The organism is Indioceanicola profundi, from assembly GCF_003568845.1.
GTDB lineage: Bacteria > Pseudomonadota > Alphaproteobacteria > Azospirillales > Azospirillaceae > Indioceanicola > Indioceanicola profundi.
Genome location: NZ_CP030126.1, coordinates 586210 through 814113, shown reverse-complemented (window position 1 = coordinate 814113; position 227904 = coordinate 586210). Strand labels below are relative to the sequence as shown.

The window sequence follows — 227904 nt, the reverse complement described above, 5'->3', positions numbered from 1 at the left end:
GACGCGGACGCACTGCACCGTGACACCGCCCTGCCGGGTATATTTGACGGCATTGGAGATCAGGTTGCGCAGCACCAGCTCCAGCAACAATCGGTCGCTCCGCACCACCGCCCCCGTCGGCGGCACTCGGAGCCAGAGCCGCGCCGCGCCGGCCGGCCCGGTGAACTCCGCGCCCAGCCGTTGCAGCAGCTCGTCCAGGGCGAAGGTCTCCAGCTTCGGCTCGACGATTCCGGCCTCCAACCGCGCCATCTCCAGCAGGCCGTTCAGCATGCCGCGCAGCCCCTCCAGGGAGAGGGAGACCATCTCCACCAGCCCGCGCGCCTCCGCATCCCGCACACGGCTTTCCAGCAGCCCCATATAGAGGCCGGCCGCCATGACGGGCTGGCGCAGATCGTGGCTGGCCGCCGCCAGGAAACGGGATTTGGCCTGGTTCGCCTCCTCGGCCGCGGCACGTGCCCGCTCGGCCTCGTCGCGCGCGGCCCGCAAGACCGCCTCGACCTCCTTCAGCTCTGTGATGTCGGAGCAGGCGCCGCACCATTCCCGTTCCTCGGCCCCGGCGACGGGAACAGGCTTGGCCATCACCTGGAACCAGCGCCAAGCCCCGTCGGCGCGCCGCATCCGGAACTCGGCCTCGTACCAGTCCGACGTCGGCGCACTGTCCCAGATACGCCGCACCCGGTCGCGGTCGTCGGGATGCAGGACGGACAGCCAGCCCAGCCCCCGCATGCTCTCCGCCGGCAGCCCGGTGAACTCCGCCCACCGGTGATTGACCCAGGTGCAGCCGCCAGCCTCCAGCGCCGTCCAGACCAGTTGGGGCATGGTTTCGGCCAGGGTGCGGAACCGCGCCTCGCTCTCGCGCAGGGCGGCTTCCGCCTGCCGGCGCTCGGTGACGTCCAGAACGAACTCGACCACCTCGTCGCCCACCCTGCGGGCGGCGAACAGCCCCCACCAGCGGGAACCATCCTTGCGGTAGTACTGCTTCTCATAGGGCGTGGTCTCGCCCAGGCTGGTCACCTCCTCGACCGCCTTGAGCGAGGCCGGATGGAACTCCAGCGGCGTCAGCTCCTGCCACGTCTTGCCCAGCGCCTCTTCCCGGCTGAATCCGGTCATTTCCAGAAAGGCGTCGTTCGTGTCGGTGAGCCCGAACCGCTTGCCCCAGAACATGACGCCCACCGTCCTGATCTGGAAGGTGCTGCGGAGGCGCTCCTCGCTGTGGCGAAGGGCCTGCTCCGCCTTGCGCCGGGCGCTCAGATCGGCCGTGACCGCCAGCAGCCGCTCCCCGTTTCCCAGGGAGGCCAGACTGCTGTTCGCCCATACTACCGTCCCGTCCGGACGCATATAGCGCTTGTCCAGCGAAATGGACTTTCCGGAGCGGAGGACCCAGTCTGCCGCGGAAAGGCTGGCCTCGACCTCCTCGGGATGGGTCACGTCGGCAATGGTGAGATTGAGAATCTCCTCCCGCGGCCGCCCCAGTATCCGGCAGATTTCATCATTCACTTTGAGGAAGCGGCCGTCCGGGGCGATCTCCGACAGGCCGACCGCAGCGCGGGCAAAGATGGTGGCAAGGCTGGCCTCGCTCTCCCGCAGCGCCTCCTCCGCGCGGCGGCGGGCGGTCACGTTGCTGGCCGCGCCGAACCATTCCGTGACCTCTCCGTCCGGTCCCAGGATCGGCACCGCGCGCGTGAGGGACCAGCCCGTTCTGCCGTCAAGGCGGATGATCCGGTGCTCCAGCTGGACGCTGCCCCTGGTCTGGATGGCGTCCCGGATCACGCCCCGGCAGAGTGCCCGGTCGTCCGGATGGACGTACCACTCCATCCAGTTGCGCACCGGTGTTTCCGTGTCGGGCACGACGCCGCCGCCGCGGAGCTGGCGCAACTCGGACCAGTCCGGGCTCATGCGGAACAGGGCTTCGGAACTGGCCTCTGCCAAGGCCTGGAACCGCTCCTCGCTCTCCTGCCGGGCAACCACCTCCATGGTGGTCTCCGTGACGACGACCAGCACGCCGCCGACTTCGTTGGGCGCATCGGCATCGTTGATCGGACCGAAGCTGTAGGTCCAGTACACATCCTCCCGTCGGCCATGGCGGACGATGGGGACCAGATGGTTTCGATGCCAGGTCGGCTCGCCGCCGGACATGACCTGTTCAATTTGCGGTCCGATGATCGTCCAGATTTCGGTGAACGCCTCGCGTCCAGGCGTGCCCAGGATGGAGGGGTGCTTCTCCGGACCGAGGGAGGCGCTGTAAGCGTCGTTGTAGAGGCAGAGATGCTCCGGCCCCCAGAAGATGAACATCGGGTGCCGCGTGCTCAGCATGATCCCAACCGCCGTCCGCAGACTCTGCGGCCAGTCCGAAACGGGCCCGGCGGAGGTGCGGGACCAGTCATAGGACCTGATCCGCGCGCCCATGGCGCCGCCGCCACGCGGCCAGGTCGTCGTCCGGCCACCGCCGTCAGCAGCCATGTTCACGCTTCCGGGCGGTAGGGCCAGCAGATTGCCGGGCAGTGGATGGAGCAGCCGTACAGAGGCCGGGAGGGGAAGCTGCGCATGCTGCGGCTGGACATGAAATTACCGCGTCGGGAACAGGGGCAATGTCTTTGTACGACAACCATTCACACAAATGCATGTTTCAGAGGTGGCAGTCCGCCGCTGCCCCTATCCCTCTGCGCATCCTTCCATCGCATCAGGCATTGCAACGGTCAGGGTGCGGCATAGATGCAGGCGCCGCTGGCTTTCGCAAATCGCTCTAACTCCTGCGCGGCAGGTCTGACGCGAAAGAGATTTCCAGCCGTAAGGCGGGCTGATATGAGGCGCGGCTGTGTTGCTATGCTGGATGGGGCCGCGGATCGGCGGCCTGTCCTAGCGGGGGAATCCCCCCGGCTTTCGGGAGTGAGAAGATGTCGAGCCTTCACAAACGGGCAATGGATGCAGTCCTGCAGGCCGCCGACATGGACGTGCTGGGCACGCTGGAGGAGCGCGGGATCAAGGAGCGTCACTCCGAGGAGGCGGACGAAGCGGCGCTGGACGTCGCGACGCTGCATGCCTACCGGGTGTTCATGCGCATCTGCGAGGCCCAGGGCGTGGAGGCCGACGCCTTCCTGTTCGCCGAGCTGGCGCAGGAACTGGCCGAGGAGGTCGCACAGGAAGGCGACATGCTGGACGAGTAGGACCGCAGCGGGCCAGGGCGGCGATCAGGGGAGCTCCGGCTCCTCCTCCGCTCCCGCCCCTGACGCCGCCTGCGGGGCGGAAGCGAAGGGGCTGCGGCCGTTCAGGAACTGGCGGCCATCCCACGGGCTCAGCATCAGCCGGAAATTCCCGCCCTGGCACTCCACCCAGTCGGCCAGGACCGTGGCTGCCTCGCGGTCGAGCGCTGTTTCGGTGGACAGGGCGAGCGTGTCCAGATCCGGATGGCGGCGGCGCATCTCGTTGACCAGCCGCACCATCCTGCCGACCGCCCGGGCCAGCTCTTCGGGCAGCGATGTCACGTCGGGATAGGGGATCATTGGGATCGGCGCGCTCCTGGGATTACCACAGTATGCTCCCCTCGGGCCGGCCTGGAAAGCCCGGCCTTTGCCCAGACCCCATCCAAATTCACTGGACCGAAAGGGTTGGTGGCGTATATCCCAGGGGACGTACCCTTTACAGTGGAGCGACTGCGCCATGTCCCAGGCCCTCGGCACCGTCGCCCGGCTCGCCCGCGAGGTCGAGGCGGGGCTGCCCCTTGGTCCGGGGTTGGTCACCGTGTTGGATACAGGCGAGGTGGAGGTCCGGCGTGAGCCGGTGGCCTCCCGCCATCATTTCTTCCTGGACGGGCTGCTGTTCCGTGTCTCCCTGACCCCGCAGGAAGGGCCGTCCACCCTGTTCCAGATCTGGGCAGAGGTGGGCTATCTGCCCTACAGCATCGAATCACCGGAAAAGCGGCAGAAGCTGATGACCATCCTGCGCGCCACCATGTGGCTGAAGTTTGCGCGGTTCGTGGTGGATGACGCGCAGAAGATCATGGTGCTGGGCCAGCGGCAGGTGCCCGGCCCCCTCACCCTGAACGATGTGATGTACGAGACCGTACAGTTCGTGCAGGAGGTCCGTCCCTATCTGCGTGTCTTCGGCCGCTATCTCTGACAGGCCTCAGTGCCCGGCCTGACCGCCGGGCAGAATGAAGATCTGGCCGGGATAGATCAGGTCCGGGTCCCGGATCTGGCCCTGGTTGGCCTCGAAGATCATGGTGTACTGCGGCCCGCCGCCAAAGCTACGGCGCGCGATGGTCCAGAGATTATTGCCGGGCAGGACGACCACAGCCCGGCCGCCGAGAGCGGTCTCTCCGATCTCCCGCCGGTCGAATGCCACCTCCGCCCTGCCGGATACCTTGCCGTCGGGGCCGAGCTGGTCGATGCGCAGGCTGCGCTGTCCCGCCTGGACCGGTTGATCCGGCGTCAGTTCCCACCGGCCCTGATCGTCGGCCGTGGCACGGCCGACCAGCGTATTGTCCAGGTAGACCATCACCTCTCTGCCGGCCGCGGCGCGCCCGCCGACGCTGACCCGGCCGTCACGGTCGTAGTTGATCGCGTCCACCGCCACGACCCCGCCGGGTGACGGCGTGCTCCCGGCCGTACCGTCGGTGGGCGGGGCCTGCAGCACCCTCGGCGCCCCCTCCTCCGGGGTCAGAACCGCCAAAGCTCCGCCAGTCTGCTCCTGCCGACGGCCGGCAATGTCCCGCTTCGGCTCCGGCACGACCAGCACGACGCTGTCCGCGCCGGCCACCTGCGTTCCATCCGGATTGCGCGCCTCCACCCGCAGCTCACGCGCACCGGACGGCAGCGCTTCCTGGGGCAGCAGGACCCATTCGCCACGGGAATCGGCGGTTACCGTGCCGACCACCCGCTCTCCATCGTGGATGGTCACCTCCGCCCCCGGCGCGGCACGCCCGGCCAGCACGGCGGTGCCATCCGCCTCGATGCGGACGACGTCAAAGCTCGGGGCGGGCGTTACGGGCTCCGGCTCAGGTTCCGGCACGGCCTGCGGCTGAACGGGCGTTGCCTCGCGCGTCACCGGCACCGGCGCCGGTTGGCCGGTCCCGTCGCCCGTGGCGAAGGTGCCGGCGCGCCAGGCGACGATCCCGATCAGCAGCAGCAGGACGGCCACCATGCCGCCCAGTATCGACCGGTTCATATCGTCCCCACCCTGCAAGGCCGCACTGCACACAAACCCAACCTACGCCAACCCATAGCCCCTGTCGCCCCCTCGAGATGGAGGCACTCCAAGCGCCTAAACGAAGGTCACGAAAGCCCAGACGGAGAGGGCTACCCCGCCTGCGACCATGAGCGCCAGCAGTGATGAGGCGATCCGCGGCGGCCTAGCATCCGCGGGCAGTTCCATCCTCCCGGTCAGCATGGGGCGGATCAGGTTTGCGCGCTTCAGCCCCCAATAGCCCAGCACCGCGACCACATGCAGGCCCGCCAGCGCCAGAAGCAGGTTGAAGTTGGTCTCGTGCAGCCATTCCAGCGTATCGGTCGTGTCGGACGACACGGCGCCGCTCAACGGCGCCTCGATCAGGAAGATGTCTCCTCCGGACAGGAACAGGCCGGTTCCGACCTGGAGTGCGAGCAGCAGCAGGATCAGCGCCACGGCATAGCCCCCAGCCGGATTGTGCCCGGCTTCGGGTGCCAGGGGGCCGGGCAGGACAAGCCCCCGCAGATGGGACAGCGCCGCGCCCGGCCCCTTGAGGAAATGCCGGAACCGGGCCGTCTCGCTGCCCAGCAGGCCCCAGATCAGTCGGAACGCCACCAGCCCCAGCACGCCGTAACCGAACAGCAGGTGCGTCTCCCAGTCGTCATTCTCCGCCGTCCACCAGGAACCGGCGAGACACAGGACGAGCGCCCAGTGGAAGATACGGGTGGGCGCGTCCCAGACCGTGACGGTCCGGGACGCGGGCGCGGTAGTGGATGCGGCTTGCGGCGACCGCATCGGATCAGTCCGCCTTGTAATCCTGGTGGCAGCTCTTGCAGGTCGCGCCCACGGCGCCGAGCTGCTTGCCGGTGGCTCCGCTGTCGCTGCTCTGCACGGCGGCCAGCAGGGCCGGCGTGGCGGCCTTCATTTTCTCGATGTTGGCGTTGAACTTCTCCGTCTCGGTCCAGATGGCCGGCTTGGCCTCGCTGTCGCCGACGCCGACGGCCGTTCCCTCCGGCCACCATTCCTGCATCTGCCCGCCGACATCCACCAGCACCTGTGCGGCCTTCGACGCAGCCGCCTGGTCGGCCTCGCCCTTCACGTAGCCGGAGAGGACCTTCATGGCGCCGCCGAGCTGTTTCATGTTCTCCTGACGCTGATTCACCAGCTGCTCCGGCGACTGGGCCAGGGCGGGACCGGCGGCAAGGCCGAGCAGAGTGACGGCCGTCACGGCCATGAGGTGATTTCCGATCCTGCGACGCAACATCTAGCCGATCCCTTTTCCAGTGGATGCAAACCCGTCCGCCGACTCTCCGCGCCATCCCCTGCCCGCTTGTCTGCCGGACGGGGATGGTGTAACCGCGGAGTTCCTGCCGCGGACCGTGGTTCCAACATGGCCCCACCGGTGCTGCGGCGCAAGATCGGGACCGGTTCCACCGGCGATAGCAAGGAAGCGTCATGTCGCAAATCCGTTCCGTCTGCGTGTATTGCGGCTCCTCCGGCAATGTGGCGGACACGTACAAGCAAGCGGCACATGAGCTTGGGACCCAGATTGGCCAGGCTGGGCTGCGACTGGTTTATGGCGGCGGCCGGGTCGGGCTGATGGGCATCACGGCGGATGCGACGCTCGCAGCCGGCGGCGAGGTCGTGGGCATCATCCCCGAACACATCCAGGCGCTGGAGGTCGATCACACCGGTCTGACCGAGTTGCATGTCGTGGACAGCATGCACATCCGCAAAGCCATGATGGTGGAGCGGTCGGACGCCTTCGTCATCCTGCCGGGCGGCATCGGCACGCTGGACGAGGCATTCGAGATCATCACCTGGCGGCAGCTGCAACTGCACGACAAGCCCATCATCATCGCCAATGTGGACGGGTTCTGGCAGCCGCTGATCGACCTGCTGAACCATATGCAGGCGACGGGCTTCATGCGCAAGCCGAACATCCCCGGCGCCGAGCGTGCCCTCTACACCATCGTGGACAGGGTGGAGGACATCCTGCCCGCCATCATGCGCCAGCCCGACCCCAGCGTCGGGGACAATATCCGCCGGCTGTGAACGCATACCGGACGGACGGGCACCGCTTGCGGAGCCGTGGCCGTTCCGGGTTATAGTCACCGCCGATTTCCAGCCTGACGGCCCGCCTTTGCCTCCGGACACCGGTGTCAGCGCGGCGGCCGAACCACCGGGAGAGCAACCTATGCCCAAGATCAAGGTCGTAAATCCGATCGTCGAGATGGATGGCGACGAGATGACCCGCGTGATCTGGCAGTTCATCAAGGACCGCCTGATCCTTCCCTACCTGGATGTGGACCTGAAGTACTACGATCTGGGCGTTGAGAACCGCGACAAGACCGACGACCAGGTCACTGTGGAGGCCGCGGAGGCCACGAAGCAGTACGGCGTCGCCGTGAAGTGCGCCACCATCACCCCCGACGAGGCGCGGGTGGAGGAGTTCGGCCTGAAGCAGATGTGGCGGTCGCCGAACGGCACGATCCGCAACATCCTGGGCGGCACCGTCTTCCGTGAGCCCATCATCTGCAAGAACGTGCCGCGTCTGGTTCCGAACTGGACGGCGCCGATCGTGATCGGCCGCCATGCCTTCGGCGACCAGTACAAGGCCACCGATTTCATCATCCCGTCCGCCGGCCGCCTGTCCATCACCTTCACCAGCAAGGACGGCACCAGCAACATCCGGCACACCGTCTTCGACTTCGACGGGCCGGGCATCGCGATGGGCATGTACAATGTGGACGAATCGATCCGCGGCTTCGCCCGGGCCTGCATGAATTATGGCCTGCAGCGCGGCTATCCGGTCTATCTGTCCACCAAGAACACGATCCTGAAGGCCTATGACGGCCGCTTCAAGGACCTGTTCCAGGAAGTGTTCGACGCCGAGTTCAAGGACCAGTTCGAGGCGAAGGGCATCACCTACGAGCACCGCCTGATCGACGACATGGTCGCCTCCGCCCTGAAGTGGAACGGCAACTTCGTCTGGGCGGCGAAGAACTATGACGGCGACGTGCAGTCGGATCTGGTTGCCCAGGGCTTCGGCAGCCTGGGTCTGATGACCTCCGTGCTGATGACCCCCGACGGCAAGACGGTGGAGGCGGAAGCCGCCCACGGCACCGTGACCCGCCACTTCCGGGAGCACCAGAAGGGCCGGCCGACCAGCACCAACCCGATCGCCAGCATCTTCGCCTGGACCCGGGGCCTGGAATATCGCGGCAAGTTCGACCAGACGCCGGAAGTCATCCTGTTCGCCAAGACGCTGGAGCGGGTCTGCGTGGAGACGGTGGAAGCCGGCTTCATGACCAAGGATCTGGCCCTGCTGATCGGGCCGGAGCAGCCCTGGCTGACCACCCAGGACTTCCTGGCCAAGATCGACGAGAATCTGAAGAAGGAGATGGGGCTCTAAGCCCCACTCCCCCTTCCGACCGGTCGGGAACGGGCGGCGCCGCAGAGGGTGCCGCCCGTTTTCTTTCCAGGGGTTCAGCCCGTCCCCGGTTCGGACGTGCGGTCGGTATCCTCCGCCCGCTTGCGCAGCTCATCGGCGGTCAGGCCGGCCGGGGTGGCGCCCTGCAGGGTGCCGTCGCCGGGCGTGTGATCCATGTCCGTGCGCTGGGCGCCCGCACCCGGCTTGTCGCCCTGACCCGTGTGTTTCTCCGCGGGGCGCTCCTCGGGACGGGACTTCTGGTCGTTCGGCATGATCTCTCCCTCCGGGCATCCGATTCGGTTTGCGTCGGTCTACAGGGATCAACGGCGGAGGCTACGGATCATTCCGGGCCGCCAGCGGGGCAACCTCCTTGGCCCGCCCCTGTTGGCAGCGCACATCCACCGGAACAGGAGAGTCCAGATGACACGCACCGGCCACCAGCCCCATTCCGAGGGCATCGGCGACGGCAAGGATGTGCCGAAGGACGGCCTGCACAAGGCGCCCGACGGCGGCTTCGCCGGCCTGTCCAGCACGCCCGAGGAACATGCCCGCCGCGCCCGCGAAGGCGGGGAAGTCGGCCGCCGCCACTCCGGCGATGCCGACCAGGCCCAGTCGGAGGCGGAGCCGCGCTATTCCCGTCCCGCCCAGGATGGAGGCGAGAGCAAGGACACCGGCATCCGCAAGGGCTGACCGATCGGCTCAGGTGGGGCGCGTCATGCGGTAGGCCATTTCCAGGCCGCAGCGCCCCACCGCCTCCACCGCGTTTGCGGCAGCGCCGTGAAAGCTGGAGAACAGGCCCACCACGGTTCCCACCGCCGTGCCGCTTCCCACGCCCAGCCGATCCAGCGTGGCGCAGACCCAGTCGAAATGTCTGGCCTCGTCATCCGCATGCCGGCTGAGAAGGGCCGCGACCTCCGGCGGCTGGTTCATGCCGGCCTCGCGGGCATATTTGTCCCTGGCCTGCTGCTCATTCGCCCGGAAGGCCAGCAGCACCGCCCGCTCGTCCCCCAGCGCGCCCGCGGCCTGAACGGCCACCTTGAACATTCCGGTGGGGATGTGCGGCAGCCGTAGCGCCAGGCTGCCACGGCCATGGATCATGGCGGTGAGGTCGCGCACATGCCGCTCATGGTCGGCCAGGAAGTCCTGCATGGGCGCGCGGTGCTCCGGCGACCGCAACAACGTGATCGCCAGATGGTAGGAGGCCAGCGCGTCGCATTCCAGTTGCAGCAGGTCGTTCAGCCGGGCCAGAACGGCCGCATCCCCATTCATGCCTGTGCCTCCTTGATTCCAGAGCGTCTGCAAAGGAACAGGGCAGCGGCGGGAACGCTCCCGGATCAGGTCGGCAATGAACAGCAAAAACCCCGGCACCTGGAATGCCGGGGTTCTGCCGAACAGTAGGAAGCTCAGGCGACGCTGACCTTCCGCTCCTCATCCCGCCGCTTGGCGGGCTGGTAGGCGAGCGCCGCATGCTCTGCGCAGTAAGGCAGGCCGGCATGGGCCTGCTTGCCGCAGAAATGGAAATCCGGGCTCTTCGGATCGCCGACCGGCCACTTGCACATGCGCTCGGTCAGCGAAAGGATCGTCGCGCCCTTGGTTTCTTTCTTCTTGATCGGCGACGGCCGGCCAGAGAGGCCGAGCCGGTGGGCCTTGCCGATTACCGCGTTGCGGGTGATGTCGCCAAGGAGATCGGCGATTTCACTGGCGCTCATCCCCTGTCCCCAGAGTTCGCGCAGCTTTGCCACCCGCTCGTCCGTCCAGCTCATTCAAGCCCCCTTCAAGCTCCCTGGTTCCCGTGACAACCCCACGGGTGCGGGCCGCCTTTCCAGCGTTTCCGCACCTTTGGGGGATCGGCAACCATGTAAACAAGCGACCACAGCAAATGTGACAACATCTTGTGGCGCTATGACACGCACGATACCAAACCTGCGAGGGGATGGGTAGAGGGACCGTTTCTGAATCTTACGATTTCGGCGAATCGGTCCCTCGGAACCAGTCCGACAGCGGGTTTACTGGCCCTGCGCCAGCGAGAAGCCCGGCGCACCGTCATAGGTGTAGAGGCTCGCGGTCTGGACGACATCGAACCCGCCCTCGCCCAGCCGGCCCAGCAGCTCGGCGATGCGGCCCGGCTGCACGGGGGCATCCTTCCCCTCGCCCATGACGCGCAGGCGCCAGTGGTCGGTGCAGAAGGTCTCGCCCACGCCCTCCGGCCACACCTTCTGACCGCGGTTGGAGATCATCGCCAGCTTCAGCCCGTCGCCCACCAGCGGCTGGACCTTGGCGGCCAGCTCGTCGCCATTGCCGCCGCGATGGTCCAGGAACACGTCCACGCCCACCAGACGCTTGTCGGCCGGGACGACCTCCTTCAGCGCGAAGCCGGTCAGGGTCGCCTTCACATCCACCGGATAGCTGGCCGGGGTCAGGGTGGTCGGACGCTCGCCCAGCCGGTCGATCAGGTTGGCGGCGAAATCGCGGGTGCCGACTCGGGCCTTGGAGACGCCACGCTTGAAGATGTCGACGGTGTGGATGCCGTCCTCGATCATCTTCAGCCAGGCATTATGGATCTTCTCCGCCGCCTCGGCCTGCCCGATATGGACCAGCATCATGACGCTGGCCAGGATCAGGCCGGACGGGTTGGCGATGCCCTTGCCAGCGATGGTGGGGGCGGAGCCGTGGATCGCCTCGAACATGGCGCACTGGTCGCCGATGTTGGAGGAGCCGGCAAGCCCGACCGAACCGGTGATCTGGGCGGCGATGTCGGAGATGATGTCGCCATACAGGTTCAGCGTGACGATGACGTCGAAATGCTCCGGCGTGTCGGCAAGACGGGCCGCGCCGATGTCGATGATCATCGTCTCGGCTTCGATCTCCGGATACTCGGCCGCGATCTCATCGAAGACGCGATGGAACAGGCCATCGCTGATCTTCATGATGTTGTCCTTCACGAACGCCGTGACCTTGCGCCGGTGGTTGGCGCGGGCGTACTCGAAGGCATAGCGGATGATCTTTTCCGAGCCGGGGCGGGAGATCAGCTTCACCGCCTGGGTGACGCCCTGGGTCTGCCGGTACTCGATGCCGGCATACAGGTCCTCCTCGTTCTCGCGCACGATCACCACGTCCATCTGCGGGTGCTTCGTGTTCACGAACGGGTGGTAGCTGACGCAGGGGCGGATATTGGCGAACAGGCCCAGCGCGCCGCGGATCGTCACGTTCAGGGACTTGTAGCCGCCACCCTGCGGGGTGGTGATCGGGGCTTTCAGGAATACCTTGGTGCGGCGCAGGCTTTCCCAGGCGGACGGCTCCATGCCGTTCATGATGCCGCGCTTGTAGACGCTCTCGCCGATCTGGATTTCCTCGAAGGCGAGGTTCGCGCCGCTGGCCTGGAGGATTTCCAGGGTCGCATCCATGATCTCGGGACCGATGCCGTCGCCACGGGCGATCGTCACCGGAATCGCTTCGGTGCTCATAATTCGGGTCCTTTCTGCCACTCCCCATTCAGCGGGGTTTATCGGGCGGGCGGCAGACTAGTCCCTAAGCCCAATTCTTTCAATCGCATGCGGGGCATGGGATGGCCGCCTGCCATGCGCCGCTGTGCGTCGAATTCAGTCGTCGCGCTGAATGACGGACGCACGTCGCCCTTCGATGATGGATCGCACCATGGCCCGGATGTCCGCAAACAGCTCCTCCGGTAGGACGCCGTAGGTCCAGACCCCGGGCCGTTCATGGGAGACGGGGCGCAGGTCGACGCCGGGCCAGATGAACTGGTTGAACTCGTCCAGGATCACCCAGGATGCATCCGCATCCAGACCGAGGTGCCGCTTGACCTTGACCGGCAATGGAATGCCGCGCCCTGAATCAGACTCCCGATGCGTTATTGGCGCCACCCGAACCAGATAGCGCCCGTCGGCAAGACGCCGCCGCGCGACCACGATCACGCAAGGGCGGTCTTTTGCGCCTTGCTCGCGACCGCTACGGGCTTCGTGCGACCACAGGAACGCATAGCGCACCACCAAGCCTGGGAAAGGCGCTTGCGGCAGCGGCACGGCCGGTCAGTCCGGGATATCATTGATGGAGTAGCGGTGCTCCGGCGGGATTTCCGCCGTCAGCATCTCGTCCAGCTCGTCGTCGGACATCTCTTCCAGCCGGAGAATCCGCCGATCCAACTCCTGAAGGCGCGCATACTCCTCCGCCGACAGGATCACGACCGATGGCTTGCCATATTGCGTGACGATGACGGGCTCACGTTGGGCCTGCTCGCGATAGGCGCCGAAATTCTTGGCGACATCCGCAGCACTGGCATTGGGCATGGCATCCTCCGTAACACCACGCATATGATACGGAACAGCGGGTTTCCCTACAATCCCGCTAATGATTCAACTCCCGCATTCCCGCATCCAGCCCCTGCAGGGTCAGCGGGTACATGCGGTCTTCCATGATCTGGCGGATCATGCCGATGGAGTGGGTGAAGTCCCAGTAGCGTTCCTGGGTGGGATTCAGCCAGATGGCGCGGCGGTACTGGGCCAGCAGGCGCTGCATCCAGACCTGCCCGGCTTCCGGGTTCAGATGCTCCACGCTGCCGCCGGGCTGCACGATCTCATAGGGGCTCATGCTGGCGTCGCCGACGAAGACCAGCTTGTAGTCGGGGCCGTAGGTGTGGATTACATCCCAGGTGCTGATCCGCTCCGCATTGCGGCGGGCATTGTCCTTCCACACGCTCTCATAGACGCAGTTGTGGAAGTAGAAATATTCCAGGTGCTTGAACTCGCCGCGGGCGGCGCTGAACAGCTCCTCGCAGACCTGGATATGGTCGTCCATGCTGCCGCCCACGTCCAGGAACAGCAGCACCTTCACCGCATTGTGCCGCTCCGGCACCATCTTCAGGTCCAGATATCCGGCATTGGCGGCGGTGGAGCGGATCGTGTCCGGCAGGTCCAGCACATCCGCCGCCCCTGTCCGGGCGAACTTGCGGAGCCGGCGGAGCGCCACCTTGATGTTGCGGGTGCCGAGTTCGACCGAATCGTCGAGGTTCCGGAACTCCCGCTTGTCCCAGACCTTCACGGCGCGACGATGCCGGCTCTCATGCTGGCCGATGCGGACGCCCTCGGGATTGTAGCCATAGGCCCCGAACGGGCTGGTGCCCGCGGTGCCGATCCATTTGCTGCCGCCCTGGTGCCGCCCCTGCTGCTCCTTCAGCCGCTGGGCCAGCGTCTCCATCAGCTTGTCCCAGCCGCCCAGCGCCTGGATCTGCGCCTTCTCCTCCTCGGTCAGGTACTTCTCCGCCAGCTTGCGCAGCCATTCCTCCGGCAGCTCGCGTGCAAGGTCCTCCCCTGTGGCCGCCTCCCCTTCCAGCCCCTTGAAGACATGGCCGAACACCTGGTCGAATCGGTCCAGGTTGCGCTCGTCCTTCACCAGGATGGCGCGGGAGAGGTAATAGAAATCCTCCACGCTGAAGCCGGCGATGTTGGCCTGCATGGCTTCCATCAGCGCCAGATACTCCTTGAGCGAGACCGGCACCTGCGCCTTGCGCAGCTCGTAGAAGAAGCTGATGAACATCGTGCGTCCCGTTCCGCGAAGAGGTCCGGGAGCTTAACAGAGGAAGTCGCCCCCGTTGAAGGGCGGGCCGCCTACTCGGCCGCGCCCAGCACGATCCCCGGCTCCTGCGCGCCCGGCATGGCGCCGCGCCGGTGGTACCACACGGCCACGGCCCCTTCCCGCCCGCGCAGGGTCATCGGGTCCGCCCGCTCGAAATCCGCCAGCACCTGCCCGTCCAGGGTGATCTTCGCCGCCTCCACCAGATCGTGGGAGATGACGAGATGCGCCTCCAACTGGCGGGTCAGGCTCATCAGGCGGCTGGCGACATTGACCGTGTCGCCCACCACCGTGAACTCCACCCGTCGGTCTCCGCCGATATCGCCCACCGTCACCGGCCCGTAATGCACCCCGATGCCCAGATCCACGGCAGGCAGCCCCTGCGCCGCGCGTTCCCGGTTCCACTCATCCACGCTGTCCAGCATGTCGCGGGCGCAGGACAAGGCCGCGGCGGCGTCGCCGGGCGTCGCGGAGAGCAGGCCGAAGGTGGCCATGACGCAGTCGCCGATATATTTGTCCACCGTTCCCTGGTTTTCGAACACCGCCGTTTCCATGCGCTGACGGAACTCGCTCAGCAGTTCGATCACCTCTTGCGGCCGCGCATTCTCGCAGAGCGCCGTGAAGCCCACGATGTCGGCGAACAGGATGGCGACCGGCCGCTGGGTCGGCTGGGCCAGCGGGCTGTCCTTGGAGGCGAGACGATCCACCACGTCGGGGGAGAAATAGCGGGCCAGGTTCGCCCGCTCCCGCTCGGTCGCGATCTGCCGGACGACCAACCGGCGCGACCGCCCCACCGCCGCCGCCAGGGTCAGCGACACCAGGATCATGAACAGGACCTGGCTGATCCAGCCGGTCAGATCGACATAATGCGGGTCCAGCGTGACGCTCAGGAACATCTCCAGACTGGGATTGTCGAGCAGGACCTTGTTGCCGACGGCAAAGCTGTCCGGCTGTGCCAGCGCCTTCAGCACCACGGCCGACCAGCAGATGGCGGCCGACACCCCGCTCCACACCACCACGCTGGGCGTCTGGGTGATGGCCGCGCCGGCGATGAAGATGAAGAAGAAGGCGAACCAGACGGTGCGCACATTCATCGCCAGCGGCACCGCATCCCCGCCGATCATCCAGGGCGTGGAGAACGCGTAGGCGACCAGCGCATGGTCCAGCAACACGAACAGGTACAGATGCCAGGTGCGGTAGAAGGGCATGCGGCTGACGCCCCACATGGCAAGACCGGACAAGGCCAGCAGTGCTGCGACCAGATAGCCTTCAAGGTTCTCATGGTTGACGTCGATGACCAGGACCCAGCCCAGGATCACGCCAAGGGTGATCAGCCGGGCGAAGGTCGCCATCCGGATACCGTCGCGCTGCTCGCGCAGGAAGGCCTGTTCCAGGCGCGCATCCTGCCGACCCGCCAGCGTTGGCGCCATGACCTCCCCCCATCTTTCCGATCCGGATTCCTATCACATCACCTCACCTGGAAAGTGGGCGAATGTTGGGCCGGAAATTGCGGGGTAGGGCTTTTCTATGCGCAGCGCGCTCAGGCCTCAAGCCAATGGACGCTGAAAAGCCTGTCCTCGTCGGTCCAGACCCGAGCTGGCGTGAATCCGGCGCGGACGGCCAGGGCCTGGAACTCCGGCAGGTCGTACTTGTACGAGTTCTCGGTGTGGATGGTCTCTCCCGCCGTGAAGGCGAAGCGGCGGCCGGCCACCATGGCGATCTGATCGCGCGCCGATTCCAGATGCATTTCAATCCGCCCCTTCTCCGCGTTGTAGAACGCCCTGTGCCGGAAGGCGGAGAGGTCGAACGTACCCTCCAGCTCACGGTTGATCCGGGCCAGAAGGTTCAGGTTGAACGCCGCCGTTACTCCGGCCGCGTCATTATAGGCGGCGTGGAGGATGTCGGGGTCCTTCTTCAGGTCCACCCCCACGAGCATCCCGCCAGGAACATCGTCGTCGGCCAGCCAAGTCCGCCAGCGCGCCAGGAACGCCTCCGCCTCCCCCGGCGTCAGATTTCCGATGGTAGAGCCGGGGAAGAATGCGACGCGCCGCCGCGGCAGCCCGCTGGAGGGCGGGGGCACCGCCACCTCCCCCATATAATCGGCGCAGAGCGCCAGAACCTCCAGGCCGGGATGGTCCTCGGCCAGCCGCTCACAGGCTTCGCGGAGATGGTCGCGGCTGATGTCGATCCCGACATAGCCGGCCGGCGCGGTCAGCCGGTCCAGCAGCAGCCGCACCTTCACTGACGACCCGCTTCCGAGCTCGACGAGCTGCACCCCGGCGCCGAACATGTCAGCCATTTCGGGTCCGTAACGATCAAGGATGCCGATTTCGGTGCGTGTCGGATAGTACTCTGGCAGTTCGGTGATCCGGTCGAACAGGCGCGACCCTTCGGCGTCATAGAAGAACTTGGCCGGCACCGCCCTGGGCCGGCGGGACAGTCCCGCCAGCACGGCATCGCGGAAGTTCTCCACCTCCGGCGCGAGGTCCATGAAGGCGGACCGGGCGGCCGGCGGGCGGGTAGCTGCGGACATGCGGTAAGGCTCCCTATTCCAGGTCGCGGGCCAGTCGCAGGCCGCTGAACTGCCAGCGCGCCGCTGGCGGGAAGAAGTTCCGATAGGTTGGGCGGACATGCCCTTCGGGCGTGGCGCAGGACCCGCCGCGCAGCACCATCTGCCCGCTCATGAACTTGCCATTATATTCCCCCACCGCCCCTTCGGCCGGGCGGAAGCCGGGATAGGCCAGATAAGCGGAGCCGGTCCATTCCCAGACCTCCCCCCACCAGGAGGGACCGGTGAGCGGCTGGGGGTGGAAACGCCATGCATCGGCAAAGCCGCCGGTGGGCTTGCGTCCGCCGACCGTCATTTCCCACTCCGCTTCAGTGGGAAGGCGGGCGCCCGTCCATTGCGCGGAGGCCCAGCGGGCGAAGGCGTCCGCCTCGTACAGGCTCACATGGGCCACCGGTTCGGCCTGGTTCACCGGCCGCTCCCCCGCCAGGGTGAACTGAACCCAGCCGCCATCCTCATCCCGCCGCCAATAGGCCGGCGCCTCCCAGCCTTCCGCCCGAACCGCGGCCCAGCCGTCCGACAGCCACAGGGATGGATCGCGGTAACCGCCGTCGGCCATGAAGGCCAGCCACTCGCCGCAGGTCACCGGCCGGTCGGCGATGGCGAAGGGCTCCAGCCAGACCTTGTGCCGCGGGCCCTCATTGTCGAAGGCGAATCCCTTTCCGTCCCAGCCGATCTCCGCCAGCCCGCCGGGATGCTCCGCCCAGCCCAGCGGCGGCGCCGGCGACGGCTCCTGCTCCGGCCGTTCCCGGTAGGCCGGCATAAGGCTGTTGCCGGACAGAAGGTGCTTCAGGTCGGTCAGGATCAGTTCCTGATGCTGCTGCTCATGGTTCAGGCCGAGTTCGATCAGGGCCTGCGCTTCGGCGGACGGGTCCTGCGCCAGGAAATCCATGAGCCGCCGGTCCACCAGGGAACGCCACTCCAGCACCTCCGCCACTGGCGGGCGGGTCAGCAGACCGCGTCGAGGGCGTGGATGGCGGGGACCCGCAGCCTCGTAATAGGAATTGAACAGATATCCCCACTCCGGCCGGAGCGGCGGCTGCCCCGCCTGGGGGCCGAGCACGAAGGTCTCGAAGAACCATGTCGTATGGGCCAGATGCCATTTCACCGGGCTGGCATCCGGCATGGACTGGACCACCATGTCCTCCGGTGACAGACCTTCGGCCAGGGCCAGGCTGCGGGCCCGCACCTGCGCAAGGCGCTCGGCCAAGGCAGGAGGGTTGGCGGCTGGATACAGGCTGTCCGGCATGAAGCCTCCGGTCTTAGGGCAAGGGCGCACATGAACATAAACGTTCCGCAGCGCCGGGCGACCTTCCCGGCCCTCATTTCCCAGGAACATGGTGGTTAGCCCCTATCGTGAAGGGCGTCGGTATTTCGAGGGAGCGGCACCGCACGCAAACGGGCGGCAATGCATTTTCAGCAGAGCTTGCGGCTTGTGATAAGCGTCTGTGCGGGCTATATGTCTGTTACGAATGACAGACGAACAAATCCGCGTCTCTTTCCAAGACGCTGCCGCGACGCCCGGAGGCCGGGCCAGCGCGGATCGAGATCGCGACGAGGCCGCCCAGGGGGCCACCGTCGTTCCCCTTCACAGATACACCGACTTCGGAATGCGTTGGCCAGTGCCGACGCGCGGCGAAGTGCTTGTCGTGCCGTTGGGCGGTCTGGGCCGCATCGGCATGAACTGGACCTTGTACGGGCACGATGGCGCCTGGCTGCTGGTGGATGCCGGCATGTCCTTCCCCGAGGAGGAGATGGAGGGCGTGGACGCCATCGTTCCCGACCCGGCCTTCCTGGCGCCCATCGCCGACAAGCTTCTGGGCCTTGTGGTCACCCACGCGCACGAAGATCATATCGGCGCGATCGACCGCCTGTGGCCCTATGCCATCAACTGCCCGATCTGGGCGACCCCCTTCGCCTGCCGCGCCCTTGAGCGGCGGCTGGAGGAAGCCAGCACGCTGGACGAGGTGGAGCTGAACAGCTACCCGGTCGGCGGCAGCTTCGAGATCGGGCCGTTCAAGATCCGCTCCGTGCGGATGACGCACTCGGTGCCGGAACCCGTGGCCCTCGCCATCGGGACCGAGGCCGGTACGGTGCTGCACACCGGCGACTGGAAGTTCGACCCGGCCCCCATGGTCGGGGAGCCGACGGATTTCGACGCTCTGCGGGAGATCGGCGACGCCGGCGTCCTGGCGATGGTGTGTGACAGCACCAACGCGCACAAAGATCTGGAGATCACCTCCGAAGCGATGGTGCGGGAGGCGTTCATGCGCCTCTTCGCCAGCCGCAAGGGTCAGGTCGCGATCTGCTGCTTCTCCACCAACGTGGCCCGCATGGCGTCGGCCGCGGTGGCGGCGACGGCATCCGGCCGCCACGTCGCGATCACCGGCCGCTCCATGCGTAATTCGCAGGAGAATGCGCGCGGTCTGGGTCTGCTGGACGATGTTCCGGAGTTCCTGGCCGAGCCGTCCCACCTCCGCGGTCTGGACCGGGCGCAGACGGCCCTGGTCTGCACCGGCGGCCAGGGTGAGGAGAATGCCGCCCTTGCCAAGCTGGCACGCGGTGACCGCCGCCTTCCCAGCTTCGGGCGGGGCGACACGGTGGTTCTCTCCACCCGCGTCATCCCCGGCAACGAGGAGGCGGTGGAGAAGGTCTGCTCCGCACTCCGCGCCCGCGGGGTGGAGGTGCTGATGGGCGCCGACACCATTGACGGCTTCCCGCTCCACGTCTCCGGCCATCCAGGGGCGAACGAGCTGCGGGAGCTGTACAGCCTGGTTCGTCCCCGCTTCGCCATGCCGGTCCACGGCACGGAAATGCATCTGACGGCCCATGCCCGTCTGGCCCGCGGGGCCGGGGTGGAGGCCGCCATCGTCTCGGAAGAGGCGGAGGTGATCCGGCTTGCACAGGGTGGTGCGCGCGTGCTGGGCCGTGTGGATGCCCCGAAGCTGCATCTCTCGAACGACGAGAACGGCAACCGGGTGCCCTACCGGGCCAAGACGGCGACGGCCTGAGCGCCGTCGCCTCCTTCCCCTACCCCAGTGATCTACCGGGAGCGCGCGAGCCAGATCGTGTGGCCGCCGCAATCCGGGTCCTCGACGACATGCTCCGCCACGCTGAACCCGTGCTCCGCGAGGAGCCGGCGATATTCCTCCGGATCAAGGCTGGCGTGGTACAAGGGCTCGCCCCGGTAGGTTCCGATAGCCTCCCCGTGGGACGGGCCGCTGGTGAACATCAGTACGGTCGAGGGCTGCGCATGTCGGCGGAAGATGTCGAACATCCTCCGCTGATCTTCGTGGCGGAGATGGAAGAAGCTGTCCCAGGCCAGGATGCCGTCGAAGCTCCGTCCCAGTGACAGGCTCCGCATGTCGCCGACGATCCATTCCTGATCGGAAAACCGGCTCTTGCACAGGTCGATCAGGCTTGGCGCGGCATCCACGCCCGTCACCCGGAAGCCTTGTCCGATGATATAGCGGGCCATGGGCTCGGCCGAACCGCAGCCAAGATCGAGAATGCTCCCGCCCGGCGGCAGACCGGACAGGAACCGGTCCAGCCAGTCCTTTTCGAACAGGCTTCGGCCCCGGTCTGAATCCCATTCACGGGCATGCCGCTGGTAAAGATCGGTGATCTGAGCTGAGGGGTCGTCCATGCGGCGATGATCGCCCGCGACCGGCATTGTGGCAAGTCTGCCCGACTATCTTGTCCCGGATCAGGCCCGGTCGGGCCGCTTATCCTCAAGAAGAACGCTTCCCTGCCGGCTGATCTTGCCTTTCAGCTTTTCCGCCAGCATGGCCAGCATCCAGGGGAGCCGGACCTCCACAGCGACCTGCTCCTCCATCACGTCGATGCGGCCAGAAACGCTCTGGGCCATTGCGGTGATACGGAAGGTCAGCGTGTCGCCGACCCACTGTTCATCCTCGACCGTTGCGATGCCGGAGAGTTGGGAGCGGATCTGCCCCGCCGCCCCTTCCAGCCGACGCCGAGCTTCCGCCCGGCCCAACTGGTGCGGGATGGTGACGGTTACCGGCCTGCCTACGGCCATGCCCCTGCTCCCTTCCCCGAAAGCGATTTCCTGGCGGATGTCAGACGACGCCAAGCAGCGACAGGATGACGACCACCACCACGACCACGCCGATGATGTAGAAGATGCTACGCCCCATGTTGATTGACTCCCTTTTGTTATCCCGGTCCAGTCGGCGCCGATCGCCCAGGGTGCGGGTGTTAGAAGAACCGGAAATCCGCTCGCCGGGTTCCATCCGCTCATGTCGGCCGCTGCTCTTCACCTGTGATCAATGGCGGCACGAACATGCCGGAAACAAAAAGGGCGGAAGCGGCCCGCCGCCGCTCCCGCCCCTGGTTCCGAGCTTCCGCCTGTCGGGTCAGCGTGCCGCGCCCTTTCGCGGGTCCCAAGCGCCCGGCGTGACCATCAGCGGCTCCTTGAAGCTACCGGCGACCGCCTGCCAGTCCACATATTTGAAGTTGGTGGCCGAGGGCTCTCCGGACATGTCGTTCAGGTCGTCATTATAGCCGTCCTGAACCACCAGCAGCCCGTTCGGGAAGCCCGGCAGCCCGAAGCTCACCACCTCGGCCCCGTCACACTCCTGCACGCCGTCCACGCCGTCGGCAGCGACGATGCGGAAGGAGCCGAGATAGCGGTTCTCCCCGCCCCGCTCGAACACGGCGAAGGTATCGTCCAGCCCGGACGGATCGGGCGCCTTCTCGTCCCCATGGGCATCGCCCTGGCTGGAGGCGAGCAGATAGCCGCTTCCGTCCGGCCCGTAATAGAGCGTGAGCCCCTCCACATCCCGCACCACCCGGCTTTCCTCCACGTTGAAGGAGCTCTTGGCCGAGCCGCGGGTCTCATAGAACGGCTTGTCGTCCGCCTTGCCGGTTGTCAGGTCGATGCGCCAGAGGCCGACATCCTCCTGCCCGGCGAACAGCATGCCGCGCTCCTGGTCCACCGCCAGCCCCTCGAACTGGGCCGCCCAGTCCAGGGCGGGATCGGTTTCGCTTTCGATGGTCAGGTCCTGGCCGCGGTGACTGTAGGGGAAGTCCCAGTGGCGCAGCCGTTCATGGCCGACCGTTCCGTCGGCATTGACCACCAGCCGGTGTTCCACCAGCCGCGCTTCGTTGCGCTGGGCCACAATGGCGCGGTGCCCGTCCGGCCCCTTCCAAGTGGTCAGGCCATAAGCGCTGTGCTGGTCCGTTGCGGGATTCGGCACCTCTCCCGACCCGTCCGCGGCGCGCCGGGTGGGGAACACCTGCGGCTGCTCCGGATCGGTGACGTCGGTGAGCGGAACACCCTGCGCCGCCGGATCGATCCGCCAGACCATGATGCGGTCGCGGCCGCGGTCACTGGCCACCGCCACATCCATGGCGCCGCCGCCCGGCAGCGCCAGCCCATAGGCCACGTCCACATTGTTGTAGCGTCCGGCCAGCCCATCCGCCCCGGCAGGCGCCGGATCGATCCGTTGCACCAGCCGGCCCTGAAGGTCGTAGACCCGCAGGCCGGCATCCTTCACGGCCGTGATGACCAGGCTTTTCGCCGGATCGGTCGGATGCAGCCAGACGGCGGGATCGTCCGCATCGCCATCCTCCGCCGTGTCCGGCATGCCGGGCCCGGTCTCCAGCGCCGGCCGCACGGTGGCGACCTCCGCCGGCGGTGCGGCACAGGCGGTCCCGCCCAGCAACAGAAGTGCGAGTGCGGCGGCGGCGGATAGGGTCTGGCGGGTCATCGGTACTTTCCTATGCTCGAACATCAGAATGCGGCGCGCAGGGTCACCTGGAAAAGGATGCCGGAGCGTTCGCTTTCCAGCTCCGATTCGTCCACCTCGCCGGCGGCGCGGGCGGCCAGGATTTCATCCACCGAATCGCCGTCATAGAAGCGGAAATCCTCCTCCTTCTTGCGATCCAGCAGGTTGCTGGCGGTGAAGCGCAGCACGTAGCGGTCGGCGAAGCGCTTCTCCACGAAGGCCTCCAGATCCTGGCCGTAGCGCAGCTCGACAGTCTCGTCCAGCGAGGACTCGGTCGCGTCGCTGCGGCCGGACAGGGAGGCGCCGAAGCTCGCATCCCAGCTCGGGATGGTCTGGATGAAGCCGACATTGTAGACGTGTGCCGGCTGATTGTTGAACCGCCGGTCCTCCCCGGTGAAGGGGTCGGTGATGGAGCTATCCAGCCAGGTGTAGTTGGCGAACAGACCGGTATCCGGCAGGCCGGCGAAGTCCAGCGGCAGGGACAGATCGAACTCCACGCCCCAGGTCTCGCCGTCGCCGATATTGGCGGCCTCGTAAACGCTGCCGCCAGCCTCCGTATCCTCGCCCGTATTCACCAGCTCGATCACGTCGGTGACGTCGCGGTAGAACAGGTTGACGCCGAAGATGCCGCGCCGGCCGATCTGGTGCTCATAGCCCACATCCACGCCCCAGGCGGTCTCGTTCTTCAGGCGTGGATTGCCGATCAGCTCATCCTCGTCGGCCGGCTCCTCCTCCTGGCGGTACGGGGCCAGCAGGTCGTAGTCGGGCCGCCGCACGGTGCGCGCAACGGAAAGCAGGAACCGGTCCTCCTCCGTCGGGCTATAGCGGAGGTGGGCGGAGGGGTTGAAGTTCTTCACGTCGTAGGAGCCGCTGTCGCCCTCGCTCTCCACGTCGCGACTGGTGATCTCATACCGCGCGCCGGCATCAAGGAGGAGCTGGTCCGTCAGATCGATGGAGAAGCGGGCATAGGGATCGACGCGGGTTTCCTCGATGGTGAAGATGGCGCCGGGCGGGGTCTCCTCCTCCTCCTCGCCATCCTCGATTTCGAAGGTGCGCAGGGCGCTGTCCCGCTGCTTGTAGAGCAGGTCCATGCCGACCTTGGTGCTGATGCGGCCGGCGCCGAAGCGGTAGCTCAGCGTGCCGGTGAATTCGTCATCGTCGATGTTCAGCGTTTCGCGCTCGACAAGCTCCGCTTCCGGCACCGTGTCGCCCTCGTCCGCCTCGGCGTCGGTGTCCTCGCGGTAGCCGGACCAGCCGGCGATCAGGGCAATCTCGCCGCCGGCCAGCGGGAACTCCGTCTCCGCACCCAGCGCGTAGGTCCGCTGGCCGATCCGCTCGCGCTGGACCTCCACCTCGTCCAGCTCCAGCTCGTCCGGGCTCGGCCCCTCATAGACCAGGGAGGTCTCGTCCTCGTCTCGGTCGGTGTCCACGATCAGGCCCGACAGACGCAATGACCCTGCGCCCAGCGCCGTCACCAGCTCGCCATTGGCAGAGATGTCGACGCCGTCGCGTGTATCCTCCTGCAGTTCGCGCCCGGTGAACTCCTCGAACTCGCCGCCGAAGAAGTCCGTCACCTTTTCCTTCGGGTTCCGCCGGCCCTGGTAATTCAGCGCCACCCAGTAGGAGGTGTCGTCACGGTCCAGCGTGTCGGCATAGGCGATTGCGCCGGAAGGGCGCACCTTGCCGTCCTCGTTGATCAGCCCGCCGACCTTGGCGAAGCCGCCCTCGAACCGGGCGCTGTCCTTGGTGATGATGTTCAGCGTGCCGGCCACGCCTTCGCTGGGCTGATCGGCGCGCGGGGCGCGGACGATCTCTACCCGCTCAACCAGCTCGGCCGGGATACGGTCCACGAAGAAGCTGCGGTCCGCCTCCCCGCCCGGCGCGCGTCGCCCGTTGATCAGCACCTGGGTATAGCCCGGCGGCAAGCCGCGCATCTGGGCCGCATCATATTCCAGCACATCGGAAGCGAAGGTGACGCCCGGCACCCGCTTCAGCATCTCGCCCACAGACACCGGCTCGAACCGCTGGAAATACTCCAGGTCGTAGGACAGCACCGGATTGGGGTCCGGCGCCCGGTTGCGGAACATGATGGTGCCGTTGACGATGATCTCCTCGATCTCCTGCCGCTCGGCCACGGCAACGACGTCCTGGGCCGGCTGGGCCAGCGCGGTGGTGCCGAGGAAAAGAGGAAGCAGCGCGGCAGCCAGCCGCGGACAGTGCCTGGGCGTCATGATCGGTCCTGTGATGGCGGTCCGCGCCCGGAACCGGGGCGGAGCGGAGGGCGTGCAGGGCACCGGCGGGCGTTGCGCGCTTTTCCGCGCCCCCGATGCATACGGTCGTCTGCTTAAGGCCCTCGCATGACAGGCGTGTGAAGCGATGAATGAGTTTTCGTTACGGCCGGAACTCCGGCCACGGACATGAAAAAGGCCGCCGGACAACCCGGCGGCCTTTTCCGACCGATGCTGGAAGCCGGCTTATTCGGCGCCGCGCCGCATCACCACATTGCCCGCCTGCACGCCTTCATCCAGGCCGGCGGACCGCACGCCGGTTGTGTCCACCCCGACATGCATCATCCGCTTCAGCCACGGGGACAGGGCAAGCACGATGACGCCCGCCACGCAGGCCGGCCAGAACAGGTTCCAGAACAGGTCCGTGAAGCCGTAGGCGGCGTCGAACCCCGTCACCTCCTCCGGCGCGGAGAACCATTTCGCCGTCTGTCCCGCCAGCCATGCGCCGCCGGCGGTGGACAGGAACCAGATCCCCATCATCACGCCGGTGGTGCCGGGCATGGATAGCCGCGTGATCATGGACAGGCCAATGGGCGAAAGGCACAGCTCGCCGATCGCCTGCACCCAGTAGAACAGCACCAGCCACCAGAGGCTCATCAGCATGCCGTTCTCCGGGTCCTGCATGGCGATGACCAGCAGTCCGAAGGCGGCGCCGTTGAAGAGAAGCCCCAGCGCGAACTTCACCGGCAGGGACAGGTCCTTGCCGCGGACGGCCAGGAACGTCCAGATACCTGCCATCAGCGGGGCCATGAGCACGATGAACATGGGGTTCAGCGCCTCGAACTGGCTGGCCGCCCAACCCTGACGGTCCACGAAATGGTCCGCCAGCAGCTTCAGCGAACCCGGCGACTGGTCGAACAGCATCCAGAAGAAGATTGCGAACAGCGTAAGGACCAGGGCCACGATCATGCGGTCGCGTGCCACCGGCGTCGCCTTGGTGAACATCATCACCAGGACCCAACCGATCATCACGAAAGCCGAAACGGCAAGCAGGTAGCCGACAATGTCGGCCCGCTGCATCAGCCCCCAGGAGGCCGCCACGGCGACCGGAATCGCTGCCCACATCCAGGCCGGCACCCGCGGCTTCTCAGCCAGGGCGGCGCCCGTTCCCATCGACACCAGCTCATCCGGCGGCAGCATCGGGCGCGAACGCTGGAACACGAACAGCCCCAGCCCCATGCCGATTGCGGCCGCGCCGAAGCCGTAGCTCCAGCCATAAGTCTCACCCAGCCAGCCGCAGATCAGCGTGGCGGCGAATGCGCCCAGGTTGATGGAGAAGTAGAACAGGGAGAAGCCGGCATCCCGGCGCTGGTCGTCCGGCGCATAGAGCTTCCCGACCATCGAGGAGATATTGGGCTTCATGAAGCCGTTGCCCACCGACAGCAGGGCGAGGGCAAAGAACATCACGCCCACGGCGACGGGGTCTTCGCCCCCGCCGCCTTCATAAGCCATGGCGACATGGCCCAGCAGCATCAGCGTGGCCCCGATCATCACCGCCCGCTGGTAGCCCAGCAGCCGGTCGGCGATCAGACCGCCGAACAGCGGCAGCAGATAGACCAGAGCCAGATAGGCCGACATCGTGTCGTAGGCGCGGTCGCGCGGGAAAGCAAAGTGGGAGACGAGATACAGGATCAGCAGCGTGCGCATGCCGTAGAAGCTGAAACGCTCCCACATCTCGGTGAAGAACAGGGGCATCAGCGCGCGTGGATGCCCGAAGAACCCGCGGTCCGGGTCTGAGGAGAAGACTGCCATCGGTCCCTGCACTGGATTCGGTAAAGCCGCGCCTATAGCACGCCGCCCCCCGCCTTTGTAAGGGAACCTTGTCACCAGCTTGTAACGAGGGACGGCGCGCCGTCCCCGGATCAGCCCAGCTCCGCCCGCACTTCGCCCGCAGCCGGCATGGAGGTGCTGGTGCCGATCCGGGTAACGGAAATGGAGGCTGCGACGCCGGCATAGCGCATGGCGTCGGCGATCCCTTCCCCCGCGGACAGGCGCGCGCAGAGCGCGCCGACGAAGCAGTCGCCCGCGCCGGTCGTATCCACCGCCTTGACCTTGCGGCCGGGCACCAGCACCTCGCCGGCCTCTGTGATTGCCACGGCCCCGCGACCTCCCAGCGTGGCGATCACCGTCTGACCCTGGCGGCGGATCAGATGGCGGGCGACATTCCCCACCTCCGCGACCGGCGCGTCGGCGGAAACGTCCACACCGGCGAAATGCCCCAGCTCCGTCTCGTTCACCACCAGGATGTCGGTATCGAGCCAGAGGGCGTCAGGCGCGTCGTCCAGCGCCGGCGCCGCGTTCAGCACCGTGACGGCCCCGGCCTTGCGGGCGCGGGCGAAGACGGCGGCGATAGTGGTGCGCGGCACTTCGAACTGGCTTACCACCACGTCGCCGGGGGCGAACTCGACGCCGGCCGCATCCTCCGGGCACACCTCCCGGTTAGCAGCCGGGATCACGACGATGCAGTTCTCCGCCTTGGAATCCACGAAGATGATTGCATTGCCGGTGGGCTGCGTGGCCGTGCGCACGATGCCGGACGCATCGATCCCACGTTCCTTGAAGAAGGCCAGCACCTGATCGCCAAAGGCGTCCTGCCCCACCCGCCCGACGAAGGCCGTCTCGACATTCTGGAGCGCGCAGGCCACCGCCTGATTCAAGCCCTTGCCGCCCGGCATGAACGCGACCGTGTCGCCGTTCACCGTCTCGCCCGGCCGGGGCGCGCGCTGCATGGTGGAGAGGATGTCGATATTGATGGAGCCGACGATGACGACCTTGGGCATGGCCTTCCCTTTATCCTGTCGGCATCCTCATTAGCCCAACCGGCCGGAACTGGGAAGATGGCCGGTCAGTTCCGGCAGGCCGGCTGTTCCGCCAACCAGGCCGTCGCGGTGGCAACCGGCTCCTCTCCCTCCGTCCCCACGGTCACGTCCGGATTGATGGCCGTCCGGTAGATGCGCCCGGTCCGGTCGCGGTTCCACCCCATGGTCACGGCCAGGGCGGCGCCATCCTCCAGCGGGAAGACATTGTTGACGGAGACGTAATTGGCCGTGGGCTGTCCGAATGTCCGGACATTGGAGCGGCCGGCCAGCGCGATGACGATGCCTTCACCCGAACTGGCCGTGCCGCCGTCCATCAGCACGGCCACCGGCGCCTCCGGATTGCGCAGGGCCGCGGGACCGGATGGCGCTCGCGGCGCCCAGCCGCCCGCCTGCACCGCAACGCCGTCCCTGTAGAATACGTCGTAGACCTGATCGCCCGCGATGTCGAACGACAGGACCTTCGACCCGCCGAGCAGCGGGCCGATACCGTCCAGCATCGGCCAGATATTGCCGCCGCCATTGCCCCGAACGTCAACGATCCAGCCGCAGGCCCCTGCGGCGTCGAACTCGCCGATGAAGGCCCGAAGCCGCTCCGCATAGGGCAGCCCCTGCTCCCTGCTGCCGTTGAACCGGGTGACCGCGACGTGGCCGAAGCGCCCATCGATCAGCCGCCCCTGCGGTTCGGGCAGCGGCTTCCGCGGCGCGTCCGCGCCCGGTTCGGGTGAGCGGGGCGGCGGCGGGGCATAGAGCTGGCTGTGCTTCTCCCCCAGCCGCTCCAGAACCGCACGGATCGCCTTGTGTGTATCGGCGGGCGTCGCGGCTCCGTCCGCCTCCCGCATCGCCAGCGCCCTGAGTTCCACCCAGTCCGCCGAACCGCGGTTCACGTGGTTCCGCTCCAGCACTTTCAGCGCATCGGACAGATAGCCGGCCGCCACCCGGCTGACAGGCCCCGGTCCCTCAACCGCGCCGGCCGGCGCGAAGAGGAAATATGCAACGGCGACCGGGATGGGGAGCAGGGCGGCAGCGGCGATCCAGGCGCGCATACGGAACCTCGTGGCAGGACATTGCGCATGCCGTGCCACAGCTACATTGCCGACGTGTGTCAGACCAGATCGGTTTCGCCTCAGCGATGTCCCCAGGGCGCGGGCGGCGGCGGAACCGGTCTCGTCAGGTCGAACTCCACCTGGAACAGCCGGCCTGGCCGCGACAGCTCATAGGTGAAGCTCTTCCCCGGTTCCACCTCCATCGCCCAGACATTGGTCAGCGATACATTGAGGCCCTCGCGGCCGAACATCTCCTTGGAGAAGTCGTCCACCGAGAAATCCTGGCGGTTCGCCGTCCCTTCGGCGGCCGTGTCGCCGCCATACTGGGTGACCTTGTCCTCGCTTCCGTCCTCGTGCCGGTGGTCGTGCTTCAGGCGAAGGCCGTCCTCCGTGCGGGTCAGCACCCAGGTGCGCGACCGGTCCTCACCCACATGGAAGGGAATCCTGATCTGGTCCGGGCCGCACTCCCGCACATGCATGACCAGCGTCTTGCCCTCGAACGGGTCGTTGGCGCTGGCAGGCTGGTTCGCGGCGATCCGCCCCTCATAGGCCTGCCCGCACAGGGGCCGTAGCGCATCCAGGAAATCGTCCGCCGGCGCGGCCTGCGCCGCGGCGGCAATCAACGCCAATGATGCGGCAAGAGGCAGTCGCATGGAAACGCCGCAACGGCGGTCTGGTCGGCCCATTCCTCAGCCCGCCTTCTTCTCGGCCAGTTCATCCAGCAAGGCCTTGCGGGACAGCTTGCCGACCATGGTCTTGGGCAGTTCGTCGCGGAACTCGAACTGCTTCGGCATCTCGATGGGGCTGAGCTTGTCCTTGAGGAAGCCCTTCAACTCCTCCGGCGTCGGCGCGTATCCGTCGCGCAGTTTGACGTAAGCCTTCACCGTCTGTCCGCGATAGGGGTCCGGCACGCCCAGCACGATGCACTCCGCCACGCCCGGATGCTGATACAGCGCCTCCTCCACATTGCGCGGATAGACGTTGTAACCGCCGGCCAGGATCATGTCCTTGATCCGGTCCACGATGAAGGTGAAACCGTCCTCGTCCATGAAGCCGACATCGCCGGTGTGCAGCCGGCCATCAAGCAGCGTGTCCGCCGTTTCCTGCGGACGCTTCCAGTATCCTTTCATGACCTGCGGCCCGCGGATGCAGATCTCGCCGCGTTCGCCCTGGGGCACCGGCTTGGTCCGGTCCTCCAGGCTCATGATCTCGATCATGGTGCCGGGCACAGGAAGGCCGATGGAACCCGGCTTGCTGGTGCCGTGCACCGGGTTGACCGTGGCGACGGGGGAGCTTTCGGACAGGCCGTAACCCTCCACCAGCTTGCAGCCGGTGACCTTCTCGAACTGGGCCTTCACCTCCACCGGCAACGGCGCCCCGCCGGAGATGCAGAACTTGATGGAGGAGAGATCGTACTTCTCCCGCTCCTTGTGATTGTTGATGGCGGTGTAGATGGTGGGGACCGCCGGGAACAGGCTGGGCTTCTTCTTGTGGATGGTCTGCATGACCTGATCCAGCTCGAAGCGCGGCAGCAGCACGATCTCCGCCCCCTTCAGCAGGGGCCAGTTCATCACCGATGTCATCGCGAAGACATGGAACAGGGGCAGCACGCCCAGCATGCGCTCCTTGCCCTCCTCCGCATCCGGGAACCACAGGGCCGCCTGCATGGTGTTGGCGTACAGATTCCCGTGGGTCAGCATGGCGCCCTTCGGGACGCCGGTGGTGCCGCCGGTATACTGCAGAACCGCCACATCCTCGACCGGATCAACCGTCACGGATGCCGGGCGGCCGTCATTGGCGATGATCTGCTTGAACGGCTTCACATGGGCGGAGACCACGCTCGTATCCGCCAGTTCCTTCCGCTTCACCAGCGGGAACAGAAAGTTCTTCGGAAAGGGCAGTATGCCGGCCATGGGGCAGGCGATGATGGTGCGCAACCGCGTGCGCCCGATCATCTTCGCCAGCTTGTCGAAGGTGACCTTCAGGTCCAGCGTGACCATCATCTCGGTCTCGCTGTCCTCGATCATCTGCTCGATCTCCCGCTCTGCATAAAGCGGGTTGAAGTTCACGACGGTGCCGCCGGCCTTCAGGATGCCGTAGAAGAACAGTACCGCATAAGGCGTGTTCGGCAGGAACAACCCGACCCTGTCGCCCTTCCGGACGCCCATGTCCTGCAGGCCCTTGGCAATCCGGTCCACCAGCCCGCCGACCTCGGCATAGCTGTACTTCTTGTCGAGGAAATCGATGCAGGGCCGGGTCGCGAACTTCGCTACGGCGCCGTCGAACATGTCGACCATGGAACGTTGCGGAATCGGCACGTCCCAGGTCACGCCGGGGGGATAGCTCCTCTCCCAAGGATGCGTCACCGAGCGTGCCATGTCCGGACGAGCAGCCGTGTCGGCCATTCCCCCCTCCCCACCTGTTTTCGTGTTTGGGGTACGGTCCACACGGCCGACCCGTCATCCGATCTATATCGGCGACCACGCCAATATTCTCAAGAGTTTCGTAGCCTTGGCGGAAGACTTCGCAAGCACCGGTCCACCTGGGCGGGCAACATCCTGCTGGTCAGAGCTTCAAGATTGTGCAATTCTTTCTTCCCGACTCGGGGGCAGGTCGTCGGACATGTCTGACGCCTGGAGTCAGTGGGCACCCGGCCATGGGGATCGATCACGGGGGAAATGCCGTGTCGCGGGATGATTTCTCTTACGCGCCCAGCATGGGCGACACGCTGCCCGGCCTGGCCCGGGTAAAATGGTTCAACGCCGTCAAGGGATTCGGGTTCGTATCGCCGGACGATGGCGGTCAGGACGCCTTCCTGCATGCCAGCGTTTTAAGCCGGGCCGGAGTGGCCGAGGTGCCGGAGGGGGCGGAGATGATCTGCGTGATCGGTCCCGGCCCCAAGGGTCCGCAGGTGCTCCGCATCCTGGAGGTGAAGGGCGGCGTGTCCGCCCCGACCGGACGACATGAACGCCCCGCCTTCGAGATGCCCGGCGGCCCGGAGACGGAGCTGGTGGGCACCGTCAAATGGTTCAAGACCGACAAGGGCTTCGGCTTCGTCCTCGCCGACGATGGGGAGAAGGACGTGTTCGTCCACATGAACACGCTCCGCCGCTGCGGTCTGGGCCCGCTGGAAAGCGACCAGCGCGTGCTCATGAAGGTCGTCGCCAGCGCCAAGGGCCGCGAGGCCACATGGGTGGAGCTGGCGTAGAGCGGAACTCCGTGTCGAGAGTTCCGCCCCGAGATCACGACCCTTCCGGCGCCGGCCTTGCCGGCGGCTCGCCATCGCCCATGGCCAGATGCTTGCCCCGCATCTCATCCGCCACCGTACCCTCCCAGAGCTTCACGCCGGAGGCGTAGGCCGCCCGCCCGATCATGTGGGAGCCGATCGGTGCGGTGATGAAAAGGAAGGCGATGGCGGCCAGGCAGCGCGCCACGATGCTGACCTCCGCGAAGTAGAGCGCGACGCCCAGCAGGATCATGCCCGACCCCAACGTGCCGGCCTTGGAGCTGGCATGCATCCGGATCAGCACGTCCTGCATGCGCACGATCCCCAATGCAGCGACGAAGCAGAAGAATGCCCCGGCCAGCAGCAGCACGCCGGCGATGATCTGCACGATATCAGTCAGCATCATGATCGGGCCCCCGGTCCAAGCCGCGCTGCTCCACGAAGCGGGCATAGGCCACCGTGCCGAAGAAGGCGACGAGCGCCAGCGCGATGGCCGCGTCCACATAGACCGGCTGGCGGTCATAGACGGCGTAAAGTGAGATGAAGGCCACGGCCAGCAGGCCGAACAGGTCCACGGCCACGATACGGTCGGGCAGCGTCGGCCCGCGCAGCAGGCGGATCACCGCCAGCACGAAGGAGACCAGCATCACCACCATGGCGATGTGGACCGACCAGTAGAGGAACGGGATCATCTCGGTCATCGCAGCCACTCCAGGATCCGGCGCTCCATCGTCTCCTTGGTCTCCCGCTTCACCGCCTCGGGGTCCTCGGCGAAGTTGGCATGGATGTAGAGGACGGAACGGTCGGGGGACACGTCCAGGGACAGCGTGCCCGGCGTCAGCGTGATGCAGCAGGCCAGCAGCGTGATCTCCACGTCCGTCTTGGCGTCCAGCGGCATGGCGACCACGGCCGGCCGGTTCCCCATGTTGGGCGACAGCACCGAGGTCGCCACCTTGACGGAAGACACCCACAGCTCCTTCAGGAACCAGAAGAAGAAGCCAACGCCACCCCACAACCTCTTGAAATAGGGATCATCCGGCCAGACCGGCTTGGCCAGCCACAGGACCAGATGCCCCAGTACGAACCCGACCACCAGCCCGGTCAGGCTGAAATCGCCATTTACCGCCATCCATGAGAAGGCCAGCAACAGGTTCAGCGCGAACAGTTTCATGGCCGTGCTCCCAGGACCGCTTCGATATAGGGCGCGGGGTTCAACAGCTCCGCCGACGCGGCCTGGGCGATCGCCATGACGGGCTGGGCGTTCAGGCCGATGATGACGGTGATGGCTGAAAGCACCACCAGCGGCGCCACCATGGCCGCCCGCTTTAGCCCGCCGATGGCGGCAGTGCCGGGGATGTCGCCTTGCGGATTGGGCTTCAGCACCATCTCCGCCCAGATGCGCCCGACCAGCCACATGGTCAGCAGCCCGACGATCAGGGAGATGGCGGCGATCCAGTAGGCCTCCGCCTGCAGGCTCGCCTGCAGCAGCACCAGCTTGGACCAGAAGCCCGACAGGGGCGGGAACCCGGCGAGCGAGGCCAGCGGCACAAACATCACCACCGCCAGCAGCGGAGCCGCCTTGAACAGGCCGCCCATGCTCTTGAGTTCGGTGCTGCCCGTCAGCTTCCGGGCGAGGCCGGCGCCAAGGAACAGGTTCGTCTTCACCACGATGTCATGCACTAGGTAGAAGATCGCCCCCATGATCGCCAGCGGCGTGTAGAGCGCGATGCCCATGACCATGTAGCCGATATGCGCCACCACCTGCCATGAGAAGGCACGGCGCAGGTCGGTCACGGCCAGTGACCCGATGACGCCCGACACCATGGTCAGGCCGGCGATCCACAGCATCAGCCCGTGGGTGAAGCCGACATCGTGCACGAAGATCAGGGTGAAGGTGCGCAGCAGGGCGTAGACGCCGACCTTGGTCAGCAGCCCGGCGAAGATCGCCTGCACTGCCACGGCCGGCGTGTGATAGCTGGCCGGGAGCCAGAAGAAGAGCGGGAACACCGCCGCCTTCATGCCGAAGGCGATGATGAACAGGACCGCCACTGTGGTCACCGTGGCCGGCGCATCCACCTCCCGCAGCCGCACCGCCATGTCGGCCATGTTGAGGGTGCCGACCATGCCGTAGAGCAGCGCCACCGCGAGCAGGAAGGCGGCCGTGGCGATCAGGTTCAGGCCGACATACTTCACCGCGCCGTCGATCTGCTCCTTCGTGCCGCCGAGGCTGAGCAGGACGAAGGAGCTGATCAGCATCGCCTCGAACCAGACATACATGTTGAACAGGTCGCCGGTGATGAAGGAGCCGCAGACGCCGATCATCAGCGCATGGAATACCGGATGGAATCCGCCCCGCTCCCGCACCGGGTCGATGTCGCCCAGCGAATAGACGGCGACGGCCAGCGCCATCACGGCGGCGATCAACACCATCACCGCCGCCAGATGGTCCGCCACCAGCGTGATGCCGAAGGGCGCCGGCCAGTTGGACATCTGGACGACCTGGATGCCCTGCGAGGTCACGGCGGAAAGCAGGAAGCTGGCCGCCAGCACCAGGGCCACGGCCCCGGTCAGGGAGATGACGCGCTGCAGCCGGACATGGCTCCACGCCAGGGCGCAGAGGGCGGCGGTGCTGAGCGGGATCAGGATCGGGGAGGCAATCAGCCAGTTCATGGGGTGGCCCTCTCGGCCGGAGCGCCGGCGACGGTTTCGCCGCCCTCCTCCGGCTCGGCCACGCGCATCCGGTCGCTGTCCAGCGTGCCAAGCTCCTGATAGGCGCGGTAGACCAGCACCAGCGCGAAGGCCAGCAGGCCGAAGCCGATGACGATGGCCGTCAGGATCAGCGCCTGCGGCAGCGGATTCGAATAGGGCACCGCCAGCACCTTGTCATGGGCCGCGATCAGCGGCGGCTCTCCCAGGGAAAGCCCGCCCAGCAGGAAGATCGCCAGATTGACGGCGTTTGAAATCAGGATCACGCCGAACACCATGCGGAGCACGTTCGGGGACATGAGCATGTAGACGCTGCCGGCGACCAGCACGCCGACGGTAATCGCCAAGATGGTTTCCATCCGCTCAGTCCTCTTCCATCAGGGCCAGCACCATGGCGATCAGCCCCCCCACTACGACCAGATAGACGCCGATATCGAACAGCACCGGCGTGCCGAGGGCGAAGCCGTTCGGGAACTCGACCCAGCGGCCGGTCATGAACGGGTCCGGCCCGCCTTCCCCGAACAGCGCGAACAGGCCGGAGATGATGGCAGCGACCAGCCCGCATGCCAGGATGGTCCGCGGGTCCGCCGGAAGCAGCCGCCGCACGGCGTCCGCCCCGAACGCCGCCCCGTGCAGGGCGAAGGCGGTGGCGGCGATCAGGCCGCCGATGAAGCCGCCGCCCGGCTCGTTGTGGCCGCGCCACAGGATGAAGATGGAAAAGAGCAGCATCAGCACGGTGATGAGCCGCGTGCCCGTCTGCAGGATGAGAGAGTGCATCAGTCGGCTCCCCCTTGGACCTTTCTGGACAGCCGGGCTTTCAGCAGGGCGAAGACGCCAAGGCCGGCGACGGCCACGACGGTGATCTCACCCAGCGTATCGAACCCGCGGAAATCCACCAGGATGACATTGACCACGTTGCGGCCGTGGGCATCCACATAGCTCCGCGCGGCGAAGAATTCGGACAGGTCCAGCGGCTGCTCGATGGCCGAGACGGCCAGCAGGATCGAAGTGACGATGGCGCCCAGAGCTATGGAGACAGCGCCGTTGCGCAGCCGTACCCAGTTGGACAGCTGCTCGCGTTTCTTGAAAGGCGGCAGACGCGCCAGGACCAGCACGATGATGATGACGGTCAGCGTCTCGACCATGAGCTGGGTGATGCCGACATCGGGCGCGCCATAGACCAGGAACAGCAGGGCGATGGCGAGACCGACAACCGACAGGGCGGTGATCGCCTGCAGCCGGGAGGTGGCCGCGACGGCCCCGATCGTCCCGATCACCATCAACGCGGCCAGGAACCAGCCCAGATAGCTGGCTTCGATGCTCCCGATCCCGATCGGAAGCCCACCCTTCAGCAGGATGGTCCCGCCCAGCAGCACGGTGATGCTGAGGAAGGTCAGGAACATGTAGGTGCGCAGATACCCCGGCTGCATGCGCCGGGTGACGACGGTGAACACGGCGTCCAGGCCGGCCAGGATATGATCCCAGGCGGCGTCCACATTGATGCGGCTGACCCGCGCCAGCCCGTCCAGGGCGGACTTGACCCGTCCCAATGCCAGGAACAGCACCACGCCGAGGGCGACAGTGATGACCGACAGGCCCAGCGCCGGGGTGATGCCGTGCCAGAGATGCAGGTCTAGCACCGTATCGATGCCGGTCACCGCCGTGGTCACCGCGCCCAGCAGATTGGCACCCGGAATGCCGCTGAACAGGCCGAACAGCAGGCCCAGCCCGGCCAGGGCCGCCGGCCCCAGCAGCAGCGCGATTCCGCTCTCATGCGCATGGTCGGCCGCCGGGCTGGGCCGTCCCATGAAGGGCTTCCAGAACACCAGCCCCGCCGCCCCCAGCATGGTGGCATTGGCCAGGATCATCGAGATGGTGACGATGATGCCGAAGGACCCCGCCTCCAGCATGCCCTCATACATCACCTCCTTGCCGATGAACCCGAAGAAGGGCGGCAGGCCGGCCATGGACAGGGATGCCAGGGCGATGATCACGCCGGTGACCTTCATCTTGCCCCAGAGGCCCGACAGCTCCCGCACGTCGCGCGTGCCGCTGCCGTGATCGACGGAACCGGCGGCCATGAAGAGCGCGCCCTTGTAGAGGGCATGGGCCAGCAGGAAGACGCCGAAGGCCTGGAACGCATAGGGCGTGCCCAGCCCCACGAGCATGACCAGCGTTCCCAGCGCGAACAGGGTCGTGTAGGCCAGGATCTTCTTCATATCGACGGAGCGCAGGGCCATGTACCCGCCCCACAGCGCCGTCACCGTCCCGAATCCCACCAGCGTGTAGAACCAGACGTCGGTGCCGCCCATGGTCGGGTTCAGCCGCGCCACCAGATAAACGCCGGCCTTCACCATGGTGGCGGAGTGCAGATAGGCGCTGACCGGCGTCGGCGCGTCCATGGCGTTGGGAAGCCAGAAGTGGAACGGCACCTGTGCCGACTTGGTGAATGCTCCCAGCAGCAGCAAAGCCAGGATCGGCAGGTACAGCGCGTGCTGCCGCAGATCGACCCCCGACGCCTCGATCTCGGTCAGGCGGAAGCTGCCCGCCGTCTGCCCCAGCAGCACCAGGCCGCCCAGCAACGCCAGACCGCCCGAGGCGGTGACCAGCAGTGCCTGCACCGCGGAACGGCGGGAGGACGGGTCCTCATGGTTGAAGCTGATCAGCATGAAGCTGGTGATGGAGGTCAGCTCCCAGAAGACGAACAGGCTGACCACATCGTCCGCCAGCACCAGCCCCAGCATCGAGGCCATGAAGGCGATGATGAAGAGATAGAATCGGCCCTGATGCACATGCCCGTGCAGGTAACCGCCGGCATAGATGACGATGAACGTGCCGATCCCTGTGATCAGCAGCGCGAACATCAGCGCCAGCCCGTCCAACCGGAAGGCCAGCTCGACCCCCAGCGACGGTATCCAGGGAATCACCTGGATCACCGCCTGCTCCCCATGGCCGGAGCCGATAGCCCCCACCTCGGGCAGCTGCATGGCGAACCACGCGGTCACGGCCGCCGGCACAAGCGCCAGCACCCAGTGCGACTGGTGCGGCAGGAACCGGTGCACCGTGGGCGCCACGGCGGCCAGCAGGAAGATCGCCAGCACGGCGGTCAGCATCCGCTTGCTCTCCCTCGTTCAACATGCCCAGCACCGCCCGCCCGGGCCCCGGCGGCAGGCCGGAGCGGTCGGTAGCGGGTAAGGACCTTCAGGACTCGGCCCCGGCAACTGGAAAACCTCGGAAACGCGCCGCAGGCACGCTCCCGAAGCGAAAGGATGCGGAATCGTCGGTCGGATACCCTGCCGCCAATCCCGCGTGATATTTCGCGTATATGGGACACAGGCCCGAACCTGCAACCCAAATCGAGCATCCACTCTGCCGACTAAAGCCCTAGTCCAGATAGGGTTTTCATCTGCAAAGGATTCGTCCGGCAAGGGGCGGGCACTGTGCGCCGCCACAGGATTGCCATATGGCGGCACAGCGGATTGCGGATTGTCCATCAGGTCCGAATCGGAAACTCAGACCGGAATGCCCAGGCCCGTCCGAAGTCCGGGAAGAGCCTGGATCGCCAGATACAGGCCGTAGAGGGACAGGAACAAGGCCCCGTGCCAGCGGGCGACCCTGCCCGACACGGCTACGAACAGCACCAGAAGCAGTGCGCTGCCCAGCAGCACCCAGATATCGAACAGGATGATCTCGTCCGGCACCCGTAGCGGCAGGATCAGCGCCGTGATGCCCAGGATGGCCAGGACGTTGTAGATGTTGGACCCGACGACATTGCCGAAGGCCACGTCCTCCTGCCGGCGGAGCGCTGCCGTTACCGTCGTCGCCAGCTCCGGCAGGGAGGTGCCGACCGCAACCAGGGTTAGCCCGATCACCGCGTCCGATACGCCCAGCGCGAGGGCCAGCACGATGGCCCCGTTCACCAGAAGGTCCGCCCCGTAGACCACGGCCGCCAGCCCGCCGACGGTAAGCAGGATTCCGATCCAGAGGGATGTCGGGGCCGGCGCATGGGCATCGATCTTGTGGTCCGCCTCCTCCGCCCTGTCGTCGCCGGATTCGCGTTCCGTGAAGTAGGTCCATATGATGTAGGCGATCAGCGCCGCCACGAAGATTCCGCCGACGAGCTGGCCCAGGTGCCCGAACATGACCACGCCCACGGCGGCCAGGGAGACGGCGATCAGCATGCCGCCGTCTCGCTGGAACGATTTCCGCTCCACCGGCACCGGCAGAAGCAACGCCGCCACGCCCAGGATCAGCAGGATATTCGCGATGTTCGACCCGACCACGTTGCCGACCGCGATGCCCGGCGATCCGGCCAGTGCTGCCTGGATGCTGGTCACCAGTTCGGGCGCGGAGGTACCGAAGCCCACCAGCGTCAGGCCGATCATCAGCGTGGACACGCCCATCCTCTTGGCCACCGCCACTGACCCGCGGACAAGGAACTCTCCGCCGGCCAGGAGGAGGACGAGGCCGATCGCGATTTCAAGATAGGGCATGAGCAGGCCGTGACGCTTTGGAAGGGAACGAAGGCGGGCATGCCGGCCGGCAGCCGGGCACGGGATTGCCCTGGTTCAGGCGCGATCCACAACCAGCAACCCATGAACGCGCTCAAGGTTGCCGGACCGGTCGATGAGGGGGCGAGATTGCGCCGTCCGTAGCAGGTCCCGGACGCGCAGGTCGGTCACGCACCGCACCGCCGGCACACATGAAGGACCATGAGCCCCGCCCATAAACAGCAGCATCTACTCTCATCGATTGGTGTAGTCTGTTTGGATGGGACAGACCTTCGACCTGACCGGCATCGCCCTTGTCACCACCGTGGCCCTGGTCTGCGGGCTGGTGCTTTCACGCCTGCGCCAACCGGCTATCGTCGGCTATATCGTCGCCGGCGTTGTACTTGGGCCGACGGGATTCGGGCTGGTATCCGATGCCGGCCCGGTCCACACCCTGGCGGAGCTGGGCGTACTGATGCTGCTGTTCCTGGTGGGGATGGAGCTGTCGGTGCGGGCGTTCCGCGCGGTCTACCGGGTCGCGCTGCTGACGGTGCTGCTTCAGGTCACCCTGTCGCTGGCCGTGACGCTTCCGGCCGGCGAACTGCTGGGCTGGCCGGTGGAGCGGTCGATCCTGTTCGGGTTCCTGATCGCGCTGTCCGGAACCGCGGTCGCCATCAAGATGCTGGACGACATCGGGGAGTTGCGCACCGATACCGGACGGGTCACGGTGGGCGTGCTGATCGCCCAGGACCTTGCCTTCGTGCCGTTGCTGCTGCTGGCGAACGCCATGGGGCCGTCCGGCGGCGGACTCGACGCCTTCATCCTGTTGAAGCTGCTGGCCGCGGTGGCTGTTCTGGCGGGGCTGGTCTGGTTCCTGTCGGGGCGGGAGCGGGTGCGCGTTCCCCACGGAGAATGGTTCCGCCGCAATCTGGACGTGGTGCCGCTGGCGGCGCTGGCCTTCTGCTTCAGCCTTGCCAGCGCCACCGGCCTGATCGGGCTGTCCACCGCCTTCGGCGCCTTCATCGCCGGCTTCATCCTGGGCAACAGCAACGGCCGCGCCATCGCCATCCGCGCCACCCAGCCGATCCAGGCTGTGCTTGTGGTGGTGTTCTTCCTCTCCATCGGGCTGCTGATCGATCTCGGCTACATCTGGGCCAATCTGGGGGAGGTGCTGTTGTTCCTGCTGGTCGTGACGCTGATCAAGACCGCCATCAACATCGGGACCCTGCATCTGCTGGGAGAGCCGTGGGAGCGGGCATTTCCCGCCGGCGTCATCATGGGCAGCCTGGGGGAGTTCAGTTTCGTGCTGGGTGCCGTCGGCCTGTCCCGCGGCATCGTCGATCCAGACGGTTACCAGCTCGCCGTGACGGTGATCGCGCTGTCCTGGCTCGTCAGCCCGCTCTGGCTGGTCACCGCACGACGCTTCCACGACGTGGCCGCCAGCGGGATCGTCACCCTTCGCGCTGCCCTGGCCGAGGTCTATAGCGGGGAAATCGCGGCAGCCACCCGGCTGGGCCGCGCCCTGCTCCACGCCCTTCAGGCGCTGCGCACCCGGTTCCGGCGACGCGGAACCCGGAACCTGCCTGCACTGCCCGCACCACTCCGCGCCGGCCCTGCCGCGGCCCCCGTCACACCGTCCCGGCCCATTCCGCCACATTCCGGATCATCGCCGGACCATGGTCGGGATGGTCCGCATGCTGCGCCAGCTCCGAAAGCCGAAGAATTCCAGTAAGCAGCGCGATCCGTCGTCGGTCGAGCCTGCGCCCGGTCAGCGCCTCATATCCTGTCACGATCCGTTCCGTGAGGTCAGGGGAGATGAAGCTCGAATAGATGAATTCCTGATGCAGCGCGCCGAACCCGGAATCGGCCAAATCATAGACGCCGTTCAGCTTCTGGCCGTCATGGTCGAAGGCCATGTTCCAGCCATGCCCATCGAAGAATCCGTAAACCATGCCGTAGGGATCGGGCGGCAGCTCACGCCACTCTGCGACGGCACGGCCGGCAACGGCGCGAAGCCCGGCGGGCAGAGCCGGCAACGCCTTCTCTACAATCACATCCGGCGGCAGCCAAGCCTCCACGGAACCCGCGCCAGCCCGACGCATGATCTCCGGATCGAGTCCGTGCAGCTCGGCGTAGAAGCGCGCCAGACGTTCAGCCAGATCCCGTCGGGCCTGTTCCGTCAGCCGGTCGTACTGCTCGGTCAGCAGATGCCCGCCCCGGATCTTTTCATGGCGGGAGAACAGCGGCGGTCCGGAATGCAAGGTCAGATCCGGAACGGGCATGGAGACCGCTGGACGGACCACCGCCAGCAGCGATGCCTCCCGCATCAGCGCCCGTTCCGCCGCCTCATGGTGCGGAAACTTGAATATCAGCCGGTCATCTACATCCACCGCAGTGGAATGCCAGCCCACGCCAAGGCAGGTGAAGGTCGCGCCCGCCAGTTCCGGGAAGACGCGCAGAATCGCCTCCCGGAGCCCAGCGATTGCCGGCCCGGAGGTCACGTCCTGCCCGGGCCGCCCGCCTCTGTCGCCGGCATATTCGCTGCCGGGGCGGGCTGCTCCGTCGGGGCCGCCGCGGGAGGCGCGGCCGGTTCCGGCGGAAGGGCAGATGCGGGTGCTGCGGCAGCGGCCGGCGGACGGGGCTTGTTGGCCGGTTTCGGTGCGGTCGGCAGGTCCACGATGGTGACCTCGGCGGGCTCGGTCCGGGCGAAGCTGGTGGCGTCAACCACATCCTGCACCGTGGCGCCCGGCCAGGCGAAGCGCCCCTCCCCTGCCGCACGGACCAGATAGGCCAGCGAGAACTCAGTCGCCTGCTCGCGCTCCAGCGCCGCCACAAAGGCCTCCGGCCGGAACTCGGCATAGGTGGCGGTGGTCAGATCGCCCAGCCAGGACAGCCCGCCGGGCTGCGCCGGGCCGGCCAGCCGCACCTCCTCGATCGCCATTCCGGCCGGCAGCGGGTCAGCCACCAGAACCGGCCCGTCCAGCAGGGTCAGCGCTTTGCCCTTCAGCACCACGACCAGCAGGTCGCCCGGCTTCACCGCCGCAAGATCGACCTGCTGACCGCGGGTATTGAACAGGGTGCGGCTCAACTCGAACCCTTCCGCTACAGCCGGCGGCGGGGCCAGCGGCGTCGACAACGCGGTCAGAGAAACGGTGAGCGTCCGGTCGGCGGCATTCATCACCGGCGGCAGCGGTTCGCCGGGCGCGAAGGATAGTACCGTCAGCCCTTCGCGCTGCTCCGCCTTTCCATCGACCGACAGGCTGTATGCCCCACCCCGGCCGGCAAGCTGCGCACCCGCAGCGACCAGCCAGGCACGTTCCTGCAGGCTGGTACGGGCCGGCGGCTTCAGCATGCCGGCAAGCTGGCTTGCCTGCGCACCCAGCCGGTCCGGATCGGCCCCGCTGGCAGCAATCAGCGACAGGGCGGCGGCGCGGTCACGCAGCTCCGTCCCATAATCGCCGGCGCGTCCCCCCTCCTGCCGTTCCGCCGTGATCTGCCCAATCACCGTCCGCGCCCGGTCGGTATCGCCCAGCACCGCGAAGGCCGCCGCCACCTGCGCCTGGGCCAGCCGGTTCGGCAGCTTGGCGAAGTAGGTGTCGAAGAAATAGTTCACGGGAGCGGCATCGATGGCCTTTGCCCGCGCCGCCGTATAGAGCGCATAGGCCCGCGCCGGCAGCTCCGCCTGATGCACCCAGCTATTGCCGATGGTCCGCACCAGCCAGTCCAGCCCGCGGCGGTAACCAGCGTCGGGCACCCGGTATCCGGCTTCCCGCGCACGGGTCAGCACATCCAGGGCGAAGGGGGTCAGCCACGGATCGGTCGGCCCGTCCACCGACCAGGGCGCGAAACCGCCGTCGGCCCGCTGGCGCGCGGCCAGACGGTCCACCAGATCCTGCGCCTGTGCGCGGAACGCCCTCTCCTCCATGCCGGTCAGCGTCCGGACGAGGTTCGGCGCCTCCACCAGGGGCAGCAGTCGGCTCGCAAGCTGCTCCGTAGATGCCGCCACGGGTTTGTCGCCGGTCAGAATCTGGGCCGGCAGATCAAGATCCGACCAGAGGCCGGCCACCAGCACGCGCCGGCCATCGGCCGCCGGGGCGGGCTCGAACGCAGCACCCGGCGCCAGAACCGCGACCTGACGGCTGGCCTCGAGCGCGAAGGACGGTCGGGCGGATAATTCGATCTCGCGGACGGAGCGATAGCCTTCAGGCCCCTCCACCGTGATGCGCAACCGGCCCATTCCGTCCCCGGTGGCGGTCAAGCTGCGCATGGCCTCCACCCGGCGGCCACGGGGAATGGAGCGGAACTCCACCTTCGGCTCGCCCTCTAGGGCGAATGGTCCCTCCACTTCCAGCAGCATGCTGTAAGCACCGCGCGGCCCTGCCGAATTCTCCAGCGCCAAGGCGATCTGCGCCACGTCGCCGACGGCAATCATCTCCGGAAGCTCGGCCGTAAGCTGCACATCCTCTCGCACGTTCAGGGCGCCGGCGGCATCGCCCACCCGGTCGGCGGTCCAGGCCACCACCTCCAGCCCCAGCCGCGCCTCCGCGGCGGGCAGCGGCAGAGTCACCTCTGCCCTGCCATCCGGGCCAGCGGTCAGGACCTGCGACTGGATCGAGGCCGTCGGCGGTTCCTCCGTGCGGGAGGCCGGCCGGTCAAGCCCCGCCGCCGGTCCTGGCGCGGGTCGAGACGCCGCCTCCTGCACCGGCAGCGGGCCGTAGACGTCGCGCAGCTCCACCGACAGGTCGCGCTTTCCATGGAACCAGGCTGCCGGGTCGGAGCGGTGGCGGCGGCCTTCGGCGGCGAGCAGCCGCTCATCCACCGCCCGCACCACCAGATGCGCCGTCTCGCCTTCCGCCAGCCCGGCAATGGTGACGGGGATCGTCACCGGCTCGCCGGGGCGCGCCGTCTCCGGCGGCTGAAGCTGCACGTCCAGCCGGCGCGGCGCGGTGTCCAGCCCGATCCAGCCGATGCCGATGGCCCGCCGCGGGGCGGCGCGGCGCTGCGGATCGGCCGGCGCATAGGCGGTCGCCAGCACATAGGCGCCGGACGTCAGGTCCGCGGCCACGGGCACATCCAGGAACGCGCCCTCCGGCCCCACCTCCTGGGTCGTCGTATGGCGCACGGCGCGGTCAGCCACGGTCACCAGCACCGTGGCTTGATAGGGCGGGCGGACGAACACCCGGGCAGTGCCGCCGGGCTGATGGATGCTGTCCATCACGGCGACCTCCACCGCGTCCGGGGTCTCGCCGAACTTGGCGCTGACCCACCAGCCTGCGGAGAAGCGGACGGAACTGGCAATGCCCGTGGCCGGATCGAACACTTCCAGCCGGTACCGCCCGGCCTTCACCTGTTCCTCGATCAGGGCGGGCTCATCCGCGGCGGCATCGATACTGCCGCCGGTCAGGCGTCGATCGCGCACATTGGCGCGGTAATCCCAGCGCCCGTCCGCCTCGAACCAGTCGTATTCGTATTCTTCCTCGAACAGCTCCCAGGACAGGTCCGGACGCTCCATCCGCCGCCCGTCCGGGGCCACGGCGACCACGTCGAAGCCGACGGTGGCGCCCTCCGGCACCGCATCCCCGGCGAAGTTCGGCTTGATCCCCAGGGCAAAGGCCTGATGATCCACGGGCAGCACCAGCTCCCGCTGCACTGCACGCCCGCCGATATCGTGCAGCGTGGCGGTGATCACCGCTTCCAGCGGCTGGCTGGTCCGTGGAAGGTCGCCCAGTTCCACCGGCACGCGCGCCGTGCCGTCCGCGGTAGTGGTGAAGCCCGGCAGCGGCCGCTCCTCCCCCTTGAACGGCTCCTGCACCAGCCCGAAGCGGTAGCCTTCCAGCCCCGGCCAGGGATTCTCGGCCTCACGCAGTCGCAGCCGCATCTCCCCTGGCAGTCGGGATGCAGCTGCCCCGTGCAGATAGCGCCCGTCCACCCGCACCACAGCCTTGCCGTCGGCGGCGATGCGCGGGCGGTCGGCGGTGAGCGACAGGGTCAGGCGCGCCGGGGCCACCTCTCCCACCGTGATCTCCGTCCGGCCGATCACCGGACCACCGGCCTCCGCCCTGGCGGTCAGCAGCCATTTCCCCTCGGGCGCCGTCTCCGGCAGCGTGAAAGCCCCGGCGAATCCGCCAAGCCCCTGGTCATTCAGCTTGGTGGAGAACAGCTCCAGCCCATCCGGCCGCTGCAGCCGTACGAACAGCTCACGCCCCGGCGCTGCCACGGCGTTGGCGTCCCGCAGCAGCCCCACGACATGGATCGTGTCGCCCGGCCGGTAGGCCGCGCGCTCGGTGGACAGGAAGACGTCCAGCGCGCCGGGCAGCGTCCGCCCGCCACCGCTCCGCTGTGCCAGCTCCACCGCCGGCGCCCCGAAATCCAGCAGGGAGAAGTCCCCCTGAGGGGCGGCGGCGAACAGCGCCTGCGGCGCCTTCGGCCCCGTCGTCGCCATCCCGTCCGTGCTGAACCGGGCCAGCCCGTCCGGCCCGGTCACCGCCCGGCCCAGTTCCGCATTGTCCCGCGACACAAGCCGCAGCTCCACGCCCGGCAAGGGCTGGGCATTCTCCAGGCTGCGGGCGAAGACGAACAGGCCGTTGGCGGCGCGGAAGCTGGTCAGGCCGACGTCGGAGACGACGAACCATTGCGTCGCCCGCTGGTCCCAGGCCACCTGGGGCAGCGCCGCATCCTCCGCCACCGCGATATAGACGCCGGGCTGGAGGGAGCCGAGAACCGCATCGATGGGGAAGGGCGTTACCTGGGTGCGGTTCTTTTCCCCGCCCGTGGCGATCTCCCCCTTCCAGACGACTTCGCCCTTCTCCTCGAGCATGATGCCGACGTCGAAGTCGGTCAGTGTCTGGTTGATACGGCCGTAATAGATCTGCTCGACCAACTGGCGGTCGGCGATGCGGATCACTTGAAGCCGGGCACGGTCGATATTGACGCTGCGCAGCGGCAGCCCCTCCCCGCCGATGCGGGGCAGAATGTAGCCCTGGCCGCGGAAGGACAGCGCCGGGCGGCGGTCGGGCACGGCCAGCTCACGGGTGACCGGCTCGCCCAACGTCTCCTCGCCCACCACGCTAGGAAGGCCGGCGGCCAGGGTCACTGTGTAGCGCTGCCCATGAGCCAGCCCTTCCAGGCAGAGGTCCCGGTCGCGGACGGTCACGCTGAACTCCGCCGCCGGTTCCACCGTAAGGAACCGCTTCAGGTCCGGCTGACGCTTGCCGGGTCGGGGCAGCGGGCGGTTGAAGGTGAAGCAGGCCTGCGGCTTCTCCCGCTCCGCCGAGATGTCCACCTTGGCCAGCCCGAACGGCTGCGGCAGCGCCGACTCCGGCAGGGCGTCCACAGGCGATGCGCCCGGCGGCGGGACGGCCGCCGCGGGCGGCGTCGGATTTCCTCCAGACCCCTGATCCGGCGGCGGGGAACCCTGGGCAAGTCCCTGCCCTGGCAGGGCGAGGCTCAACGTGGCGAACAGGACGGCAGCAGAAATGCGCGGCATCAGGAGCGGGCTCAAAGGGAACCGGATGGTGGGGGAACGCGTCATGCAAGTGTCCGGACCATCGCGCAAGCGACAGTTCACGGCATTCAATTGGCAATGCGAATGTGGCACCGGTACGGCTGCGGTGAGGAACGGTGTTTCGAAGCTCCGCGCATCCTACACCAAGCCCGTTCGCACAACGAGGGCCGCTTGACCGGCCTGCCCAAACTCCGCCACGAGTTCCGGGCATCAAAGGTTCCATGAATCGAATGCCCCAGACCCCGCCCGCCCTTCTGCGCAATCCGGCACGCCCCCGCCCAGCAGGTCTGGCCGGGCTGGCGCCTTGGGCGGCCGCGATCACCTTTTCCCTGGCCGCCCTGCTCGCCCCCGCCCTGTGGAACGGCTGGGCCTTGGTGTTCTTCGACACCGGCGGCTATGTGCGCCGGGTGCTGGAAATGGGGCTGGAGCCGGGCCGGTCCCTCTTCTACGGCCTGTTCCTCTGGGCCGCCTCGCTCGGCTGGTGGAGCTTCTGGGGGCCGGTGCTGGCGCAGGCCGCGCTGACGCTCTGGTGCATCCGGCTGATGCTGCGCACCCACGACCTGCCCTCCGGCCCCGCCGCCACGGCCGGCGTGACCGTCGCCCTCGCCCTCCTGACCAGCCTTCCCTGGTTCGCCGCCCAGCTCATGCCGGACGTGCTGGTGCCGCTGCTGGTCCTGGCCCTCTGGCTTCTGGGCTTCCGGTGGGAGCGACTGACGGGGGCCGAGCGCGCCGGCCTGATCCTGCTTTCCCTGCTGGCGCTGCTGTCGCACATGTCCAGCATGGCGCTTGGCATCGGGCTGGTGCTGGTGACCGCAGCCGCCTGGGCGCTGGCCCGCTGGCGCGGCTGGCGGCTCCACATCCGTATCCTTCCCCCGGCCGCCGTGGTGGCCGGCAGCCTGATCCTGATGCCCCTGCTGCATCTGGCCCTGGTGGGTCAGGCGGTCTACACGCCGGGCGGGCCGGTCTTCGTCTTCGGCCGGCTGGTGCAGGACGGCATCGCCCAGCGCTGGCTGGACGCCAACTGCCCCCGCCCGGACGTGCAGCTCTGCCAGTACCGCGACCGCATGCCCGCCACCGCCAACGACTTCATCTGGCATGAGGACAGCCCGTTCCGCCAGATCGGCTGGTGGGGCGGGGCGGATCGGGAGCTGTCGCTGATCGTCCGGGAAAGCATCCGGAGCTATCCCGGAGACTTCCTCCTCACCGGCCTCGCCTCCACGGCGGAGCAGATCGGCAAGGTGGCGACCGGCGACGGGCTGGACGAATGGCAGGAGGTGACCCGCTGGGTCTTCCGCGACCTCCTTCCCGTTTCCGGCTTCGAGGATGCCCGCCAACAGCGGGAGGAGATCACCCAAGGCCTGTTCGACGCCTGGAGCACCCTCCACATCCCCGTCGCCTACCTCTCCCTTCTGGGACTCGCTGTCATAGCCGCCTGGGCCTTCCGATGCGGTCGCCACGACCTCGCCGCCCTGGGCCTGTTCCTGCTGCTGGCCCTTCTCGGTAACGCCTTCATCAGCGGCGCATTGAGCAACCCCCACGACCGCTACCAGAGCCGCCTCGCCTGGATCGCCACGCTGGCGGTAGGCATGGCGCCGATGGCCCGATTCCGTAGGTCGGATCAAGCATAGCGCCGATCCGACACGGTCTTACCACTCCTTCCGAAAGGTCCGATCCCATCGACGGCTGGCTTCCAACCGTAGGTCAGTCACGCGCAGCGTGGCCGACACAACCAGCCGCCCCCTCATCCCCCGAAGTACGCCCCCAACCGCTCCAGCCCCGCATCCAGCACCTCGTCCCGCTTGCAGACGCAGAAGCGCACCAGATGGCGCGGCGCATCCGTCTCATAGAAGGCGCTGACGGGAATGGTCGTGACCCCGGCCTCGACCGTCAGGCGCTTGGCGAAGGCCTGGTCGTCCTCGCCATCGCGCAGATGCGCCCCGATGTCGGCGATCAGGAAATAGGTGCCCTCCGCCGGCAGCACGGTCAGGCCCGCCGCCCGCAACCCCGCCGACAGCCGGTCGCGCTTGGCCTGCATCGATCCGGCCAGCCCGGTGAAATACGCATCCTCCTTGCCCAGGCCCAGCGCCACGGCGGATTGCAGGTTCGGCGGGGTGGTGAAGGTCAGGAACTGGTGGGCCTTGGCCACCGGCTGCATCAGACCGGGCGCGCCCGTGACATAGCCCACCTTCCACCCGGTCAGGGAGAAGGTCTTGCCCGCCGACCCGATGCGCAGGCATCGCTCCCGCATCCCCGGCAGCGTTATCAGCGGCACATGCCGCCGGCCGTCGAAGACCAGATGCTCATAGACCTCGTCGCAGACCACATAGGCGTCGTGCTTCACGACCACCTCCGCCAGCACGCGCAGCTCCGCCTCCGTCCACACCTTGGCGGCGGGGTTCAGCGGGTTGTTCAGCACCACCAGCTTGGTCTTCGGCCCGAACGCCGCCTCCAGGCTCTCCCGCGTGAAGCTCCAGCCCTTGGCCGGGTCCAGCGCCACGAAGCGCGGCACCGCCCCGGCGCAACGGATGATGGGGACGTAGCTGTCGTAGAGCGGCTGGAACAGAACCGCCTCGTCCCCCGGCTCCAGCAGGCCGAACAGGCAGGCGGCCAGCGCCTCGGTAGCGCCGGAGGTCACCATCACCTCCCGCGCCCAGTCCACATCCAGCCCGTAGAAGCGCTTGGCATGGGCGGCCACGGCCTGCCGCAGGGCCGGCAGCCCCATCATGGACGGGTACTGGTTCCAGCCCTCCGCCAGATAGCGCTGCGCCTCCGCCACCACATCGGCCGGTCCGCTGTCGTCGGGAAAGCCCTGGCCCAGATTGACGGCCCGGTGCTCCTCCGCCAGCCGGGACATCACCTCGAAGATGGTAGTGCCGTAGGAGGAGAGGATGGAATTGCCCGTCTTCATGACCGTTCGCCCCTGCTGCGTGGGGCAGCATCATAGCCGCAGGCGGCCTGCGGGGAAGCCCCGGCGTGCTACCCGGCTCGACGCTTCAGCCGCCTGCGGGTCCGCCAAGCCTCGAACCGGCCGACGATGGGGGATAGGCGCGCCGGGGCCTTCCGCTTCCAGCGGATCAGCGTCTTCCTGGCATCCGGCGAATTCCGCAGCAGAAGCAGCGCGCCGGCGAAGGCGATGGGCAGACCGAACGGCCCCGGCAGCGGCATTGCAAGCACGCCGGCCACGATGATCGTCCAGCCCATGGCGACCAGAGCCATCCGCCGGAGGCGCGGCAGGCCTGAAACGGGTGCCGGATCGCGGGAGCGCATGGAAACCTGCCTTCCTGCGCGCCCGCCCGGGCGCGGCGATAAGCCCTGACGTGGGGCGTGGCCTGCCGGCACCCCGGCACAGCCATCCGCAACATCCCGCGCCCTGCGCTGTCACGCGCAGTACCGCAGGTCACGTTGTCAGGCCATTCTACCGCCGATCCGTGGCGTCCGCGTGACGGCGGGGGTCAGAGACTGGCGCTGCGCCGGCTGGACAGCTTGTTGAACAGCCACAGCACCACCACCGCGCCCAGCGTGGCCACGATCAGGCTCCAGATATTGAACCCGGTCACGCCGGCCCCGCCCAGGATGCGGACCAGGAAGCCGCCGACGAACGCGCCGACAATGCCCAGCACCAAGTTCATGACCAGCCCGGCCCCGGCCCCGTGCATGATCTTGTGCGCCAGCCAGCCGGCGATCAGACCAAGGATGATCCAGGCGATGATGCCCATGGCACGTCTCCCTCTGTGGATTGGGTTTGCAGAAGGAACAGGCCGGGGACGGGTTTCGATCCATTTGAATCGAGCAGCGGTTACCTCGGAGCCGCACCTCCCCACCCATCATCCCCACCCGTCATCCCGGCGAAAGCCAGGACCCAGGAGTCCCGAGGGCGGTGCTGGTGGCTCTGGGTCCCGGCTTTCGCCGGGATGACGGAGAAGAGATCGGTGGGGCGCCGCAAAACAGAACAGGCGGGGCCGTTTCCAGCCCCGCCCGCTCCCCTCACACAGTGGCGAGGCCCCTTACTCCGCCGCCTGGGCCTGGGCCGTGCCAGCCGGGCGGGTCCAGCGCAGGATCGGCTTGCGGGCCGCGGCCGTCTCGTCCAGACGCCGGCGCGGCGTCAGGCGCGGGGCGGCCTGGAAGTAGGCGGCGTCGCCCGCCTTCGCCCGCTCCGCCAGATGGCGCAACGTGGCGATGAACTGGTCCAGCGTCGCCTTGCTTTCCGTCTCCGTCGGCTCCACCAGCAGCGCGCCGTGGACGACCAGCGGGAAGTACATGGTCATCGGGTGGAAGCCCTCGTCGATCATCGCCTTGGCGAAGTCGAGCGGGGTGACCCCGGAGCCCTTCAGGAAGCGGTCGTCGAACAGGGCCTCATGCATGCAGGGCCCGTCGAAGCTGACCGACATCGTGTCCTTCAGGCTTTCCTTGATGTAGTTGGCGTTCAGCACCGCGTCCGACGCCACCTGCCGCAGCCCGTCCGCCCCATGGCTCATGATGTAGGCCAGGGCGCGCACGAACATGCCCATCTGGCCGTGGAAACCCTTCATCCGGCCGAACGGTTGGGTATCGGTCCCGGCCGCATGCTCCACCAGATCGAAGCCGTCCTTGCCATGCACCACGAAGGGCATCGGCGCGAAGGGGGCCAGCGCATCCGACAGCACCACCGGGCCGGAGCCCGGACCGCCGCCGCCATGGGGCGTGGAGAAGGTCTTGTGCAGGTTGATGTGCATGGCGTCGACGCCGAGGTCCGCCGGGCGCACCCGGCCGACGATGGCGTTGTAGTTGGCGCCGTCGCAGTAGAAATAGCCGCCGGCCGCATGCACGGCATCGGCGATCTCCTTCACCTGCGGTTCGAACAGGCCGCAGGTGTTGGGGTTGGTCAACATGATGCAGGCGACGTCCGGCCCCAGCTTGGCCTTCACCGCCTCAACGCTGACGCGCCCATTCTCCTCCGCCGGGATGGAATCCACGGTGAAGCCGCAGAAGGCCGCCGTGGCGGGGTTGGTGCCGTGCGCCGATTCCGGCACCAGCACGCGGGTCCGGTGCCCCTCGCCGCGTGCATGCAGCGCCGCCCGGATGGCCATTAGCCCGCACAGCTCGCCATGGGCGCCCGCCGCCGGGCTCATCGCCACCGCCGGCATGCCGGTCAGGGTCTTCAGCCAGTGGGCAAGCTGGTCGATCAGCTCCAAGGCACCCTGCACGGTGGAGACGGGCTGGAGCGGATGCACGTCGCTGAAGCCCGGCAGCCGCGCCATCTTCTCGTTCAGGCGCGGGTTGTGCTTCATCGTACAGGAGCCCAGCGGGTACATCGTGCTGTCGATGCCGAAGTTCTTCTGCGACAGGCGCGTGAAGTGGCGCACCACCTCCGGCTCTGACAAATGCGGCAGGCCGATGCCCTTGCGCGCCTTTACCTTGCCCAGCCTCAGGCTGCCGGTGGCCGGCTCCGGCAGGTCCACGCCGGAAACGCCGTGGTTGTCCAGCTCGAAGATCAGCGCTTCCTCGAGCTGGAGCGCCTTGTTGCCGGTGAAGGTCTTCACGTCCTCCAGCACGGCGACGTCATGGGGCTTCGTATCGCGGCCCTGACTGTTCATGCCCATCACAGCACCTCCTCGAGGGCGCGGACCAGCTCGTCCATGTCGCCCACGGTGTTGGTCTCCGTCGCCGCGACCAGCAGCAGGTTCTCCACCCCGGCCACATCCGGGTAGAAGCGGGACACCGGCACGCCGGCCAGCACGCCCTTGGCCGCCAGCGCCTCGACGATCCCGGCCGCCGGCTTCGGCAGCTTCACGGTGAACTCGTTGAAGAAGCCCTCGTTCAGGACCTCGACGCCCGCCACCCCGGCCAGCTTCTCCGCCAGCACCACCGCGTTCGCATGATTGATGCGGGCCAGCTTGGTGTAGCCCGCCTCGCCCAGCAGCGACATGTGGATGGTGAAGGCCAGCGCGCAGAGGCCGGAATTGGTGCAGATGTTGGAGGTGGCCTTCTCGCGGCGGATATGCTGCTCGCGGGTGGACAGCGTCAGCACGAAGCCGCGCTTGCCGTCCGCATCCACCGTCTGGCCGCAGAGGCGGCCCGGCATCTGGCGAACGAACTTCTCCCGCGTGGCGAACAGCCCGACATAGGGGCCGCCGAAATTCAGCGCGTTGCCGATGCTCTGCCCCTCGGCCACGACGATGTCGGCGCCCATCTCGCCCGGCGGGGTCAGCAGGCCCAGCGACACGATCTCCGTCACCGCCACGATGACCAGCGCGCCCTTGGCATGGGCGGCCTCGCACAGGCTGGTGAAGTCACGCACATGGCCGAACAGGCTCGGCGTCTGCACCACGACGCAGGCGGTCCTGTCGTCGATCCGGCCGGCCAGATCCTCCAGATCCATGGGATCGGGCTCCGCCGCCACGATCTCCATCCCCATCACGCCGCAGGTCGTTTCGGTGACGGAACGGTAATGCGGGTGCAGGCCGCCGGACAGAATGGCCTTGTTCCGCTTGGTGATGCGGTTGGCCATCAGCACGGCCTCGGCCGTGGCGGTGGCCCCGTCATACATGGAGGCGTTGGCCACCTCCATGCCGGTGACCAGGGCAACCTGGGTCTGGAACTCGAACAGATATTGCAGCGTGCCCTGCGCCACTTCGGGCTGGTAGGGCGTGTAGCTGGTCAGGAACTCGCCGCGCAGCAGAAGCTGGTCCACGCTGGCCGGCACATGGTGCTTGTAGGCGCCGGCGCCGATGAAGAAGGGCACGGAGCCGGCGGTGACGTTCTTCGCCGCCAGCCGCGACAGATGGCGCTCCACCTCCAGCTCGCCCTGGTGCATGGGCAGGCCAGCGATGGGGGCCTTCAGCCGGGCGGATTCCGGCACGTCGCGGAACAGCGCATCCACGTCCGGAACGCCGATCCTGGCGAGCATCTCCCGCCGGTCGGCCTCGGTCAGGGGCAGGTAACGCATCAGAGACCCTCGATATAGGACTTGTAGGCCGCCTCATCCATCAGCGCGTCGAGCTGGGACGGGTTGGACAGGGTCATCTTGAAGAACCAGCCATCGGTCTCCGGCGCCGTGTTGACCAGCGACGGGTCGTCGGCCAGGGCCTGGTTGCCCTCGACCACGGTGCCGTCCACCGGGGCATAGACCTCGGAGGCCGCCTTCACGGACTCGACCACCGCCGCGTCCTTGCCCTGGCTCAACCGCTTGCCGGCTTCCGGCACCTCGACGAACACCACGTCGCCGAGCTGGCTCTGGGCGTATTCCGTGATGCCGACGGTCGCGGTGTCACCCTCGACCTTGATCCACTCATGGTCCTTGCTGAACTTGATCATGATGCCTGTCCCCTGACGTGATGCTGCTGACGTGCCGGCCGGGGCCGGCGGTATTCTGTTCGGTGCGCGATGCCCTCGCCCCTCGACAAGCTCGGGGTGAGGGCAACCTCCCAAGATCAGGCCACCCCGCCGCCAAGCGGGATGGAGATGCCGTTACCGGTTCCACCTCGCTGGCAATCGGAATGGGGTGCTGCCGGTATGGCTCCCCACCTCGCCCTGAGCCTGTCGAAGGGCCTCTCGGTGCCAAGGCGGAACCACCCCGTCGCGCACCAGCCCCTACCCCCTGAAATACCGGTGCGGCGCGAAGGGAAGCGCGGCCACCTTGGCCGGCATCGCCTTGCCGCGGACGATGAGCTGGACCGGCGTGCCCGCCTTGGCATGCGCCGCCGCCACATAGCCTATGGCCACCGGGCCGTTCACCGTGGGGCCGAAGCCGCCGCTGGTGATTTCCCCGATCACGCGCCCGTCCATGTCCTGGATCTCCGTGTGCTCGCGCGCAGGCGCCCTGCCCTCCGGCTGGATGCCGACCCGCTTGCGCGTGGCCCCCTCGGCCAGTTGCGCCTGCACCGTCGCCGCCCCCGGGAACCCGCCCTCGGCCCGGCGGCGCTTGGAGATGGTCCACATCAGCGCCGCCTCGACCGGGGTGGTGGTCTCGTCGATATCGTGCCCGTAGAGGCAGAGCCCTGCCTCCAGCCGCAGCGAGTCGCGGGCGCCGAGGCCGATCGCCTCCACCTCCTCCTCGCTCAGCAGCAGCCGGGCCAGCGCCTCGGCATGCTTCGGGGCCACCGAAATCTCATAGCCGTCCTCGCCGGTATAGCCGGACCGGGACAGGCGCACCGGGATGCCGCCGATGTCGGTTTCGATTATGGACATGAAGGGCATGGAGGCCGCCTCTTCCACGAAGCGCGCCATCACCTCGGCCGCGGCCGGCCCCTGGAGCGCCAGCAGACCGGCATCGTCGCCCAGATACTCGATCTCGACGCCGGTCAGGTGCTTGCGCATATGCGCCAGGTCGGCATGCTTGCAGGCGGCGTTGATCACCACGAACAGCTCGGTGTCGCTGACCCGCGTCACCATCAGGTCGTCCAGGATGCCGCCCTGCCCGTTGGTGAACATGGTGTAGCGGATGCGGCCCGGTTCCAGCGCCTGCAGGTCGCCCGGCACCAGCGTTTCCAGCGCCTTGGCCGGATTCTCGCCGGTGATGCGCACCTGCCCCATGTGGGACACGTCGAACAGCCCCGCCTTGTCCCGCGTGTGCAGATGCTCCTTCAGCACCCCCAGCGGATACTGCACCGGCATGTCATAGCCGGCGAAGGGCACCATCTTGGCGCCCAGTTCCACATGCAGCGCATGCAGCGGGGTCTTGAGAGTGGTCTCGGGCGAATCGGTCAAAGCAGGCTCCACCGGACAGAGTCCTCCGTGCCGGGACTATTCCCGGATCGGCGCGCCCCCCTCTGTCCTGACCCCTGAGAGATTCGTGGGTTTCGCCGCGCTGTCCACGGCTGTCCCACTTACTCCGTCGGTGGGCGTGGGCTCCGGGCCTGTGGCCCTGCGGTGCCCCGCCTGCTTTCCAGATATGCTTCCCCCTTGCGGTCCTTCTGCCTGAGAGTTTCCGGGGGCGGTTGCTCCTTCGGCGCCGCCCTACCCCGAGAGGCAGGCCGGTCTCTCCCGCGAGGGGTCGTCAGCATGTGCCCTAAACTAACGCCCCGCCGCAGGGAGTCAATCGCCGCAACGCAGCAGACGTATGGAAGTCACGCGGGTGCACGAAACGGGATTTCCATATTCATCCAATCCGTCACCCACGCGGAAGCCGGGGCCCGGGAGTCCCGAGGACGGTGCCCATGGCTCTGGGTCCCGGCTTCCGCCGGGATGACGGTGGTGAAATTGGCTGGCTCCGTGCCATTGAGCCGTCTGCCCGCCGGGGAGAGAGGGATCGGCGCTTTCGCGAAGAACGCCGCCCCCCGATATTCCCCTTTACCGTCGCGCCTCGTTGGACCGCCGGTTCATCTCCACCTGATCCTGGGAGAGCTGGAAGCCCACCAGCACCTCGTACCACCGGGCATCCACCGTCACGGGGGCCGGAATGAACTGGACCAGACTTTCCTGCACCGAGCCCTTGCCGCCGTTCAGCGGAATGGTGGTGGCAAAAACCTGCTTGGCCAGCACGTTGCGCTCCGGGTCGGTAACGGCCACGAAGTACTCCACCGGCACGCTGGTAACGCTGCTGCCCTCATCCGCGGTGGCCTGGATGGTAAGCACGGCGGTGACGTTCACGCCGCTGTCCTCATACTGGCACATGGCCGGCAGGCTGCTCATCAGCGCCGTGGCGCCATCCGTCCGCAAGGTGCCGGCATCGCGCACGATGCCCACATTCGGGCAGCCGGGGCGGAAATTGCCCGACTCGGCGCACCCCGCCAGCGCCAGCAGCGCAAGCACCGGGAGGGCAGCCATGCCCATCCGGCGGGCGGCTTTCCTGGCCGGCGTTCCTATATTATGGTCGGTGCGGGTGGTCATCGAACGGGTGCCCGTATCCAAGGAGTCCAAAGGAATTGCGCGGGGGCGACCCCGCGGCCCGGAAGGCACCGCGACAATAGTGAAGCGGACTGACCGGCACAAGCCCGCGCCACCCACCATCGGAATAGCCCGATCCATCTGACTTTTCCCGGTTGAAAGAGAGTTCCCGCTGACCATGTCCGGACCTGCGAAGCCCTCCCTCCACGTCCTGCTCGCCGCCCCGCGCGGCTTCTGCGCCGGCGTGGACCGCGCCATCCAGATCGTGGAGGTGGCGCTGGAGAAGTACGGCGCCCCCGTCTATGTCCGGCATGAGATCGTGCACAATAAATTCGTGGTGCAGAGCCTTGAGGCCAAGGGCGCCATCTTCGTGAAGGAGCTGGACCAGGTTCCCGACGACCGCCCGGTGGTCTTCTCCGCCCATGGCGTGCCGAAGGCGGTTCCGGCGGAGGCGCAGCGCCGCAACATGATCTATGTGGACGCCACTTGCCCTCTGGTCAGCAAAGTGCATCGGGAGGCGGAGCGGCACCACAAGGACGGCCAGCACATCCTCCTGATCGGCCATGCCGGCCATCCCGAGGTGATCGGCACCATGGGCCAGCTTCCCCCCGGCACCGTGACCCTGGTGGAAACGGTGGAGGATGTGGCGACGCTGGAAGTGCCCGCCACCGAAAACCTCGCCTTCGTGACCCAGACCACCCTGTCGGTGGACGACACTGCCGGCATCGTGGACGCCTTGCGCGAGCGCTTCCCCGCCATCAGCGGCCCGAAGCGGGAGGATATCTGCTACGCCACCACCAACCGGCAAGCCGCGGTGAAGGTGATCGCCCAGCGTGCCGACGCCGTGCTGGTGCTGGGCGCGCCCAACAGCTCCAACTCCATGCGGCTGGTGGAGGTGGCGAAGGTCCAGGGCTGCCCCCGCTCCGTCCTGGTGCAGCGCGCCGCCAACATCGATTGGGCGGAGCTGGAGGGCGTTGCCACCCTCGGCATCACCGCCGGCGCCTCCGCTCCCGAGGTGCTGGTGGATGAGGTCCTGGCGGAGTTGCGGCAGCGTTACGAGGTGACGGTGGAGGAAGTCGTCACCGCCGTGGAAGACGTTACTTTCAAGCTCCCCCGCATCCTGGCGGCAGAGTAGGCCCCTGTCTCCGCAAGGCCGGTCGTGCATGGCCGAGGCGTTCGACGCCAGCACCAGCGAACCTGCCTTGATCAAGGCGGCGCGCTCGCTTCCTGCCGCAACCGTATAGTCCTCGGCTGAGAGACGCACGATGAATGGGTTCATCGGGTTGAAGCGCAATGCTTCCCAGAAATACGCGTCGAACGTGGCATTGTCGCCGGACTTCGCCGCATCGAGCGCACCTGCGAGAGCCTGCGGCCGGTTGAGCAACTGATCGATGGCCTGGACGATGGCGGCCGAGGTGGTCTCCACCCCGCCAACCAGAAGTCCCATCGTGTTGCTCATGATCCGCTCGAAGTCGAACCCGATGCTGGCCGGCGTGACCAGACGCAGCATGCGCGCGACCACATCATCCTGCTTGGGATCGGCCTGGACCTGCCGGGCACGGTCGGGGAGGAAGCCGGTGAGCCAAGTCCTCATCTCCTTGCCGGCTTCCAGATTACGCGCGTGAACCGTGGGATCATTTGTCAGATTGTGGAACATGTCGTACTGCGTGGCGCGCGACCACGCCATCATCGTGGCGTCGTCCGGGCCCGGGAAGCCGAAATACGCGCCCGTGAGCCGTACCGGGACAAGCCGGGTCACCTGCGATACGACCTCCAGCCTGCCATCGTCGGACATGCCGCCCGCAATGGCGGACCGGGCCAGATCGGCCACGGTTTTCCGGACGCCAGACATGTCCGCCTGCTGGATCAATGCGCGCATGATCCCCTTATCGCGCTGATTGTAGACCGTCCCGTCCCGGGCTAGCATGAATGGGCCGACGGCGGGGTCCATCTTCGGCTGGTACGGACGGACCGTGAAGACGAGGTTCCGGGAGAGCACCTCCTCGACGTCATGGAACCTGGTGATCAGGACGACTCCGCCCGGCGCCTGCAGAATCGGGCGCTTCTCCCGGAGTTCGGCCGTGACGCCCAGCAGGTCCTGTCCCAAGGCGCCGAACAGGATCTTGGTCTTGTCCGCGTCCGGGGTTGCATCATAGGTGTCCAGGAATCCCATCTGACTTCCTCTGAAATGTAAGACGCCGCCGCCCTGGCATTGCGCATATGCCCATGCTATCGTATTAGTCATTATGGGCAAGCGGAATTGCTCGTTAACGTCGCATTAACACCGGTGGGCGGTGTCGAGGAGGCATCATGAGTGGGTCGGACCGGCCGACATTGCGTATGCGTATCGCGGGCCTGGGCGGCATGCTGCTGGCAGGGTCCATTCTCGCGGGATGTTCCTTCTTCCCGCCCGACCTGCCGGAGCAGAATCCCACGTCGAAGACCGTCTGGCTGGACCAGAACTGGAGCGACGATGCGCGCTTCTGGTTCCACCACGCGTCGCAGGGCACCTCGACCATGCCCGTGCCCTACGCTTGGTTCATCGCGCTGGAGCAGCCCGGCATCCGCCTGTTCGGCGAACCGAAGATGCTGGCGGACCCGGCCTACATGGCCCGTTTCGGCTTCATCTCCAGTCCGCGCACGGCGCCGCAGGGCGGCACCTCCGGAGCTGCGGGCTACGGCTATGGAAGCAACGCGGGCGCTTTCAACGTCGCCTACGATCCCAAATCGTTCCCGGGCAATCCGGACGGCCTCCCCGTCGGCTTCGCGCGGACGCCGGGCTATCTGGACCCGACGACCGGGAACAAGGTCCCGGACCAGATCGGCCTCACCTGCGCCGCGTGCCACACCGGCCAGATGAACTATCGCGGCACGAACATCCGGATCGACGGGGCGCCCGCCACCACCGACCTCGGCAAGTTCCGCACCTCCCTCGGCCTGGCGCTCGCCTATACGGTCTATGTTCCGGGGCGTTTCGACCGCTTCGCCGACCGGGTGCTGGGACCGAACCATAGCGATGCGGAACGTGACCAGCTCAAGAAGACCCTCAAGGCCTTCCTGAAGGCCGGCGAGGCGACGCTCCAGCAGATGGCCGACGGAATGAAGGGCAGCGTCGAAGAGGGCTTCATGCGCCTCGATGCCCTGAACCGCATCGGCACCCAGGTCTTCTTCACGGATCTGGTCGGAGCCAAGGAAGCGGGCTTCGACCCCTCCGCGAACATCGCCCCCAACAATGCCCCGGTCAACTACCCGGCGACCTGGAGCACCTCCTGGTTCGACTGGGTCCAGTACGATGCCTCGATCCGGCAGCCCATGGTGCGCAACGCCGGTGAGGCGATGGGCGTGTCCGCCAAGGTCAACCTGACCGATCCGAGCCGGCCGCTGTACGCCTCCTCGATCCCGATCAAGGAGCTGTTCCAGATGGAAGAGCTGCTTGCCGGCCCAGATCCGCAGCATGGAACCAAGGGATTCAAGGGTCTGGCCTCCCCCGCCTGGCCGGAGGACATCCTCGGCCCCATCGACCGGACGAAGGCGGAACGCGGCCGCGAACTTTATACGCAGCACTGCGCCACCTGCCACCGCCCGGCTGTGAACGACCCGTCGGGCCGGTTCTGGGACGCTGCCTACTGGACCACGCCGAACGCGGAGGGAGAGCGCTACTACAAGGTGCCGGTCATCCCGCTCAGCACGGTCGGCACCGATCCCGCCCAGGCGGAGGTGCTGGCGACCCGGATGGTGAAGGTGCCGGCCTATCTCGGCGTTCCCGAGCCGGAACCGGTGAACGGCACCTACTGCGAAGGCAAGGCCGGCACGACGGCAACGGAAGCCCCGTTCGGCTGGGCGCTCGCGGTGGTCACCGGCAAGGTGATCGAGCGGTGGTACGACGAGAACGGCGTTCCGGCCGAGGAGCGGGCGCATATGGACGGCTATCGCCGGAACTGCATCCAGGCTCCCGCCGGTTACAAGGCCCGGCCGCTGGACGGGGTCTGGGCCACCGCCCCGTTCCTGCACAATGGCTCCGTTCCGTCGCTGCACGACCTGCTGCTGCCGGCGGCGGAGCGGCCGAAGTCCTTCTGCCTCGGCAGCCTGGAGTTCGATCCCACGAAGGTCGGCTATGACACGAGCTGCAAGACCGGCACCAACAAGATCGACACGTCGGTGAAGGGCAACCTCAACATCGGCCACTCCTTCCAGGACGGGCCGCGCGGCGCCGGCGTGATCGGCCCGGCTTTCAGCGAAGCCGACCGTAACGCCCTGGTCGAGTATCTGAAGACGCTCTGATCCCGCAGGTCTCCTGACCTCCGGCATTCCGGCGCGGGCATTGGCCGCCGTGGCTCATCCACCCGGCCCGCCCGCGCCATCTTTTTCCGCAGCACTGTCCCGTAGGTCGGATCAAGCGCAGCGCCGATCCGACGCGGTATCGAAGAACTCTCGCAGCACGCCGGCTCGCCCCCCCTGACCGGTTCTGCCCCCCTACTCCGCCTGCTTCAGCGCCACATCCACCATGATCTCGCCGGACAGCCGTTCCAGCGCCTGGCGCAGCCGGTCTGTGCCCAGCCCCTCGGGCATCTCCAGCTCGGCGCGGGCCTTGAACAGCTTCTCCCCCGACCAGGGGCTGTTGCTCAGCTCCGTCTCGATCTCCTGGATGTTAACCCCGTGCTCGGCCAGCACCGCGGTGACCTCGCGGATGATGCCGGGGCGGTCCTGGCCGATGATGTCCAGCACCATCAGCGGGCCGGACGGCGCCTCCTGCGCGGCCGGGGCCGGGACCACCATCACGGTCAGCCCCTTCTCCCCGCTGCCGCGGAGCCGGTCCTTCAGCAGCCCCAGCCGCTCCTCCGGTATGTCCACCAGGATGGAGCCGACGAACATGCCGCCCAGCCGCGACAAATGGCTTTCCAGCCAGTTTCCGCCGCAGCCATGCACGGCATCGGCGACGGTCTGCACCAAGCCCGGCCGGTCGCTGCCATAGGCGGTCAGGATCACGGTGGTCATCTGTTTCCTCCCGGTTGATCTTGTTGTCGGGCACCATCCTGAACGCCCACGGCATGAACGTCCAGAACAGGGCGGCGGCATCCCGCCGGCAACATTGTTGCATTGCAAAGAAGTGCCTTGAACGAAACGACCCGAACTGGTGCATTCCGGCCATCGCCGGGCTGTCCGGCGGGACAGGCAACAGGGGTCCTGCTCCGTGTATGACTATGTGAAGAAGATCCTTTCCGCCCGGGTCTACGATGTCGCCATCGAAAGCCCGCTGGACCACATGCCGCGCCTGTCGAAGCGCATCGGCAACGACGTCCATCTGAAGCGGGAGGATCTGCAGCCGGTCTTTTCCTTCAAGCTGCGCGGCGCCTACAACAAGATGGCCCAGCTTACCCGGGCGGAGCTGGAGCGCGGCGTGATCTGCGCCTCCGCCGGCAACCATGCCCAGGGTGTCGCCCTCTCGGCCAACCGCATGGGTGTCAGGGCCCTGATCGTCATGCCGGTGACCACCCCCGCCATCAAGGTGCAGGCGGTGGAGCGGCTGGGCGGGCATGTGGTGCTGCATGGCGATGCGTTCGACGAGGCCGCGTCCCACGCGCGCAAGCTGGAGGCGGAACAGGGCCTGACCTTCATCCACCCCTATGACGATCCCGACGTGATCGCCGGCCAGGGCACGGTGGGGATGGAGATCCTGCGCCAGCACGCCGACCCGATCGAGGCCATCTTCGTGCCCATCGGCGGCGGCGGGCTGGCGGCCGGCGTCGCGGCCTACGTCAAGTTCCTCCGCCCCGAGACCAAGGTGATCGGGGTGGAGCCGGACGACGCCGCCAGCATGAAGGCCGCCATCGCGGCCGGCGACCGGGTGCTGCTGGACCAGGTCGGCCTCTTCGCCGACGGCGTCGCCGTGCGGCAGGCGGGGGCGGAGACCTTCCGGCTCTGCCGCGAGCTGCTGGACGAGGTGATCACCGTCGATGCCGACAGCATCTGTGCGGCGGTGAAGGACATCTTCGACAATACCCGCGCCGTTTCCGAACCCTCCGGCGCGCTCAGCCTTGCCGGGCTGAAGGCCTATGCGGAGCGGGAGGGCTTGCAGGGCAAGTCGCTGGTCGCCATCAACAGCGGCGCCAACCTGAACTTCGACCGTCTGCGCCATATCGCCGAACGGGCGGACATCGGCGAGCACCGGGAGGCGCTTCTGGCCGTCACCATCCCGGAGCAGCCCGGCAGCTACCGCCGCTTCATCCAGCTCCTCGGCAAGCGCTCCATCACGGAGTTCAACTATCGCTACGCCGACGAACGCGACGCCCACATCTTCGTCGGCGTCCAGCTCTCCCGCGGGGAGAAGGAGAAGGGGGAGATCGTGGCCATGCTGCGCGGCCACGGCTTCACCGTGCTGGACATGACCGACAACGAGATGGCGAAGCTGCATGTCCGCTACATGGTGGGCGGCCGTGTTCCCGGCCTGCGGGACGAGCTGGTCTACCGGTTCGAGTTCCCGGAGCGGCCGGGCGCGCTGATGCGGTTCCTGGACGGGCTGGACCCGGCCTGGAACATCTCCCTCTTCCACTACCGCAACCACGGGGCCGACAATGGCCGCGTGCTGGCCGGCATCCAGGTGCCGGAGGGGGAGCGGGCACTGTTCCGCCGCAAGCTGGCGGAACTCGGCTATCCCCACTGGGAGGAAACCAGCAACCCCGCCTACCGCAGCTTCCTGGACGGGAACAGCGGCAGTGCCGGGCGCAGCGAGAAGGTGGCCTGAAGGACAGGCGGGCGCCGGCATTCCGGCGCCCGCCTTTGCTGCTAGAAGAAGAGGATAGCACCCAGAGCGATGGCATCGGAATCGATCTCGTTTCCGTTCTGGGCTTCCGATGTGGTGTTGATGTACTCGCCGATCAGCGTGACCCAGTCGGTCAGCGCGTACTGGACCTGCCCGACCCAGGACTTGTTGACGTCCAGCAGGGTGGGATTGACCTCGCCCGGCGCCAGATCCAGCCGGCTCTCGCCATAGCTGGCCGCCAGCGTGAGCTTGGGCATCACCTCGAACGAGCCCTGGACATAGAAGCCGTCGCTGTCGCGCTCGTTCCCGGCCGCATCGGTGGCCAGGATGAACAGCCCGGTCGTGCCCAGCCCCTCGCCGGTGTAGTAGTAGCCCACGAACCCGGCCGGCCCGAAGGTCAGCTTCGCCCCCACATCGTAGCCGGTGCCGCGGTACCCGCCCACCGTGCCCACCGGATCGTGGTCCTGGGTGATCATGCTGGCCCACAGCTTGCCGCCCAGACCCTGCACGAAGCCGGCGGACCCGAGATCGTAGGTCAGCTCGGCCTGGAAGCCGGGCTCGTCATTGACCTCGTTGGCGCCGGCCGTGACCAGCGGCTGGAACACGCCCACCGCCGCCTGGAAGCCGGCGAAGCTGGGGGTGGTGTAGGTGATCTGCGGCTGGAAGTCGGTGTAGACGTAGCCCAGCCCGATGCGGCCCAGGCTGGTGTTGCTGGGCGCGGCGTTGCCGCCGGCCGTGCCGACGCTGAGCAGGGTGATGTCGTTCAGGATGGCTTCGGAGCCGAACAGGCCGATGTCGCGGCCGATCTTCAGCTCGCCCAGCTCGGGCCGTGCGATAGTGAGGTAGGTCTGGCGGAAGTCGATGCCGGAGGTGGCCAGGGCCGCGGGCACGCCGGGCGAGTTGGCGCCATTGTCCCAGCTCACGCTGTTGATGCCGGGATAGATACCGAAATGCGCCCCCACCTCCCAGCCGTCCTGGACGGTGGTGATGTCGAACTTCAGGAAGCCCGGCAGCAGGCCGTTGCGGATCGAGGTGCTGTCGCCGGCCCCGGCCAGGCCGCCCACGACCGCGCCGGGATTGTCGTCGCCCCATTCATGCACATAGTAGCCGTTGATGGAGCCGGAGAGCTTGACCTCGACCTCGCCGACCCGGAAGCCCACCCCGCTTTCGGTGCGCTGGATCATGGTGCTGGGGTCGATGGCCTGGGCCGGGCTGACGGTGGGCTGGCTCTGCACGCCCTGGGCCGTCGCCTTCTCCTCCGCCCGCTTGCGGTCCAGCAGGACGTTGTACTCGCCCTGGCTCAGAATGCCCTTCTCCCGCAACTGGCGCAGAAGATCGTCCGTCACATCCGCCCGCGCAGGACCCGCAAAACTCAGCGCAAGCGTTCCAGCCAGCCCGACGCCTGCCGCCAATAATCTCTTTCCAGACATGCACTTCCTCCCCGAACGCGCCCCGCGTCAAAGTTCCCGTGAGGCGCAGGCTTCCCTGACCGCGCCGAGCGGCGCGGTTTGCAGGAGTTCTTGAGCCGTCCGGCCGCGCTCCTGCTGGCAGTCACCCTAGCGACGACTTCGCGGGCGGGAAATTACACTTTGGTCTTCAAATAAAGCTGCCCGACCGCTTCCAGCGACAACCGGAGAGTATCTTGATGCCACCTTGGGAGAAGGCGGCTCAGCAATCCGGGCCGGAGCCGGGCTGCAGGGGCAGCGGGCAGGCGGGAACCAGCTCCAGCCCGGCATCCCGCCAGTCATCCGTGCCGCCCGGATACCAGTACAGCTTGGTGTAGCCCCACTCTGCGGCGCGCTTCACGGCGTTCCAGCTCATCCAGCAATCGGCGATGCAGTAGAAGACCAGCGCCCGGTTCCGGTCGCCGCCGGTCAGCCGCTCTAGATGCCTGCGGAAATAGGCTTCCGTCTCCGCCGCCAGCTCGCCATAGCCCACATTGGGCAGCCATGTGCTGCCGGGCAGGTGCATGCGGGTTTCCGGTACCAGCCAGACCGGCGCCGGTTCCCGCGCGATCTCCGCCGCCATGACATCCACCAGCACCGCCCCGCCGGGCCCGGCCAACAGCGCCTGGAGCTGGGCGGTGTCGATGCGGGTACCGCCCGGAACGCTGTCGGGCGTCGGCGCCCGGTACATCTCCGTCCGGTAGCCGGCGGGCGTCGGCGGTCCGTCGGTCCGCGCCATACCCGCAAGGCCGAAGAGCATTGCGCCGGCAAGCACGAGCATGCCGGCGATCGGGCGGCGGGACGGGGACGGAGCTGACATGAGCGGCATCAGACCATCGCCCTTTGCGGACCGGAATTGGCCGTTCGTCTAATACCCCGCCCCAAGCCCTTGCCCTAGCATGCTGGCCTTGTCCATGATGATCGGAACCCCCGCGCCGAACCGCGCGCCACGACAAGGGGGACCAGGGATGGACACACCAGGGAGTGAGATGTTGAAGGCCCCCAGCCTGACCCGCCGCCAATGCCTGACCGGCATGCTGGCCGGCACCGCCGGCTTGGCGCTGATGGGCGCGGCCTCGCCCCTGCGCGCCGCGGGCGCCGCCACCGTGCGCGTGGGCGTCCTGCCCTTCGGCACCGTCAACTGGGAACTGGCCGCCATGGCCGGGGGCGGCTTTGCCCGTGGGGCCGGCATCGACCTCCAGATCATGGAGGTGGCAAGCCCGACCGCCGGGCAGATCGCCTTGCAGTCCAACGCCGTGGACGTGATCGCCAGCGACTGGATCTGGGTGGCCCGCCAGCGGTCGTCCGGCCAGGACCTCAGCTTCGTGCCCTATTCCTCCGCCGTCGGCTCCATCGTGGTGCCGAAGGGATCGGCCGTGCAGGGCATCGCCGATCTGGCCGGCAAGCGCATCGGCATCGCCGGCGGGCCGCTGGACAAGGGCTGGCTTCTGCTGCGCGCCCAGGCCGGCCGGGCGCACGGGCTGGACCTGATGACCGCCGCGGAACCCGTCTTCGGCGCGCCGCCGCTGCTGAGCCAGCAGTTGGAGGCCGGGCGGCTGGATGCCGTGCTCACCTACTGGCACTACGCCGCCCGCCTCGCGGCCAAGGGCCATCGGGAACTGATCGGCGTGGCGGAGCTTGCCGGGAAGCTGGGGCTCGAGGCGGATGTGCCGATGCTGGGTTATGTGTTCCGCACCGCGTGGGCCAAGGAGAACCCGGCCGCCATCGAAGGCTTCATCCAGGCCTCCCGCGATGCCAAGGCACTGCTGCGCGACAAGGATGAGGCCTGGGGGGAGATCGAGCCGCTGATGAAGGCCGACGACCAGGCCACCTTCGAAGCGCTGCGCGCCGGCTTCCGCGCCGGCATACCCGAGCGCTGGACGGAGCGGGAGCGGAAGGAGGCCGAAAAGCTGTTCGCCATCCTGGCGGAGCTGGGCGGCCGGGATTTGGTGGGAAGCGCCACATCCGTGCCGGAGGGCACCTTCTGGCCGGTGGACTGGGACAACCGGGCATGAGGCGCGGCCCATGACGGACGCCAACGCCAACCGCCGCCGCGTGCGCACGGCCCTGTCCATCGCCGCGATCGTCGCGGTATGGGCGCTGGCCGCCGCCATCGCCCAGTCCCCCACCCTGCCCGGCCCGGCAGCGGTGCTGGCCGTGGTGGTGCGGGAGGCGGAGTCGGGAGCCCTGTTGCACCATCTGGGCATCACGCTGTGGCGCGTCGCGGCGGCCTTCGTGCTGGCCTTCTTCATCGGGGCGGCGGCCGGGCTGCTGATGGGCCGGTCCCGCTTCGCGGACGAGGTGCTGGGGCCGTGGCTGACCCTGGCGCTGAACATCCCCGCCCTGGTGGTGATCGTACTGGCCTATGTCTGGCTGGGGCTGACGGAGGCCGCGGCCATCACCGCAGTGGCCATCAACAAGATCCCCAACGTCGTCGTGGTCGTGCGCGAGGGCGCCAAGGCCATGGACGAGAAGCTGATCGAGATGGGGCGCAGCTACCGCCTGTCCCGGCTGGACATGCTGCGCCATGTGCTGCTGCCGCAGCTCCAGCCCTATCTGCTGGCCGCCAGCCGGTCGGGCCTGGCGCTGATCTGGAAGATCGTGCTGGTGGTGGAGCTGCTGGGCCGCAGCAACGGGGTGGGATTCCAGATCCACCTCGCCTTCCAGCTTTTCGATGTGGCCCTTTTGCTGGCCTATGCCTTGTCCTTCGTCGTGGTCGCCCAGGCGATCGAGCTTTTCCTGTTGAGCCCATTGGACCGTCATGTCGCACGCTGGCGCACCACCGCTGCTGAGGCTTGAGGTCGCCCGCAAGACCTTCCCCGCGCCCGATGGCAAGGGCCGGACAGAGGTTGTGCGCGGCCTGTCGCTGGAGGTGCGCCCGCGGGAGATGGTGGCCCTGGTCGGTCCCAGCGGCTGCGGTAAGACCACGACCATGAACATCATCGCCGGGCTGGACCCCCATTTCGAGGGCAGCCGGACCCTGACCTGCCCCGATGGCGGCGTTCCGGTGCTGGGCAGCATGTTCCAGGAGCCGCGGCTGCTGCCCTGGCGCACCGTGAAGCAGAATATCGAGCTGGTGCTGGAGAAGCCGCGCCGCGGCACCGGCATCGCCGAGCGCTGGCTGGAGCATATGGGCATCGCGGAGGCGGCGGACCGCTTTCCCGGCCAGATTTCGCTGGGCATGCAGCGCCGCGCCGCCATGGCCCGCGCCTTCGCCGTGGAGCCGGCCCTGCTGCTGCTGGACGAGCCGTTCGTCAGCCTGGACGAGCCCACGGCCCGCCGCCTGCGCCGCCTGCTGGTGACCACGCTGGCGGATCGCGGCTGCGCCGCCCTGCTGGTCACGCACAATCTGCGCGAAGCCATCGAGCTGGCCGACCGTATCCTGCTGCTCTCCCCCGGCCCGACCCGGGTGATGGAGGAGATCACGGTGCCCGGCCGGCGGGAGAGCCGCACCGAACAGGATGTGGAAGCCTTCCGCCGCACCCTGATCGAGCGGCCGGAGCCGGTGTTCCGGCTGATCGCCTGAGTGCTTGTTAGCTTAAGCCTTACCCTTCGCCCGCCCCGGCCTTGCGCGGCATCAGCCCGCGTGCCGGGTTGTAGGCCCAGAAGGACAGGCCCAGGAACACGGCCATGGACAGCAGCACCCAGCCGAGCGACTCCCACGCCACCTGACCATATAGCGCGAAGCGGATCACCTCCACCGCATGGGTGAAGGGGTTCACCGAGCAGATCTGCCAGAGCAGCTCCGACGATTCCCGCATCCGCCACAGCGGGTAGAGCGCGCTGGACAGGAAGAAGGTCGGGAAGATGACGAAGTTCATCACCCCGGCGAAATTCTCCAACTGCTTGATGGTGGAGGAGAACAGCATGCCGATGCTCCCCAGCATCAGCCCGGTGACGACCAGCGCCGGCAGTACGGTCAGATAGCCGATGGGCGGGACCACGATATCGAACAGCGCCGCGATCAGCAGGAACGCGTAGACCTGCAGGATCGACACCGCCGTACCCGCCAGAAGCTTGGATGCCAGCAGGAACTCCCGCCGGAGCGGACTCACCAGCAGCAGCCGCATGCTGCCCATCTCCCGGTCATAGACCATGGAGAGGCTGCTCTGCATCCCGTTGAAGAGCTGCACCATCCCGACCAAGCCGGGCAGTATGTACGTCTCGTAGGTGATGTAGGTCTCATAAGGCGGCTGCACCGCGATGCCGAGCGCCGCCCTGAACCCGGCGGCGAAGACCAGCAGCCAGACCAGCGGGCGGACCAGGGCGGCCACGAACCGCTCCCGCTGGTGCACGAAGCGCAGCACCTCCCGCACCAGCACGGCCTGCAGGGCGCGGAGGTAGGAGATCATGCTCATGCCGCACTCCGCCCGATCAGGGTGTGGAAGGCCTGGTTCAGCGATCCGGCCTCGGTCCGCGCATTGACCTCCGCGACCGGGCCGGTGGTCAGTATCTGGCCCTGGTGCAGCACCACGACCTGATCGTCCGGCCCAACCTCGTCGATCAGGTGGGTGGCCCAGAGAACGGCGACGCCATCGTCGCGGCAGATGGCATGCACATGATCCACCAGCGCCCGGCGCGACGGCACGTCCAGCCCCACCGTGGGCTCATCCAGGATCAGCAGGCGGGGATGATGCAGCAGCGCGCGGGCCAACTCCACCCGACGGCGGTGGCCGCCATTCAGGGCGCGCACCCGGTCGTTGGCGCGCCCGTCCAGCTCGAACTGGATCAGGAGCTGACGGATGCGGGCCTTCGCCTCCCCCCTGGGCAGGCCACGGAGGCCGGCGGCATAGGTCAGGTTCTGGGTGACGGAGAGGTCCAGGTCCAATGTGGGCTGCTGGAACACCACGCCCATGGCGCCCAGCGCCTTCAGCGGCTCCTTCGCCAGCGAATGGCCGCAGACCAGCACCTCTCCCGACCCGGCATCGAACAGCCGGGTGATGACCGAAAGCATGGTCGACTTGCCGGCGCCGTTGACGCCCAGCAACGCCGTGAACTGGCCGGGCTGCACACTGAAGTTCACATCGCGCAGGGCGAAGCCCCTGCCGCCCGGGCCGCCCTTGTGTCCGAAGCCGACATTGCGGAGTTCAAGCGCTGGAACCGTCATTCACGCACCACCACGCCCCAGGGATAACGCCCCACCGGGATGGACTTTAAAACCTTCAGCGCCTGGACATCCACCACGGAAACGTCGTTGCTGACGCCGTTGGTGGTCAGCAGGCGGGTTCCATCCTTCGTCATGTCCATGTGCCAGACCCGGCGGCCCACCAGAAGATAATCCTTCACCTCGTATGTGGAGGTGTCCACCGCCGCCACATGGTTCGCCGGGCCCAACGCCACGAAGGCGGTCTTGCCGTCCGGCGTCAGCTTCATGCCCACGGGCTGGATCTGGTCGGGTCGGACGCCGCGGATTTTGAACTCGATGGTGTGCTTGGGCTGGCGGGTGGCGACGTCGATGACATGGACAGTGCCGCCGATCTCAGAACTCACCCACAGCTCCTTGCCGTCATCGGTGAACTCCGCATGGCGCGGGCGTGCGCCGACCAGGGTGTTGTCCACCAGCGCCTTGGTCCGGGTATCGATCCAATGGACCATATTCGTGGTCTCGGAGGTATTGACGGCCCAACGCCCGTCCGGGCTGACGGCCATGCCTTCCGGTTCCACCCCGACATCCACCTGATAGCTGACCGTGCGGCTTTCCACATCCACCACGGTGACGACGTTGTCATCCTCGTTGGAGATGAACAGGGTCTTGCCGTCGGGGGCCAGGGCGAACTGTTCCGGATCGTCCCCGCTCGGTAGATTGTGCAGGATCTTCCCGCTCTCCAGGTCCAGCACCTGGACCGTATCGTCGTCGCTGGCGCAGATGAACAGGTGCTTGCCGTCCTTGGACAGGGTGATGCCCCGCGGCCGCATGCCGACTTCGATCGTGTCCACCACCTCCATCGTCGACAGGTCGATGACGCTCAGCGTGTTGTCCCGCTCATTCGACACATAGGCGAAGGGCGTGGCCGCAGCCGGCGCGGCGAACCCGGCAAGCAGGGCAAGGCAGAGGATGGCGGGCGCGCGCATCTGGCGTCTCCGGGCAGGTGGGACGGCGAACCGGCAGGCTAAGGTCGGCCCAGTTGCAGGGCCATTGGACTAAGGAAGTATCCGCAGCCGGTTTCCAAGCGGTTCCGCAGGTTTGGCGCGGGGTGAACCGGTGGGCCGCCAAACCATTGAGACCAAAGTGCAATAAATCGCTCCCGCCGCCTCGGCTAGCATGCGCCGGCTTGTGACAGGCCCTGGAGGGGTGCGCCTGTACCCCTCCAGGGCCCACGATCTGGACAATGATCATCCAAGGGATTGGCCCATGCGAACCCGGACCCGACTGACCCTTCTCCTCGCTGGCGCGATGACCGCCGGCAGCCTGGCCCTGGGCGGGACCGCCTTCGCCCATGGCGATGTCACCCCGCAGGCGGTGGACACCACCGGCCTGCCGGACCTGGGGGAGGAGTGGGTGGAGGCCAACCCGTTCCGCGGCAATGCGCGGGCGATCGAGATCGGTGCATCCGCCTACAACCAGAACTGCGCGCGCTGTCACGGGCTGGGCGCCATTTCCGGCGGCATCGCCCCCGACCTGCGCTATCTGGAGCCGGGCGACAGCGGCGACGAATGGTATGTGGAGCGGGTGAAGAACGGCGCCGTCCGCGACGGCAAGGTCTATATGCCGAAGTTCGGCGACACGCTGGGGCAGGAGGCGCTCTGGGCCATCCGCGCCTGGCTGGAGACGGTTCCCGCCGATTGAGGAGCAGGCCCATGCACCGCCGCGCCCTGTTGAAAGGCCTGCTGGCCGGCGCCGCCGCGATCGCCATGGCGCGTCCGGGCAGCGGCGGCGCCGTTTCCCTGGACACGGTGGTGAAGCGGGGGCGGATGACCATCGCGGTCTACCGCGACTTCGCCCCCTGGTCCTGGCGCAAGGACGGCGTCCTCACCGGCATCGACGTCGATCTGGGCCGCGCCATCGGCGAGGGGCTGGGCGTCGCGGTCGACTTCATGGAACTGACAGCGGACGAGAATGTAGAGGACGACCTCCGCAACGCGGTCTGGAAGGGCTCCGTCGTCGGCCAGCCGCCGGCCGACCTGATGATGCATGTCCCTTTCGACCCCGCCTTCTCCCAGCGCATCACCGAAGCCGTGATCTTCGGCCCCTACCATCGGGAGCGGTTCGTCATGGCCTGCGATCCGGAGCAGGCCGACTGCGCCGGCGGGATCGGCGGGCTGGAGGGCAACTCCATCGGGGTGGAGATCGACAGTGTCCCCGACTTCTACCTGAGCGGCAGCTTCAACGGCCGGTTCCGGAGCAAGCTGGTGCACTTCAAGACGCCGGACCTCGCCGTGGCGGCCATGCGGAACGGCGAACTTCCCGCCGTCATGGCGTCCCTGGCGCAGATCGAGCACGGGCTGGGCGAGGCCAGGTCCAGATACGAGGTCGGGACCATGCCCTTGCCCGGCCTGTTCCGCCCCACCTGGGAGGTCGGGATGGCGGTCAAGGAGGATGGCCGCGACCTCGCCTACAAGGTGGCGGACATCGTGGCGGAGCTGGACCGGAATGGAAAGCTGGCCGCGATCTTCGCGGCCCACGGCATCACCTACAGCTCCACGGTGCCGGCATGACCAGGGCGGGGCGCAACCGGACCATGCTTGCGGCCACGCTGCTGCTGGCCGGTGCGCTCCGCGCCGTGCCGGCACAGTCGGCCGACCCGCTGAACTCCCCGATGTGGGAGTATCTGCGGGGGATCTACCTGCCGGGCGAGGTGGTCTTCGACGAGCGGGTGAAGGTCTCGGCCCCCGGCGCGGCGGAGGATGTCTTCAACGTCCCCGTCATGGTGGATGCCAGCGGGCTGGAGGGGGTGGAGGAGATCGTCGCCATCGCCGACCTGAATCCCATCCCCCACATCCTGACCTACCGGCCGGAAAAGGCCGCCCCCATCATCGGCTTCCGCTTCAAGGTGCAGCAGGCCACGCCCGTCCGGGCCGCCGTTCGCACCGCCGACGGCGTCTGGCATGTGGGCAGCGCCCATGTGAATGCGTCCGGCGGCGGCTGCACCGCCCCTGCCCTGGCCCATGCCGACACGGGCTGGCAGCGCCATCTGGGGGAGATGCACGGCCGTGCCTGGAGCGATGGGGAGCAGGTCCGCCTGCGGGTGCGGGTGCGCCATCCCATGGATACCGGGCTGGCGGAGGGCATCCCCGAATTCTTCATCGACCGCATGAGGGTGACCGGCGCCGATGGGCAGGTCATCGGCACGATCCAGCCCTTCGAGCCGGTGAGCGAGAACCCGCTGATCACGCTGGTGGCCGACGCCGATGCGGCCGGCAGCGCCCTGCGCGTCTCCGGCCGGGACAACAACGGCAACGAGTTCGACGGCACGATCCCCGTGTCGGAGGCGATGCGGTGATCCGCCGGCCGCACCATACGCCCCCGCCCTTCGCGGCCGTGGCTGCCGCTGCCGCGGTGCTGCTGGTCGCATTCCTGCACGCCAGCGCCGCCCTTGCCCAGGGCCTGTCCTATCAGCTCACCCCCCGGCAGGTCGCGCCGGACACCTGGGTGGTCGAGGGCAAGGCGGAGCATTTCACCAGGGCCAATGGCGGCTTCATCCTGAACCCGGCCTTCATCGTCACGGATGAGGGTGTCGTGCTGTTCCAGACCGGCCCGTCCCGCCGATTCGGGGAGGATCTGCGCAAGGCGATTGCAACGGTCACCGACCGGCCCGTGGTGCGGGTCTATGTGCAGAACCTGCACCCCGACTATTTCCTGGGCAACCAGGCCTTCAAGGATGCTCCCATCGCCGCCCTGCCCGGCACCATCGACGGCATCAAGGCGGAAGGTCAGGCTGTACTCGGCAACATGTACACCATGCTGGGCGACTGGATGCGCGGCACGGAGATGCTGGTTCCGACGGAGGCGGTGGAGCCTGGAGCCGTGGAGATCGGCGGCCACCGGCTGCGCCTGATCCAGCTCTCCGGCCACACCGATGCCGATCTGGCCGTGTTCGACGAGACCACCGGCGTGCTGTTCGCCGGCGGGCTGGTCTTCAGCGACCGCGCCCCGACCACGCCCCATGCGGAGATCGGGCCTTGGCTGGCGGCGCTGGACGAGCTGGAGACGCTGCCCGTCAAGGTGCTGGTGCCGAACCATGGAGCCGTGCGCGCCGACAAGGCCGCCATCGCCCAGACCTGCGACTACCTGATCTGGCTGCGCACCACCCTGGCGGATGCGGCGGAGCGCGGGCTGGACATGCCGGAGGTCATGGCCACCCCGATCCCGGAGCGGTTCCGCGGCATGGGCGTGGTGGAGGAGGAGTTCGTCCGGTCCGTGGCGCATCTGTATCCGGAGATGGAGCTGGCCGCGCTGCCGCCGCTTCGGTGACAGGGGCTGAAATGTCCGACCGGCGATTTGTACTAAGGTCCAATTGTTCCCTACCGCACCCGCCGTAGACTACCCAGCACCGGTCAATCCAATCCTGACCTTGCCAAGTAAAACTCCGGCCCGCTGCTTGATGCGCTGCATCACCACGTCTGGACACCGGCATCATCGCTGACGCGCGATAAAGAAGGGGAGAGATAACGCTATGAAGCGCTTTCTGTTGACGACGTGCGCATTGTTGTGTCTTGCGGCCTCGCCGGTGCTGGCGGCCGGGCCGACCAACGACGATCTGGTCAAGGATGCGCAGACCACGGGCGATGTGCTGACCTACGGCATGGGCTACGAGGGGCAGCGATACAGCCCTTTGAAGGCCCTGACCCCGCAGAACGTGTCCAAGCTGGTGCCGGTCTGGTCCTTCAGCTTCGGCGGGGAGAAGCAGCGCGGCCAGGAAAGCCAGCCGATCATCCATGACGGCACCATCTACGTCACCGGCAGCTACAGCCGCGTCTGGGCCGTGGATGCCCGCACCGGCGAGGAGAAGTGGGAGTACAACGCCCGCCTGCCCGACGGCATCATGCCCTGCTGCGACGTGATCAACCGCGGCGTCGCCATCCTGGGCGACACCGTCTATTTCGGCACGCTGGACGCCAAGCTGGTCGCCCTGAACAAGGACACCGGCAAGGTGAAGTGGTCCAAGAAGCTGGAGAACTACGAGGAAGGCTACAGCTACACCGCCGCGCCGATGATCGTGAACGGCAAGATCATCACCGGCACCTCCGGCGGTGAGTTCGGCGTCGTCGGCAAGGTCGAGGCGCGCGACGCCGAGACGGGTGAGCTGATCTGGTCCCGGCCGGTGATCGAGGGGCACATGGGCACCCTCAACGGCAAAGAGAACGGGATGACCGGCAAGCTCAACGCCACCTGGGAAGGCGATGCGTGGAAGACCGGCGGCGGTGCGACCTGGCTGGGCGGCACCTACGATCCCGAGACCAACCTGATCTACATGGGCACCGGCAACCCGTCCCCGTGGAACAGCCATCTCCGCCCGGGCGACAACCTCTACACCTCCTCCACCCTCGCCATCGATCCGGACACCGGCGTCATCAAGTGGCACTTCCAGAGCACCCCGCATGACGGCTGGGACTATGACGGCGTCAACGAGTTCATCCCGTTCGACCTGAAGAAGGACGGCAAGACCATCAAGGCCGGCGCCAAGGCCGACCGCAACGGCTTCTTCTTCGTGCTGAACCGCGAGAACGGCCAGTTCATCAGCGCCACCCCCTTCGTCTCCAAGGTCACCTGGGCCAAGGGCTATGACGAGAAGGGCCGGCCGATCTATGTGGACGAGAACCGGCCCGGCAACCCGATGGCAGCCGAAAAGGGCAGCTCCGTCTTCGCGGCCCCCGGCTTCCTGGGCGGCAAGAACTGGAACCCGATGGCCTACAGCAAGGACACCGGCCTGTTCTACGTTCCCTCGAACGAGTGGGGCATGGACATCTGGAACGAGCCGATCACCTACAAGAAGGGTGCGGCCTATCTGGGCGCCGGCTTCACCATCAAGCCGCTGTACGAGGACCATATCGGCGTCCTGCGCGCCATCGACCCGGCCACCGGCAAGATCGCCTGGGAGTACAAGAACAAGGCCCCGCTGTGGGGCGGCGTCCTGACCACGGCGGGCAACCTGGTCTTCACCGGCACGCCGGAGGGCTATCTGAAGGCGTTCGACGCCAAGACCGGCCAGGAGGTGTGGAAGTTCCAGACCGGCTCCGGCGTGGTCGGCACCCCGGTCACCTGGGAGATGGATGGCGAGCAGTATGTGGCGGTCGTGTCCGGCTGGGGCGGCGCCGTTCCGCTCTGGGGCGGCGAGGTCGCCAAGAGCATCAACACCATCAACCAGGGCGGCTCGCTCTGGGTGTTCAAGGTGCCGAAGGCCTGAATAGCCTCGCCACCATAAACCAGACGAAATCATGGGGCCGGCGAAACGCCGGCCCCATTTTGTTGCTCGACGATGGTTACAGGCCTGTTATAAGTTCCAGTCGAAGAGAAAGGGCGCAGCAATAAAACTGCCCTCACTACCTCGGGAGGTACCCCAATGGGCAAGGTGCTGATCTCCGACGACCATGCTCTGGTCCGGGATGGCCTACGCACCGTACTCGCGGTAACTTTCGACAAGTGTGAACTTTACGAAGCTTCCGACCTCGACGAGTCCATGCGGATGCTGGACCGCGAGAAGGATTTCGATCTGGTCCTTCTGGACCTGAACATGCCGGGCATGAACGGCTTCAGCGGTCTGACCGACATCCGCACCCGCTTCCCGGCCGTCCCCGTGGTGATCGTCTCCGCCTCCTGCGACCGCCGCCTCGTGCGGGAGGCGCTGGAGCATGGCGCCGCCGGATTCGTGCCGAAGGCCCTGGCCCGCGGCGCCATCGCCGCCGCCCTGCGCAGCGTACTGGCGGGCGACGTCTTCACCCCCGACCTGGAAGGGCTGGAGGAGCCGGCCGCTCCCGCCCCGGCCGCGCAGACCGAGGAGGAACGCACCATCCTCCGCAAGATCGACAGCCTGACGCCGCAGCAGCGCCGCGTGCTGGAGTTGATCGTCGCCGGCAAGCTGAACAAGGAGATCGCCTATCTTCTGGACGTGACGGAGACGACCGTGAAGGCCCATGTCTCCGCCATCCTGCAGAAGCTGGAGGTCTACAGCCGCACCCAGGCCGTGATCCTGGCCAACCGCGTCAACTTCACCCCCCAGCAGCCCCAGCCCGACCGGGCCCTGGCGCGGGCCTGACGGCTTGTTGCTTTATGTTAGCCCTGATTGAAATGCCATTTCAGAGAAAATAGGAACGTTTCACAATGGCGATATCTCATCCAGGCGAAAGTGCGCACTCTTTATAAAACTATACCTTATGCTTGGCGAATAAAAACGCCCCCACTCCTGCCATAGTGATAGTACATAACGCGATAGATTTAGCGGCAATATTTCGCCGCGAAATGTTGTTGTCAGCACTCATTTCTTTACTGATCTGAGCAAACTGAATATATACTGATCCCGCATTGACTAGGGCACGAGAAATATCAGTCCTCGCAGCATCACTTTCGGCATTTTTTGCCAAATGAGCCAGTGCTTCCGACATGCCCTTCACGGATTCGGAGATATTTGACAGCGCTGCCGCCTGAGTTCCTTTAGCGCCAGATACAACCTCACTAAGAGATTTTAGAGATTCTATTGCCATCTTGGAAAAATCTGGAAATATCTCAACAATTGTCTTAAGCTGTGTCTCCGTTATCTTCCGCTCGCCTGCCTGTGATAGTATCTTTAGGACATCTTCTCTTTCTAAGGAAGAGAGTTCTACAATCCCAGAAGCTTCCTTAATTTTCTCTATTCTGCATAGTAACTTTCCAGTTCTGGTGAATGGCACTGCCTCGGCAGAATAACTGCGAATAAATTTACGCGAAAGAGGTATGCGCACTCTCTTTCAAAATTTCGCCCGCGATGCTGACTTCTAAAATGAAATGCGAACTCCGCCCTCAACTCAGCAACTGTGTGATCAGCGCCCGGAGCTGGGCCGGCTTCACCGGCTTGGTCAGCAAGGGCAGGCCGTGGGCCTGCACCTCGTCATGCACGTCGGCGGTGCGGTTGGCGGTGATGACGATGCCGGGCACCTTGTGGCCGCAGGCTTGACGGACCCGCTGGATTTCCATCACGCCGAGAGCGCCCTCCTCCAGATGGTAATCGGCGACGACCACCTCGGGCCGCCCGCCGAGATCGCGCAGGCGGGCGACCGCCTCCTCTCCACTCATCGCGACCGTGACCTCGCACCCCCAGCCGCGCAGCAGCGCGCTCATCCCGTCCAGGATCGCAGCCTCGTTGTCGATGACCAGCACCCGAGCCCCGGTCAGCGGGCTGTAGGGCACCGCCGGCTTGGCCAGGGGCCGGCACTTGGCCGTCGCCGTTCCGCCCAGGGGCACGGTGACGGAGAAGGTGGAGCCGCGCCCCAGGGTGGACGTCACCTCCACCGGATGGTTCAGCATGCGGGCCACGCGCTGCACGATGGCAAGGCCCAGCCCCATGCCGCGGTCGCGGATATGCCGGTCGGTTTCCAGCCGGCGGAACTCCTCGAAGATTTCCGTCAGCTTGTCCTCCGGAATGCCGGGGCCGGTATCCACCACCTCCAGCCGTAGCTGGCCGGCCATGCGCCGGCACCCAACCAGCACCCGGCCGGAGCGGGTGTAGCGCAGCGCGTTGGAGATGAAGTTCTGAAGGATGCGGCGCAGCAGCCGCATGTCGCTGCGGACCACCACGCCCGAACTGACGAAGCGCAGGTCGAGCCCCCTTTCCTTCGCCACCGGCGCGTACTCGGCCGCTAGCGCCCCCAGCAGGGCCGAGATCGGGAAGTCGTCCGGCTGGGCGGAGACGGCGCCCGCATCCAGCTTGGAGATGTCCAGCAGCGCCTCCAGCAGATCCTCAACCGACAGCAGCGCCGAATCCGTCTTCTCGATCAGGGTCTTCGGCTCGGGCGGAAGGTCCGCATCCGTTAAAGCGGAGACGAAGAGCCGGGCCGCGTTCAGCGGTTGCAGCAGGTCGTGGCTGGCGGCGGCCAGGAACTTGGTCTTGGAGAGGTTCGCCTGTTCCGCCGTGGTCTTGGCCACGCGCAGCGCCTCCTCCATGGCCAGGCGCTCGCGGATTTCCTGGTGGAGCTGGGTATTCACCTCCGTCAGCGCCGCGGTGCGGTCGGCGACGCGGCGCTCCAGCCCCTCGTTGGCCTCCTTCAGGGCTTCCGCCGCCCGGCGCCGCTCCGTCACGTCCTGGATCAGGGAGAAGAAGCCGATAACGATGCCATCCGGCCCGAAATGGGGAACATAGGTGGCGTGGCCGTAACGCTTGCCCCCGCCCTGCCCCGGCCAGCCAAGTTCGAACTCCGTTTCCTTGCCAGACATGACGGTCCGGATGTGCGGCTCCCGCCAGTCGTAAGCCTTCTTGCCCAGCAGCTCCCGCATCGTCAAGCCGACGATGTCGTCCCGCCCGAACAGATCGCGGTAGCGCCGGTTCACGAACCGGTAGGTCTCGCCTGCATCCACATAGGCGATCAGGGCCGGGATGGTGTCGGTGATCAGGCGGATGCGCTGCTCCCCGTCGCGCAGGGCCTGCTCGATCCGCTTGCGCTCGGTCATGTCGGTGTAGGTGGTGACGAAGCCGCCGCCCGGCATGGGATTGCGCCGCAGCTCCAGCACCCGGCCATTGTGCCAGGCCTGCTCCACCGTCAGGCTGCCTGCCCCGTCGGAAAGGTCCACGACCTCCGCCGGGAAGCCCTGGGCGCCCAGGCTGGCATTGTGGCGCAGGAAGTCGTGATAGGTGGCGCCGGCATGCACCACATCCTCCGGCAGTTCCAGCAGCCGGACGAACGGCCCGTTCCAGGCCACCAGCCTGAGATCCCTGTCGTACACCGACACGCCCTGGGGGATATTATCCAGCGTGGCCTGGAGCAGCGCCGACTTCTCGGCCAGCACCTGCGCCCGCTCCCGCGCGTCATGCTCCTTGACATCGGTGATGTCGGTATAGATGCCGACGGTGCCACCCTCCGCCGTGCGGCGCTCATTGATCTGAATCCAGCGTCCGTCGGACAACGGATGCACATGGCTGCCGCTTGCGGATGCGTGGAAGCTCAGCCGTTCCGCTACCCAGCGTTCCGGCGCGCTGCGGGCCTGGAGCACGCTCTTGCTCGATGCCGCCAGTCCAGCGATCTCCCCGAAGCTAAGCCCCGGTTTTATATATTCAGCGATGGAGGGCCAGAGCTTCAGATAGGTGCGGTTGCACATCACCAGCCGGTCGTCGCGGTCGAACAGGGCGAAGCCCTCATTCACCGCCTCGATGGCTTCCTGCAGGCGCAACTGCGCTTTCTCTGCCGCTTCCTTGGCAGCGCCCAGGGCGGCATTGGACACCTCCAGCTCCCGCAGGGTCTCCTCGAGCTGCTGGGTGCGTTCCTTCACCTTGGTTTCCAGGACGATGGCCGTCTGGAACAGGGAGAAGGCGTTGCCCTGGAAGTCCATGCTGCGCTCGACCCGGTCCATCAATGCCTTGTTGATGCGGCGCAGCTTGTAGACCTCGCGCTCCAGCTCCTGGATGCGGGCCTCTTCCGGACTGAGATCGTCCTCGATCATGTGGATGGCGGACATGCGGCACCAATGGCCAGACCGGTGAAGGTCTGGTTCACATGCATGGCGTTGTACTGTTCCCCGTAGGTGCAGAAGCCCATCACATTGTGGCGGGCCAGCACGCCGGACACGACCTGCTTGAGCTGCTTCTGCTCGATCTCCAGGGAGCGGAAGACGCAATCGAAGCCCAGCACCATCTCGGGCGGACCGATCTGCTCCGTCACCCGGCGGAACAGGTCCTCCAGGTTCTGGACGATGTCCACCCCCTCCGCCACCGTGAGCACGATGCCCTCGTCGATGGCGCAGAAGAAGGTCAGGCTCTCATCCTCATTCACCTTCTGGATGGCGCGGACATAATATTCGCCGCCGGTCCGGACCACGACCGGGTGGGCGGCGAAGATCATGGGCGTCAGCGGCTCCCCCTCCAGCCCGACCATGCGGGCATATTCCTTGGCCGCCGGCTCCGCATTGATCTCGGTGACGATCCGCGCCGCCGGGTCGGCCTGGGTCACCACCATCTTCTTGTCGGTATGGACGAAATGCTGGTTGCGGAACACCTGGAAGGGACGGGTGGTGGACAGCATCAGCAGCAGGGCCGCATCCTCGTGGAAGCGCCCCTCATGCAGCACCCAGGTCTTCTTGAACTCCAGATCGTCGCCGGCCGAGCCGCCGATCAGGGGCACGTCGCCCAGCGCGTCGTAGAGCGCGCTGACGATCAGCTCCTCCCGCACGCAGAGCCCGTCGACCAGGAACACGCCCAGCGGCTTGGCGCCCGGCCCCAGCTCCGCCGAAGCGCGCTCAAGCCTGTCCATGACGGCGCGGGCCGCCGGCTTGGCGTCCCCGATCTCGAAGGCGCTGACCCGGTCCAGCCGCTCCACCGCCGCGGCGAAATCACCGCGCGGAAAGGCGACGCCGGTGATGGAGCCGGACAGGTAGCCCAGCGGCGTCAGCTCCCCGGCCGAGGTGCAGCCCACCACGGGCACGTCGCCGAACCGGCGCGCCAGCCCCCCGGCCAGCCGCTCAAGCTCGAAATGGCTGGAGCAGAAGACCAGCACCAGCGCCAGATCCGTATCCGCGCCGCCGTCCGTCAGCCCCCGATAAATCTCCGCGGCCGCAGCATCCGCATCCGCCGCCTGGGAACAGGCTTGGCGAAGCGGCCGGCCGCCATTCACTCGCATCCTCTCGGCCCCCGAATTGGCGGGAATATCGCTGTGCATCCAGCGCCGTTGTCCAAATCTACGCCGCACGCCCTGCCAATGCCAGCATGGGCGGGACAGCGCCCGATTAGACATTAGTCGCATTCAATCTCCGCGCCGGGACGCGATACTGAAATCCCATCGACGAAGCCCCACCGGACGAGGGAAATCCATTGCCTGGACCGCTCCGCCCGCTTCTGCTCCTCCTTCTCCTGCTTCCGGGCATTTCGCCAGCCGGGGCCGCGGAAACCGTGCGCATCGGCTTCCTCGGCGTGCAGGAAGCCCCCCGGCAGAGCCTGTCCTTCACCGATCCCGTCATCCGTGACGGCGGGCTCCAGGGGGCGCGGCTGGGGGTAGCCGACAATGACACCACCGGCCGCTTCATGGGCCAGGATTTCGAACTGGCGGAGGCCATCGCCGATGAGGGCGGCAGCGCGGTCGAGGCCGCCCGCGAACTGCTGGGCGGCGGGGTCAGGCTGATCGTGGCCGACCTGCCGGCGGATGCGCTGCTGGAGGTGGCGGCCCTGCCGGAGGCGCAGGACGCCCTGATCCTGAACGCCCGCGCCAAGGACGACCGGCTGCGCCGGAACCAGTGCCGCGCCAACCTGCTGCACACCATGCCCAGCCACGCCATGCTGGCCGACGCGCTGGGCCAGTTCCTGACCGCGCGCCAATGGATGGACTGGTTCCTGGTGGAGGGACAGGGGCCGGACGACAAGGGCTTCGCCGACGCCCTGCGCCGCACGGCGAAGCGGCTGCGCGCCGATGTCGTCGTCGACAAGAAATGGACCTTCGACGTCGGCAACGCCCGCACGGACGACGGCTTCACCAATGAGCGGGATGTGGTGAAGACCTTCACCCAGGGCTCCGACTACGACGTGCTGCTGGTCGCGGATGGGGAGGACCGGTTCGGCGATTACCTCAGCCACCGGACCCACCGCCCCCGCCCCGTCGCCGGCACCCAGGAGCTGGTGGCGACCAACTGGTCCCGCGCCTTCGAGTCCTGGGGCGGAACGCAGCTCCAGAACCGCTTCCTGGAACAGGCCGGCCGGCCGATGGCGGAACGGGACCATGCCGCCTGGGTGGCGGTGCGGGCCGTGGGCGAAGCGGCGACCCGGACCAAGAGCACCGATCCGGCTGATCTGGCCGACTTCATCCGCTCCCCCGACTTTGCCCTGGCGGCCTTCAAGGGGCAGGCGCTGAGCTTCCGGCCCTGGGACGGCCAGCTCCGCCAGCCCATCCTGATCGCCAACCCGCGCATGCTGGTCGGCATCTCCCCCCAGGAGGGCTTCCTGCATCCCCGGACCCCGCTGGACACGCTGGGGGATGACGAGGCGGAGGGGCTGTGCAAGGCGGGGTGAGGTGCCACTCGATGTCGGCCATGCTCACCGCGTGACCGACCTGCGTATCGCCGTGTCGGTCGGACGGGCAATACCTTACGAGAACCGCCGGTACACGAATTCCGGCGCGTCCCCGGCGCTTTCCCGCTCCGCCACATTCACCAGCTCCGCATGGTGCGGGGACTTGGCGCAGGCCGGGTCGGTGGCGGCGGCGTCGCCGGTCAGGGCCAGGGCCTGGCAGCGGCAGCCGCCCCAATCCCGCTCCTTGTGCTCGCAGGAGCGGCAGAGCTCCGGCATCCAGCTTGTGCCGCGGAAGCGCTGGAACGCCTCCCCTTCCGCCCAGATCGTGGCGAGGCTTTCCTCCTCCACGCTGTCGAAGCGCATGTCGGGAATCACCTCCGCCGCGTGGCAGGGCAGCACCTTGCCGGCCGGGCTGACGGTGATGAAGCGCTGGCCCCAGCCGCCCATGCAGGCCTTGGGCCGGTGGGCATAGTAGTCCGGCACCACATAATCGATCACCAGCCGGCCCTTCAGCTCCGCCCGCGCCGCATTCACCACCTCGGTCGCGCGGTCGAGCTGGGCGCGGGTCGGCATCAGGGCGGCGCGGTTCTTCAGGGCCCAGCCGTAATACTGGACATGCGCCACCTCCAGCCGGTCGGCGTCGCAGGCCAGCGCCAGCTCGATCATCTGCTCCAGCCGGTCCAAATTCTGGCGATGGACCACCGCGTTCAGGGTCAGCGGCAAGCCGGCCGCACGCACCCGCGCCGCAGCGGCCATCTTCTTGGCGTGCGCTCCTTTCATGCCGCCGATCCGCTCGGCGGATTTCGGCTCCGCGTCCTGCACGCTGATCTGCACATGGTCCAGCCCGGCCGCGACCAGCGCGTCCAGCCGCGCCTGATCCAGCATCACGGCGGAGGTGATGAGGTTGGTATAGAGCCCGGCCTTGGCCGAATGGCTCACCAGCTCCTCCAGGTCGCGCCGCACCAAGGGCTCCCCGCCGGAGAAATGGATCTGGAGCACGCCCAGCGCCGCGGCCTGGTCGATCACCCGCCGCCATCCTGGGGTCCCCAGCTCCTGCCCCGCCCGCGCCATCTCCACGGGGTTGGAGCAGTAGGGGCAGGCCAGCGGGCAGCGGTGCGTCAGCTCCGCCAGCAGGGCCAGCGGCGGCGCCAGAGCGGGCTTTGCGTGGGTTTTCTCGGCCTCCGGCCGGGGGAGCATCACGTTCATGCCGTCACCATCCCCTTGTCCATCAGGTCCTGAAGCAGTTCGCGCACGTCCGGCGCGACCTCGGCCGGATCGGCCTCGTATTCCGCGGCCAGCGCGCCGACGATGCCGCTGAACGTCTCCTCGCCGTTGCAGCGCTGGAGCACGGCGGCGGCGATCTCATCCAGGTTGAACACCCGCTCCGGCCCCAGCAGGACCCAGCCCTGCCGGGCGGCGTCGAAGCGCAGCTTGGCATGCCGTGGCAGGCGGGGCCGGCTGTCCTCGACCAGTGCCGCCATGGCTCAGCGTCCCGCCGGATCGAAGGCTCCGGGCGGGATATGCCCAGGGGCCACATAGGCGTGGTACAGCGCGTCGAGCTGCGACCACAGCACGTCGCACTTGAAGGCGAGCGCGTTGATCACGGCCTGCTGCTGCTCCGGCGTGCGTGCCTCCCGCTTCACATAGGCCAGGGCGAAATCGGCATCGCGCGGGGCCTCGGTCAGGCGGTTGTTGAAATAGGCCAGGGTCTCCTTGGTGACGAAGTCGTAGTTCGCCAGCATGCCGGAAACACGGTTCTGGATGATGCCGGGGCTGAACAGCTCCGTCAGGGAGGATGCCACCGCCTCCAGCACCGTACGGTCCCGTACGAAGTGGACATAGGCGTCCACGGCGAAGCGGGTGGCGGGCAGCAGGCCCCTCAGGCTTTCCACATAATCCCGATCCAGCCCCAGCCCGCCGGTCAGCATCAGCCAGCGGGCAATGCCGCCCTCCCCCGGCTGGCTGCCGTCATGGTCGATGATCCGCTGGCGCCAGACGCGGCGGTCCGCCGGGTCCTCCAGCCGCGCCAGGACATTGGCGTCCTTGATGGGAATCCGGCTCTGGTAATAGAAGCGGTTCAGCGCCCAGGCCTGCACCTGCCCCTTGTTCAGCTCACCGCCATGCAGCATCCGATGGAACGGGTGCAGATGGTGGTACCGGCGCGCGCCGAGATCGCGCAGCCGCTCCTCTAGCTGGGCGGGAGACAGCATTTCCGTCATGGCGTTACCTCCATCCCGTCCCGCGCAACCTCCCAGCCGGCCGCGCGCACGGCCGCGTACTGGGGGCTGTCCTCCAGCAGGATCGGGTTCGTATTATTGATGTGGATGTAGATCTTGCGGGCGATGCCCAGCCGCTCGAACGCGGCCATCGACCCGTCCGGGCCGGAGATGGGCAGATGCCCCATGCGCCGGCCGGTCTTGGTGCCGACCCCGGCGTCCCGCATCTCCTCGTCATGCCAGACGGTGCCGTCGAAGAAGACCAGCGGCGCGCCGGGGATCCGCCCGGCCAGCTCCTCGCTCACCTCGGCGCAGCCGGGGATGTAGAAGAAGCTGGACGTTCCGTCCGACACCTCCAGCCCCACCGTATGCCCGCCCACGGCGGCCAATTCGGGGGCGGCGCCCTCCAGATACAGGGCCACCTTGCCCGGCACCGGGAACATGCGGATGGTCAGGCCGGTCGGCCCTTGCCCGCCCATGATGGGCTGCGCCACATCCAGCGGCATGCGGCAGCGCTCCACCAGCTCATGGTTCAGCACGCCGAACAGGCTGTTGGCGCGCAGCACGTCGTGGATGTCGTCGGAGGCGTAGAGGGTGAAGCGGTGCCCCTCCCGCAGATTGATCAGCCCGGCGACATGGTCGACATCGCCGTTGGTCAGCAGCGCCGCCCCGATCGGGCTGTGCCGCAGCCCCTCGCGCGGGTGCAGCGCCGGGGTGGCCAGCATCTGCTGGCGAAGGTCGGGGGAGGCGTTCAGCAGCACCCATTGCCCGCCATCGGCGCTGACGGCCAGCGAGGACTGGGTGCGGGGTACGGCGAGCGGGTCGCCGGATCGTGCCCTGCGGCAGGGTCCGCAATTGCAGTTCCACTGCGGGAAACCGCCGCCGGCCGCGGCGCCTAGAACGATGATCCGCATGCTACGGCTCTCCTTTCTGCGCGCGACCGGCGGCGGACCGGCTCACACCTCGGCGCAGGCGTAGCAGTTGATCTCGCAGCCCACGGAGATTTCGACGACCTTCGGCTTGGTCCACTTCTTCATGACGCTTCTCCCAGTTCTGTTGTCCGCCGCCAGGATGACGGCACTGGGAAAGCCTATCGGGTCGAGGGCCAGAGGATTATCTATGCGTGCCATAGCCTATGGCTGCCATAGGCGCAGCTCGATGCTGGAGGCTCGGCCGGGTCCGGGGGCAGAAGCCTACCCCTCTCCGCTCACCCGGCGGATGGCGTCGGACGCGGGCCGAAGAAGACCACCCAGGTGGTGAAATCGTCGCTGAACTCCTCAAAGCGGTGCTCTGCCCCCGCCGGCACATACAGCACGTCTCCAGGCGCGAACGCACACCGCTCTCCCGCGCAGACGAACGTGCCCGTGCCGGAGTGAACGATATAGGCCTCATCGCGCTGATGGGGCTGCTGCGGATCGGTGCCGACGGGTCGGTAAAAGCCGATATCCCCCTGGGCATGGTCCAGCAGCCGCGCATAGCGGCTGGAATTGTCCGCCAGGGCCATGGCGTCTTCGGCCTTAGTCCGCTGCATGATGTCCTCCCGCAGTTCCGTTCATCCAGTCTCCGCTGGAAGGAATGACGGGACAAGACAGGCGGACGCCGGGCTGGCCTGCCTTACGCGCCGAACAGGGACGGGCGCTGATCGGGCACGGGGCGGCGCGGGCAGTCGGGGCGGAGGAAGGGCGGCGTGGCTTCCACCGTCGGCAACTCCACCTCCTCCGCCGCTTCCTTCAGGATGGCGAGGAACCGGGCATAGAGATCGACCCGCAAGGTCTGCGGCGGGGCCAGCGCGACCAGACGGCGCTCCGGCATGTCGACGCGGTAGAGGCGGACATCATAGTCCTGGGCCGGGCCGAGCTTCGCCGCCAGGGCCGGCACCAGAGCCACGCCGGCCCCCGCATCCACCATGGACAGGGCAACCTCGTAAGTGCGCGTCTGGCACAGAACCTGGTGCCGCGGCAGGTGGTCCCGATACCATTGCTCCACCCGCCGGCTGCGCTGGGTGCCGAAATTGAACTGGATACAGTTGTTCAGGATGCGCAGATCGGCTTCCGTCAGGTCGCGCTCCGGCACCTCGACTTCCGACAGGTTCAGGCGGCGCGGGACGGCAAGCACCTGCGGATCGGTCAGCAGATCGACCTGTTGGAAGGAGGCGCTGGTGGAAGCGACGGAGTTTCCCCCCAGGATCGCCATATTGATGCGCCGCCCATACAGCAGCTCCATAGCTTCGGCCGGCGCTACCTCATGGATGTCGATTTCCACGCCGGGCATCAGGGCCGCCGCCTTCACCAGGGCGCGCGGCATGATGGTGCGCCCCACCGAAGTCAGCATGCCGATGGAAATGATGCCGCGCTGACCCTGGCCGAACTCCCGCATACCGGCCGTCGCCTCGTCCACATTGGCCAGGATCGCCTCGGCCTTGCGCAGGAAGAAACGGCCGGCGTCGGTCAGTTCCATGCTGTTGTTGATACGGGTGAACAGCTTCGTGCCTGTCTCCTCCTCCAGTTTCGCCAATTGCTGGGACATGGAGGGTTGGGCGAGGCCCAGGATTTTGCTGGCCTTGGTCAGGCTGTCGGCATGGGCGATGGCCCAGAAGATCTCCACCTGCCGCAACGTCATCATCTCGGGTGCGCCTCCCAGCGCGTGTGCCTTGTCCATGGTCCGGCGGCACTTTTCGTTCCTACCATGATGATGGCGTCCGCCGGCCCACAAGGAAATAGAACGAAGGTCCACCCCACCTGGCCGAGTGCGGACACAAAAAAGGCCGCCGGTGGCAGCCGGCGGCATAGGGACGGGCAATGGCCAGGAGGAAGGTCCTAATGAACGCCATCACCCCGTGCAGGAGGCCCAAGGGCGAGGAGATCCTCGGCCTCCGCATCACTGAAGACCCGCCCGCGGGTCAGGAAGCGCATGCCCTCCGGCGCTTCCAGGGAGAATCCGGCCCCGCGGCCGGGCACCGCGTCGATGATCAATTGGGTGTGGGACCAGTACTCGAACTGGGCGGCCCCGATATAGACCGGGCAACCGGCGATGCGCCCCAGGAAGACGTCGCTGCCGCCGACCTTGAACTCCCCTGCCGGGTAGCACATCGGGGCGGACCCGTCGCAGCACCCGCCCGACTGGTGGAACATCAGCTTCCCATGGATCGCCTTCAACCGCGCGATCAGCTCTTCCGCGGCAGGCGTTGCGACGACGCGCTCGACCATGGGTCTGCTCCCGGTTTGCTGCCAGTAGGCGAGAGCCATAGGTCGGATCAATCCGAAGGCGCCGATCCGACACAGCGGTGCAGAACTGTCACCACCATGTCGGATCATCGCCAAGCCCGATCCGACCTACGGAACGGCGCGGCTTAGAAGAAGCCCAGCGCCTTCGGGCTGTAGCTGACCAGCAGGTTCTTGGTCTGCTGATAGTGGTCCAGCATCATCTTATGGGTCTCGCGACCGATGCCGGACTGCTTGTAGCCGCCGAAGGCCGCATGGGCCGGGTACATGTGGTAGCAGTTGGTCCAGACGCGGCCGGCCTGGATTTCACGGCCGAAGCGGTAGGCGCGGTTGCCGTCGCGGCTCCACACGCCCGCGCCCAGCCCGTACAGGCTGTCATTGGCGATGGAAAGCGCCTCCTCGTCGGTCTTGAACTTCGTGACCGACACGACCGGCCCGAAGATCTCCTCCTGGAAGACGCGCATCTTGTTGTGGCCTTCCAGGATGGTCGGCTGCACGTAGAAGCCCTCTTCCAGCTCGCCGCCCAGATGGGCGCGGGCACCGCCGGTCAGGACATTCGCCCCCTCGCCGCGGCCGATGTCGATGTAGGAGAGGATCTTCTCCATCTGATCATTGCTGGCCTGGGCGCCGATCATGGTGGTGGCGTCCAGCGGGCTGCCCTGCTTGATGGACTGAACGCGGGCGACGACCTTCTCCATGAAGCGGTCGTAGATCTTCTCATGCACCAGCGCGCGGCTGGGGCAGGTGCAGACCTCGCCCTGGTTCAGGGCGAACATCGCGAAGCCTTCCAGGGCCTTGTCCAGGAAGTCGTCATCCTCGGCCATCACGTCGGCGAAGAAGATGTTCGGCGACTTGCCGCCCAGCTCCAGCGTAACCGGGATGATGTTCTCGGAGGCGTACTGCATGATCAGCCGACCGGTGGTGGTCTCACCGGTGAAGGCGATCTTGGAGATGCGCTTGTTCTGGGCCAGCGGCTTGCCGGCCTCGATGCCGAAGCCGTTGACGATGTTCAGCACGCCCGGCGGCAGGATGTCGGCGATCAGCTCCGCGAACACCATGATGCCCATCGGGGTCTGCTCGGCCGGCTTCAGCACGACGCAATTGCCGGCGGCCAGCGCCGGGGCCAGCTTCCAGGCGGCCATCAGGATGGGGAAGTTCCAGGGGATGATCTGACCGACCACGCCCAGCGGCTCATGGAAATGGTAGGCGACCGTATCGTGGTCGATCTCCGCCAGGCTGCCTTCCTGCGCGCGGACACAGGCGGCGAAATAGCGGAAATGGTCGATGGCCAGCGGGATGTCCGCGGCGGTGGTCTCGCGGATCGGCTTGCCGTTGTCGACGGTTTCGACCAGCGCCAGCAGGTCGAGGCGCTCTTCCATCCGGTCGGCGATCTTGTTCAGCAGCGCCGCGCGCTGGGCGACCGGGGTGCGGCCCCAGGCATCCTTCGCCTTGTGGGCGGCATCGAGCGCCAGCTCGATGTCCTCGGAGGTGGAACGGGCAATCTGGCAGACAACCTTGCCGGTGACCGGCGAGATGTTGTCGAAGTAGCGGCCCTGCACCGGGGGCACGAACTGGCCGCCGATGAAGTTGTCGTACTTGGAACGCAGGGCGACGCTCGACTTGAGCTTCTCGAGGGCTTGGTGCAGCACGGCAATCTCCCCAGCAGCACGGTTGACGGACCGGCCCCTCCCGGGCCTTGGACCTGACTGTCGGTCCGCAGCCCCTTCCCCGTAAATTCGACTTTCTGACAAGCCGCCTTCCAGCCCCCGGCGGCGCCGTACCGCCGGTCGGGGCTTTACCCCACCATAGTCGCATTGCGATACTGGCGAGGGTGGAGATGCAATCCACTGGGGTTCTGCGCCTCTGGGCCGACGGGCGTACCGCCGCCGCGCCGGTGACAGCGGCAGGATCGCCGCGCATGCTGCGCACAACGACAAGTCAAGGGAGGATTGAGGATGCACAAGCTGGTGGCACTCTACGGACACCCGAAGGACCCCGCCCACTTCAAGGATTATTATGAGCGGGTGCATGTGCCCCTGGCGCAGAAGATGCCGGGCCTGCAGGCCCACCGCTTCAGCTACGACGTGGCGGCCGTGGGCGGCGACAGCCCCTATTTCTGCATCTTCGAGGGGGAGTTCGCAGACGCGGACGCGATGAACAACGCGCTTTCCTCACCCGAGGGGCAGGCCGTGGCCGGCGATATCTCCAACTATGCCAGCGGCGGGGTCACCCTGCTTCACTACAGCGTCTGAGCGGGCGGGGACGGGAACCTGCAACACTCCTCCTCCAGGACGGTTGGTGCACTGCCAACCTGTCCTGGAGGCGTCCATGAGGCTGCCCCGATTCCTGGTCCGCTGCGCCGGTCTGGCGGCATTGTTTCTTGCCATGTCCGGGATTGCTCCGGCACTCGCTCAGCGGGAGGTCTATACGTGGCCGGAGCCGGTGGCCGCCGACGATGTCTGGGAGATGAGGCTGGCCCACATCTTCGATGATGGCATCCTCTTCGACGAGAACAAGCGGGAGCGGGTGCTGACCCGCTGGACCAAGCCGATCCGCGTCGTCGTGCGCGGCGACGCCGCCGGGGATTTCCTGGAGCATGTGGATCTGGTCGCAGCCGACCTCAGCGAGGCGAGCGGCATCGAAATCCGGGTCGAAGTCGCCACCCTGAACCGCGGCGACATCGAGTTGATGCTGACCTGGCGCAAGCAGTACTGGCCCTTCTTCGTGTCGCCGGTCAATCCCGACGACCGCGCCTTCACCTGCATCGCCCTGCCGGTCAGCCGCGAGGGGCGGATGGTGCGCTCCGATATTCATATCAATGCCGGCAACACCGGTGACGCCGTGGCCCGCGCCTGCATCCTGGAGGAGCTGCTGCAGTCCTTCGGACTGTTCGGAGAGGTGGAGGACATCTCCACGGCGCTGAACGACCATGTGGGATATCAGCGGTTGGGCGATGCCGACCGCATCCTGGTCCGCACCCTGTATGATGAGCGCCTGACCCCCGGCCTGACGCGCGAAGAGGCGCTGGCCCTGATGCCGCCGATCCTGCGGGAAAAGCTGACCGCCCGATGATCCCGGGCCTCCCAAAAAGAAGGGGCCGCCCGAGGGCGGCCCCAAGTCTGCGGGAGGTGCAAATTGTCGGCGGTCAGAAGCGCGCCCGTGCGCCAACCAACCAGGTCCGCGGCGCGCCGGGAGAGAGGAAGCGCGGATTCTCGAAACCCAGCTCATCCGCCTCTCCGAAGATGCCGAACGTCTCGTAATCCGTATCGAAGACGTTCTGTACCCGGCCGAAAATCTCGATCCTGCCCAGCCTGTAACCGGCCTCGGCATTGATGATCGCGAAGCCGTCCACGGGGTCGTCCAGGTTCGCCTCGTCCCCGCGGAGATAACGGCTGGAAGAGGCGATCAGCTCCGCCCCCACAGTAAACGCGTCGGTCACTGCGACGTCGGCGCCGGCTTTGAAGCTGTGCAGCGGGACACCCGGAATGCGGTCACCCGGTTCCACCGCGATCTCCCCCTCCTCATCCGAGAAGGGATTGTCCGGGGCCTGGATGGACAGGGCGGTCTCGAACGTCGCCTTCACATAGGTGTAGCTGGCATACCAGGAGACGGGACCGATCTCGCCATTGATATTCGCCTCCACGCCCCAGCGCTCGGTATCGCCGACATTGTCGAAATAGCCGGTTCCGACGATGGGACCGGCGGAGATGAAGATGATGTCGTCGCTGTTGCGCGTGCGGAAGCCGGCCACGGACCAGTTCACCATTCCCGCATCGTCCATGTCGAGATCGCCCCGCGCCCCGACCTCGAAGGTCCGGGCGATCACCTCGTCCAGCGGCGGATCGGCCAGGAAGGCGTTGGGGAAGCGGCAGGGCCGTTCCGGATCGGCGCAGGACAGTTCCGCCGGGGTCGGGATGCGCTCGCTCTCCGTATAGCTGCCGTAGAGCGTCACGGCCTTGTTGGCATTCCAGGTCACGCCGACGCCGGGGCTGACGCGGGCATAGGCATGGTCGCCATTTAGGGCCGTGCCGATCTGGTCCCGCAGTTCCAGGTCCGCCCGGTTCCAGCGCAGTGCGCCGGTGACATGCAGGTCTGGGGTCAGCGAGAGGGTATTGCTGACATAGAGGCCGTAGAGCAGGCTGCGCGTCTCCAGCCCGACATTGAACTCCTCGTTCCCGATCTCGATGCCAAGGCTGGTGGTGCCGCGGTCGGGCTGAAGGAAGCCGAGTTCCGAGCCGCTGGCGTAGCTGGTTTCCGCCCAGTCCATGGTGCCGCCGACGATCAGGACATTGTCCATGCCGCCCAGCTTGCCGGTCCAGGCAAGCTGGCCGCTGCCGCCCCAGCTTTCCGTTTCGGTCCTGGTGCGGTTGAAGACGGCGTCGGCGTCGATCTCCTGCTCCAGCACCGGATTGCCGTTGGCGTCCAGCAGGATGGCGGGGTCGCCCTCCACCTCCAGCTCGCCATCCTCCTCTTCCACCTCCGCGCCGAAGCACAGGGACTCCGCCGGGGCGATGAAGCCGGGGATCAGGCCGACAAAGTCCTCGCATTCCTCGAACTCGGCCTGATCGCCATTGACCGTGTCGCGGTCGAGCTTGCGGAAATAGCCGCCGCCCTGGATCGTCAGGCCACGGCCCAGCTCGGTGGAGGCGCGAAGGGTGGCGGCAAACAGCTCGCTCTCGGTTCGGTCCGGATAGGTGAAGACGGCATTCCGATCCACCTCCAGAAGGTCCAACGGGGCCGGGCCGTTGCCGGCCAGCTCCGACCGGGCGGCGTTGAGGCCGAGGCCAATCTCCGTCCCCTCCGCCCGCCATGCCAGATCGGCGTAGCCGCGCAGGATCTCGCTGTCGGTCTGGTCGCGCCAGCCATCATCCTCGACATAGTTCGCGCCGGCATAGATGCCGATATTGTCGCCGACCACGCCGCCGGCTTCCGCCGTGCCGGACAGGCGCCCATGGGAACCGGCCACGACCTCCGCCCCCAGGCCTGGCGCTGTAAAGCCGTTCTTCATGGTCAGAACGACAGCGCCGCCGATGGTGTTCGGCCCGTAGGTGGGGCTGGAGCCTGGGATGACCTGCACTTGGTCGATGGCGAAGGTCGGCAGCAGGTCCCACTGCACGACGTCGCCGAACGCCTCGTTCGCGCGCATGACGCCCTGATAGACGGCGACGCCCTGCGGTTCGCCCAGTGCCGGCGCTGCGGTGAAGCCGCGGACGGTAACGCCCTGTTGCAGGGGATTGCCCAGGCTGTCGACGCTGGAAATGCTGCCCAGCCGGCGGGTCAGCGCCTCCGCCAGCGTACCGGCGCCGGGACGGTCGATCTCCTCATTCCCGAGGGTCACCACATTGGCGGGCACACGGGCCGCAGGCAGGCCGGCGCCGCGCGGGGCGACGCCGATGACGACGATTTCCTCCATTTCCTCATCCGCGGCAGCCTGATCCTGTGCCATGGCGGGCAGGCAGGCAGCGGTGACGAGCAGGGCGGCGGTCGCCCGGAGGACGGATTTCAGGCGCATGAAATATCTCTCCCTGGAACCGGTCCTTCGCTCTGACACATGGTGGAGCGGGACGGCCATTCTTTCTGTGTTGTCAGCCCATTAGGACTGATCGCGGTCAGCACTGCAATCGGACGAATGGCGAAGGCGGAATTCCCGGCCCGGTCGGGACAATTGTCCCGGTTCGTACGGCCGCTTGGCAGATGGCACCGGCGCGGCCTACCCTTCCCCAAATCGATCTACAAGGGCTAGGGAGAAACGGGTGTCGCTGCGGGCGCGGGTGGTCCTGATCGTGATGGCGCTGGCGGCGGCGGCGGCGCTGGCCGGATTCGCCGCCGTGGTGGTGAACGCCCGCGTCGCCGTGCGGGCGGAGACGCTGGCGGCGCTGGACGCGGCGGAGTTCGCCGTGCGGGAACTGGCCCGCGCCGGGGCCGTGACGGATGCCGAAGCCTTGGCCCGGATGCTGGGCCCGCGGGAGCTGCGCCATGTCCATGTCGTCCTGCCCGGCGAGATCGCCCGCCTGTCCCGGCCCCGCGGGCATGACGCCCCGGACTGGTTCGTCCGCATTGTCTGGGACGGGGAGCCGGCCCGCACCGTGCCCGTGGCGGGCGGCGTCGTCATCCTGGAACCCGACCCGCGGGACGAGCTGGCGGAGGCGTGGTCGGACGCGGTGGCGCTGGCCTGGATCGCGGGCGCGGCGCTGATCCTGCTGCTGGCCGCGGTGCATCTGGCCGTCAGCCGGGCGCTCGCCCCCCTGGCCTCCTTCAACCGCGCCCTAGACGCGCTTTCGCGCGGGGAGCGGGACGTGGACCCCAGCACCGCGGCCGTGCCCGAACTGGCCGGCATCGGCGGCCGCATCCGCGCCCTGGACGCCGCCCTGTCCACCGCCCGGCGGGAGAATGCGGAGCTGTCGCGGGTGCTGCTGGACATCCAGGACCGGGAGCGGCGGGAACTGGCGCGGGAAGTCCATGACGAGCTTGGGCCGCTGCTGTTCGGCATCCGCGTGGACGCCCACGCCATCTCCCGCGCGGCGCAGACCGGCGCGCTGGACGGGGCGGAGGCATCGGGACGGGCCGACGCCATCGCCGCAGCAGCCGGCCAGATCCGCGACATCTCCCGCCGCATCCTGGGACGGCTGCGCCCCATGGCGCTGGACCATCTGGACCTGTCGGACGTTCTGCTGGACCTGATCGACGCGCAACGCCGGCAGCATCCCGACATTGCATTCTCGCTGGAAGTCGCACCGGGGCTGGAAGGACTTGGGGAGGCGGTAGACCTCACGGTCTATCGCATCGTGCAGGAGGGTGTGCTGAACGCCCTGCGCCATGGCCATGCCACACGGGTGGCTGTAACCGTCGCCCCAACCGGGCCGGAAGAGCTGGCCGTCACCGTCGCAGACAATGGCAGCGGCTTCCATGAAGGCAGCCCCTTGGGTCACGGCATCGCGGGAATGCGGGAGCGGGTGCAGGCGCTGGGCGGAGAGTTGCGGATCGGCCCCGGCACCGCTGGCGGTACCCTTGTCGCCGCCCGTCTGCCGGCTTCGACCGTCACCAATCTTCAGGAGATCGCGGGATGAGCATGACGGGCTTCGAAGCCCCGGAGGCGGAAACCGGCACCCGCACGATCATGGTGGCAGACGACCACGCCGTTGTGCGAAGCGGCTGCCGCCGGCTGCTGGAGCCGCCGCTGGGCCGCTACCGGGTGCTTGAGGCGGCGGACGGGCGCACTGCGCTGGAACTGGCCGCGCGCGAAGAACCGGATGCCGTGCTGCTGGACCTGAACATGCCCGGCGACCCGAACGGTCTCACCCTGGTCCAGCAACTGGCCGCGACCGGCACCGCCATCGTCGTGCTGTCCATGCATGAGGCCCCGCAGGTGGCATCCCGCTGCCTGGAGGCCGGGGCCATGGGCTATGTCAGCAAGTCCGACGATCCCGACGCCGTGGTGCGGGCGGTGGAGGCGGCTCTGGAAGGCCGCGTGTGGCTGAGCCACGCCATCGCCAACGCCGTGGCCTCCCTGGGCCGCAGCCTGCCCCTGACCCCGCGGGAGCGGCAGATCATGGCCCTCCTGACCGAAACCACGGACCTGGATCAGGTCGCGGCGCGCCTGGGAATCACCTACAAGACGGTAGCGAACACGCTGGTCCGCCTGCGCAACCGCTACAATGTCCGCCGCACTGCCGACCTGGTCCGCATCGCCGTCCAACAGGGCGGCGCGCCGCCGCCGGTATAAGCCCCTTCTCCCCTCGGGGAGAGGGTTGGGGTGAGAGGGTATCGAAGCTTTCGCCGCCATTCCTGCAATGGAAGCCCCCTCTCCCGGCCTCTCCCCGCGGGGGAGAGGGGAAAAGGGCGTGGAGCTCCTACACTATCAACCCGAGCGGCAGGAACGGTACCTCGGTTCCGGCCGGCAGCTTCGTGATCTCCTCCCCCAACTCCATCAGCCCGTCGGCTTCCACCATGCTGGAGAGGATGCCGGCACCATCGCGGGGGAACTTGTGCGCTTCCCAGGCCCCGTCGGCGGCGCGGGCCAGCCGGACGCGCACATATTCCCGCCGGTCCTTCTTCTTCTTGTAGTCGAAGGCGGCACGAACCGCGAATCGCGGCGGGTCTTCTGGGGCGGCCCCCTGCAAGGCCATCACCAGCGGCCGGACGACGTTCAGGAACGTCACCATCACCGCCACCGGATTGCCCGGAAGCCCGGCAAAGGCCGTATTCCCAACCTGCCCCAGCGCCACGGGCCGGCCCGGCTTGATGGCCAAGCGCCAGAAATGCAGCCGGCCCGACGCCTCCACCGCCGCCTTCACATGATCCTCCTCCCCGGTGGACACGCCGCCGGAGGTGAGGATCAGGTCATGGCCGGGTGCGGCCTCCGCCAGGGCGCTGGTGATGGCGTCGCGCCTGTCCCGCAGGATGCCGAGGTCGGTGACGGCACATCCCAGATTGGTCAGCAATGCAGCCAGGGTGAAGCGGTTGCTGTCATACAGCGCCTGGAACGGCCGTTCCGCCCCTGGGTCCACCAGCTCGTCGCCGGTTGAGAAGACCGCCACCCGCAGGGGCGTCCTGACCTCCAGATGCGTCTGGCCCAGCGATGCCGCCAGCCCGATATCCTGGGGGCGCAGGCGTCGGCCGGCGGGCAGCGCCCGGCTGCCGGCGCGCACATCCTCCCCGGCTTCCCGCGAATTGGCCCCACGCTTCAGCCCCGGCCGCAGCACGACCGTGTCGCCGCGCAGCTCCGCATCCTCCTGCATCATCACCGTGTCCAGGCCGGGCGGCATCGGCGCGCCGGTGAAGATGCGTACGGCGGTGCGGGGCGGCGGGGCCTGCTCCATCCGCCCGCCGGCCGCGACCCGCCCCTGGACCGGCAGCACGGTCTCGGCCTCCGGGTCCAGCTCGGCATGGCGGACGGCATAACCGTCCACGGCGGAATTGGCGAAGGCCGGCACGTTAATGGGGGAGATCAGGTCGGCGGCCAGGACTTGGCCCAACGCTTTCAGAAGCGGCGCTCGCTCCACCCCTGTCACGGGCGTGACACGCGCCCGCAACTCCGCCACCGCCGCGTTGATGGAGAGGAGCGGGCCGCCGAAGGCGAAACAGTCGTCGCTCAACTGGGCCATCAGCGCGCCTCCGCCCCGACTTTCAGATCGAACCGGCTGACGACGAAGCCGGCGATGGCCTCCACATCGTTCAGGTCCAGCAGCGGCAGCGGGCAGCCGGGCAGCCGGGCATCGGTCGCCACCGCCACGATGTTCGGGTCGTCGGGATAGAGCGGCGGCTTCCCGACCTCCTCCCGATAGATTTCGATCTTGGGGTGCCCTTCCCGCTTGAACCCCTCCACGATCACCAGATCGACGGGCGACAGCTTGGGCAGCAACTCCTGAAGCGTCGGCTCCGGCTCCCCGCGATGCTCGTGCATCAGCGCCCAGCGATGGGCGGAACCGACCAGAACCTCCGTCGCCCCGGCCTCGCGATGGCGGTAGCTGTCCTTGCCGGGCCGGTCCACATCGAACATGTGGTGGGCGTGCTTGACCGTGGACACGCTGATCCCGCGCCGCGTCAGCGCCGGAATCAACTGCACCAGCAGCGTTGTCTTGCCGCTCCCGCTCCACCCGGCGAGGCCGATCAGCTTCATTCCACTTCCCCTGCGCGCCGGTTCACCGCGCCCAGAGCTGGGCCACCGCGCCGTAGCCGCGAATGTGCGTGTCCGCATGCACCAGGGTCAACCGCTCAATCTGCGCCTGGGCGACGAGCATCCGGTCGAAGGGGTCCTTATGCTGCCAGTCCAGCAGGCCGGCAGCTTCGCCATGACGGCTGAGGATCGGCAAATGAAGAAACCCGTTCCGCTCCACCAGCTCGGTGAGCCCGTGCCGGATTTCCAGCTTGCCTGTCCGCAGCTTGATCGCGATTTCCCAGGGGCTGAGGGCGCTGACAAAGACTCGGCTGTCCGGATTCTCGATTGCCTCGCGTGCCGCTTTGCCGAGCTGCGGCGAATTCGCATCCCACCAGATCAGCACATGGGTATCGAGCAGCAGGTCCATCACTGCTCCTCGCCATCCTCATGATCCCCTTCGAACAGGGCGATCAGTTCGGGATCGGGTTCATCGAAATCATCGGCGATCCAGACCACGCCCAGCACACCGGCGGGCTTGCGCGGCTGCTTAGGCGCGGGCGGTTCGAAGGGCACGAGTTTGGCCTTGGGCTTGCCGTTCTTGGAGATGACGATCTCCGCCCCCGCCTCTGCCTCGTCCACAAGGCTGGAGAGATGGGTCTTGGCCTCATAGAGGTTCAGGGTCTTCATGGCTGTCTCCCGGTTGGCACCCGGTGAGGATGGCCCCGGCGGCGGAGTTGGTCAAGTTGGTCAAACGGAACGCCGGACAAGAAAAAAGGGCGCCGAGGTTGCCCCCGGCGCCCTGTTCCATGTGCCCGGATGCGGACTTATTCCGCCGCAACCGGATGCGGGGTCGGCGTCGGGGCCGTGCGGCCGCTGAACATCTCCTCCACCCACAGATCGTGGTGGGCGCGCGCCCAGTTCAGGTCCACCTGACCGCTGCCCATGGCGGAGAACGCCCCCTCCATGCCCAGCGAGCCGATATAGATGTGGGCCAGGATGATGGCGATCAGCACGACACTCACCAGGGCATGCACCATGTGGCTGAGCTGCTGGCCGGCGATGTCCGTGAACTGGAACGGGAACATCAGGAAGATGCCGCTGACCGAGATGGCGGCGCCGCCCAGGATCACGCTCCAGAAGATGATCTTCTGGCCGCCATTGAACTTGCGGGCATGGGCATGCCCACGGCCGACCAAGCCGCCGCCGGCCTTCATCCAGTCGAGGTCCAACTTGCCGGGAATGTTGTCCTTGACCCACACCAGGAACATGAGGACCACGCCCAGCATGAAGGCGAAGGACAGGTAGTTGTGGGCGTACTTGCCCGCCTGCGCCAGCACTGCGAACCCTTCCGCCCCGATCAAGGGCAGCAGGAGGGAGCGGCCGAAGCTGATGTTCAGCCCGGTCAGGCCCAGCACGATGAAGGTGCTGGCCGTCAGCCAGTGGGCGAAGCGCTCGAAGCCGTTGAAGCGGGTCACCGTGCGGCCGGACGCCCCGCCTTCGATGCGGATGCGGCCCCGGATCAGGAAGAACCCTGCCAGCACCGCCAGCATGCCGAGGATGGCGATGCCGCCGATGAGCTTTGACTGCTCACGCCAGAAATCGCGCCACGCCTTGCCTTCCGGCTGGATCAGCGTGGCGGACCGGGCGTCCGGGATGCTGACCCGGCCGGCGAGGTTGCCCTGGAGCTGCTGGAAGAGCTGAACCTCCTGCTCCGTCATCTGCGTGGCGGCGGGCTGGTCCGGCATCTGTGCCAGAGCCGGGCCGCTTGCAACCAGCGGAAGGGCGAGAAGGCCGGCCGCCATCAGGCGGCGGGCTTGGATCATGATATCCCGCATGATGTATCCTCCCCTTTCCGTCAGACGCCGCGCGTGTCGGGATAGGCCGTGGACCATCCCCAGGCGCCGCTGCCATAGCCGCGGGTCACCACGCGCTCCTTGTAGATGGAGGCGATGATGTCGCCGTCGCCGGCCAGCAGCGCCTTGGTGGAGCACATCTCCGCGCAGAGCGGCAGCTTGCCTTCGGCAAGGCGGTTGGAGCCGTACTTCTCGTACTCCGCCGGGGTGACGTCCTCTTCAGGGCCGCCGGCGCAGAAGGTGCACTTGTCCATCTTGCCGCGGCTGCCGAAGTTGCCCAGCTGCGGATACTGCGGCGCGCCGAACGGGCAGGCGTAGAAGCAGTAGCCGCAGCCAATGCACAGATCCTTGTTGTGCAGCACGACATTGTCGGCGGTGGTGTAGAAGCAATCCACCGGGCAGACGGAGGCGCAGGGCGCGTCCGTGCAGTGCATGCAGGCCATGGAGATGGAGCGCTCCTTGCCCACTTCGCCGTCGTTCAGCGTGACGACGCGGCGGCGATTGATGCCCCACGGAACCTCATGCTCGTTCTTACAGGCCGTGACGCAGGCGTTGCACTCGATGCAGCGCTCGGCGTCGCAGAGGAACTTCATTCTTGCCATTTATGCCTCCTCTCGCCTCACGCCGCCTCGATGCGGCAGAGCGTGCACTTGGTTTCCTGCATCGCGGTGACGGGGTCGAAGCCGTAGGTCGTGATAGCGTTCACGCTGTCGCCCAGCACGATCGGGTCGGTGCCCGGCGGATAGTTGCCGCGCTGGCTCTCCCCCTCCCAGAAGCCGGAGAAGTGGAAGGGCATGAAGGCGACGCCCTTGCCGACGCGGTTGGTGACCAGCGCCTTGACCCGGGCCTTGCCGTTCTCGGGCCCGTAGACCCAGACCATGCCGCCATCCTTCACGCCGAGACGCGCCGCGTCCTCGGTATTGACTTCGATGAACATGTCCTGCTGCAGCTCGGCCAGCCACTTGTTGGACCGCGTCTCCTCGCCGCCGCCCTCGTACTCGACCAGACGGCCGGAGGTGAGGATGATCGGGAACTTCTCGTTGATCTTTTCCTGGACCGCGTTGGACTGGACGGTCTTGCCGATATTGACGACGCGGAAGTCGCGCTTGTCATCCAGCGTCGGGTACTGCGCCACCAGTTCGGGGCGGGAGCTGTAGATCGGCTCGCGGTGGACCGGCACCGGGTCGGGCAGGTTCCAGGCCACGGCGCGGGCCTTGGCGTTGCCGTACGGCACGCAGCCATGCTTCATCGCCACCCGCTGGATGCCGCCGGAGAGATCGGTCGCCCAGGAGACGGTGTCCGCCTTCTCGCCGCCGATGCGCTCGATGGTGGCGCGCTCCGCCTCCGTCAGGTCGACGTCCCAGCCCAGCTTCTTCAGCACGCCGTAGGTGAATTCCGGATAGCCGTCCTGGATTTCCGAACCCACGGAGTAGCTGCCCTCGGCCAGCAGGGTCTGGCCGTCCTTCTCCACGCCGAAGCGGGCGCGGAAGGTGCCGCCGCCTTCGAGCACATGAAGGTGCGTGTTGTAGAGCACATGGGTGCCGGGGTGCTTCTGCTCCGGCGTGCCGAAGCAGGGCCAAGGCAGGCCGTAGAACTCACCCGCCACCGGAGTGCCGGGCTTGCCGCGCAGGGTCACCATGTCGAAGTCGGCCTGGTGCGCCATGTGCTGCTTCAACCGCTCCGGCGACTGGCCGGTATAGCCGATGGACCAGGTGCCGCGGTTGATCTCGCGCAGGATATCCTCGGGCACCGGCTGGTCGCCATTGACCTGGATGTTCTTGAACATCTCCTGCTCGATCCCGAGCGCCTTCGACAGGAGGTACATGACCTCGTAGTCGTTCTTGCTCTCGAAGATCGGGTCCACCACCTTCTCACCCCATTGGAGCGAGCGGTTGGAGGCGGTGCGGGAGCCCGAAGTCTCGAACTGGGTGCAGATCGGCAGCAGGTAGGTGCCGTCCTTGCGCTCGGACACGGCGGCGAAGGTGGTCGGATGCGGGTCGGCGATGACCAGCAGGTCCAGCTTTTCCAGGCCCTTGCGCATCTCCGGCATGCGGGTGACCGTGTTGCCGCCATGGCCGAAGACCACCATGCCGCGCATGCGGTCCGGCTGATCGACATCCTTGGCGTCCGCCAGCACCGCATCGAACCAGCGGGTGGTCGGGATGCCCTTGTCCTCCATCAGCTTCTTCTTGGCGTCCCGGTCCATGGACGCGGTGCCGAAGCGGTTGAGGACCCACTCGTAATCCAGCTCCCAGACGCGCGACCAGTGCTTCCACGCCCCCTCCGCCAGGCCGTAATAGGCCGGCAGGGAGGTGACGTCGAGGCCGAGGTCGGTCGCGCCCTGCACGTTGCAGTGGCCGCGGAAGATGTTGGTCCCGCCGCCCTCGATGCCGACATTGCCGGTGGCGAGCTGCAGGATGGACAAGGCGCGCACATTGGCCGTGCCGACTGTGTGCTGGGTGATGCCCATGCACCAGATCAGCGTGGCGGGCTTGCTGGTCGCCATCACCTGGGCGATGCGCTTCACCTGCTCGCCCGGAACGCCTGTGACGCGCTCAACCTCTTCCGGCGTCCACTTCTTCACCTCGGCGCGGACCTGGTCCATGCCATGGACGCGCTGGGCGATGTATTCCTTGTCCTCCCAGCCATTCTCGAAGATGTGGTACAGCATCCCCCAGATCAGCGGGATGTCGGTGCCCGGACGCAGCCGCACATATTCCGTCGCGTGGGCGGCGGTGCGGGTGAAGCGGGGATCGACCACGATCATCTGGGCGCGGTTCAGCTCCTTGCCGCGCAGCACATGCTGCAGCGAAACCGGATGCGCCTCGGCGGGGTTGCCGCCGATGATCATGATGGCCTTGGAATTGGCGATGTCGTTGTAGCTGTTCGTCATCGCCCCGTAGCCCCAGGTGTTCGCGACACCCGCCACCGTGGTGGAGTGGCAGATGCGGGCCTGGTGGTCGACGGAGTTGGTGCCCCAGAGGGCGGCGAACTTGCGGAACAGGTAGGCGCCTTCGTTGGAGAACTTGGCGCTGCCCAGCATGAACACGCTGTCCGGGCCGGACTGGTCGCGGATTTCGGTCAGCTTGGCGCCGATCTCGCTGATCGCCTGCTCCCAGGAGAGGCGCTTCCACTCCCCGCCCTCGAGCTTCATCGGGTACTTAAGGCGGCGGTCGCCATGCACCAGCTCACGCACCGAAGCGCCCTTGGCGCAGTGGGTGCCGCGATTGATCGGGCTGTTGTAGGTCGGTTCCTGACCGACCCAGACGCCGTTCTGCACTTCCGCCGTCACGGTGCAGCCGACCGAGCAGTGGGTGCAGATGTTCTTCTTGATCTCAACCGGGACGCCGGGCGTGTAGGGCCCCGCCTCCGCCTTGCGGATCGTGGAGAAGGACAGGGTCCCGACCGCGGCGAGGCCGCCGGCCGCGAGGCCCGAGTTCCGCAGGAAGGCGCGGCGGTCGAGTGCCGCGCCCCGGGCGGCGCCGGCCAGGGCGGCGGCCATGCGGCCGCGCTGCACGCCGGATGTGGATGTCGAACGTTTCACCAGCATGTGGCGTCCTCCCCGATCAGTACCGGTTGGTCCGGTAGTAGGTCTTGACGTGGTCGGTTTCCTGGTAGCGGGCCTTCACCTGCTCCTCCGCGGTTTCCTTCGCCACGGCCGGGCCGGCCACCACCAGCGGCGCCGCGGCCGCAGCCCCGGCGGCACCCAGGCCGATCGCCTTCAGCACGTCGCGGCGCACGACCACCTTGTCGTTCCTGTCCGTCGCCATGACCTTCTCCTTCCCGTTCATCTGCCGGTACGTTCCTGTCTCAAGCCCCTAGCGCGAAGCCCTCGGCCTCGATGCCCATGAAAAGCCGCCCCGCCGTGCCGACCGGCTGGTAGAGCAGCGCGTTCTCAGCCTTTTCCAGATCCGCGAAGAAGCGGCCGGCCCAGGGCGCGATGTGGCGGTCGAAGAAGGCCCGCTGATGCGCCAGGTCAGTCGCGAACTCGCCGGCGATCAGTCCGGCCATCATTTCGCAGAGGGAACCGATGTGGTCTTCCGGATCCTTGTTGCCCGCCGCGCGTTCAATACCAAGCGCGGCCATGTCCTGACGCAGGCGCGCCAGCGGCTTCTCGTTCAGGAATCCGGTGATGTAGTAGGAAGCGTAGGGCAGCAGCTCGCCCCGGGCGACACCGATGAACAGGCCATGGTATTCTCGTTCCGCCCGGCGCTCATCCGTCTCCACGGCGCGCGCGGCCAGCGTGCGCAGGGCATTGCCCAACGGCGTGCGATCGCCGCCCAAGCCGGCGACGCGGTCCAACAGCTCCTGCGAAGGCGGCCGCGTCAGCAGCGCCCCGAGCAGGGACCAGAATTGAGCGCGCATGACATCGGCGTCGTCGAGGGGAGCCCCACCGACGCCGACAGGATCAGTCGCGCGGCCGTGTGGCCCGCCTGCCATCCTGATTGCCTCCCGAACCGCGTGCGGGCAGCCTTTTGAGCTACCCCGTCCTCTAGGGCTGGGCTTTTTTTAGAGCGTTTCCAGCCTTACCCGAGATAATAGGCGCATTGGTGGCAAACGCAACACTTGTTCGCTGGACGGACCACACGGCGAAATGCCCGGAAAGCAATCGCCCGACGGTTGGTGGATTCAGCTTTTCACTGATGTAAGGCTTCGCAGTGCGATACAGCACTCGAAAGCCGGAAGACGCAGTTTCTGGCAGTCTAGCCTTGCCTTGCTGAAGCGATTTCAGCGCGGTGCAGCACCGCCGTGGCGACGTCGTCTTTGCGGGGCTTCCGGCTCTGTCTTCAGCAGGATCACCCCTTCTGCGTTTTTATACTCCGAATTTTCACCCCCGATCTCGCCAACCTTCTGATTTTCGGAGATCGATTGGGTAAGGACCGGAACCGGCTCCTCTGACGGAAGCCGCAGGTGGTCGTCGGGCGGCGGCAGGTCCGGAGCGTTCTGAACGTTCGATTCAGTCGTGGATTCATCCCCTTGCGCCTCGGCAACCTGAATCTGTTCCGCCGGGTCCTGCGGCTGGGGTTTGGGCTCGGGGTCCGAACCGCCGAGCAATCGGTCGAGCAGCTTTTTCACGTCGTCGGTGGGAAGAAGCTGACCATAGCCGGGCGCATTGAAGTCCCAGTCGTAATCCGCCACCTCGCGGAAGTTCGCGATCACCGGGTCGCTGGTCCACGCCCTGCGGAGCGCGGCGTTGCGGAGGACGAGCGGAACCCCCTTTTTCAGGAACGGCGTGAAATCACTGCCGGGACCCAGTGTTTCCAGCGGGGGAAGACTCTCCAGATCGACTTCCGGCTCCTCCACCGGAGCGGGCGCGGCCTGTTCCTCCGGCGTCGGCTCGGCCGGTCGTATTTCGGTCTTCCGGGTTTCCCGCTTCAGCCGGGCCCAACGTCCCAGGAAGCCGCCGGATTCGTCGTCATGGTCACTCATCCTCATCCTCCCAGCCGGCCTGCCGGCGCCCGCGTTGCTCCTCCGCGGCGAGGCCCCGGACGCCCAGCGCATCCGGGTCGGCACGGTCGCGCTTCCGCTTCCACTCCATCCGCTCGACATGGTGCTGCGCCACGAAGGCCGACAGCCAATCGAACACCAGCGGCGGCATCGGCAGCCGCTCCACCAGATCATCGCCGGTGTCGGCATGGGAATGCGCCTCCGCCGGGTCGATGGTGGCGAGGTACAGGGTCCAGCCGCTCAACGTGTCGGCACGGCGCAGCACCACATAGACGGAGGGCTCCGGCGCTTCGACATTGTGCTTGTAGGTCCTGGTATCCCCGCCGGAATAGGCCACCAGCTCCGCCGTGCCGGCGTAATAGCGCACAATCTCACCCCTTGGCCCCTGCTCCCGGCCCAGCTCCGTCCAGGGCGCGACCATCGGGCTGCCGGGCAGCACCGCCACGGCGCGCCAGACATGCTCCTGCCATTTGGTCACCCCCGGCTGCCGCTCCACCACGACGCCCACGGGCATGCGCTCGACGATCATACTTGGCCTCCACCAGGGACGAGTGCGCCGGTGCAGGTTTCCATCACCTTTCCTGAAGACCTTCCGTTCACTGTACCCCCTCCCGCGCGAACGGCAGCCCCAGCAGCAAATTTTGCGGCTTCAGGCGCAGCAGCCGGTCGTGCGTCATCGCCATCGCAAGGTAAACGGGGCGGCCGGCCACATGGTCCGCCATGTCGGCCGGATCGGCGAATTCCAGCCGGAACAGGGAGAGCACGCGGGCAAGGTCCGCCTGCGGCACCTCCTCCCCCTGCCACATCGCGTTCAGAATCTTCGTCGCCTCGGCATCCAGCCCGACATGCCAGACCCAGCGCTCATCCCGGATGGTCTGGACCGGCTGGATCGCGACCTTGACCTGCATGAAGTGCCAGACCCACCGCTCCAACACGCGGCAGAGCGCATCCAGACCCGGCCGGGTGAAGCTGGCGTCCAGCACCATGTCGAACTGGTCGGAGCGCTCCCAGTACCTGTCCGCATTCTCCTCGTTCAGCACGTCAAGGTCTACGGCGCGCGGCTTGGTGCCGGATTCGGCCAGGAGCTGCCCCAGCCCGCCGAAACCGCCGGTCTTGGAGCGGTGCTCCACCGTCTCCTCGTCCGCCAGCAGGATGCCGCCTTCGGAGATGCTGACCTTCTGCTCCCGGAACAGGCATTCGGCCGCGCGCAGCTTGAACGGGTCCGTCTCCCCGTCCAGCATGTTGCGCAGGATCAGGTGCACCATCTGGTCCAGGAACAGGCGCGGGACCCGGCCCACCCCTTTGCGCATCAGGGACAGGTATCCGGCCTCCAGCGAGGGCTGCGCCGCCAGATGGTCGCGGAAGCCCAGCAAGACCTCGTAATTCTCCCGCCCATCCGGGTCGGCCAGCGTGGCGAGCCTAGCCTTGTCCACCTGCATCAGCGGATCGGCCAGCAGATCGCGGTAGAGCTGGCGCTCATTGGCGCAGCTCTCCGGCACCGGGGCCATTTCGGGCCGGGCCAGATAGGCTTTCAGGAAGTCCGGCGTCACGGCCAGCCCGCCGCCCTCCGTCCGGTCCATCAGATGGTGGCCGGAGCTGATCCAGAAATCACGACTCATCGCGGTGCCGTATCCTCATTCTCGTCATCCTCCGCCACAATGTCCCAGATGGCGGCATGGGGCTTCTCGCCCTTGGCATCGATCACCCGCACCTGCTCCCGGATGCCGCCGTCATCATCGACAGAGCGGGAAATGGCGAGCAGGGTATTCACCGGATGATCCCGGCACAGTTCGGCGGCGAATGCCACCTCCTCCGCCGCCACGGGCCGGGCCGCGTCCAGGGAGGGGGCGCCGTAGCGCTCCACGAAACGGGCGGCCAGCCTTTCCACCACGGCGTCATGGTCGGCGGCCGTGGCGCTGGCGACGCTGACGAAGGTGGACCAGCCGAAGCTGTCCACCCCCAGGAACCCGCTGCCGAAGGCTTGGCGCGGCTTGCCGGTCAGCTCCCGCGGGTCCCCGCCCAGGAAGGCGAAGGAGCCGGTGACCGCCCACTCCCCCGGCTCCGCCGCCTCGCCGAACACCAGGGGGTCGGTCTGGTCCATGCGGATGGTCCTGGGCAGCTTCACAGCTCCGCCTCCGCCAGTGCCAGGCCGGCCGCCAGGTCGCGGCGGCGCGGCTTGGTGCTGCCGGGGTCCAGCAGCAGGAGGTCGCCATTCTTCGGGTCCAGCCCGTGGCGCACATCGCCGTTCTTGATGTCGAGGGGAAGATGCGACAGCCACTCGCTCGCGACCGGTTCCGCCCCCTCCTCCAGCCAGCGGCTGATCCAGTTCAGCAGGTGCCGGGCGAAGGCCTCCGCCAAGGCGGGGGCGGTGACATCGCCGAATCCCTCCTCATACAGCGCGGTGCGGTCGGGCGTGCGGCCGGGATCGTCCAGCGTGCCCGGAAAGCGCAGCCTTATGGCCACGCCGGCCACCAACCATTCCGGGACCTCGTCGTCCGGCTGCTCCGGCGCCACCAGCCGCACCTGCCCCACCACGGCCCCGTCCAGCACCAGCCGGTCGGGCCATGCGAAGGTGATCGGCTTGTAGGGCGGCCCCAGCACGCCGAGCGCGTCGGCCATGCCCACCATGGTCACATAATGGGCGAAGCGGGCGGCGCGGAGGTTCATCTCCGGCTCGAACACCACGGCCACGCTGAACCGGTCGGCATCGCGCGACCAGGACAGGCTGCCCGCCCCGGCCCCCGCCCTGGCCGACGTCACGGCATGGCGCAATGCATCGCCGCCCACGGTGACGGGCGTGAAGAGGGGCGGAAACACCGGGTCGGTATCGGGGTCCGCGAACGGAATCGACATGAGGCAGGCTCGCTTTCATCCCGAAGGAATGGCAGGGCGTGAATATCTGTTGTCTCTACGTTAATGACAAGCAAGCCCGCGGAACGCTACGGTAGGCCGATTTGGTCCGCGCCGCTGATTTCCGGATCGCGCGGACATGTGGGAGGCATGATGAAGATCGAGGGCCGTACGGTTCTTGTCTGCAATTGCGAAGGCACCATGACCCTGGACGGGGCGGCCCTGGGCCGCGCCTGCGGGTCGGACGACTCGCCGCGCATCGCGACGCAGCTCTGCCGGGCGGAGCTGGACCGGGTGGGCCGCGCCGCGGCGGCCGGGCCGCTGCTGATCGCCTGCACCCAGGAAGGGGCGGTGTTCGAGGAAGCGGCGGAGGAGACCGCCGGCGAGTCCTACAACATCCGCTTGGTGAATATCCGGGAGCGGGCGGGCTGGTCCTCCGAAGGGGAGCAGGCCACGCCGAAGATCGCCGCCCTGCTGGCGGAGGCCGCGCTGGGCACGCCCGACGTGCCGGTGATCGGGCTGAAGTCCGAGGGCGTCGCCCTGATCTATGGCCGCGACGAGATGGCCATCGAGGCGGCGCGCCAGCTATCCGACAAGCTGGACGTGACCGTGCTGCTCTCGAATCCGGCGGATGTCGTTCCGCCGCGCGCCACGAACTTTCCGGTCCTGAAGGGCACCATCCGCGCGGCCAAGGGCTATCTGGGCGCGTTCGAGATCGTGGTGGACGACTACGCCGTCCCCGCCCCCTCCTCCCGCCGGGTGCTGGCGTTCGGGGCGGCGCGCAACGGGGCCTCGTCCCAGTGCGACATCATCATCGACCTGTCCGGCGGCACGCCCCTGTTCCCGGCCGCGCACAAGCGCGACGGCTACCTGCGCGCCGATCCCGGCAGCCCGGCGGAGGTGCAGAAGCTGCTGTTCAAGGCGGCGGACCTGTCCGGTGAGTTCGACAAGCCGCGCTATGTCAATTACCGCGAGGATCTGTGCGCCCACAGCCGCTCGCGCAAGACCGGCTGCACCCGCTGCCTGGAAGTCTGCCCCACCGGCGCGATCACGCCGAACGGGGACCATGTGGCGATCGACCCCTTCATCTGCGCCGGCTGCGGGTCCTGCCACGCGGTCTGCCCGACGGGCGCCGCCACCTATGCCATGCCCGGTCCCAACCACATGCTGGAGCGGGTGCGGGTCCTGCTGACCACGTATCTCGGGTCCGGCGGCACCGCGCCGGTCCTGCTGGTCCATGAGGGGGAGCATGGGGCCCCGCTGATCGACCTGCTGTCCCGCTGGGGCGACGGGCTGCCGGCCCGGGTCATCCCCTTCCAGGTCAACGAGATCACCCAACTCGGCATCGAGTTCTTCGCCACGGCGCTTGGCCATGGGGCGGCGGAAATCCGCATCCTGACCGGCAAGCGCCGGCGCGACGACCTGCTGGCCCTAGCGAAGGTGCTGGGCCTTGCGGAAACGCTGGCGAGCGGGCTCGGCTACGGTACCGGCCGCGGCGCGCTGATCGAGGCGGACGATCCGGACGAGCTGGCCTTCGCCCTGTCCACCCTGCCCCGCCGGGACGGGACCGCGACGCCGAAGACCTTCCTGCCCATGGGCGACAAGCGCAGCCTGATGAAGCTGTCGGTCCGCCAGATGCACAAGGCGGCCCCGCAGCCCATCGACATGCTGCCGCTGGCGGCCGGCGCACCCTTCGGCACGCTGGACATCGATGTGGAGGGCTGCACCCTCTGCCTCGCCTGCGTCGGCGCCTGCCCCACCGGCGCCCTGTCCGACAATGCGGACCGCCCGGCGCTGAGCTTCACGGAGGATGCCTGCGTCCAGTGCGGGCTGTGCAAGAACACCTGCCCCGAGAAGGTGATCAGCCTGTCGCCCCGCATGAACCTCACCGACGCGGCGTTCAGCCCCGTGCTGGTGAAGGAGGAGGAGCCGGCGCACTGCATCCGCTGCAGCAAGCCGTTCGGCACCAAATCCACGGTGGAGCGGATCGTGAAGCAGCTTGCGGACAAGCACTGGATGTTCGCCGGCCCGAACAACCCGGCCGACCGCATCCGCATGTGCGCCGACTGCCGCGTCATCTCCGTCACCGAAAGCGGGATGGACCCCTATACCGGTCCCGCCCGTCCGAGGACCATGACGGGCGAGGATTATCACTGAGCAGCGCCCGCCTCGCCGAACCGGAAGACGCCCATGTCCGCCCCCGCCATCCTGGTCCGCACGGGTGAGGTCGCCCGGCTGGTCCTGAACCGGCCGGCCAAGAAGAACGCCCTGACCCAGGAGATGTGGCAGCTCCTCCCCCGCCTTCTGATGGAGGCGGCGGAGGACCGGTCCGTCAAGCTGCTGCTGGTGGAGGGGGCGGGCGGATGCTTCTCCGCCGGGGCGGACATCGCGGAGTTCGAGACCGCCTATTCCACGCGGGAAAAGACGGCGGCCTATGCCGCCGACATCGCGGCCGCCACGGACGGGCTGGCGGCCTTCCCGAAGCCCACCATCGCGGTGATCCGCGGCGTCTGCGTCGGCGGCGGGCTAGGCGTGGCGCTGGCCTGCGACCTGCGCTTCTGCGCCGATGATTCACGGCTGGGCGTGACCCCGGCCAAGCTGGGGATCATCTATCCGCTGGGAGATACCAAGCGGCTGGTCCAGGCGGTGGGGCCGTCCGCGGCCAAGGACCTGCTCTATAGCGGCCGCCTGATGGATGCGGCGGAGGCGCTTGCCAAGGGGCTGGCCGACCGGGTGGTTCCGGCTGCGGAGCTGGATGCGGTGGTGGAGGAGTATGCCGCCACCCTGTGCGCCAACAGCCAGTGGACCCACCGAATCAGCAAGCGGATGGTCGGGCTGATCCTGTCCGGCCAGACGGTGGAAAGCCGGGAAACCCGCGACATGTTCCTGGACGCGGTGGAAGCCCCGGATTTCCAGGAGGGTCGCCGCGCCTTCGTGGGAAAGCGCAAGCCGGCCTTCCCCTGGTCCTGACCCGGCGGCGCTACCGTTCCATCGCGTGTTCCCGCAGGAAGGCGATCAGAGCCGCCCGCTCCTCCGGATTCGGGATGGTCTGGATCGGCATCTTGGTGCCGGGCGTCACCACGTCGGGGCCGAGCTCGAACAGCCTCGCCACCGTCTCCTCCGTCCAGACGATGCTGCCGTTCTTCAGCGCCGCGGAATAGGGATAGCCCGGCAGGGTCCCGATCCGGCGGCCGAAGATGTTGTGCAGCGTGGGGCCGGCGCGGTTGCCGCCATCGGGCTCCAGCGTGTGGCAGGCGACGCAGCGCCGCCATGCCTTGGCCCCGGCGTCGTCGCCGCTGGCCAGGGGATCGCCCTCGACCAGCTTCACCGCCGTGGGCGCCTCGACCTCCAGCCCGCTCTCCAGGTTCCATTGCCGGATCATGCGGTCGTTTCCGCCGGAAAGCAGGGCCTTGCCGCCGGGTGCGAAGGCCAGCGACCAGACCGGCCCGCGGTCCCCGCCGAAGCGGTAGGCCAGAACGCCGTCTTTGAGCGTCCAGACATTCACCGCCCCGTCCACCCCCGCCGCTGCGGCCATGCCGCCATCGGCGGAGACGGCAAGGGCCAGCAGCGGTACCGGCACCGGGGCCGCCAGGGCCGGCAGCTCCTTCCCGCTTTCCAGCTCCCATGCACGGACCTGCCCGCCCGCCGCGGCCGCCAGCACGCGGCCTCCGTCCGGGGTCAGGGCCATTCCGTTCAGGGCCGCCGGCCCGCCGCCATACATTGCTGTCTGCACGCCGTCGGCAACCCGCCATACGCGGATCGTCCCATCCGCGCCGGCGCTGACCAGCCGGTTGCCGTCGGGCGTGAAGGCGATACCGTTCACCGGCCCCTCATGCCCCTTCATCACCGCGCGCGCCGCACCCGCTTCCAGGTCCCAGAGCCGGACGGTCATGTCCCAGGCGGCCGAGGCGGCAAGCTTCCCGTCCGGTGAGACAGCCAGGGCCGCGATACGCCCGCCATGGCCGGTCAGCCGCCTGACCGGCTGTTCCGCGCCGGCCTGCCACAGGGCGATGCTTCCATCGTCGCTGGCCGACAGGAATGCGCCGCCCGGCAGGAGCGCCACGGCATTCACCGCGGCGTCATGGCCGTAGAGGACGTCCTGCGCCTCCCCCGTCTTCAGGTTCCAGCGGATGATCGAGTAGTCGAAGCTGGCCGACACCATCTCCGCCCCGTCCGCCGAGACGGCGAGCCCCTTCACCGGCCCTCCATGCCCGACGAACTCGGCCCTGGCAGGCAGCGCCAGGAGCAGCAGGGCGGTCAGGAGCGGGAGGAGCTTCATCGGCGGGGTCCAGGCGGTCGGAATGTTCGAGGGGCTCAACCTGCCGCATCCTTCCCCGTCACCCCAGTGTCGCTTTAGCTTCCGCCGGGGTGACGGTGATGAGGGCGCGATCACTCCAGCGTGATGTCGCCTTCGACCACATGGGGCGCTCCGGCGCCCTCCAGCGTCAGCACCACGCGGGCCTTCAGCACCTCGTTGCCTTTCAACTGGCCGGTCGCCACCCCCTCCTGCACCGCCTGCTCGATGGCGCGCTGGCTGGTGACGCCGACCTGCTTCAGGAACTTGCGCAGGGACATGTTGAAGGTATCGTCGTTCATCGCTCTTCTCCCAATGTGAAGCCTTGCCCGGCCAGACGGGCGCGCAGGTCCGGACCGGCCAGCGCCTCGATGAAGCGCTGCACCGCCGGCCGGTCCCGGCGCGTATCCGGGATGATGAAATCGTACTGCTCTGGCTGCAGGGGCAGGAAGCCCAGCCCGTAGAGCTTGGCGACGCCGGCGATGGCGACGCCCCAGTCCGCCCGGCCCTGCGCCACCGCCGCGGCCACGGCATTGTGGCTCTTGGACTGGGTCCGGTAGCCGGCGGGCCTCGCCCTCGCCAACAGCCGGTCCACCAGGATGCGGGTGCCGCTGCCGGGATTGCGGTTGATCATCAGGCAGTCCGGATCGGCCGCCGCCCCGGCCAGCGCCGCCGCGGCCTCCCGCCCCTCGAACCGCCCGTCGCCGGGCCGGAAGACGATGCCCTGCAAGCGGCCGTAACCGGGCAACAGCTCCAGCCCCGGTGCAAGGAAGGGCGTGTTGTAGAGGCCGCTGGCCGGGTCCATCAGATGGACCGGGGCGATGTCGCACTCCCCCCGCTTGGCCGCGGCAAGCCCGCCCATGCTGCCGACCGACAGGATTTTCACCTTCAGCCCGGCCGCCCCCAGCTCCCCCACCAGCAGGTCCAGCCCGACGCAATGGCTGCCGATGATGGACAGGTCCGCCGGCTCCAGCCGCCTGCCGATCAGTTGGACCTGAACCGGAGCCCCGGCATCTACCCGCTCCGCATGCTGCGGCACGCGGAAGAAGCCGTCCGCCTGGGCGAAGGAGGTGACGGCGCCGGAGCCCTTGCCGGTGGGATAGGCCGCCAGCCCCTGCTCCGTCCGCATCAGGGAGGCCATGACGAATTCCGTCCGTCCCCGCTCCGACGTGATCCGCACCGGCAGGGTGGCCTCCACCATGTCCGGCACCTCCGCCCCCAGCCCGGCCAGCGCCCGGATCACCGGGGCCACGAACTCATGGAAGGTGAAGATGGCGGAGGTCGGGAATCCGGGCAGCAGCACCACCGGCTTGCCATCGCACACGGCGAGGCACACCGGCTTTCCAGGCTTCAGCGCCACCCCGTGCACCAGGATGCCGGGCTCGCCCAAACCTTCCACGATGCGGGCGGAGATGTCGCCGGCCCCCTTGGAGGTTCCGCCGGACAGGACCAGCAGGTCCGCGTCCATTCCCCGCGCCACCCGCTCCCGCAGCACATCCTCCCGGTCCGGCGCGATGCCCAGCGGCACCGGCTCCCCGCCCGCCTCCGCCACGGCGGCGGCCAGGATGGCGGCGTTGCTGTCATAGACCCGGCCGGGAGCCATGGGCTCCCCCGGCGCCAGCAGCTCATCCCCGGTGGACAGGATGGCGACCCGCGGGCGGCGCACCACCGCGATCTCGGTGAGGCCCAGCGCCGCCAGCACGCCGATCTCGCGGGAGGTCAGGCGCTGGCCGCGGCGCAGCACCGTTTCACCGCGCCCGATGTCGCTGCCGGCAAAGGCGATGAACTGGCCGGAGGCCGCGGGGCGGCGCACCAGCACAATGGCGCGCCCGTCCTCCTCCGCCACATCCGTATGCTCCACCATCATAACGGCGTCCGCCCCGCGGGGCACCATCCCGCCGGTGGCGATCACGGTGGCCGTGCCGGGCCGCACCGTCAGGGACGGGGCGACGCCGCAGGACAGTACTTCGCCATTCAGCACCAGCCGCACCGGCCGGTCGTCACCGGCCCCGGCCGTATCCTCCGCCCGCAGCGCGAACCCGTCGACGCCGGAGCGGTCGAAGCAGGGCACGTCCACCGGGGCTACCACATCCGCCGCCAGCACCCGGTCCAGCGCAGCCGCCAACGGCACCGCCTCGCCGGGCAGCGGGGACAGGTCCAGGGCGGCATGGAAGCGGTGCGAGGCCTCCTCCCGGCTGACAACCTCCAGGAACTGCTCCTGCCGGGCGGCGCGGCTCAGGTCGGGGATGTCGGCGGGGCTGGTGGCTGGCGTGTCGGGCACGCTCTTCTCCGGCATGGTTCAGCAGTCGAACAGGTGGATGGTGATCCCGGTCCCCTCCGGGTACCCTTCCCCGTCCGCAGGCACAAGGATGAACCCGTCCGCACGGGCCAATGCACCCAGCCCCGCCACCTCCCGCGCGGTCAGGGCGATGGTGCCATCCTTGGTGACGCGCGCCGGCAGGACCTCGTCCCATCCCACTTCCGACGCGACCTTGTGGGCGAGCGGCAGGGTCCGGCGGGGCAGCGGCAAGGTCGGGCCCAGCCCCGCCATCCGGCGCACCGCCCTAGCCCCGGTCACTTCCCAGGCAAGGCGAAGCGCGCCGGGCGATCCCGGCAGTAGCAGGACCGGCGTATCGCCGACAGCGCCGTACCCGCTTGTATCGCCCGGCCGCAGGGCCAGACCATGGCGGGCAAGCGTGCCGATTTCCGCCAGCACCAGCGCGGCACGGTCGTCCGTATCGAGCCCGCTTCCCCCCGCGATGACGATCAGGTCGGCCTCAGCCTGTCGCAACGCCGCGGCAAGAGCGTCGCCATCCTCCACCGCCGCATGCCCGCCGACCCTGCCGCCGTCCCGCCGGATGAGCGGGTCCAGCAGCAGCGGCATCAGGTCCGGCCCCTGGAACCGCCCGGCCGAGATCAGAAAGACCCGTGGAACTGGATGAACCGCCAGAGTCTCCAGCCCCGCGACAGAAGCGAGAGCGCAATCGGCTGCCCGCAGCCGGCGTCCGGCCGCAAGCATCACCTGTCCGGCCATCGCATCCTGTCCAGCCCGCACGACGCCCTCGCCAGGGGCGGCCTGGGCCAGGAGTTCCACCATTCCGCCGACCAACTCCGCCTCCGCAAAATCCAGCACGGCATCGGCCCCGTCCGGCAGGCCCCTGCCCGCGGCCACCTTCATGGTCGATCCGACCGGCAATGCGCCCTCCCGGCCGGCGAGCTGGAGCATCAGGGGATTGTAGGTGCTGGCGCCGTAGCTTTCCTCCGCCCGCACGGCCCACCCGTCGAAGGCGGCCACGGGCCGGGCCGGCAGCGTGGCCGGGGAAGGAACATCGGCGGCAAGTACGGAGCCGAGCGCCTTCCCGACTGGCAGCTCCACCGGCGCAAGCGGGTGGCAGGCGGCATCGATCCACTGCTCCAACTCGGCCAATGTGGCGCGGTCGCCGAATCCCTTTCCGCGCGGATCGTACGGCTGCATTCCTTCCCCTGCCCCTGTTCCTCCGGGTTGGCCGCAGTATGCGGACCCATGCGCCGGGAGTACAGGCGCATGCGCTCCCTAGCTGGTCCCCACCGCCTCTTCCGGCGTCCGGGGATTGAGGGGCACGGCGACCGGCGTGGTCCCCGGCATCGCTGTGAAGCTGCCCTGCTGGTCGTTCGGAATGGCCGGCCGGGCCAGCATGCGGGCCAGACCGAAGGAAGCCCCAATGGCCCCGACCACCCCAGCGAACAGGAACAGTCCGCTGGGACCGCCCAGTTCCATCGCAGCCGATGCGATGAAGGGCCCCAGGGTAGCACCCATGGAATAGCCCAGTACCAGCCCGCCGCTGGCCGACACGATGTCGTCGGGGGACAGGAAGTCGTTGGTGTGCGCCACGCAGACCGGATAGAGCGTGAAGGTGACGCCCCCGAACAGGGCAGCCCCCGCCACCAGAAGCACAAGGTCGAGCGGACCGGCAAAGGCCAGGAACGATCCGGTCAGCGCCAGCAGGATGAACAGGCCGACGATCACGGTGCGCCGGTCGAACAGGTCGGAAAGCCGGCCGAGCGGCCATTGCAGCGCGACGCCGCCAAGGATTGTGGCGGACATGAACATCGCCGTTTCCGCCACGCCGTAACCGAGCTGGCGCAGATAGACCGGGGCAAGGGCGAACAGAGCGCCGCCGACCAGTCCTGCCAGCACCACGCCCAGCAGCCCCAACGGGGAAGCCCGCCAGAGCCGGGCGACGCTGAAGGAACTGATGCGCGGAAGCTGCGGCGGGGCCTGACGGGTCAGCGCCACTGGCACCAGGGCCAGCGACAGGATGATGGAGATCAGTACGAAGATCAGGAATGGCTGCTCCGCCCCCACATTCAGCAGGAATTGGCCGACACCCTGCCCGCCATAGAGGCTGATCATGTAGAAGGCGAGTATCTGGCCCCGGCTGGCCGGGGTGGCGTTCTGGTTCAGCCAGCTTTCCACGCAGACAAAGAGCCCGGCCATGCAGTAGCCGGCGGCTAGCCGCAGCAGCGCCCAGAAGATCGGGTCCACGCCCAGCCCGTGAAGAAGCGTGGCAGCGGACAGGATGGAAGACAGGGCGCTGAAGGCCCGGATGTGCCCGACCCGCAGGATCATCCGGAACGCCGTGAGCGACCCCAGGGTCAGCCCGGCGGAGTAGGCGGCCATCACCGACCCGATGGTCAGTGTGGTCATGGTCGCATCCGCAAGGCGGACGCCCAGCACCGTCGTCAGCGTGCCGGCCCCTGCCATCAGCATGAAAACCGCGAGATACAGGACCAGGACCGGCCGGATCAGCGCACTGTTCATGCCCGGCCCCGCCCCTGTATCGGGCGGATGGCTGCACTGGAAAGCGCACGGAGGGTTGGCGTCCGGGCGTCGGACGCAGCATGGTTCTTCGTCATCATCGGGCTGAGTTTAGTGACCTGATTGCCTCAGGTGAACACGCGATGCCAGTCGACGTGCCATGCATTCCACAGGGACGCGGTATCTTTACGGTTCCGAAACGTCCTCCTGAGACCCTGGCCTCCCTCAAGCTGGGGTCCAGATCCATGGAGCTGACACGCCCTGCCGTTCCCGCGGCCGATCCGCCGGAGCGCACCAGCGACCGGCTGACCCGCATGGCTGCCGCACTGGAGGGCCGGACGGAGGGACCGACCATCGCCGAACTGGCGGAGGATCTCGGGCGCCTGGCCTATGGCATGCTTCTGCTGATCTGCGCCCTGGGCTGTGCCCTGCCGGGGCCGCCGGGAACGGGCGCGGTGCTGGGCGCACCCTTGATCGTCCTGTCCTTCGGCATGCTGCGCGGGCACCATCACCCGATTCTGCCGGCCTTCATCGGCCGGCGCCGGCTACCGCCGGAAGGCGTCAGGCGGACCCTGCTGCGCGCTGCACCGATGCTGGCCCGGCTGGAGGTCTATCTGCGCCCGCGCACCCTGTTGGGCGAGGAGTGCGCCGCCGAGGAGCGGGCCGTGGTGCAGGAACGCCTGACCGGCGCGGCGGTGCTGGTGCTTGGCCTGCTGCTGAGCCTTCCAACCCCCTTCACCAACCTTCCCCTGGGCGTCTCCATCGCGATCCTGGCGCTCGGCCTGCTGGAGCGGGACGCCTGGGCGACCGCGCTCGGCATGGTGGCGGGCAGTTTCGCCGCGGCCCTCACCATCGGCCTGACCGGCGGGTGGCTGCTGGCCGGCGCCGCCGTGGTTCATCTGCTGGGGTGAGGCACGGGCCCGGTTCCTGCCCATAAGCCTTGTCCCTGGGGACCGGGGCAAGTAGGACTGTTCCCATTCCCACCACCATCCGGGACAGCTCAAATGACCACCGCTCCGCAGCCGCCCCTCAAGGCAACCGTCATCCCGGTGACGCCGCTGCAGCAGAATTGCTCGATCATCTGGTGCACGGCGACGATGCGGGCCGCGGTGGTGGACCCCGGCGGCGGGATCGAGACGATCCTGAAGGCCCGCGACCAGCTCGGCCTGACCATCGAGAAGATCCTGGTCACCCATGCCCATGTCGACCATGCGGCCGCGGTCGCCGATCTGGCGGAGCAACTTTCGGTTCCCATCGAGGGGCCGGAGAAGGAGGACCAGTTCTGGATCGACCGGCTGGCCGAGGATGGAATGCGCTACGGCATTTCACCGTCCCGCCCCTTCGTGCCGACCCGCTGGCTTCAGGACGGAGACACGGTGGCGCTCGGAAATCTGACGCTCGATGTCTATCACTGCCCTGGCCATACGCCCGGCCATATCATCTTCTTCCATCGGGAAAGCCGGTTCGCCGTGGTAGGCGACGTGCTGTTCAAGAGCTCCATCGGCCGGACGGACTTCCCCCGCGGGGATCATGCCGCCCTGATCCGCTCCGTCCGGGAAAAGCTTTTCCCCCTGGGTGACGACGTCACCTTCCTGCCGGGTCACGGGGAGCCCTCGACCTTCGGGCGTGAGCGGCAGACCAACCCCTTCGTCTCGGACCGCGCCGTCGGCGCCTGACCCCGATAATCCTGTGGATATTTCGGGCCGGTTCTGGCGGATCGGCCACTGCCATACCATGTCTCGCCCGTTTGCAGCCCGAACAATGGGCCGGATCCGGGAGCCAACATGCTTTTCATCAGTCTTCTGGGAGGATTCCTCCTCCTCCTGCTGGGCGGTGACCTGCTCGTCCGCGGCGCGGTCGGAGTGGCCAAGCGCTTCAACGTCTCGCCCTTGCTCATCGGCCTGACCCTGGTAGGGTTCGGCACCTCTACGCCAGAACTGGTGACCAGCCTCCAGGCCGCCGCGATCAACTCGCCCGGCATCGCGGTCGGCAACGTGGTGGGCTCCAACATCGCCAACATCCTGCTGATCCTGGGCGCTGCGGCCCTGATCCGGCCCATCGCGGTCGACCCCGCGGCCTTGCGCCGCGACGGCGGCATGCTGGTCATCGCGACCGCGGCGTGCGCCGTCGCCGTACTGGCCGGAACCCTGTCACGGCCGGCGGGCGGCATCTTCGTTGCCGCCCTGATCGCCTACATCGTCTTCACCTATATGCGGGAACGCCGCCAGCCCGACGCCTCCGCGGAGCTGCACGCCCATGAGGCGGAAGCGGTGACCCCGCCGACGAACCTGCCTCTCGCCATCGGCCTCACCGTCGCCGGCCTCGCCATGACCATCTTCGGCGCGAGACTGCTGGTGGACGGGGCGGTGGAGCTGGCGCGCGGCTTCGGCATCTCCGAAACGATCATCGGCCTGACCATCGTGGCGGTCGGCACCTCCCTGCCGGAGCTGATCACCTCCACCATGGCTGCCTGGCGGCGGCAGGGCGACGTGGCGCTGGGCAATGTGATCGGGTCCAATATCTACAATGTGCTCGGCATCCTGGGAATCACCGCCCTGGTTCTCCCGGTGCCGATCCCGCCGGAGATCGCCCGTTTCGATCTCTGGGTCATGATCGCCGTCACCGCCCTGCTGCTGCTCTTCGCCTTCACCGGCCGCCGCCTGTCGCGGATCGAGGGTGCGGTGCTGGCCGGGGGCTATGCCGCCTATCTGGTGGCGCTCGGAAGCGGCATCACCTCTGCGTAAAACAAAACGGGGCGGCCGAAGCCGCCCCGTCCTGACCTGTCCGCGTTGATGCCGCCCGCGATCAGCGCGGGTGGATCATGTCGGCGGGCTTCACCCATTGGCGGAACTGCTCTTCCGTCAGCAGGCCGAGGTCGATGCCGGCCTGCATCAGGGTGGTGCCCTCCTTGTGGGCCTTCTTGGCGATCTTGGCGGCGTTGTCGTAACCGATATAGGGGTTCAGCGCCGTCACCAGCATCAGCGACTCGTGCATCAGCTTCTCGATGCGGTCGCGGTTGGCTTCGATGCCGACCACGCAGTTGTCGGTGAAGCTCTTGCAGGCGTCCGCGATCAGGCGGATGGACTGGAGCAGGTTGTAAATCATCACCGGCTTGAAGACGTTCAGCTCGAAATGCCCGGTGGCGCCGGCATGGGTGATGGTGACGTGGTTGCCCATGATCTGGGTGCAGACCATGGTCATGGCCTCCGACTGGGTCGGATTGACCTTGCCCGGCATGATGGAGCTGCCGGGCTCGTTCTCCGGCAGGCTGATCTCGCCGATGCCGCAACGCGGGCCGCTGCCCAGCAGGCGGATGTCGTTGGCGATCTTCATCAGGCTGACGGCCAGGGTGTTCATGACGCCCGACGCCTCGACGACGCTGTCATGGGCGGCGAGCGCCTCGAACTTGTTGGGTGCGGTCACGAAGGGCAGGCCGGTGATGTCGGCAACCTGCTCCGCGAAGGCCACGTCGAAGCCGATCTTGGCGTTCAGGCCGGTGCCGACGGCGGTGCCGCCCTGGGCCAGGCGCAGCAGGGCCGGCATCACCGACTTCGCCCGCTCGATGCCATAGGCCATCTGCTGGGCGTAGCCGGAAAATTCCTGGCCCAGCGTCAGCGGGGTCGCGTCCTGCAGGTGGGTGCGGCCGATCTTGACGATGTCGGCGAACTCCTTCGCCTTGGCGTCGAGCGCGGCATGCAGATGCTCCAGCGCCGGCACCAGCTCATGATGCACCTGCTCCGCCGCGGCGATGTGCATGGCGGTGGGGAAGGTGTCGTTGGAGGACTGGCCCATATTGACGTGGTCGTTGGGGTGGACCGGCTTCTTGGAGCCCACCTCCCCGCCCAGCAGCTCGATGGCGCGGTTGGAGATCACCTCGTTGGCGTTCATGTTGCTCTGGGTGCCGGAACCGGTCTGCCAGACCACCAGCGGGAAGTGGTCGATCAGCGTGCCGTCGATCACCTCCTCCGCCGCATCGACGATGGCCTGGCCCAGCTTCGGGTCCAGCGCGCCGAGCGTGACATTGGCCTTGGCGGCGGCCTTCTTCACGATGCCCAGCGCCCGGACCAGCGGGGCCGGCATGCGCTCCCCACCGATCTTGAAGTTCTGGAGCGAGCGCTGGGTCTGCGCGCCCCAGTACCTGTCGGCGGCGACTTCGATCGGGCCAAAGCTGTCGGTTTCGATGCGGACCTTGTCGGCCATCGGCCTGTTCTCCCGGTGGTGGCAGCCCGGAGCCGCGGCTCCGGACACATTGGCTGCCGGGCGTTTTAGACCCTGACGGCCTGCCGGGCAATGGGCGCCGCGATAGGGGGCACCACTCCTCTTAAGCGTGGAAGGCGGCGCTGGAACAATGGTGAGGCATGCGCCGTCTTCTTAATGCGGGATTAATGGTTGCCTGTTGCGATGAGGCAACAGCGGGGAAGAATTGATGCGGCAGATTCCGGAACAGCGTATGGGCAGGCCCGGACGGGCGCTGACCCTGGCGGCTTGGCTGGCGGTGTTGGGGACACTGCCGGTCGGAACCGCCAATGCCGAACCGGCGGATCGTGCCTGGCCGAAAATGCGCACCATGACGCCGCTCAGTTCCGCCGTGAAGGAACGGGCAACGCCGGAGCGCGCGCCGCGGTTCGTGGCCGGCAGTATCAGCAACGTGGTGCCGGACGGGCTGGAAGCCTATGCCCATCTGGGCCTGGGCGCTGGACCGGCGGAGCCGAAGGCGTTGATCGTGGACGATCCGCTGTCCGGCGATCTGGGGCCCGGCGGCATGGACTGGAGGCTAAGGGGCGATAACCTGACGCTGCGCATGGCGCCGGGCAGCGCCGGGGTCCAGTTCAATAGCAAGCTCGACGTTTCAGACCGGCGGTTGACCGTTGGCGTGGCGATGCCGTTCTGAGATTGCCGCCCTAATCGTGCCGTTTTCGCTGGACAGGGTTTCCAATACAAACGCGGCGTTAATGGTTGCCTGCGACTATAACGCCGTCCCGCCCGGAACCCGCGCCCATTGCCGCCATGCTCAGCCGCGCTCAACTCACCGCCCCCGCCATTACCCTGTCCGCCATCACGGCTCTGGCCGTGCTGGGGGCCTGTAGCGTTTCCAGCCCCATTCCCGGCGGCGGATATCGGGTCAACGAGCTTCCGGCGGAGGAACGGCAGATGCTGGCCCGCCCGAGGTTCGAGCAGTTCCCGCCTTACGACATCATTGCGCCCGAGGCGGTGTCCGCAAATCTCCGCAGCCACCCTAACGCCCGCGAATACCGCACAGCCATCCAGCAGGGCGCTGAGAAGGGTCCCGCCTTCGCCGGTCATCTGGCGGTGGCGAGCTGGGGCTGCGGCAACGAATGCCAGCAATGGGCCTTCATCGATGCCCGGAACGGCAAGGTGATCTGGGGCCCCCGGACCAGCCATGGCGCCAGCTTCCAGCAGGACAGCCGTCTGTTCGTGGCCAACCCGCCGCACGAGATGCCGGCCGGTGCCAAGGCCAATCCGCGCTATTACATCTGGAACGGCGAAGACCTCGTCGAGATGCAGGGCTGAGCGCTACGAGGGAGCCGGGGCGACCGGCTTCCCCGATTGCCACCCTTATCTGTTCCCCATCACGATGTCGCCCAGGGGGCCGAGTGCGCTGCCCTCCCCCTTGCTGCCGCCGGGCATGGCGGCGGAGAGCATGCGGCCCGCCAGACGGCTGAAGGGCATGGATTGTATCCAGACACGGCCGGGACCGCGCAGCGTGGCGAAGAACAGCCCCTCCCCGCCGAACAGGACGGACTTCACCCCGCCGACCTGGACCAGATCGAAATCCACATCGGGCGTGAAGGCCGCGACGCAGCCGGTGTCGATGTGCAACTCCTCCCCCGGTGCGAGCTGGCGCTCCACCACAGTGCCGCCGACATGGGCGAAAACCCAGCCGTCGCCGGTGAGGTTCTGCATGATGAACCCCTCCCCGCCGAACAGGCCGGTCATGACCCGGCGCTGGAAGTGCACGCCGATTGACACGCCTTTGGCCGCGGCGAGGAAGCTGTCCTTCTGGCAGATCAGCCGCCCGCCGAGGTCGGACAGGCGCAGGGCCAGGATGGTGCCGGGATAGGGCGCGCCGAAGGCCACCTTGGCCTTGCCCCGACCGGTGTGGGTGAAGACAGTGGTGAACAGGCTTTCGCCTGTGACCAGACGCTTTCCCGCCCCCAGCAGCTTGTCCATGAAGCCGCCGCCCTGCGCGCCGGAGCCGTCGCCGAACACGGTGTTCATCTGGACCGATGGGTCCTTGTAGACCATGGCCCCGGCCTCCGCGACAGCACTCTCGCCTGGGTCCAGCTCCACCTCCACGAACTGGATGTCGGAGCCGAATATCTTGAAGTCGATCTCGTCCGACCGGCCAGAGGTGACGCCGGCGCGGGGCGGCGGCGGAGTGGCGAGGCCGGCCCAGGGGCTGGTCTGGCCGGACAGCTCCGCCACCGCCTTGACCGGCAGCCATTCCGGCATGCCCTGCCGCCAGCAGAAGGCGTCCGGGTGGATGCGGGCATAATCCGTTGCCGCCTGCGCCTCCAGCGGACCGACCTGCTCCGCCCCTGTATGGAAGAACCACTGGCTCATGCTGTCTCCCCCTGTTGATGGTCCGATGAGGTGTCAGGCCCCGGCTTCTTCCAACCGGGCTTCGATATCGTCGCGGGCGTCCTGGTCCAGGCCCAACCTGTCGCCGAGCCGGACCAGAAAGTCCTGCTCGGCCTGCGAGTCCGGGTCGATGGCGAGGCGGGCGGCAGCCCAGACCTCCGCCGCGGTGCCGGGGTCCTTCACTCGGGCCGCCAGATCGTCGATGGTGCCGGGATCGGCCAGAAGCTGGCCCAGATGCGCCCGCTCCTCCGCCGTGATTCCATCCCGCTCCAGATGATCGGTCAGCGCCTCCCGCTCCGCGCTATCCAGCACGCCGTCCGCAAGGGCGGCCAGCACCATGGCGCGCAGCAGCAGATCGGGCTCCGGCAACGGTGGCGGGGCGGATGGCATGGGGCTGCCCGTCCCTGGGAAGGGCGGCGGCATGGCGGGGCCGGACGCGCCGGGGAAGATCGGCGGTGCTGTGTCGCCGCCGCCCGCTTGCGGCTGTGCGGCGGTCTGACGGCTGCGGTAATGCTCATAGGCCGCGATGCCGATGCCGGCGAGCAGGGTCAGCCCCTGCCGAGAAAAGGCGGCGCGGCGCAGTCCGCCCGACGCCTTCTGCTTGCCAAGGCCCGTCTTCAGCAACGAACCCAGCAGACGCTCCACATCCATGGTCGGGCTTGCCTCCCCCTGTTCCCTCTTCTCCCCTTTATAAGCTGCACCGCCGCCGCTGTCGCGGGTGCGGGCGGGGGAGCTAGCCGCGCTGGACCAGCGCCAGACGAGCGGCCAATGCCAGAAAGATGCCCCCCACGAACCAGTTCTGCGCCCGCGCGAAGCCGGGATGGCGCGACAGCCAGCGCCCGATGCCGCCGCCGCCGACCCCGACCGCCGCATTGATCGCCAGCCCCGGCAGGACCAGGATCAGGGCCAGGATCAATGTCTGCACGGCGACGCTTCCCGCTTCCGGCCGGATGAACTGGGGCAGGAAGGACAGGAAGAAGAGAATCAGCTTCGGATTCAGCAGGCAGGTCACGAACCCTCGGCGGACAATTGCCGCCAGCGGAACCTGCCGCGGGCCGACATCGCAGCCATCCGCGGTCAGAGCCATCGGCGGGCTGCGGAAGGCCTGCACCGCCATCCAGACCAGATAGGCCGCACCGGCCCAGCGCAGCGCCTCGAACGCCAGCGGCGAGGCGGCGACCAGCCCGGCCAGACCCAGGGTCAGGGCCGCCAGATGCACCGCCAGCCCCAGGAAGATGCCGAACGCCGCCGCCAGCGCGCCACGCGGCCCGTGGGCGACACCATTGGCGAAGCAGAACAGCATGTCCGGTCCCGGCGTCAGCGACAGGCCGAGCGCCGCCACCGCGTAGGTGGCCAACAGGGCTGGATCGAAGTCGGGCATGGCGGCTTTCCGGCTGTCGGCAGGGGCACTATGATGCGGCTCCGCCCCACGGCCGCCAACCGGGAATTTCAGCATGTCCGCCACTCCGCCCCGTCCCGACTTCATCCGCCACTGGACGGAAATCCAGGACCCGGACAACGCCACATATCCCGGGTCCGATGAACTTCTGTCCATCGGCTCCCCCTTCGGGAAGCTGTTCGGCTTCACCCGGATCGGCGTCCACCACGAGGTCCTGCCGCCCGGCCGCCGCACGAGCTGGCCCCATGCGGAGAGCACGGAGGAGGAGCTGGTCTATGTGATCGAGGGCACGCCGGACGCCTGGATCGACGGCCACCTGCACCGCCTCTCCCCCGGCGACGCCGTTGGCTTCAAGCCCGGCACCGGCGTCGCCCACACGATCCTGAACAATACGGATGAGACCGTCCGGCTGCTGGTCGTGGGCGAGCACAAGCGCCCCGACAACAAGGTCATCTACCCGCTGAACCCCGGCCGCCATCCGGAAATCGGCGAGCTTTACTGGGAGGACGCACCGAAGCGGGAGCTGGGGCCGCATGACGGGATGGCGCGGCGGCCGGATTGATGCGGCTTTAGCTGTCACCCTTTCCACCCATCATCCCGCTCCTTTCTCCCGTCATCCCGGCGAAAGCCGGGACCCAGAGCCGCTTGCATCGGCGCCCGTGACTCCTGGGCCCCGGCTTTCGCCGGGGTGACGGTAGGAGTTGCGCGCGGTGTCCTTGTCGGCCGGTCACCCTCATTCCGCCCCGAAACCACCGCCTCCCGGTGTCTCGATCTCGAACACGTCGCCTGCCGCCATCTCCACCTTCGCCGTGGCGGGCAGGTCCTGAACGGTGCCGTCGGTGCGGATCACCCGGCCGGCCCCGGGCTGGCCGGGAGACCCGCCCTCCAGCCCGAAGGGGGCGGTCCGGCGGTTGTTGGACAGCAGGGCCGCCGTCATCGGTTCCAGGAAGCGGAGACGGCGGACGACACCGTTACCACCGCGCTGGCGACCCGCCCCGCCAGAGCCGTTTCGGATGCGGAACGACTCCAGCAGCACCGGGAAGCGCCATTCCAGCACCTCCGGATCGGTGAGGCGGCTGTTGGTCATGTGGGTGTGGACGGCGTCGGTGCCGTCGAAATCGGGGCCGGCCCCGCTGCCGCCGCAGATGGTCTCGTAATATTGGTGGCGGTCATTGCCGAAGGTGAAGTTGTTCATGGTGCCCTGCGCCGCCGCCAGCACGCCGAGTGCACCGTAGAGCGCGTTGGTCACGACTTGGCTCACCTCCACATTCCCGGCCACCACCGCGGCGGGGAATCGGGGATTGAGCATGGAGCCTTCGGGGATCACGATCTCCAGCGGCTTCAGGCAGCCATCGTTCAGCGGGATGTCCTCATCCACCAGCGTGCGGAAGACATAGAGCACGGCGGCGCGGGTGATGGCGGAAGGGGCGTTGAAGTTGCCGGGCTGCTGGGGGCTGGTGCCGGTGAAGTCGATCCTGGCGGTTCCGGCCTGCCGGTCGATGGCGACCCGGACCCGCACCTCCGCCCCATTGTCCAGGGGCTGGACGAATCCGCCGTCCTTCAGCACGCCGATGACGCGGCGGACCTGGGCTTCGGCATTGTCCTGGACGTGGCCCATATAGGCCCGGACGGTCTCGATCCCGAACAGATCGACCATGTGCAGCAGCTCCTCCGCCCCGCGGACATTGGCAGCCACCTGGGCGCGGAAATCCCCCATGTTCTGGGCGAGGTTGCGCACGGGATAGGGACCGGAGGTGAGCAGCTCCGCCACCGTCTGTTCGCGCAGGCGGCCCTGTTCCACCAGCAGCACATCGTCGATGAGGATGCCCTCCTCCTCGATGCCGGTGCTGTCGGGGGGCATGGAGCCGGGGGTGATGCCGCCGATATCGGCGTGATGCCCACGGGAGGCCACCCAGAACAGGATCTCCTCCCCGCCCCTGTCGAACACCGGCATCACCACGGTGACGTCCGGCAGATGGGTGCCGCCGCGGTAGGGGTTGTTCAGCATCACGGCGTCGCCGGGGCGGAGCGTGCCGGCGCGGGCCGAGATCACCGCCCGCACGCTGTCGCCCATGCTGCCGAGATGGACCGGGATATGGGGCGCGTTGGCGATCAGATGGCCGCCGGCATCGAACACGGCGCAGGAGAAATCCAGCCGTTCCTTGATGTTCACCGAATATGCGGTGTTCTCAAGCGCCAGCCCCATCTGCTCGGCGATGGACATGAAGAGGTTGTTGAACACCTCCAGCATCACCGGATCGGCCTCCGTCCCCACCGCGATGCGCTTGGGCAGCGGGACGACGCGGCGGATGATCAGCCCGCCGCCGGAGGTGACCTCGGCCCGCCAGCCCGGTTCCACCAAGGTCGTGCCGGTCGGTTCGCGGAGAATGGCGGGACCATCGATCTCAGCGCCGGGGGGAAGTGCAATGCGGTCGAAGACCGGGGTGCGGGTTGTGGCCCCGGCCATGCGGGCCGCGACGAAGGCGAGCGGACTTGAGCCCTCACCCTTAGCCTGTCGAGCGGCGAAGGCGCTCCCTGAGGTCTTCGCCTCCGCCCCCGCCTGCCCGACCGCCTCCACGCTGAGCGCCTCCACCACCAAGGGCCGGTCCGGCATTTCGAAGCCGAAGCGCTGCTTGTGGGCGGCGGCGAAGGCGGCGCGCATCTCCGGCTCCGGCCCGAAGGCGACCGGCAGGGACGTGTCGGTGCCAGCCACCTTGATTTGGGCTTTGGGATGGAGCGTGATGCGGGCATCCGGCACGCCCTGGTCCGCCAACTCCGCCGCGGCAGCACCGCCCAGCGCCTCCACGGCGATCGCCAGCTCTTCCAGCAGGCCGGAGCCCAACTCGGCCTCCACCGCCCGCTCCCGCATCGCGACCAGGTCGGCGAGGCCCATGCCATAGGCGGAGAGGACGCCGGCGAAGGGATGGATGTAGACGCTGGTCATGCCCAGCGCATCCGCCACCAGACAGGCATGTTGTCCGCCCGCCCCGCCGAAGCACTGCAGGGCATAGCGGGTGACATCGTAGCCGCGCTGGACGGAGATGTGCTTGATCGCGTGGGCCATGTTCTCCACCGCGATCCTCAGGAAGCCGTCCGCGATCTCCTCCGGGTCCATCTCCCGGCCGGTCGCGGCGGCAACGTCCTGCGCCAGCTCGGCGAACCGGGCGCGGACCACATCGGCGTCCAGCTTCTCATCCCCGTTCGGGCCGAAGACGGCGGGGAAGAAGTCCGGGTGCAGCTTGCCCAGCATGACATTGCAGTCGGTCACCGTCAGCGGCCCGCCGCGGCGATAGCAGGCCGGGCCGGGATTGGCCCCGGCGCTTTCCGGGCCGACACGGAACCTCGTGCCGTCGAACCGGCAGATGGAACCGCCGCCGGCCGCCACGGTGTGGATGCGCAGCATCGGCGCACGCAGCCGAACGCCGGCCACCACCGTCTCAAAGCTCCGCTCATACTCGCCGGCATAGTGGGAGACATCGGTGCTGGTGCCGCCCATATCGAAGCCGATGATGCGGCCGAGCCCTTCCCCCGCCGCGGTCTTCACGGCACCGACGATGCCGCCGGCCGGGCCGGAGAGGATGGCGTCGCGGCCCTGGAAGCGCTGCGCCTCAGTCAGGCCGCCATTGGACTGCATGAAGAACAGCGGCACGCCCGGCAGCTCCGCCGCCACCTGGTCCACATAGCGGCGCAGGATGGGGGAGAGATAGGCGTCCACCACCGTGGTGTCGCCGCGCCCGACGATCTTCATCAGCGGGCTGACCTCATGGCTGGCGCTGACCTGGGTGAAGCCGATCTGCCGCGCCAGCTCGGCCACCGCCTTCTCATGCGCCGGATAGCGGTAGCCATGCATGAACACCACGGCGCAGGCGCGGAAGCCGGCCCGGTACGCCTCCTCCAGCCCGTGGCGCGCAGCCTCCAGGTCCGGCAGGGTGAGGACGGCGCCGTCCGCCATCACCCGCTCCGCCACTTCCAGCGTGCGGGTGTAGAGCTGTTCCGGCAGTTCGATGCGGCGGGCGAAGATTTTCGGGCGGGCCTGATAGCCGATGCGGAGCTGGTCGCCCAGGCCGGCGGTGATAGCCAGCAGGGTCGGTTCCCCCTTCCGCTCCAGCAGGGCATTGGTGGCGACGGTGGTGCCCATGCGGACGGCGGCCACGCGCTCCGCCGGAACGGGCTGGCCGGGCCCGATGCCCAACAGGTCGCGGATGCCCTGGACGGCGGCGTCGCGGTAACGCTCCGGATTTTCGGACAGCAGCTTGTGCGTGACCAGCCGCCCGTCCGGCGCACGGCCCACGATGTCCGTGAATGTGCCGCCCCGGTCGATCCAGAACTCCCACTTACCCTTGGTCATGCCGCACCTCCGCTCCAGGGGCCGGCAGTGTGCAACGGCGGGCGGGCCGGGGACAACCCGCCCGGCGGCTTCAGCCGAGCGGCTTCCGTTCCACCGTCGGCGCGGGCGCGGTACGGGAGACAGGATCGGCAGGCAGCGGTTCCGGCGGCGGCTGGGCCGGGACAAGGCTCTCCGCCAGCGGAATCAAGGACCGCCCGTAGTCGTGCAGGGAGAAGAGGCCCGGCCGCCCCGGAATCGGGCAGGACCCCGATCTCAGCCTCACCGCCTGTCCGTTTCCGACCGGCCGATCCCAGAAATAGACGTCGCAGACCTGTCCCTGGGGCCCGATCCGGGTTTCGCCGGTGCCGACGCCGATCCAGTTGCCCACGCTGCTGCCCCGGCCGCTGCCGAAATAGACCGGCGGGTCTGCGGGCCGCGGCGCTGCGCAGCCCGACAGCGCCAGCGCTGCACAGCATGCCGCCATTCGTCCCCACCCCATCCGCAACTCCGCCGCGATGTTGCGCCCTACGCCACTCGTCCAGGCGAATTGCGGCGGAACGGCGGCGTCACCGGGCAGGATGGCGGATCAGAGCTTAACCTTGGTTCCCGACTTCACCGCCTGGAGCATGGGGGCGACCACGGACCTGCGGTGGCCTTCGATCAAAGCCTCGATCTGCTTGCCCAACGGGGCCATCTCGGCTTCCGTCGTCTTCCGCCACTCCTCCATCTTCTTGTCCAGCATCTTGGATTCGCGGCCCATGCCGGTCCACCGCTCGTCCGGATACTTGGCCGTGCGCAGGGCGGAGGCGGCCTCGTTGCGCTTGATCCAGGCGGATTTGTAGGCGGCGACCATGGCGTCCAGCTTGGCCAGCACGGGCGCGTGGTCGATCTTGGCCGGCACCTTGGAGAAGTCGAAGTCGAACGCCCCGTCCATCGGAATGCTGAAGAACATTTCATGCTCCAGCTCCATCGGTACACGGTCCGGCTCGGACGAATAATACCAGGGATTGATGACGGGGTAATGGGCGGGCGTGCCCGCATAGCTGTCCCAGGAGCGGCTGGTGAAGCTGCTCATGTCATCGTCACGTTCGGCCAGCGCCAATTCGAAGGGCAGCAGGCTGGCCCAGAGGCGGCGCACCGGTTCGGCGAGCTGGGCCATGTGGTGGGCCTGCACCTTGTCGGAGTCCACATACTCCTCTTCGGCCCGGGCCTCCTCCGCCGCCGCTTCGGCCAGCTCCTGCGCCATGTCCTGGGCGCTGCTCTTGCACTCGGCCACGAACATCTGGACCGCGATCTCGTTCGGCATCATGGCGAAGACGGGACGGAATTCCTCCTCCACCTCTTCGCGGGCCTCGGGCGCGGCACTTTTCAGGCAGGCGTCGAGCCCGGCCTGCTGGAAGGGCTTCAGGCTCTGGGCGGAGACGATGGAAGGGATGAGGAGGACCAGGGCGGCGGCTGCCGTGGGAACGGCAAGGCGGGAGGCCGGAATGCGCATCTTGGGAAAGCTCCGAAGCGTGGGACGGTGCGCACTCTGGCCCGTCCCCATGTCGCCCGGATGTTCGATGCGTTTCTACTGTTTCCGCACCTGCGGAAAATAGCGGCCGGCTGATCAGGCGGCAGCACTCTCCGGCCGTTGCCACTGGTCCAGCATGGTGGCCATGGGAACGGCGCCGGTGTCGATGAACTCCTGCGCCACGGACAGCGCCGTTGCGGGGGGCAGGTCCTTGGTGCTGATGACGTCGCCATCCTCAAACCGGCAGAGGCCGATCAGCTTGGAGGCGATACGCTGCATACGGCGATTGTCGCTCTGGCAGATCATATAGACACGGCGGACACAGCGGTTCCGCGCCGCGGTCAGAATGCGGCGGGTCAGGATCGTACCCACGCCTTGGCCCTGCAGTTCCTGTTCCACGCTGAAGGCAAGCTCGGCCGCCTCGCCGGGCCGGTCGCCGAGGCGCAGCTCCGCCGCAGCGCGCACCTCGCCCCGCTGGATGGCCGCGAGCACGATGGTGCGGCTCCAGGATATCCTGTCGACATAGTTGCGGATGGCGTCGTCGCTCATGCTGCCGAAGAACCGGGCACGCCGATCGGCCTGCGACAGGCGCAGCAGATGGTCCCGGTAGCGTCCGGCTTCGGCTGGCAGCAGTTTGCGGAATACGGCCATGATCTCACCCTCGCTCCAAACACTCGCTCCGGGGCACTTCCTCCAGAGTCTCGCGGCGGTATCGGCCTGTTCGGCCCACCCGCTCTTGTTTGCGGATGCGAGATCAACGTTGTGCAGCGCAATATAGCTCGGTCATAGTCCATTTGGAAGACAGGCCTACTCACATGGCTGAGTTGCCGGGACCGATTGACGCGGTCATCCAGAGGTTCCGGACTTGCGGGCCGTACGCTTGGCGGTATCCTGTCTGGATGGACATCCGATCACCTGATCCGTCGTGGCCGGCATGAGCATCTGGGGCAAGATTCTGGGCGGGGCGGCGGGGTTCGCCGTCGGCGGCCCGCTGGGCGCGCTGATCGGCGCCGTCGCCGGCCACGCCGTGGATGAGCTGCGGGAGCTTGAATCCAAGCCACAGGGTGAGGACGATCAGGGCCGCCCAGACCAGACGAAGACCATTGCCTTCACCGTCGGCGTCATTGTGCTGGGGGCCAAGATGGCAAAGGCCGACGGCGCCGTTCACCGCAAGGAGGTGGATGCCTTCAAGCATGTCTTCCAGGTCCCGCCGGAGGAGCTGAAGAATGTCGGACGGCTGTTCGACATCGCCAAGAAGGACAGCGCCGGGTTCGAGCCCTATGCCACCCAGCTTGCCGGCATGTTCACGGATCGCAAGCCGGTGCTGGAGGAATTGCTGGGCGGGCTGTTCCACATTGCCGTGGCAGACGGCGTGATCCATGCGGCGGAGCTTCAGTATCTGGCCAGCATCGCCCGCATCTTCGGTTTCAGCGATGCGGAGTTCGAGCGGATCCGCAGCATCCATGGCGGGGCGGCGGCAGGCGGGGCCGATCCCATGGACGATCCTTATGCTGTGCTGGGCATTGCGCGCGACACACCGCCGGACCAGGTCAAGGCCGCCTACCGCCGGCTGGTCCGGGAGCATCATCCCGACCGGCTGATTGCCCAGGGCCTGCCCAAGGAATTCGTCGACATCGCGCAGGAGAAGATGGCGGCCATCAACGCCGCCTATGACCGCATCGAGCGGGACCAGAAGGCGCGCGAACCCGCCTGAGCCGCGCGGAGCGCCTGAGGCGGACGCACCGGTGTCATGCACCCCTCGGCCCGCGACGGGGCGGGGCTTATCTGTTATGGCTGGTCGATCCTTGATCCCGCCTGTTCAGAAGAGTTCCGATGGCTTCCTCTCCTCCCCTGGTCGCGTTGACCGGCGCCGGCGTCCATCTGGGCGCCACCACCCTGTTCACGGGCGTTGACGTCGCCATCGGACGTGGCGACAAGGTGGCGCTGGTCGGCCGCAACGGCAGCGGTAAATCCACCCTGATGAAGTGCCTCGCCGGCATCCTGCAGGTGGATGAGGGGGAGCGGTTCGTGCAGCCCGGTGCCCGCGTCGCCTATCTGGCGCAGGAACCGGACTTCAGCAGCTATGCCACCGTAGCCGACTTCGTTTCCGCCGGCCAGGAGGACCCGCAGCACTACCGGGTGGAAGCCGTGCTGGAGGCCATGCGGCTGCCGGCCGACCGCGCCTGCTCCACCCTGTCCGGCGGCGAGTCGCGCCGGGCCGCCATCGCCCGCGCCCTGGTTGATGAGCCGGACGTCCTGCTACTGGACGAGCCCACCAACCATTTGGACATCCCCACCATCGAGTGGCTGGAGCAGGAGTTGCGGAACTTCCGCGGCGGGCTGCTGCTGATCAGCCACGACCGCGCCTTCCTGACCAACCTGTCCCGGCGCACCTTCTGGCTTGACCGCGGCGTGATGCGGGTGACGGAACGCGGCTTCTCGGAGTTCGAGAGCTGGCGCGACCAGGTCTATGCCGATGAGGAGGCGCAGGCCCACAAGCTGAACCAGAAGATCAAGGCGGAGCTGAAATGGATGTGGGAGGGCGGCATCAGCGGCCGCCGCACCCGCAATATGGGCCGTGTCCGCCGGCTTCAGGACATGCGCCAGGAGCGTGCCGACCGTATCCGAACCCGGCAGGTGAACCTGACCGTGTCGGAGGGCGAATCCTCCGGCCGGCTGGTGATCGAGGCCGACTCGATTTCCAAGACCTTCCAGGGGCCGGAGGGGGAGCGGGTGATCGCCCAGGGCTTCTCCACCCGCATCATGCGCGGCGACCGGGTCGGGCTGATCGGCCCGAACGGGGCCGGCAAGACGACGCTGCTGAAGATGCTGGTGGGCGAGCTGCAGCCGGACAGCGGCACGATCAGCCGGGGCACGAACCTCCAGATGATCATGTTCGACCAACGCCGGGCCCAGCTCGACCCCGAGCAGACGGTGCGCAGCGCCCTTCTGCCCACCGGCGGCGACACGGTGATGGTAGGCGGCAAGCCCCGCCATATCGCCAGCTACATGAAGGACTTTCTGTTCGACCCGTCCATGGCCGAACAGCCGGTGCGGGCCCTGTCGGGCGGGGAGCGGAACCGGCTGCTGCTGGCACGCCTCTTCGCCCAGCCGTCGAACCTGATGGTGCTGGACGAGCCGACCAACGATCTGGACATGGACACGCTCGACCTGCTGGAGGAAGTGCTGGCGGAGTATGAGGGCACGCTGCTGCTGGTCAGCCACGACCGCGACTTCCTGGACCGTCTGGTCACCTCCACCATCGCGGTGGAGGGGGATGGGGATGTCAGCGAATATGCCGGCGGCTACAGCGACTACCTGAACCAGCGGAAGGAAAAGGCCGCGGCGGCCCCTGCCGCGGCCAAATCCGCTTCGGCACCGGCGGCACCTCCGAAGCAGAAAGCCAAGACCAAGCTGTCCTTCAAGGAGAACCGGGAGCTGGAAGAGTTGCCGGGCCGGATGGACGCGCTGGCGAAGACCATCAAGAAGCTGGAAGCGAAGATGGCCGACCCGGCCTTCTACAGCAAAGACCCCGCCGGTTTCGCGAAAGCCACGGACGATCTGGCAAAGGCGCAGGGCGAACTGGCCGCCGCCGAGGACCGCTGGCTGGAGTTGGAGGCCCTGCGCGAAGAGCTGGAGGGTGGTTCTTGAAGCCGATCCACATTCTTCAAGCCATCATCGTCACGGCGATCTGGGGCTTCAACTTCGTCGTCGCCAAGGTGGCGATGACGCATTTCACGCCGCTGCTGCTGATGGCGATCCGCTTCACGCTGGTGGCTGCGATGCTGCTGCCCTTCGTCAAGGTGCCATGGGGCAATCTTCGCCCGCTGTTCTTCTATTCCCTGGTATTGGGCGGTATCCACTTCCCCCTGATCTTCAATGGTGTCCGCGGAGTTGACGCCAGTACGGCAAGTATTGCCATCCAGCTCCAGGTTCCTTTCGCTTCCCTTCTCGCGATGATCTTCTTCAAGGACAAGCTGGGCTGGCGTCGGGCGGTTGGCATGGCGGTGGCCTTCGCGGGCGTGGCGGTCATTGCCGGCGTGCCGGACGGACGGACCAGCCTGCCGCATGTGCTGATGGTGATCGGGGCCGCCCTCGCCTTCGCATTCTCCAGCATCCAGCTCAAATGGATGGGCGGCGACGTGGATTGGAAAACGCTCAACGCCTACATGGCGCTGTTCGCCGTCCCGCAGCTCGCCATCCTGTCGCTGATCTTCGAGGACAACCAGGTTCAGCAGATCCTGACCATCGACTGGCTGAGCGTCGCCTGTCTGGCCTTTCTGGCCGGCGCTGCGACGATCCTCGCCTATGCTTTCTGGTATCCGCTTGTGCAGCGGTTCGATGTCAACCAGACCATCCCCTTCCTGATGCTGGTCCCGATATTCGGAGTCGGCGGCGGCGTTCTGGTGCTGGGAGAGCCGTTGACCTGGAAACTTATTGTCGGCGGGCTACTCACCTTGGGCGGAGTTGGTGTAATCATAGTGAGGCGACCGCGTCTGGTAGTCGGACGCAGTACCACATGAGATGAGACACCGTGCGCCTGATCGATCTCCCCTCCCCGAACCATGGCGCCCGCGCTGTCGGTAAACCCGTGGACATGCTGATCCTGCATTATACCGGAATGCAGAGTGCCGAAGCCGCGCTGGAGCGGCTGTGCGATGAGGCGGCGCAGGTCAGTGCCCATTACCTGATCGATGAGGACGGCACCATCTACCGGCTGGTGCATGAGAAGCGCCGGGCCTGGCATGCCGGCGTGTCCTTCTGGCGGGGGGAGCGGGATATCAACAGCCGTTCCATCGGGATCGAGCTGGTGAATCCAGGGCACGAGTTCGGCTACCGCCCGTTCCCCGAGGCGCAGATGGCGTCGCTGGAGGAGTTGGCGGCCGATCTGGTTGCGCATTACCGCATCCCGCCCCTGCACGTCCTGGCCCATTCCGACATCGCCCCCGACCGCAAGGAGGACCCCGGCGAGCTGTTCGACTGGCAGCGTCTGGCCGCCCGCGGCATCGGCGCCTGGCCCGAACCGGGGAAGTCCGACGAGGGCGGCTGGACCAACGCCGAAATCCGCGACCTGCTGGGCCGGATCGGATATGGGACGGCATGGGACGACGGCCATGGGACGGCATGGGATGGGACCGTATGGGACGGCTCCGCCGCCCGCAGCCTGCTGGCCTTCCAGCGCCATTGGTGCCCGGAGCGGCTGACCGGCCTGCCGGACGCCGAGACGGTGAAGCGAATGCGCGCCCTGGCCAGGGTTTATTCGGAGCGGCTGGTCTGACCGCCAGATCGGCATTGCATCGCCGGCCCGACAGGACTAACTATCCGCGCGCCAGACGGTCGGATGGCCGCCCTTCGGCAATGGGGAAACCCGCCGGGGGGAGGAAAGTCCGGGCTCCACGGAAGCACGGTGCCGGGTAACGCCCGGCGGGGGCGACCCCAGGGAAAGTGCCACAGAAAGCAAACCGCCCACGTCAGCCCATGGTTCGCCATGGGACAGCATGGGTAAGGGTGAAAGGGTGCGGTAAGAGCGCACCGCGCCCCCGGCGACGGGGGCGGCACGGTAAACCCCACCGGGAGCAAGACCGAATAGGGACGGCAGTGTCGGCGATTCGCAGGAATCGTGCGGCCAAGCGGGCTTCCGCGCCGCCGTCCGGGTGGGTTGCGCGAGGCGTCCGGCAACGGGCGTCCCAGAGGAATGGCCATCCCCCGGATACCGTCCACACACAGGGATTCCCTGGTGGATACGGTCCGGTGGACAGAACCCGGCTTACAGACCGTCTGGCTTTTCGACTTACCGATTTCATGCCTCTCCAATGTGGTTATTTGTACCACTTGCGCGCATGGGATTGAGGCTAGTACTACCCGAAGGGTGTGTCGCATCCCTGCTTTGTCACTGGAGTTGCCTGCGCCCTCATGCGCCACCCTGTCGCCCTACGCTACTTGCAGCACAAAATGGTATTAAGGGCACAATATCTTGTGGCCTTGGCCGGGCAATTGGGCCATCACTCCCCTGGTGGCTCATGCAGGCGCCGGCCCGATATTCGGGATTCGGCTAAAAGGAATCGGTCGGCGGCCCCAAGCGGCTATACAATACCGACTTAAAGATTCCCGCCATCTTTTCCAGTCTAGATCAGACGTTGCGCGGGCAAAAAACAAGAACAAAAAGTGAACGCAAATGATTGTTCACAGTCGAACTGCGCGGCTATAAACGCATTTTTATATGTTGTGCACATTCATCCCCGGTTTATCCCCAAAGCTACCCACAGCCCCCGGCATATTCTTGGCAGATCAAGCCCTTTACTCGTTCGTCCCATTGACGCCCATACAGTCCCATGTTATCCCAATCTCACCCAAATTCGGGACCTGACGCCCATTTCCGCCCACCCGCGAGCAGGGCGGGAAGGGCCGACGATCCGGAGGCGGGTAGCCGAAAGGGGCGGTACCGGCGGGGGTACCGGAGAGGCGGGGGACGATGGGCTTGTTCCTGTCCACATATGTCAACAAGGTCGACAAGAAGGGTCGGGTCTCGGTCCCGGCAGCCTTCCGCTCGGCCTTGGGCAATGGGGCGGGAACCTCCGAAGTCATCATTTTCCGCTCATTGACCGCCCAGGCGCTGGACGCCTGCTCCATCGACTATCTGGACCAGCTCGGCGCTGCCCTTGACGATCCCGAGACGCCTCCCGACTACCGTGACCTGATCGAGACCACCGTGTTCGGCGGCTCCATCCGCCTGCCCATCGATCCCGAGGGCCGCATCAGCATCCCGCAGGAATTCACCGAGTTCGCCGGCATCGTCGAAACCTGCGCTTTCGTCGGCCGCCGCAAGATCTTCCAGATCTGGGAGCCGGAGGCGCTGAAGGCGCATGAGGCCGCCAGCCGCGAGCAGGCCCGCGGCAACAACATCTCGCTGTCCACCATCCTGGCGAAGACGTCCCACCTCTCGAACCGGGGAGCGTCATGACCGGAACCCTCGTTCACATTCCCGTCCTGCGGGACGAGGTGGCGGAAGCGCTGGCTCCCCGCGACGGCGCCGTGATCGTGGACGGCACCTTCGGCGCGGGGGGCTATGCCCGCGCCCTGCTGGAGCGGGCCGGCTGCACCGTCTATGGCATCGACCGCGACCCGGCCGCCATTGAGCGCGGCAGGAAGCTGGCGCAGGAATTCCCCGGCCGCCTGCACATGGTTCCGGGCTGCTTCGGCGACATGGACCGGCTATTGCTCGACCGTGGCGTGGAGTCGGTGGACGGGGTTGCCCTCGACCTCGGCGTCTCCTCCCCCCAGATCGACGAGCCGGAGCGCGGCTTCAGCTTCCGTTTCGACGGTCCGCTCGACATGCGCATGGGACAGGATGGGCCGAGCGCCGCCGACGTGGTGAACACCGCCGAGGAAGCCGAGCTGGCCGACATCATCTGGCGCTATGGCGAGGAGCGGCATTCCCGCCGCGTCGCCCGCGCCATCGTGACCCGCCGCGCCGAACAGCCTTTCGCCCGCACGGCCGAACTGGCCGATGTGGTGCGGCGGGTCGTGCCCAAGTCGAAGGACGGGATCGATCCCGCGACCCGCACCTTCCAGGGTCTGCGCATCCATGTGAATGACGAGTTGGGCGAGCTGGAGCGCGGCCTGATGGCGGCCGAGCGCCTGCTGGCCCCCGGCGGACGGCTGGCCGTGGTCAGCTTCCATTCGCTGGAGGACCGGGTGGTGAAGGACTTCCTGCGCCAGCGGTCCGGCAATGTTCCGGCGCCGTCCCGCCACATGCCCGGCCCGGCCGCCACCGGCCCGGCTCCCACCTTCCGCCTTCTCTCCCGCTCCGGCACCGCGCCCAGCGAGGAGGAAGCCCGCCGCAATCCGCGCGCCCGGTCGTCCCGGCTACGCGCAGCGGAGCGTACCGACGCTCCGGCCTGGACCACAGGAGACGCCGCATGATCGGCAAGTCCATTCTCATCTGGATCGGCCTCGCCGGTACCGCGAGCGTGATCCTCTACCAGACCAGCTACCGCGTGCAGGAGCAGGCGGACGAGCTTGCCAAGCTGAACCGCCAGATCGTGGCGGAGCAGGAGGCCATCCAGGTCCTGCGGGCCGAGTGGGCCTATCTGAACGATCCCGTGCGCCTGGAACGGCTGGTGGCGGAGCACACCGTGCTTGGCCCCACCAAGGTCGAGCAGATCGTCACGCTGGATCAGCTTCCGCTGAAGCCGATGCCGGGCATCGAGGAGGGACAGCCGCCTGCCCTGCTGTCCTCCGCCCCGGTGCGCAAGCCGGACGCGAAGCCGTCCGGCCCGGTGGTGCTGGCCACCTATGGCGGCGATTTGAGCTATGGAGCGGCCCGATGACCGATGCCGACCTGACGCTGACCGGCTTCGACATGGCCGGACTGGACCGCATGCAGCAGCAACGCCCGCGTGAGCCGCGCGTGCGCCTCCAGTCCAAGAACGCCACGGCTCTGGAGCAGGGGCGCAGCCGCCTGATCCTGACCGCGGCCTTCTTCGCCATGGCGTTCGGCGCTGTCGGGTTGAAGCTGATGGACGCCACGATCCTGGCCGGCGGGCAGGAGCCCGGCGCCACCCGCGCCGCAAGCGCCGTGGCGCCGCAGAGCCGGGCAGATATCGTGGACCGGAACGGCGTGCTGCTGGCGACTTCGCTCGCCACGGCTTCGCTCTATGCCGATCCCAAGCTGGTGATCGACCCGCAGGAGGCGACCGCCAAGCTGGTCCAGGTCCTGCCCGAGCTGGACCGTCAGGCCCTGCTGGCCTCCCTCAAGGAAGACAAGCGCTTCGTCTGGATCAAGCGGAACCTCACGCCGAAGCAGCAGTACGAGGTGAACCGCCTCGGGATTCCCGGGCTGGCGTTCCAGCGGGAGGAGCGGCGGATCTATCCGCAGGGCAGTCTGGCGGCCCATGTCGTCGGCTTCAGCGGCGTCGATAATGTCGGCCTGATGGGGATTGAGCAACGCTTCGACAAGCAGTTGAAGGAGACGCAGGGACCGCTGCAGCTCTCCATCGATGTCCGCCTTCAGCATATCCTGCGCAAGGAGATCCAGGTCACGCTGGACGAGTTCCGTGCCATCGGCGGGGCCGGCATGGTCATGGACGTGCATACTGGCGAGCTGCTGGCCATGGTCAGCCTGCCGGACTTCGACCCGCACTCCCCGCCTCCGCCCATCGAGGAGCAGGATCTGGACCCGCGCTTCAACCGCAACACGCTCGGCGTGTACGAGGCCGGTTCGACCTTCAAGATATTCAACACGGCCATGGCGCTGGAGTCGGGGCAGGTTCGGCTGCGCGACAGCTTTGACGCCACCCGCTCCATCCGCATCGGCCGCCACAGCATCAGCGACTACCATCCCGAGAACCGCTGGATGGACGTCGTCGACATCTTCAAGCACTCCTCCAATGTCGGTTCCGTCCGCATGGCGGAGCGGATCGGGCCGGCGGCGCAGAAGGAGTTCATGAGCAAGGTCGGCTTCACCCGGCCGGTTCCGCTGGAATTGCCTGAACTCGGCTGGCCCATCGTGCCGAATCCCTGGCGCGAGGTGAACATGATGACCATCAGCTTCGGTCACGGAATGTCCGTGAGCCCGCTGCACGTCGTCACCGCCGCGGCCGGCGTCATCAATGACGGCATGGGCGTCGCGCCCACCCTGCTGAAGCGCGACAGGGAAGAGCCGATCGCCGGCAACCGCCTCGTGTCCGAGCGCGTCTCCGACACCATGCGCCGCCTGATGCGTATGGTGGTGACCGACGGCACCGCGAGAAAGGCCGACGCACCGGGCTATCTGGTCGGCGGCAAGACCGGCACGGCGGAGAAGGTAAAGCGCGGCGGCTATGCCAAGAAGGCCCTGATCACCAGCTTTGTCGGCGCCTTCCCGATGAACGATCCGCGTTACGTCGTCTACGTCATGGTCGACGAACCGAAGCCGTCCAAGAACAGCTTCGGCTTCGCCACCGCCGGCTGGACCGCCGCTCCCACCGTCGGCCGCATCGTCAGCCAGATCGGCCCGCTGCTCGGCGTTAAGCCGCAGGACGCAACTTCGCCCGATGTCGTCCATGCCCTTGCCATCAATCCGCAGGAGATTGCACCCCGGACCCCGGCGATGACGCCGCAGATGGCCGCCTTTCCCACGGAAGGCCGCTGATGAAGAGATTGTCGGAACTCATGGCCTCACGTACTGAAATCGCTGTATCGGCGTTGGCGCTCGAACGCGATCCACCGATCGCGGCCCTGACCGCCGATAGCCGGAAGGTGGTGCCCGGAGCGCTGTTCGCAGCGCTGCCGGGCACAGTGCATGATGGGCGGGCCTATATTCCGGCAGCCATAGACAAGGGCGCTGTCGCCATCCTGGCGCCGAAGGGCACCGCCCTTCCGCCGGGCGCGGAGCATGTGGCGCTGATCGAGGACATCAATCCCCGCCGCCGGCTTGCCCTGCTGGCTGCCGCCTTCCACGGCGCGCAGCCGGCCCATATCGCCGCCGTGACCGGCACCAACGGAAAAACCAGCACCGCCCAGTTCACCCGCCAGATCTGGGCCCATCTGGGCCACAAGGCTGGGGCCATGGGAACGCTTGGGCTGGTGGCGCCGGGCTTTCCGCAATCGGGCAGCCTGACCACCCCCGACCCCATCGCCCTGCACGCCACGCTGGCGGAGGTGGCGAAGGCCGGGGTGACCCATCTGGCCATGGAAGCGTCCAGCCACGGGCTGGACCAGTTCCGGCTGGATGGCGTGCTGGTCAAGGCCGCCGGCTTCACCAACCTGACCCGCGACCACCTGGACTATCACGGCACCATGGAGGCCTATTTCCAGGCCAAGGCCATGCTGTTCGAGCGTGTGATGCCGCAGGGCGCCGTGGCGGTGCTGAACGCCGACATCCCGGAGTTCGACCGGCTGGCCGCCCTGTGCCACAAGCGCAAGCAGACGGTGATCGGTTTCGGCGAGCAGGGCCGCGAACTGAAGGTGCTGTCCATCACCCCCCTTCCCCACGGCCAGGCCGTGGAGCTGGAGGTCATGGGGCAGCGCCGCACGATCGAGATGCCGCTGGTCGGGCGCTTCCAGGTCTGGAATGCGCTCTGCGCCCTGGGCCTTGCCATCGGGACCGGCGAGGATGGTGCCAAGGCCTTGGAAGCTTTGGAAAATCTGGAAGTGGTACGGGGCCGTCTGGAATTGGCGGCGCGTCCCAAAAATGACTCCGCCATCTACGTCGATTACGCCCATACACCCGACGGCCTGGAAACGGTTCTGAAAGCCTTGCGGCCACATACCACGGGACGTCTGCATGTGGTGTTCGGCTGCGGCGGCGACCGGGACCGCGGCAAGCGCCCCATGATGGGGGAGATCGCCGCGCGTCTGGCCGACCGGGTCATCGTGACCGACGACAACCCGCGTACCGAATCCGCCGCCGCCATCCGCGCGGAGGTGATGGCCGGCTGTCCGTCCGCCACCGAGGTGGACGACCGTGCGAAGGCCATCGCCATGGCGGTGGAGGAGTTGGGGTCCGGCGATGTGCTGGTGATCGCCGGAAAGGGGCATGAGCAGGGGCAGATCATAGGGACCGAGGTCCGCCCCTTCGATGATGCGATGGTGGCGAGAGCCGCGGTCGCGCAACAGGGCACTTGACGGGGGACAGCAGATGAAGACGCAGTCCGGCACCGACATCCTGTGGACCGCGGCCGATGCCGCGGCCGCCACCAATGGCCGCCATCCGATTGCGCGAACGGCCGGGCATTGGATGGCGACGGGTGTTTCGATCGACAGCCGAACCGTTGCGCCCGGCGACCTGTTCATCGCGCTGAAGGGTCCGAACTTCGACGGCCATGCCTATGTGAAGGACGCCCTGGCCAAGGGCGCCGCGGCCGCCCTCGTCTCCGCGGTGCCGGAGGGGGTGCAGGCCAACGCGCCGCTGCTGCTGGTGGACGACACCCAGGCGGCACTGGAGGATCTGGGCCGCGTCGCCCGCCTGAACGCCGAAGGGCGCATCCTGGCGGTCACCGGCTCCGTCGGCAAGACCGGCACCAAGGAAGCGCTGAAGCTCTGCCTCCAGGCCCAGGGCAAGACCTACGCCACCACCGGCAATCTGAACAACCATCTGGGCCTGCCGCTCAGCCTGGCGCGGATGCCGGCCGACAGCGACTACGGCATCTTCGAGTTGGGCATGAACCATGCCGGCGAGATCGCGCCGCTGTCGCGCATGGTGAAGCCGGACGTGGCGATCATCACCACGGTGGAAGCCGTCCATCTGGAGTTCTTCCCCAGCGTCGAGGCCATCGCCGATGCCAAGGCGGAGATCTTCGAGGGCATGAGCCCCACCGGCACCGCCATCCTGAACCGCGACAACCCGCACTGGATCAGGCTGGTCGCGGCCGCCCGCACCCAGGGTCTGACCCGGATCTGGAGCTTCGGCAGCCAGGACGGGGCGGATGCCCGCCTGATCGACGCCTCCCTGCACGCCACCTCCTCCGCCGTCACGGCGGACATCAAGGGGGAGCGCATCCAGTACTGCCTGTCCCTGCCGGGCAAGCACCATGTGCTGAATTCGCTGGCCGTGCTGCTGGCCGTGCGCGCCGCCGGCGGCGACGTGGCCCTGGCCGCCCGCCAACTCTGCCAGCTTTCCGCCATCAAGGGCCGGGGCGCGCGGCGCCGTGTGGCGCTGGCCCGCGGCAGCTTCAACCTGATCGACGAGAGCTACAACGCAAGCCCGGTCAGCGTCGCCGCCGCGGCCACGGTGCTGGGCAAGACCGATCCGGGCGCCGGCGGCCGGCGCATCGCCGTGCTGGGCGACATGCGGGAGCTGGGCGCCCAGAGCGCCGCGCTGCATGCCGGGCTGGCCGACGCCTTCAAGCGGGCCGGGGTGGATCTGGTATTCACCTGCGGCCCGCAGATGAAACACTTGCATGACCGACTGCCCGCCTCCATGCGCGGTCGCCACGCGGAGGACAGCGCGGCGCTTGCGCCGCTGGTGGCCGATGCAGTGCGCGCCGGCGACGTGCTGATGGTCAAGGGATCGGCCGGCAGCCGCATGAGCCTGGTGGTGGATGCGCTGACGGCCCTTGACCAGACGGATGCCGCCCGGCCAGTCGCTGCTGTCTCCGGAACCTGACGAAAAGATGCTCTACAACCTCCTCATTCCGCTGGCCGACGAGTTCCAGCTCTTCAACCTGTTCCGGTACATCACCTTCCGGACAGGCGGGGCGATCGTGACCTCGCTGGTGATCAGCTTCATGATCGGGCCGGCCGTGATCCGTTGGCTGAAGTCCATCCAGGGCTCCGGCCAGCCGATCCGTGAGGAGTATCTGGAGACGCACCTGAAGAAGAAGGGCACGCCCACCATGGGCGGCCTGATGATCCTGATCGCGGTGATCGTCAGCACCCTTCTGTGGGTGGATCTGACCAATGCCTATAGCTGGATTGTGCTGCTGGTGACGGTGGGCTTCGGTCTGGTCGGCTTCGGCGACGACTTCCTGAAGCTGACCAAGCGCAACACCAAGGGCCTGTCCGGGAAGCTGAAGCTGTTCTGGATGATCATCGTCAGCGGCATCGCCATGACCTGGTACCTGTCGGTGACGCCGGACCCGCTGGACACGGGCCTTGCCCTGCCGTTCTTCAAGGATCTGCTGATCAATCTCGGCTGGTTCTTCGTCCCCTTCGCCATCTTCGTCATGGTGGGGGCAAGCAACGCCGTGAACCTGACCGATGGGCTGGACGGGCTGGCCATCGTCCCGATCATGATCGCGGGCGCCTGCTTCGGCCTGATTGCCTACCTGTCCGGCAACATCATCTTCGCCAACTATCTCGGCATCCACTACGTGCCGGGCACCGGCGAGCTGGCGATCTTCTGCGGCGCGCTGGTCGGGGCCGGGATCGGCTTCCTCTGGTACAATGCGCCGCCGGCCATGGTCTTCATGGGCGACACCGGCTCCCTCTCCATGGGCGGTGCGCTTGGAGCGATCAGCGTCATCACCAAGCATGAGATCGTGCTGGCCATCATCGGCGGGCTGTTCGTGCTGGAGGCCGTGTCGGTCATGGTGCAGGTCGCCAGCTTCAAGCTGACCGGCAAGCGCGTGTTCCGCATGGCCCCGATCCACCACCACTTCGAGAAGAAGGGCTGGTCGGAGCCGACCGTCGTGATCCGCTTCTGGATCATCGCCGTGATCCTGGCCCTGGTCGGCCTCTCCACCCTCAAGCTCCGGTGAGGGTGCGATGATCGACCTCTCCCACCTCAAAGGTCAGAAGATCGCGGTCATGGGGCTCGCCAAGTCGGGCCTTGCCTCCGCGCGCGCCCTCCTGGCCGGCGGGGCGGAGGTACTGGCCTGGGACGATGGGGAGGCCGGCCGCACCGCCGCCACGGGTGCGGGCATCCAGCTTACCGACCTGCACAAGGCGGACCTGGCCGGCGTTGCGGCCCTGGTGCTGTCGCCCGGCATTCCGCACACCTTCCCCAAGCCGAACCCGGTGGCCCAGCGCGCCAAGGACGCTGGCATCCCGATCATCGGCGATGTCGAACTGCTGCGCCGCGCCTGCCCGGACGCCACATACCTCGGCATCACCGGCACCAACGGGAAGAGCACCACCACGGCGCTGGCCGGCCACATCCTGGCGCATGCCGGCCGGCGCATCCAGGTCGGCGGCAATCTAGGCACGCCGGTGCTGACCTTCGAGCCGCTGGGCCGGGGCGACATCTATGTGCTGGAGATGTCCAGCTACCAGCTTGAGCTGACGCCCAGCCTGGGCTTCGACGCCGCTTGCCTGCTGAACATCACGCCGGACCATCTGGACCGCCATGGCGGCATGGACGGCTACATTGCGGCGAAGCGGCTGGCCTTTCGCGGAGGCGCTTCCTCCCCCACCGCCATCATCGGCATCGACACCGCCCCCACCGCTGCCATGGCCGACAGCCTGGAGGCCGAGGGCGGGCGCAAGGTTGTCCGAATCTCCGTCGAGGATTTCGTGCCCGGCGGGATCAGCGCACCCGACGGCGTGATGCTGGACGACACCAGCGGAGAAGCCGTGCGGGTGATCGACATGGCCGAGTGCCCCGCCCTGCCCGGCCGGCACAACTGGCAGAACGCCTGCGCCGCCTATGCCCTGACCCGCGCCGCGGGCGTGGAGGCCGGGGTGATCGCGGAGGCCATGCGCAGCTTCCCCGGCCTGGCGCACCGGCAGCAGTTCGTGGCCGAAGCGGCCGGCGTGCGCTTCGTCAATGACAGCAAGGCCACCAATGCCGATGCCGCCGAGAAGGCGCTGGGCTGCTACGAGGCCATTTACTGGATTCTGGGCGGCAAGCCCAAGGAGGGCGGGCTGGACGGGCTGGAGCGGCACATGCGCCGCATCCGCCACGCCTTCCTGATCGGGGAGGCCAGCGACCAGTTTGCCGATTGGCTGGCCGCCAACAATGTGCCCCATACCCGCTGCGGGACCATGGAGACCGCCGTGCCTACCGCCTTCCAGGCGGCGCGCGGGGACAGTATCCCGGGTGCGGTGGTGCTGCTGTCGCCGGCCTGCGCCAGCTTCGACCAGTATCCGAACTTCGAAGTGCGCGGCGACCACTTCGCCAAACTGGCGACCACACTTGCCGCCGCGGCGGAGGAGGCCTGATGAGCTTCACCTTCTCCCGCACCGACCATTCGATCCTGGGCCGCTGGTGGTGGACGGTCGATCGCTGGACGATGCTGGCGGTCCTGCTGATCGCCGCCATCGGCGTGGTGCTGATCCAGGCCGCCAGCCCGGCGGTCGCGGAACGCATCGGCCTGTCCACCTATCACTTCATCGAGCGGCATCTGATGATGCTGCTGCCGGCCCTGGTCATCATGGTGGGTGTCTCCCTGCTGTCGCCGAAGACGGTGCGGCGGCTGGGGCTGGGACTGTTCCTGGCGTCCGTCATCGGCGTGGCGCTGACCCTGGTGATGGGCGTGGAGATCAAGGGCGCGACCCGGTGGCTGCACATCCCCGGCCTGTCGCTCCAGCCGTCGGAGTTCCTGAAGCCCGGCTTCGTTATCGTCGCCGCCTGGATGTTCAGTCTGCAGCGCAGCCAGGAGGGTTTCCCCGGTTACTTCATCTGCCTGTTCCTCTGGGCCACCGTGGTGCTGCTGCTGATGAGCCAGCCCGACCTGGGCCAGACCTTCGTGGTGTCCGTGGTCTTCTTCGGCCAGTTCTTCCTGGCCGGCCTGCCCATGGTGATGGTCGCCGGGCTGGCCGTGCTCGGCGTCTCCGGATTGGTCAGCGCCTATTTCCTGTTCCACCACGTCCAGAGCCGCATCGACCGCTTCCTCGACCCCTCCTCCGGCGATAATTATCAGGTCGCCCGCTCCATGGAGGCCTTCCAGAACGGGGGCCTCTGGGGGACCGGTCCGGGCCAGGGCACGGTCAAGATGTCCATTCCCGACGCCCATGCGGACTTCGTCTTCGCCGTGGCGGGGGAGGAGTTGGGCCTGCTCTGGTGCATCATCATCCTGGCGTTGTTCGCCTTCGTGGTGCTGCGCAGCTTTTCCCGCGCCTTCAACGATCAGAGCCTGTTCGTGATGCTGGCCGCCGCTGGCCTCGTCATGCAGTTCGGGCTGCAGGCGCTGGTCAATATGGGGTCCACCCTGCACCTGATGCCGACCAAGGGCATGACCCTGCCCTTCATCAGCTATGGCGGTTCCTCCCTCATCGCGCTGGGCATCGGCATGGGCATGCTGCTGGCCCTGACGCGCCGTCGCTTCGGCCCCGGAGACGTGGCATGACCGCCGCCAGCCCCCTTTCCCCCATCGTTCTGGCCGCAGGCGGCACCGGCGGGCACATGTTCCCGGCCGAGGCGCTGGCGCGTGAGCTGCTGGTCCGCGGCCGCGAGGTCGTGCTGATCACCGACACCCGCGGCAAGGCCTTCGGCGACGCGCTGGGAGAGGTGCGGGTGGAGCGTATCCGCGCGGCCACCGTGACTGCCGGGATCGCCGGCAAGCTGCGCATGGTGACGGAGATCGGCATCGGCACCTGGCAAGCGCGCGGCCTTCTGAAGCGGCTGCGCCCGGCGCTGGTGGTAGGGTTCGGCGGATATCCGTCGGTTCCCACGGTCTTCGCCGCCCAGCGCCTGGGCATCCCGGTCGTGCTACATGAGCAGAATGCCGTTTTGGGCCGCGCCAACCGGATGCTGGCGAAAAAGGCCCACATGATCTGCACCAGCTTCGAGCATGTCAGCGGCGTGGATGCCGCCGACAGCGCACGGCTGGAGCGCACCGGCAATCCCGTCCGCGCCGCTATCGTCACACTGCGCGACCGTCCTTATCCGGAAATCCAGCCCGGCGGATCGCTGAACATCCTGGTCACCGGCGGAAGCCAGGGCGCCAGCATCTTCGGCGAGGTGCTGCCGCGCGCCGTCGCCATGCTGGACGAGGACCAACGCGCCCGCCTGTCCATCGTGCAGCAGGCCCGGACGGAGAATCTGCAGGCCGCGGCGGAGGCTTACCGGTCCATGGGCGTGCAGGCCACGCTGGCCCCCTTCTTCAAGGACATGCCGGAGCGGCTGGCCGCCTGCCATCTGATGATCTGCCGCAGCGGGGCGAGCACCGTGGCGGAGCTGACCGTGGCCGGGCGTCCGGCAATCCTGGTACCCTATCCGCACGCCACGGACGACCACCAGACCGCCAACGCCCGTGCCGTGGAAGCAGCCGGCGGGGCCTGGCTGATGCCGAACCCCCAGTTCACCGCGGAGCGGCTGGCCGCACGGCTCAACGAGCTTCTGGCCGACCCGATGCAGCTCCCCGCGCGCGCCCATGCCGCACGGATATGGGGCATTCCCGATGCCGGCCAGCGCTTGGCCGACGCCGTCCTGTCCGTCGCCGGCACCAGCACCGGCGCCAACGGAAATTCCAACTCTTCGTCCCGGGAGACCGCGGCATGACTACGCTGAACCTGTTCCGCTCCGTATGCCTGCGGGCGCCTGCCAATGACGGAGCACGCGGACCTGTTGCCAATGACGCCGCCGCGGAGCCCCGTCCCGCTGCGACTGGCGCTGGCGGTCACCCGGCCGCCCTGCTCCAGCCCGTCCGCCGTTGCGGGGTGTCCCGATGAGGGCAATGCCGCTCAGCATCGGCACGCTGCACTTTGTCGGCATCGGCGGCATCGGCATGTCCGGCATCGCCGAGGTGCTGCACAATCTGGGCTATGCGGTCCAGGGCAGCGACATCGCTGACAACTACAATGTCCAGCGGCTGCGCAAGCTGGGCATGACGGTGCATATCGGCCACCGGGCGGAGAATATCGGGGAGGCGGCCGTGGTCGTCATCTCCTCCGCCGTGAAAAGGGATAATCCGGAGGTCGTCGCCGCCCGGGACCAGATGGTGCCCGTGGTGCGCCGCGCAGAGATGCTGGCCGAGCTGATGCGCCTGAAATGGTCAATCGCCGTTGCCGGCACCCATGGCAAGACCACCACCACCAGCATGGTGGCCGCACTGCTGGAGGGCGGCGGGTTCGACCCGACCATCATCAATGGCGGCATCATCAACAGCATCGGCACCAACGCCAAGCTGGGCCAGGGCGACTGGATGGTGGTGGAGGCGGATGAGAGCGACGGCACCTTCACCCGGCTGCCGGCCACCATCGGCATCGTCACCAACATGGACCCGGAGCATCTGGACCATTACGGGACGTTCGAGGAGGAGAAGAAGGCTTTCGATCGCTTCGTCGAGAACATCCCCTTCTACGGCTTCGCGGCCCTTTGCATCGACCATCCGGAGGTGCAGGCGCTGATCGGGCGTGTGGACCGCCGCGTGGTGACCTACGGCTTCAGCCCGCAGGCGGATGTCCGTGCGGTGAACCTGCGCACCAGCACCAGCGGCGCCTATTACGACGTCGTCGTCAGCGACCGCGTGCTGGGGGAGCCGCGTACCATCGACGGCATCCACCTGCCCATGTACGGGCAGCACAATGTCAGCAACTCCCTGGCCGCCATTGCCGTGGTCATCAATATGGGCATGGCCGACGAAGCCATCCGGGAGAGCCTTGCCAGGTTCACCGGGGTAAAGCGCCGCTTCACCAAGACGGGCGAGAGCAACGGCATCGCCGTAATCGACGATTACGGCCATCATCCGGTGGAGATTGCGGCGGTGCTGAAGGCCGCCCGCACCGCCGGCGAGGGCCGCACCATCGCCGTGGTGCAGCCGCACCGCTATACCCGCCTGCAGTCCTTGTTCGAGGAGTTCTGCACCTGCTTCAACGACGCCGACGCGGTGATCGTGGCGGATGTCTATGCGGCCGGTGAGCAGCCGATCGAGGGCGCTGACAGGGACGCCCTGGTTGCCGGCCTGCGTACCCGCGGCCATCGCAACGTCATGGCCCTTCCCTCCTCCGACGCGCTGCCGGCGCTGGTGAAGGAGATGGCGAAACCGGGCGATCTGGTCGTCTGCCTGGGTGCTGGCAACATCACCCAGTGGGCCAACGCCCTTCCGGCGGAGCTGGACAAGCTGTTCGCCATGGACGGGGAGGCCCGCTGATGGCCGCTCCCGCCCTCCGGACCAGCCCCGATGGGGAGCATCTGATCCACCGCCTGCCGCCGGTGCGCGGGCGGCTGGCCGCGGATGCGCCATTGGGGCCAATGACCTGGTTCCGGGTGGGCGGGCCTGCGGAAGTGCTGTTTCGTCCGGCGGACGAGGAGGATCTGGCGCAGTTCCTGGCCGCCTGCCCGGCTGACGTGCCGGTCACGGTGATCGGCGTGGCCAGCAACCTGCTGGTCCGTGACGGCGGCGTGCCCGGCGTGGTGATCCGTCTCGGCGGCGCCTTCGCGCATGTCGAGGTGGAGGGCGGTCTGGTCCATGCCGGAGCCGGCGCGCTGGACCTGACCGTCGCCATGACCGCGCAGGAGGCCGGACTGGCCGGGCTGGAATTCCTGTCCGGCATTCCCGGCACCATCGGCGGGGCCGTCCGCATGAATGGCGGCGCCTATGGCGGCGAGGTGGTGGATGTGATCGTGGAGGCCCACGGCATCGACCGCGCCGGCGGGCAGCACCGTTGGGACCGTGCCGGGCTGGGGCTCAGCTACCGTCACTGCGATGTGGACGAGGCTGTCATCTTTACCCGCGCCGCCTTCCGCGGTCGGCCGGGCGACAAGGACGCCATCAAGGCCCGTATCGAGGAGATCCAGGCCGCCCGCGCGGAAAGCCAGCCTGTGCGCGCCCGCACCGGCGGCTCCACCTTCGCCAATCCGCCGGGCAACAAGGCCTGGCAGCTCATCGACGCGGCCGGCTGCCGGGGGCTGAGCATCGGCGGCGCGCAGATGAGCGAGAAGCACTGCAATTTCATGCTGAACCTGGGCAACGCCACCGCCGCCGACCTGGAGAACCTGGGGGAGGAGGTAAGGCGGCGGGTCAAGGAGACCAGCGGTATCGAGTTGCGTTGGGAAATCCGGCGTATCGGCCTCCCCTTGGATAAGCCCGAGGGAGATGCCTTATGACCTTTTTTGCCGCGTCGTTTCCGCCAGCGCAACAGATTTGCGAAAAAGGGGTAGATTGTCGCAGCCCCGGAATCGGTGCTCGCCGCCTGAGCAGGCGGATACTGTCGAAAACCCCTGGTTTCAGGGGAAATACATGGATTTTCGCGGCGACATCTTGCGTTTGGGAAAAGTTCTGCAAAGGTTTCAGCCAGGAGCGGCCCCCGATTCATCAGCGGAATCAAGGCCGAAGGGATTTCATCAATGATTGAGCAGCGCCAGAAGCATGTGGCCGTCCTGCTGGGCGGCTGGTCCGCCGAGCGGGAAGTCTCGCTCGTCTCGGGTGCAGGCGTCGTGTCCGCCTTGGAGTCCAAGGGCTACAAGGTTACGGCGGTGGACGTGCAGCGCGATCTCGAAGGGCTGGTAAAGGCCCTGACGCCGCGGCCGGACGTGGCCTTCGTCGCCCTGCACGGCAAGGGCGGCGAGGATGGGCTGATCCAGGGCGTGCTCGAATATCTGCACATTCCCTATACGCATTCCGGCGTCATGGCCTCCGCCGTTGCCATGGACAAGCAGATGACCAAGCGCTTGCTGTCCACAGTCGGCGTGCCGGTTCCGGACGGCGTCGTCGCCACCAAGGATCAGGTCCTGTCCGGCCACATGGTCGAGCCGCCCTATGTGGTGAAGCCGGTGGATGAAGGCTCCAGCGTGGGTGTTCGCATCGTGCATGCGGGCGGCAACAGCGATGCCATCGACCAGGATGGCTGGGTCTATGGCGAACGGGTGCTGGTGGAGAAATTCATTCCGGGCCGCGAGCTGACCGTCGCCGTGATGGGCGACCGGGCGCTGGGCGTCACGGAGATCACCACCACCACGGCCTTCTTCGACTACACCGCCAAATACACCAGCGGCCACGCCACCCATGTCTGCCCGGCGCAGATCCCCGCCGAGATCGAGGCGGAGGTGAAGCGGCTGGCCGTGCTGGCGCACGAGACGCTGGGCTGCAGCGGCGTCTCCCGCAGCGACTTCCGCTGGGACGACAGCAAGGCCGGCACCGGCGGCATCTACTTCCTGGAGATCAATAATCAGCCCGGCATGACGCCGATCAGTCTGGTGCCGGAGCAGGCCGGCCATGCCGGCATCAGCTATCCCGACCTGTGCGCCTGGATTGTGGAGCAGGCCCGATGCCACGCGTGACCGCCGACAACCCCCGCGCCCGTCTGGCCGAACAGTCCCGCCGGGCCACGCTGAAGGCTGCGGCGAAGGCCAACCGCCGCCGTGCCCTGCCCCGCTGGACCTGGCCGGCGGTGAAGGCCGCCGCCGTGCTGCTGCCTGTGCTGGGGCTGGGCGCCGCGACAACCTGGGCATGGGACTCCGGCCGCATCCAGGCGGCTTGGGAGAGCACGGGGGAAGGTTTCCTGAACGTGACCGCAGGCGCTGGCCTGGCGGTACAGGAGGTGTTCGTCGAGGGCCGGAATGAGGCCGATCCGAAGGAGCTGCTGGCCGCCCTGGGCGTCGAGCGCGGCATGCCCATGCTGGCCTTCGATCCCCATGCCGCGCGCGAGGCGCTGGAGGATATCCCTTGGGTATCCAGCGCCGTGGTGGAACGTCGCCTGCCCGACACGATCTATGTCCGGATCGTGGAACGCACGCCCATGGCGCTGTGGCAGGTGGATCGTACACTGCGGCTTGTGGACGGCGATGGCACGGTTCTGACCAGCGACAATCTGGAGCGCTGGGCCGACCTGCCCATGCTGGTCGGGCCGGAGGCACCTGACCGCGGCAAGGAGCTGCTGGCCCTGCTGGCGTCCGAGCCGCTGGTCGGCCAGCGTGTGGATGCGGCGGTGCTGGTCGGCGGTCGCCGCTGGGACCTGCGGCTGGACAACGGCGTGGACATCCGCCTGCCGGAGACGGATATCGGCTCCGCCCTGCGGCAGCTCGCGACCGTGCAGCAGACGAATCAGGTGCTTGAGCGTGATGTGGTCGCGATCGACCTGCGCGTGCCCGACCGGCTGGTGGTTCAGACCTCCGCCACCGCGGCCGAGGCGCGGCGCAAAGCTGCATCCGACAAAAAGCGTAAGATCTGAGAGGGCGGCAGATGGCATTTCCGGGCGCGCTGAATGTGCGGACGAAGGCAAGGCGGGTGCCGCGCGGCGGCACCGTCGCCGCCCTCGACGTCGGCTCGACCAAGGTCGTCTGCTTCATCGCCAAGGTGGACGATCCCGGTTCCATCCGCGTGGTGGGCATCGGCCATCAGGTCAGCCGGGGCGTGCGCGCCGGCACCATCGTGGACATGGAGGCGGCGGAGACCGCCATCGGCACCGCCGTCCATGCCGCCGAGACCATGGCCGGCGAGCAGATCCGCGACGTGCTGGTCAGCCTGTCCGGCGGTCAGCCGGAAAGTCAGACACTGACCATCGAGTCGCCTGTGAACGGGCATGAGATCGGCGACGGTGACCTGAAGCGCGCCCTGGCGCAGGCCCGGAACCTGACCATCTCGCCGGATGCGGAGCTGATCCATTCCATCCCGGTCGGCTATACCGTCGACGGCTCCAAGGGCATTCGCGATCCGCGCGGCATGGTGGGAGAGCGGTTGGGCGTGCGTCTGAACGTCGTCACCGCCGCCGCCAATCCGGTACGCAACCTGATGAGCTGCATCGGCCGCTGCCATCTGGGCGTCGAGGGCTTCGTCATGAGCCCCTATGCCGCCGGCCTGTCCTGTCTGGTCGAGGACGAGATGGACCTTGGCGTCACCCTGATCGACATGGGCGGCGGCACCACCAGTATTTCCGTCTTCTTCGATGGCAAGATGGTCTGGTGCGACAGCGTTCCGCTGGGCGGAGCCCATGTGACCAACGACATCGCCCGCGGCCTGACCACCCCTCTCGTCCATGCGGAGAGGCTGAAGACGCTCTACGGCAGCGCCATGGTCGCCGGCTCCGACGAGCGGGAGATCATTGATGTCCCGCAGGTGGGGGAGGAGGAGCGCGGCACCGCCAATCATGTTCCGAAATCCCTGCTGGTCGGCATCGTCCAGCCCCGGCTCGAGGAGATTTTCGAGCTGGTCCGCGGCAGGCTTGAGGCGTCCGGCATGGCCAAGATGGCCGGCCGCCGCGTCGTCCTGACCGGCGGCGCGTCCCAGATGACCGGGATGCGCGATCTGGCCGCCCAGGTGCTGGACAAGCAGGTGCGCATGGGCCGCCCGCTCCGCATCGGCGGCCTGGCCGAGAATATGGGCGGTCCCGCCTTCGCGGCGGCCGCCGGGCTGCTGTCCTATGCGGTGCAGCACCATGCCGACCTTCCCGCCCTGGCCCCGCTGGTGGAGCAGCCCACCGGTCTCTGGGGTCGGGTGAACATGTGGCTGAGGGAGAACCTGTGACCGCCCGATCTAGATGCCAGGTGCGTCGATGGCGACCTCAGCCGGAAGCGCACCAGACTTGAGCGAATAGGGCCGGATTTCGGCCGCCATGGATATCCGCCGCGACCCCCATTTTCCTCCTACGCTAAGGAGCCCGACGATGACCATCAAAGTGACCATCCCCTCCGTGGACGTGCAGACCAAGCCGCGCATCACCGTGTTCGGTGTCGGCGGCGCTGGCGGCAATGCGGTCAACAACATGATCCGCTCCAACCTGGAAGGCGTTGAGTTCGTCGTCAGCAACACCGATGCGCAGGCGCTGGCCAACAGCCTCGCGCCCCAGCGGGTGCAGCTCGGCAGCACCATCACCCGCGGCCTCGGCGCCGGTTCCCGCCCCGATGTGGGCCGGGCCGCGGCGGAGGAGCAGCTCGAAGAGATCATGAACCATCTCTCGGGCACCAACATGTGCTTCATCACCGCCGGCATGGGCGGCGGCACCGGCACGGGCGCGGCCCCGGTCATCGCCCGTGCGGCGCGTGAGCAGGGCATCCTGACCGTCGGCGTGGTGACCAAGCCCTTCAACTTCGAGGGCGCGCACCGCATGCGCACCGCGGAGAACGGGATTCAGGAGCTGGCGCAGTATGTCGACACCCTGATCATCATTCCGAACCAGAACCTGTTCCGCATCGCCAACGAGCGCACCACCTTCGCCGACGCCTTCAAGATGGCGGATGACGTGCTGCATGCCGGCGTGCGCGGCGTGACCGACCTGATGGTCATGCCCGGCCTGATCAACCTGGACTTCGCTGACATCCGCACCGTGATGACGGAAATGGGCAAGGCGATGATGGGCACCGGCGAGGCGTCCGGCGAGCGCCGCGCCGTGGAGGCCGCGGAGGCCGCCATCAGCAACCCGCTGCTGGACGACATCTCCATGCGCGGCGCGCGCGGCGTGCTGATCAACATCACCGGCGGCATGGACATGACCCTGTTCGAGGTGGATGAGGCGGCGAACCGCATCCGCGACGAGGTCGATCCGGAAGCCAACATCATCTTCGGCTCCACCTTCGACGAGTCGATGGAAGGCAAGATGCGCGTGTCGGTGGTCGCCACCGGCATCGAGACCGTCGCCGCCCAGCAGTCCCGCCCGCAGGCCCAGCCCACCCTGACCGTGGTGCATGACCGCGCCGCCGAGGCGAAGCGCCACTTCCCGACGGCCGCTCCGGCCATGCGTCCGGCCATGGGCGGGGCTGCCGCCATGACGCAGCCCAGCCACTTCGCCACGCTGCAGCCCGCTCCGATGGCTCCGGCCCCGACCGCAGGATTGACCCCGGACGCCGAGCAGGCGGCACGGATGGAAGAGGCCTATGCGCCGATGCAGGAGGCCGCTGCCGCTCCGGAGATGCACATGGAGGAAATGCCGGTCGCTCCGATGCAGCCGGCCATGCCGCAGCCTGCTCCGGCCCCGACCGGCCCGCTGCGCGGTGAGCGCAAGGAAGGCGCCTTCATCGCCCCGCGTCCGGCCGAGGCCGGCCCGCGCGCCGGCGCAACGAACCCGCAGCGCTTCCAGCCGGCCCAGCCGGAGCCGAAGAAGAAGGGCTTCCTCGGCAATCTGTTCGGTCGCGTGACCGGCGCTTCCGAGCCCGCTCCCCAGCAGGCCCGCCCCGCGCCTGCCCCGCAGCCGCAGATGTCCCGCCCGGCGCCGCAGCCCGCCCCGCAGCAGCCGACGGGCGTGGAGCACGCTCCGCGCGCCAAGCCGGCCACGGAGGACGACATGCTCGACATTCCGGCCTTCCTGCGCCGTCAGGCCAACTGATCCCCTGATCGGTTCTTCCGCATTGCAGAAGGGGCCGGCCCGCGAGGGCCGGCCCCTTTCCATTGGCCCGCGTCGCCGTCACGAACGGCCCGGTCGTAACAATCTGCAACAAAGAGTGATTTGAGACTGGGAATCCCAGTTGTTATCTCAGCAGTGTGGAGTTCCAGCCTGCTGCGCCGCAACACGGCGAGCCAGGCAGTCTCCCGGCGGACCCGTCCCGGGTCCGGTCCCTTGAAACCGGATGACGACGACATGACCCGGCAGCGCACCCTGAAGGCCCCGATCAACTGCACCGGCATCGGCCTGCATTCCGGCAGCCGCGTGCGGATGACCCTGCGGCCCGCGCCCGTCGATACCGGCATCGTCTTCATCCGCACCGATCTGCCCGTCGAGCGCGCTACTGTTCCGGCCCGCTGGGATCTGGTCAGCGACACCCGCCTCTGCACCGTGATCAGCAACGAGGGCAAGGCGGCCGTCGGCACGGTGGAGCATCTGATGGCCGCCCTGCGCGCCGCGGAGATCGACAATCTGTATGTCGAGCTGGACGCGCCCGAGGTGCCGATCATGGATGGCAGCTCCGCGCCTTTCGTCTTCCTGATCGAGTGCGCCGGCATCGTGGCGCAGCCGGCTTCCCGTCGCGTGATCCGGGTGCTGAAGGATGTCCGGGTCGAGGACGGTGAGAAACTCGCCGCGCTGAGCCCGGCCCCGGTCAGCTCCTTCCATGTGGAGATCGACTTCGCCAGCAATGCCATCCGGCGGCAGCAGGGCTCCCTGGTCCTGAGCGAGGGCGCCTTCAAGTCGGAGGTATCCCGCGCCCGCACCTTCGGCTTCCTGCACGAGGTGGAGGCGATGCGTCAGGCCGGCCTCGCCCGCGGCGGCTCCCTGGACAATGCCGTGATCATCAATGGCGACCGGGTCATGAACGAGGGCGGGCTGCGTTACGCGGATGAGTTCGTCCGGCACAAGATTCTGGACGCTGTCGGCGACCTGTACATGGCCGGCCATCAGATTCTGGGCCGCTTCCAAGGCGTCCGCCCCGGCCACGCCATGAACAACCGGCTGCTGCGCGCCCTTTTCGCCGATGCCACCGCATGGCGGCTGGAGGACGCGGCCTGGAGCGAGGAGCCTCTGGCCGCCACGGCCTGACCCGGTTCCGGGCAGGCGGGGTTTCCGTTTCGTGGGCGCGAATGGCGGCTTCAGCATCGCCGCCTTTGTTCCGCCGCCATTCCTGCCCACATTCGGGGTGCGCCGGTATCGCCCGCCTTTCGCCGACCGCACAATGGCGCTTGGCGGGAATTGCCGTCCGCGTGCTATAAGTCGCCCTCTCGCTCGCTGTCTGGCTGTTCGCACACATGACTTCCAAGCCTCGTTCCGACCTCCCGGTCCGTGCCTCCCGGTTCCTGGCGCCTGCGGCCCTGCTCTTGCTGGCCGCTTGTGCAGGCACCCCGGAAGAGATTCCGTATGTCGAGCGCCCGGTTGAGGAGATTTACACAGAGGCGTCGAACGCCATCGACCGCGGCAACCATCTGCGGGCCGCCGTCCTGTTCGAGGAGGTGGAGCGGCAGCACCCCTACTCCCAGTGGGCCGTGCGCAGCCAGCTCATGACCGCCTATTCGCTGTATGAGGCGCAGCGGTACGACGACGCCATCACCAAGCTGGACGGCTTCATCGCCCTGCATCCCGGCAACAAGAACGTCGCCTACGCCTATTATCTCAAGGCGCTCTCCTATTATGAGCAGATTTCCGACGTCCGCCGCGACCAGAGCATGACCCAGAATGCCCGCGCCGGGCTGGAGGAGGTGGTCCGCCGCTTCCCCACCACGCCCTACGCCCGCGATGCCCAGTTGAAGCTTGACCTCGTGCGCGACCACTTGGCCGGCAAGGACATGGAGGTCGGCCGCCATTACCTGCGCATCGGCCAGTACATGGCGGCGCTGAAGCGTTTCCGCGCCGTGGTGGACAATTACCAGGACACCAGCCATGTGCCGGAGGCCCTGCACCGCATGGCGGAGGCTTATCTGGCGCTCGGCATCGTAGACGAGGCGCAGGCCACCGCGGCTCTGTTGGGCCACAACTACCCCGGCAGCCCGTGGTATGAGGATACCTATGCCCTGGTGACCAACTCCGTTCCGGCGGAAGAGCGGTCCTTTGTATCCAAGGCCTGGAATTGGGTATTCTGAGACACCAACTGCCCCCGCCGCCTTCCCTGCCCGCCCTTCACAGGGGCGGGCGCCCAGCCTGAAGTGTGCCCATGCTCGTCACGCTCTCGATCCGGGACGTGGTTCTGATCGAAAGATTGACGCTCGCGTTCCGTCCCGGCTTGTGCGTGCTGACGGGCGAGACGGGCGCCGGCAAGTCCATCCTGCTGGACAGCCTCGGGCTGGCGCTGGGTGCGCGCGGCGACAGCGCGCTGGTCCGTCATGGCAGCGACCAGGCCTCCGTCACCGCCGAATTTGACCTCTCCGCCCGCGCCGACCACCCGGCCTTCGCCATTCTGCGAGAGCAGGAGTTGGAGGTGGAGGACACGCTCGTCCTGCGCCGGACGCTGACCTCCGACGGCCGCTCCCGCTGCTTCGTCAACGATCAGCCGGTGGGCGTGACCCTGCTGCGCCGACTGGGTGAGACGCTGGTGGAGGTGCATGGGCAGTTCGAGACCCACGGCCTGCTGGACCCGCGCACCCATCGCGACCTGCTGGACGATTACGCCAACCTGCGCAAGTCCGGTGAGAAGGTTTCCAGCCTCTGGCGGTCCTGGAGGCAGGTTGAGCAGGCCCGCCTCCAGGCCGCCGAAGATGCGACCCGCGCCCGGGCGGAAGAGGATTTCCTGCGCCACGCCGCGGCGGAGCTGGACGCCCTCGATCCGAAGGCGGGCGAGGAGGAGGAGCTTGCCGAAAAGCGCGTCACGCTCCAGCACCGGGAAAAGCTGATCGACGCCATCAACGGCGCCTATGGCGAGCTGTCCGGAGACCGCGGGGCGGAGCGTGGGTTGGCCGCGGCGCTGAAATCCCTGATCCGCATCGCGGACAAGGCCGGCGGCCGGCTGGACCCCGTGATCCAGGTGCTGGACGAGGCCGCGGCCGAGGTGGCGGAGGCGGCACGCTCCCTCCAGGCGCTGAGCGCCGACATCGACATGGATGGCGGCAGCCTGGAGAAGATCGAGGACCGGCTGTTCGCCCTGCGCGCCGCCGCCCGCAAGCATGGGGTGGAGGTGGACGGGCTGGCCCCGCTGCGCGCCGACATGGCCCGCAAGCTGGCGCTGATCGAGGATCAGGGCGATCTGCTGCAACGGCTGGCCAAGCAGGCGGACGAGGCCAAGGCGGCTTATCTCGAGGCGGCGAGGGCCCTCTCCGCCGCCCGTTCCAAAGCGGCGGGCAAGCTGGACAAGGCGGTGGCGGACGAGTTGAAGCCGCTGCGCATGGAGAAGGCAAGATTCACCACCCGCGTTGCCCAGACCGGGGAGGATGGCTGGGGTCCGCAGGGCATCGACGACATCGCCTTCCAGGTCGCCACCAATCCCGGCGCGCCTCCGGGTCCGCTGCACAAGATCGCGTCGGGCGGTGAGCTGGCGCGCTTCATGCTGGCGCTGAAGGTGGTGCTGGCCCAGGTCGGCACCGTCCCGACCCTGGTGTTCGACGAGGTGGATACCGGCGTCGGCGGGGCCGTCGCGGACGCCATCGGGGAGCGGCTGGGCCGGCTGGGCGGCAGCGGCCTGCAGGTGCTGGTCGTCACCCATAGCCCGCAGGTCGCCGCCCGCGGGGCCTATCACTGGCAGGTCCGCAAGCACGCCGCCGGCAGCCGCGTGAAAACGGAAGTGGTCGAACTTTCCGACGCCGAACGCAAGGAGGAGATCGCCCGCATGCTCTCCGGCGCGGAGATCACCGAAGCCGCGCGTGCGGCGGCGGAAAGCCTGATCGGGCCGCGCGACAGGTTGCTTTAGACAAGCGCTGCAAGGAGGTCGAGGGTGCCCGGCGAGCGACTCCCACCTCCACCATTCTGGCGGCTGCCCTATTTCGAAGCAGCGATGAGCAGGCCGGACCGGCAGGACATCACGGCTGACGATATCCTCAGGACGCTGGGCGGCCCCATAACGCAGATGCGACAGGCGGACGGTCGCATGCGATACTGGGGCTGGATTGAGAGGGAAGCCAGATGGCTTCGGGTTGTTGTTGAACCTGATGGCGAGACGGTTCTCAACGCCTTCTGGGACCGGAGGTTCAAACCATGATCGGTGACAATCCCGTCTTCTATGACCCGGATGCCGACATGCTGCGCGTCGAGTTGCGCCCCTGGCCGGCCGGTGGCAATGCCATGGATGCTGGCGGCGAAGATGAGGAAGACGATCTGGTCATCCATTATGCACCGGACGGCAAGCCCTGGGCCTGGGAAGTGGAGCATGCGTCCAAGCGGCCGGATTTGGTGGCCAGAGCCTTTGCCGCACTCCGCTCATCCCGCGGGATCGCAGAGGCCGCCTGACCGGCACGCCCCCTTGCCCAGCGCGCGGCGCGTCCCATCTCGGCACTTATGTATGCCGAGCCCCTGATCCTCACCCTGAAGCTGGATGCCGCCAGCTTCCGCCTGTTCGATGATCTCCGCCGGGCGCATTTCCCGGCGGAGCGGAACCTGATTCCGGCGCATGTGACCCTGTTCCACCACCTTCCGGGTCCGCAGGCGGAGGCGATCCGGGGCGATCTGCGCCGGGTCTGCCGGGATACCGAGCCCTTCCCCGTCGAGGTGAATGCCATCAAGTCGCTGGGCCGCGGCGTCGCCTACCATCTCCGCAGCCGGGCGCTGGACGAGTTGCGCGACCGGCTGTCCGATCTGTGGTTCGACTGGCTGCTGCCGCAGGACCGTCAGGGTTTCCGACCCCATGTCACGGTGCAGAACAAGGTGGAGCCGAAGCTTGCCAAGGAGACGCTGACCCTGTTGCAGGCCAGCTTCACGCCCTTCACGGCTCGCGGCGAGGGGCTGCTGCTCTGGCGCTATCTCGGCGGGCCGTGGGAGCCGGTGGCGGAAACCCTGTTCCGGCGCGGATGACAGCACCGCACGGGCGGGAGATAGGACGATTTGTCCGGTGACGCCTGTCGCCACGGGGCTATGCTGCTCGGGCCAGCCGCCTTCCAGGGATGCGACCATGACCGACGACCAGAGCTATATCCTCATCGTACGCTGCCCGGACCGGAAGGGCATCGTGGCGGCCGTGGCCGGCTATCTGGCGGACAACGGCGCGTCCATCACCGAGTCGAACCATTTCAACGACGCCCTGGCCGATTATTTCTACATGCGCACGGTGTTCCGGCCGGACGGGCCGATGCCGCCGCTGGACGTGCTGCGCCAGGGTTTCCAGCCCATCGCCTACCGCTACGGCATGGATTGGGAGCTGCACGACGTCACCACCGTGCCGCGGGTCCTGATCCTGGTCTCCGGTTTCGGGCATTGCCTGTACGATCTGCTGCACCGGCAGCGGTCGGGGGCCATCCGCATGGACATTCCCGCCGTCATCTCCAACCATGAGGACATGCGCTCCTTCACGGAGTGGAGCGGCATCCCCTACCACCATCTGCCCGTCAAGGCCGCGAACCGCGCCGAGCAGGAGGCGGAGATCGTGCGGATCGTGGAGGAGCAGCGGATCGATCTGGTGGTGCTGGCCCGCTACATGCAGGTGCTGTCGCCGGAACTGTCGTCCAGGCTGGCCGGGCGCTGCATCAACATCCACCATTCCTTCCTGCCGAGCTTCAAGGGCGCCAAGCCCTACCACCAGGCTTTCGAGCGCGGGGTGAAGATCATCGGCGCCACCGCCCACTACGTTACCAACGACCTGGATGAGGGCCCGATCATCGAGCAGGACATCCAGCGCGTGGACCACACCCACACGCCGGACCAGCTTGTGGAGATCGGCCGCGACATCGAATGCTCCGTCCTGGCCCGCGCCGTGCGCTGGCATCTGGAGCGGCGGGTGATCCAGGCCGGGCGGAAGACGGTGGTGTTCCGGTAGAAAGCCCCCACCTGCCGCTTGACCTGCCCGCCCCCGGCGGATGAATTTGCGCGGGCCTTTTCCTGATCCATGGTTCCCGCCCGATGGCCGCATCCGCGCTCCGCACCGTTCCGGTTTCCGATCTCACCCTCGACCAGGCCAAGGCGGAGCATGACGCGCTCGCCGCGGAGATCCGGCATCACCGCGATCTCTATTACCGCAAGGACGCGCCGGAGATATCGGACGCGGAGTACGATGCGCTGGAGCGGCGGCTGAACGAGGTCGAGGCGCGGTTCCCGGAACTGGTGACGGAGGACAGCCCAACCCAGACGGTGGGAGCCGCCCCGTCCGCCGGCTTCCGCAAGGTCCGCCATGCCGTGCCCATGCTCTCGCTGGGCAACGCCTTCGCGGCGGAGGATGTGGACGGCTTCGTCGACCAGATCGTCCGTTTCCTGAACATGAAGAGCGTGGACGGGCTGGAGTTCGTGGCGGAGCCGAAGATCGACGGCCTCTCCCTCTCCATCCGCTATGAGAACGGTGAGCTGGTCCAGGCCGCCACCCGCGGCGACGGAACGGAGGGGGAGGACGTCACCGCCAATGTCCGCACCATCGCCGAGATTCCGAACAAGCTGAACGGCCCGGCCCCGGCCCTGCTGGATGTCCGCGGCGAGGTCTATATGGACCGCAGCGACTTCTTCGCCCTGAACCAGCGTCAGGCCGAGGCGGGGGAAAAGGTGTTTGCCAACCCGCGCAACGCCGCCGCCGGCTCGCTGCGCCAGCTCGACCCGAAGATCACGGCCAAGCGGCCGCTGCGCTTCTTCGCCTATACCTGGGGCGAGCTGTCGGAGCCGCTGGGGGCCACGCAGTGGGAATGCCTGGAGCGGCTGAAGGCCCTGGGCTTCCAGGTGACGGCGCAGAGCACCTTGTGCCGCAGCCGGGATGAGCTGCTGGACTATTACGCCCGCATCGGGGCGGAGCGGCCGTCCCTGCCCTTCGACATCGACGGCGTCGTCTACAAGGTCAACCGGCTGGACTTGCAGGAGCGGCTCGGCTTCCGCACCAGGACGCCGCGCTGGGCCACGGCCCATAAATTCCCGGCGGAGCAAGCGCGCACCATCCTGAGGAAGATCAGCATCCAGGTCGGCCGCACCGGTGCCCTGACCCCCGTGGCGGAGCTGGAGCCGATCACCGTGGGCGGCGTCGTGGTCAGCCGCGCCACCCTGCACAATGAGGATGAGATCGCCCGCAAGGATGTGCGCGAGGGCGATACCGTGATCGTCCAGCGCGCCGGCGACGTGATCCCCCAGATCGTCGCCACGGTGGCGGAGGCGCGCCCCGCCGATGCCCAGCCCTATGTCTTTCCCGACCATTGCCCCGAATGCGGCAGCGTGGCCGTGCGCGAGGAGGGCGGAGCCGTCCGCCGCTGCACCGGCGGGCTGGTCTGTCCGGCACAGGCGGTGGAGCGGCTGCGCCACTTCGTCGGCCGCGATGCCTTCGACATCGAGGGGCTGGGGATCGAGCGCATCCAGCTCTTCTTCGAGCAGGACCGCATCCGCCAGCCGGCGGACATCTTCACGCTGGAACGGCGGGAGGAGCAGCGGATCGACCGGCTGGTCAGCATGACCGGCTTCGGCAGGAAGTCGGTGGAGAACCTGTTCCGCGCCATCGACGCCCGCCGCCGCATCCCGCTGGACCGCTTCATCTTCGCCCTGGGCATCCGGCAGGTGGGCGAGGCCACGGCCAAGCTGCTGGCCCGCGCCTACCGTACCGTGGAGCATTGGACGGAACGCATGGAACAGGCCGCCGCGGAGCGCGCCGCCAATCCGGAGGAGATGAAGAAGCCGGAGCTGGTGGGCGAGGCCTATGCCGAGCTGTGCGCCATCGAGCAGATCGGCATCTCCGTCGCCGACGACATCTGCGACTTCTTCGCGGAGACGCATAACCGGGAGGCCCTGGCGAACCTGCTGCGCGAGCTGGAGGCGGTGGAGGAGTATGTCCCGCCCCGTGCCGCGGCCGGCAGCCCCATCGCCGGCAAGACCGTGGTCTTCACCGGCACCCTGACCACCATGGGGCGGTCGGAGGCCAAGGCCAGGGCGGAGTCGCTGGGGGCCAAGGTCTCCGGCTCCGTCAGCGCCAAGACGGACTTCGTCATCATCGGCGCCGATGCCGGGTCCAAGGCCGCGAAGGCGCAGGAGCTGGGCCTTCGGATGATGAGCGAGGAGGAGTGGCTGGCCTTCATCGGCGGGTGATGGCCGGGGCGGCGGGAAAATCACCACCACCTTTTCGCCGCTCCCGCCATGCGGTGGCGTAAATCGCCACGCACCCGCAGTCCATGTTTCGCAGATTTCCAAGCTTTCCGCCATTGGCACGCCCCTTGCTGATCCCAAGGCCAGATCATGCCTTCAGCAAGGGATACCGCCATGTTCCGCACCACCGCCGCAGCGATTGCCCTCCTGGCCCTGACCGCCGCCCCCGCCCTGGGTGCCGAGAGCCATAGCTTCGCGGCCAAGGAAGTCAGCCTGGACGGGCTTCTGGGCACTCTGCAGGTCACCGTCGATCCAGCCGCCACCCAGGTCTCGGTCAATATCGACGGGCCGCAACGCTGGTTGGAAGAGATCAGCGTGAGCCTGGACGGCGACCGGGTTGAGATCGTGCAGGACGACCGGCCGAACCGCGTCCGGATGAAGGACCGGGAGGACTGGCTGGCCGTCACCATGACTGTGCCGGCCGGTACCGAACTGAGCCTGATCGACTATATCGGCGAGGGCGAGATCGGCGATCTGGCCGGGGCGCTGACCGTGGACGACATGCAAGCCGGCAATCTGAAGGTCGGCCGCGTGACCGTGCTGGACCTCGGCATCTCCGGAAGCGGCGACGTGACGGTCGCATCGGCCGATACGGCCAGCATCGCCATCAGCGGCAGCGGCGATGTGGATCTGGGCGATGTGAGCCGCGACCTGTCCGTCGCCATCAGCGGGTCCGGGGACATCCAGGTCGGCCGCACGACCGGCAAGGTGGAACTGGCGATCAACGGTTCCGGCGATGTGGAGGTCACGGAGGTGAACGGCCCTGTCTCTGCCGGCATCAGCGGCTCCGGCGATGTCCGCTTCCGCGGCGGGGTCGCCGATCCTTTCAACGTGTCCATCTCCGGCTCCGGCAATGTGAGCATGGACGGCATGGCCCGCAACCAGACCATCAACCAGTCCGGCTCCGGCAGCGTGCGCGTCGCCAACAACGACCGCTGATCCGCAGCTTCAAGCCGCGACCGACCGTCCACCCCGAAAGGACCGACGCCATGACCCTTTCCCGCTTCTGCCGCGTGGCCGGCACGGCCGCCCTCTTCTCCCTCGCAACGTTTCCGGCTTTCGCCTTCGGGCCGGAACGGTTCCAGGCGGACTCCATCGAGGTGGAGAACCTGCTCGGCACCCTGGACATCCGCGTTGATGCGAACGCCAAGGACATCACCGTCAGCGCCGACGGAAAGAACCGCGAACTGCTGGACCGGCTCAACATCCGCCAGCGCGGACGCGCCGTGGTCATCGACATGGACATGCCCCGGGACCACAACCGGAACATAAATGTCGAGGATGACGCGCCGGAGGTGGTCGTCACCGTGCCGGCAGGAACCGGCTTGGAGGTCGAGGACATGATCGGGGAGTTGAAGGCCCAATCCGGGCTGGCTGACGTCCGCGTCTCCCTTCGATCCGCAGCCACCATGGAGTTCGGACAGGTCCGCAGCATGAATGTGAATGCGCAAGGCGCCCTCAATCTGGAAGTGGATGAGGTGCAGAACGGGATGAATCTCGCCCTGCACGGCGCTGGCAATATCGAGGTCGGTCGCGTGACGGGTCCGGCCGACATGGCCGTGAAGGGCGTCGGCAACATCGAGGTCGACCGCGTTGACGGTCCGGTGAGCATCAGCCTGAACGGCATGGGGCATATCGCCGTGGAGGGCGGCCGGGCGGACACGCTGGAGATCGAGGTGGCCGGCATGGGCGCCGTCAGCTTCGACGGCGAGGCCGGCACCAAGCGCATCAACAAGTCCGGCTTCGCCAGCGTCAGCTATCAGGGCAAAAGCATGTGAGAATCAGACCGCCGCCGCATCAATGACGGGTATTTCGTCCATGGTGCGGTCGGCGGGGAAGCGGACATGAACCGTGGTGCCCTGGCCGGGGGACGTCTGGATCACCAGCGTCCCCCCATGCAGCGTCACCAGCGCCCGCACCAGCGACAGGCCCAGCCCGGTCCCCTGCTTGCCCTTGGCATGGCCGCTTTCGAGCTGGGTGAAGGGCTCCAGCGCCTTGGGAACCTGCTTCGGGTCCATTCCGATGCCGGTATCCGCCACGATCAGACAAATGCGACGGTCCGGTTCCTTCACGGCGGCAACGCGGATGTGCCCGCCGGGCGGCGTGAACTTCACGGCATTCCCGACAAGATTGATCATGATCTGGCGGAGCACCCGTTCGTCCGCCATGAGCGCCGGCAGATCCGAACGCGGAACGACGGACATGGCGACGCCGGCCGAGTCGGCCAGGTTCTGCAGCATGCGCTGCACGCTGTATAATAGCCGGCCAACATCCACCTGCTGCTCCTGGAGCTGGTAGCGCCCCGCTTCGATGCGGGAGAAGTCCAGCACGTCGTTGACCAGATCCAGCAGATGCCGCCCGCCATCATGGATGTCGCGGGCATGCTCCACATACCGCTCGTCGATCCGGCCATAAGCCTCGTCGGCGATGAGATGGGAGAAACCGATGACGGCGTTCAGCGGCGTCCTCAGCTCATGGCTCATGGTGGCGAGGAAACGGGACTTGGCCTGGGCCGATGCCTCGGCCTCCAGCTTGGCGCGCGACAGCTCGTCCAGCAGCTTCTCCTGCCGCTTGTGATCCTCCGCAACCCGGTCGATGACCCGGTTGTACTGCGCGGCAATGAGCTGGACGTCCGACTCCGGTTCCACATGCACATGGCGGTCGAACCGGCCGCCCAGCCGATGCCGCTCCATCTCCGCCGCAAGAGCCAGCATGGGCGAATAGGCGTCGTGCTCCGACACGTTCAGACCCATCCGCTCGGCCTCGACCGAAATGCGGAGCGGATGCAGGCAGTTCAGCAGTAGCAGCAGGGCATAACCTCCGCCGAAGGCAAGAAGGCCGCAGGACGCCACGCCGATGAACTGCACGCGAAGTTGGTCCCAACGGTCGAGGCCGGTGCCGAACAGGGCCGGGTCGCCGAGTATCGCCACGGCAAGCGTGCCCCAGATGCCGGCGAAGAGATGAACCGGCACGGCCCCCACGGCATCGTCGATCCGCAGCCATTCCAGCAGCTCCTGGCCACGCAGGGCGATCAGCCCGCCGATGGCCCCGACCAGCGCCGCTTCCAGCGTCGCGACGACGGTGGCGCAGGCCGTGATCGCCACTAGCCCGGCGAGGATGCCGTTCAGGAAATGCTCGACCCGTGTACGGCCCCAGATCGACACCGACAGAATCTGCGCCGCCAGTCCACCGGAACAGGCGGCCACCATGGTGTTGAGGATGACCCCCGGCGCCCGGCCAAGGTCGGACATCACGCTGCCGCCATTGAACCCGATCCAGCCGAGCCACAGGATCAGCACGCCGGCCGCCGCGATGGCGAGGTTGGAACCCGACAGCGCCCGGCCGTCAGGCTCGAACCTGCCCAGCCGCGGGCCGATGACAAGGCAGGCCGCCAGCGCCATCCACCCGCCGACCGAATGAACCACTGTGGACCCGGCGAAGTCGATGAAGCCCAGCGATCCCAGCCAGCCGGCCGATTCCATTCCTGCCAGACCGCCCCAGGCCCAGTGCCCGAAGATGGGATAGATCAGGCCGGAGAGCAGGGCCGTGACCGCGATGTAGCTGGAATAGCCCATGCGCTCCGCCACGGCACCGGACACGATTGTGGCCGCGGTTCCGCAGAAAACCATCTGGAAGAGGACGAAGGCCAGCAGCCCGGTTGGCCAGGAATGGTCCGGCATGAAACCGCCCCATCCCACCAGACCGGCGATGCTGGGGCCGAACATCAGGGCGTAGCCGCCAAGCCAGAACATGAAGCCGGCCAGGCAGAAATCCATCACGTTCTTGATGGCGACGTTGATGGTGTTCTTCGGCCGGACGAATCCTATCTCCAGCAGACAGAAGCCCACCTGCATCAGGAAGACCAGCCCGGTGGCGGTCAGTATCCAGAGAAGGACTACCGGTTCGGTTGGCATCGCCCCGCTTTCCCGATGGCCTGCGGCAATCTTCAATGTCCGGAGACCTGTCCGAACGAGGCCGGGCCTACCCCATTATGGTGGGCATGACTCCTGCCGCAATGCAACAACGACGTGCAGCGGCAAACAAGGAAATCATCGCCAGGGTAGCGGAGCGCCCATATTGATCAGCCGTCCAGGTGGGTTGGAGCGGCGGGGCCGCTATGTTAGACGGGCGACATCCCGAGACCCGAAAAAATGCGAGGCACGACGATGAAGTACCTGCACACCATGGTCCGCGTGACGAACCTGGAGGAGAGCCTGGACTTCTACTGCAACAAGCTGGGCCTGAAGGAGGTCCGGCGCATGGATAACGAGAAAGGCCGCTTCACCCTGGTGTTCCTGGCGCCGGATGAAACGCCCGATGCCCAGGTGGAACTGACCTACAACTGGGACCCGGAGGAGTATACGGGCGGGCGCAACTTCGGCCACCTCGCCTACGCGGTGGACGATATCTACGAGACCTGCCAGCGGCTGATGGACAAGGGCGTCACCATCAACCGGCCGCCGCGTGACGGCTACATGGCCTTCATCCGCTCCCCCGACAACATCTCCATCGAGCTGCTGCAGAAGGGAGAGCGCACGGAGCCGCAGGAGCCCTGGGCGAGCATGCCCAATACCGGCGTGTGGTAATCACCGGCTGACCGGCCGCCCCGCGCCCCGGTCCGGCGGGGCGCAGCGTTCCGAACCAAAGCGGAAGCCGGTGACCATTTGCCGGCTTCCGCTGTTGCTTTCCCGGATCGGGAGGGGAGCGGACGATGGCGGTCAGCGATCACATCTGGGTTTTCATGCTGATGGTGGGGTTCATCCCTGTGCTTGCGGCGTTCGTCTACTGGTTCGCGACCCGCCGGAACCGGAAGTGACCTGCCCCGTCGCCGCAGCCCGCGACTTGGGATAGGCTTCCCCGAAGGGCCGGACGCCGGCCCATGACGAAGGGGGAAGCGGCGGATGGCGACGAATACACGGGCAGCCACACCTTGGTATGTGGTCCTGGCCTTTCTAGTGGCGCTGGCCGCCGCGCTGATGGTGGCTCTGGCCGGTCCGCTGTACCGTATCGGCATGCTGGAACTTCCAGCCGCCTTCACCAGCATGCGCTGGGGCGTCTATGCGGGAATGGCGGGGGCGGCGCTCTGCCTGCTGGCAGGGATCGTGGCGCTGGTCAGGAAGCGCGGACGGGGCGTCATCCTGGCGCTGGTCGGACTGATCGCCGCCGGCGCCGCCGTCTATCTGCCCATCAGCCTGCGCCAGACGGCCCAGTCCGTTCCCCCCATCCATGATATCAGTACCGATATGGAGGACCCGCCGGCCTTTGTCGCCGTTGCCCCGCTGCGCGCGGATGCGCCAAATCCGGTGGAGTATGCAGGTCCCGACACCGCCGCCCAGCAGAAGGCGGCCTATCCCGAGCTGGGCCCCGCCACCCTTTCCATGCCGCCGGACCAAGCCTTCGCCCGGGCCGAGTCGGCGGCGCGGGAGATGGGGTGGGAGATCGTGGCCGCCGAACCGGCCGAGGGACGGATCGAGGCCACGGCCACGACCATGTGGTGGGGCTTCAAGGATGACGTTGTGATCCGCCTGCGCCCGGCGGAGGGCGGCACGGTTCTGGACGTGCGCAGCAAGTCCCGCGTCGGCCGCAGCGACCTCGGCGCCAATGCCGCCCGTATCCGGGAGTTCCTGGCGGAAGTCCAAGGATAGGAGGATGCCGGCGACGCTTTGCGCACTGTCCGCTTATGCGGAAGGCGCCCCTACGGCCGCGTTGTCCAACAGCCGTACCCCGCCGATGCGGGCTACGGCCAGGATGCGGCCGGGGCGGTCGACCCGCTCCAGCGGCTCCAGATTGGCCGCATCCACCACCGCCAGATAGTCGACGGCATCGAAGCCGCCGGCCAGCAGTTCCCCCCTGCCCCATTCGCACGCGGCCACAACCGTTCCAGGGTCTTCCGCCAGCCGTCCGGCGATGGTCCGTAGCACCCGGTTCAGCCCGGCCGCCCGGCTGCGCTGCTCCGCTGTCAGATAGGCGTTGCGCGAGGACATGGCGAGACCGTCTGCTTCCCGCACCGTCGGAACGCCTTCGATCCGCACCGCAATATCCAGATCGGCCACGAGCCGCTTGATGGTCTGAAGCTGCTGATAGTCCTTTTCCCCGAAGCAGGCGATGTCGGGCTGGGCCTGCATCAGCAGCTTTGTCACCACGGTGGCGACGCCGTTGAAGTGGCCGGGCCGGAACTCTCCTTCCCAGCGGCGGGTCACGGGGCCGACATCGATGCTGGTCGTGAAGCCCTGAGGATAGATCTGGTCCATCCCCGGCGCGTAGAGCAGGTCGCAGCCTGCTGCGGCCAGCTTGGCGGCATCCCCGGCCTCATCGCGCGGATATCGCCCGAAATCCTCGTTCGGGCCGAACTGGGTAGGGTTGACGAAGACGCTCGCCAGCACCCGGTCGGCCAGTTCCCGGCCCCGCCGCACCAGCGTGAGATGCCCCTCATGCAGGGCTCCCATGGTGGGAACCATGGCGATGCGCAGTCCCTGGCGACGCCAGTCGGCCACCTGGGCGCGCAGCTCTGCGATGGTGCGGACAGTGGGAAGCGGGGTGGTCATGGGAGGCGGTCCGGAGTCGAAAGTACAAGTCGGATCGAACGCAGCGGGGTTCGATCTGGATGCTTTGCGGCTGCAACGTCGGACCTCGGCGCCGCCGCGATCCGACCTACGCCACCTACGCTACCGTCCAGTTCCTTCACAAGACCTAATCGGCGATCCGCCGCTTGATCTGCCGCATCACCCAACCGAGGGCCGGCAGCTTTTCATAGAGCTGCTCCGCCGCGTCCCAGTGGTCGAAATGGCTCATGGCGTGGCCGGCATGGTCGAACCGCACCTCCGACACGCCCTCGACCAGCCAGGGCTTGGGGCTGCCGCCCAGGCGGAATGTGAAGGTCCAGCGTATGTAGGCGATCTGTCCGCTCAGCGCATGGTCGCGCATGATGAAGCGGGGTGATTTCAGCCTCTCGAACATGCGTTCCAGCAACCGGCGAAGCTTTTCCCGGCTTCGGAACTCGCCGAGCGGTCCCCTGAAATGCAGGTCGGGCACGACCAGACGGTCGATGCGGCCCACATTGTCCGGCGTCAGTTCCGCAAAGTAGCGGAGATAGACCGCCACAGCCTGATCCACCGGCACCCGATCCGCCATGACCGCTCCCTTCCGCCATCCGCCGCCGTCCCCGGTCATTTTGACATGCCTTGAAGGGCAGGCGTGAGCTACAGCGGATAGGGCAGCAGGCACCGGCCCTGCAACACGAATGTGAAATACCACTGCTGGATGAGGCCGATCCCGCCATGCGCCTCGCCCTATTTGGACAGGATCGGTCCGGTGTGGTATCCAGGCGCATGGATACAGGCACCCTCCCCCAGGACTCCCACGACCACGCCACCTGCGTCGGTACGGCTCTTGGCCGTGCCCGTGCCCTGTGCGATGCACGGGGCGTACGGCTGACCCCGTTGCGGGAACGGGTGCTGGAACTGGTCTGGTCCGGGCACAAGCCGCGCGGGGCCTATGCAATCCTGGAGGATCTGGCGGAGGAAGGCGGGCGGCGGCCCGCCCCCCTCACCGTCTATCGCGCCCTGGATTTTCTGGTGGAGCAAGGGCTGGTTCATCGGATCGAGAGCCTGAACGCCTATGTCGGCTGTGCCGATCCCGGCACGGCCCATACCGGCCAGTTCCTGGTATGCGAGCGCTGCGGCAATGCCGCGGAGCTGGATGATCCCCGCATTGCGAAGGCGGTGGCCGAAGCGGCAGGCGCGCTGGGTTTCCAGGTCACCCGCCAGACGGTCGAAGTGGCCGGCCTCTGCCCAGCCTGCCGCGGCTGAACAACAATATAAGAATCGGGAGGAAGCCGTGACCGGACATGTCGATCCGACAAGGGAACGCTTCGCCGAATTCGCGGACCTGCCGCGCACCGGACCGATTCAGATGCTGAATCTGGTTCGCCTTCGTGGTCGCGCCGCCTATGAGGACGGGCGGGAAGCGACGGGGCTGGAGGCGTACAGCACCTACGGCCGCGAGGCCGCACCCGTCTTCCACCGCGTCGGCGGCCGTCAGGTCTGGATCGGCAAGTTCGAGCAGACTCTGATCGGACCCGAGGATGAGCGTTGGGACCTGGTCTTCGTAGCCGAGTATCCGTCAGCCGACGCCTTCATCGAGATGGTCCGCGACCCCGCCTACCGCGAGGCGGTGAAGCACCGGCAAGCGGCGGTGGAGGACAGCCGGCTGATCCGCCTGTCCCCCCGGTCCCCGGGCGGCCGATTCGGGGAGGAGTAGGTCCGGCGGATCAAGGCCGGTCGGGAGGCACTTCCCCGGCCTGTTCGATCCGCCGGTTCCGCTGCAGCCACCGCGCGGCGAGCCAGACGCCCGTCGCCCAAGCGGCCCCCACGGTCCAGCCGGCCAGCACGTCCGTCGGCCAGTGCACGCCGAGATAGACACGGCTGACCCCGACCGCTCCGGTCAGCAGAATGGCCATGGTCAGCAGATATGCCTTGAGGGTCCGGTTCGGCTGGGTCCGCGCCAGAAGCGCGCCAAGGGTCAGATAGGTCACTGCCGCCATCATCGAATGGCCGCTTGGAAAGCTGGCGGTGTAGACGATGCTGCCATGGGGCACCAGATCCGGTCGCGTCCGGCTGAACGCCTCCTTCAGCAGGGTGCTGACCAGGATGCCGCCCCCGATGGAGACGGCCAGCAGCAGCACCGTTCGGAACTTCCGCATCAGCGCAAGGTAACCCGCGATGGCAAGGGTCAGGCAGGTCAGCAGGCCAAGCCCGCCCAGCGCCGTGAAGTCCCGCCCGATCTCCTCCACCCAGCCGGGGCCGAGAGGATCGGTCACGTCATCGGGATTTCGGAGGGACAGCAGCAATGCGCGGTCGATCGCCTCCGTCTCCCCCTCCACCACGCTGTCAGCCAGCTCGATGAAGGCCCAGACGGAACCGACGACGGTTCCGACCAGCAAGAGGGGCATCAGCTCCAGCCGTTCCCGCGCGGTCAGAAGGCGATCGCGCCACCCCATGTCCTACTCGGCCACGTTGGCTTGCATGGTCACCGGGATGCGCTTGCGACACTCCACGAAGCTGAACAGGCCGAACGGCGGCACCGGCTGCACGCCCACCAGTTCGAGGGAGGAGCCTTCCAGCAACGTTTCCATCGGATAGTCCGGACGCCAACCGAGATCGCGGGAATAGCGGCCCAGCGCACGTTCCACAATCCGGCGCGGGCCGGGCTTGGTGGATTCGAAGTGGTTGATGATCAGAATCTGGCCGCCGGGGCGGCAGACCCGCTCCAGCTCCGCAAGGGTTTCCTGCGGGTGGGGAACCACGGTCATGACATACATGGCCACGACCACGTCGAAGCTGTTATCCGCAAAGGCCAGCTGCCCGGCATCCATCTCCAGCAGCGCATCCACGTTGGTGAGGTGCAACTCCGTGGCGCGCTGGCGCGCGATCTCCAGCATGTCCGTGGACAGGTCGATGCCGACGATCCGGTTGTCTGGCCGGTACTGCGGCAGCGAGAGGCCGGTGCCGACCCCGACTTCCAGAACGCGCTGCCCGCCCTGCCGGTTGATCCGGTCCACCGCCGCCCGCCGTCCGGCCGCGAACACCTGGCCGAAGATCCGGTCATAGATGCCCGCCCAGCGCCGATACGCCGTGCGGACCGCCTCCGCGTCCATTCACTTCCTCCTCATTACCGCCCAGCGGGCGCGAAACCTAGGTTACCGCCGCCCCGAACAGGAGTGCTGCAAGCAGAAGAACAATAAACAGCACGATGAAGATGCCGAATATGATCTTCGCCACGCCTGCAGCGGCTGCAGAGATTCCGGTAAAGCCCAATGCACCCGCGATAACCGCGATGACAAGGGCAACGATGGCGAGTTCCAGCACTCCGGCCTCCTGCGGCTTTCCTTCCGCGCGTCCGCAGAAGGAACCCCCGGACGGTGCCGCCGGTTCCCGGTCCCTTTGCCGCGTGGGCGCTCGTGCCCTGTCGGACCGGTGTACCGCTTCGGCATCCCCGCCCGTCGTCGCCTGCCGGCACTGGGCGGGGAGCCGCGAAGGTCACTACTTCTTCAGCCCGATCTCGCGCAGGCGCTGATCCAGATACTGCTCCGCCGTCATCTCGGGGCTCAGTTGCACCTCGGCGCGGGGATGGCAGAACATGGGCATGGAATAGCGGGAGACATTGTGCTCCGGCGGCGGGTTCACCACGCGGTGGGTGGTGGCCGGGAACCAGCCGCGGGTCGCCAGCTTCAGCATGTCGCCGCCATTCACCGCGATCATCCCGGCATCGCAGGGCACGTCGTGCCAGTTGCCGGCCGTGTCCTGCGCCTGCAGGCCGGGCTCGCTGCCGGTGACCAGCAGGGTGACAAGGTTGATGTCCTCATGCGCGGCGGCGCGCACGGCGCCCGGCTCGAACCCCTCCCCCACCGGCGGGTAGTGCAGCACGCGGAACAGGCTGCGGTCGCTGCCGCGCATCATGTCCGGCAGCGGCTCCGACAGGTGGTCACGCACATCCGCCGGGATCGTGCTCTGGATCCATTCAAGCAGGGTGATGCCGAGTTCGTTGAGGGCCGCATACATCCGGTCGGTGGAGTCCTTGACGCCGGCCGGCAGGCGGCGGTTCGGATAGACGTGGTAGAACTCCTTCAGGTCCTTGACCTTACTGTCCTTGGCGTTCTCGGACTTGAAGGGGAAGTAGCCGTCCTGGGCAACCGGATCGAACAGGAACCCGTGCTTCTCCTCCGACGCGAAGAAGGCCGCCCATTCGGCATAGAGCTGCCGGATCAGCCCGGCATCGATGGGGTGGTTGCGCAGCACGGCGAAGCCGGTGCTGTGCAGGGACCGGGTGAACTGGGCGGCGGCGTCCGGCGACGCGAAATCCACGGTTTCGATATTGAACATGGCGGCGGTCTTCTTCTGCTGGCGCGCGCAGGACGGCACGCGCGGTCATCCCGTCTTTCTGGGGTCCGGCGCGTGAACCGTCAACTGCGGCGTTGGCAGGTGGCGGACGGCCGCCTGCTCACCCGGCCTGATCCGCCGGGACCACGAAGCTGTCGATCACCTTCTTCAGGCCCGCGGCGTCGAAGGCGATCTCGAGCTTGTCATTGTCCACGGTGCGCACCGTGCCGTAGCCGAACTTCTGGTGGAAGACCCGGCTGCCGGGATTGTAGGCCCGGTCGGGGCGGGAGCGGGGCTTCACCTCATAGGCGGTGCCCTCGATCACCCGGGCCGGGGCCTGGGGTGCCCGCTGGCCCATGCGGTTGAAGCGCTCATTGAAGCCGGATGCCGCCCAGGTGCCGCCCTGTGCGCCGTAGCCGGCCCCGTACCCGCCGAAACCGCCGCCGGCGATGCCGGGATTGTTCTCCACCTCGATATGCTCCGGCGGCAGCTCCTCCACGAAGCGGGAAGCGATGGAGCTGGCCCAGGAGCCGTGGATGCGGCGGTTGGCGGCGTGGCTGATATGGACGCGCTTGCGGCCGCGGGTGATGCCGACATAGGCCAGCCGCCGCTCCTCCTCCAGCCCGGCGATGCCGTTCTCGTCCAGGGTGCGCTGACTGGGGAAGACGCCCTCCTCCCAGCCGGGCAGGAAGACGACATCGAACTCCAGCCCCTTGGCCCCGTGCAGGGTCATCAGGCTGACCTGCTCCGCCCCGCTGCTGTCGGCATTTTCCATCACCAGAGAGACGTGTTCCAGGAACCCGGTCAGGTTCTCGAACTCGCCCATGGCGTTGATGAGTTCCTTCAGGTTCTCCAGCCGGCCGGGCGCCTCGGGCGTTTTGTCCTCCTGCCACATGCGGGTATAGCCGCTCTCATCCAGGATGGTCTGGGCGAGGTCGGTATGGTCCAGCGTTTCGATCTGGCCCTGCCAGCGGGCGATGTCCTGCATGAGCGCGCGCAGCGTGGCGCGCATCTTGGGCTTCAGCTCGTCCGTTTCCGTCAGCCGCCACGCGGCCTCCGTCAGGGGAACGCCCAGCGCACGGGCGGCTTGGTAGAGCTGCTGCACGGTGGCGGGGCCGATGCCACGCTTCGGCGTATTGATGATCCGCTCGAACGCCAGATCGTCGTCGGGCTGCGAGACGACCCGCAGATAGGCCAGGGCGTCGCGGATCTCCAGCCGCTCATAGAAGCGGGGGCCGCCGACCACCTTGTAAGGCAGGCCCAGCGTGATGAACCGTTCCTCGAACTCGCGGGTCTGGAAGCCGGCGCGGACCAGCACCGCGATCTCCGACAGCTTGATGCCCTTGCGTTGCAGCGCCTCGACCTCGTCCCCGACCCAGCGGGCCTCCTCCTCCGCATCCCAGAGGCCGCGGACCCTGACCTTCTCCCCGCCTTCGAATTCGGTCCAGAGCTGCTTGCCGAGCCGGCCCTGGTTGTTGGCGATGATGCCGTGGGCAGCGCCCAGGATATGGGCGGTGGAGCGATAGTTCTGCTCCAGCCGGATCACGGCCGCGCCGGGGAAATCCTGCTCGAACCGCAGGATGTTGCCGACCTCCGCCCCGCGCCAGCCATAGATCGACTGATCGTCATCCCCGACGCAGCAGATGTTCTTGTGGGCCTGGGCCAGCAGGCGCAGCCACAGATACTGGGCCACGTTGGTGTCCTGGTACTCGTCCACCAGGATGTAGTGGAAGCGCCGGTGGTATTCGGCCAGCACATCGATATGCTGCTGGAACAAGGTGATGTTGTGCAGCAGCAGATCGCCGAAGTCGCAGGCGTTCAGGGTGCGCAGCCGCTCCTGATATTGGCGGTACAACTCTAGCAGGCGGCCGTTCGCCATGTCGCCGGCATCCTGGGACTTCAGCCGGTCGGGGGTCAGCGCGCGGTCCTTCCACCGCTCGATGGCGGACAGCAGCACACGGGCCGGCCACTTCTTCGAATCCACATTCTCCGCCTCCATCAACTGCTTCAGCAGGCGGATCTGGTCGTCGGTGTCCAGGATGGTGAAGTTGGGCTTCAGCCCCACCAGCTCGGCATGGCGGCGCAGAATGCGAGCGGCGAGCGCGTGGAAGGTGCCCATCCACCAGCCTTCCGACTGGCTGCCCAGCAGATTGTCCACCCGGTCCCGCATCTCCTTCGCCGCCTTGTTGGTGAAGGTGACGGTCAGGATCTGCCAGGGCGTCGCGCGGCGGGTCAGCAGGATATGGGCCAGCCGGGTGGTCAGCACCCGCGTCTTTCCGGTGCCGGCGCCGGCCAGCACCAGCACCGGTCCGTCCACGGCCTCCACCGCCTCCCGCTGGACCGGGTTCAGCCCGTCCAGATAGGACATGTGACGGCCCAGCGCCGGCGGCATCGGCGGCGGGGCGTCGTGATCGTCGCGGTCCCGCGGCTTGGCGGGAACGGGCGGGCGGGCGGGGGGTGTGGAGAACAGGTCGGCCATGGCCGGAACATATATAGCACAAGCCGCGGCCGGTCATCCCCCCGGCGGCACGATCGCCCTTCCCCGTTGTTGCTCCTGCCGCCCGCATGTCACGACCGATTTCGTTGCGGAAGCTGCGGCGGGGTGGGAAGATGGCGAGGCCCGATGGCGGGCGTGGAGGAGCAAGGGATGGTGTCCGTGCGGTTGAACGATCCGAAGACGCTGGAAGCGATCGGAATCCTGGCCGGCGTGCTGGATGAGATCACGGGGCCGGAGCGGCTGGAGTGCTTGATGGCTGCCAATGCCCTGCGCCAGGTGGTGGAGACCAAGTCGGAAACGGCGTTGAACTTCGCCCGCCAAGCCTTCGAGTCGCTGGACGGCGACGTGCGCCGTCGCATCCAGTCCGATGCCACGGATACGGCCGTCCAGTTCATTGAGCGGTCGCGCCGCAGCGTGCCCCCCCTGCTTCAGAGGCCCGCGGTGCCGAAATCCAGCGGCAGCTCCGTGCTGGACGCGATCAATTCCGGCGGGATGCGCACCGAGCGCAAATGGTAGGATTGCCCCGCCTCCCGTACCGGGAGGCGGCTTTTTCCGCCGATGGCAAACGCGGCGGCTCAGGCTGCCCGGCTGACATCCTCGGCGTCGGCCAGGACGCGGTTCCGGCCGCTCTTCTTCGCCCTGTACAGTGCGGCATCGGCGCGCTGGACCAGCCGACCCAATGATTCGCCAAGCTGGTAGCTCGCAACACCGATGGACAGGGTGATGGCGCCCAGCTTCTCCGACGTGGACCGCTTCACGATCTGCCGGCTGGCGACTGCCCTGCGGATTTTCTCCCCCATCGCGGCGGCATCGCGGATCGGGGTGTCCCGCATGATGAAGGCGAATTCCTCTCCGCCATAGCGGGCCGCCGTGACCTTGTCGGTGGCGTGCTCCGCCAGCGTGCGGGCGACCAGCTTCAGCACCTGATCGCCGGTGACATGGCCGTGGGTGTCGTTGAATTTCTTGAAATGGTCGATATCGACCATCAGCAGCGCCAAGGGCTGGTCCTGTTCCATGGCCGCCGCCGCCGCCTCCCGCAGCGCGATATCGAACTGCTTCCGGTTTGCCAGCCCGGTCAGCGCGTCGGTCATGGCCTCACGCCGGACATCGTCCAGGTCGCGGCGCATCGCCTCGATCCGGCTGGTGCTGTCGGTGAGCTGATCCTGGAGACTGCGGTTCCTCTCGGCCATCTGGCTCGTCTCGGACGCTACAGAGCGCACCAGCTCGCGCAACTGCTCCAGCGTTCGGGACAGGTCGATCTGCCCGCCCAGACGGTTCAGCGTGTCGCTGTAGCGGCCGACATCCGCGCCCGCCGCATCCAGGGAGGACAGCACGCCTTCCAGCGCCGCCTGCAGCTTCTGGCCGATGTCCCGCACGGCGTCCGCTTCGAAATCGGCCCCGAGGAATTTGCGGTGGAGATCGGCGCACCGCTCATCCGTGATGGTCTGGCCGTTGGAGACCAGGATATCCATGGTCCGGACCAGATCGGGATAGTGCCCGCTGTAATATGCGTACCAGACAGCGTAGTTGTTCGGCGTCGCCGGCAGCCCGTCGGCCTGCATCCGCCCGATCGCCCGATCCGCCACACTGGCAGCTTCTTCCATGGAAGCCGAAATCACCACAGCCCCGCCCCCATTTCCAGTCCGGCACGCATCCGGACTGCACGACTGATCCCAACGATATGATAGGCCGAAGAGCCCGCTTCCGCCAAGGGACACCGCTAGAAATCAACCACTCCTGGGCGAACAGTAAACCCGCCTTACATATCAGCCCGCACAACCGTTGAGTGGGAGCGAGGGCGGGCTAATTGCACTGGCCGATGGACCCTGCGTCGCAGATCCTCTGTCCGTCCACCCAGGTAGCTCCGGTCAGGTCGGCATGACGCAGATCGGCGCCCTGGAGCCGAGCATCGGTGAGGTCGGCCCCGCGGAGATCGGTCCCGACCAGCTTGGCATTGCGCAGATCCGCATCCTTCAGGGATGCCCCGCCCAATACCGCCCGGGTCAGGTCTGCCTCGATCAGCCTGACCTCATCCAGCACCGCTTCGCGCATGTCGGCGCTGACGAACTTGGCACGGTAGGCGTCGGCCCCGGTTAGATTGGCCGCGGTCAACAGGGCGCGCTGGAACGTCGCCTCGCGCAGCATGGCCCCGGTCAAATCCACCTTGGCCAGATTGCGCCCGTCCAGATAGCAGCGTCGCCAGTTCACCTCCGGCGCCGCAGGGTCGGTGCAGGCCGCCATCGCGGCGGCGGGCAGCATGGACAGGGCAAGGATCAGGGGAATGGCGCGGAGGCGGGCAAGGCGGTTCGACATCATGTGCCAGAAATAGGGTGTGAGGTCCCTTCTTCCAATAAGCCCCTTTGGTCAGCAGCCCGTACAGGCTGGCGGCAACGTCGCATAAAGATATCTTTATGTTTGCATGCGTTGCCGGCCGGATGGTAAGAACGGCCCTGTGAACCGTCGGAGTCGGCGGCTATCTGTGTTGCACCGACCGTATTCAGATTTGGGGATCTGCCATGACCCGGGACGAGCGGCTGAAGCGCCTGCCTGAGATCGCGCGGGAGCGCATCCTGGTGATCGATGGGGCCATGGGCACCATGATCCAGCGCTACAAGCTGGATGAGGACGGATACCGCGGCGAGCGGTTCAAGGACTGGCCGCGCGACGTCAAGGGCAACAACGACCTGCTGAGCCTGTCCCGGCCAGAGATCATCAAGGCGATCCACGCCCAGTATCTGGCGGCCGGCGCCGACATCATCGAGACCAACACCTTCAGCTGCACCCGCATCGCCATGGCCGATTACGGCATGGAGGAGCTGTCCTACGAGCTGAATGTGGAGGGTGCGCGTCTTGCCCGCGAGGCGGCGGACGAGGCGGAGAGAGCCGATCCTTCCCGCCCCCGCTATGTCGCCGGCGCCCTGGGCCCCACCAACCGCACGGCCAGCATCAGCCCGGTCGTGACCGATCCCGGTTTCCGCAACGTGGATTTCGACGAGCTGCGGGAGGCCTATGCCGAGCAGACCCGCGGCCTGATCGACGGTGGAGCGGACATCCTGCTGGTGGAGACGGTGTTCGACACGCTGAACGCCAAGGCCGCCCTGTTCGCCGTCGACGAGGTGATGGAGGAGATGGGCGTGGACCTGCCCGTCATGATCTCCGGCACCATCACCGACCGCTCCGGCCGCACCTTGTCCGGCCAGACCACGGAAGCCTTCTGGAACAGCCTGCGCCATGTGCGGCCCTTCAGCATCGGGCTGAACTGCGCGCTGGGGGCCGACCTGATGCGTCCCTATATCCAGGAGCTGAGCCGGGTGGCCGACGTGTTCGTCTCGGCTTATCCGAATGCCGGCCTGCCCAACGAATTCGGCGCCTATGACGAGACGCCGGCGGAGACCGGCCAGCATCTGCAGAAATGGGCCAAGGACGGGCTGGTGAACATCGTGGGCGGCTGCTGCGGCACCACCCCCGACCACATCCAGGCCATCGCCGAGGCCGTCAAGGGCGTCAAGCCGCGCCAGACTCCGACGCTGGACCCGGTGATGCGCCTGTCCGGCCTGGAGCCCTTCACCATGCCGGCATTCTGAGCGCGCCCTCTCTCTCGAACCACGCCCCCTTCCCCGTCATGTCGGATCGGTATCTCGTCCGGTCCGACCCATGGAACAGCCCGCCCATGTCCGACACCGCCCCCCGCACCGCCATCTTCGTCAATGTCGGCGAGCGCACGAACGTCACCGGATCGGCGAAGTTCAAGAAGCTGATCATGGAGGGCAATTACGAGGCCGCCCTCGACGTCGCCCGCCAGCAGGTGGAGAACGGCGCCCAGGTCATCGACGTCAACATGGATGAGGCGATGCTGGACAGCGAGGCGGCGATGGTCCGCTTCCTGCGCCTGATCGCGTCGGAGCCGGACATCGCCCGCGTGCCCGTGATGATCGACAGCTCCAAATGGAGCGTGATCGAGGCGGGTCTGAAGAACGTCCAGGGCAAGGCCATCGTCAACTCCATCTCCCTGAAGGAGGGGGAGGCGGAGTTCGTGAAGTATGCGAAGAAGATCCGCCGCTACGGCGCCGCCGTGGTGGTGATGGCGTTCGACGAGACCGGACAGGCCGACACCCGCGACCGCAAGGTGGAGATCTGCAAGCGCAGCTACGACATCCTGGTCGACAAGGTCGGATTCCCGCCCGAGGACATCATCTTCGACCCCAACGTCTTCGCGGTCGCGACGGGCATCGAGGAGCACAACAACTACGCCGTCGACTTCATCGAGGCGACCGCGATCATCCGCCGGCAATGCCCAGGTTGCCATATCTCCGGCGGTCTTTCGAACGTGTCCTTCAGCTTCCGCGGCAACAACACCGTGCGCGCGGCGATGCACAGCGTGTTCCTGTACCACGCCATCCCGGCCGGCATGGATATGGGCATCGTCAATGCGGGCGAGCTGCCGGTCTATGACGACATTCCCGAGGAGCTGCGCGAGCGGGTCGAGGATGTGATCCTGAACCGCCGGCCGGACGCCACCGACCGGCTGCTGGAGGTCGCGGACAAGTACAAGGGCGGCGAGAAGAAGAAGGCCGCGGACCTGTCCTGGCGTCAGGCCGATGTGCGCTCCCGCCTCGCCCATGCGCTGGTCCACGGCATCGACGAATACATCACCGAGGACACGGAGGAGGCGCGCCAGCAGGCGGAGCGGCCGCTGCACGTCATCGAAGGTCCGCTGATGGACGGCATGAACGTGGTCGGCGACCTGTTCGGCGCCGGCAAGATGTTCCTGCCCCAGGTGGTGAAGTCCGCCCGCGTGATGAAGAAGGCCGTGGCCTATCTGCTGCCCTATATCGAGGCGGAGAAGGAAGGCGGCGGCCCGGCCCAGACGGCCGGCAAGGTGCTGATGGCCACGGTGAAGGGCGATGTCCACGACATCGGCAAGAACATCGTGGGCGTCGTGCTCCAGTGCAACAACTTCGAGGTCGTCGACCTGGGCGTCATGGTGCCCACGGCGAAGATCCTGGAAGAGGCGAAAAAGCACAAGGTCGACATCATCGGCCTGTCCGGCCTGATCACCCCGTCGCTGGACGAGATGGTCTATGTGGCCAAGGAGATGGAGCGGGAGGGAATGGACATCCCCCTGCTGATCGGCGGCGCAACCACCTCGAAGATCCACACGGCGGTGAAGATCGATCCCGGCTATCACGGCGCCGTGGTGCATGTGATCGACGCCTCCCGCGCCGTGGGCGTGGCGCAGCACTTGCTCTCCAAGGAGAATGGCCCCGCCTATGTCCAGGGCATCAAGGCCGACTATGCCCGCATGCGGGAGGCCCATGCCCGCGGCCAGCAGGGACGCGCCCGCCTGCCCATCGCGGAGGCGCGGGCCAACCGGGCCAAGCCGGACTGGGCCGCCTATGAGCCGCCGAAGCCGATCCAGCCCGGCATCACCGTGTTCGAGGATTACGATCTGGCCGAGCTGGTGACCCGCATCGACTGGAAGCCCTTCTTCCAGGCCTGGGAGCTGCACGGCAACTTCCCCACCATCCTGGACGATCCCAAGGTCGGCGAGACCGCCCGCGCCCTCTACAACGACGCGCAGGCCATGCTCCAGAAGATCGTGGGCGAGAAGTGGCTGACGGCGCGCGGCGTCGTCGGCCTGTTCCCGGCCAACGCCGTTGGCGACGATATCGAGCTTTACGCCGACGAGGGCCGCGGCACGGTGAAGGCGCGCCTGCACATGCTGCGCCAGCAGATGGCCCGCGAGGCGTCGCGCGAGCGTCCCCATATGTGCCTGGCCGATTTCGTGGCCCCGAAGGAGACCGGCGTGCAGGACTGGGTCGGCGCCTTCGCCGTCACCGCCGGCCACGGGCTGGATGAGCGCGCCAAGGCGTTCGAGGCGGTGCAGGACGATTACAGCTCCATCCTGCTGAAGGCCCTGGGCGACCGGCTGGCGGAGGCCTTCGCCGAGCGGCTGCATGAGCGGGTGCGCAAGGAGTTCTGGGGTTACGCCGCCGGCGAGGAGCTGAGCAACGAGCAGCTCATCGCCGAGGAATACCGCGGCATCCGCCCTGCCCCCGGCTATCCCGCCTGCCCCGACCATACGGAAAAGGCCACCTTGTTCTCCCTGCTGGACGCGCCGGCCAATACCGGGCTGCAGCTCACTGAGAGTTTCGCCATGATGCCGACGGCGGCGGTGAGCGGCTGGTACTTCGCCCACCCGGACGCCAAATATTTCGGCCTCGGCAAGGTGGAGCGCGACCAGGTGGAGGATTACGCCCGCCGCAAGGGCATGGACCTCGCCACCATGGAACGCTGGCTCGCCCCCAACCTGAACTACGACCCCGACGCCGCGGGCGAAAAGGCGAAGGACGCCAAGGCGGCGTAAGGGAAATGTAGGTCGGATCGAGCCCTGAGGCGACGATCCGACATCCCCTCTCCAAATGGCCCTGCCCTACCGCACCGCTGAAACCGCCGGGCCCGATCGGCTCTGCGCTTGATCAGGAGAGCCCTCAAGGCCTCAGTATGTCGCACGACTGGCCGGAACGTATTCTGCTGTCGGCAGTTTGCTGCCGCGATGGCCAAAATCCGGCGTTCTGACCTTGCCGGTTCCAGTCGGGAGACGTTCGGACCATGCGGGATCAATCGCTCGAATTCCTGAGAAGCCTCGTGAACGCCCCCTCGCCAAGCGGGTACGAACATAGGGTGGCGAAGCTGTACCGGGAATATGCCGGACCTTATGCCGACCGGGTCGCTACCGACGTGCATGGCAACGTGACCGCGGTGGTGAACCCGGACGCGCCGATGAAGATCATGCTCGCCGGGCATATGGACGAGATCGGCTTCATCGTTCACCACATCAGCGATGAAGGCCTCCTTTACTTCAGCGCTATCGGCGGGCATGACAGCATCATCCCCGTTGGACAGATGGTCTGGGTGCATGGCCGGCAGCGCACCGCCGGATGCATCGGACGCAAGGCCATCCATCTCCTGAGCACGGAGGAAGGCAAGAAGAAGCCGGAACTCAAGGATCTGTGGATCGACATCGGCGCAAGCTCCCGCGCCGAGGCCGAAGCCGCGGTCCAGGTCGGGGATGTCGTCACCTACCAGTACGAGTTCCAGCCGCTTCTGGGCGACCGTGCCATGGCACGCGCCTTCGACAACAAGGTGGGCCTGTTCATCGTCGCCGAGACCTTGCGCCTCCTCAAGGAGGAGGGCGGGCTGGCGCGCGGCGTCGGGGTCCATGCCGTTGGAACGGTGCAGGAGGAAATCGGGTCGCGCGGCGCCAAGACGGCCGCCTTCGCAATCGGGGCGCAGACCGGGCTGGCGGTCGATGTGGATCATGCGGTCGACTATCCCGGCGTCAGCAAGGCTCAGTACGGGCAGCTCGACGTCGGAAAGGGGCCCAGCGTCTCCCGTGGCGCGAACACCAATCCCATCGTCTTCGACCTGATCCGCAGAGCCGCGATGGAGGAAGGGATTCCGTTCCAGGTGCGCGTGACCCCCGGGGCCACGCCGACCGATGCCGGTGCCATGCAGATCAACGGGCCGGGCATGGCGACCGGCCTGCTCGGCATTCCGCTGCGCTACATGCACACGCCGTGCGAGGTGCTGAGCTTGAAGGATGTGGAGGATTGCGCCCGCCTGATGGCCGCCTATTGCCGGCTGGTGACGCCGGATACGGACTTCACTCCCCGATAAGACCGCCTCGACCGTCCCACGTGAAACCAAGGCTCCGCTGCCTTGTTTGCCTTCCTCCTACAGGGGAGAGGCGGATCATGCGTTGGCTATTGGCGGGGGTGCTGGCCCTGGTTTCGGCCTTTGCGGCGCATCACATCGCGACCGGGCTGATGGGCGTGACGCCCGGGCTGGAGGCGCAGATCGTGGCGGCCATGGCCGGGGTCATGGTCGGCGCGGGCTATGAGACGCTGGCCCGCGCCGATCAGGAAGAGGAAGGCTGAAGTCTACCAGCGACCTTCCTGCCAGATGTTGATCCGGTCGGGTGTGCAGCGGTAGCGCCACGGCTCCCCGTTCCACCAGACGGTGCCGTCACGGCCGCCGCCGCTGAATTCCACTTTGCCGTGGCGGCCGTACCGGTCCAAGAACCCGTCATAGACGCTACGCTGGCAGGCGGTCAGGTTGTTGACCGGAGTGGGACGCCGGGGATTGTCCCAGACCACATCGTCATCCCAGCGCGGCGGCGGGCGGTTCACCGGCGGACGCGGCTGGGGCTGGCGGCCCCAACGGTCGTCATCCCACCGTCGATCATTCCAGCGGTCATCCCGGTCCCAACGATCGTCCCTGGCATAATTGTCGAGCAGGCGGAGCGAGGATATCTCGCCCAGATACTTGATCTCACCCAGATGGGCGATCTTGGTGCCGGGGGTCAGCGTGCGGCACTTGTCGAAGCCGGCATTCTTGCAGACCTCCCAGCTCCCGGACTCCACGATCAGGGAGCGGGCCCTGTCGTTCCAGGGCGGCACTTCGGCGAAGTTGCCGATATCGTGGCGCAGGGTGATCCGATCGCCCCGGAAGCCGGGTTCGGAATAGAGGGTGATGGTGGCAGCCTGGGCGGCACCCGCCGTCACCATCGCTGCCATCAGCGCACCGAGGAAGCGCTTCAGCATTTCGGCACCTTTTGTTGCCAGCCGCGCCGCGTCGGCGAAACCGATGCGACCCACAAGCCTAACAGTCGAAAGGTCGCGCTGGTTTGTGGCGGTCCTTGGGCGGGTCCTGGGCATTCTCGGGAAGGACCGGTCCACGAACCGCAGGAGCTAGCGGTGAAGCTTCACCGGCACATCGGTCGTGCCATCCTCCACCATGACCGCCGCCTGGTCGAAGCTGGGCGGGCCCATGGAGCCCATGGCGTCGTTGGAGAAGCCGAAGGGCTCGCGCGGCATGCCCAGCATGTTCCGGTCGATCTCCCCGTTCCGGTTGATGTCCTGGAACACCCGCACGGCGTAACGGCCGGGCGGCAGCGGGCCGAAGCTCACCTGCGCGCCGGGCTGGGACAGGCGCAGCACCAGGGCGGCCACCGGCGTCCCGCCATCCTCGAACGCCTCCGCATTGTCGTAGACGGCGGCGCGGAGATCGCCCTCCGTCTCATAGGTGTTGCTGACCTGGATGGTCATCTCTCCCGCCTGGGCCGGCAAGGCGGCCAGCAGGCACCCGCCCGCCAGGATCGGGGCCAGATGCAGGGCGGGTCGGAAGGCGGACGGCATTCTCACGTTCTCCGGCGGGAGGGGACGGAAGCAACCTGCCCCCTGCCCCACCCCGCGCCAAGTACCCGAGACGGAAGCTACCCCTTCTGCGCTGCCGTCTTCGCCCGAACGCCCAGCATGTGGCAGATGGCGACGGTCAGGTCGGCCTTGTTCAGGGTGTAGAAGTGGAACTGCTTCACCCCTTCCCGCTCCAGATAGCGGCACTGCTGCACGGCCACCGTGGCGGCGACGAGTTGGCGGGTTTCCGGCACATCGTCCAGCCCGTCGAACAGCTCCTCCATCCACTCCGGCACCGCGCAATTGCAGCGGCGGCCCATCTCCGTGGCCTTGGCGTAGTTCAGGATCGGCATGATGCCCGGAACCAGCGGGATGGTGATCCCGGCAGCCTCTGCCCGGTCGCGGAAGCGCAGGAAGGCTTCCGGATCGAAGAAGAACTGGCTGATGGCGCGGCTGGCGCCGGCATCGACCTTGCGCTTCAGATTGTCCAGGTCGATCTCGGCATTCACCGCCTCCGGATGCACCTCGGGGAAGCAGGCGACGGAAATCTCGAAATCCGCCACCCGCTTCAGCCCGGCCACCAGATCGGCAGCATAGGCGTAGCCGCCGGGATGCGGCTCATAGCCGGTGCCGCCAAGGCCGCCGGTGCCGTCCGGCCGCGGCGGTGGGTCGCCGCGCAGGGCCACGATGTGACGGATGCCGGCGTCCCAGTAGGAGCGCGCGATCTCGTCGATCTCCTCCTTCGTGGCGGCCACGCAGGTCAGGTGGGCCGCCGCCGGGATTCCGGTCTCCTTCTGGATTTCCGTCACCGTGGCGTGCGTCCGCTCCCGCGTCGTGCCGCCGGCGCCATAGGTCACCGAGACGAAGGCGGGCTTCAGCGGCGCCAGACGCCGGATGGCGTGCCAGAGGTTCTCATTCATCTTCTCCGTCTTGGGCGGGAAGAATTCAAAGCTCACGGTCAGGCCGCTGGGCGTCGTGACCAGCGGCGGGTGCTGCTGATCGGCGTCCATCAGGCTGGCGAGGGTCATGTCAAGGCTCCGGTCTCGACGGCTTGGGTCGGGGTTTGGACGGGGACGGCCGCTGTCGGCCGGGTGGCCCGCCAGATGCAGACGGTCAGGGGATCGCCGGGCAATTCGAGCGCCGGCTCCGTGGACAGGCCGGCCGCGCGCAGCCAGCCCTCCACCTCCGCCGAACCGAAGCCCAGGCGGCGGTGGGCGTGCTGGTCCCGCAGGTAGTCCAGCTCATGCCGGGCGAAATCCACCACCAGCATGGTTCCGCCGGGGCGCAGCACCCGGGCAGCCTCGCCCAGAGCCTCCGCCGGGTCTTCGGCAAAGTGGAGGACCTGGTGGAAGATCACGGCATCCTGGCTCTGGCTCGGCAGCGGCAACTGGTACATGTCGGCCAGGCGAACCTGACAGTGGCGAAGGCCGGCGCGGTCCAGGTTCACGCGGGCAACGGACAGCATCTCGCGTGAGGCATCGACGCCGATGGCGCGCTCCACCCGCGGGCCGAACAGCTCCAGCATGCGGCCGGTGCCGGTGCCCACATCCAGCAGGTCGTGCAGGCCGCTGGCGGGCAGCATGCGGCCGAGCGCTTCCTCCACCTCGCGTTCCGGAACGTGGAGGGAGCGGATCTCGTGCCACCGTTCGGCATTCTCCCGGAAATACTGGGCCGCCGCTTCGCGCCGCAAACGCCGGGTCTGCTCCAGCCGCTCCAGGTCGAGCGCCAGGGTGGGATCGTCGGCGGGGACGGCATCGACCAGGGTGCGCGCCAGTTCGGCCATCGCCCCTCTGCCCCCCAGCCGGTAATAGGCCCAGATGCCTTCCCGGAACCGCTCCAGCAACCCGGCCTCGCACAGAAGCTTCAGATGGCGGGACACGCGCGGCTGGCTCTGCCCCAGAATCTGGGTCAGTTCCGTCACCGTCAGCTCCCCATGGGCGCAGAGCGACAGCAGCCGCAGCCGGGTCGGCTCCGCCGCAGCCTTCAAGGCATTCAGCAGCACATCCATTGCACGCGAGTCCCTTTCCATGGCCGGCACCATGCCACAGAGGGATCAACATATAAAGATGTCTTTATGCTGTTCCAATGTCGGGAAGCGACAGGTTGGAAGGATGGATGGCGGCGTTCCAACCGGCCGCAGGCAACCTTTCCCATCGCTGCAGTGTTCCACTTAGCACTAAAGTGACACACTCAACCATGCATGGCAGCCGCTTACGGGTAGCCATTGCGTGAAATGCCTGTTGGCTTATATCCCGATTTAACGGGCGAAACGCCACAATCCCGCCTTCCTATCGCCTGCCAGTACCGCCACTCTCCATAAGTGTCTGACGAAGGACCGGTCCTCCCATGCTTCGCCGCAGAACCATTCCCACGCTTGCCGCCGGCCTCATGGCCCTGGCCATGCTGGCGGGCTGCGCCTCCGCCCCGGAGGAAGGACCGGCCGGCCCCGCCCAATCCGCACCGGCCGCCCAGGGCATCAACGATCCGCTGGAACCGGTGAACCGTGCGGTTTTCTGGTTCAACGAAGCGTTGGACGTGGTGCTGATCAAGCCGGTGGCGCAAATCTACCACGCCGTCCTGCCCGATCCGGTGGAACGCGGCGTCACCAACGTTCTTCAGAACCTGCGCGAGCCCCTGAACCTGGCGAATCAGGCCCTGCAGGGCGACTGGAACGGGGCCGGCACCGCGGTCAAGCGGTTCGGCATCAACAGCACCATAGGACTGGCCGGCATCTTCGACGTGGCGGCCGATATGGGCATGCCCTACGAGTATGAAAGCTTCGAACAGACCCTGGCCATCTGGGGCGTGCCCGAGGGGCCGTATCTGGTCCTCCCGGTGATCGGCAGCTCATCCCTGCGGGACGGCCCGGCGCTGCTGGCCGAAACTTTCGCCGATCCTGTGCGTTTGACGGCACAGGAGGCGGATGCCGAATGGTTCAACTGGACGCGCACCATCCTGGTCGGCGTGGATACGCGGGCGACCTATCTGGGAGTCATCGAGGATCTGCGGCGCAACAGCTTCGATTATTACGCCGCCATGCGGTCCTTGTACCGGCAGCGGCGCGATGGCTGGATCCGCGACGGTGCGCCCGATCCGAACACATTCCCGGACATCCCGGACTACGATGACGAATTCGACGCCGAGCCGTGACCGGGGTCACTCCCCCGTTGAGCCGGTTCGGTCACACTGACATCCGGACAAGGATTTCCACGTGATTGGCATGAATACCCGTCGAAACTTTCTGCGCGGCGCGCTTGGCACCATCGTTGCCGGCTTCGTCGCCTTCGCCGGCCCGGCCTGGGCCCAGACCGAAACCAAGGCCGCCTCGGAGTTCGTCCAGGGCCTGGGTGACCGCGTTATCTCCACCCTTGCCGACCGGAGTGTCGGCGAGGCGGAGCGCAAGCAGGTATTCCGTGATCTGCTGACCGAGAATTTCGACGTCCAGACCATCGGACGCTTCGTCCTTGGCCCCCATTGGCGCAACGCGACGCCGGAGCAGCAGTCCGAGTATATGGACCTGTTCCAGCGCATGATCGTCGAGGTCTATGCGCAGCGCTTCAGCGAATATTCGGGCGAGCAGTTCAAGGTGACCGGCGCCCAGCCGGCCGGCAGCCGCGACGCCGTGGTGACCAGTCAGGTACTGCGCCCGAACGGTCCGCCGGTGAACGTCGCCTGGCGCGTCCGGGGCCGCGATGACAGCTTCAAGATCGTCGACGTGATCGTCGAGAACGTCAGCATGAGCCAGACGCAGCGGAGCGAGTTCTCCAGCGTGATCGACAACAATGGCGGGCGCTTCGATGCCCTTCTGAACGCTCTGCGGCAGCGCATCCAGACGGCCGACGGCAAGTAAGCCGCTCTGCCGCTCAACCTACCGGACGGCCCGCCCAATGGCGGGCCGTTTCGATTCCGGACTGCTCAGCGTTCCAGGAAAGCGTGAAGCGCTTCCGCCACCCGCTCCGGCGTCTCCCATTGCGGGTAGTGGCCGACATCCGGCAGCGGAGCCAGTACCGCCTCGGGCAAAATCCGCTCCAACCGTTCCATCACATGGTCGCCGGAGACCGGGTCCAGCATGCCCCAGATGAAGGCCAGCGGAACCGGACTTCCTTCCAGAGCCGCGACCCACTGAACCCCGTTCTCCCGACGATCGACCACATAGCGGATCAGCCTGTGCGCGATCCGAAGGCCGCCAGCCCGGCGGACCAGACCCCAGTGCTCGTCCAGCTCCGCCCCCGTCATGGGGTGCGACGGGGACAGGAGGTCCCTCATTGCCCGGCCGAAGGCGCGGCGGGTCACCAGCCGCCCCGCCGCGGCGCCGAGCGGCGACAGCAACAACCGCTGAATCGGCCGCAGCCGGTGCAGGTCGGGAAACAGCCCTCCATTCAGGAAGGCCACGCGTGTGAGGCTGAAGGACAGGGTGCCCACGGTCGCCCTGTACAGCAGCTCCTGCGCCACCGACACGCCGTAGTCATGGGCCACCACCTGGACCGAGGACAATCCGAGCCTGCCCACGAGCTGGATCATGAACTCCGCCTGCTCGATCAGGCTGTAGCCATGGTCCGCCGGCTTGTCCGACAGGCCGAAGCCAAGAAAGTCCGGAATGATGAGGCGGCGGTCCGGCAACAGGGGAACGATCCGTGACCAGTCATATCCGCTGGTGGGAAAGCCGTGCAGCATCAGGACGGGCCGGCCGTCCCGCGGGCCGACCTGGACCACGAAAATGCGCTGCGGATCGCCGTTCCGGTCGGTCAGGGCGATGTACCCGCCCTTGGACTCCCAGCCTGCTGCCGTCAGGTGCGCCATCCCCTCATCCCTGATGCCGTCATCCTGATCTCAACGCTTCAACCTGCCGCTACGTGCCCACCCCTCCTCTATCTGGACGCTGGGCTGAAGCATCAGGTGACGCCAGGGCGCTTCTGCAAAGCCCCGGTGGGCTACGATTGCATGTTCGGTGTGTCGAAAGGTCCTCTAAGCGCTACCCCGACGAAAAATCCATTCACGGCATCAGGAGCGCTTAGCTTCGAGAACCAGTTTGAGGCCGAACGCGATCAGTACTCCCCCGGTGATGCGGTCCAGAGCACGCATGATGCTTGGACGACGGAGTACCGCTGCGAGCGGTTGGGTGGCCGCAATGAGCGCTACGAACCAGAGGATACCTTCAAGAGCATGGATAGCGGCGAGCAGGACAGTGAAGGAAAGCACGTCAGCTCCAGCCGGGACGAACTGGGGTAGGAAGGTCACATAGAACACGCCAACCTTTGGGTTCAGGATGTTCGTGATGAATCCACGAACCAGCCAATCTCTCGGCGACGTGTCCGATCTGGCGCTCTCGCCCAGGTCCATAGTCCCGTCCAGTCCGGAGCGGGCTCTGAGCACCATCCGGCCTCCCAGGTAGAGCAGGTAAGCCGCCCCCGCCCACCGTAGAGCCGTGTAGGCGGCCTCCGATGCTGCAAGAAGAGCGCCGAGGCCGAACGCTGCGATAAGCCCCCATGCAAGGCAACCAGCGCAGATGCCAGTGCCCGCGAGGAAGGCCCGATGTCCGCCTTCCACGGCAGCGGTTCGCAGGACCAGAGCCGTATCCAGCCCAGGCGTCAGGGTCATCAACCCTGCCGCCAGGGTGAACGCGATCAGCGCTTCCACAGTCGTCAAATCGATTTCCTAGCAACAAGGGACACCAGGACGAGGGCTCATATTATCCCTACAAGGCCCCCATCACCTCAGCGAACGGGTCATCTGAAAATCGATGGCCGTCGGACGTTTACTCCCCATCTGGTTCGGATGGAATGTTCTGAGTTGACGGATGCGCAGTGGAAGCGGTTGGAGCAGCTGCTTCCTTCCGTAAAGCCGCTAACTGGGAGGCCAACCACCTCGCCATGACCACCGTCGCCGCCATCCTTCGATGCTAGTCCGGCGTGGCGTAGCGTTCCAGGATGCTTCCATAGGTGCCATCCGCACGAATGGCGGCGAGTCCCCGGTTGAAGTCCGCAGCGATGGCGGCTTCCCGGAAAGCGGCGGCATATTCGCTGATGGGGAAGATCGGATGCACGGCCATCTCTTCCCAGATGCCGGCCTCCAGCATGGACAGGCGGGCATAGTGCAGCAGAATCCGCCGGTCGCCGACGATCACGTCCGCACGGCCATGCAGCAGGGCCAGCGCTTGGCGATGCTGCTGCCCCTCCTCCCGGTAGTCGTCGCTCTCCACGACCGCCTTGGCGAAGTCGGGTCCGAGCGCCTGCCGGGCCCGTTGGAACGCAGATATCCGGTATCCCGCCAGATCGGCTGGGGAATTGATGGACAGTCCCCTGCGGGCCAGGCTGATCGCGACGTTGCTGTAGGTGAGGTACGAATCGCTGAGGGTGAACTGTGTATTACCCAGCGCCACGGCCGGCGCGATGGCGTCCACCGCAGCGCGGAACAGCGCCTGCGTCAGGCGCGCATTCGGACCAAGATAGGGCAGCACCTGATGGCCGGGAACGGCCATCGCGGCGACGATGATTTCGTATTCGAGGCCGGACAGCTTTCCATCCTGCCCCACCATCAGCAGCGGATCCGCCGGCCGGAAGCCGAACGGAATACGACGGCCGCTGACCATTCCCCTGGCCGGCGGCAGGCCCTGCAGCCCCGCGGCGGCAGCGGCTCCCAAACCTGTCAGGAAGGTGCGTCGTGGGAAGGATACAGACATCCCGGACGGAGCCACCTCTGCACGCAGGACAGGCAGCGGCGGACCCCGCGCCTTTCATCCAATTTGATCATAAAGCGTACTAATTTCGTTTGGAAGCTGTATCCGACCGTTCAGGTCATGCCGGTGCAAAACGGGGGAGACGGGCATCCCGGATGGGAAGGTGCAGAAGGGCAGAGGCGACCGCCAGCCCGAGGCTGACCCACCAGACAGCGTCGTAATCGCCGAACCAGGCAAGGGACAGGCCGCCAGACAGCGCGCCCAGGAACGCGCCGACCTGATGGCCGAAGAAGACCAGCCCGAACAGGGTGGAGACGAATCGCGGCCCGAAGATGCCTGCCACGATGCCGGTGGTCAGCGGCACGGTGCTGAGCCACAGGAAGCCCATCAGGAAGGCGAAGCCCACCACCACGGCCGGGGTCTTGGGCAACAGCATGAAGCCGAGAATAACCACCCCGCGCAGGCCGTAGATGCCCGCCAGCAGGTACTTCGGCCGATGCTTCCCGCCAAGTTGCCCCGCCACCAGACTGCCGACCACGTTCGAGAGCCCGACCAGGGCCAGGGCCCATGTGCCCACCTCCGGCGGAAGTCCGCAGCTCGCCACGTAGCCCGGCAGGTGGACGCTGATGAAGGCGAGGTGGAAACCGCAGACGAAGAATCCGGCGGTCAACAGCCAGAAGCCCTCATGGCGCATGGCGGCGCCCAGCGCATCCTTCAGGCCGGGTCCTGTCGGCCCGGCAGCGGAAGCCGTGCGCGATGCGCCTCCAAGCGGCATAGCCAGCACGGCGATCGCCAGGGCGAACAGGGCCAGCACCGTCAGGGCCTCCTGCCAGCCCACGGTATCGATGAGGATCTGCCCGATCGGCACCATGGCGAACATGCCGAAGCTGCCGCCGGCGCTGGCGATGCCGAGGCGGGCGCTGCGCCGGTCCTCGGGCGTGGCCCTGGCCACAGCCCCCAGCACGACGGAGAAGCCCACCGCCCCCAGGGCTATGCCAACCAGCAGTCCGGCGCCGATCTGGAATGCTGCGACCGACCCTCCATAGGCCATCAGCAGAAGGCCGGCAGCGTAAGCAAGTCCGCCGCCCGCCACGACGGCCCGCGGTCCCCTGGTGTCCGCGACAGCGCCGATCACGGGCTGAACCGCCCCCCAGACGAGCTGCTGGACCGCGAAGCCGACGGTCAGGGCCGGAACGGTCCAGCCGGCATCATGGCTGACCGGCACCAGGAAAAGGCCGAAGCTCTGGCGGATGCCCAGCGCCAGCGCCAGTGCGATGGACCCGCAGACCAGCACCAGCAGCGACCGTGACAAGGTCATCGACGCGCCTCCCCTTGGCCGGCCCGTCCCGATGCGGGCCGCGATGGCATAGACGCTATCGCTGGCTCGCCGCCCCGGCAACCGGCCCGGCCGCATGGCACGGCTGCTGTCAGGAAGCGATGGTCCAGCCGGGTCCGGATCGGATCACTGGGGCAGAATGCGGCCGAAATCCTCATTCTTGGGAGATGTATTCCTCGGCGGATTGGCGGACGCCTTGCGCCTCTGCTCCGCCGCCTCGCGTGCACGGGCGTCGGCGGCCGCCCGCTCGGCCGCACGCTGGGCCTCGGCAGCGCGCGCAGCCTCCTCCCTCGCATCGGCTGCCCGCCGCGCCTGTTCCTGCATCTGCCGCTGGCGCTCAGCCTGCTCCTCCATGTCGCGGGCAGCCCGCTCGGCATCGGCGGCGCGCCGTGCCTCCGCCTGCTCCCTGCGCTCTTGCTCTCTCTGGCGTTCCTCCGCCGCACGGCGGTCGTGCCGCCCGCCATGGTCGGAGCGCGGCGGCCGGCCGGCATAGGGAGGCTTGGACGGCGGGGACGGCTGGCCGACGACGATCGGGGGCGGCAGTTCGTGCGGGCGGTAGAAGCTCTTCAGGCCGCGACCGAGACGGGTGCAGTCATACTGGTCCCGGCCCGGCCTGCCGAGACCGGTGGTATAGGCGTAGGCCGGATCGTCGCAGACACCGTTCCGAGCGAAGCCTTGCTGTTCCTTGCCCAGATTGCCGAGCTTCAGCCCGTTGCCGAACAGCAGACAGTCATATTCGTCGGTTCCGGTGTCCGCCCCGCCGCCGCGGGACGTTTCGTACCGCGTATCCTCGCACAGGCCGTTGAAGGCCCAGGGCGGCGGCCCCCATCCGGGTCCGCCATAGCCGTGCGGCGAGCGCCCCGGATATGCGTGGCCGGGACCGGGCGCTCCCCAGACCACATCCGATCCACCTCCCCCCTCCATCGTCGTGACGCAGGCGGAAAGCGTCAGGGGAAGGAGCAGTGCGGCAAGGGTTCTGCGGGACGACGAGTGCATGGGATCAACCGGAGTTGGTGGCGACCGTCATCCAGTACAAGCGCAAAGCATGGCAAAGCTGTGACAGCATTCCGATGCCCATGACCTGAAACGACAAGGCCGCCCGGTGAGGGGCGGCCTTGCGGTCTGCGGCGTGGAGCGGGTCAGGCCCGGACCAGCGGCTTGTATTTGATACGGTGCGGCTGCTCCGCATCGGCGCCGAGGCGGCGCTTGCGATCCGCCTCATAGTCGGCGTAGTTGCCCTCGAACCAGACCACCTGGCTGTTGCCCTCGAAGGCCAGGATATGCGTGGCGATGCGGTCCAGGAACCAGCGGTCGTGGCTGATGACCACGGCGCAGCCGGGGAAGTTCACCAGCGCGTCTTCCAGTGCGCGCAGCGTCTCCACATCCAGGTCGTTCGTCGGTTCGTCGAGCAGCAGGACATTGGCGCCGGATTTCAGCATTTTGGCGATGTGCACGCGGTTGCGCTCACCGCCCGAAAGCTGGCCGACCTTCTTCTGCTGATCGGGACCGCGGAAGTTGAAGGCGCTGACATAGGCGCGGGACGGCATGGACTTCTTGCCCAGCTCGATCACGTCCAGCCCGTCGCTGATCTCCTCCCACACGGTCTTCTTGGCGTCCAGGCTGTCGCGGCTCTGGTCCACATAGCCCAGCTTCACCGTGTCGCCGACGCGGAAATCGCCGCCATCCGGCGTCTCTCCGCCGGTGATCATGCGGAACAGGGTGGTCTTGCCGGCGCCGTTGGGGCCGATCACGCCGACGATGCCGCCCGGCGGCAGACGGAAGGACAGGCCGTCCACCAGCAGCCGATCACCGAAGCCCTTGCGCAGATCCTCCGCCTCGATGACCAGATTGCCCAGGCGCGGCGGGGTCGGGATGACGATCTTGGTGTCGTTGATCGCCTCCTTCTGGTTGGCGCTGGCCAGCAATTCCTCATAGGCCTGGATACGGGCCTTGGACTTGGCTTGGCGGGCCTTGGGGCTTGCCCGCACCCATTCCAGCTCTTGCGCCAAAGCCTTCTGTTTAGAGGATTCCTCCCGGCTCTCCTGCTCCAGCCGCTTCTGCTTCTGCTCCAGCCAGGAGGAATAGTTGCCCTCGTAGGGGATGCCCTGGCCACGATCTAGCTCCAGGATCCAGCCGGTGACGGCGTCCAGGAAGTAGCGGTCGTGGGTGACCATCACCACCGTGCCCGGATAGTCGGCCAGGAAGCGCTGCAGCCAGGCCACGCTCTCCGCATCCAGGTGGTTGGTGGGCTCGTCCAGCAGCAGCATGTCCGGCCGGGACAGCAGCAGCTTGCACAGCGCCACGCGGCGCTTCTCACCGCCCGACAGCTTGGACACGTCCGCTTCGCCGTCCGGGCAGCGCAGGGCGTCCATGGCGATCTCGACCGTGCGGTCCAGCTCCCAGGCGTTGGCGGCGTCGATCTTCTCCTGCAGGTCGGCCTGCTCGGCCATCAGCGCGTCGAAGTCGGCGTCCGGGTCCGCCATGAGGTTGGAGACCTCGTTGAACCGGTCGAGGACGGCCTTGGTCTCCGCCACGCCGTCCATGACATTGTCCAGGACGTTTTTGGAGGGATCGAGCTGCGGCTCCTGCGGCAGGTAGCCGATCTTGATGCCCTCGGCCGCCCAGGCCTCGCCGTTATAGTCCTTGTCCAGGCCGGCCATGATCTTCAGCAGGGTCGACTTACCCGCGCCGTTCACGCCCAGCACGCCGATCTTGGCGCCGGGGTAGAAGCTCAGCCAGATGTTCTCGAAGACCTTCTTCCCGCCGGGATAGATCTTCGTCACACCCTTCATGACATAGACGTACTGGTAGGAGGCCATGGCGGTCCCTTGTGACTGGTGCGGCAGCCGGGTCGGGCGCACCGCACGAAAATTCGGATAGGCCGGACGGAGCCGGCGCGTGGTCTCTTTGCGCGGCGTTGTACCCCACCCCGCACATGGGCGCAACGCAGGGCGGCGCAGCCGCCATATGGGTTCCGCGCACGCCTCTGACGAGGGGTTCCGGGCTCCCTCGCCGTCGGGGTTGGCAGCACTGCGACCAATCCTGTATTCCTGCTTCCATGCTGGACATCTACATCGACGCCGATGCCTGCCCCGTGAAGGAGGAGACCTTCAAGGTGGCGCTGCGCTACGACCTCAAGGTCTATCTCGTCTCCAACGCGCCCCTGCGGGTGCCGGCGGAAGGCCGGGTCGAGCTGGTCGTGGTGACGGACGGGTTCGACGCGGCCGACGACTGGATCGCGGAGAGCATCGGCGTGGGCGACATCTGCATCACAGCGGACATTCCGCTGGCGAAACGATGCCTGGAAAAGGGGGCGCGCGCCATCGGACCGAAGGGCGTTCCCTTCACGCCAAACTCCATCGGATCGGCCATGGCCATGCGGTCCCTGATGCAGGACCTGCGGGAGATTGCGCGGGCGGAGGGCGGGCCCGGCAATCTCGGCGGCCCCGCTCCCTTCGCCAAGGCCGACCGGTCGAAGTTCCTGCAGGAGCTGGACAAGGCCGTCGTTGCGATCCGACGGACCGGGAAGTAGCCGACGCTTATTCCGCCCCGCCTGTGAAATCGCATCCTGATTGAGGCAGCTCAATCACAACGGCCGCAAAGGAGACCATGCTGAGCTCATCCAGTCACGGGAGAGCGATCATGGCCACCATCATCCTGTTCACGCTTTTCGGCATCCTGCTCACCGGCGTCGCCGCGGTGATGGGCGTCGGCTTCCTCGCCATCTGCTGCGGCGTTCTGCAGGTCCTGCAGTCCATGATTGCCGCGCCTACGCCGAGCCCGGCGCTTGCGCATTGAGGGCCTGGGCGGCGGATCGGATGGCTGCTGCGGACATACCGCAGCAGCCATCCCCTGTCATTTCGCGCCAGAGAGCACCGCGTCGAAGCGCTTCACCCCGTTCCGCTGGACCAGGGTGGCAGTAACCCCGTCCGCGCCCGGCCGAACTGTCAGCGTGCCGAAGACGTCAAGCTCGCAACGCCCACCGTCCGAGGCGAACGGCGTGAAGACGTAGGAACCGTCGCCAAGCATGCCGGAGAACTCCAGCGGGTTGGAGCAGTCGTCGTCGCCGGCGAAGATCAGCGTGCCGGACGGCTGCCCGGGCCTCACCGAATTCAGGGCAAGCGTCAGCGGTACAACGCTGCCGCGACCGACGTAGCTGCCCGACCACTTGCCGATGACGGCCTTCGAGACCGGCGCCTTGGTTGCGAGGCTGAGCGTCGCCGCCGGACCCGGCTTGTGGTCGGCCTGGGTCACGGCCAGGGAAAGATCGCCATCCGCCATGACGGTGAGGCTCATCCGGCCAAGCGAATAGGCTTCGCAACGACCACCGTTGGAAGGCTCCAGCGTGAAGGTGAAATTGTCGCCTGTTCCGCCGTTGAAGGTGATCGGGTTCCGACACCCGTCCGGCTCTCCGAACTCGAGTTCGCCCGCCGGCGCGCCGGCTGCCGCCGGATTGATCTTCAGCATGACCGGGACGGGCCGTCCCCTGCGGTCGAGAGTGCCGAGCCACTCCCCCTTGATCGCGGACAGATCGGCAGCCGATGCCGCCGTCGGCGCCAAGACAAGCGCCAGCATCAGCGCGGCGAGGCTGGAACGGGTCTTCTGGACGGTCATGGATGATCTCCCTTGTGCCACATCCGGCCGCGCGCCAGCGATCAGCCGCCGATGGTGCCGAGTTGTTGTTTGAAAAAGGCCAGGATGGCGGCCAAGGCGCCGGGATTCAGGACGAGCCAGCCGGCCGCCCCGCAGACCAGAAGCAGCAGCAGCGCCGCGATCAGGGCAGGCGCAGTCCGGCGTTCCGGCAGCGGCTCCGGCAAGGGTTCCGTTTCGGCAAGGATGGCGCGCAGCACGTCCTGCTCCTGCTGGGACAGGCGCAGGGTGATGCCGTTGTCGGACCTACGTTTCGGAACGAGGCGGCGCAGCAGCGGGCTGCCCGTCCTGCGGCCTGCCCTCCCGCTCGCCCGGGCGGAAGCCGAAGACGCGGAGAATGCGGTCATTGATCCGCACCTCCGCCTTCTCGAAGCGGACGCCGAAGATGTCGATCACCAGATTGTGCAGGCGCTCGCGCCGTGACTTCGGCGGGCCGATACGCAGTTGCAGCTCCTCCCGCGCGGGATCGACAGGCGAAGGCACCGCCTCCACCGTGGCCGTGGTCTCCACCCGGAACTGGGTGATCTTCGTTTCGCCGAGATTGTAGAGCGTCGCGAAGGGTATCGAAATGGTCCGCGGCGCACCGCCGCCGGGCGGGGTCATGTCGACTTTCAGGCACCATGTCTCGGCCTCGACATTGCTCTGCCCGTCGAGCAGCAGATCGCGGGCGACGCGGCTGCGTTCCCGTGCCGCCAGGGCATCCTGTGCGAGGCCGGCAGCCGTCTGAAGCCGCAGGACGAAGTCGTCGAGGCTGATCGTCGACATGTGAATGCGGAGCTCCCCATCCAGGGTTCACTCGAGCCAGTATGGCTTCCGCGGAAATCCCACATGATAGACAATGCATTGGAGGACGACTTGATGCTCGCCGATGTTCAGAATCGAGAAATTTTTCTCGACGCCGATGATCCGCCCCTTTGGCGTATCCGAAAGGCAGCGGTTCAATAGTTCCGCTGCCTTCTGGACTTCTTCCTCTGTATCCATCCTCTCCGGATTGGTACTGCCCAAGGTGATCCGTTTGACAAATCCCACATCCGTCAAATCGAACATCGCAGCAGCCCTTCCGGAGAGGACGGTTCAGACTCAAGGATCACGCCGCCTGAGCGGCAGGCCTGGCGGCGATGGCCTTCGGCGCGACGGCCTGGTTCATCATGTCAAGCACACGGGCCAGACCTTCGGGCATGCCCTTGTCCTCGGCCTTCACGTTGACCGTGTACTTGGCCGAGCTGTCGCTGGAGCGCTGGTTCTCCTTGGAGCTGGAGACGGAGCCCTGGATGCGGACGGTGCCGGAGAACATGCCCCAGCCGAACTTCATGGAGGCGTCCAGCGAAGCCTGCGCATCCTGCTTCTCGGTGGAGGACTCACTGTTCTTCACCTCCATGTCGAAGGTGATGTCCACGGTGTTGATGGCCAGCGCCGGCACCTTCACCACGGCGAGCAGCGGAACTTCCAGTTCCACAGTCTCCTGCTTGGTGACGCCGTTCGACGCCCCCGTCTGGTCCTCCGCCGGGCGGTTGTACTTGAAGCTGACCATCCGAATGTCGCCGACCTTGTTCGGGTCGTTCGGATCGATCGCCGTCGGCGGATTGAAACCGACCACGCGGATGAAATTGGCCGTGGCGTTTGCCAGCTTGACCTGGGCATCACAGGCGGCCATGAGCGGGCCGCCGATGAGGTCGCCCATCGGAAGGCCGCGGAACTGATCAGCGATCGTTGCCATATGTCTTTCTCCCCTCGAATGCTAGTTTCAGATCATCTTGTCGAGGTGCTGGATCAGCCGCGCCATCCCATCGGACGGTGGCTGGCTCTCGACCTTCAGGGTCACCTTGGCGACTGCCCCGGGCCCCCGACCTTTCGCGCCGGCGACATCGACGCCGAGCACACGTTCCAGACCGACTCCGCGCCACCCCTGCCCTCCGGCATTCGGGTCCTTGGCAGAGTCATCTTTTCCCACCGCACCGGGATTGGGCTTGGCGGGCGCTTCCGCAGGACTGTCATCGATCCCGGTCAGGCCGACCTCGAACGAGATTTCCGCCTCCTTGATCGACAGAAGCTGCGGCCCGACCAACGCCAGGAGCGGCACGCGCACGATTTGCTCATCACCGGGCTCGGCATCGGCAGCCAGTGACGGCATGCGGACATCGACTGACTTCGGACGATTCTTCTCGTCGAAATAGTCCCGCACGGTCGCGATCTGGAACCGGTGAATCTTGTCCTGGGCTTCCGCCACGGCACTGGCGATCGCCTGGATCAGATGATGAAGTCCCAAACTGGCCACGCCACGCCCCCATACGCACCGGGAGTAATTCGGTCGTATTAGATTTGCACCTCTTATATCGATACTTCTCGCCGTCCGGAAGCAGATTCATAGGACGGATACGCGTAAATATATTTACCCCGCCTCGATCCACTACTTGTCCCAGGTCAAGCTATCGGCATTCGGAAGCTGCCCCAGGCCGGCGTACGGCCGGTCAGGATGGGCCGGCCATTCTCCATGGAATGCCGGCCGTTGCCGGAAACAGACATGCCGCCCCTCGGCGGTACCTCCTGTGCCGCTCGGAAGGAGCAAAGGCCTGCGTCGTCTCCATGCATATCGGGAGGTCGGCATGGATTGCTCGCTGCCAGGACGCTTCGACAGGGTCCCCCATAGAGGAGAGGACAGGGACAGTTACAAACCCCGAAACTTGGGCCAGCCACGCATCGGCTCCAGTAGGGGAAGCCACAAAGAAGCTTCGAGAGAAAGACAATGATAAAACTGACCGACGAGCTTCTGGCTGCCTATCTGGATGGAGAGCTGAACGCTCAGGAAGTTGCGTCCGTTGATGAGGCGCTGGCCAGGGACAGTGAGGCGCGCGCGAGGTTGCAGGCGTTCCGGCAGCTCTCCGTATTGCTTCAGACATCCGGCGCAGCCCAGGCGCGCCGCCCCGGCGGGGTACAGGGAACGGCCCGTCGGGACCAGCGATGGCGGTTTGCCAGGACAGGACTGGCTTCCGCCTGTGTGGCCGGCCTGCTCTGGGCCGGAAGCGGTATGCTGGACCGGGAGGTCGACCTGTCCCGCCGACGTCTGCTTCACGAGGTGGTGGAGCAGTTCACCAGAGAGGGGAGCAGTTCCCTGCCCCGCATGGCCGTGCAATCGGCGTCCCTTGAGTCGGCCAGCGGCTGGTTGAGCCGGCAACTCGGCAGGACCGTGGATGTCCCGCTTCTGCCGGGCTGGACATTCACCAGCGGACAAATTCTGAAGTACGGCCCGCCACCCCTGGTCGAGCTGGTTTATTCGGCGCCGGGCCGACAGCCGATCGCCATCTGCATCACCCGTTCGGAGCGGGCCGATCATCCCCCGACCGCAACCATCATCCACGGCCTGCGCGTCGCCGCCTGGGATCAAGACGGACATTTCCTGGCCCTGCTTGGCCAGTTGAGCGGCGAGGAGCTGGACCAGTTGTCCAGCCATGTCCAGAAGGACCTGGCCATCCGTCATGCGCGACGGATCGGGGCCGTCCTCGGAACGCAGGCTGGCCGCCGAGGGACCGGCAGCGCGAACCTTGGATCGAGCGCGGATGTCATCGTCGACGATGCGATCCGCACTCACCGCCCGGCTTGGGCAACCATCCGGACGATCCATCCGCATGGCGGCGCGACCGCTGGAACGATGCCCAGAGCCGTTTAAGGTGCGTCATGAGAGATCTCATCCGATCCCTTCCCATGCTCCGCCGCATCGCCCGCAGCCTGACGCCATCGCAGGACACGGCCGACGATCTGGTCCAGGAAGCCTGCGAGCGCGCGCTGTCCCAGGGGAATCCGCCGGAGCCCCAGGGATTCGACCAATGGATGAGACGCATAATCCTCAATCTCTGGAGCGACAGGGAGCGGGAAATGCGACAACAGGTTTCAGCCGAGCAGTTGGACGCAGCGTGTGAGGCGACCAGCAGCGACGGGTGGCAGAACCTCGAGTCACATATTACCCTGGGGGCGGTGCGCAAGGTGCTCGGCACGCTTCCAGCGGAACAGCGGACGGTAATGATCCTGGTCTGCGTGGATGGCCTCTCCTACCAGGAAGCGGCCGACCAGCTCGGCATCCCGGTCGGCACGGTGATGAGCAGGCTGGCCAGGGGGCGTCTGGCCCTGATGAGGAACCTGCGCAGCCGGTCCAAGCCGTCTCACTGGAGGGCCGCGGAATGAACAAGCAACAGGGCAGGCCAGCGTCCGTTGTCGTGTGGCCGGAGCGTCTCGTCGCTTATGTGGACGGAGAATTACCGCCCGAACTGGTGGCAGAGGTCGAAGCCAGCATCGCTGCCGACCCGCGGGTCCAGGCCATGGTGGAGGATCTGAGGCGGTCGCGGGTGTTGCTGCGGGCGGCTTTCGCTGACAGTCAGACGCGGGTTGCCGATACCGCGGCCCCGGCACGGCGCCGGTCGGTCTCCACGCGGCGGCGGTCGGTCGTGGCGGGTCTGGCCGTCGCGGCGGCCATCGTGCTGATCCTGTCCGTACGGGCCGGGCCGCTTCCAGGCACGCCCAGCAGCGAGATCGCCTACCTGCATGAGGAGGTCGCCGCCTACCACACGGTCTACATGACCGAGACCGAGCATCTCGTGGAGGTGCCCGCCAGCCGGCAGGGCTATATCGAGCACTGGTTGGGCGGGCGCCTCGAACGGCCGCTCCAGGTGCCTGACCTGGAGAATGCGGGTTTCAGCTTTGCGGGAGCCCGGCTGATGACGCTGGGCACGGCGCCGGTGGCCCAGTTGATGTACCGGGCGGAAGGGCGGCTGCCCATTGCCGTCTGCGTCACGAAGGCGGAGGACGGGGATCGCCCCCCCATCAGCGACAGCCACCATGGGCTGAGCGTGGCCAGCTGGGTGGAGAGTGGTCAGACCTTCGTTGTCGTCGGCACTTTGGACGAGCGGGAACTGTCGCTCATCGTCGACACGATCAGACCGGCTGTCGGCACCTGATGGGAAAGGCATGCAGCGCACCACCCTTCCCATCGGGGGAGTGCGGTTCCATCAGGAATGCGGTTCTTCTGCGCCACGTTCAGGGAGGGTTGGTGGGCCCGGCAGGACTTGAACCTGCAACCAGACCGTTATGAGCGGCCGGCTCTAACCAATTGAGCTACAGGCCCCCACCAGTGCCACCGCTGTGCCGTTCCATCCGCCCATACAGGCGGCACGACACCGCGGAGGCGCAATCTGCCTTGGCAGCGCGACGGATTCAACCCTGATCGCAGTCCCGATCGCAACAGGGCGCGAATCCCGTCCCTGTAGCCGCACGACCACGGTCGTACCGGCCATGTGAACTGAAAGACGGAGCCTTGGTCGCCAGATATCCTGGCGGGACCGGCAGCTCCCGCCTGATCTCCCTGATGCCGGCCCGCCGGTCAGTCCGTCAGTAGGGACGCCCGTCGAACAGCCGAAGACCGCCCCTCACCACCACATAGACGTTGTAGATCCAGGTCACCAGAAGCAGCGGGAACCCGATGATGGCCCCGATCACGGTGAACACCAGAAGCCAGCCGATGGTATAGCCCAGGAAACAGAGCACGCCGCTGCGGAACAGCGCGTCGAAATGGCTTTCCCAGATGGTGCCGACGGAATCGCCCCGCTTTACCAGAGCGATGATGAATCCGATCGGCCCCGTCACCCATGAGGTGGCAAGACCGACCGCATAGGAAATCCAGGCAATCAGCGCAGCATTCCGGAGCTGCTCCTGCCGGCGGGAAACATAGGGATCGTAGCTCATCGCACTCCTGTCCTCGTCCGTTGCCGCGGCGTCTGCCGCAGGGGTCCGGGCGGGGGCGGCCGCCGGTTCTGGTGATGATGAGCATGTCGGTATTTCCAGCGTCCGCGTCAACCGGCCAAGTGAAAGGACCGCTTCCGCCGCCCTTGCGCGACATCCCGTTCCATGGCACCGCTTCGCCAGCATTCGAAGGAGAAGCATGCCGATGCCCGCCCCGATCACCGTGGATTTCTATTTCAGCGCCTCCAGCCCCTATGCCTATCTGGCCAGCACGCAGATGCTGCCGCTGCAGATCGAGACGGGCTGCCGGGTAGACTGGTATCCGCTGTGGGGCCGCGGCGTGATCAGCGCTGCCGGCTACGATTTCTCCGCCGCCATTCCCACCTCGGGCGCCTTGCAGCCGGCCTACCGCCGCCTGGACACCGCGCGCTGGGCCAAGCTGTACAAGGTGCCCTTCCGTAGCGATACGGAAACGGCGATTCCGGACCCGCGCCTGCTGGCGCTCGCAGGGGTCGCGGCGCGCCGGTTCGACGCCGGCCAGGTCTTCGCCCGAGCCCTGATGAAGGCGATCTTCGTGGACGGCGCGCCGCGCGCCGACACCGATCTTTGCATCCGCATCGCCAACGACACGGCCGGAATCGAGCCGCATCTATTCCAGCCGATGATGGAGGATGGGGAAACCGCCCGAATCCTCGACAGCACCATTGCCACGGCAGTGGCAGACGGCTGCTTCGGCGTTCCGAGCTTCGTGGTCAAGGGCCCGAACGGGGCCAAGGAAATGGTGTTCGGCAATGATCGGATCGCCCTGCTCAAGCAGGTCATCAAGGAGATGAAGGCTTCGGGCTGAGAGCCCCTCCCCGACGGCGCGCATCCCTGCTAAGTTACCCCTTTCGTGTAGGAATGCCGGTCGTGAGCCAGTCCGACGCCATTGAAACGCTGGTGACCGCCACTGCCGTGGAATCGGTGGCGGTCCAGATGGGAAGCCTCGCCTGCGGCAATTGCGGCGCGCGACTGACCGGCCGCTACTGCGCCGAATGCGGCCAGTCGGCCACCGACCGCAGCAAGTCCCTGGCGCGGGTGATTGGCGACGCGGCGCAGGATTTTCTGCATCTCGACAGTCGGGTGCTGCGCACCCTGGGCATGCTGCTGTTTCTTCCGGGCAAGATGACCCGGCAGTTCATGGATGGCCGGCGGGTCAGCTTCGTGCCGCCGCTGAGACTTTACCTGTTCAGTTCGCTGATCTTTTTCCTGATCCTGTCGCTTGCCAACGTAGCGCTGTTCGTCGTCGATCTGGTCGAGTTGCAGCCTGCGGCCACGCCGCGCGCCATTGAGGAGCGCGTCCGGGAAGCCGTGGGTCGCATCGGCGAGGGCGAGCACAACCCGGAGGCGATGGCCCGTCTTGAAGCCGGGCTGCGCGACCTGGGCGAAGTGCCGGAGCCGATGCGCCTCGAAATCGGGAATGAGAGCTTCGTGCTGCCGCCCGGCGTCGGCATGCAGCTCCGCTTCTTCGTCGATCTGGACGACTGGAAGCCGAACCTCAGCGCCAGCACCTTCGCCCGGGCGCAGACCGGGGCCCTTCTGGAGGGGCTGGACCTTTCTGGAGCAGTGTCCGAGGACGCGGATGCCGACGAAAGCGCCGAAGATTCGGCCGCAGGCACCCCGGCGTCCCGGGATGAGCTTTCTTCCCTGTTCGGCGCGGATTGGGCGCGGCGCCTGCTGCGCGGCATCGCCGTCAGCCTGGACCATCCGGAGAACCTGAACAAGGTGATGGGCGACAATCTGGCGAAGGCGATGTTCGTCCTGATGCCGCTCTACGCCCTGCTGCTCAGCCTCGTGAACATCCGGCGGCGGCTGTTCATGGTGGACCACCTGATCTTCGCCCTGCACCTGCACGCTTTCCTGTTCGTATTTCTCACCATCATCGTGCTGACACAGGAGTTGGCGCCCGGTCTGACCGCCGCATTGACCTCCCTGACGGGCGCGCAGGTCTTCTTCGGCATCATCGCCCTCTATAACTGGGTGGCGATGCGCTGGGCCTATGGGCAGGGCGCGATCAAGACCACCATCAAGTGGTTCCTGGTCGGCAGCGTCTATTCCGTCCTGCTGCTGGTGACCATGGTCACCGCCCTGCTGATCAGTCTTCCGGATGTCTGATCCGGTCCTGCCGGTTCAAGGGAGCAGCCGGCTCTCCCCGATCTTCATGATCAAGGCCTCCTCCGCGCCGTAGCCCGCTGCTCCAGCGGCGGTCTGGAACCGCACCGGCGGTTCGAACGGGTCCTCTTCCGTCAGCACCACCGTGCCCCAGTGCATGCCGACGATCCGGGCCGCACGGAGATCGCGGGCGATCATCACCGCATCTTCCGGATTGGCGTGGACGGAGCGCATCAGCGACCTGGGCTCATAAGCTCCGATCCCGATCAGCGCCAGATCGAACGGCCCGTGCCGCGCCCCGATATCCCCCATGACCGGTCCATATGCGGTGTCGCCGCCGAACCAGACATTCCGCCCGCCGGCGCGGATCGACCAGGAGCACCAGAGGGTCCGGTTGCGGTCAGACAGCGTACGGGCGGACTGATGGATGGCCGGCAAGGAGGTGAAGTCCGCCGCGCGACCGTCGGGCAACTCCAACCGGCGCGCCTGCTCCCAGTCCATTTCCTCCACATGTCGGAAGCCGAAGCCGCGCAGGAGCGGCCCCAGGCCCAGCGGCGCCAGCACCAGCGGCTGCATGCGCCCGGCAAGCCGCCGCAAGGTCGGCCCGCACAGATGGTCGTAATGGCTGTGGGACAGCAGGAGCACGTCGACGGGCGGCAGTTCGTCCACGGCTATTCCCGGCGGGACGTAGCGCTTCGGCCCGTAGCCCTGGAACGGCGATGCATAGTCGGACAGCCAGGGATCGGTCAGCACCGTGATCCCGCCGATTCTCAGCAGGAAGGCCACATGTCCCAGCCAGCAGAGCCCGTCGGCCCCCGCCATGGCCCTCCAGCCCTCCAGCGCCGCTTCCTGGTCAAGGACATGCCCGTCCCTGACCTCCACAGGACGGCCTCTGCGACGGTGGAGCCGCCAGAGGAAGGCCAACATGGGTCGCCAGGAGCCGGGCTGCCGTTCCGGGCTGCCGGGCGGGTTGCGGAAGCCCTTGTCCGTATGGTGCCAGGGCTTGGCCGTGGAATGCATGCGAGGGCGCGCCTTGTGCCGTGGGAGGAGTTGCTCCACCAAACTGGGGTGCCGCCGCCCGGTAACAAGACCGGCTGCATTGCGGCTCGTTCGGACCCTTTCTGTTCGCCCGGCTGTCGTGTAAGAGAATGGTCATGACGCTGATCACCACGACCGACCACCTCGCCGCTTTCATCGACCGCCTGAAGGGTGCCGACTACGTCACCGTCGATACCGAATTCATGCGCGAGAAGACCTACTGGCCGCAGCTCTGCCTCGTGCAGATCGGCGGGCCGGAAGAGGCCGCCGCCATCGATCCGCTGGCCCCCGGCATCGACCTCGCCCCCCTGTTCGAGTTGATGCGGGATGAGCGGACCCTGAAGGTCTTCCATGCCGCCCGGCAGGACATCGAAATCTTCTTCCACCTGACCGGGAGCATTCCCAAGCCCCTGTTCGATACCCAGGTGGCAGCTATGGTCTGTGGCTTCGGGGATCAGGTCGGGTATGAAACGCTGATCACCAAGCTGACTCCGGCGCGGATCGACAAGTCCAGCCGCTTCACAGACTGGTCGCACCGGCCACTGACCGAGCGGCAGCTCACCTACGCGCTCTCGGACGTGACCCATCTGCGCCCGGCCTATGAGAAAATCCGCCGCCGCCTCGTCAAGACCGGACGGGAGCATTGGCTGGAAGAGGAGATGGCGATCCTCACCGACCCGGCCACCTACCGCCTGGAGCCGGAGGATGCCTGGCGGCGGCTGAAGGTCCGGACGGAGAAGCCGCGCTTCCTGGCCATCCTGAAGGAGGTCGCCGCTTGGCGGGAGCGGGAGGCGCAGCGCAAGGACATCCCCCGCAACCGTATCCTGCGTGACGAGGCGCTGGTCGAGATCGCGGCCCATGCGCCTACCAACGTGGAGGATCTGGCGCGCACCCGCGGTCTTGGCGGAGGGATGGCGAATGGCCGCCAGGGGACCGAACTGCTGCAGGCCGTCAGCGCCGCGTTGGCCATTCCCGACAAGGAACTGCCTCGTCCAGCCCCGCGGGTGGAGACCCCCCAGGGCCTTGGCCCCATCGTCGAGTTGCTGCGCGTTCTGCTGAAGATGGTCAGCGACGAGAACGAGGTCGCGGCGCGCCTGATCGCCAATGCCAGCGACCTGGAGTTGATCGCCGCGGACGACGATGCGGACGTCCCGACCCTGAAGGGCTGGCGGCGCGAGGTCTTCGGCGAAGCGGCGCTCAAGCTGAAGCATGGGCGGCTGGCGCTGGCCGTGACTGGCAAGAAGGTGAAGCTGGTGGAGTTGCCGGGCTGAACGCCCGGCAATTCAGGGTCCGAACGGCTCGACCGTGACCTCTCCGCTCTGGGCGGTGAGGAAACTTCCTTCCGGCACCTCGGTCCAGTGGCTGTTGTCGCTGTCCAGCGGTTCGGAGAGCACGAGGACGCTGCCCCGGCCCGGCCCGAACTGGATGCTGTTTTCGGTGCAGCCGACCCGACCGCCAGCAGCCCAGAACAGGCTGGGCGACCTGCCGTCGCTGGACCAGCGGACGGAGAAGATGCGCCGGCCGTCGGTCAGGGCTGCCGCCATACGGAAGGGCTCCGTCACGCCCTCCCCCGCCATCAGGTCGGTGATCTGGGAAATGGTCCGCCGGAACGCGCCGGCGGGATCTTCCTCCACGCCATTTCCGACCAGCAGGTAGAACAGCGCCTCGCTGTCCGTCGAGCCTTCCCGGTGCTTGTAGAGCAGCTTGTCGATGCTGCGCTCCACCCCCTGGCGCACGTCGGTCCAGCCGCCGATCTGGCCATTGTGCATGAACAGCCAACGGCCATAGCGGAACGGATGGCAGTTCAGCCGGGCCGTCGCCGGCCCGGTGGAGGCGCGGACATGGGCGAAGAAAAGCGGTGAATGGATCTGCTCCGCCAATGAGCGCAGGTTGGCGTCATTCCAGGCGGGCATCGTGTCCCGATAGAGGCCTGGCCGCTCCAGATGACCGTACCAGCCAAGGCCGAAGCCGTCCCCGTTCGTGGGGGCGATGCTGCGCTGTGCCGACAGGGACTGCCGGATCAGGGAATTGCAGGGCTTGAACAGGAGCGTATCCATGGCGATCGGATCGCCGCCATAGGCCAGCCAACGGCACATGATGGGAATACTCCGGCGGGGCGCGCAGTGGCTCCGTGCTGGAGCCATATTCCCTAGCCTATGCATCGGAATCCGGCCAAACAAGGGCGGATGCCGCCGTGTCCCAGCCTTGTCTCCAAGCAGGCGGTGCTTGTCCCGAAAAAGAAAACGCCGGGCCCCGAAGGGACCCGGCGTTGTACGGTCTGGTGACCGTGGAGATTACTGGACGGCAGCGGCCTGACGAGCGGCCTTTTCCTCCAGCATCTTGTCGATGTGGCGGACCCACTGGCTGGCAACGCGCTGTTGCTCCTTGGACTCGGCGGCCTTCAGGAAGGCACGGCGGCTGTCCTCGATCCGGTCCAGGTTGAACAGGGCCACGCCTTCAAGCATGAAGACCTGTCCGCGCTTTTCCAGCCCGCCTTTGTTGATGGCCTTCTGCAGAGCGTCATGGGCCTTGTTCCAGTCCTCGCGCTCCAGATAAGCCTGGGCCAGCCGCACAAAGCCTTCACCCTTCGAGTCCAGCTCGGCCGCGCGGGCCAGCGGATCGATGGATTTCGGGATTTCGCGCGACGCGATCCAGGCGTTCGCCAGAAGCTCCCAGTTCTCCTTCGTGCTGTCGACCTGCCCCTTCTTCAGCTTGTCGTCCAGGAGGGCGGCAGCGCGGTAGGGGTTCTCGAAGTACATCCAGAGTTGGGCGAGCTGAACGAACTCGGTGCTCTTCTCCAGGTGCCCGGCCTTATGGGCCAGTTCCATGATCGCAAGCATGTCCCTTTCACGCTTCAGCTCGGAATAAACGCCCGCGAGCTGATTGTAATAGCGCTTTTCGGATGGATACTTGGAGATCAGCAGCTCAAGAACCTCGCCGACCTTGTCGATCTGCTTGGTCTCGTAATACAGGCCGGCCAGGAAGTCGTACCATTCACGCTTCGGATCGTCCGAAATCTGGATTGCCTTCTCGACCAGCGGGATGGCTTCCTTCGGGCGGTCCAGGCGGAACAGAGAGTTCGCGTAGGGCAGATAGGCGCTCGCCTGCGGGTTCTGCGCCTGCGAGAACCACAGTTTGAACTTGTCGACGGCCTTCTGATACTGCTCCGTCCCGGCATAGATCTGACCCAGATTGTAGATCAGGGTCATCTGCTGGTCCGGCGGCAGGATGTTCAGGGCCAGGGCCTTTTCGAACATGGCTGCGGCGCCACGGTAATCGTCCATCTCCGTATAGAGGTGGGCGCGCGTCTGGAACGCGATCGCCTTTTCGTACGGGGTGAGACGATCATCCGCGATCAGCCGGTCCAGGATCGGGGCGGCGTCCTTGAAGCGGCTCTCCTCGATGGCCTTGTTGGCCTCGGTGAGCTGCTTGAAGGTCCGCTCGGTCAGCACCTGCCCCTGCGTCGTCTCCTGCTTCTTCTCCTCCCCGCCCTGCTGCTGGGCGAAGGCGGTGCCGGAGACGCCGGCGCCGACCACCGGTAGCGCTAGGAGCGCTGCCAGCAGCCAACGGGCATTCCGGCGGGAGGACCGCGGCGCGTAGTTCTGGTCGGTCATGTGTCTGATACCTCCCGCACTATTCGCCGAGCTTGAAGGTCAGCTGGTTACGCACGCCGTGGCGCGGCACCGGCTTGCCGTCGACGATCTTCGGCTTGTACTTCCAACGCTCCATCGCGCGGATGGCGGCGCGGTCGAAGATGCCCGGCGGGCTCGCCTCGACAACCTGGATGTTCGTCACAGCACCGGTTTCCGTGATCGTGAACTCCATGATCACGTAACCCTCGATGCCGCGGCTGGCCGCCCGGTCGGGATACTGCGGGTTCATACGGAACAGCGGAATGGCTTCCGCGTCCGCCGGCGGGCCGAGCGCGCCCGGACCAGCCAGATCCATGCCCGCATCCAGCCCGGCGGCATCGATGCCGACAGTGTTGGCGGTCGGCGCCGCGGTGGGATCGGCCGTCATCTTCGGCGGCTCGGGCGGAGCCTCCGGCGGCGGCGGCCGGTCTGGCGGCTTGCGGTCCTTGGTTTCCGTCTGCGTATCGCGCTGCAACCGAACGAAGTCGATCAGGCGGACACGGTCGCTCTCATCCAGGGACATCTTCTGGCCGATGATGAGGTACTGCATCAGCCAGAAGAGACCGAAGGTGACAACGGCAGCGAAAGCCAAGGCGCTGAGATAGCGTCCGATCATGGCTTTACCTCCTTCCGCGGCTCAGGACTCGTCCGCGGCGATCGAGACGTTGAACACGCCGGCCTGACGAGCTTGGTCCATGACCTCGACCAAGATACCGACATCGGCCTTCTCGTCGGCGGTGATGACCACCGCGCCTTGCGGATTCTCCGCATGGAGACGTTCGATGTTGGCACGGACGGCCCGGCGGTCAACCTCGCGGCGGTTGATCCAGATCTGTCCGGTCTCAGTGACAGCAACGACGATGTTGGCGCGTTCCTGGACGACGGCGGTAACCGCGTCCGGACGCGAAACGTCGATGCCCGACTCCTTGATAAACGACGCCGTCACGATGAAGAAGATCAGCATGATGAAGACGACGTCGAGCATCGGTGTCAGATCGATCTCGGTCTCTTCCGCCGTCCCGTGGCGCTTTGCTCGCATGCTACTTACTCCTGAACCAGGGTGTCGGAGAGACGCTCGACCTCACGGTCGGCCTTGCGCTTCAGCGCGAAGCTGAAATACAGGCCGGAGATCGCGACCACCATCCCGGCCATCGTCGGGATGGTTGCCTGGGAGACGCCAGAAGCCATGGCACGGGCATTACCCGTGCCAAGCACTTTCATGACCTCGAACACGGCCACCATGCCGGTGACGGTGCCGAGAAGCCCGAACAGCGGGGCCATGGCGACCAGCGTCTTGATCAGCGCGACGTTCGCCTCGATGTGCTGCTTCGCTTGCGAAATCAGCATCGTCCGGTACTGGGCGGCGTGCCAGGACCGCTTGTCCGGGCGCGCTTCCCACTTCGCCACCGCGTCGTTGAACACCTTCCGGTGGGAGAAGAGGTAGTACGCGGCACGCTCAGCAATCAGAACCCAGAGGGCAAAGGTCAGGATCAGGATCCAGTTCAAGACCCAGCCGCCCTGGCCGAGGAACGTCTGGATAGCCCTGTATGCCTCAAGCAGCTCTGTCACGGATATGCTCCTCGTCGGCACGCTGTGCGATCAGCCCGGCGCTCTGCTCCTCGAGAACCTCGATCACCGACTTCGCACGGCCATTGCAGATGCTGTAGAGCAGCACCATCGGGATGGCGACGACCAGACCCTGAACGGTGGTCACGAGCGCCTGGGAGATACCGCCGGCCATCAGCTTCGGGTCACCGGTGCCGAACAGGGTGATGGCCTGGAAAGTCAGGATCATACCCGTCACGGTGCCGAGCAGGCCCAGCAGCGGGGCAATGGCGGCGAACACCTTGATGGTGCTGATGCCACGCTCCAGACGCGGGATCTCCTTGAGGATCGCCTCGTCCAGCTTCAGCTCCAGCGTCTCCACGTCGGCGGTACGGTTCTCCTCATACACGGCCAGAACGCGGCCCAGCGGGTTGTTCTTGCGGATTTCCCGGCTCTTCATCTGACCGCGGACCTTGGCCGAGGTGATGGTCAGGGTGATGATCCGCTCAAGCGCCAGCAGCACGCCGATGGCGCCGATGGCCAGGATGACGTAACCGACGATACCGCCCTGGTCGACGCGCTCCAGGAAGGTGGGCTCCTGGATCAGCAGCGAGAGGAGCTGACCGCGCGACGGGTCGATGCCGACATCTGCGTAGCCGCTCTGGGTGCCCATGAAGGTCGAGGTCATCGCAGCCAGACGGTCGCTCGGCTGGCGGGCCAGCTCGACAAAAATGCCCTGGCCGGACTCGTAGCGGAGATACTTGCCGTCGGTGAAGGCGACGAACGGACCGACGCGGACCAGATCGGCCTGGACCTGCTCGCCATCGGTGGTCACGTAGGTGCCCGGGAACTTCACGACCTTGCCGGTCTCGGTCATTTCCTGCTGCAGCAGGAACCAGAGATCCTGAAGCTGCTGGATGCTCGGCAGCTCCTTGCTCTTGGCGAGGGCGTCAAGCGGCTCGGCGCGGCCCGGAAGCTGGCCGGAGATCAGGGACTCCTGGATGACGCCGCGGGTATCGCCAGCGACCTGACGGACGACGCCGAACAGCTCGCCCAGGGTGCCCATGCGCTCCTGCAGCTGACCGGTGAGCTCACCGAGGCGGATTTCACCGTCGGCGAAGGTCGCTTCGAGCTGCTGGGAGCGGCCAAGCTCAGCCTCAAGCTGCGCCTTTGCCTTGGCCAGAATAGCCTGCTGCTGGTCGCGGGCGGCGCGGAACTCGGCCTCGCGCTGCTTGTTCCGCTCCGCGGCTTCCTGGCTGCCCCGGCGCACCTGCTGCAGAAGCTGGTCGAGCGTCTGCGGGGCGTTCTGGGCGACCGCCGGAACGCCGGCGAAAAGGGTGGCGACCGCGCCTGCCATCAGCAGGCTGCGAACTTTGGTGCTGAAGCGGATCATTGGGCGGACTCCGGCGCCGAAACGGGAAGAACGAGCAGATCGGGCGCTGCCTGGCGACGGGCCACAGCGATGGCCTGGCGGATCTGGTTACGGTAGGATTCCGGCAGGACGACCCACTGCTTGGCTTCCTGATCCCACATGCCCTGCTCGCCGCCGTCGAGGGTCTGGTAGGCCAGAACGACGCGACCGATGCGCAGGAAGTCGACCTGGCGGGTCCGGCCTTCGGTCTCCAACGGGCCGGCATAGGCCTCAAGGGTCCAGCCGTACTCGTTCTCCACCTGATAGGCCTCCATCAGACGGCGGTACTTCTCGGCCGTGGAGACGTCGGCGCGGCTCATCAGCTCGCGGAGGGTGGCGACGCGCTCGACGCGCTCCTGCTGCAGGAACGGAACATCCAGCTTCACGAACTGCTCGAGCGTGCCGATCATGCGCTGCATCAGCGGAACGATCTCGCGCTCAACGCCGCTCACATTCTCGATCTGCGCCTGGAGGGAAGCTTTTTCCTTCTCCTGGGCCGCAACAAGCTCCTGGAGCTGGTCGTTATAGACCTTGATGTTGTCGATCTGGGTCGTGACGGACCGGTACTCGCCCACCAGCCTGTCAGTCTCGTCCGCGATCTTGTCGATCGTGGCCTGGCTCTGGGCTCCGGCCTGCGCGACCTGCTTCTCAATGGTGAGCAGCTGATCGATCTGCTGAGCCTGCACGGTGGCGGCCCCGGAAAGCATGAACACGGTGACGGCCGCGACAGCCGCTCGCCGCTTGAGGTTCGACTGGGTCATGAAGTCTCCAACTGCCCTTGGGGATGCCTGGCTTGGCATCAAACCGCACATTATTTGTGCAGGAAGCCGATCAAACGTCTTTACCGAACGAGGTACGCACTATCGACATTTCGAGGTCCCATATGCTTTGCCCTGTTCATGTGTATCGGCGCCCTGCCGCTCCGCATTTTTTGATTATCGCGGGCGCACTCGTCATCCAATGACGGCGGACCGTCACGAGGAAGACACCATACACTCCGATGTGTCGGGCTTTCAGCCTCTTTTTAGCCTTCTCATGCCGCTTGGCGCGGGGCCGCTCACATCAAGGGCAGTGGCATATCCGACACGTTTTGCGCTGTCAATTGTGCCGGAATGCGAACGGCGGCGGCGGAGGGACGAAAGAGTCTAAGCTGCCGGAGGGAGATTCCAGCTATTCCGCCGGAAATCCCACTGTTCGTAAGGGTTTAACGGCGTGTGAATTTTTCTCGACCTGATCGGACCTAGCCTTTTTTGCGCTTGCTGGCTGATTTTGACGCACAATTTCAGATCGCCGGACATGGCAGATAAGGACGTTTCGATTAAGCGGACGAAAGTAAAACTTCGTTTCATGCAAAGGGATCGCTCCGCTCGATCCTTGCGCGCAGGCGTAGCATGCTCCTCTGTCCCGAGAGATTCCCCGCCCGCCTTTTCCTAATAGTGGAACCGGCGCCGTTTCGGTGACGCTCAGTGGATCGGGGGAGCCAGATTGGGTCGAATGCGACTCCGGGTTCATGCCGGGCAGCGTCATGTTCCCCTTCCATCCCCCCGACCGAACGTTCGACGATGTCCCTGGACAGCAGAAAGGACATCGCCCTCGGAGGTCATAGCGCGATACAGAACGAAGGCTCAGGACTGAAGCATCGCGCATCAATGGCCCGAGCGCTGCAACGGCTGCGGAGAGCGGACACGCAGCCGGCCCCGGGCCCACAACCACGTCCTGCGACATTGAGCGCGGATTGTGTGCTTCCACCGCCACACATAGCCCTAAATGGGCAAATTTTGCCTATCCTGGTCATGTTTGTTTCATCGAATGGTCGCATGCTACCTCGAAATACGGGTTAACCCCGTGTAGATTCCTCGGCGGTCGGGCATCGCCATTCGGGAGCATCGCCTCGTGGACTCGTTCCTCCAGACACTGCGCAACCTCGGCACGGCACGTCTCGCCGCGTTCGGCGTGGCTGCCGTCGTCATTGTCGGCGGCCTGCTCTATATGGCCTCGACTTTCTCCAGCCAGGGCATGGGGCTGCTCTACGACGACCTCGCCCCGGCCGACGGCGGCGCGATCATCCAGCAACTCGAGGCGCAGAACATCCCCTACCGTGCCAGTCCCGACGGCACGCGGATCGAAGTGCCGACGGATCAGGTCGGCAGGTTGCGCATGCAGTTGGCGGACCAGGGGCTGCCCAGCGGCGGCACGGTTGGCTACGAGATTTTCAACGAGCCCGAGGCCCTGGGCACGACCAACTTCATGCAGAACGTCCAGTCCCTGCGCGCCCTGGAGGGTGAGCTGGTGCGGACGGTGAAGAGCCTCCAGCCGGTCATGGAGGCCCGCATCCATATCGTCCCGCCGAAGCGGGAGCTGTTTTCGCGGCAGACCCAGACGGCAACGGCGAGCGTGTTCCTGCGGCTGCGCCCCGGCGCCCAACTCACACGCGAGCAGATCCTGTCCATCCAGACCCTGGTCGCCGCCGCCGTGCCGCAGCTTGAGCCGGGCATGGTCTCGGTCATCGACGACAAGGGCAATCTTCTGGCCCGCGGCATGGGTTCGGACAGTCAGGAGGCCCTGGCCGCCACGGCGGAGGAGCGGCGCCTTGCCTATGAACGGCGTCTGCAGCAGCGGGTCGAGGATCTGCTGGCCCGCACGGTCGGGATCGGCAGGGTACGCGCCGAGGTGGCTGCGGAGCTGGATTTCGACAAGATCGTCACCAACAGTGAAATCTACGACCCCGAGAGCCAGGTCGTCCGCGGCACCCAGACGGTGACGGAAGAGAGCGAGGCGCAGGACCGCGACGGCATCGACCCGGTCACCGTGGCCAATAACCTTCCCAACGGCGACGATACTGCCGCCGGGTCCGTTGGTTCCTCCACCTCCCGCAGCAGCCGGACGGAGGAGACGACCAACTATGAGATCAGCCGCACGGTCCGCACCCATGAGCGCGAGGCCGGGCAGATCCGCCGCCTGTCGGTCGCCGTGCTGGTGGACGGCACCTACACGACCGCGGAGGACGGCACCCAGACCTACCAGCCCCGGCCTGATGCCGATCTCGAGCAGCTCCGTCGGCTGGTGGCGGCGGCCATCCCCTATGACGGCGCCCGCGGCGACGTGATCGAGATCAGCAGCATGCAGTTCGCCGTGCCGGAAACGGATTTCGGCGATGGCGAGACCAAGATACTGGGCCTGCCGGTCAGCGAGCTGCGGCGGATCGGCGAGACCGTGATCCTGGCCATCGTGGCTGTGCTGGTGATCCTGGTGGTGATCCGGCCGCTGGTGCAGCGGGCGCTGGACCGTACGCCCCAGCTCGAGGAGGAACCCGACCTGCTGGCCGATGCCAGTGCGGTCCCGCAGCTCGCCGGCCCCGGCGGCGGCGCACTGGCCCGGGAACTGGCGCTGGAGGCCGCCCAGGCCAACGAGGAGCTGGAGCAGATGATCGACATCAACCGCGTCGACGGCCGCGTCCGCGCCTCTTCCCTGCGCAAGGTCGGCGAGATCGTGGAGAAGCACCCCGAGGAAGCCGTCTCCATCATCCGCAACTGGCTGTACCAGGAAAGCTGAGCCGTCGAAGATGGGCACCATCCAGAAATTCCTGTTCGAGGAATCCTTCGACAACGGCCGCTCTCCCCTGCGGCCGGAGGAGATGGAGCCTGAACCTGCAGGTCCGGCGGAACCGGAACCGCCGCCGGAACCGACCTTCACCCTGGCGGAACTGCGCGAGCAGATTGCCGCGGCGGAGCAGGCTGCGCGTGCCCAGGGCTTCGAGGAAGGCCGGGTAAAAGGTCGGCAGGAGGCGGAAACCGCCGACCAGCGCGCCCTGGCCGAGGCGCTTCGCACAGTCGAGGCCGACCTGAAGGCGCTGGTCGCGGCGGAACAGGCCGCACGCGGTCTGCGGGCCGAGAATACCGTCCGCATGGTCCTGTCCATCGTGCGCAAGCTCTTCCCGGCCTATGTCCGGACCCACGGTCAGGCGGAGGTGGAGGCCACCGTCGCCCATTTCCTGACGGAACTGCTGGATGAGCCGAAACTGGTCATCCGGGTCCATGAGAGCCGCCTGGACGCGCTGCGCGACCGGATCGACGACATGGCCGGGCGGCTGGGCTTCGCCGGCAATGTCGGCGTTCTGGCCGATCCGCGCCTCGGCCCGCTGGACGTCCGGGCGGAGTGGGGCGACGGCGGGGCGGAGCGGGATGCCACCGCCATATGGACCGATATCGAGCGCATCGCCGGCGACCTGCTCGCCGGCTTCCCCGGCGGGCCTGCGGCCGAACGGAGCGCGCCCGCCGCGATTTTGCAGGATCGGAGCTGAGGCATGCCGGCGAAGGACAATATGGGCCTGGACGATTTCGAGCAGGGCCGGAACGGGAATGGGATGGACGACATCCAGCCAGTCGTGAAGGACCTGGAGTCCGTCTACGACATCCCGGTCCAGATCTCCGCCGTGCTGGGAAAGACCAGCATGCAGGTGAGTTCCCTGCTGAAGATCGGGCGCGGCTCCGTGGTCGAGCTGGACCGCAAGGTCGGCGAGGCCATCGACATCTATGTCAACAACCGCCTGGTCGCCCGCGGCGAAGTGGTGGTGGTCGAGGACCGGCTTGGCGTGACCATGACGGAAATCATCAAGACCGACCGGTCCTGAGGCGGGGAATGCCGATGTCGGAAAAAATCGCCGGGGACGTGGCGGCGCAGACCAGGGCCAGGATGCAGGCGAAGACGCCCGCCGGGCACGAGGCCGCCATGCCGGCCCGCCCGCCGAACCCACCCGCGCCGCTGGTCCGGCGCAACAGGCTGGACGTCGCCAGTGTCGCGGGGCTGGGCTCCGCCCTGCTGATGGTGGGCGTGGCGCTGGTCATGGGCGGCGCGCCGGACGCCTTCTTCAATGTGCCGTCCCTCGCCATCGTGCTTGGCGGGACGGTGGCCGTGACGGCCGTCTCCTTCTCCCGCACCGATGTCTCCACGGCCCTGGGCCAGCTCCGCCGGGCCCTGGTCGGGCCGGTGCACGATGCCGCGCGGGTCGCCGCCCATGTCCTGGAACTGGCCGATCATGCCCGCCGCTTCGGTCCGCTGTCGCTTCAGCCGTTGCTTGGCCGGACGCGCGGGCAGCCGGTGGTCCAGCGCTCCATCGAGCTGATCGTGGACGGGCTTCCGGCCGATGACGTGGAACGCATCCTGCGCACGGAGATCGAGGCCGGCATGGCCCGGGCCCGCATCGGCGCCTCCGTCCTGCGCCGCGCCGCGGAAGTGGCGCCCGCCATGGGCCTGATCGGAACGCTGGTCGGGTTGGTGCAGATGCTGGGCAATCTTTCCGACCCGACCACCATCGGCCCGGCCATGGCCGTGGCGTTGCTGACCACCTTCTACGGCGCCGTGCTGGGCAGCATGGTGCTGGCCCCGCTGGCCGGGAAGGTGGAGCGGAACGCCGATGCCCAGGCGCTGGTGGACGGGCTGTACCTGCTGGCGGCCGGTTCGGTGGCCCGGCAGGAGAACCCGCGCCGGCTGGAAATCATGATCAACACGCTGCTGCCGCCCGACCGGCGGCTCAGCGCCTACGACTGACCTGCTTGAGACTGAACTCCGCGGATACCGGAGAGAGGATGGAACGATGCGTCTCCTGATCGTCGGCACCCTGGAAGGCTACATTACGGCAGCCGGAAGGATCGCCTTGCAGAAGGGCGCCAAGGTAGCCCACATCGACAGCATCGACGGGGCGATGAACGCGCTGCGCACCGGCCAGGGCGCCGATCTCGTCATGGTCGACGTCAAGATGGACGTTGCCCGGCTGGTGGATGCTCTGAAGGCGGAGCGTTTCGCCGTTCCCGTCGTGGCCTGCGGCGTGGGCACCGACGCGCAGGCCGCCGTACGGGCGATCCGCGCCGGGGCCAAGGAATACATCCCCCTCCCCCCCGATGCGAACCTGATCGCAGCGGTGCTGGAGGCGGTCGCGGAGGAGAGCCACGCCGTCATCAGCCGCGATCCGGCAATGCAGGGCACATTGCGGCTGGCGGAGCAGATCGCGCCCAGCGACGCTTCCGTCCTGATAACGGGCGAGAGCGGGACCGGTAAGGAGGTTGTCAGCCGCTTCATCCACCGGAAGAGCCGGCGGGCCAATGCGCCCTTCGTCTCCGTCAACTGCGCCGCGATTCCGGAGAACCTGCTGGAATCGGAGCTGTTCGGCCATGAGAAGGGCGCCTTCACCGGCGCCGTGGCGCGGCGCATCGGCAAGTTCGAGGAAGCCAACGGCGGCACGCTGCTGCTGGACGAAATTTCCGAGATGGACATCCGGCTCCAGGCCAAGCTGCTGCGGGCCCTGCAGGAGCGGGTGATCGACCGGGTCGGCGGCACCACGCCGGTCAAGGTTGATATCCGCGTACTCGCCACCTCCAACCGGGACATGATGTCCGAGGTGCGGGGCGGACGCTTCCGCGAGGACCTCTATTTCCGCCTCAACGTCGTCACGCTGAACCTGCCGCCCTTGCGGGAGCGTCCGCAGGACATTCCCGTGCTGGCCCAGCATTTCGCCGCCAAATATTCCGAGGCCAACGGCCTGCCGGAGCGGACCATCGGCGCACAGGCCATGGCCATGCTCCAGGCCCATCACTGGCGCGGCAATGTGCGCGAGCTGGAGAATACCCTCCACCGCGCCGTGCTGCTGAGCCGCGGCAACGAGATCGGCCCCGACGCCATCCTGCTCACCGGCGCGGAACCGGCCGCGGCGCCCGCCCTGGGCACAGTGGCCGCCCGCGCCACCACGGCGGCGGCTTCCCCTGCCGCAACGTCCGCCCCGAACGGAACCGCCGGCACGCCCACCCAGGCGCTGGTCGGCAAGACGGTGGCGGAGGTGGAGCGGGATCTGATCATCGACACGCTGCGCCATACGCTGGGCAACCGGACCCATGCCGCGAACATCCTCGGCATCTCCATCCGCACCCTGCGCAACAAGCTGAAGGAATATTCCGAGGACGGCGTGCCGGTACCGCCGCCGGGCACGGAAGAACGGGCGACCGCGTGAGCGGGCGGGACGGCGGAACGCGGCGGGGACCTAGCGGCAGATGACGGATCAGACGAACAAGTGGGGGCTGCACGACGGGCTGGGGGCATTGCGCCAGCTCTGGGATGCCGTGCGCCATGGCGAGATGCTGCTGGCGCTTGCCATCGTCGGGGTCCTGGTCATTCTGATCCTGCCGATGCCGACCTGGCTGCTGGATGTCGGTCTGACTTTCAGCTTCACCTTCTCGATCCTGATCCTGATGACGGTGCTCAGCATCCGGAAGCCGCTGGAATTCACCTCCTTTCCGACCATCCTGCTGATCTCCACCCTGCTTCGCCTGGCGCTCAACCTTGCCTCCACCCGTCTGATCCTGGGCAATGGGCATAAGGGGGAAAGTGCGGCCGGCAGCGTGATCGAGGCGTTCGGCGGCTTCGTCATGGGCGGCAACTTCATCATCGGCGTCACGGTGTTCTTCATCCTGGTGCTGGTGAACTTCATGGTCATCACGAAGGGTTCGGGCCGTATCGCCGAAGTGGCAGCCCGCTTCACCCTGGACGCCATGCCCGGCAAGCAGATGGCCATCGACGCCGACCTCTCCTCCGGCCTGATCGACGAGTCTGAGGCGCGGCGGCGGCGCAAGGAGCTGGAGGACGAGAGCCAGTTCTTCGGCGCCATGGACGGTGCGTCCAAGTTCGTGCGCGGCGACGCGGTGGCCGGCATCGCCATCACCTTCATCAACGTCATCATCGGCATGGTCGTCGGCATCGGCCAGAAGGGCATGACCTTCCTGGATGCCGGCCAGACCTACACGCTGCTGACCGTCGGCGACGGTCTGGTCTCCCAGATTCCGGCCCTGGTCGTATCCGTCGCCGCCGGTATCCTGGTGTCCAAGTCCGGCGTGACCGGCTCCGCCGAGAAGGCTGTGTTCGGCCAGCTCAGCCACTATCCCATGGCGCTGGGCATCACTTCGGGCCTGCTGGTGGCGTTGGCGCTTCTACCCGGCCTGCCGATGCCGCCCTTCCTGCTGCTGGCCTCCGCCGCGGGCTTCGCCGCCTGGTACGTGCCCCGCATGCGCGCGAAGGAGGAGGAGCGTATCGCCCGGGAAGAGCTGGAATCCGTGCCGCCCGCCCCGGTGGTGGAGGAGCCGATCTCAAGCGCGCTGGCCATCGATCTGGTCCGGCTGGAGCTGGGCTACGGGCTGCTGTCCCTGATCAATACGGAGGCCGGGCACCGGCTGACCGACCAGATCAAGGGGCTGCGCCGCCAGCTGGCCAGCGAGATCGGCATCATCCTGCCGGCCGTCCGAATCCAGGACAATCTCCAGCTCCCGCCCAACACCTATGTGATCCGGGTCAAGGAGATCGAGGCCGGGCGCGGCGATGTGCGGCCCAACATGCTGCTCTGCATGGACCCGCGGGGCGAGACCATCACCCTGCCCGGCGAGGCGACAAAGGAGCCGACCTTCGGCCTGCCCGCCAAGTGGATCGAGCACGCCTATCGCGAGGAGGCCCTGTTCAAGGGCCTGACCGTCGTTGATCCGCCCACTGTCCTGACCACGCACCTGACCGAACTGGTGAAGGACAACATGGCCGATCTGCTCTCCTACTCGGAGGCGCAGAAGCTGCTGGACGAGATGCCGAAGGAGCACCAGAAGCTGGTGGCCGACGTGGTGCCGTCCCAGATCAATGTCGGCGGTCTGCAACGGGTGCTTCAGAACCTTCTGGCGGAGCGGATTTCCATCCGCGACCTCGCCACCATCCTGGAAGGCGTTGCCGAGGCGTCGGCCTATACCCGCAGCATGACCCAGATCACCGAGCATGTGCGCGCCCGGCTGGCCCGCCAGATCAGCGACGCCAACACCAACGAGATGGGCTACATTCCCCTTCTGACCCTGAGCCCGGAATGGGAGCAGGCCTTTGCCGAGAGCATTGTCGGCGAAGGGGATGAGCGGCAGCTCTCCATGGCCCCCTCGCGGCTCCAGCAGTTCATCACCGTCGTGCGTCAGAACTTCGACCGGCTGGCCATGCAGGGCGAGGCGCCGGTGCTGCTGACCAGCCCGGCGGTCCGGCCCTTCGTCCGCTCCATCGTGGAGCGGTTCCGTCCGGCCACCGTGGTGATGTCGCAGAACGAGATCCACGCCAAGGCGAAGATCAAGACGGTGGGGCAGATCTGATGCAGGCGGCGATGCATGACGTGAAGATGCCCGATCAGAGGCGGAGGGGTCCCATGGCAGGACTGGCGGTACCGAGATGCGGCTGAAATCCTTCCACGCACCCACCATGGCGGAAGCCATGCGCCTCGTCCGCGAGGTGCTGGGCGATGACGCCATCATCGTCGCCACGCGCGAGGAGGACGGCGTCGGGGTTCGCGTCACCGCGGCGGTCGAAGAGGAGGATGGGAACCTGCCCGCCCCCTCCCCCGCCCCGGTGCTGCGCTTCGGCGCCCCGCTGGAGCCCCAAGGGCCTGATGTCCTCGACCGCGTCTCCGAAGTGCTGCTGCATCACGGCGCGCCGGCCGCGGTGAACCAGCAGATAATGGACGCCGTTTCCGATCTCGACGTCCGCGATCCGCTCGCGGCCCTGGCCGCCGGGCTTGATCAGGTCTTCGGCTTCCAGCCGTTGCCCGACGGACGTTACCCGCGTGCCTTGATGCTGGTCGGGCCGCCCGGGTCGGGCAAGACGCTGACGATTGCGAAGCTCTGCACCCGCGCCTTCCGCAATGGCCGCCCGGTGGGCGTGGTCTCCACCGACACGGTGCGGGCCGGCGGGATCGACCAGCTATCCGCCTATACGCGCCTGCTGAAGCTGCGCCTCATCACGGCGGAGGACCCGGTGGCCCTGGCCGATGCGCTGGAAGTCCAGAAAGGGGCGGAGCAGGTGCTGGTGGACAGCGCCGGGCGCAATCCCTACGACGAGGCCGACATGCGAGAGCTGCGCGACTTCCTGGTCGCCGCGGACATAGAGCCGGTGCTGGTCCTGCCGGCCGGTCTGGATGCGCAGGAGGCTGGCGAGATGGCCCGCGCCTTCCGTCAGGTCGGCGTGCGCCGGCTGCTGCCGACGCGGCTCGACATGGCGCGCCGGCTGGGCAGCCTGCTGGCCGCGGCCTACGAGGCGGAGATGTCCTTCGCCGACGCCTCCGCGACCCCCAAGGTGATCGACGGTCTGGGGGCGCTGACCCCCACCACACTTGCACGATTCATGATGCCGGAAGAAGCGGCAGCCGCGCAGCGGCGCATCAAGCAGACGGGAACCCACGCATGACCATGGTTGCCTCCACGAATGTGACGCCGCTGCGCCGCCAGAACGTGCTCGCCGTTGCCAGCGGAAAGGGCGGGGTCGGCAAGACCTTCTTCTCCATCACCCTGTCCCACGCGCTGGCAAGCCTGGGCCGCCGGACCCTGCTGTTCGACGGCGACCTCGGCCTGGCGAACGTGGACATCCAGCTCGGCCTGATGCCGAAGCGCGACATCGGCCAGGTGGTGGACGGGCTCTACACAATGGAAGGGGCGACCACGCGCTTCCCGGAAGGCGGGTTCGACATCCTGGCCGGACGCTCCGGCTCCGGAAATCTCGCCAATCTGGCCCCGCCGCGGCTCGGGCAGCTCCGCAACGATCTCATGGACATGGCGCGGGTCTATGACTGGGTCGTGATCGACCTTGGCGCTGGCGTGGACCGCACGGTGCGCGCCTTCTCCGGCCCTGCCGGGGCCACGCTGGTGGTCACGACGGATGAGCCGACCAGCATTACCGACGCCTACGCCTTCCTGAAGCTGGCATGGCAGAGCAATCCGGGCGCGGACCTGCGGATCGTCGTCAACATGGCGCAGACACGCGCCGAAGGTGAAAAGACGTATGAGACCCTGTTGGCCGCCTGCCGTCGGTTCCTGAAGAAGGAACCGCCGCTGGCCGGGATCGTGCGCCGGGATTTGAAGGTGCGGGACGCCATCAAGACCCAGACCCCGCTTCTGCTCCGCTCCCCCAGTGCGGATGCGGCACAGGATGTGGAAGCCATCGCCCAGCGCATCATCCAGGGCCAATAGGCCGTAGCGGGAGCGCGCCAGCCGTGAACGCCTCCCCCGTTCCGACGCAAGCCGGCGCGCCTGCCCTGCCGGGCAGTGCGCCGCCGGCCGGCTTCATCCCGCTCGCCACGGTCCAGGTCCAGGCCGTGCCGGCAAAGCTGGCCGGCCTCTCCCGGCCTGTCGCCATCGGCGGGCAGGTGGTGGCGCAGAAGGACGGCACGGCCACGATCCGCACCGCCGCCGGTGACATCCAGGTCCGCACCTCGACCACGCTGCCGCAGGACACCCCGCTCGTCCTACAGATCGCACCCGGCCAGGGATCGGCAAGCCCAGGCAGCGCCGTGGCCCTGGTTCCAGCATCCAGCGCCGGCCCGCAGCCAGCCGGCGGGAAGCAACCGCAACAACCAGCTCCCGAGCCGGCTGCAGAGACGCCGGACCAGCTCCCTGCTCCTCCATTGAAGCCTGGCGGTAGCGTGCAGGGCACCGTCATCTCCGCCCCCCGCCCCGGTGGGGCGGAGCCGCCGCAAAGTCCCGCACCGGTTCAACCGCCCGATGCGCCGCTGACAGAACCCGCTCCGCCAAAAGCGCCGACAGGCCAGCCCGCCGGTCCGGTTGTCGGCGGCACCATCTCCACCCCACCCGGCCAGCCCAGCGCACCGGTGGTCACCATGCCGTTGCCTGCCGGCCCGACGCCGCCTTCGGGAAGCGCACCGGCTCCCATCCAGCAGCCGTCAACCCCGGTTCCACCGCCGCGAGTTCCAGACGGCGGCGCGCCAGGGTTGGCCATTCCGCCATCCCTGCCAGCACCGGAACACATACATTCGCATCCACCCGCTGCCGGACCGTCCACGCCGGCCGCGCCGGTGATCCGGCAGCCGGTCGGGACGCCTGTTCCGGATGCGGCGGCAACCGTTCCTGCCGCTCAGCCGCCAGTTTCGCCCCCGCTGCCGCTTCCGGTCCGCGGTTCCATGGTACCGGCTGTTCCCGCGCAGGAACCGGCATCCTCCCTTCCTGCCAGTCCGCCCGTAGCCGAGCCCGAGCCGATATCCGCCCAGCCTGGAACCGGTCCGGCACGGGGAAGTAGCGCCGCCCTACCCTCCAGCCCGGAAACCGCCGCGCCCGCTCTGCCCTTCGCCAAGCGGCCGGCTTCAACGCCCCAGATCGATGCCCAGCCCACGCCGGCACCGGGTGTGGATGGCATGGAGGTTCCCTTTCCCTCCGGATCGCTGGCCACGCCAACCGTGCGAACGTTCCCCTATGCTCGCCGCCCGGTCCTGCAGGCGTTTCCGACAACGCTGCCCGAACGGCCCCAGATGACGTCGGCACAAACACCGGCGGCGGCGGAACCATCTCTGCCAACCCCTGGGGTTCCGGCAGCCGTCCCTCGGCCCGCAACTCCGATCGGACCGGCTCCCGTCCCGCAAGTCCCTGCGGTCCAGGTGATCGGAACGACAGGAGCCACGCCGCCGGCGAAGCCTGGATCAACCCCACCGGTTACCCAATCCACGCCCCAA

The 227904-nt window shown here is 67.2% G+C and carries 216 protein-coding genes, 1 tRNA gene, 1 other RNA gene, 1 pseudogene and 1 riboswitch (1 of these 220 only partly in view); of the genes and pseudogenes, 91 read left to right on the top strand and 128 right to left on the bottom strand.

Translation table 11 applies throughout. From position 1 onward, the window contains the following. Positions 1-2460: the 5' portion of a PAS domain-containing hybrid sensor histidine kinase/response regulator gene (locus DOL89_RS03890; protein WP_119677962.1), read on the bottom strand. It extends 660 nt beyond the left edge of the window; 2460 of the gene's 3120 nt are visible here — the first part of the coding sequence; its start codon is at positions 2458-2460; its stop codon lies off the left edge, out of view. Positions 2461-2894: 434 nt separating this feature from the next. On the opposite strand from DOL89_RS03890, the gene DOL89_RS03885 reads away from it, so the two are divergent. Then, positions 2895-3164: a hypothetical protein gene (locus DOL89_RS03885; RefSeq protein ID WP_119677961.1), complete on the top strand. Its 270-nt coding sequence runs from the start codon at positions 2895-2897 to the stop codon at positions 3162-3164. A 24-nt stretch (positions 3165-3188) separates the two neighbouring features. On the opposite strand, the gene DOL89_RS03880 is transcribed toward DOL89_RS03885, so the two are convergent. Beyond that, positions 3189-3500, bottom strand: coding sequence for a hypothetical protein (locus DOL89_RS03880; protein WP_119677960.1), 312 nt, complete (start codon positions 3498-3500; stop codon positions 3189-3191). Positions 3501-3657: 157 nt separating this feature from the next. Between DOL89_RS03880 and DOL89_RS03875 the strand changes: the two genes are divergently transcribed. Continuing rightward, entirely contained in the window at positions 3658-4116 is a 459-nt protein-coding gene (locus DOL89_RS03875; protein ID WP_119677959.1) for a hypothetical protein, read from the top strand. Positions 4117-4122: 6 nt separating this feature from the next. Here DOL89_RS03875 and DOL89_RS03870 read toward each other — a convergent pair whose 3' ends face one another. The 3 genes from DOL89_RS03870 to DOL89_RS03860 form a co-directional block, all read right to left on the bottom strand. Next, complete coding sequence (locus tag DOL89_RS03870; RefSeq protein WP_119677958.1) at positions 4123-5163, bottom strand: LysM peptidoglycan-binding domain-containing protein; 1041 nt, start codon at positions 5161-5163, stop codon at positions 4123-4125. A gap of 96 nt (positions 5164-5259) precedes the next feature. Next, positions 5260-5958, bottom strand: a complete 699-nt coding sequence (locus tag DOL89_RS03865) for a cytochrome b/b6 domain-containing protein (RefSeq protein ID WP_119677957.1) — start codon at positions 5956-5958, stop codon at positions 5260-5262. A gap of 4 nt (positions 5959-5962) precedes the next feature. Continuing rightward, positions 5963-6427, bottom strand: coding sequence for a c-type cytochrome (locus DOL89_RS03860; RefSeq protein ID WP_119677956.1), 465 nt, complete (start codon positions 6425-6427; stop codon positions 5963-5965). 191 nt (positions 6428-6618) lie between these two features. Between DOL89_RS03860 and DOL89_RS03855 the strand changes: the two genes are divergently transcribed. Together DOL89_RS03855 and DOL89_RS03850 are read left to right on the top strand one after the other, a co-directional pair. Further along, positions 6619-7218 (top strand): LOG family protein, encoded by a 600-nt coding sequence (locus DOL89_RS03855; protein ID WP_119677955.1) that lies wholly within the window; start codon positions 6619-6621, stop codon positions 7216-7218. Positions 7219-7360: 142 nt separating this feature from the next. Then, entirely contained in the window at positions 7361-8578 is a 1218-nt protein-coding gene (locus tag DOL89_RS03850; protein ID WP_119677954.1) for an NADP-dependent isocitrate dehydrogenase, read from the top strand. Between the two features lie 74 nt (positions 8579-8652). Here DOL89_RS03850 and DOL89_RS03845 read toward each other — a convergent pair whose 3' ends face one another. Continuing rightward, entirely contained in the window at positions 8653-8868 is a 216-nt protein-coding gene (locus tag DOL89_RS03845) for a hypothetical protein (RefSeq protein ID WP_119677953.1), read from the bottom strand. 148 nt (positions 8869-9016) lie between these two features. On the opposite strand from DOL89_RS03845, the gene DOL89_RS03840 reads away from it, so the two are divergent. After that, positions 9017-9286, top strand: a complete 270-nt coding sequence (locus DOL89_RS03840) for a hypothetical protein (RefSeq protein WP_119677952.1) — start codon at positions 9017-9019, stop codon at positions 9284-9286. A gap of 9 nt (positions 9287-9295) precedes the next feature. On the opposite strand, the gene DOL89_RS03835 is transcribed toward DOL89_RS03840, so the two are convergent. The 9 genes from DOL89_RS03835 to egtB form a co-directional block, all read right to left on the bottom strand. Beyond that, positions 9296-9865 (bottom strand): ferritin-like domain-containing protein, encoded by a 570-nt coding sequence (locus DOL89_RS03835; RefSeq protein ID WP_119677951.1) that lies wholly within the window; start codon positions 9863-9865, stop codon positions 9296-9298. Between the two features lie 134 nt (positions 9866-9999). Beyond that, positions 10000-10359, bottom strand: coding sequence for a GcrA family cell cycle regulator (locus tag DOL89_RS03830; RefSeq protein ID WP_119677950.1), 360 nt, complete (start codon positions 10357-10359; stop codon positions 10000-10002). A gap of 243 nt (positions 10360-10602) precedes the next feature. After that, positions 10603-12060, bottom strand: coding sequence for an NADP-dependent isocitrate dehydrogenase (locus DOL89_RS03825; protein ID WP_119677949.1), 1458 nt, complete (start codon positions 12058-12060; stop codon positions 10603-10605). A gap of 135 nt (positions 12061-12195) precedes the next feature. After that, entirely contained in the window at positions 12196-12636 is a 441-nt protein-coding gene (locus tag DOL89_RS03820) for a type II toxin-antitoxin system PemK/MazF family toxin (RefSeq protein ID WP_119677948.1), read from the bottom strand. A 6-nt stretch (positions 12637-12642) separates the two neighbouring features. Next, positions 12643-12900, bottom strand: a complete 258-nt coding sequence (locus tag DOL89_RS03815; protein WP_162937315.1) for a type II toxin-antitoxin system Phd/YefM family antitoxin — start codon at positions 12898-12900, stop codon at positions 12643-12645. Between the two features lie 58 nt (positions 12901-12958). Continuing rightward, the gene (locus DOL89_RS03810; RefSeq protein WP_119677946.1) at positions 12959-14146 is read right to left on the bottom strand and encodes a vWA domain-containing protein; all 1188 of its coding nucleotides are present in this window, start codon (positions 14144-14146) and stop codon (positions 12959-12961) included. A gap of 71 nt (positions 14147-14217) precedes the next feature. Then, positions 14218-15612: an adenylate/guanylate cyclase domain-containing protein gene (locus DOL89_RS03805; RefSeq protein WP_119677945.1), complete on the bottom strand. Its 1395-nt coding sequence runs from the start codon at positions 15610-15612 to the stop codon at positions 14218-14220. Positions 15613-15722: 110 nt separating this feature from the next. Beyond that, positions 15723-16715, bottom strand: a complete 993-nt coding sequence (egtD, locus tag DOL89_RS03800) for an L-histidine N(alpha)-methyltransferase (RefSeq protein WP_205574633.1) — start codon at positions 16713-16715, stop codon at positions 15723-15725. A gap of 13 nt (positions 16716-16728) precedes the next feature. Next, entirely contained in the window at positions 16729-17997 is a 1269-nt protein-coding gene (gene egtB / locus DOL89_RS03795) for an ergothioneine biosynthesis protein EgtB (protein WP_119677944.1), read from the bottom strand. Positions 17998-18370: 373 nt separating this feature from the next. Here egtB and DOL89_RS03790 point away from each other — a divergent pair, with 373 nt between their 5' ends. Next, a complete protein-coding gene (locus tag DOL89_RS03790) occupies positions 18371-19759 on the top strand; it encodes a ribonuclease J (RefSeq protein WP_162937314.1) in 1389 nt (462 codons plus the stop codon). A 32-nt stretch (positions 19760-19791) separates the two neighbouring features. Here the strand turns inward: DOL89_RS03790 and DOL89_RS03785 are convergent, their stop codons facing one another. The 10 genes from DOL89_RS03785 to DOL89_RS03745 form a co-directional block, all read right to left on the bottom strand. Further along, positions 19792-20394 carry a class I SAM-dependent DNA methyltransferase gene (locus DOL89_RS03785; RefSeq protein ID WP_119680225.1) on the bottom strand — a complete coding sequence of 201 codons (603 nt, stop codon included), beginning with the start codon at positions 20392-20394 and terminating at the stop codon, positions 19792-19794. A gap of 60 nt (positions 20395-20454) precedes the next feature. Further along, positions 20455-20787 carry a polyhydroxyalkanoic acid system family protein gene (locus DOL89_RS03780; protein ID WP_119677942.1) on the bottom strand — a complete coding sequence of 111 codons (333 nt, stop codon included), beginning with the start codon at positions 20785-20787 and terminating at the stop codon, positions 20455-20457. A 40-nt stretch (positions 20788-20827) separates the two neighbouring features. Further along, a complete protein-coding gene (locus tag DOL89_RS24745; RefSeq protein ID WP_162937313.1) occupies positions 20828-21028 on the bottom strand; it encodes a hypothetical protein in 201 nt (66 codons plus the stop codon). 96 nt (positions 21029-21124) lie between these two features. Beyond that, positions 21125-22480 (bottom strand): phytase, encoded by a 1356-nt coding sequence (locus DOL89_RS03775; protein WP_162937312.1) that lies wholly within the window; start codon positions 22478-22480, stop codon positions 21125-21127. 23 nt (positions 22481-22503) lie between these two features. Continuing rightward, positions 22504-24729 carry a TonB-dependent receptor plug domain-containing protein gene (locus DOL89_RS03770; RefSeq protein WP_119677940.1) on the bottom strand — a complete coding sequence of 742 codons (2226 nt, stop codon included), beginning with the start codon at positions 24727-24729 and terminating at the stop codon, positions 22504-22506. A 243-nt stretch (positions 24730-24972) separates the two neighbouring features. Continuing rightward, positions 24973-26538, bottom strand: coding sequence for a peptide MFS transporter (locus DOL89_RS03765; protein WP_119677939.1), 1566 nt, complete (start codon positions 26536-26538; stop codon positions 24973-24975). A 110-nt stretch (positions 26539-26648) separates the two neighbouring features. Beyond that, positions 26649-27566, bottom strand: coding sequence for a ribokinase (locus tag DOL89_RS03760; RefSeq protein WP_119677938.1), 918 nt, complete (start codon positions 27564-27566; stop codon positions 26649-26651). 65 nt (positions 27567-27631) lie between these two features. Beyond that, positions 27632-28648, bottom strand: a complete 1017-nt coding sequence (locus DOL89_RS03755; RefSeq protein WP_119677937.1) for a S41 family peptidase — start codon at positions 28646-28648, stop codon at positions 27632-27634. Positions 28649-28728: 80 nt separating this feature from the next. Further along, the gene (locus DOL89_RS03750; protein WP_119677936.1) at positions 28729-29301 is read right to left on the bottom strand and encodes a hypothetical protein; all 573 of its coding nucleotides are present in this window, start codon (positions 29299-29301) and stop codon (positions 28729-28731) included. 36 nt (positions 29302-29337) lie between these two features. Further along, entirely contained in the window at positions 29338-31053 is a 1716-nt protein-coding gene (locus DOL89_RS03745; RefSeq protein WP_119677935.1) for a long-chain-fatty-acid--CoA ligase, read from the bottom strand. 278 nt (positions 31054-31331) lie between these two features. Between DOL89_RS03745 and DOL89_RS03740 the strand changes: the two genes are divergently transcribed. After that, a complete protein-coding gene (locus DOL89_RS03740) occupies positions 31332-31856 on the top strand; it encodes a cold-shock protein (RefSeq protein WP_225889872.1) in 525 nt (174 codons plus the stop codon). 34 nt (positions 31857-31890) lie between these two features. Here DOL89_RS03740 and mnhG read toward each other — a convergent pair whose 3' ends face one another. The 8 genes from mnhG to DOL89_RS03700 form a co-directional block, all read right to left on the bottom strand. Further along, a complete protein-coding gene (gene mnhG / locus DOL89_RS03735) occupies positions 31891-32280 on the bottom strand; it encodes a monovalent cation/H(+) antiporter subunit G (protein WP_225889871.1) in 390 nt (129 codons plus the stop codon). Further along, entirely contained in the window at positions 32267-32575 is a 309-nt protein-coding gene (locus DOL89_RS03730; protein WP_119677934.1) for a monovalent cation/H+ antiporter complex subunit F, read from the bottom strand. Before DOL89_RS03730 ends, mnhG begins: the two co-directional genes overlap by 14 nt. Further along, positions 32572-33045: a Na+/H+ antiporter subunit E gene (locus tag DOL89_RS03725; protein WP_119677933.1), complete on the bottom strand. Its 474-nt coding sequence runs from the start codon at positions 33043-33045 to the stop codon at positions 32572-32574. The genes DOL89_RS03730 and DOL89_RS03725 overlap by 4 nt, the downstream gene beginning before the upstream one ends. Further along, a complete protein-coding gene (locus tag DOL89_RS03720) occupies positions 33042-34544 on the bottom strand; it encodes a Na+/H+ antiporter subunit D (protein ID WP_119677932.1) in 1503 nt (500 codons plus the stop codon). Before DOL89_RS03720 ends, DOL89_RS03725 begins: the two co-directional genes overlap by 4 nt. Then, positions 34541-34939 carry a Na+/H+ antiporter subunit C gene (locus tag DOL89_RS03715; protein WP_119677931.1) on the bottom strand — a complete coding sequence of 133 codons (399 nt, stop codon included), beginning with the start codon at positions 34937-34939 and terminating at the stop codon, positions 34541-34543. The genes DOL89_RS03720 and DOL89_RS03715 overlap by 4 nt, the downstream gene beginning before the upstream one ends. 4 nt (positions 34940-34943) lie before the next feature. After that, on the bottom strand, positions 34944-35357 hold the full coding sequence (locus DOL89_RS03710) for a Na+/H+ antiporter subunit B (RefSeq protein WP_119677930.1): 414 nt from the start codon (positions 35355-35357) through the stop codon (positions 34944-34946). Further along, entirely contained in the window at positions 35357-37693 is a 2337-nt protein-coding gene (locus tag DOL89_RS03705; protein WP_119677929.1) for a putative monovalent cation/H+ antiporter subunit A, read from the bottom strand. The genes DOL89_RS03710 and DOL89_RS03705 overlap by 1 nt, the downstream gene beginning before the upstream one ends. Before the next feature lie 399 nt (positions 37694-38092). Beyond that, entirely contained in the window at positions 38093-39073 is a 981-nt protein-coding gene (locus tag DOL89_RS03700; protein ID WP_119677928.1) for a calcium/sodium antiporter, read from the bottom strand. A 277-nt stretch (positions 39074-39350) separates the two neighbouring features. Between DOL89_RS03700 and DOL89_RS03695 the strand changes: the two genes are divergently transcribed. After that, positions 39351-40802 (top strand): cation:proton antiporter, encoded by a 1452-nt coding sequence (locus DOL89_RS03695; protein ID WP_119677927.1) that lies wholly within the window; start codon positions 39351-39353, stop codon positions 40800-40802. On the opposite strand, the gene DOL89_RS03690 is transcribed toward DOL89_RS03695, so the two are convergent. After that, positions 40699-41571, bottom strand: a complete 873-nt coding sequence (locus DOL89_RS03690) for a phosphotransferase family protein (protein ID WP_205574632.1) — start codon at positions 41569-41571, stop codon at positions 40699-40701. The genes DOL89_RS03695 and DOL89_RS03690 overlap by 104 nt on opposite strands. Beyond that, complete coding sequence (locus DOL89_RS03685) at positions 41568-46556, bottom strand: alpha-2-macroglobulin family protein (RefSeq protein ID WP_162937311.1); 4989 nt, start codon at positions 46554-46556, stop codon at positions 41568-41570. The genes DOL89_RS03690 and DOL89_RS03685 overlap by 4 nt, the downstream gene beginning before the upstream one ends. A gap of 248 nt (positions 46557-46804) precedes the next feature. Here DOL89_RS03685 and DOL89_RS03680 point away from each other — a divergent pair, with 248 nt between their 5' ends. Continuing rightward, complete coding sequence (locus tag DOL89_RS03680; RefSeq protein WP_119677925.1) at positions 46805-48202, top strand: hypothetical protein; 1398 nt, start codon at positions 46805-46807, stop codon at positions 48200-48202. 113 nt (positions 48203-48315) lie between these two features. On the opposite strand, the gene DOL89_RS03675 is transcribed toward DOL89_RS03680, so the two are convergent. The 8 genes from DOL89_RS03675 to DOL89_RS03640 form a co-directional block, all read right to left on the bottom strand. Continuing rightward, on the bottom strand, positions 48316-49482 hold the full coding sequence (locus tag DOL89_RS03675; RefSeq protein WP_119677924.1) for an aminotransferase: 1167 nt from the start codon (positions 49480-49482) through the stop codon (positions 48316-48318). A 68-nt stretch (positions 49483-49550) separates the two neighbouring features. Continuing rightward, entirely contained in the window at positions 49551-49841 is a 291-nt protein-coding gene (locus DOL89_RS03670) for a PGPGW domain-containing protein (protein WP_119677923.1), read from the bottom strand. A gap of 185 nt (positions 49842-50026) precedes the next feature. Further along, on the bottom strand, positions 50027-50290 hold the full coding sequence (locus DOL89_RS03665; RefSeq protein ID WP_119677922.1) for a GlsB/YeaQ/YmgE family stress response membrane protein: 264 nt from the start codon (positions 50288-50290) through the stop codon (positions 50027-50029). A 288-nt stretch (positions 50291-50578) separates the two neighbouring features. Further along, entirely contained in the window at positions 50579-52147 is a 1569-nt protein-coding gene (gene gcvPB / locus DOL89_RS03660) for an aminomethyl-transferring glycine dehydrogenase subunit GcvPB (protein WP_404813486.1), read from the bottom strand. Positions 52148-52152: 5 nt separating this feature from the next. Further along, complete coding sequence (gene gcvPA / locus DOL89_RS03655) at positions 52153-53499, bottom strand: aminomethyl-transferring glycine dehydrogenase subunit GcvPA (protein WP_119677920.1); 1347 nt, start codon at positions 53497-53499, stop codon at positions 52153-52155. Beyond that, on the bottom strand, positions 53499-53867 hold the full coding sequence (gene gcvH / locus DOL89_RS03650) for a glycine cleavage system protein GcvH (protein WP_205574631.1): 369 nt from the start codon (positions 53865-53867) through the stop codon (positions 53499-53501). Before gcvH ends, gcvPA begins: the two co-directional genes overlap by 1 nt. A 276-nt stretch (positions 53868-54143) precedes the next feature. After that, on the bottom strand, positions 54144-55259 hold the full coding sequence (gene gcvT, locus DOL89_RS03645) for a glycine cleavage system aminomethyltransferase GcvT (protein WP_119677919.1): 1116 nt from the start codon (positions 55257-55259) through the stop codon (positions 54144-54146). A gap of 188 nt (positions 55260-55447) precedes the next feature. Continuing rightward, a riboswitch (glycine riboswitch) is annotated at positions 55448-55548 on the bottom strand. Positions 55549-55841: 293 nt separating this feature from the next. Continuing rightward, positions 55842-56381 (bottom strand): hypothetical protein, encoded by a 540-nt coding sequence (locus DOL89_RS03640; protein ID WP_162937310.1) that lies wholly within the window; start codon positions 56379-56381, stop codon positions 55842-55844. A 175-nt stretch (positions 56382-56556) separates the two neighbouring features. Here DOL89_RS03640 and ispH point away from each other — a divergent pair, with 175 nt between their 5' ends. Further along, complete coding sequence (gene ispH / locus DOL89_RS03635; RefSeq protein WP_119677917.1) at positions 56557-57513, top strand: 4-hydroxy-3-methylbut-2-enyl diphosphate reductase; 957 nt, start codon at positions 56557-56559, stop codon at positions 57511-57513. 81 nt (positions 57514-57594) lie between these two features. Here ispH and DOL89_RS25995 read toward each other — a convergent pair. Continuing rightward, positions 57595-58035: pseudogene (locus DOL89_RS25995) on the bottom strand (hypothetical protein); the annotation flags it as partial. Between the two features lie 653 nt (positions 58036-58688). On the opposite strand from DOL89_RS25995, the gene DOL89_RS03625 reads away from it, so the two are divergent. Beyond that, positions 58689-60659 (top strand): di-heme-cytochrome C peroxidase, encoded by a 1971-nt coding sequence (locus DOL89_RS03625; RefSeq protein ID WP_162937309.1) that lies wholly within the window; start codon positions 58689-58691, stop codon positions 60657-60659. Positions 60660-60851: 192 nt separating this feature from the next. Here the strand turns inward: DOL89_RS03625 and DOL89_RS03620 are convergent, their stop codons facing one another. Continuing rightward, complete coding sequence (locus DOL89_RS03620; RefSeq protein ID WP_119677915.1) at positions 60852-61373, bottom strand: glycine cleavage system protein R; 522 nt, start codon at positions 61371-61373, stop codon at positions 60852-60854. A gap of 196 nt (positions 61374-61569) precedes the next feature. Here DOL89_RS03620 and ilvA point away from each other — a divergent pair, with 196 nt between their 5' ends. Then, complete coding sequence (gene ilvA / locus DOL89_RS03615) at positions 61570-63120, top strand: threonine ammonia-lyase, biosynthetic (RefSeq protein ID WP_119677914.1); 1551 nt, start codon at positions 61570-61572, stop codon at positions 63118-63120. 41 nt (positions 63121-63161) lie between these two features. Here ilvA and DOL89_RS03610 read toward each other — a convergent pair whose 3' ends face one another. Together DOL89_RS03610 and DOL89_RS03605 are read right to left on the bottom strand one after the other, a co-directional pair. Beyond that, positions 63162-64568: a porin gene (locus DOL89_RS03610; RefSeq protein WP_119677913.1), complete on the bottom strand. Its 1407-nt coding sequence runs from the start codon at positions 64566-64568 to the stop codon at positions 63162-63164. 238 nt (positions 64569-64806) lie between these two features. Further along, positions 64807-65403 (bottom strand): PQQ-dependent catabolism-associated CXXCW motif protein, encoded by a 597-nt coding sequence (locus DOL89_RS03605; RefSeq protein WP_225889870.1) that lies wholly within the window; start codon positions 65401-65403, stop codon positions 64807-64809. Positions 65404-65572: 169 nt separating this feature from the next. Here DOL89_RS03605 and DOL89_RS03600 point away from each other — a divergent pair, with 169 nt between their 5' ends. The 3 genes from DOL89_RS03600 to DOL89_RS03590 are packed head-to-tail and all read left to right on the top strand — an operon-like array spanning position 65573 to position 68109. Then, entirely contained in the window at positions 65573-66598 is a 1026-nt protein-coding gene (locus DOL89_RS03600; RefSeq protein WP_225889869.1) for an ABC transporter substrate-binding protein, read from the top strand. Positions 66599-66608: 10 nt separating this feature from the next. Next, complete coding sequence (locus tag DOL89_RS03595) at positions 66609-67382, top strand: ABC transporter permease (protein WP_119677912.1); 774 nt, start codon at positions 66609-66611, stop codon at positions 67380-67382. Next, on the top strand, positions 67345-68109 hold the full coding sequence (locus DOL89_RS03590) for an ABC transporter ATP-binding protein (RefSeq protein ID WP_119677911.1): 765 nt from the start codon (positions 67345-67347) through the stop codon (positions 68107-68109). The genes DOL89_RS03595 and DOL89_RS03590 overlap by 38 nt, the downstream gene beginning before the upstream one ends. A gap of 19 nt (positions 68110-68128) precedes the next feature. On the opposite strand, the gene DOL89_RS03585 is transcribed toward DOL89_RS03590, so the two are convergent. From DOL89_RS03585 to DOL89_RS03575, 3 genes are read right to left on the bottom strand one after another with little or no spacing between them, the layout of a single operon-like run. Then, positions 68129-68935, bottom strand: a complete 807-nt coding sequence (locus DOL89_RS03585) for an ABC transporter permease (protein WP_119680218.1) — start codon at positions 68933-68935, stop codon at positions 68129-68131. Positions 68936-68937: 2 nt separating this feature from the next. After that, positions 68938-69690: an ABC transporter ATP-binding protein gene (locus DOL89_RS03580; RefSeq protein ID WP_119677910.1), complete on the bottom strand. Its 753-nt coding sequence runs from the start codon at positions 69688-69690 to the stop codon at positions 68938-68940. Then, the gene (locus tag DOL89_RS03575; protein WP_119677909.1) at positions 69687-70655 is read right to left on the bottom strand and encodes a PQQ-dependent catabolism-associated beta-propeller protein; all 969 of its coding nucleotides are present in this window, start codon (positions 70653-70655) and stop codon (positions 69687-69689) included. Before DOL89_RS03575 ends, DOL89_RS03580 begins: the two co-directional genes overlap by 4 nt. A gap of 280 nt (positions 70656-70935) precedes the next feature. On the opposite strand from DOL89_RS03575, the gene pedF reads away from it, so the two are divergent. From pedF to DOL89_RS03545, 6 genes are all read left to right on the top strand, one after another. Next, complete coding sequence (gene pedF / locus DOL89_RS03570; RefSeq protein WP_119677908.1) at positions 70936-71370, top strand: cytochrome c-550 PedF; 435 nt, start codon at positions 70936-70938, stop codon at positions 71368-71370. An 11-nt stretch (positions 71371-71381) separates the two neighbouring features. Beyond that, positions 71382-72239 carry a substrate-binding periplasmic protein gene (locus DOL89_RS03565; protein ID WP_119677907.1) on the top strand — a complete coding sequence of 286 codons (858 nt, stop codon included), beginning with the start codon at positions 71382-71384 and terminating at the stop codon, positions 72237-72239. Further along, positions 72236-73024, top strand: coding sequence for a quinoprotein dehydrogenase-associated SoxYZ-like carrier (locus DOL89_RS03560; protein ID WP_205574629.1), 789 nt, complete (start codon positions 72236-72238; stop codon positions 73022-73024). The genes DOL89_RS03565 and DOL89_RS03560 overlap by 4 nt, the downstream gene beginning before the upstream one ends. Next, complete coding sequence (locus tag DOL89_RS03555; RefSeq protein ID WP_225889868.1) at positions 73021-73995, top strand: quinoprotein relay system zinc metallohydrolase 1; 975 nt, start codon at positions 73021-73023, stop codon at positions 73993-73995. The genes DOL89_RS03560 and DOL89_RS03555 overlap by 4 nt, the downstream gene beginning before the upstream one ends. A 202-nt stretch (positions 73996-74197) precedes the next feature. After that, the gene (locus DOL89_RS03550; RefSeq protein ID WP_119677906.1) at positions 74198-75928 is read left to right on the top strand and encodes a methanol/ethanol family PQQ-dependent dehydrogenase; all 1731 of its coding nucleotides are present in this window, start codon (positions 74198-74200) and stop codon (positions 75926-75928) included. Between the two features lie 156 nt (positions 75929-76084). Continuing rightward, positions 76085-76777 carry a response regulator gene (locus DOL89_RS03545; RefSeq protein WP_119677905.1) on the top strand — a complete coding sequence of 231 codons (693 nt, stop codon included), beginning with the start codon at positions 76085-76087 and terminating at the stop codon, positions 76775-76777. A gap of 109 nt (positions 76778-76886) precedes the next feature. Here the strand turns inward: DOL89_RS03545 and DOL89_RS24740 are convergent, their stop codons facing one another. From DOL89_RS24740 to nosP, 3 genes are read right to left on the bottom strand one after another with little or no spacing between them, the layout of a single operon-like run. Then, positions 76887-77459 (bottom strand): hypothetical protein, encoded by a 573-nt coding sequence (locus DOL89_RS24740; protein WP_162937308.1) that lies wholly within the window; start codon positions 77457-77459, stop codon positions 76887-76889. 58 nt (positions 77460-77517) lie between these two features. Continuing rightward, positions 77518-80163 (bottom strand): NahK/ErcS family hybrid sensor histidine kinase/response regulator, encoded by a 2646-nt coding sequence (locus DOL89_RS03540; protein ID WP_119677904.1) that lies wholly within the window; start codon positions 80161-80163, stop codon positions 77518-77520. Next, positions 80145-81359 carry a nitric oxide-sensing protein NosP gene (gene nosP, locus DOL89_RS03535; RefSeq protein ID WP_119677903.1) on the bottom strand — a complete coding sequence of 405 codons (1215 nt, stop codon included), beginning with the start codon at positions 81357-81359 and terminating at the stop codon, positions 80145-80147. Before nosP ends, DOL89_RS03540 begins: the two co-directional genes overlap by 19 nt. Before the next feature lie 230 nt (positions 81360-81589). Between nosP and DOL89_RS03530 the strand changes: the two genes are divergently transcribed. Then, positions 81590-82699, top strand: a complete 1110-nt coding sequence (locus DOL89_RS03530) for an ABC transporter substrate-binding protein (protein ID WP_225889867.1) — start codon at positions 81590-81592, stop codon at positions 82697-82699. A 75-nt stretch (positions 82700-82774) separates the two neighbouring features. Here DOL89_RS03530 and pqqE read toward each other — a convergent pair whose 3' ends face one another. The 9 genes from pqqE to adh all read right to left on the bottom strand — a co-directional run bounded on the left by pqqE (position 82775) and on the right by adh (position 89785). Then, positions 82775-83905 (bottom strand): pyrroloquinoline quinone biosynthesis protein PqqE, encoded by a 1131-nt coding sequence (gene pqqE / locus DOL89_RS03525; RefSeq protein WP_205574628.1) that lies wholly within the window; start codon positions 83903-83905, stop codon positions 82775-82777. Beyond that, the gene (gene pqqD / locus DOL89_RS03520) at positions 83902-84180 is read right to left on the bottom strand and encodes a pyrroloquinoline quinone biosynthesis peptide chaperone PqqD (RefSeq protein ID WP_119677902.1); all 279 of its coding nucleotides are present in this window, start codon (positions 84178-84180) and stop codon (positions 83902-83904) included. Before pqqD ends, pqqE begins: the two co-directional genes overlap by 4 nt. A 3-nt stretch (positions 84181-84183) precedes the next feature. After that, the gene (gene pqqC / locus DOL89_RS03515; RefSeq protein WP_119677901.1) at positions 84184-84918 is read right to left on the bottom strand and encodes a pyrroloquinoline-quinone synthase PqqC; all 735 of its coding nucleotides are present in this window, start codon (positions 84916-84918) and stop codon (positions 84184-84186) included. Beyond that, positions 84915-85829, bottom strand: a complete 915-nt coding sequence (gene pqqB, locus DOL89_RS03510; protein WP_119677900.1) for a pyrroloquinoline quinone biosynthesis protein PqqB — start codon at positions 85827-85829, stop codon at positions 84915-84917. The genes pqqC and pqqB overlap by 4 nt, the downstream gene beginning before the upstream one ends. Positions 85830-85871: 42 nt before the next feature. Continuing rightward, positions 85872-86045 (bottom strand): pyrroloquinoline quinone precursor peptide PqqA, encoded by a 174-nt coding sequence (gene pqqA / locus DOL89_RS25355; protein ID WP_205574627.1) that lies wholly within the window; start codon positions 86043-86045, stop codon positions 85872-85874. A gap of 77 nt (positions 86046-86122) precedes the next feature. Then, a complete protein-coding gene (locus tag DOL89_RS03500) occupies positions 86123-86446 on the bottom strand; it encodes a cupin domain-containing protein (RefSeq protein ID WP_119677898.1) in 324 nt (107 codons plus the stop codon). An 83-nt stretch (positions 86447-86529) separates the two neighbouring features. Then, positions 86530-87573 carry a LysR family transcriptional regulator gene (locus DOL89_RS03495; RefSeq protein ID WP_162937307.1) on the bottom strand — a complete coding sequence of 348 codons (1044 nt, stop codon included), beginning with the start codon at positions 87571-87573 and terminating at the stop codon, positions 86530-86532. A 158-nt stretch (positions 87574-87731) separates the two neighbouring features. Further along, complete coding sequence (locus DOL89_RS03490; RefSeq protein WP_119677896.1) at positions 87732-88121, bottom strand: DUF779 domain-containing protein; 390 nt, start codon at positions 88119-88121, stop codon at positions 87732-87734. A gap of 143 nt (positions 88122-88264) precedes the next feature. Further along, positions 88265-89785: an aldehyde dehydrogenase gene (adh, locus tag DOL89_RS03485; protein WP_119677895.1), complete on the bottom strand. Its 1521-nt coding sequence runs from the start codon at positions 89783-89785 to the stop codon at positions 88265-88267. A 306-nt stretch (positions 89786-90091) separates the two neighbouring features. On the opposite strand from adh, the gene DOL89_RS03480 reads away from it, so the two are divergent. Continuing rightward, on the top strand, positions 90092-90388 hold the full coding sequence (locus tag DOL89_RS03480; protein WP_119677894.1) for an EthD family reductase: 297 nt from the start codon (positions 90092-90094) through the stop codon (positions 90386-90388). 76 nt (positions 90389-90464) lie between these two features. After that, positions 90465-91208 carry a DUF2927 domain-containing protein gene (locus tag DOL89_RS03475; protein WP_162937306.1) on the top strand — a complete coding sequence of 248 codons (744 nt, stop codon included), beginning with the start codon at positions 90465-90467 and terminating at the stop codon, positions 91206-91208. 73 nt (positions 91209-91281) lie between these two features. Here DOL89_RS03475 and DOL89_RS03470 read toward each other — a convergent pair whose 3' ends face one another. Then, positions 91282-93648, bottom strand: coding sequence for a TonB-dependent receptor (locus tag DOL89_RS03470; protein WP_162937305.1), 2367 nt, complete (start codon positions 93646-93648; stop codon positions 91282-91284). Between the two features lie 241 nt (positions 93649-93889). On the opposite strand from DOL89_RS03470, the gene DOL89_RS03465 reads away from it, so the two are divergent. Both DOL89_RS03465 and DOL89_RS03460 read left to right on the top strand, forming a co-directional pair. Further along, a complete protein-coding gene (locus DOL89_RS03465; RefSeq protein WP_119677891.1) occupies positions 93890-95203 on the top strand; it encodes an ATP-binding protein in 1314 nt (437 codons plus the stop codon). Further along, positions 95200-95859: a response regulator transcription factor gene (locus tag DOL89_RS03460; RefSeq protein WP_119677890.1), complete on the top strand. Its 660-nt coding sequence runs from the start codon at positions 95200-95202 to the stop codon at positions 95857-95859. Before DOL89_RS03465 ends, DOL89_RS03460 begins: the two co-directional genes overlap by 4 nt. A gap of 127 nt (positions 95860-95986) precedes the next feature. Here DOL89_RS03460 and DOL89_RS03455 read toward each other — a convergent pair whose 3' ends face one another. The 14 genes from DOL89_RS03455 to DOL89_RS03390 all read right to left on the bottom strand — a co-directional run bounded on the left by DOL89_RS03455 (position 95987) and on the right by DOL89_RS03390 (position 107888). Then, the gene (locus DOL89_RS03455; RefSeq protein ID WP_119677889.1) at positions 95987-97240 is read right to left on the bottom strand and encodes a molybdopterin molybdotransferase MoeA; all 1254 of its coding nucleotides are present in this window, start codon (positions 97238-97240) and stop codon (positions 95987-95989) included. After that, the gene (gene mobB / locus DOL89_RS03450) at positions 97240-97755 is read right to left on the bottom strand and encodes a molybdopterin-guanine dinucleotide biosynthesis protein B (protein WP_119677888.1); all 516 of its coding nucleotides are present in this window, start codon (positions 97753-97755) and stop codon (positions 97240-97242) included. Before mobB ends, DOL89_RS03455 begins: the two co-directional genes overlap by 1 nt. A gap of 22 nt (positions 97756-97777) precedes the next feature. After that, positions 97778-98161 (bottom strand): type II toxin-antitoxin system VapC family toxin, encoded by a 384-nt coding sequence (locus DOL89_RS03445; RefSeq protein ID WP_205574626.1) that lies wholly within the window; start codon positions 98159-98161, stop codon positions 97778-97780. Further along, positions 98161-98421: a type II toxin-antitoxin system Phd/YefM family antitoxin gene (locus tag DOL89_RS03440; RefSeq protein WP_119677886.1), complete on the bottom strand. Its 261-nt coding sequence runs from the start codon at positions 98419-98421 to the stop codon at positions 98161-98163. Before DOL89_RS03440 ends, DOL89_RS03445 begins: the two co-directional genes overlap by 1 nt. 137 nt (positions 98422-98558) lie before the next feature. Next, complete coding sequence (locus DOL89_RS03435; protein ID WP_205574625.1) at positions 98559-99569, bottom strand: formate dehydrogenase subunit gamma; 1011 nt, start codon at positions 99567-99569, stop codon at positions 98559-98561. A 20-nt stretch (positions 99570-99589) separates the two neighbouring features. Next, positions 99590-100189: a formate dehydrogenase FDH3 subunit beta gene (fdh3B, locus tag DOL89_RS03430; protein WP_119677885.1), complete on the bottom strand. Its 600-nt coding sequence runs from the start codon at positions 100187-100189 to the stop codon at positions 99590-99592. A 17-nt stretch (positions 100190-100206) separates the two neighbouring features. After that, on the bottom strand, positions 100207-103137 hold the full coding sequence (locus DOL89_RS03425) for a formate dehydrogenase subunit alpha (RefSeq protein WP_119677884.1): 2931 nt from the start codon (positions 103135-103137) through the stop codon (positions 100207-100209). A 16-nt stretch (positions 103138-103153) separates the two neighbouring features. Continuing rightward, complete coding sequence (locus DOL89_RS03420; protein WP_119680212.1) at positions 103154-103357, bottom strand: twin-arginine translocation signal domain-containing protein; 204 nt, start codon at positions 103355-103357, stop codon at positions 103154-103156. A 40-nt stretch (positions 103358-103397) separates the two neighbouring features. Then, positions 103398-104027, bottom strand: coding sequence for a TorD/DmsD family molecular chaperone (locus DOL89_RS03415; RefSeq protein WP_205574624.1), 630 nt, complete (start codon positions 104025-104027; stop codon positions 103398-103400). A 288-nt stretch (positions 104028-104315) separates the two neighbouring features. Then, entirely contained in the window at positions 104316-105017 is a 702-nt protein-coding gene (locus DOL89_RS03410; protein ID WP_162937304.1) for a DUF3306 domain-containing protein, read from the bottom strand. Then, positions 105010-105564, bottom strand: coding sequence for a DUF3305 domain-containing protein (locus DOL89_RS03405; protein WP_119677882.1), 555 nt, complete (start codon positions 105562-105564; stop codon positions 105010-105012). Before DOL89_RS03405 ends, DOL89_RS03410 begins: the two co-directional genes overlap by 8 nt. A 67-nt stretch (positions 105565-105631) precedes the next feature. Continuing rightward, complete coding sequence (locus tag DOL89_RS03400; protein ID WP_119677881.1) at positions 105632-106654, bottom strand: DUF6352 family protein; 1023 nt, start codon at positions 106652-106654, stop codon at positions 105632-105634. Further along, positions 106651-107136: a DUF6505 family protein gene (locus DOL89_RS03395; protein ID WP_119680210.1), complete on the bottom strand. Its 486-nt coding sequence runs from the start codon at positions 107134-107136 to the stop codon at positions 106651-106653. The genes DOL89_RS03400 and DOL89_RS03395 overlap by 4 nt, the downstream gene beginning before the upstream one ends. A 20-nt stretch (positions 107137-107156) precedes the next feature. Beyond that, entirely contained in the window at positions 107157-107888 is a 732-nt protein-coding gene (locus tag DOL89_RS03390; RefSeq protein ID WP_119677880.1) for a biotin/lipoate--protein ligase family protein, read from the bottom strand. A 147-nt stretch (positions 107889-108035) separates the two neighbouring features. Between DOL89_RS03390 and DOL89_RS03385 the strand changes: the two genes are divergently transcribed. Both DOL89_RS03385 and DOL89_RS03380 read left to right on the top strand, forming a co-directional pair. Further along, entirely contained in the window at positions 108036-110042 is a 2007-nt protein-coding gene (locus tag DOL89_RS03385) for a 4Fe-4S binding protein (protein WP_119680209.1), read from the top strand. A gap of 33 nt (positions 110043-110075) precedes the next feature. Continuing rightward, positions 110076-110855, top strand: a complete 780-nt coding sequence (locus DOL89_RS03380; protein WP_119677879.1) for an enoyl-CoA hydratase/isomerase family protein — start codon at positions 110076-110078, stop codon at positions 110853-110855. Between the two features lie 10 nt (positions 110856-110865). Here the strand turns inward: DOL89_RS03380 and DOL89_RS25810 are convergent, their stop codons facing one another. The 5 genes from DOL89_RS25810 to DOL89_RS03355 form a co-directional block, all read right to left on the bottom strand. Further along, a complete protein-coding gene (locus DOL89_RS25810; RefSeq protein ID WP_119677878.1) occupies positions 110866-112164 on the bottom strand; it encodes a c-type cytochrome in 1299 nt (432 codons plus the stop codon). A 110-nt stretch (positions 112165-112274) separates the two neighbouring features. Further along, the gene (locus DOL89_RS03370) at positions 112275-112481 is read right to left on the bottom strand and encodes a DUF6494 family protein (protein ID WP_119677877.1); all 207 of its coding nucleotides are present in this window, start codon (positions 112479-112481) and stop codon (positions 112275-112277) included. Then, positions 112478-114460, bottom strand: a complete 1983-nt coding sequence (locus DOL89_RS03365) for a molybdopterin biosynthesis protein (RefSeq protein ID WP_225889866.1) — start codon at positions 114458-114460, stop codon at positions 112478-112480. Before DOL89_RS03365 ends, DOL89_RS03370 begins: the two co-directional genes overlap by 4 nt. Before the next feature lie 18 nt (positions 114461-114478). Beyond that, a complete protein-coding gene (locus DOL89_RS03360; protein ID WP_119677875.1) occupies positions 114479-115654 on the bottom strand; it encodes a molybdopterin molybdotransferase MoeA in 1176 nt (391 codons plus the stop codon). 78 nt (positions 115655-115732) lie between these two features. Beyond that, positions 115733-116980, bottom strand: a complete 1248-nt coding sequence (locus DOL89_RS03355) for an MFS transporter (RefSeq protein WP_119677874.1) — start codon at positions 116978-116980, stop codon at positions 115733-115735. A gap of 242 nt (positions 116981-117222) precedes the next feature. Here DOL89_RS03355 and DOL89_RS03350 point away from each other — a divergent pair, with 242 nt between their 5' ends. The 3 genes from DOL89_RS03350 (at position 117223) to DOL89_RS03340 (ending at position 119721) form a co-directional block, all read left to right on the top strand. Next, the gene (locus DOL89_RS03350) at positions 117223-117888 is read left to right on the top strand and encodes an exopolysaccharide biosynthesis protein (RefSeq protein ID WP_162937302.1); all 666 of its coding nucleotides are present in this window, start codon (positions 117223-117225) and stop codon (positions 117886-117888) included. A 93-nt stretch (positions 117889-117981) separates the two neighbouring features. Further along, positions 117982-118653 (top strand): MBL fold metallo-hydrolase, encoded by a 672-nt coding sequence (locus DOL89_RS03345; protein WP_119677872.1) that lies wholly within the window; start codon positions 117982-117984, stop codon positions 118651-118653. 108 nt (positions 118654-118761) lie between these two features. Then, positions 118762-119721 (top strand): calcium/sodium antiporter, encoded by a 960-nt coding sequence (locus DOL89_RS03340; protein WP_119677871.1) that lies wholly within the window; start codon positions 118762-118764, stop codon positions 119719-119721. A 61-nt stretch (positions 119722-119782) separates the two neighbouring features. Here the strand turns inward: DOL89_RS03340 and fumC are convergent, their stop codons facing one another. Next, the gene (gene fumC, locus DOL89_RS03335) at positions 119783-121177 is read right to left on the bottom strand and encodes a class II fumarate hydratase (RefSeq protein ID WP_119677870.1); all 1395 of its coding nucleotides are present in this window, start codon (positions 121175-121177) and stop codon (positions 119783-119785) included. Positions 121178-121403: 226 nt separating this feature from the next. Between fumC and DOL89_RS03330 the strand changes: the two genes are divergently transcribed. Next, positions 121404-121868: a hypothetical protein gene (locus DOL89_RS03330; RefSeq protein ID WP_119677869.1), complete on the top strand. Its 465-nt coding sequence runs from the start codon at positions 121404-121406 to the stop codon at positions 121866-121868. A 116-nt stretch (positions 121869-121984) separates the two neighbouring features. Next, on the top strand, positions 121985-122509 hold the full coding sequence (locus DOL89_RS03325; protein ID WP_119677868.1) for a hypothetical protein: 525 nt from the start codon (positions 121985-121987) through the stop codon (positions 122507-122509). A gap of 45 nt (positions 122510-122554) precedes the next feature. Here the strand turns inward: DOL89_RS03325 and DOL89_RS03320 are convergent, their stop codons facing one another. The 3 genes from DOL89_RS03320 to DOL89_RS03310 all read right to left on the bottom strand — a co-directional run bounded on the left by DOL89_RS03320 (position 122555) and on the right by DOL89_RS03310 (position 124961). Next, positions 122555-123562, bottom strand: coding sequence for a TIGR00266 family protein (locus DOL89_RS03320; RefSeq protein ID WP_119677867.1), 1008 nt, complete (start codon positions 123560-123562; stop codon positions 122555-122557). Between the two features lie 33 nt (positions 123563-123595). Continuing rightward, a complete protein-coding gene (locus DOL89_RS03315) occupies positions 123596-124231 on the bottom strand; it encodes a tellurite resistance TerB family protein (RefSeq protein WP_119677866.1) in 636 nt (211 codons plus the stop codon). 82 nt (positions 124232-124313) lie between these two features. Then, positions 124314-124961 (bottom strand): LysE family translocator, encoded by a 648-nt coding sequence (locus DOL89_RS03310; protein WP_119680208.1) that lies wholly within the window; start codon positions 124959-124961, stop codon positions 124314-124316. 73 nt (positions 124962-125034) lie between these two features. Between DOL89_RS03310 and DOL89_RS03305 the strand changes: the two genes are divergently transcribed. Further along, a complete protein-coding gene (locus DOL89_RS03305) occupies positions 125035-125541 on the top strand; it encodes a cupin domain-containing protein (RefSeq protein WP_119677865.1) in 507 nt (168 codons plus the stop codon). A gap of 171 nt (positions 125542-125712) precedes the next feature. Here DOL89_RS03305 and DOL89_RS03300 read toward each other — a convergent pair whose 3' ends face one another. The 4 genes from DOL89_RS03300 to DOL89_RS03285 all read right to left on the bottom strand — a co-directional run bounded on the left by DOL89_RS03300 (position 125713) and on the right by DOL89_RS03285 (position 131470). Then, positions 125713-129327: a hydantoinase B/oxoprolinase family protein gene (locus DOL89_RS03300; protein ID WP_119677864.1), complete on the bottom strand. Its 3615-nt coding sequence runs from the start codon at positions 129325-129327 to the stop codon at positions 125713-125715. A gap of 70 nt (positions 129328-129397) precedes the next feature. Continuing rightward, entirely contained in the window at positions 129398-129805 is a 408-nt protein-coding gene (locus DOL89_RS03295) for a hypothetical protein (protein WP_162937301.1), read from the bottom strand. 87 nt (positions 129806-129892) lie between these two features. Beyond that, complete coding sequence (locus tag DOL89_RS03290) at positions 129893-130801, bottom strand: hypothetical protein (RefSeq protein WP_119677862.1); 909 nt, start codon at positions 130799-130801, stop codon at positions 129893-129895. Between the two features lie 114 nt (positions 130802-130915). Then, positions 130916-131470: a GNAT family N-acetyltransferase gene (locus DOL89_RS03285; RefSeq protein WP_119677861.1), complete on the bottom strand. Its 555-nt coding sequence runs from the start codon at positions 131468-131470 to the stop codon at positions 130916-130918. A gap of 283 nt (positions 131471-131753) precedes the next feature. Between DOL89_RS03285 and DOL89_RS03280 the strand changes: the two genes are divergently transcribed. The 30 genes from DOL89_RS03280 to DOL89_RS03130 all read left to right on the top strand — a co-directional run bounded on the left by DOL89_RS03280 (position 131754) and on the right by DOL89_RS03130 (position 166434). Then, positions 131754-132533: a TerB family tellurite resistance protein gene (locus DOL89_RS03280; RefSeq protein ID WP_119677860.1), complete on the top strand. Its 780-nt coding sequence runs from the start codon at positions 131754-131756 to the stop codon at positions 132531-132533. 119 nt (positions 132534-132652) lie between these two features. Beyond that, complete coding sequence (locus DOL89_RS03275; RefSeq protein ID WP_119677859.1) at positions 132653-134470, top strand: ABC-F family ATP-binding cassette domain-containing protein; 1818 nt, start codon at positions 132653-132655, stop codon at positions 134468-134470. After that, entirely contained in the window at positions 134467-135342 is an 876-nt protein-coding gene (locus tag DOL89_RS03270) for a DMT family transporter (protein ID WP_119677858.1), read from the top strand. Before DOL89_RS03275 ends, DOL89_RS03270 begins: the two co-directional genes overlap by 4 nt. Positions 135343-135416: 74 nt before the next feature. Then, on the top strand, positions 135417-136097 hold the full coding sequence (locus tag DOL89_RS03265; RefSeq protein ID WP_119680207.1) for an N-acetylmuramoyl-L-alanine amidase: 681 nt from the start codon (positions 135417-135419) through the stop codon (positions 136095-136097). A gap of 51 nt (positions 136098-136148) precedes the next feature. Continuing rightward, positions 136149-136605, top strand: an RNA gene (gene rnpB / locus DOL89_RS03260) — RNase P RNA component class A. A gap of 686 nt (positions 136606-137291) precedes the next feature. Beyond that, positions 137292-137780, top strand: coding sequence for a division/cell wall cluster transcriptional repressor MraZ (locus tag DOL89_RS03255; RefSeq protein ID WP_119677857.1), 489 nt, complete (start codon positions 137292-137294; stop codon positions 137778-137780). After that, positions 137777-138742 (top strand): 16S rRNA (cytosine(1402)-N(4))-methyltransferase RsmH, encoded by a 966-nt coding sequence (gene rsmH, locus DOL89_RS03250; RefSeq protein WP_119677856.1) that lies wholly within the window; start codon positions 137777-137779, stop codon positions 138740-138742. Before DOL89_RS03255 ends, rsmH begins: the two co-directional genes overlap by 4 nt. Beyond that, positions 138739-139149, top strand: coding sequence for a cell division protein FtsL (gene ftsL / locus DOL89_RS03245; RefSeq protein ID WP_119677855.1), 411 nt, complete (start codon positions 138739-138741; stop codon positions 139147-139149). Before rsmH ends, ftsL begins: the two co-directional genes overlap by 4 nt. After that, complete coding sequence (locus tag DOL89_RS03240) at positions 139146-140951, top strand: peptidoglycan D,D-transpeptidase FtsI family protein (protein ID WP_119677854.1); 1806 nt, start codon at positions 139146-139148, stop codon at positions 140949-140951. The genes ftsL and DOL89_RS03240 overlap by 4 nt, the downstream gene beginning before the upstream one ends. After that, on the top strand, positions 140951-142426 hold the full coding sequence (locus DOL89_RS03235; RefSeq protein ID WP_119677853.1) for a UDP-N-acetylmuramoyl-L-alanyl-D-glutamate--2,6-diaminopimelate ligase: 1476 nt from the start codon (positions 140951-140953) through the stop codon (positions 142424-142426). The genes DOL89_RS03240 and DOL89_RS03235 overlap by 1 nt, the downstream gene beginning before the upstream one ends. A 13-nt stretch (positions 142427-142439) precedes the next feature. Further along, the gene (locus tag DOL89_RS03230; protein WP_119677852.1) at positions 142440-143906 is read left to right on the top strand and encodes a UDP-N-acetylmuramoylalanyl-D-glutamyl-2,6-diaminopimelate--D-alanyl-D-alanine ligase; all 1467 of its coding nucleotides are present in this window, start codon (positions 142440-142442) and stop codon (positions 143904-143906) included. Positions 143907-143913: 7 nt separating this feature from the next. Then, positions 143914-144999: a phospho-N-acetylmuramoyl-pentapeptide-transferase gene (mraY, locus tag DOL89_RS03225; RefSeq protein ID WP_119680206.1), complete on the top strand. Its 1086-nt coding sequence runs from the start codon at positions 143914-143916 to the stop codon at positions 144997-144999. Between the two features lie 7 nt (positions 145000-145006). After that, a complete protein-coding gene (gene murD, locus DOL89_RS03220) occupies positions 145007-146401 on the top strand; it encodes a UDP-N-acetylmuramoyl-L-alanine--D-glutamate ligase (RefSeq protein ID WP_119677851.1) in 1395 nt (464 codons plus the stop codon). Further along, positions 146401-147528 carry an FtsW/RodA/SpoVE family cell cycle protein gene (locus tag DOL89_RS03215; protein ID WP_119677850.1) on the top strand — a complete coding sequence of 376 codons (1128 nt, stop codon included), beginning with the start codon at positions 146401-146403 and terminating at the stop codon, positions 147526-147528. Before murD ends, DOL89_RS03215 begins: the two co-directional genes overlap by 1 nt. Further along, positions 147525-148682, top strand: a complete 1158-nt coding sequence (murG, locus tag DOL89_RS03210) for an undecaprenyldiphospho-muramoylpentapeptide beta-N-acetylglucosaminyltransferase (protein WP_119677849.1) — start codon at positions 147525-147527, stop codon at positions 148680-148682. The genes DOL89_RS03215 and murG overlap by 4 nt, the downstream gene beginning before the upstream one ends. A 166-nt stretch (positions 148683-148848) precedes the next feature. Next, the gene (gene murC, locus DOL89_RS03205) at positions 148849-150273 is read left to right on the top strand and encodes a UDP-N-acetylmuramate--L-alanine ligase (protein WP_119677848.1); all 1425 of its coding nucleotides are present in this window, start codon (positions 148849-148851) and stop codon (positions 150271-150273) included. Continuing rightward, complete coding sequence (murB, locus tag DOL89_RS03200; protein WP_119677847.1) at positions 150273-151229, top strand: UDP-N-acetylmuramate dehydrogenase; 957 nt, start codon at positions 150273-150275, stop codon at positions 151227-151229. Before murC ends, murB begins: the two co-directional genes overlap by 1 nt. A gap of 240 nt (positions 151230-151469) precedes the next feature. Further along, positions 151470-152402 (top strand): D-alanine--D-alanine ligase, encoded by a 933-nt coding sequence (locus DOL89_RS03195; RefSeq protein WP_119677846.1) that lies wholly within the window; start codon positions 151470-151472, stop codon positions 152400-152402. Continuing rightward, on the top strand, positions 152390-153292 hold the full coding sequence (locus tag DOL89_RS03190) for a cell division protein FtsQ/DivIB (RefSeq protein WP_119677845.1): 903 nt from the start codon (positions 152390-152392) through the stop codon (positions 153290-153292). Before DOL89_RS03195 ends, DOL89_RS03190 begins: the two co-directional genes overlap by 13 nt. Before the next feature lie 11 nt (positions 153293-153303). Then, complete coding sequence (gene ftsA / locus DOL89_RS03185; protein WP_119677844.1) at positions 153304-154584, top strand: cell division protein FtsA; 1281 nt, start codon at positions 153304-153306, stop codon at positions 154582-154584. Between the two features lie 139 nt (positions 154585-154723). Further along, positions 154724-156379 (top strand): cell division protein FtsZ, encoded by a 1656-nt coding sequence (gene ftsZ, locus DOL89_RS03180; protein ID WP_119677843.1) that lies wholly within the window; start codon positions 154724-154726, stop codon positions 156377-156379. A 252-nt stretch (positions 156380-156631) separates the two neighbouring features. Next, the gene (gene lpxC / locus DOL89_RS03175) at positions 156632-157525 is read left to right on the top strand and encodes a UDP-3-O-acyl-N-acetylglucosamine deacetylase (protein WP_119677842.1); all 894 of its coding nucleotides are present in this window, start codon (positions 156632-156634) and stop codon (positions 157523-157525) included. Positions 157526-157731: 206 nt separating this feature from the next. Next, on the top strand, positions 157732-158559 hold the full coding sequence (locus tag DOL89_RS03170; protein WP_119677841.1) for an outer membrane protein assembly factor BamD: 828 nt from the start codon (positions 157732-157734) through the stop codon (positions 158557-158559). A gap of 71 nt (positions 158560-158630) precedes the next feature. Further along, positions 158631-160316 carry a DNA repair protein RecN gene (gene recN / locus DOL89_RS03165; protein ID WP_119677840.1) on the top strand — a complete coding sequence of 562 codons (1686 nt, stop codon included), beginning with the start codon at positions 158631-158633 and terminating at the stop codon, positions 160314-160316. Positions 160317-160600: 284 nt separating this feature from the next. Then, positions 160601-160852 carry a DUF2283 domain-containing protein gene (locus DOL89_RS03155; protein ID WP_119677838.1) on the top strand — a complete coding sequence of 84 codons (252 nt, stop codon included), beginning with the start codon at positions 160601-160603 and terminating at the stop codon, positions 160850-160852. A 48-nt stretch (positions 160853-160900) separates the two neighbouring features. Further along, on the top strand, positions 160901-161413 hold the full coding sequence (locus DOL89_RS03150; RefSeq protein ID WP_119677837.1) for a 2'-5' RNA ligase family protein: 513 nt from the start codon (positions 160901-160903) through the stop codon (positions 161411-161413). A 97-nt stretch (positions 161414-161510) separates the two neighbouring features. After that, positions 161511-162371, top strand: a complete 861-nt coding sequence (gene purU, locus DOL89_RS03145; protein WP_119677836.1) for a formyltetrahydrofolate deformylase — start codon at positions 161511-161513, stop codon at positions 162369-162371. Positions 162372-162454: 83 nt separating this feature from the next. After that, positions 162455-164599, top strand: coding sequence for an NAD-dependent DNA ligase LigA (gene ligA / locus DOL89_RS03140; RefSeq protein WP_119677835.1), 2145 nt, complete (start codon positions 162455-162457; stop codon positions 164597-164599). A gap of 171 nt (positions 164600-164770) precedes the next feature. Continuing rightward, entirely contained in the window at positions 164771-165595 is an 825-nt protein-coding gene (locus tag DOL89_RS03135; RefSeq protein WP_162937300.1) for a GIN domain-containing protein, read from the top strand. Positions 165596-165645: 50 nt separating this feature from the next. Next, positions 165646-166434, top strand: a complete 789-nt coding sequence (locus DOL89_RS03130; protein ID WP_119677833.1) for a hypothetical protein — start codon at positions 165646-165648, stop codon at positions 166432-166434. A 3-nt stretch (positions 166435-166437) separates the two neighbouring features. Here the strand turns inward: DOL89_RS03130 and amt are convergent, their stop codons facing one another. Continuing rightward, positions 166438-168570, bottom strand: coding sequence for an ammonium transporter (amt, locus tag DOL89_RS03125; RefSeq protein ID WP_119677832.1), 2133 nt, complete (start codon positions 168568-168570; stop codon positions 166438-166440). 252 nt (positions 168571-168822) lie between these two features. Here amt and DOL89_RS03120 point away from each other — a divergent pair, with 252 nt between their 5' ends. Next, positions 168823-169242 (top strand): VOC family protein, encoded by a 420-nt coding sequence (locus DOL89_RS03120; RefSeq protein WP_119677831.1) that lies wholly within the window; start codon positions 168823-168825, stop codon positions 169240-169242. 315 nt (positions 169243-169557) lie between these two features. Further along, the gene (locus tag DOL89_RS03115) at positions 169558-170301 is read left to right on the top strand and encodes a DUF1499 domain-containing protein (RefSeq protein WP_119677830.1); all 744 of its coding nucleotides are present in this window, start codon (positions 169558-169560) and stop codon (positions 170299-170301) included. 33 nt (positions 170302-170334) lie between these two features. Here DOL89_RS03115 and panC read toward each other — a convergent pair whose 3' ends face one another. Both panC and DOL89_RS03105 read right to left on the bottom strand, forming a co-directional pair. Then, on the bottom strand, positions 170335-171201 hold the full coding sequence (panC, locus tag DOL89_RS03110) for a pantoate--beta-alanine ligase (RefSeq protein ID WP_119677829.1): 867 nt from the start codon (positions 171199-171201) through the stop codon (positions 170335-170337). A gap of 145 nt (positions 171202-171346) precedes the next feature. Further along, entirely contained in the window at positions 171347-171787 is a 441-nt protein-coding gene (locus DOL89_RS03105; protein ID WP_119680205.1) for a nuclear transport factor 2 family protein, read from the bottom strand. 197 nt (positions 171788-171984) lie between these two features. On the opposite strand from DOL89_RS03105, the gene DOL89_RS03100 reads away from it, so the two are divergent. Together DOL89_RS03100 and DOL89_RS03095 are read left to right on the top strand one after the other, a co-directional pair. After that, complete coding sequence (locus DOL89_RS03100; protein WP_119677828.1) at positions 171985-172464, top strand: Fur family transcriptional regulator; 480 nt, start codon at positions 171985-171987, stop codon at positions 172462-172464. A 28-nt stretch (positions 172465-172492) separates the two neighbouring features. Next, the gene (locus tag DOL89_RS03095; RefSeq protein WP_119677827.1) at positions 172493-172915 is read left to right on the top strand and encodes a DUF1330 domain-containing protein; all 423 of its coding nucleotides are present in this window, start codon (positions 172493-172495) and stop codon (positions 172913-172915) included. Positions 172916-172925: 10 nt separating this feature from the next. On the opposite strand, the gene DOL89_RS03090 is transcribed toward DOL89_RS03095, so the two are convergent. The 5 genes from DOL89_RS03090 to DOL89_RS03070 form a co-directional block, all read right to left on the bottom strand. Continuing rightward, positions 172926-173654 (bottom strand): phosphatase PAP2 family protein, encoded by a 729-nt coding sequence (locus DOL89_RS03090; protein WP_205574623.1) that lies wholly within the window; start codon positions 173652-173654, stop codon positions 172926-172928. Between the two features lie 3 nt (positions 173655-173657). After that, positions 173658-174311, bottom strand: a complete 654-nt coding sequence (locus tag DOL89_RS03085; protein WP_119677826.1) for a class I SAM-dependent methyltransferase — start codon at positions 174309-174311, stop codon at positions 173658-173660. Positions 174312-174348: 37 nt separating this feature from the next. Beyond that, positions 174349-174522, bottom strand: coding sequence for a DUF1328 domain-containing protein (locus tag DOL89_RS03080; protein ID WP_119677825.1), 174 nt, complete (start codon positions 174520-174522; stop codon positions 174349-174351). A 174-nt stretch (positions 174523-174696) separates the two neighbouring features. Further along, on the bottom strand, positions 174697-175575 hold the full coding sequence (locus DOL89_RS03075; protein ID WP_225889864.1) for an isopenicillin N synthase family dioxygenase: 879 nt from the start codon (positions 175573-175575) through the stop codon (positions 174697-174699). Between the two features lie 79 nt (positions 175576-175654). Next, positions 175655-177925, bottom strand: coding sequence for an ATP-dependent helicase (locus DOL89_RS03070; RefSeq protein WP_119680202.1), 2271 nt, complete (start codon positions 177923-177925; stop codon positions 175655-175657). 264 nt (positions 177926-178189) lie between these two features. Here DOL89_RS03070 and DOL89_RS03065 point away from each other — a divergent pair, with 264 nt between their 5' ends. Next, positions 178190-178546 carry a hypothetical protein gene (locus DOL89_RS03065; RefSeq protein WP_162937299.1) on the top strand — a complete coding sequence of 119 codons (357 nt, stop codon included), beginning with the start codon at positions 178190-178192 and terminating at the stop codon, positions 178544-178546. Between the two features lie 59 nt (positions 178547-178605). Here the strand turns inward: DOL89_RS03065 and DOL89_RS03060 are convergent, their stop codons facing one another. Together DOL89_RS03060 and DOL89_RS03055 are read right to left on the bottom strand one after the other, a co-directional pair. Further along, positions 178606-179634, bottom strand: a complete 1029-nt coding sequence (locus DOL89_RS03060; RefSeq protein ID WP_119677823.1) for a GGDEF domain-containing protein — start codon at positions 179632-179634, stop codon at positions 178606-178608. 199 nt (positions 179635-179833) lie between these two features. Continuing rightward, positions 179834-180346, bottom strand: coding sequence for a pentapeptide repeat-containing protein (locus DOL89_RS03055; RefSeq protein WP_119677822.1), 513 nt, complete (start codon positions 180344-180346; stop codon positions 179834-179836). A 200-nt stretch (positions 180347-180546) separates the two neighbouring features. Here DOL89_RS03055 and DOL89_RS03050 point away from each other — a divergent pair, with 200 nt between their 5' ends. From DOL89_RS03050 to DOL89_RS24735, 4 genes are all read left to right on the top strand, one after another. Beyond that, entirely contained in the window at positions 180547-181614 is a 1068-nt protein-coding gene (locus DOL89_RS03050) for a homocysteine S-methyltransferase family protein (RefSeq protein WP_119677821.1), read from the top strand. An 86-nt stretch (positions 181615-181700) separates the two neighbouring features. Further along, positions 181701-184397 carry a methionine synthase gene (gene metH, locus DOL89_RS03045; RefSeq protein WP_119677820.1) on the top strand — a complete coding sequence of 899 codons (2697 nt, stop codon included), beginning with the start codon at positions 181701-181703 and terminating at the stop codon, positions 184395-184397. Positions 184398-184642: 245 nt separating this feature from the next. Further along, a complete protein-coding gene (locus DOL89_RS03040; protein WP_119677819.1) occupies positions 184643-185710 on the top strand; it encodes a M20/M25/M40 family metallo-hydrolase in 1068 nt (355 codons plus the stop codon). A 77-nt stretch (positions 185711-185787) separates the two neighbouring features. After that, on the top strand, positions 185788-185970 hold the full coding sequence (locus DOL89_RS24735; RefSeq protein ID WP_162937298.1) for a hypothetical protein: 183 nt from the start codon (positions 185788-185790) through the stop codon (positions 185968-185970). A 3-nt stretch (positions 185971-185973) separates the two neighbouring features. On the opposite strand, the gene DOL89_RS03035 is transcribed toward DOL89_RS24735, so the two are convergent. From DOL89_RS03035 to DOL89_RS03020, 4 genes are all read right to left on the bottom strand, one after another. Then, positions 185974-186636, bottom strand: coding sequence for a beta/gamma crystallin-related protein (locus DOL89_RS03035; RefSeq protein ID WP_162937297.1), 663 nt, complete (start codon positions 186634-186636; stop codon positions 185974-185976). 147 nt (positions 186637-186783) lie between these two features. Beyond that, a complete protein-coding gene (locus DOL89_RS03030; RefSeq protein WP_119677817.1) occupies positions 186784-187230 on the bottom strand; it encodes a DUF2141 domain-containing protein in 447 nt (148 codons plus the stop codon). A gap of 77 nt (positions 187231-187307) precedes the next feature. After that, positions 187308-188237 carry a methylenetetrahydrofolate reductase gene (gene metF, locus DOL89_RS03025; protein WP_404813485.1) on the bottom strand — a complete coding sequence of 310 codons (930 nt, stop codon included), beginning with the start codon at positions 188235-188237 and terminating at the stop codon, positions 187308-187310. A 14-nt stretch (positions 188238-188251) separates the two neighbouring features. Continuing rightward, positions 188252-189235, bottom strand: coding sequence for an ArsR/SmtB family transcription factor (locus DOL89_RS03020; protein WP_119677815.1), 984 nt, complete (start codon positions 189233-189235; stop codon positions 188252-188254). A gap of 338 nt (positions 189236-189573) precedes the next feature. On the opposite strand from DOL89_RS03020, the gene DOL89_RS03015 reads away from it, so the two are divergent. Next, positions 189574-190377 (top strand): MlaA family lipoprotein, encoded by an 804-nt coding sequence (locus DOL89_RS03015; RefSeq protein ID WP_119677814.1) that lies wholly within the window; start codon positions 189574-189576, stop codon positions 190375-190377. 70 nt (positions 190378-190447) lie between these two features. Next, complete coding sequence (locus tag DOL89_RS03010) at positions 190448-191077, top strand: MlaC/ttg2D family ABC transporter substrate-binding protein (RefSeq protein ID WP_119677813.1); 630 nt, start codon at positions 190448-190450, stop codon at positions 191075-191077. Between the two features lie 65 nt (positions 191078-191142). Here DOL89_RS03010 and DOL89_RS03005 read toward each other — a convergent pair whose 3' ends face one another. From DOL89_RS03005 to ettA, 6 genes are all read right to left on the bottom strand, one after another. Then, positions 191143-192027, bottom strand: a complete 885-nt coding sequence (locus tag DOL89_RS03005) for an alpha/beta fold hydrolase (RefSeq protein ID WP_119677812.1) — start codon at positions 192025-192027, stop codon at positions 191143-191145. 201 nt (positions 192028-192228) lie between these two features. Continuing rightward, entirely contained in the window at positions 192229-192864 is a 636-nt protein-coding gene (locus DOL89_RS03000) for a LysE family translocator (protein WP_318658534.1), read from the bottom strand. 262 nt (positions 192865-193126) lie between these two features. After that, positions 193127-193906, bottom strand: coding sequence for a substrate-binding periplasmic protein (locus DOL89_RS02995; protein ID WP_119677810.1), 780 nt, complete (start codon positions 193904-193906; stop codon positions 193127-193129). Positions 193907-194021: 115 nt separating this feature from the next. Further along, on the bottom strand, positions 194022-195221 hold the full coding sequence (locus DOL89_RS02990; RefSeq protein ID WP_119677809.1) for an MFS transporter: 1200 nt from the start codon (positions 195219-195221) through the stop codon (positions 194022-194024). 144 nt (positions 195222-195365) lie between these two features. Continuing rightward, positions 195366-196235, bottom strand: coding sequence for a hypothetical protein (locus DOL89_RS02985; protein ID WP_162937296.1), 870 nt, complete (start codon positions 196233-196235; stop codon positions 195366-195368). A gap of 143 nt (positions 196236-196378) precedes the next feature. Continuing rightward, the gene (gene ettA, locus DOL89_RS02980) at positions 196379-198058 is read right to left on the bottom strand and encodes an energy-dependent translational throttle protein EttA (protein ID WP_119677807.1); all 1680 of its coding nucleotides are present in this window, start codon (positions 198056-198058) and stop codon (positions 196379-196381) included. Positions 198059-198300: 242 nt separating this feature from the next. Here ettA and DOL89_RS02975 point away from each other — a divergent pair, with 242 nt between their 5' ends. Both DOL89_RS02975 and DOL89_RS24730 read left to right on the top strand, forming a co-directional pair. Beyond that, a complete protein-coding gene (locus DOL89_RS02975; RefSeq protein WP_205574665.1) occupies positions 198301-198771 on the top strand; it encodes a YaiI/YqxD family protein in 471 nt (156 codons plus the stop codon). A 110-nt stretch (positions 198772-198881) separates the two neighbouring features. Further along, positions 198882-199037 carry a hypothetical protein gene (locus tag DOL89_RS24730; protein WP_162937295.1) on the top strand — a complete coding sequence of 52 codons (156 nt, stop codon included), beginning with the start codon at positions 198882-198884 and terminating at the stop codon, positions 199035-199037. 57 nt (positions 199038-199094) lie between these two features. Here the strand turns inward: DOL89_RS24730 and DOL89_RS02970 are convergent, their stop codons facing one another. From DOL89_RS02970 to DOL89_RS02945, 6 genes are read right to left on the bottom strand one after another with little or no spacing between them, the layout of a single operon-like run. Further along, the gene (locus DOL89_RS02970; RefSeq protein ID WP_119677805.1) at positions 199095-199853 is read right to left on the bottom strand and encodes a hypothetical protein; all 759 of its coding nucleotides are present in this window, start codon (positions 199851-199853) and stop codon (positions 199095-199097) included. Positions 199854-199894: 41 nt separating this feature from the next. Beyond that, complete coding sequence (locus tag DOL89_RS02965; protein ID WP_119677804.1) at positions 199895-200089, bottom strand: hypothetical protein; 195 nt, start codon at positions 200087-200089, stop codon at positions 199895-199897. A 46-nt stretch (positions 200090-200135) separates the two neighbouring features. Beyond that, a complete protein-coding gene (locus DOL89_RS02960) occupies positions 200136-200654 on the bottom strand; it encodes a hypothetical protein (RefSeq protein ID WP_119677803.1) in 519 nt (172 codons plus the stop codon). A 27-nt stretch (positions 200655-200681) separates the two neighbouring features. Further along, a complete protein-coding gene (locus tag DOL89_RS02955) occupies positions 200682-200936 on the bottom strand; it encodes a hypothetical protein (RefSeq protein ID WP_119677802.1) in 255 nt (84 codons plus the stop codon). Between the two features lie 40 nt (positions 200937-200976). Then, positions 200977-201606 carry a DUF2589 domain-containing protein gene (locus DOL89_RS02950; protein ID WP_205574622.1) on the bottom strand — a complete coding sequence of 210 codons (630 nt, stop codon included), beginning with the start codon at positions 201604-201606 and terminating at the stop codon, positions 200977-200979. A gap of 27 nt (positions 201607-201633) precedes the next feature. Continuing rightward, positions 201634-202164 carry a DUF2589 domain-containing protein gene (locus tag DOL89_RS02945; RefSeq protein WP_119677801.1) on the bottom strand — a complete coding sequence of 177 codons (531 nt, stop codon included), beginning with the start codon at positions 202162-202164 and terminating at the stop codon, positions 201634-201636. Positions 202165-202632: 468 nt separating this feature from the next. On the opposite strand from DOL89_RS02945, the gene DOL89_RS02940 reads away from it, so the two are divergent. The 3 genes from DOL89_RS02940 to DOL89_RS02930 are packed head-to-tail and all read left to right on the top strand — an operon-like array spanning position 202633 to position 204835. Next, positions 202633-203553, top strand: coding sequence for an anti-sigma factor family protein (locus DOL89_RS02940; RefSeq protein WP_119677800.1), 921 nt, complete (start codon positions 202633-202635; stop codon positions 203551-203553). An 8-nt stretch (positions 203554-203561) separates the two neighbouring features. Continuing rightward, a complete protein-coding gene (locus DOL89_RS02935) occupies positions 203562-204065 on the top strand; it encodes an RNA polymerase sigma factor (protein ID WP_119677799.1) in 504 nt (167 codons plus the stop codon). Then, on the top strand, positions 204062-204835 hold the full coding sequence (locus tag DOL89_RS02930; protein WP_119677798.1) for an anti-sigma factor family protein: 774 nt from the start codon (positions 204062-204064) through the stop codon (positions 204833-204835). Before DOL89_RS02935 ends, DOL89_RS02930 begins: the two co-directional genes overlap by 4 nt. 90 nt (positions 204836-204925) lie before the next feature. Here the strand turns inward: DOL89_RS02930 and DOL89_RS02925 are convergent. Together DOL89_RS02925 and DOL89_RS02920 are read right to left on the bottom strand one after the other, a co-directional pair. Beyond that, a tRNA-Ile gene (locus tag DOL89_RS02925) sits at positions 204926-205002 on the bottom strand. 263 nt (positions 205003-205265) lie between these two features. Then, entirely contained in the window at positions 205266-205619 is a 354-nt protein-coding gene (locus DOL89_RS02920) for a DUF4870 family protein (protein WP_119677797.1), read from the bottom strand. A gap of 196 nt (positions 205620-205815) precedes the next feature. Here DOL89_RS02920 and DOL89_RS02915 point away from each other — a divergent pair, with 196 nt between their 5' ends. After that, positions 205816-206463, top strand: a complete 648-nt coding sequence (locus tag DOL89_RS02915; RefSeq protein ID WP_119677796.1) for a 2-hydroxychromene-2-carboxylate isomerase — start codon at positions 205816-205818, stop codon at positions 206461-206463. Between the two features lie 62 nt (positions 206464-206525). Beyond that, entirely contained in the window at positions 206526-207770 is a 1245-nt protein-coding gene (locus tag DOL89_RS02910) for a DUF3667 domain-containing protein (RefSeq protein WP_162937294.1), read from the top strand. A gap of 15 nt (positions 207771-207785) precedes the next feature. On the opposite strand, the gene DOL89_RS02905 is transcribed toward DOL89_RS02910, so the two are convergent. After that, entirely contained in the window at positions 207786-208787 is a 1002-nt protein-coding gene (locus tag DOL89_RS02905; RefSeq protein ID WP_119677794.1) for an MBL fold metallo-hydrolase, read from the bottom strand. 134 nt (positions 208788-208921) lie between these two features. Here DOL89_RS02905 and rnd point away from each other — a divergent pair, with 134 nt between their 5' ends. Then, a complete protein-coding gene (gene rnd, locus DOL89_RS02900; RefSeq protein WP_119680200.1) occupies positions 208922-210076 on the top strand; it encodes a ribonuclease D in 1155 nt (384 codons plus the stop codon). 12 nt (positions 210077-210088) lie between these two features. On the opposite strand, the gene DOL89_RS02895 is transcribed toward rnd, so the two are convergent. The 7 genes from DOL89_RS02895 to DOL89_RS02865 all read right to left on the bottom strand — a co-directional run bounded on the left by DOL89_RS02895 (position 210089) and on the right by DOL89_RS02865 (position 216154). Continuing rightward, positions 210089-210901, bottom strand: a complete 813-nt coding sequence (locus DOL89_RS02895; RefSeq protein ID WP_119677793.1) for a class II glutamine amidotransferase — start codon at positions 210899-210901, stop codon at positions 210089-210091. Positions 210902-211099: 198 nt separating this feature from the next. After that, the gene (locus tag DOL89_RS02890; protein WP_119677792.1) at positions 211100-212419 is read right to left on the bottom strand and encodes a tetratricopeptide repeat protein; all 1320 of its coding nucleotides are present in this window, start codon (positions 212417-212419) and stop codon (positions 211100-211102) included. 19 nt (positions 212420-212438) lie between these two features. Further along, a complete protein-coding gene (locus DOL89_RS02885; protein WP_119677791.1) occupies positions 212439-213053 on the bottom strand; it encodes an energy transducer TonB in 615 nt (204 codons plus the stop codon). Positions 213054-213074: 21 nt separating this feature from the next. Continuing rightward, positions 213075-213476 carry an ExbD/TolR family protein gene (locus DOL89_RS02880; RefSeq protein WP_119677790.1) on the bottom strand — a complete coding sequence of 134 codons (402 nt, stop codon included), beginning with the start codon at positions 213474-213476 and terminating at the stop codon, positions 213075-213077. 5 nt (positions 213477-213481) lie between these two features. After that, complete coding sequence (locus DOL89_RS02875) at positions 213482-214006, bottom strand: MotA/TolQ/ExbB proton channel family protein (RefSeq protein WP_119677789.1); 525 nt, start codon at positions 214004-214006, stop codon at positions 213482-213484. Beyond that, positions 213990-215375, bottom strand: coding sequence for a MotA/TolQ/ExbB proton channel family protein (locus DOL89_RS02870; RefSeq protein WP_119677788.1), 1386 nt, complete (start codon positions 215373-215375; stop codon positions 213990-213992). Before DOL89_RS02870 ends, DOL89_RS02875 begins: the two co-directional genes overlap by 17 nt. Further along, complete coding sequence (locus DOL89_RS02865) at positions 215372-216154, bottom strand: DUF3450 domain-containing protein (RefSeq protein ID WP_119677787.1); 783 nt, start codon at positions 216152-216154, stop codon at positions 215372-215374. Before DOL89_RS02865 ends, DOL89_RS02870 begins: the two co-directional genes overlap by 4 nt. 1132 nt (positions 216155-217286) lie before the next feature. Here DOL89_RS02865 and fliF point away from each other — a divergent pair. The 8 genes from fliF (at position 217287) to DOL89_RS02825 (ending at position 226411) form a co-directional block, all read left to right on the top strand. After that, entirely contained in the window at positions 217287-218945 is a 1659-nt protein-coding gene (gene fliF, locus DOL89_RS02860; protein ID WP_119677786.1) for a flagellar basal-body MS-ring/collar protein FliF, read from the top strand. 10 nt (positions 218946-218955) lie between these two features. Then, the gene (locus DOL89_RS02855) at positions 218956-219693 is read left to right on the top strand and encodes a FliH/SctL family protein (RefSeq protein WP_119677785.1); all 738 of its coding nucleotides are present in this window, start codon (positions 218956-218958) and stop codon (positions 219691-219693) included. Between the two features lie 3 nt (positions 219694-219696). Further along, entirely contained in the window at positions 219697-220023 is a 327-nt protein-coding gene (gene fliN / locus DOL89_RS02850) for a flagellar motor switch protein FliN (RefSeq protein ID WP_119677784.1), read from the top strand. A gap of 14 nt (positions 220024-220037) precedes the next feature. Next, a complete protein-coding gene (locus DOL89_RS02845; RefSeq protein ID WP_119680199.1) occupies positions 220038-220940 on the top strand; it encodes a motility protein A in 903 nt (300 codons plus the stop codon). A gap of 46 nt (positions 220941-220986) precedes the next feature. Further along, positions 220987-222393 (top strand): sigma-54-dependent transcriptional regulator FlbD, encoded by a 1407-nt coding sequence (flbD, locus tag DOL89_RS02840; RefSeq protein ID WP_119677783.1) that lies wholly within the window; start codon positions 220987-220989, stop codon positions 222391-222393. Positions 222394-222433: 40 nt separating this feature from the next. Next, on the top strand, positions 222434-224545 hold the full coding sequence (flhA, locus tag DOL89_RS02835; protein WP_119677782.1) for a flagellar biosynthesis protein FlhA: 2112 nt from the start codon (positions 222434-222436) through the stop codon (positions 224543-224545). Positions 224546-224621: 76 nt separating this feature from the next. Next, complete coding sequence (locus DOL89_RS02830; RefSeq protein ID WP_119677781.1) at positions 224622-225632, top strand: flagellar biosynthesis protein FlhF; 1011 nt, start codon at positions 224622-224624, stop codon at positions 225630-225632. Beyond that, positions 225629-226411 carry a MinD/ParA family protein gene (locus DOL89_RS02825; RefSeq protein ID WP_119677780.1) on the top strand — a complete coding sequence of 261 codons (783 nt, stop codon included), beginning with the start codon at positions 225629-225631 and terminating at the stop codon, positions 226409-226411. The genes DOL89_RS02830 and DOL89_RS02825 overlap by 4 nt, the downstream gene beginning before the upstream one ends. Here the strand turns inward: DOL89_RS02825 and DOL89_RS24725 are convergent. Together DOL89_RS24725 and DOL89_RS24720 are read right to left on the bottom strand one after the other, a co-directional pair. Next, positions 226395-226676 (bottom strand): hypothetical protein, encoded by a 282-nt coding sequence (locus DOL89_RS24725; protein WP_162937293.1) that lies wholly within the window; start codon positions 226674-226676, stop codon positions 226395-226397. The genes DOL89_RS02825 and DOL89_RS24725 overlap by 17 nt on opposite strands. Positions 226677-226931: 255 nt before the next feature. After that, positions 226932-227177, bottom strand: coding sequence for a hypothetical protein (locus tag DOL89_RS24720; RefSeq protein WP_162937292.1), 246 nt, complete (start codon positions 227175-227177; stop codon positions 226932-226934). Positions 227178-227904: the final 727 nt, after the last annotated feature.

Coding starts and splice junctions, on each gene's coding strand:
- DOL89_RS03885 (WP_119677961.1), top strand. CDS start 2,895: ATGTCGAGCCTTCACAAACGGGCAATGGATGCAGTCCTGCAGGCCGCC.
- DOL89_RS03880 (WP_119677960.1), bottom strand. CDS start 3,500: ATGATCCCCTATCCCGACGTGACATCGCTGCCCGAAGAGCTGGCCCGG.
- DOL89_RS03875 (WP_119677959.1), top strand. CDS start 3,658: ATGTCCCAGGCCCTCGGCACCGTCGCCCGGCTCGCCCGCGAGGTCGAG.
- DOL89_RS03870 (WP_119677958.1), bottom strand. CDS start 5,163: ATGAACCGGTCGATACTGGGCGGCATGGTGGCCGTCCTGCTGCTGCTG.
- DOL89_RS03865 (WP_119677957.1), bottom strand. CDS start 5,958: ATGCGGTCGCCGCAAGCCGCATCCACTACCGCGCCCGCGTCCCGGACC.
- DOL89_RS03860 (WP_119677956.1), bottom strand. CDS start 6,427: ATGTTGCGTCGCAGGATCGGAAATCACCTCATGGCCGTGACGGCCGTC.
- DOL89_RS03855 (WP_119677955.1), top strand. CDS start 6,619: ATGTCGCAAATCCGTTCCGTCTGCGTGTATTGCGGCTCCTCCGGCAAT.
- DOL89_RS03850 (WP_119677954.1), top strand. CDS start 7,361: ATGCCCAAGATCAAGGTCGTAAATCCGATCGTCGAGATGGATGGCGAC.
- DOL89_RS03845 (WP_119677953.1), bottom strand. CDS start 8,868: ATGCCGAACGACCAGAAGTCCCGTCCCGAGGAGCGCCCCGCGGAGAAA.
- DOL89_RS03840 (WP_119677952.1), top strand. CDS start 9,017: ATGACACGCACCGGCCACCAGCCCCATTCCGAGGGCATCGGCGACGGC.
- DOL89_RS03835 (WP_119677951.1), bottom strand. CDS start 9,865: ATGAATGGGGATGCGGCCGTTCTGGCCCGGCTGAACGACCTGCTGCAA.
- DOL89_RS03830 (WP_119677950.1), bottom strand. CDS start 10,359: ATGAGCTGGACGGACGAGCGGGTGGCAAAGCTGCGCGAACTCTGGGGA.
- DOL89_RS03825 (WP_119677949.1), bottom strand. CDS start 12,060: ATGAGCACCGAAGCGATTCCGGTGACGATCGCCCGTGGCGACGGCATC.
- DOL89_RS03815 (WP_162937315.1), bottom strand. CDS start 12,900: ATGCCCAATGCCAGTGCTGCGGATGTCGCCAAGAATTTCGGCGCCTAT.
- DOL89_RS03810 (WP_119677946.1), bottom strand. CDS start 14,146: ATGTTCATCAGCTTCTTCTACGAGCTGCGCAAGGCGCAGGTGCCGGTC.
- DOL89_RS03805 (WP_119677945.1), bottom strand. CDS start 15,612: ATGGCGCCAACGCTGGCGGGTCGGCAGGATGCGCGCCTGGAACAGGCC.
- egtD (WP_205574633.1), bottom strand. CDS start 16,715: ATGTCCGCAGCTACCCGCCCGCCGGCCGCCCGGTCCGCCTTCATGGAC.
- egtB (WP_119677944.1), bottom strand. CDS start 17,997: ATGCCGGACAGCCTGTATCCAGCCGCCAACCCTCCTGCCTTGGCCGAG.
- DOL89_RS03785 (WP_119680225.1), bottom strand. CDS start 20,394: ATGGACGACCCCTCAGCTCAGATCACCGATCTTTACCAGCGGCATGCC.
- DOL89_RS03780 (WP_119677942.1), bottom strand. CDS start 20,787: ATGGCCGTAGGCAGGCCGGTAACCGTCACCATCCCGCACCAGTTGGGC.
- DOL89_RS03775 (WP_162937312.1), bottom strand. CDS start 22,480: ATGACCCGCCAGACCCTATCCGCCGCCGCCGCACTCGCACTTCTGTTG.
- DOL89_RS03770 (WP_119677940.1), bottom strand. CDS start 24,729: ATGACGCCCAGGCACTGTCCGCGGCTGGCTGCCGCGCTGCTTCCTCTT.
- DOL89_RS03765 (WP_119677939.1), bottom strand. CDS start 26,538: ATGGCAGTCTTCTCCTCAGACCCGGACCGCGGGTTCTTCGGGCATCCA.
- DOL89_RS03760 (WP_119677938.1), bottom strand. CDS start 27,566: ATGCCCAAGGTCGTCATCGTCGGCTCCATCAATATCGACATCCTCTCC.
- DOL89_RS03755 (WP_119677937.1), bottom strand. CDS start 28,648: ATGCGCGCCTGGATCGCCGCTGCCGCCCTGCTCCCCATCCCGGTCGCC.
- DOL89_RS03750 (WP_119677936.1), bottom strand. CDS start 29,301: ATGCGACTGCCTCTTGCCGCATCATTGGCGTTGATTGCCGCCGCGGCG.
- DOL89_RS03745 (WP_119677935.1), bottom strand. CDS start 31,053: ATGGCCGACACGGCTGCTCGTCCGGACATGGCACGCTCGGTGACGCAT.
- mnhG (WP_225889871.1), bottom strand. CDS start 32,280: ATGATGCTGACTGATATCGTGCAGATCATCGCCGGCGTGCTGCTGCTG.
- DOL89_RS03730 (WP_119677934.1), bottom strand. CDS start 32,575: ATGACCGAGATGATCCCGTTCCTCTACTGGTCGGTCCACATCGCCATG.
- DOL89_RS03725 (WP_119677933.1), bottom strand. CDS start 33,045: ATGAAACTGTTCGCGCTGAACCTGTTGCTGGCCTTCTCATGGATGGCG.
- DOL89_RS03720 (WP_119677932.1), bottom strand. CDS start 34,544: ATGAACTGGCTGATTGCCTCCCCGATCCTGATCCCGCTCAGCACCGCC.
- DOL89_RS03715 (WP_119677931.1), bottom strand. CDS start 34,939: ATGGAAACCATCTTGGCGATTACCGTCGGCGTGCTGGTCGCCGGCAGC.
- DOL89_RS03710 (WP_119677930.1), bottom strand. CDS start 35,357: ATGCACTCTCTCATCCTGCAGACGGGCACGCGGCTCATCACCGTGCTG.
- DOL89_RS03705 (WP_119677929.1), bottom strand. CDS start 37,693: ATGCTGACCGCCGTGCTGGCGATCTTCCTGCTGGCCGCCGTGGCGCCC.
- DOL89_RS03700 (WP_119677928.1), bottom strand. CDS start 39,073: ATGCCCTATCTTGAAATCGCGATCGGCCTCGTCCTCCTCCTGGCCGGC.
- DOL89_RS03695 (WP_119677927.1), top strand. CDS start 39,351: ATGGGACAGACCTTCGACCTGACCGGCATCGCCCTTGTCACCACCGTG.
- DOL89_RS03685 (WP_162937311.1), bottom strand. CDS start 46,556: ATGCCGCGCATTTCTGCTGCCGTCCTGTTCGCCACGTTGAGCCTCGCC.
- DOL89_RS03680 (WP_119677925.1), top strand. CDS start 46,805: ATGCCCCAGACCCCGCCCGCCCTTCTGCGCAATCCGGCACGCCCCCGC.
- DOL89_RS03675 (WP_119677924.1), bottom strand. CDS start 49,482: ATGAAGACGGGCAATTCCATCCTCTCCTCCTACGGCACTACCATCTTC.
- DOL89_RS03670 (WP_119677923.1), bottom strand. CDS start 49,841: ATGCGCTCCCGCGATCCGGCACCCGTTTCAGGCCTGCCGCGCCTCCGG.
- DOL89_RS03665 (WP_119677922.1), bottom strand. CDS start 50,290: ATGGGCATCATCGCCTGGATCATCCTTGGTCTGATCGCCGGCTGGCTG.
- gcvPB (WP_404813486.1), bottom strand. CDS start 52,147: ATGAACAGTCAGGGCCGCGATACGAAGCCCCATGACGTCGCCGTGCTG.
- gcvPA (WP_119677920.1), bottom strand. CDS start 53,499: ATGCGTTACCTGCCCCTGACCGAGGCCGACCGGCGGGAGATGCTCGCC.
- gcvH (WP_205574631.1), bottom strand. CDS start 53,867: ATGATCAAGTTCAGCAAGGACCATGAGTGGATCAAGGTCGAGGGTGAC.
- DOL89_RS03640 (WP_162937310.1), bottom strand. CDS start 56,381: ATGACCACCCGCACCGACCATAATATAGGAACGCCGGCCAGGAAAGCC.
- ispH (WP_119677917.1), top strand. CDS start 56,557: ATGTCCGGACCTGCGAAGCCCTCCCTCCACGTCCTGCTCGCCGCCCCG.
- DOL89_RS03625 (WP_162937309.1), top strand. CDS start 58,689: ATGAGTGGGTCGGACCGGCCGACATTGCGTATGCGTATCGCGGGCCTG.
- DOL89_RS03620 (WP_119677915.1), bottom strand. CDS start 61,373: ATGACCACCGTGATCCTGACCGCCTATGGCAGCGACCGGCCGGGCTTG.
- DOL89_RS03610 (WP_119677913.1), bottom strand. CDS start 64,568: ATGTCTGGAAAGAGATTATTGGCGGCAGGCGTCGGGCTGGCTGGAACG.
- DOL89_RS03605 (WP_225889870.1), bottom strand. CDS start 65,403: ATGTCAGCTCCGTCCCCGTCCCGCCGCCCGATCGCCGGCATGCTCGTG.
- DOL89_RS03600 (WP_225889869.1), top strand. CDS start 65,573: ATGTTGAAGGCCCCCAGCCTGACCCGCCGCCAATGCCTGACCGGCATG.
- DOL89_RS03595 (WP_119677912.1), top strand. CDS start 66,609: ATGACGGACGCCAACGCCAACCGCCGCCGCGTGCGCACGGCCCTGTCC.
- DOL89_RS03590 (WP_119677911.1), top strand. CDS start 67,345: ATGTCGCACGCTGGCGCACCACCGCTGCTGAGGCTTGAGGTCGCCCGC.
- DOL89_RS03585 (WP_119680218.1), bottom strand. CDS start 68,935: ATGATCTCCTACCTCCGCGCCCTGCAGGCCGTGCTGGTGCGGGAGGTG.
- DOL89_RS03580 (WP_119677910.1), bottom strand. CDS start 69,690: ATGACGGTTCCAGCGCTTGAACTCCGCAATGTCGGCTTCGGACACAAG.
- DOL89_RS03575 (WP_119677909.1), bottom strand. CDS start 70,655: ATGCGCGCGCCCGCCATCCTCTGCCTTGCCCTGCTTGCCGGGTTCGCC.
- pedF (WP_119677908.1), top strand. CDS start 70,936: ATGCGAACCCGGACCCGACTGACCCTTCTCCTCGCTGGCGCGATGACC.
- DOL89_RS03565 (WP_119677907.1), top strand. CDS start 71,382: ATGCACCGCCGCGCCCTGTTGAAAGGCCTGCTGGCCGGCGCCGCCGCG.
- DOL89_RS03560 (WP_205574629.1), top strand. CDS start 72,236: ATGACCAGGGCGGGGCGCAACCGGACCATGCTTGCGGCCACGCTGCTG.
- DOL89_RS03550 (WP_119677906.1), top strand. CDS start 74,198: ATGAAGCGCTTTCTGTTGACGACGTGCGCATTGTTGTGTCTTGCGGCC.
- DOL89_RS03545 (WP_119677905.1), top strand. CDS start 76,085: ATGGGCAAGGTGCTGATCTCCGACGACCATGCTCTGGTCCGGGATGGC.
- DOL89_RS03540 (WP_119677904.1), bottom strand. CDS start 80,163: ATGTCCGCCATCCACATGATCGAGGACGATCTCAGTCCGGAAGAGGCC.
- nosP (WP_119677903.1), bottom strand. CDS start 81,359: ATGCACAGCGATATTCCCGCCAATTCGGGGGCCGAGAGGATGCGAGTG.
- pqqE (WP_205574628.1), bottom strand. CDS start 83,905: ATGAACGTGATGCTCCCCCGGCCGGAGGCCGAGAAAACCCACGCAAAG.
- pqqD (WP_119677902.1), bottom strand. CDS start 84,180: ATGGCGGCACTGGTCGAGGACAGCCGGCCCCGCCTGCCACGGCATGCC.
- pqqC (WP_119677901.1), bottom strand. CDS start 84,918: ATGACGGAAATGCTGTCTCCCGCCCAGCTAGAGGAGCGGCTGCGCGAT.
- pqqB (WP_119677900.1), bottom strand. CDS start 85,829: ATGCGGATCATCGTTCTAGGCGCCGCGGCCGGCGGCGGTTTCCCGCAG.
- pqqA (WP_205574627.1), bottom strand. CDS start 86,045: ATGGCACGCATAGATAATCCTCTGGCCCTCGACCCGATAGGCTTTCCC.
- DOL89_RS03500 (WP_119677898.1), bottom strand. CDS start 86,446: ATGCAGCGGACTAAGGCCGAAGACGCCATGGCCCTGGCGGACAATTCC.
- DOL89_RS03495 (WP_162937307.1), bottom strand. CDS start 87,573: ATGGACAAGGCACACGCGCTGGGAGGCGCACCCGAGATGATGACGTTG.
- DOL89_RS03490 (WP_119677896.1), bottom strand. CDS start 88,121: ATGGTCGAGCGCGTCGTCGCAACGCCTGCCGCGGAAGAGCTGATCGCG.
- DOL89_RS03480 (WP_119677894.1), top strand. CDS start 90,092: ATGCACAAGCTGGTGGCACTCTACGGACACCCGAAGGACCCCGCCCAC.
- DOL89_RS03475 (WP_162937306.1), top strand. CDS start 90,465: ATGAGGCTGCCCCGATTCCTGGTCCGCTGCGCCGGTCTGGCGGCATTG.
- DOL89_RS03470 (WP_162937305.1), bottom strand. CDS start 93,648: ATGCGCCTGAAATCCGTCCTCCGGGCGACCGCCGCCCTGCTCGTCACC.
- DOL89_RS03460 (WP_119677890.1), top strand. CDS start 95,200: ATGAGCATGACGGGCTTCGAAGCCCCGGAGGCGGAAACCGGCACCCGC.
- DOL89_RS03455 (WP_119677889.1), bottom strand. CDS start 97,240: ATGGCCCAGTTGAGCGACGACTGTTTCGCCTTCGGCGGCCCGCTCCTC.
- mobB (WP_119677888.1), bottom strand. CDS start 97,755: ATGAAGCTGATCGGCCTCGCCGGGTGGAGCGGGAGCGGCAAGACAACG.
- DOL89_RS03445 (WP_205574626.1), bottom strand. CDS start 98,161: ATGGACCTGCTGCTCGATACCCATGTGCTGATCTGGTGGGATGCGAAT.
- DOL89_RS03440 (WP_119677886.1), bottom strand. CDS start 98,421: ATGAAGACCCTGAACCTCTATGAGGCCAAGACCCATCTCTCCAGCCTT.
- DOL89_RS03435 (WP_205574625.1), bottom strand. CDS start 99,569: ATGCGGGATATCATGATCCAAGCCCGCCGCCTGATGGCGGCCGGCCTT.
- fdh3B (WP_119677885.1), bottom strand. CDS start 100,189: ATGGCAAGAATGAAGTTCCTCTGCGACGCCGAGCGCTGCATCGAGTGC.
- DOL89_RS03425 (WP_119677884.1), bottom strand. CDS start 103,137: ATGCTGGTGAAACGTTCGACATCCACATCCGGCGTGCAGCGCGGCCGC.
- DOL89_RS03420 (WP_119680212.1), bottom strand. CDS start 103,357: ATGGCGACGGACAGGAACGACAAGGTGGTCGTGCGCCGCGACGTGCTG.
- DOL89_RS03415 (WP_205574624.1), bottom strand. CDS start 104,027: ATGGCAGGCGGGCCACACGGCCGCGCGACTGATCCTGTCGGCGTCGGT.
- DOL89_RS03410 (WP_162937304.1), bottom strand. CDS start 105,017: ATGAGTGACCATGACGACGAATCCGGCGGCTTCCTGGGACGTTGGGCC.
- DOL89_RS03405 (WP_119677882.1), bottom strand. CDS start 105,564: ATGATCGTCGAGCGCATGCCCGTGGGCGTCGTGGTGGAGCGGCAGCCG.
- DOL89_RS03400 (WP_119677881.1), bottom strand. CDS start 106,654: ATGAGTCGTGATTTCTGGATCAGCTCCGGCCACCATCTGATGGACCGG.
- DOL89_RS03395 (WP_119680210.1), bottom strand. CDS start 107,136: ATGGACCAGACCGACCCCCTGGTGTTCGGCGAGGCGGCGGAGCCGGGG.
- DOL89_RS03390 (WP_119677880.1), bottom strand. CDS start 107,888: ATGTCGATTCCGTTCGCGGACCCCGATACCGACCCGGTGTTTCCGCCC.
- DOL89_RS03385 (WP_119680209.1), top strand. CDS start 108,036: ATGATGAAGATCGAGGGCCGTACGGTTCTTGTCTGCAATTGCGAAGGC.
- DOL89_RS03380 (WP_119677879.1), top strand. CDS start 110,076: ATGTCCGCCCCCGCCATCCTGGTCCGCACGGGTGAGGTCGCCCGGCTG.
- DOL89_RS25810 (WP_119677878.1), bottom strand. CDS start 112,164: ATGAAGCTCCTCCCGCTCCTGACCGCCCTGCTGCTCCTGGCGCTGCCT.
- DOL89_RS03370 (WP_119677877.1), bottom strand. CDS start 112,481: ATGAACGACGATACCTTCAACATGTCCCTGCGCAAGTTCCTGAAGCAG.
- DOL89_RS03360 (WP_119677875.1), bottom strand. CDS start 115,654: ATGCAGCCGTACGATCCGCGCGGAAAGGGATTCGGCGACCGCGCCACA.
- DOL89_RS03355 (WP_119677874.1), bottom strand. CDS start 116,980: ATGAACAGTGCGCTGATCCGGCCGGTCCTGGTCCTGTATCTCGCGGTT.
- DOL89_RS03350 (WP_162937302.1), top strand. CDS start 117,223: ATGGAGCTGACACGCCCTGCCGTTCCCGCGGCCGATCCGCCGGAGCGC.
- DOL89_RS03345 (WP_119677872.1), top strand. CDS start 117,982: ATGACCACCGCTCCGCAGCCGCCCCTCAAGGCAACCGTCATCCCGGTG.
- DOL89_RS03340 (WP_119677871.1), top strand. CDS start 118,762: ATGCTTTTCATCAGTCTTCTGGGAGGATTCCTCCTCCTCCTGCTGGGC.
- fumC (WP_119677870.1), bottom strand. CDS start 121,177: ATGGCCGACAAGGTCCGCATCGAAACCGACAGCTTTGGCCCGATCGAA.
- DOL89_RS03330 (WP_119677869.1), top strand. CDS start 121,404: ATGCGGCAGATTCCGGAACAGCGTATGGGCAGGCCCGGACGGGCGCTG.
- DOL89_RS03325 (WP_119677868.1), top strand. CDS start 121,985: ATGCTCAGCCGCGCTCAACTCACCGCCCCCGCCATTACCCTGTCCGCC.
- DOL89_RS03320 (WP_119677867.1), bottom strand. CDS start 123,562: ATGAGCCAGTGGTTCTTCCATACAGGGGCGGAGCAGGTCGGTCCGCTG.
- DOL89_RS03315 (WP_119677866.1), bottom strand. CDS start 124,231: ATGGATGTGGAGCGTCTGCTGGGTTCGTTGCTGAAGACGGGCCTTGGC.
- DOL89_RS03310 (WP_119680208.1), bottom strand. CDS start 124,961: ATGCCCGACTTCGATCCAGCCCTGTTGGCCACCTACGCGGTGGCGGCG.
- DOL89_RS03305 (WP_119677865.1), top strand. CDS start 125,035: ATGTCCGCCACTCCGCCCCGTCCCGACTTCATCCGCCACTGGACGGAA.
- DOL89_RS03300 (WP_119677864.1), bottom strand. CDS start 129,327: ATGACCAAGGGTAAGTGGGAGTTCTGGATCGACCGGGGCGGCACATTC.
- DOL89_RS03295 (WP_162937301.1), bottom strand. CDS start 129,805: ATGGGGTGGGGACGAATGGCGGCATGCTGTGCAGCGCTGGCGCTGTCG.
- DOL89_RS03290 (WP_119677862.1), bottom strand. CDS start 130,801: ATGCGCATTCCGGCCTCCCGCCTTGCCGTTCCCACGGCAGCCGCCGCC.
- DOL89_RS03285 (WP_119677861.1), bottom strand. CDS start 131,470: ATGGCCGTATTCCGCAAACTGCTGCCAGCCGAAGCCGGACGCTACCGG.
- DOL89_RS03280 (WP_119677860.1), top strand. CDS start 131,754: ATGAGCATCTGGGGCAAGATTCTGGGCGGGGCGGCGGGGTTCGCCGTC.
- DOL89_RS03275 (WP_119677859.1), top strand. CDS start 132,653: ATGGCTTCCTCTCCTCCCCTGGTCGCGTTGACCGGCGCCGGCGTCCAT.
- DOL89_RS03265 (WP_119680207.1), top strand. CDS start 135,417: ATGCTGATCCTGCATTATACCGGAATGCAGAGTGCCGAAGCCGCGCTG.
- DOL89_RS03255 (WP_119677857.1), top strand. CDS start 137,292: ATGGGCTTGTTCCTGTCCACATATGTCAACAAGGTCGACAAGAAGGGT.
- rsmH (WP_119677856.1), top strand. CDS start 137,777: ATGACCGGAACCCTCGTTCACATTCCCGTCCTGCGGGACGAGGTGGCG.
- ftsL (WP_119677855.1), top strand. CDS start 138,739: ATGATCGGCAAGTCCATTCTCATCTGGATCGGCCTCGCCGGTACCGCG.
- DOL89_RS03240 (WP_119677854.1), top strand. CDS start 139,146: ATGACCGATGCCGACCTGACGCTGACCGGCTTCGACATGGCCGGACTG.
- DOL89_RS03235 (WP_119677853.1), top strand. CDS start 140,951: ATGAAGAGATTGTCGGAACTCATGGCCTCACGTACTGAAATCGCTGTA.
- DOL89_RS03230 (WP_119677852.1), top strand. CDS start 142,440: ATGAAGACGCAGTCCGGCACCGACATCCTGTGGACCGCGGCCGATGCC.
- mraY (WP_119680206.1), top strand. CDS start 143,914: ATGCTCTACAACCTCCTCATTCCGCTGGCCGACGAGTTCCAGCTCTTC.
- murD (WP_119677851.1), top strand. CDS start 145,007: ATGATCGACCTCTCCCACCTCAAAGGTCAGAAGATCGCGGTCATGGGG.
- DOL89_RS03215 (WP_119677850.1), top strand. CDS start 146,401: ATGAGCTTCACCTTCTCCCGCACCGACCATTCGATCCTGGGCCGCTGG.
- murG (WP_119677849.1), top strand. CDS start 147,525: ATGACCGCCGCCAGCCCCCTTTCCCCCATCGTTCTGGCCGCAGGCGGC.
- murC (WP_119677848.1), top strand. CDS start 148,849: ATGAGGGCAATGCCGCTCAGCATCGGCACGCTGCACTTTGTCGGCATC.
- murB (WP_119677847.1), top strand. CDS start 150,273: ATGGCCGCTCCCGCCCTCCGGACCAGCCCCGATGGGGAGCATCTGATC.
- DOL89_RS03195 (WP_119677846.1), top strand. CDS start 151,470: ATGATTGAGCAGCGCCAGAAGCATGTGGCCGTCCTGCTGGGCGGCTGG.
- DOL89_RS03190 (WP_119677845.1), top strand. CDS start 152,390: ATGCCACGCGTGACCGCCGACAACCCCCGCGCCCGTCTGGCCGAACAG.
- ftsA (WP_119677844.1), top strand. CDS start 153,304: ATGGCATTTCCGGGCGCGCTGAATGTGCGGACGAAGGCAAGGCGGGTG.
- ftsZ (WP_119677843.1), top strand. CDS start 154,724: ATGACCATCAAAGTGACCATCCCCTCCGTGGACGTGCAGACCAAGCCG.
- lpxC (WP_119677842.1), top strand. CDS start 156,632: ATGACCCGGCAGCGCACCCTGAAGGCCCCGATCAACTGCACCGGCATC.
- DOL89_RS03170 (WP_119677841.1), top strand. CDS start 157,732: ATGACTTCCAAGCCTCGTTCCGACCTCCCGGTCCGTGCCTCCCGGTTC.
- recN (WP_119677840.1), top strand. CDS start 158,631: ATGCTCGTCACGCTCTCGATCCGGGACGTGGTTCTGATCGAAAGATTG.
- DOL89_RS03155 (WP_119677838.1), top strand. CDS start 160,601: ATGATCGGTGACAATCCCGTCTTCTATGACCCGGATGCCGACATGCTG.
- DOL89_RS03150 (WP_119677837.1), top strand. CDS start 160,901: ATGTATGCCGAGCCCCTGATCCTCACCCTGAAGCTGGATGCCGCCAGC.
- purU (WP_119677836.1), top strand. CDS start 161,511: ATGACCGACGACCAGAGCTATATCCTCATCGTACGCTGCCCGGACCGG.
- ligA (WP_119677835.1), top strand. CDS start 162,455: ATGGCCGCATCCGCGCTCCGCACCGTTCCGGTTTCCGATCTCACCCTC.
- DOL89_RS03135 (WP_162937300.1), top strand. CDS start 164,771: ATGTTCCGCACCACCGCCGCAGCGATTGCCCTCCTGGCCCTGACCGCC.
- DOL89_RS03130 (WP_119677833.1), top strand. CDS start 165,646: ATGACCCTTTCCCGCTTCTGCCGCGTGGCCGGCACGGCCGCCCTCTTC.
- amt (WP_119677832.1), bottom strand. CDS start 168,570: ATGCCAACCGAACCGGTAGTCCTTCTCTGGATACTGACCGCCACCGGG.
- DOL89_RS03120 (WP_119677831.1), top strand. CDS start 168,823: ATGAAGTACCTGCACACCATGGTCCGCGTGACGAACCTGGAGGAGAGC.
- DOL89_RS03115 (WP_119677830.1), top strand. CDS start 169,558: ATGGCGACGAATACACGGGCAGCCACACCTTGGTATGTGGTCCTGGCC.
- panC (WP_119677829.1), bottom strand. CDS start 171,201: ATGACCACCCCGCTTCCCACTGTCCGCACCATCGCAGAGCTGCGCGCC.
- DOL89_RS03105 (WP_119680205.1), bottom strand. CDS start 171,787: ATGGCGGATCGGGTGCCGGTGGATCAGGCTGTGGCGGTCTATCTCCGC.
- DOL89_RS03100 (WP_119677828.1), top strand. CDS start 171,985: ATGGATACAGGCACCCTCCCCCAGGACTCCCACGACCACGCCACCTGC.
- DOL89_RS03090 (WP_205574623.1), bottom strand. CDS start 173,654: ATGGGGTGGCGCGATCGCCTTCTGACCGCGCGGGAACGGCTGGAGCTG.
- DOL89_RS03085 (WP_119677826.1), bottom strand. CDS start 174,311: ATGGACGCGGAGGCGGTCCGCACGGCGTATCGGCGCTGGGCGGGCATC.
- DOL89_RS03070 (WP_119680202.1), bottom strand. CDS start 177,925: ATGCCGCCGGCGCTGGGCCGTCACATGTCCTATCTGGACGGGCTGAAC.
- DOL89_RS03060 (WP_119677823.1), bottom strand. CDS start 179,634: ATGGAAGAAGCTGCCAGTGTGGCGGATCGGGCGATCGGGCGGATGCAG.
- DOL89_RS03055 (WP_119677822.1), bottom strand. CDS start 180,346: ATGATGTCGAACCGCCTTGCCCGCCTCCGCGCCATTCCCCTGATCCTT.
- DOL89_RS03050 (WP_119677821.1), top strand. CDS start 180,547: ATGACCCGGGACGAGCGGCTGAAGCGCCTGCCTGAGATCGCGCGGGAG.
- metH (WP_119677820.1), top strand. CDS start 181,701: ATGTCCGACACCGCCCCCCGCACCGCCATCTTCGTCAATGTCGGCGAG.
- DOL89_RS03040 (WP_119677819.1), top strand. CDS start 184,643: ATGCGGGATCAATCGCTCGAATTCCTGAGAAGCCTCGTGAACGCCCCC.
- DOL89_RS24735 (WP_162937298.1), top strand. CDS start 185,788: ATGCGTTGGCTATTGGCGGGGGTGCTGGCCCTGGTTTCGGCCTTTGCG.
- DOL89_RS03035 (WP_162937297.1), bottom strand. CDS start 186,636: ATGCTGAAGCGCTTCCTCGGTGCGCTGATGGCAGCGATGGTGACGGCG.
- DOL89_RS03030 (WP_119677817.1), bottom strand. CDS start 187,230: ATGCCGTCCGCCTTCCGACCCGCCCTGCATCTGGCCCCGATCCTGGCG.
- metF (WP_404813485.1), bottom strand. CDS start 188,237: ATGGACGCCGATCAGCAGCACCCGCCGCTGGTCACGACGCCCAGCGGC.
- DOL89_RS03020 (WP_119677815.1), bottom strand. CDS start 189,235: ATGGATGTGCTGCTGAATGCCTTGAAGGCTGCGGCGGAGCCGACCCGG.
- DOL89_RS03015 (WP_119677814.1), top strand. CDS start 189,574: ATGCTTCGCCGCAGAACCATTCCCACGCTTGCCGCCGGCCTCATGGCC.
- DOL89_RS03010 (WP_119677813.1), top strand. CDS start 190,448: ATGAATACCCGTCGAAACTTTCTGCGCGGCGCGCTTGGCACCATCGTT.
- DOL89_RS03005 (WP_119677812.1), bottom strand. CDS start 192,027: ATGGCGCACCTGACGGCAGCAGGCTGGGAGTCCAAGGGCGGGTACATC.
- DOL89_RS02995 (WP_119677810.1), bottom strand. CDS start 193,906: ATGTCTGTATCCTTCCCACGACGCACCTTCCTGACAGGTTTGGGAGCC.
- DOL89_RS02990 (WP_119677809.1), bottom strand. CDS start 195,221: ATGACCTTGTCACGGTCGCTGCTGGTGCTGGTCTGCGGGTCCATCGCA.
- DOL89_RS02985 (WP_162937296.1), bottom strand. CDS start 196,235: ATGCACTCGTCGTCCCGCAGAACCCTTGCCGCACTGCTCCTTCCCCTG.
- ettA (WP_119677807.1), bottom strand. CDS start 198,058: ATGGCCTCCTACCAGTACGTCTATGTCATGAAGGGTGTGACGAAGATC.
- DOL89_RS24730 (WP_162937295.1), top strand. CDS start 198,882: ATGGCCACCATCATCCTGTTCACGCTTTTCGGCATCCTGCTCACCGGC.
- DOL89_RS02970 (WP_119677805.1), bottom strand. CDS start 199,853: ATGACCGTCCAGAAGACCCGTTCCAGCCTCGCCGCGCTGATGCTGGCG.
- DOL89_RS02960 (WP_119677803.1), bottom strand. CDS start 200,654: ATGTCGACGATCAGCCTCGACGACTTCGTCCTGCGGCTTCAGACGGCT.
- DOL89_RS02955 (WP_119677802.1), bottom strand. CDS start 200,936: ATGTTCGATTTGACGGATGTGGGATTTGTCAAACGGATCACCTTGGGC.
- DOL89_RS02950 (WP_205574622.1), bottom strand. CDS start 201,606: ATGGCAACGATCGCTGATCAGTTCCGCGGCCTTCCGATGGGCGACCTC.
- DOL89_RS02940 (WP_119677800.1), top strand. CDS start 202,633: ATGATAAAACTGACCGACGAGCTTCTGGCTGCCTATCTGGATGGAGAG.
- DOL89_RS02935 (WP_119677799.1), top strand. CDS start 203,562: ATGAGAGATCTCATCCGATCCCTTCCCATGCTCCGCCGCATCGCCCGC.
- DOL89_RS02930 (WP_119677798.1), top strand. CDS start 204,062: ATGAACAAGCAACAGGGCAGGCCAGCGTCCGTTGTCGTGTGGCCGGAG.
- DOL89_RS02920 (WP_119677797.1), bottom strand. CDS start 205,619: ATGAGCTACGATCCCTATGTTTCCCGCCGGCAGGAGCAGCTCCGGAAT.
- DOL89_RS02915 (WP_119677796.1), top strand. CDS start 205,816: ATGCCGATGCCCGCCCCGATCACCGTGGATTTCTATTTCAGCGCCTCC.
- DOL89_RS02905 (WP_119677794.1), bottom strand. CDS start 208,787: ATGCATTCCACGGCCAAGCCCTGGCACCATACGGACAAGGGCTTCCGC.
- rnd (WP_119680200.1), top strand. CDS start 208,922: ATGACGCTGATCACCACGACCGACCACCTCGCCGCTTTCATCGACCGC.
- DOL89_RS02895 (WP_119677793.1), bottom strand. CDS start 210,901: ATGTGCCGTTGGCTGGCCTATGGCGGCGATCCGATCGCCATGGATACG.
- DOL89_RS02890 (WP_119677792.1), bottom strand. CDS start 212,419: ATGACCGACCAGAACTACGCGCCGCGGTCCTCCCGCCGGAATGCCCGT.
- DOL89_RS02885 (WP_119677791.1), bottom strand. CDS start 213,053: ATGATCGGACGCTATCTCAGCGCCTTGGCTTTCGCTGCCGTTGTCACC.
- DOL89_RS02880 (WP_119677790.1), bottom strand. CDS start 213,476: ATGCGAGCAAAGCGCCACGGGACGGCGGAAGAGACCGAGATCGATCTG.
- DOL89_RS02870 (WP_119677788.1), bottom strand. CDS start 215,375: ATGATCCGCTTCAGCACCAAAGTTCGCAGCCTGCTGATGGCAGGCGCG.
- DOL89_RS02865 (WP_119677787.1), bottom strand. CDS start 216,154: ATGACCCAGTCGAACCTCAAGCGGCGAGCGGCTGTCGCGGCCGTCACC.
- DOL89_RS02855 (WP_119677785.1), top strand. CDS start 218,956: ATGGGCACCATCCAGAAATTCCTGTTCGAGGAATCCTTCGACAACGGC.
- fliN (WP_119677784.1), top strand. CDS start 219,697: ATGCCGGCGAAGGACAATATGGGCCTGGACGATTTCGAGCAGGGCCGG.
- DOL89_RS02845 (WP_119680199.1), top strand. CDS start 220,038: ATGTCGGAAAAAATCGCCGGGGACGTGGCGGCGCAGACCAGGGCCAGG.
- flbD (WP_119677783.1), top strand. CDS start 220,987: ATGCGTCTCCTGATCGTCGGCACCCTGGAAGGCTACATTACGGCAGCC.
- flhA (WP_119677782.1), top strand. CDS start 222,434: ATGACGGATCAGACGAACAAGTGGGGGCTGCACGACGGGCTGGGGGCA.
- DOL89_RS02830 (WP_119677781.1), top strand. CDS start 224,622: ATGCGGCTGAAATCCTTCCACGCACCCACCATGGCGGAAGCCATGCGC.
- DOL89_RS02825 (WP_119677780.1), top strand. CDS start 225,629: ATGACCATGGTTGCCTCCACGAATGTGACGCCGCTGCGCCGCCAGAAC.
- DOL89_RS24720 (WP_162937292.1), bottom strand. CDS start 227,177: ATGGCCAACCCTGGCGCGCCGCCGTCTGGAACTCGCGGCGGTGGAACC.